The sequence below is a fragment of the Rhodoferax sediminis genome (assembly GCF_006970865.1).
Classification (GTDB): Bacteria; Pseudomonadota; Gammaproteobacteria; order Burkholderiales; family Burkholderiaceae_C; genus Rhodoferax_A; species Rhodoferax_A sediminis.
This window is the reverse complement of the sequence record NZ_CP035503.1, coordinates 3,147,395-3,371,949: the sequence shown is the minus strand read 5'-3', so window position 1 is coordinate 3,371,949 and position 224,555 is coordinate 3,147,395. Positions and strand designations below refer to the sequence as shown.

The 224,555-nt window shown below is 64.3% G+C and carries 209 protein-coding genes and 19 pseudogenes (2 of these 228 running past the window's edge); 150 read left to right on the top strand and 78 right to left on the bottom strand.

The annotated features are described in order from the left end of the window. Window positions 1–1,026: the 5' portion of an ABC transporter substrate-binding protein gene (locus tag EUB48_RS16300; protein WP_142820107.1), read on the bottom strand. Its footprint begins 189 nt before the window's first position; only the first 1,026 of its 1,215 coding nucleotides appear in the window; its start codon is at window positions 1,024–1,026; its stop codon lies beyond the left edge, outside the window. A 400-nt stretch (window positions 1,027–1,426) separates the two neighbouring features. Here EUB48_RS16300 and ltrA (EUB48_RS16295) point away from each other — a divergent pair, with 400 nt between their 5' ends. After that, on the top strand, window positions 1,427–2,935 hold the full coding sequence (ltrA, locus tag EUB48_RS16295) for a group II intron reverse transcriptase/maturase (RefSeq protein ID WP_142820106.1): 1,509 nt from the start codon (window positions 1,427–1,429) through the stop codon (window positions 2,933–2,935). 288 nt (window positions 2,936–3,223) lie between these two features. Here ltrA (EUB48_RS16295) and EUB48_RS16290 read toward each other — a convergent pair whose 3' ends face one another. After that, window positions 3,224–4,117, bottom strand: coding sequence for an SDR family NAD(P)-dependent oxidoreductase (locus EUB48_RS16290; protein ID WP_168226774.1), 894 nt, complete (start codon window positions 4,115–4,117; stop codon window positions 3,224–3,226). Window positions 4,118–4,436: 319 nt separating this feature from the next. On the opposite strand from EUB48_RS16290, the gene EUB48_RS16285 reads away from it, so the two are divergent. After that, window positions 4,437–5,480, top strand: a complete 1,044-nt coding sequence (locus EUB48_RS16285) for a Bug family tripartite tricarboxylate transporter substrate binding protein (RefSeq protein ID WP_142820104.1) — start codon at window positions 4,437–4,439, stop codon at window positions 5,478–5,480. Beyond that, complete coding sequence (locus EUB48_RS16280; RefSeq protein ID WP_142820103.1) at window positions 5,477–5,803, top strand: NIPSNAP family protein; 327 nt, start codon at window positions 5,477–5,479, stop codon at window positions 5,801–5,803. The genes EUB48_RS16285 and EUB48_RS16280 overlap by 4 nt, the downstream gene beginning before the upstream one ends. 23 nt (window positions 5,804–5,826) lie before the next feature. On the opposite strand, the gene EUB48_RS16275 is transcribed toward EUB48_RS16280, so the two are convergent. Then, a complete protein-coding gene (locus tag EUB48_RS16275; RefSeq protein WP_168226773.1) occupies window positions 5,827–6,705 on the bottom strand; it encodes an NAD(P)-dependent oxidoreductase in 879 nt (292 codons plus the stop codon). 86 nt (window positions 6,706–6,791) lie between these two features. Continuing rightward, window positions 6,792–7,868: a Bug family tripartite tricarboxylate transporter substrate binding protein gene (locus tag EUB48_RS16270; RefSeq protein ID WP_142820101.1), complete on the bottom strand. Its 1,077-nt coding sequence runs from the start codon at window positions 7,866–7,868 to the stop codon at window positions 6,792–6,794. A gap of 250 nt (window positions 7,869–8,118) precedes the next feature. Between EUB48_RS16270 and EUB48_RS16265 the strand changes: the two genes are divergently transcribed. From EUB48_RS16265 to EUB48_RS22080, 5 genes are read left to right on the top strand one after another with little or no spacing between them, the layout of a single operon-like run. Next, window positions 8,119–8,991 (top strand): SDR family NAD(P)-dependent oxidoreductase, encoded by an 873-nt coding sequence (locus EUB48_RS16265; protein ID WP_168226772.1) that lies wholly within the window; start codon window positions 8,119–8,121, stop codon window positions 8,989–8,991. Continuing rightward, entirely contained in the window at window positions 8,984–10,456 is a 1,473-nt protein-coding gene (locus EUB48_RS16260; RefSeq protein ID WP_168226771.1) for an aldehyde dehydrogenase family protein, read from the top strand. The genes EUB48_RS16265 and EUB48_RS16260 overlap by 8 nt, the downstream gene beginning before the upstream one ends. A gap of 24 nt (window positions 10,457–10,480) precedes the next feature. Next, on the top strand, window positions 10,481–11,290 hold the full coding sequence (locus EUB48_RS16255; protein ID WP_142820098.1) for an alpha/beta fold hydrolase: 810 nt from the start codon (window positions 10,481–10,483) through the stop codon (window positions 11,288–11,290). Between the two features lie 24 nt (window positions 11,291–11,314). Then, entirely contained in the window at window positions 11,315–11,656 is a 342-nt protein-coding gene (locus EUB48_RS22085; protein ID WP_168226770.1) for a tripartite tricarboxylate transporter substrate-binding protein, read from the top strand. Then, on the top strand, window positions 11,611–11,793 hold the full coding sequence (locus EUB48_RS22080; RefSeq protein ID WP_142820097.1) for a tripartite tricarboxylate transporter substrate-binding protein: 183 nt from the start codon (window positions 11,611–11,613) through the stop codon (window positions 11,791–11,793). The genes EUB48_RS22085 and EUB48_RS22080 overlap by 46 nt, the downstream gene beginning before the upstream one ends. Window positions 11,794–11,893: 100 nt before the next feature. Here EUB48_RS22080 and EUB48_RS16240 read toward each other — a convergent pair whose 3' ends face one another. After that, window positions 11,894–12,886, bottom strand: a complete 993-nt coding sequence (locus EUB48_RS16240; protein WP_142820096.1) for a LysR substrate-binding domain-containing protein — start codon at window positions 12,884–12,886, stop codon at window positions 11,894–11,896. Between the two features lie 126 nt (window positions 12,887–13,012). After that, window positions 13,013–13,369, bottom strand: coding sequence for an antibiotic biosynthesis monooxygenase family protein (locus tag EUB48_RS16235; protein WP_338052401.1), 357 nt, complete (start codon window positions 13,367–13,369; stop codon window positions 13,013–13,015). 293 nt (window positions 13,370–13,662) lie between these two features. Here EUB48_RS16235 and EUB48_RS16230 point away from each other — a divergent pair, with 293 nt between their 5' ends. Genes EUB48_RS16230 through EUB48_RS16215 form a run of 4 tightly spaced genes read left to right on the top strand, consistent with a single transcriptional unit; the run spans window position 13,663 to window position 16,518 of the window. After that, window positions 13,663–14,472: an SDR family NAD(P)-dependent oxidoreductase gene (locus EUB48_RS16230; protein ID WP_168226769.1), complete on the top strand. Its 810-nt coding sequence runs from the start codon at window positions 13,663–13,665 to the stop codon at window positions 14,470–14,472. Window positions 14,473–14,527: 55 nt separating this feature from the next. Next, window positions 14,528–15,253, top strand: coding sequence for an amidohydrolase family protein (locus EUB48_RS16225; RefSeq protein ID WP_142820094.1), 726 nt, complete (start codon window positions 14,528–14,530; stop codon window positions 15,251–15,253). Then, entirely contained in the window at window positions 15,250–15,573 is a 324-nt protein-coding gene (locus EUB48_RS16220; RefSeq protein WP_142820093.1) for an amidohydrolase family protein, read from the top strand. The genes EUB48_RS16225 and EUB48_RS16220 overlap by 4 nt, the downstream gene beginning before the upstream one ends. Before the next feature lie 36 nt (window positions 15,574–15,609). After that, on the top strand, window positions 15,610–16,518 hold the full coding sequence (locus EUB48_RS16215; RefSeq protein ID WP_142820092.1) for an NAD(P)-dependent oxidoreductase: 909 nt from the start codon (window positions 15,610–15,612) through the stop codon (window positions 16,516–16,518). A 247-nt stretch (window positions 16,519–16,765) separates the two neighbouring features. Here the strand turns inward: EUB48_RS16215 and EUB48_RS16210 are convergent, their stop codons facing one another. Next, window positions 16,766–16,912 (bottom strand): NAD(P)-binding domain-containing protein, encoded by a 147-nt coding sequence (locus tag EUB48_RS16210; protein WP_142820091.1) that lies wholly within the window; start codon window positions 16,910–16,912, stop codon window positions 16,766–16,768. 424 nt (window positions 16,913–17,336) lie between these two features. On the opposite strand from EUB48_RS16210, the gene EUB48_RS16205 reads away from it, so the two are divergent. From EUB48_RS16205 to EUB48_RS21435, 3 genes and pseudogenes are all read left to right on the top strand, one after another. Further along, the gene (locus tag EUB48_RS16205; protein ID WP_142820090.1) at window positions 17,337–18,215 is read left to right on the top strand and encodes an alpha/beta fold hydrolase; all 879 of its coding nucleotides are present in this window, start codon (window positions 17,337–17,339) and stop codon (window positions 18,213–18,215) included. Window positions 18,216–18,350: 135 nt separating this feature from the next. Then, window positions 18,351–18,440, top strand: a pseudogene (locus tag EUB48_RS22075) (hypothetical protein); the annotation flags it as partial. A 43-nt stretch (window positions 18,441–18,483) separates the two neighbouring features. Then, complete coding sequence (locus EUB48_RS21435) at window positions 18,484–18,648, top strand: hypothetical protein (RefSeq protein ID WP_168226674.1); 165 nt, start codon at window positions 18,484–18,486, stop codon at window positions 18,646–18,648. A gap of 8 nt (window positions 18,649–18,656) precedes the next feature. On the opposite strand, the pseudogene EUB48_RS21430 reads toward EUB48_RS21435, so the two are convergent. The 4 genes and pseudogenes from EUB48_RS21430 to EUB48_RS16185 form a co-directional block, all read right to left on the bottom strand. Further along, window positions 18,657–18,821 (bottom strand): annotated as a pseudogene (locus EUB48_RS21430) (transposase domain-containing protein); the annotation flags it as partial. Between the two features lie 91 nt (window positions 18,822–18,912). Continuing rightward, window positions 18,913–19,914, bottom strand: coding sequence for a tyrosine-type recombinase/integrase (locus tag EUB48_RS16195; protein ID WP_142820088.1), 1,002 nt, complete (start codon window positions 19,912–19,914; stop codon window positions 18,913–18,915). Next, window positions 19,911–20,837, bottom strand: coding sequence for a tyrosine-type recombinase/integrase (locus tag EUB48_RS16190; RefSeq protein WP_142820087.1), 927 nt, complete (start codon window positions 20,835–20,837; stop codon window positions 19,911–19,913). Before EUB48_RS16190 ends, EUB48_RS16195 begins: the two co-directional genes overlap by 4 nt. After that, entirely contained in the window at window positions 20,834–22,078 is a 1,245-nt protein-coding gene (locus EUB48_RS16185) for a site-specific integrase (RefSeq protein WP_142820086.1), read from the bottom strand. The genes EUB48_RS16190 and EUB48_RS16185 overlap by 4 nt, the downstream gene beginning before the upstream one ends. Window positions 22,079–22,478: 400 nt before the next feature. Here EUB48_RS16185 and EUB48_RS16180 point away from each other — a divergent pair, with 400 nt between their 5' ends. The 5 genes from EUB48_RS16180 (at window position 22,479) to EUB48_RS16160 (ending at window position 28,355) form a co-directional block, all read left to right on the top strand. Further along, window positions 22,479–23,729 (top strand): tyrosine-type recombinase/integrase, encoded by a 1,251-nt coding sequence (locus EUB48_RS16180; protein WP_142817657.1) that lies wholly within the window; start codon window positions 22,479–22,481, stop codon window positions 23,727–23,729. Next, window positions 23,726–24,670 (top strand): tyrosine-type recombinase/integrase, encoded by a 945-nt coding sequence (locus EUB48_RS16175; protein WP_142817656.1) that lies wholly within the window; start codon window positions 23,726–23,728, stop codon window positions 24,668–24,670. Before EUB48_RS16180 ends, EUB48_RS16175 begins: the two co-directional genes overlap by 4 nt. Then, the gene (locus tag EUB48_RS16170) at window positions 24,667–25,677 is read left to right on the top strand and encodes a site-specific integrase (RefSeq protein ID WP_142817655.1); all 1,011 of its coding nucleotides are present in this window, start codon (window positions 24,667–24,669) and stop codon (window positions 25,675–25,677) included. Before EUB48_RS16175 ends, EUB48_RS16170 begins: the two co-directional genes overlap by 4 nt. A 409-nt stretch (window positions 25,678–26,086) precedes the next feature. Then, window positions 26,087–26,296, top strand: a complete 210-nt coding sequence (locus EUB48_RS21425; protein ID WP_168226768.1) for a hypothetical protein — start codon at window positions 26,087–26,089, stop codon at window positions 26,294–26,296. Continuing rightward, window positions 26,283–28,355 (top strand): recombinase family protein, encoded by a 2,073-nt coding sequence (locus tag EUB48_RS16160; RefSeq protein WP_142820084.1) that lies wholly within the window; start codon window positions 26,283–26,285, stop codon window positions 28,353–28,355. Before EUB48_RS21425 ends, EUB48_RS16160 begins: the two co-directional genes overlap by 14 nt. Before the next feature lie 24 nt (window positions 28,356–28,379). Here the strand turns inward: EUB48_RS16160 and tnpC are convergent. From tnpC to tnpA, 3 genes and pseudogenes are all read right to left on the bottom strand, one after another. Then, a pseudogene (gene tnpC / locus EUB48_RS16155) lies at window positions 28,380–29,630 on the bottom strand (IS66 family transposase); the annotation flags it as partial. 177 nt (window positions 29,631–29,807) lie between these two features. Then, the gene (tnpB, locus tag EUB48_RS16150; protein ID WP_142820082.1) at window positions 29,808–30,149 is read right to left on the bottom strand and encodes an IS66 family insertion sequence element accessory protein TnpB; all 342 of its coding nucleotides are present in this window, start codon (window positions 30,147–30,149) and stop codon (window positions 29,808–29,810) included. Further along, window positions 30,146–30,487: an IS66 family insertion sequence element accessory protein TnpA gene (gene tnpA, locus EUB48_RS16145; protein WP_420821457.1), complete on the bottom strand. Its 342-nt coding sequence runs from the start codon at window positions 30,485–30,487 to the stop codon at window positions 30,146–30,148. Before tnpA ends, tnpB begins: the two co-directional genes overlap by 4 nt. Here tnpA and EUB48_RS16140 point away from each other — a divergent pair. The 5 genes from EUB48_RS16140 (at window position 30,486) to EUB48_RS16120 (ending at window position 34,451) form a co-directional block, all read left to right on the top strand. Next, the gene (locus EUB48_RS16140) at window positions 30,486–30,989 is read left to right on the top strand and encodes an aldehyde dehydrogenase family protein (protein WP_244618240.1); all 504 of its coding nucleotides are present in this window, start codon (window positions 30,486–30,488) and stop codon (window positions 30,987–30,989) included. The two genes, tnpA and EUB48_RS16140, sit on opposite strands and share 2 nt — an antisense overlap. A 52-nt stretch (window positions 30,990–31,041) precedes the next feature. Then, window positions 31,042–31,805 (top strand): IS5 family transposase gene (locus EUB48_RS16135; RefSeq protein WP_142820080.1). Its coding sequence is split into 2 segments (ribosomal slippage): window positions 31,042–31,357 and window positions 31,357–31,805, totalling 765 coding nucleotides; the frame shifts between segments, so codons are not numbered across the junction. Between the two features lie 10 nt (window positions 31,806–31,815). After that, on the top strand, window positions 31,816–32,517 hold the full coding sequence (locus EUB48_RS16130) for an aldehyde dehydrogenase family protein (protein WP_142820079.1): 702 nt from the start codon (window positions 31,816–31,818) through the stop codon (window positions 32,515–32,517). A 1-nt stretch (window position 32,518) separates the two neighbouring features. Continuing rightward, window positions 32,519–34,222: a GMC family oxidoreductase gene (locus tag EUB48_RS16125; RefSeq protein ID WP_244618239.1), complete on the top strand. Its 1,704-nt coding sequence runs from the start codon at window positions 32,519–32,521 to the stop codon at window positions 34,220–34,222. Next, the gene (locus EUB48_RS16120) at window positions 34,212–34,451 is read left to right on the top strand and encodes a hypothetical protein (RefSeq protein WP_420821418.1); all 240 of its coding nucleotides are present in this window, start codon (window positions 34,212–34,214) and stop codon (window positions 34,449–34,451) included. Before EUB48_RS16125 ends, EUB48_RS16120 begins: the two co-directional genes overlap by 11 nt. Window positions 34,452–34,574: 123 nt before the next feature. On the opposite strand, the gene EUB48_RS16115 is transcribed toward EUB48_RS16120, so the two are convergent. From EUB48_RS16115 to EUB48_RS21760, 6 genes are all read right to left on the bottom strand, one after another. Further along, window positions 34,575–35,021 carry a cupin domain-containing protein gene (locus tag EUB48_RS16115; protein ID WP_244618238.1) on the bottom strand — a complete coding sequence of 149 codons (447 nt, stop codon included), beginning with the start codon at window positions 35,019–35,021 and terminating at the stop codon, window positions 34,575–34,577. A gap of 44 nt (window positions 35,022–35,065) precedes the next feature. Next, window positions 35,066–35,365, bottom strand: coding sequence for an antibiotic biosynthesis monooxygenase family protein (locus EUB48_RS16110; protein ID WP_142820077.1), 300 nt, complete (start codon window positions 35,363–35,365; stop codon window positions 35,066–35,068). Between the two features lie 34 nt (window positions 35,366–35,399). Then, window positions 35,400–37,136 (bottom strand): carboxylesterase/lipase family protein, encoded by a 1,737-nt coding sequence (locus tag EUB48_RS16105; protein WP_244618237.1) that lies wholly within the window; start codon window positions 37,134–37,136, stop codon window positions 35,400–35,402. An 82-nt stretch (window positions 37,137–37,218) separates the two neighbouring features. Continuing rightward, window positions 37,219–38,244, bottom strand: coding sequence for an aldo/keto reductase (locus tag EUB48_RS16100; RefSeq protein ID WP_142820076.1), 1,026 nt, complete (start codon window positions 38,242–38,244; stop codon window positions 37,219–37,221). A 9-nt stretch (window positions 38,245–38,253) separates the two neighbouring features. Continuing rightward, a complete protein-coding gene (locus EUB48_RS16095) occupies window positions 38,254–40,101 on the bottom strand; it encodes an NAD(P)-dependent oxidoreductase (RefSeq protein WP_244618236.1) in 1,848 nt (615 codons plus the stop codon). Further along, window positions 40,098–40,424 (bottom strand): carboxymuconolactone decarboxylase family protein, encoded by a 327-nt coding sequence (locus EUB48_RS21760; protein ID WP_244618235.1) that lies wholly within the window; start codon window positions 40,422–40,424, stop codon window positions 40,098–40,100. The genes EUB48_RS16095 and EUB48_RS21760 overlap by 4 nt, the downstream gene beginning before the upstream one ends. Before the next feature lie 249 nt (window positions 40,425–40,673). On the opposite strand from EUB48_RS21760, the gene EUB48_RS16085 reads away from it, so the two are divergent. After that, complete coding sequence (locus tag EUB48_RS16085; RefSeq protein WP_142820073.1) at window positions 40,674–41,222, top strand: acetate--CoA ligase family protein; 549 nt, start codon at window positions 40,674–40,676, stop codon at window positions 41,220–41,222. A 60-nt stretch (window positions 41,223–41,282) separates the two neighbouring features. Here the strand turns inward: EUB48_RS16085 and EUB48_RS16080 are convergent, their stop codons facing one another. Next, complete coding sequence (locus EUB48_RS16080) at window positions 41,283–42,215, bottom strand: LysR substrate-binding domain-containing protein (protein WP_142820072.1); 933 nt, start codon at window positions 42,213–42,215, stop codon at window positions 41,283–41,285. 314 nt (window positions 42,216–42,529) lie between these two features. Between EUB48_RS16080 and EUB48_RS16075 the strand changes: the two genes are divergently transcribed. The 9 genes and pseudogenes from EUB48_RS16075 (at window position 42,530) to EUB48_RS16035 (ending at window position 53,014) form a co-directional block, all read left to right on the top strand. Next, on the top strand, window positions 42,530–43,720 hold the full coding sequence (locus tag EUB48_RS16075; RefSeq protein WP_142820071.1) for an ABC transporter substrate-binding protein: 1,191 nt from the start codon (window positions 42,530–42,532) through the stop codon (window positions 43,718–43,720). Window positions 43,721–43,726: 6 nt separating this feature from the next. Further along, window positions 43,727–44,650 (top strand): branched-chain amino acid ABC transporter permease, encoded by a 924-nt coding sequence (locus EUB48_RS16070; RefSeq protein ID WP_142820070.1) that lies wholly within the window; start codon window positions 43,727–43,729, stop codon window positions 44,648–44,650. Beyond that, a complete protein-coding gene (locus EUB48_RS16065; protein ID WP_142820069.1) occupies window positions 44,647–46,443 on the top strand; it encodes a branched-chain amino acid ABC transporter ATP-binding protein/permease in 1,797 nt (598 codons plus the stop codon). Before EUB48_RS16070 ends, EUB48_RS16065 begins: the two co-directional genes overlap by 4 nt. A 13-nt stretch (window positions 46,444–46,456) precedes the next feature. Beyond that, window positions 46,457–47,167: an ABC transporter ATP-binding protein gene (locus tag EUB48_RS16060; protein ID WP_210411644.1), complete on the top strand. Its 711-nt coding sequence runs from the start codon at window positions 46,457–46,459 to the stop codon at window positions 47,165–47,167. 13 nt (window positions 47,168–47,180) lie between these two features. Beyond that, entirely contained in the window at window positions 47,181–48,239 is a 1,059-nt protein-coding gene (locus tag EUB48_RS16055) for an amidohydrolase family protein (RefSeq protein WP_142820067.1), read from the top strand. A 158-nt stretch (window positions 48,240–48,397) separates the two neighbouring features. Further along, complete coding sequence (locus EUB48_RS16050; RefSeq protein WP_142820066.1) at window positions 48,398–49,309, top strand: NAD(P)-dependent oxidoreductase; 912 nt, start codon at window positions 48,398–48,400, stop codon at window positions 49,307–49,309. Window positions 49,310–49,314: 5 nt separating this feature from the next. Then, on the top strand, window positions 49,315–50,475 hold the full coding sequence (locus tag EUB48_RS16045) for an iron-containing alcohol dehydrogenase family protein (protein WP_168226766.1): 1,161 nt from the start codon (window positions 49,315–49,317) through the stop codon (window positions 50,473–50,475). A 164-nt stretch (window positions 50,476–50,639) separates the two neighbouring features. Then, window positions 50,640–51,836 (top strand): annotated as a pseudogene (locus EUB48_RS16040) (IS4 family transposase); the annotation flags it as partial. 206 nt (window positions 51,837–52,042) lie between these two features. Beyond that, window positions 52,043–53,014 (top strand): Bug family tripartite tricarboxylate transporter substrate binding protein, encoded by a 972-nt coding sequence (locus EUB48_RS16035; RefSeq protein ID WP_142820064.1) that lies wholly within the window; start codon window positions 52,043–52,045, stop codon window positions 53,012–53,014. Between the two features lie 13 nt (window positions 53,015–53,027). Here the strand turns inward: EUB48_RS16035 and EUB48_RS22070 are convergent. Then, window positions 53,028–53,776 (bottom strand): annotated as a pseudogene (locus EUB48_RS22070) (Bug family tripartite tricarboxylate transporter substrate binding protein). A 283-nt stretch (window positions 53,777–54,059) separates the two neighbouring features. Between EUB48_RS22070 and EUB48_RS16020 the strand changes: the two are divergent. The 3 genes from EUB48_RS16020 to EUB48_RS16010 are packed head-to-tail and all read left to right on the top strand — an operon-like array spanning window position 54,060 to window position 57,347. Then, window positions 54,060–55,418 carry an MmgE/PrpD family protein gene (locus EUB48_RS16020; RefSeq protein ID WP_142820061.1) on the top strand — a complete coding sequence of 453 codons (1,359 nt, stop codon included), beginning with the start codon at window positions 54,060–54,062 and terminating at the stop codon, window positions 55,416–55,418. An 11-nt stretch (window positions 55,419–55,429) separates the two neighbouring features. Then, on the top strand, window positions 55,430–56,362 hold the full coding sequence (locus EUB48_RS16015; RefSeq protein WP_142820060.1) for a LysR substrate-binding domain-containing protein: 933 nt from the start codon (window positions 55,430–55,432) through the stop codon (window positions 56,360–56,362). A gap of 22 nt (window positions 56,363–56,384) precedes the next feature. Continuing rightward, window positions 56,385–57,347: a Bug family tripartite tricarboxylate transporter substrate binding protein gene (locus tag EUB48_RS16010; protein ID WP_142820059.1), complete on the top strand. Its 963-nt coding sequence runs from the start codon at window positions 56,385–56,387 to the stop codon at window positions 57,345–57,347. A 203-nt stretch (window positions 57,348–57,550) separates the two neighbouring features. On the opposite strand, the gene EUB48_RS16005 is transcribed toward EUB48_RS16010, so the two are convergent. Then, entirely contained in the window at window positions 57,551–58,648 is a 1,098-nt protein-coding gene (locus EUB48_RS16005) for an amidohydrolase family protein (protein ID WP_210411643.1), read from the bottom strand. 256 nt (window positions 58,649–58,904) lie between these two features. On the opposite strand from EUB48_RS16005, the gene EUB48_RS16000 reads away from it, so the two are divergent. The 6 genes and pseudogenes from EUB48_RS16000 to EUB48_RS15975 all read left to right on the top strand — a co-directional run bounded on the left by EUB48_RS16000 (window position 58,905) and on the right by EUB48_RS15975 (window position 65,951). Further along, window positions 58,905–60,110 (top strand): ABC transporter substrate-binding protein, encoded by a 1,206-nt coding sequence (locus EUB48_RS16000; protein WP_142820058.1) that lies wholly within the window; start codon window positions 58,905–58,907, stop codon window positions 60,108–60,110. Window positions 60,111–60,153: 43 nt separating this feature from the next. Next, window positions 60,154–60,906, top strand: coding sequence for an ABC transporter ATP-binding protein (locus EUB48_RS15995; RefSeq protein WP_142820057.1), 753 nt, complete (start codon window positions 60,154–60,156; stop codon window positions 60,904–60,906). Next, window positions 60,899–61,641: pseudogene (locus EUB48_RS15990) on the top strand (ABC transporter ATP-binding protein). The gene EUB48_RS15995 and the pseudogene EUB48_RS15990 overlap by 8 nt, the downstream one beginning before the upstream one ends. A gap of 33 nt (window positions 61,642–61,674) precedes the next feature. Then, window positions 61,675–63,588: an ABC transporter permease gene (locus tag EUB48_RS15985; protein WP_142820056.1), complete on the top strand. Its 1,914-nt coding sequence runs from the start codon at window positions 61,675–61,677 to the stop codon at window positions 63,586–63,588. Between the two features lie 7 nt (window positions 63,589–63,595). Continuing rightward, window positions 63,596–65,065 carry an NAD-dependent succinate-semialdehyde dehydrogenase gene (locus tag EUB48_RS15980; protein WP_142820055.1) on the top strand — a complete coding sequence of 490 codons (1,470 nt, stop codon included), beginning with the start codon at window positions 63,596–63,598 and terminating at the stop codon, window positions 65,063–65,065. A 40-nt stretch (window positions 65,066–65,105) separates the two neighbouring features. Further along, window positions 65,106–65,951, top strand: a complete 846-nt coding sequence (locus tag EUB48_RS15975; protein ID WP_142820054.1) for an oxidoreductase — start codon at window positions 65,106–65,108, stop codon at window positions 65,949–65,951. Between the two features lie 98 nt (window positions 65,952–66,049). Here EUB48_RS15975 and EUB48_RS15970 read toward each other — a convergent pair whose 3' ends face one another. Together EUB48_RS15970 and EUB48_RS15965 are read right to left on the bottom strand one after the other, a co-directional pair. Next, on the bottom strand, window positions 66,050–67,033 hold the full coding sequence (locus tag EUB48_RS15970; protein ID WP_142820053.1) for a Bug family tripartite tricarboxylate transporter substrate binding protein: 984 nt from the start codon (window positions 67,031–67,033) through the stop codon (window positions 66,050–66,052). A gap of 112 nt (window positions 67,034–67,145) precedes the next feature. Next, window positions 67,146–68,504 (bottom strand): MmgE/PrpD family protein, encoded by a 1,359-nt coding sequence (locus EUB48_RS15965; RefSeq protein ID WP_168226764.1) that lies wholly within the window; start codon window positions 68,502–68,504, stop codon window positions 67,146–67,148. 208 nt (window positions 68,505–68,712) lie between these two features. Between EUB48_RS15965 and EUB48_RS15960 the strand changes: the two genes are divergently transcribed. The 5 genes and pseudogenes from EUB48_RS15960 to EUB48_RS15935 all read left to right on the top strand — a co-directional run bounded on the left by EUB48_RS15960 (window position 68,713) and on the right by EUB48_RS15935 (window position 74,277). After that, window positions 68,713–70,095, top strand: a complete 1,383-nt coding sequence (locus EUB48_RS15960; RefSeq protein WP_142820051.1) for an MmgE/PrpD family protein — start codon at window positions 68,713–68,715, stop codon at window positions 70,093–70,095. An 11-nt stretch (window positions 70,096–70,106) separates the two neighbouring features. Beyond that, window positions 70,107–71,456 (top strand): MmgE/PrpD family protein, encoded by a 1,350-nt coding sequence (locus EUB48_RS15955; protein ID WP_142820050.1) that lies wholly within the window; start codon window positions 70,107–70,109, stop codon window positions 71,454–71,456. Window positions 71,457–71,575: 119 nt separating this feature from the next. Next, window positions 71,576–72,471: pseudogene (locus EUB48_RS15945) on the top strand (SMP-30/gluconolactonase/LRE family protein). Next, window positions 72,468–73,457: a Bug family tripartite tricarboxylate transporter substrate binding protein gene (locus EUB48_RS15940; RefSeq protein ID WP_142820047.1), complete on the top strand. Its 990-nt coding sequence runs from the start codon at window positions 72,468–72,470 to the stop codon at window positions 73,455–73,457. The pseudogene EUB48_RS15945 and the gene EUB48_RS15940 overlap by 4 nt, the downstream one beginning before the upstream one ends. A 10-nt stretch (window positions 73,458–73,467) precedes the next feature. Further along, entirely contained in the window at window positions 73,468–74,277 is an 810-nt protein-coding gene (locus EUB48_RS15935) for an alpha/beta fold hydrolase (protein ID WP_142820046.1), read from the top strand. 53 nt (window positions 74,278–74,330) lie between these two features. On the opposite strand, the gene EUB48_RS15930 is transcribed toward EUB48_RS15935, so the two are convergent. Then, window positions 74,331–76,013 (bottom strand): GMC family oxidoreductase, encoded by a 1,683-nt coding sequence (locus tag EUB48_RS15930; RefSeq protein ID WP_142820045.1) that lies wholly within the window; start codon window positions 76,011–76,013, stop codon window positions 74,331–74,333. A 2-nt stretch (window positions 76,014–76,015) separates the two neighbouring features. Then, complete coding sequence (locus EUB48_RS15925; RefSeq protein ID WP_142820044.1) at window positions 76,016–77,503, bottom strand: aldehyde dehydrogenase family protein; 1,488 nt, start codon at window positions 77,501–77,503, stop codon at window positions 76,016–76,018. 195 nt (window positions 77,504–77,698) lie between these two features. On the opposite strand from EUB48_RS15925, the gene EUB48_RS15920 reads away from it, so the two are divergent. Together EUB48_RS15920 and EUB48_RS15915 are read left to right on the top strand one after the other, a co-directional pair. After that, on the top strand, window positions 77,699–78,679 hold the full coding sequence (locus EUB48_RS15920) for a Bug family tripartite tricarboxylate transporter substrate binding protein (RefSeq protein WP_142820043.1): 981 nt from the start codon (window positions 77,699–77,701) through the stop codon (window positions 78,677–78,679). Between the two features lie 19 nt (window positions 78,680–78,698). Then, window positions 78,699–79,520, top strand: a complete 822-nt coding sequence (locus EUB48_RS15915) for an alpha/beta fold hydrolase (RefSeq protein ID WP_142820042.1) — start codon at window positions 78,699–78,701, stop codon at window positions 79,518–79,520. Here the strand turns inward: EUB48_RS15915 and EUB48_RS15910 are convergent, their stop codons facing one another. Next, complete coding sequence (locus EUB48_RS15910) at window positions 79,521–80,480, bottom strand: LysR substrate-binding domain-containing protein (protein WP_142820041.1); 960 nt, start codon at window positions 80,478–80,480, stop codon at window positions 79,521–79,523. Between the two features lie 122 nt (window positions 80,481–80,602). Here EUB48_RS15910 and EUB48_RS15905 point away from each other — a divergent pair, with 122 nt between their 5' ends. The 5 genes and pseudogenes from EUB48_RS15905 to EUB48_RS15890 all read left to right on the top strand — a co-directional run bounded on the left by EUB48_RS15905 (window position 80,603) and on the right by EUB48_RS15890 (window position 83,910). Continuing rightward, window positions 80,603–81,784: an acyl-CoA dehydrogenase family protein gene (locus tag EUB48_RS15905; protein WP_142820040.1), complete on the top strand. Its 1,182-nt coding sequence runs from the start codon at window positions 80,603–80,605 to the stop codon at window positions 81,782–81,784. Window positions 81,785–81,805: 21 nt separating this feature from the next. After that, window positions 81,806–82,279, top strand: coding sequence for a MaoC/PaaZ C-terminal domain-containing protein (locus EUB48_RS15900; protein ID WP_142820039.1), 474 nt, complete (start codon window positions 81,806–81,808; stop codon window positions 82,277–82,279). A gap of 309 nt (window positions 82,280–82,588) precedes the next feature. Next, window positions 82,589–82,735 (top strand): annotated as a pseudogene (locus EUB48_RS22065) (acyl-CoA dehydrogenase family protein); the annotation flags it as partial. Between the two features lie 23 nt (window positions 82,736–82,758). Beyond that, entirely contained in the window at window positions 82,759–82,950 is a 192-nt protein-coding gene (locus EUB48_RS15895; protein ID WP_142820038.1) for an acyl-CoA dehydrogenase family protein, read from the top strand. A gap of 108 nt (window positions 82,951–83,058) precedes the next feature. Next, window positions 83,059–83,910, top strand: coding sequence for an acyl-CoA dehydrogenase family protein (locus EUB48_RS15890; protein WP_168226762.1), 852 nt, complete (start codon window positions 83,059–83,061; stop codon window positions 83,908–83,910). On the opposite strand, the gene EUB48_RS15885 is transcribed toward EUB48_RS15890, so the two are convergent. From EUB48_RS15885 to EUB48_RS15875, 3 genes are all read right to left on the bottom strand, one after another. Next, window positions 83,847–84,317, bottom strand: coding sequence for a MaoC family dehydratase (locus EUB48_RS15885; RefSeq protein WP_142820036.1), 471 nt, complete (start codon window positions 84,315–84,317; stop codon window positions 83,847–83,849). The genes EUB48_RS15890 and EUB48_RS15885 overlap by 64 nt on opposite strands. A 10-nt stretch (window positions 84,318–84,327) precedes the next feature. Then, entirely contained in the window at window positions 84,328–85,587 is a 1,260-nt protein-coding gene (locus EUB48_RS15880) for a CaiB/BaiF CoA transferase family protein (protein ID WP_142820035.1), read from the bottom strand. 210 nt (window positions 85,588–85,797) lie between these two features. Next, entirely contained in the window at window positions 85,798–85,989 is a 192-nt protein-coding gene (locus tag EUB48_RS15875) for a hypothetical protein (RefSeq protein WP_142820034.1), read from the bottom strand. A 185-nt stretch (window positions 85,990–86,174) separates the two neighbouring features. Here EUB48_RS15875 and EUB48_RS15870 point away from each other — a divergent pair, with 185 nt between their 5' ends. Beyond that, complete coding sequence (locus tag EUB48_RS15870) at window positions 86,175–86,435, top strand: tautomerase family protein (protein ID WP_142820033.1); 261 nt, start codon at window positions 86,175–86,177, stop codon at window positions 86,433–86,435. Between the two features lie 99 nt (window positions 86,436–86,534). Here EUB48_RS15870 and EUB48_RS15865 read toward each other — a convergent pair. From EUB48_RS15865 to EUB48_RS15850, 4 genes and pseudogenes are all read right to left on the bottom strand, one after another. After that, window positions 86,535–87,077: pseudogene (locus EUB48_RS15865) on the bottom strand (IS6 family transposase); the annotation flags it as partial. A gap of 199 nt (window positions 87,078–87,276) precedes the next feature. Further along, window positions 87,277–88,329 (bottom strand): amidohydrolase family protein, encoded by a 1,053-nt coding sequence (locus EUB48_RS15860; RefSeq protein WP_142820032.1) that lies wholly within the window; start codon window positions 88,327–88,329, stop codon window positions 87,277–87,279. Next, window positions 88,329–90,146 carry an NAD(P)-dependent oxidoreductase gene (locus EUB48_RS15855; protein WP_142820031.1) on the bottom strand — a complete coding sequence of 606 codons (1,818 nt, stop codon included), beginning with the start codon at window positions 90,144–90,146 and terminating at the stop codon, window positions 88,329–88,331. Before EUB48_RS15855 ends, EUB48_RS15860 begins: the two co-directional genes overlap by 1 nt. 16 nt (window positions 90,147–90,162) lie before the next feature. After that, on the bottom strand, window positions 90,163–90,489 hold the full coding sequence (locus EUB48_RS15850; protein WP_142820030.1) for a carboxymuconolactone decarboxylase family protein: 327 nt from the start codon (window positions 90,487–90,489) through the stop codon (window positions 90,163–90,165). 242 nt (window positions 90,490–90,731) lie between these two features. Here EUB48_RS15850 and EUB48_RS15845 point away from each other — a divergent pair, with 242 nt between their 5' ends. Next, on the top strand, window positions 90,732–91,445 hold the full coding sequence (locus tag EUB48_RS15845; RefSeq protein ID WP_142820029.1) for an alpha/beta fold hydrolase: 714 nt from the start codon (window positions 90,732–90,734) through the stop codon (window positions 91,443–91,445). On the opposite strand, the gene EUB48_RS15840 is transcribed toward EUB48_RS15845, so the two are convergent. Continuing rightward, entirely contained in the window at window positions 91,417–92,652 is a 1,236-nt protein-coding gene (locus EUB48_RS15840; RefSeq protein ID WP_142820028.1) for an NAD(P)-dependent oxidoreductase, read from the bottom strand. The two genes, EUB48_RS15845 and EUB48_RS15840, sit on opposite strands and share 29 nt — an antisense overlap. Window positions 92,653–92,939: 287 nt before the next feature. On the opposite strand from EUB48_RS15840, the gene EUB48_RS15835 reads away from it, so the two are divergent. The 5 genes from EUB48_RS15835 to EUB48_RS15815 all read left to right on the top strand — a co-directional run bounded on the left by EUB48_RS15835 (window position 92,940) and on the right by EUB48_RS15815 (window position 98,667). Next, window positions 92,940–94,583, top strand: a complete 1,644-nt coding sequence (locus EUB48_RS15835; RefSeq protein WP_244618233.1) for a GMC family oxidoreductase — start codon at window positions 92,940–92,942, stop codon at window positions 94,581–94,583. A gap of 81 nt (window positions 94,584–94,664) precedes the next feature. Then, on the top strand, window positions 94,665–96,110 hold the full coding sequence (locus tag EUB48_RS15830; protein ID WP_210411766.1) for an aldehyde dehydrogenase family protein: 1,446 nt from the start codon (window positions 94,665–94,667) through the stop codon (window positions 96,108–96,110). A gap of 28 nt (window positions 96,111–96,138) precedes the next feature. Then, a complete protein-coding gene (locus EUB48_RS15825) occupies window positions 96,139–97,110 on the top strand; it encodes a Bug family tripartite tricarboxylate transporter substrate binding protein (RefSeq protein WP_142820026.1) in 972 nt (323 codons plus the stop codon). An 84-nt stretch (window positions 97,111–97,194) separates the two neighbouring features. Next, the gene (locus EUB48_RS15820) at window positions 97,195–97,434 is read left to right on the top strand and encodes a Bug family tripartite tricarboxylate transporter substrate binding protein (protein ID WP_142820025.1); all 240 of its coding nucleotides are present in this window, start codon (window positions 97,195–97,197) and stop codon (window positions 97,432–97,434) included. Between the two features lie 75 nt (window positions 97,435–97,509). After that, window positions 97,510–98,667, top strand: coding sequence for an MFS transporter (locus tag EUB48_RS15815; RefSeq protein ID WP_420821456.1), 1,158 nt, complete (start codon window positions 97,510–97,512; stop codon window positions 98,665–98,667). A 58-nt stretch (window positions 98,668–98,725) separates the two neighbouring features. Here EUB48_RS15815 and EUB48_RS15810 read toward each other — a convergent pair whose 3' ends face one another. Beyond that, entirely contained in the window at window positions 98,726–99,715 is a 990-nt protein-coding gene (locus EUB48_RS15810) for an NADPH:quinone oxidoreductase family protein (protein ID WP_142820024.1), read from the bottom strand. Between the two features lie 187 nt (window positions 99,716–99,902). Here EUB48_RS15810 and EUB48_RS15805 point away from each other — a divergent pair, with 187 nt between their 5' ends. Further along, window positions 99,903–101,039, top strand: coding sequence for a CaiB/BaiF CoA transferase family protein (locus tag EUB48_RS15805; RefSeq protein ID WP_142820023.1), 1,137 nt, complete (start codon window positions 99,903–99,905; stop codon window positions 101,037–101,039). A gap of 1 nt (window position 101,040) precedes the next feature. On the opposite strand, the gene EUB48_RS15800 is transcribed toward EUB48_RS15805, so the two are convergent. After that, a complete protein-coding gene (locus tag EUB48_RS15800; protein ID WP_168226761.1) occupies window positions 101,041–102,765 on the bottom strand; it encodes a sigma-54 interaction domain-containing protein in 1,725 nt (574 codons plus the stop codon). A gap of 240 nt (window positions 102,766–103,005) precedes the next feature. Between EUB48_RS15800 and EUB48_RS15795 the strand changes: the two genes are divergently transcribed. The 18 genes from EUB48_RS15795 (at window position 103,006) to EUB48_RS15710 (ending at window position 118,719) form a co-directional block, all read left to right on the top strand. Then, a complete protein-coding gene (locus tag EUB48_RS15795; RefSeq protein ID WP_244618231.1) occupies window positions 103,006–104,172 on the top strand; it encodes a CaiB/BaiF CoA transferase family protein in 1,167 nt (388 codons plus the stop codon). A 12-nt stretch (window positions 104,173–104,184) separates the two neighbouring features. After that, complete coding sequence (locus EUB48_RS15790; protein ID WP_142820020.1) at window positions 104,185–104,964, top strand: enoyl-CoA hydratase-related protein; 780 nt, start codon at window positions 104,185–104,187, stop codon at window positions 104,962–104,964. A gap of 25 nt (window positions 104,965–104,989) precedes the next feature. Beyond that, the gene (locus tag EUB48_RS15785; protein WP_142820019.1) at window positions 104,990–106,675 is read left to right on the top strand and encodes a class I adenylate-forming enzyme family protein; all 1,686 of its coding nucleotides are present in this window, start codon (window positions 104,990–104,992) and stop codon (window positions 106,673–106,675) included. Beyond that, the gene (locus EUB48_RS15780; protein ID WP_142820018.1) at window positions 106,672–107,436 is read left to right on the top strand and encodes an enoyl-CoA hydratase/isomerase family protein; all 765 of its coding nucleotides are present in this window, start codon (window positions 106,672–106,674) and stop codon (window positions 107,434–107,436) included. Before EUB48_RS15785 ends, EUB48_RS15780 begins: the two co-directional genes overlap by 4 nt. After that, a complete protein-coding gene (locus EUB48_RS15775) occupies window positions 107,429–108,181 on the top strand; it encodes an SDR family NAD(P)-dependent oxidoreductase (protein WP_142820017.1) in 753 nt (250 codons plus the stop codon). The genes EUB48_RS15780 and EUB48_RS15775 overlap by 8 nt, the downstream gene beginning before the upstream one ends. An 8-nt stretch (window positions 108,182–108,189) precedes the next feature. Continuing rightward, the gene (locus EUB48_RS15770) at window positions 108,190–109,356 is read left to right on the top strand and encodes an acyl-CoA dehydrogenase family protein (protein WP_142820016.1); all 1,167 of its coding nucleotides are present in this window, start codon (window positions 108,190–108,192) and stop codon (window positions 109,354–109,356) included. Between the two features lie 19 nt (window positions 109,357–109,375). Beyond that, complete coding sequence (locus EUB48_RS15765) at window positions 109,376–110,251, top strand: 3-hydroxyacyl-CoA dehydrogenase family protein (protein WP_142820015.1); 876 nt, start codon at window positions 109,376–109,378, stop codon at window positions 110,249–110,251. A 4-nt stretch (window positions 110,252–110,255) separates the two neighbouring features. Then, window positions 110,256–110,906 (top strand): 3-hydroxyacyl-CoA dehydrogenase family protein, encoded by a 651-nt coding sequence (locus EUB48_RS15760; protein ID WP_142820014.1) that lies wholly within the window; start codon window positions 110,256–110,258, stop codon window positions 110,904–110,906. Between the two features lie 7 nt (window positions 110,907–110,913). After that, the gene (locus tag EUB48_RS15755; RefSeq protein ID WP_142821348.1) at window positions 110,914–111,663 is read left to right on the top strand and encodes an electron transfer flavoprotein subunit beta/FixA family protein; all 750 of its coding nucleotides are present in this window, start codon (window positions 110,914–110,916) and stop codon (window positions 111,661–111,663) included. A gap of 1 nt (window position 111,664) precedes the next feature. After that, window positions 111,665–112,597, top strand: coding sequence for an electron transfer flavoprotein subunit alpha/FixB family protein (locus EUB48_RS15750; protein ID WP_142820013.1), 933 nt, complete (start codon window positions 111,665–111,667; stop codon window positions 112,595–112,597). A 123-nt stretch (window positions 112,598–112,720) separates the two neighbouring features. Beyond that, window positions 112,721–113,128 (top strand): Zn-ribbon domain-containing OB-fold protein, encoded by a 408-nt coding sequence (locus EUB48_RS15745; protein ID WP_142820012.1) that lies wholly within the window; start codon window positions 112,721–112,723, stop codon window positions 113,126–113,128. Between the two features lie 11 nt (window positions 113,129–113,139). Then, window positions 113,140–114,318 (top strand): thiolase C-terminal domain-containing protein, encoded by a 1,179-nt coding sequence (locus tag EUB48_RS15740; RefSeq protein ID WP_142820011.1) that lies wholly within the window; start codon window positions 113,140–113,142, stop codon window positions 114,316–114,318. Between the two features lie 23 nt (window positions 114,319–114,341). Then, on the top strand, window positions 114,342–114,812 hold the full coding sequence (locus EUB48_RS15735) for a MaoC/PaaZ C-terminal domain-containing protein (protein WP_142820010.1): 471 nt from the start codon (window positions 114,342–114,344) through the stop codon (window positions 114,810–114,812). Window positions 114,813–114,830: 18 nt separating this feature from the next. Further along, on the top strand, window positions 114,831–115,178 hold the full coding sequence (locus EUB48_RS15730; protein WP_142820009.1) for a hypothetical protein: 348 nt from the start codon (window positions 114,831–114,833) through the stop codon (window positions 115,176–115,178). 162 nt (window positions 115,179–115,340) lie between these two features. Further along, window positions 115,341–116,315, top strand: coding sequence for a Bug family tripartite tricarboxylate transporter substrate binding protein (locus EUB48_RS15725; protein ID WP_244618230.1), 975 nt, complete (start codon window positions 115,341–115,343; stop codon window positions 116,313–116,315). A 118-nt stretch (window positions 116,316–116,433) separates the two neighbouring features. Then, on the top strand, window positions 116,434–117,177 hold the full coding sequence (locus tag EUB48_RS15720; protein WP_142820008.1) for a lactate utilization protein: 744 nt from the start codon (window positions 116,434–116,436) through the stop codon (window positions 117,175–117,177). Window positions 117,178–117,215: 38 nt separating this feature from the next. Beyond that, a complete protein-coding gene (locus EUB48_RS15715; RefSeq protein ID WP_142820007.1) occupies window positions 117,216–117,782 on the top strand; it encodes a DUF2889 domain-containing protein in 567 nt (188 codons plus the stop codon). Between the two features lie 7 nt (window positions 117,783–117,789). Beyond that, window positions 117,790–118,719: a LysR substrate-binding domain-containing protein gene (locus tag EUB48_RS15710; protein WP_142820006.1), complete on the top strand. Its 930-nt coding sequence runs from the start codon at window positions 117,790–117,792 to the stop codon at window positions 118,717–118,719. Here EUB48_RS15710 and EUB48_RS15705 read toward each other — a convergent pair. After that, on the bottom strand, window positions 118,641–119,267 hold the full coding sequence (locus tag EUB48_RS15705) for a DUF2889 domain-containing protein (RefSeq protein WP_142820005.1): 627 nt from the start codon (window positions 119,265–119,267) through the stop codon (window positions 118,641–118,643). The genes EUB48_RS15710 and EUB48_RS15705 overlap by 79 nt on opposite strands. Before the next feature lie 29 nt (window positions 119,268–119,296). Then, on the bottom strand, window positions 119,297–120,130 hold the full coding sequence (locus EUB48_RS15700) for an enoyl-CoA hydratase (protein WP_142820004.1): 834 nt from the start codon (window positions 120,128–120,130) through the stop codon (window positions 119,297–119,299). 64 nt (window positions 120,131–120,194) lie between these two features. Here EUB48_RS15700 and EUB48_RS15695 point away from each other — a divergent pair, with 64 nt between their 5' ends. From EUB48_RS15695 to EUB48_RS15665, 8 genes are all read left to right on the top strand, one after another. Next, on the top strand, window positions 120,195–121,505 hold the full coding sequence (locus EUB48_RS15695) for a CaiB/BaiF CoA transferase family protein (protein WP_244618229.1): 1,311 nt from the start codon (window positions 120,195–120,197) through the stop codon (window positions 121,503–121,505). Between the two features lie 5 nt (window positions 121,506–121,510). Next, complete coding sequence (locus EUB48_RS15690; protein ID WP_142820003.1) at window positions 121,511–123,088, top strand: carboxylesterase/lipase family protein; 1,578 nt, start codon at window positions 121,511–121,513, stop codon at window positions 123,086–123,088. A gap of 74 nt (window positions 123,089–123,162) precedes the next feature. Continuing rightward, window positions 123,163–124,770, top strand: a complete 1,608-nt coding sequence (locus EUB48_RS15685; RefSeq protein ID WP_244618228.1) for a carboxylesterase/lipase family protein — start codon at window positions 123,163–123,165, stop codon at window positions 124,768–124,770. A 6-nt stretch (window positions 124,771–124,776) separates the two neighbouring features. Then, window positions 124,777–124,932 carry a hypothetical protein gene (locus EUB48_RS21415; protein WP_168226760.1) on the top strand — a complete coding sequence of 52 codons (156 nt, stop codon included), beginning with the start codon at window positions 124,777–124,779 and terminating at the stop codon, window positions 124,930–124,932. 29 nt (window positions 124,933–124,961) lie between these two features. Beyond that, window positions 124,962–125,918, top strand: coding sequence for a Bug family tripartite tricarboxylate transporter substrate binding protein (locus EUB48_RS15680; RefSeq protein WP_142820002.1), 957 nt, complete (start codon window positions 124,962–124,964; stop codon window positions 125,916–125,918). A 267-nt stretch (window positions 125,919–126,185) separates the two neighbouring features. Continuing rightward, entirely contained in the window at window positions 126,186–127,496 is a 1,311-nt protein-coding gene (locus EUB48_RS15675; RefSeq protein WP_142821340.1) for a citrate synthase, read from the top strand. 21 nt (window positions 127,497–127,517) lie between these two features. Further along, window positions 127,518–128,327, top strand: coding sequence for an enoyl-CoA hydratase/isomerase family protein (locus EUB48_RS15670; RefSeq protein ID WP_142820001.1), 810 nt, complete (start codon window positions 127,518–127,520; stop codon window positions 128,325–128,327). A 47-nt stretch (window positions 128,328–128,374) separates the two neighbouring features. Further along, window positions 128,375–128,869 carry a MaoC family dehydratase gene (locus tag EUB48_RS15665; protein ID WP_142820000.1) on the top strand — a complete coding sequence of 165 codons (495 nt, stop codon included), beginning with the start codon at window positions 128,375–128,377 and terminating at the stop codon, window positions 128,867–128,869. 35 nt (window positions 128,870–128,904) lie between these two features. Here the strand turns inward: EUB48_RS15665 and EUB48_RS15660 are convergent, their stop codons facing one another. After that, window positions 128,905–129,138 (bottom strand): tripartite tricarboxylate transporter substrate-binding protein, encoded by a 234-nt coding sequence (locus EUB48_RS15660; protein ID WP_168226759.1) that lies wholly within the window; start codon window positions 129,136–129,138, stop codon window positions 128,905–128,907. 46 nt (window positions 129,139–129,184) lie between these two features. On the opposite strand from EUB48_RS15660, the gene EUB48_RS21410 reads away from it, so the two are divergent. Together EUB48_RS21410 and EUB48_RS15655 are read left to right on the top strand one after the other, a co-directional pair. Further along, on the top strand, window positions 129,185–129,436 hold the full coding sequence (locus EUB48_RS21410) for an alpha/beta hydrolase family protein (protein WP_168226758.1): 252 nt from the start codon (window positions 129,185–129,187) through the stop codon (window positions 129,434–129,436). A gap of 700 nt (window positions 129,437–130,136) precedes the next feature. Then, window positions 130,137–131,000, top strand: a complete 864-nt coding sequence (locus EUB48_RS15655; RefSeq protein WP_142819998.1) for an NUDIX hydrolase — start codon at window positions 130,137–130,139, stop codon at window positions 130,998–131,000. A 188-nt stretch (window positions 131,001–131,188) separates the two neighbouring features. Here the strand turns inward: EUB48_RS15655 and EUB48_RS15650 are convergent. Further along, window positions 131,189–131,302 (bottom strand): annotated as a pseudogene (locus tag EUB48_RS15650) (transposase); the annotation flags it as partial. A 301-nt stretch (window positions 131,303–131,603) separates the two neighbouring features. Between EUB48_RS15650 and EUB48_RS15645 the strand changes: the two are divergent. The 9 genes from EUB48_RS15645 (at window position 131,604) to EUB48_RS15605 (ending at window position 142,213) form a co-directional block, all read left to right on the top strand. Beyond that, window positions 131,604–132,659, top strand: coding sequence for a site-specific integrase (locus EUB48_RS15645; protein ID WP_244618227.1), 1,056 nt, complete (start codon window positions 131,604–131,606; stop codon window positions 132,657–132,659). A 105-nt stretch (window positions 132,660–132,764) separates the two neighbouring features. Continuing rightward, a complete protein-coding gene (locus EUB48_RS15640) occupies window positions 132,765–133,970 on the top strand; it encodes a DUF1173 family protein (protein ID WP_142819997.1) in 1,206 nt (401 codons plus the stop codon). A 115-nt stretch (window positions 133,971–134,085) separates the two neighbouring features. Further along, entirely contained in the window at window positions 134,086–134,598 is a 513-nt protein-coding gene (locus EUB48_RS15635; protein ID WP_244618226.1) for a thioesterase family protein, read from the top strand. A 156-nt stretch (window positions 134,599–134,754) separates the two neighbouring features. Continuing rightward, the gene (locus tag EUB48_RS15630) at window positions 134,755–136,071 is read left to right on the top strand and encodes a recombination directionality factor (RefSeq protein ID WP_142819995.1); all 1,317 of its coding nucleotides are present in this window, start codon (window positions 134,755–134,757) and stop codon (window positions 136,069–136,071) included. Between the two features lie 118 nt (window positions 136,072–136,189). Further along, window positions 136,190–137,506: a metallophosphoesterase family protein gene (locus tag EUB48_RS15625; protein WP_210411642.1), complete on the top strand. Its 1,317-nt coding sequence runs from the start codon at window positions 136,190–136,192 to the stop codon at window positions 137,504–137,506. A gap of 82 nt (window positions 137,507–137,588) precedes the next feature. Next, window positions 137,589–140,054, top strand: coding sequence for a DNA repair protein (locus tag EUB48_RS15620; protein ID WP_142819994.1), 2,466 nt, complete (start codon window positions 137,589–137,591; stop codon window positions 140,052–140,054). 173 nt (window positions 140,055–140,227) lie between these two features. Continuing rightward, window positions 140,228–140,839, top strand: coding sequence for a hypothetical protein (locus EUB48_RS15615; RefSeq protein WP_142819993.1), 612 nt, complete (start codon window positions 140,228–140,230; stop codon window positions 140,837–140,839). Then, a complete protein-coding gene (locus EUB48_RS15610) occupies window positions 140,832–141,776 on the top strand; it encodes a nucleotidyl transferase AbiEii/AbiGii toxin family protein (RefSeq protein WP_142819992.1) in 945 nt (314 codons plus the stop codon). The genes EUB48_RS15615 and EUB48_RS15610 overlap by 8 nt, the downstream gene beginning before the upstream one ends. An 8-nt stretch (window positions 141,777–141,784) precedes the next feature. Then, window positions 141,785–142,213, top strand: a complete 429-nt coding sequence (locus EUB48_RS15605; protein ID WP_142819991.1) for a PP2C family serine/threonine-protein phosphatase — start codon at window positions 141,785–141,787, stop codon at window positions 142,211–142,213. Window positions 142,214–142,327: 114 nt separating this feature from the next. Here EUB48_RS15605 and EUB48_RS15600 read toward each other — a convergent pair whose 3' ends face one another. The 5 genes from EUB48_RS15600 to EUB48_RS15580 all read right to left on the bottom strand — a co-directional run bounded on the left by EUB48_RS15600 (window position 142,328) and on the right by EUB48_RS15580 (window position 145,023). Beyond that, a complete protein-coding gene (locus EUB48_RS15600) occupies window positions 142,328–142,864 on the bottom strand; it encodes a hypothetical protein (RefSeq protein WP_142819990.1) in 537 nt (178 codons plus the stop codon). Beyond that, complete coding sequence (locus EUB48_RS15595; protein WP_142819989.1) at window positions 142,864–143,328, bottom strand: hypothetical protein; 465 nt, start codon at window positions 143,326–143,328, stop codon at window positions 142,864–142,866. Before EUB48_RS15595 ends, EUB48_RS15600 begins: the two co-directional genes overlap by 1 nt. A 206-nt stretch (window positions 143,329–143,534) precedes the next feature. Continuing rightward, window positions 143,535–143,867 (bottom strand): hypothetical protein, encoded by a 333-nt coding sequence (locus tag EUB48_RS15590; RefSeq protein WP_142819988.1) that lies wholly within the window; start codon window positions 143,865–143,867, stop codon window positions 143,535–143,537. Then, window positions 143,864–144,172, bottom strand: a complete 309-nt coding sequence (locus EUB48_RS15585; RefSeq protein ID WP_142819987.1) for a DUF5983 family protein — start codon at window positions 144,170–144,172, stop codon at window positions 143,864–143,866. The genes EUB48_RS15590 and EUB48_RS15585 overlap by 4 nt, the downstream gene beginning before the upstream one ends. Before the next feature lie 269 nt (window positions 144,173–144,441). After that, on the bottom strand, window positions 144,442–145,023 hold the full coding sequence (locus tag EUB48_RS15580) for a JAB domain-containing protein (RefSeq protein WP_244618225.1): 582 nt from the start codon (window positions 145,021–145,023) through the stop codon (window positions 144,442–144,444). Between the two features lie 472 nt (window positions 145,024–145,495). Between EUB48_RS15580 and EUB48_RS15575 the strand changes: the two genes are divergently transcribed. Next, window positions 145,496–145,711, top strand: a complete 216-nt coding sequence (locus tag EUB48_RS15575) for a hypothetical protein (RefSeq protein ID WP_142819986.1) — start codon at window positions 145,496–145,498, stop codon at window positions 145,709–145,711. 126 nt (window positions 145,712–145,837) lie between these two features. On the opposite strand, the gene EUB48_RS15570 is transcribed toward EUB48_RS15575, so the two are convergent. Together EUB48_RS15570 and EUB48_RS15565 are read right to left on the bottom strand one after the other, a co-directional pair. Continuing rightward, window positions 145,838–146,422: a hypothetical protein gene (locus EUB48_RS15570; protein ID WP_142819985.1), complete on the bottom strand. Its 585-nt coding sequence runs from the start codon at window positions 146,420–146,422 to the stop codon at window positions 145,838–145,840. A gap of 86 nt (window positions 146,423–146,508) precedes the next feature. After that, a complete protein-coding gene (locus tag EUB48_RS15565) occupies window positions 146,509–147,048 on the bottom strand; it encodes a hypothetical protein (RefSeq protein ID WP_142819984.1) in 540 nt (179 codons plus the stop codon). Between the two features lie 134 nt (window positions 147,049–147,182). On the opposite strand from EUB48_RS15565, the gene EUB48_RS15560 reads away from it, so the two are divergent. After that, complete coding sequence (locus EUB48_RS15560; RefSeq protein ID WP_142819983.1) at window positions 147,183–147,449, top strand: hypothetical protein; 267 nt, start codon at window positions 147,183–147,185, stop codon at window positions 147,447–147,449. On the opposite strand, the gene EUB48_RS15555 is transcribed toward EUB48_RS15560, so the two are convergent. From EUB48_RS15555 to EUB48_RS21405, 3 genes are all read right to left on the bottom strand, one after another. Continuing rightward, complete coding sequence (locus EUB48_RS15555) at window positions 147,409–147,609, bottom strand: hypothetical protein (protein WP_142819982.1); 201 nt, start codon at window positions 147,607–147,609, stop codon at window positions 147,409–147,411. The genes EUB48_RS15560 and EUB48_RS15555 overlap by 41 nt on opposite strands. A 1,173-nt stretch (window positions 147,610–148,782) precedes the next feature. Then, window positions 148,783–149,121 carry a hypothetical protein gene (locus EUB48_RS15550; RefSeq protein ID WP_142819981.1) on the bottom strand — a complete coding sequence of 113 codons (339 nt, stop codon included), beginning with the start codon at window positions 149,119–149,121 and terminating at the stop codon, window positions 148,783–148,785. 131 nt (window positions 149,122–149,252) lie between these two features. After that, window positions 149,253–149,399, bottom strand: coding sequence for a hypothetical protein (locus EUB48_RS21405; RefSeq protein WP_168226673.1), 147 nt, complete (start codon window positions 149,397–149,399; stop codon window positions 149,253–149,255). Window positions 149,400–149,652: 253 nt separating this feature from the next. On the opposite strand from EUB48_RS21405, the gene EUB48_RS15545 reads away from it, so the two are divergent. Beyond that, window positions 149,653–149,940: a hypothetical protein gene (locus EUB48_RS15545; RefSeq protein WP_142819980.1), complete on the top strand. Its 288-nt coding sequence runs from the start codon at window positions 149,653–149,655 to the stop codon at window positions 149,938–149,940. Next, entirely contained in the window at window positions 149,937–150,347 is a 411-nt protein-coding gene (locus tag EUB48_RS15540) for a hypothetical protein (protein ID WP_142819979.1), read from the top strand. The genes EUB48_RS15545 and EUB48_RS15540 overlap by 4 nt, the downstream gene beginning before the upstream one ends. Window positions 150,348–150,558: 211 nt before the next feature. On the opposite strand, the gene EUB48_RS15535 is transcribed toward EUB48_RS15540, so the two are convergent. Then, window positions 150,559–155,547, bottom strand: a complete 4,989-nt coding sequence (locus EUB48_RS15535) for an Eco57I restriction-modification methylase domain-containing protein (protein WP_142819978.1) — start codon at window positions 155,545–155,547, stop codon at window positions 150,559–150,561. A 543-nt stretch (window positions 155,548–156,090) separates the two neighbouring features. On the opposite strand from EUB48_RS15535, the gene EUB48_RS15530 reads away from it, so the two are divergent. Beyond that, window positions 156,091–156,426, top strand: a complete 336-nt coding sequence (locus EUB48_RS15530; RefSeq protein ID WP_142819977.1) for a DUF3375 family protein — start codon at window positions 156,091–156,093, stop codon at window positions 156,424–156,426. A 42-nt stretch (window positions 156,427–156,468) separates the two neighbouring features. Further along, window positions 156,469–157,232, top strand: a protein-coding gene (locus EUB48_RS15525; RefSeq protein WP_142819976.1) for an IS5 family transposase whose coding sequence is annotated in 2 segments (ribosomal slippage) — window positions 156,469–156,784 and window positions 156,784–157,232 — 765 coding nt in all. Because the reading frame shifts where the segments join, the coding sequence is not laid out codon by codon here. Window positions 157,233–157,364: 132 nt separating this feature from the next. Here EUB48_RS15525 and nadA read toward each other — a convergent pair. Together nadA and nadC are read right to left on the bottom strand one after the other, a co-directional pair. Then, window positions 157,365–158,474: a quinolinate synthase NadA gene (nadA, locus tag EUB48_RS15520; protein ID WP_142819975.1), complete on the bottom strand. Its 1,110-nt coding sequence runs from the start codon at window positions 158,472–158,474 to the stop codon at window positions 157,365–157,367. Continuing rightward, complete coding sequence (gene nadC / locus EUB48_RS15515; RefSeq protein WP_142819437.1) at window positions 158,459–159,361, bottom strand: carboxylating nicotinate-nucleotide diphosphorylase; 903 nt, start codon at window positions 159,359–159,361, stop codon at window positions 158,459–158,461. Before nadC ends, nadA begins: the two co-directional genes overlap by 16 nt. 60 nt (window positions 159,362–159,421) lie before the next feature. Here nadC and nadB point away from each other — a divergent pair, with 60 nt between their 5' ends. The 10 genes from nadB to panC are packed head-to-tail and all read left to right on the top strand — an operon-like array spanning window position 159,422 to window position 169,915. Next, on the top strand, window positions 159,422–161,068 hold the full coding sequence (gene nadB / locus EUB48_RS15510; protein WP_142819438.1) for an L-aspartate oxidase: 1,647 nt from the start codon (window positions 159,422–159,424) through the stop codon (window positions 161,066–161,068). A 53-nt stretch (window positions 161,069–161,121) separates the two neighbouring features. Then, window positions 161,122–162,882, top strand: coding sequence for an aminodeoxychorismate synthase component I (pabB, locus tag EUB48_RS15505; protein WP_244618192.1), 1,761 nt, complete (start codon window positions 161,122–161,124; stop codon window positions 162,880–162,882). Between the two features lie 17 nt (window positions 162,883–162,899). After that, a complete protein-coding gene (locus tag EUB48_RS15500; RefSeq protein WP_142819439.1) occupies window positions 162,900–163,640 on the top strand; it encodes a chorismate--pyruvate lyase family protein in 741 nt (246 codons plus the stop codon). After that, window positions 163,552–163,932, top strand: a complete 381-nt coding sequence (gene panD, locus EUB48_RS15495) for an aspartate 1-decarboxylase (protein WP_142819440.1) — start codon at window positions 163,552–163,554, stop codon at window positions 163,930–163,932. Before EUB48_RS15500 ends, panD begins: the two co-directional genes overlap by 89 nt. Window position 163,933: 1 nt before the next feature. Next, the gene (locus EUB48_RS15490) at window positions 163,934–165,259 is read left to right on the top strand and encodes an adenosylmethionine--8-amino-7-oxononanoate transaminase (protein ID WP_142819441.1); all 1,326 of its coding nucleotides are present in this window, start codon (window positions 163,934–163,936) and stop codon (window positions 165,257–165,259) included. Then, window positions 165,256–165,915 (top strand): dethiobiotin synthase, encoded by a 660-nt coding sequence (bioD, locus tag EUB48_RS15485; protein WP_142819442.1) that lies wholly within the window; start codon window positions 165,256–165,258, stop codon window positions 165,913–165,915. Before EUB48_RS15490 ends, bioD begins: the two co-directional genes overlap by 4 nt. Next, complete coding sequence (gene bioF, locus EUB48_RS15480) at window positions 165,912–167,159, top strand: 8-amino-7-oxononanoate synthase (RefSeq protein ID WP_142819974.1); 1,248 nt, start codon at window positions 165,912–165,914, stop codon at window positions 167,157–167,159. The genes bioD and bioF overlap by 4 nt, the downstream gene beginning before the upstream one ends. Before the next feature lie 28 nt (window positions 167,160–167,187). Continuing rightward, window positions 167,188–168,216, top strand: coding sequence for a biotin synthase BioB (gene bioB, locus EUB48_RS15475; RefSeq protein WP_142819973.1), 1,029 nt, complete (start codon window positions 167,188–167,190; stop codon window positions 168,214–168,216). Between the two features lie 8 nt (window positions 168,217–168,224). After that, window positions 168,225–169,043 (top strand): 3-methyl-2-oxobutanoate hydroxymethyltransferase, encoded by an 819-nt coding sequence (panB, locus tag EUB48_RS15470; RefSeq protein ID WP_142819972.1) that lies wholly within the window; start codon window positions 168,225–168,227, stop codon window positions 169,041–169,043. A 20-nt stretch (window positions 169,044–169,063) separates the two neighbouring features. After that, a complete protein-coding gene (panC, locus tag EUB48_RS15465) occupies window positions 169,064–169,915 on the top strand; it encodes a pantoate--beta-alanine ligase (RefSeq protein ID WP_142819971.1) in 852 nt (283 codons plus the stop codon). Between the two features lie 851 nt (window positions 169,916–170,766). On the opposite strand, the pseudogene EUB48_RS15460 reads toward panC, so the two are convergent. Continuing rightward, window positions 170,767–170,975: pseudogene (locus EUB48_RS15460) on the bottom strand (transposase); the annotation flags it as partial. A gap of 286 nt (window positions 170,976–171,261) precedes the next feature. Between EUB48_RS15460 and EUB48_RS15455 the strand changes: the two are divergent. From EUB48_RS15455 to EUB48_RS15445, 3 genes are all read left to right on the top strand, one after another. Continuing rightward, window positions 171,262–173,277 (top strand): ParB/RepB/Spo0J family partition protein, encoded by a 2,016-nt coding sequence (locus EUB48_RS15455; RefSeq protein ID WP_142819970.1) that lies wholly within the window; start codon window positions 171,262–171,264, stop codon window positions 173,275–173,277. A 172-nt stretch (window positions 173,278–173,449) separates the two neighbouring features. Further along, the gene (locus EUB48_RS15450; protein ID WP_142819969.1) at window positions 173,450–174,046 is read left to right on the top strand and encodes a DUF6088 family protein; all 597 of its coding nucleotides are present in this window, start codon (window positions 173,450–173,452) and stop codon (window positions 174,044–174,046) included. Further along, a complete protein-coding gene (locus EUB48_RS15445) occupies window positions 174,039–175,049 on the top strand; it encodes a nucleotidyl transferase AbiEii/AbiGii toxin family protein (RefSeq protein WP_142819968.1) in 1,011 nt (336 codons plus the stop codon). The genes EUB48_RS15450 and EUB48_RS15445 overlap by 8 nt, the downstream gene beginning before the upstream one ends. 26 nt (window positions 175,050–175,075) lie before the next feature. On the opposite strand, the gene EUB48_RS15440 is transcribed toward EUB48_RS15445, so the two are convergent. Next, window positions 175,076–176,236, bottom strand: coding sequence for a phage integrase N-terminal domain-containing protein (locus EUB48_RS15440; protein ID WP_142819967.1), 1,161 nt, complete (start codon window positions 176,234–176,236; stop codon window positions 175,076–175,078). 1,208 nt (window positions 176,237–177,444) lie between these two features. On the opposite strand from EUB48_RS15440, the gene EUB48_RS15435 reads away from it, so the two are divergent. From EUB48_RS15435 to EUB48_RS15400, 7 genes and pseudogenes are all read left to right on the top strand, one after another. Beyond that, window positions 177,445–178,488 carry a PRTRC system protein D gene (locus EUB48_RS15435; protein ID WP_142819966.1) on the top strand — a complete coding sequence of 348 codons (1,044 nt, stop codon included), beginning with the start codon at window positions 177,445–177,447 and terminating at the stop codon, window positions 178,486–178,488. Beyond that, window positions 178,485–178,763 carry a hypothetical protein gene (locus EUB48_RS15430; RefSeq protein WP_142819965.1) on the top strand — a complete coding sequence of 93 codons (279 nt, stop codon included), beginning with the start codon at window positions 178,485–178,487 and terminating at the stop codon, window positions 178,761–178,763. Before EUB48_RS15435 ends, EUB48_RS15430 begins: the two co-directional genes overlap by 4 nt. A gap of 375 nt (window positions 178,764–179,138) precedes the next feature. Then, window positions 179,139–179,687 (top strand): PD-(D/E)XK nuclease family protein, encoded by a 549-nt coding sequence (locus tag EUB48_RS15425; protein ID WP_142819964.1) that lies wholly within the window; start codon window positions 179,139–179,141, stop codon window positions 179,685–179,687. A 179-nt stretch (window positions 179,688–179,866) separates the two neighbouring features. Next, window positions 179,867–181,105: a tyrosine-type recombinase/integrase gene (locus EUB48_RS15420; RefSeq protein WP_142819963.1), complete on the top strand. Its 1,239-nt coding sequence runs from the start codon at window positions 179,867–179,869 to the stop codon at window positions 181,103–181,105. Window positions 181,106–181,130: 25 nt separating this feature from the next. After that, window positions 181,131–181,897: pseudogene (locus EUB48_RS15415) on the top strand (IS5 family transposase); the annotation flags it as partial. A gap of 548 nt (window positions 181,898–182,445) precedes the next feature. Then, window positions 182,446–183,921, top strand: a complete 1,476-nt coding sequence (gene ltrA, locus EUB48_RS15405; protein WP_142819961.1) for a group II intron reverse transcriptase/maturase — start codon at window positions 182,446–182,448, stop codon at window positions 183,919–183,921. A 121-nt stretch (window positions 183,922–184,042) separates the two neighbouring features. Beyond that, window positions 184,043–184,609: pseudogene (locus tag EUB48_RS15400) on the top strand (transposase); the annotation flags it as partial. Window positions 184,610–184,702: 93 nt separating this feature from the next. Here the strand turns inward: EUB48_RS15400 and EUB48_RS15395 are convergent. The 6 genes from EUB48_RS15395 to EUB48_RS15370 form a co-directional block, all read right to left on the bottom strand. Next, complete coding sequence (locus EUB48_RS15395; protein WP_142819960.1) at window positions 184,703–185,368, bottom strand: glutathione S-transferase family protein; 666 nt, start codon at window positions 185,366–185,368, stop codon at window positions 184,703–184,705. A 76-nt stretch (window positions 185,369–185,444) separates the two neighbouring features. Beyond that, window positions 185,445–186,674, bottom strand: coding sequence for a CaiB/BaiF CoA transferase family protein (locus EUB48_RS15390; RefSeq protein ID WP_142819959.1), 1,230 nt, complete (start codon window positions 186,672–186,674; stop codon window positions 185,445–185,447). Between the two features lie 12 nt (window positions 186,675–186,686). Beyond that, window positions 186,687–187,916 carry an acyl-CoA dehydrogenase family protein gene (locus tag EUB48_RS15385; protein WP_142819958.1) on the bottom strand — a complete coding sequence of 410 codons (1,230 nt, stop codon included), beginning with the start codon at window positions 187,914–187,916 and terminating at the stop codon, window positions 186,687–186,689. A 41-nt stretch (window positions 187,917–187,957) separates the two neighbouring features. Then, window positions 187,958–188,938, bottom strand: coding sequence for a Bug family tripartite tricarboxylate transporter substrate binding protein (locus EUB48_RS15380; protein WP_168226757.1), 981 nt, complete (start codon window positions 188,936–188,938; stop codon window positions 187,958–187,960). Between the two features lie 36 nt (window positions 188,939–188,974). Next, window positions 188,975–190,063 carry an NAD(P)H-dependent flavin oxidoreductase gene (locus EUB48_RS15375; RefSeq protein WP_244618224.1) on the bottom strand — a complete coding sequence of 363 codons (1,089 nt, stop codon included), beginning with the start codon at window positions 190,061–190,063 and terminating at the stop codon, window positions 188,975–188,977. Between the two features lie 50 nt (window positions 190,064–190,113). Next, complete coding sequence (locus tag EUB48_RS15370; protein WP_142819955.1) at window positions 190,114–190,905, bottom strand: enoyl-CoA hydratase/isomerase family protein; 792 nt, start codon at window positions 190,903–190,905, stop codon at window positions 190,114–190,116. A gap of 122 nt (window positions 190,906–191,027) precedes the next feature. Between EUB48_RS15370 and EUB48_RS15365 the strand changes: the two genes are divergently transcribed. From EUB48_RS15365 to EUB48_RS15345, 6 genes and pseudogenes are all read left to right on the top strand, one after another. After that, window positions 191,028–191,894, top strand: coding sequence for an IclR family transcriptional regulator (locus EUB48_RS15365; protein WP_142819954.1), 867 nt, complete (start codon window positions 191,028–191,030; stop codon window positions 191,892–191,894). After that, window positions 191,860–191,982, top strand: coding sequence for a hypothetical protein (locus EUB48_RS21865; RefSeq protein WP_274595957.1), 123 nt, complete (start codon window positions 191,860–191,862; stop codon window positions 191,980–191,982). The genes EUB48_RS15365 and EUB48_RS21865 overlap by 35 nt, the downstream gene beginning before the upstream one ends. Window positions 191,983–192,253: 271 nt before the next feature. Further along, window positions 192,254–193,490 (top strand): annotated as a pseudogene (locus EUB48_RS15360) (CaiB/BaiF CoA transferase family protein). A 166-nt stretch (window positions 193,491–193,656) separates the two neighbouring features. Then, window positions 193,657–194,349, top strand: coding sequence for an SDR family NAD(P)-dependent oxidoreductase (locus EUB48_RS15355; protein WP_244618223.1), 693 nt, complete (start codon window positions 193,657–193,659; stop codon window positions 194,347–194,349). A 90-nt stretch (window positions 194,350–194,439) separates the two neighbouring features. After that, window positions 194,440–194,628, top strand: coding sequence for a hypothetical protein (locus tag EUB48_RS15350; RefSeq protein ID WP_142819952.1), 189 nt, complete (start codon window positions 194,440–194,442; stop codon window positions 194,626–194,628). A gap of 127 nt (window positions 194,629–194,755) precedes the next feature. After that, window positions 194,756–195,733 (top strand): annotated as a pseudogene (locus EUB48_RS15345) (multidrug effflux MFS transporter); the annotation flags it as partial. A gap of 113 nt (window positions 195,734–195,846) precedes the next feature. On the opposite strand, the gene EUB48_RS15340 reads toward EUB48_RS15345, so the two are convergent. Continuing rightward, window positions 195,847–196,689 (bottom strand): IclR family transcriptional regulator, encoded by an 843-nt coding sequence (locus EUB48_RS15340; protein ID WP_244618222.1) that lies wholly within the window; start codon window positions 196,687–196,689, stop codon window positions 195,847–195,849. Between the two features lie 160 nt (window positions 196,690–196,849). On the opposite strand from EUB48_RS15340, the gene EUB48_RS15335 reads away from it, so the two are divergent. Then, a complete protein-coding gene (locus EUB48_RS15335; protein WP_142819951.1) occupies window positions 196,850–197,185 on the top strand; it encodes an acyl-CoA dehydrogenase family protein in 336 nt (111 codons plus the stop codon). A gap of 120 nt (window positions 197,186–197,305) precedes the next feature. Here EUB48_RS15335 and EUB48_RS15330 read toward each other — a convergent pair whose 3' ends face one another. The 5 genes from EUB48_RS15330 to EUB48_RS15310 form a co-directional block, all read right to left on the bottom strand. Next, window positions 197,306–197,896, bottom strand: coding sequence for a MaoC family dehydratase (locus EUB48_RS15330; RefSeq protein WP_244618221.1), 591 nt, complete (start codon window positions 197,894–197,896; stop codon window positions 197,306–197,308). Then, the gene (locus tag EUB48_RS15325) at window positions 197,857–198,837 is read right to left on the bottom strand and encodes a Bug family tripartite tricarboxylate transporter substrate binding protein (RefSeq protein ID WP_168226756.1); all 981 of its coding nucleotides are present in this window, start codon (window positions 198,835–198,837) and stop codon (window positions 197,857–197,859) included. The genes EUB48_RS15330 and EUB48_RS15325 overlap by 40 nt, the downstream gene beginning before the upstream one ends. Before the next feature lie 63 nt (window positions 198,838–198,900). Next, entirely contained in the window at window positions 198,901–199,692 is a 792-nt protein-coding gene (locus EUB48_RS15320; RefSeq protein ID WP_142819949.1) for an enoyl-CoA hydratase/isomerase family protein, read from the bottom strand. 31 nt (window positions 199,693–199,723) lie between these two features. Continuing rightward, window positions 199,724–200,839, bottom strand: a complete 1,116-nt coding sequence (locus tag EUB48_RS15315) for an NAD(P)H-dependent flavin oxidoreductase (protein ID WP_142819948.1) — start codon at window positions 200,837–200,839, stop codon at window positions 199,724–199,726. After that, window positions 200,836–203,061 carry an acetate--CoA ligase family protein gene (locus EUB48_RS15310; protein ID WP_244618220.1) on the bottom strand — a complete coding sequence of 742 codons (2,226 nt, stop codon included), beginning with the start codon at window positions 203,059–203,061 and terminating at the stop codon, window positions 200,836–200,838. The genes EUB48_RS15315 and EUB48_RS15310 overlap by 4 nt, the downstream gene beginning before the upstream one ends. A 138-nt stretch (window positions 203,062–203,199) precedes the next feature. Here EUB48_RS15310 and EUB48_RS15305 point away from each other — a divergent pair, with 138 nt between their 5' ends. Together EUB48_RS15305 and EUB48_RS15300 are read left to right on the top strand one after the other, a co-directional pair. Continuing rightward, window positions 203,200–203,931, top strand: coding sequence for an SDR family NAD(P)-dependent oxidoreductase (locus EUB48_RS15305; protein WP_244618219.1), 732 nt, complete (start codon window positions 203,200–203,202; stop codon window positions 203,929–203,931). 1 nt (window position 203,932) lies between these two features. Beyond that, window positions 203,933–204,934 carry an NADPH:quinone oxidoreductase family protein gene (locus EUB48_RS15300; RefSeq protein ID WP_142819946.1) on the top strand — a complete coding sequence of 334 codons (1,002 nt, stop codon included), beginning with the start codon at window positions 203,933–203,935 and terminating at the stop codon, window positions 204,932–204,934. 165 nt (window positions 204,935–205,099) lie between these two features. On the opposite strand, the gene EUB48_RS15295 is transcribed toward EUB48_RS15300, so the two are convergent. From EUB48_RS15295 to EUB48_RS15285, 3 genes are all read right to left on the bottom strand, one after another. Beyond that, window positions 205,100–205,967 (bottom strand): IS5 family transposase gene (locus tag EUB48_RS15295; RefSeq protein WP_142819945.1). Its coding sequence is split into 2 segments (ribosomal slippage): window positions 205,100–205,553 and window positions 205,552–205,967, totalling 870 coding nucleotides; the frame shifts between segments, so codons are not numbered across the junction. Window positions 205,968–206,891: 924 nt separating this feature from the next. After that, the gene (locus EUB48_RS15290; protein WP_142819944.1) at window positions 206,892–207,674 is read right to left on the bottom strand and encodes an IclR family transcriptional regulator; all 783 of its coding nucleotides are present in this window, start codon (window positions 207,672–207,674) and stop codon (window positions 206,892–206,894) included. A gap of 18 nt (window positions 207,675–207,692) precedes the next feature. Next, the gene (locus tag EUB48_RS15285) at window positions 207,693–208,490 is read right to left on the bottom strand and encodes an IclR family transcriptional regulator (RefSeq protein ID WP_142819943.1); all 798 of its coding nucleotides are present in this window, start codon (window positions 208,488–208,490) and stop codon (window positions 207,693–207,695) included. A 168-nt stretch (window positions 208,491–208,658) separates the two neighbouring features. Between EUB48_RS15285 and EUB48_RS15280 the strand changes: the two genes are divergently transcribed. The 11 genes and pseudogenes from EUB48_RS15280 to EUB48_RS15235 all read left to right on the top strand — a co-directional run bounded on the left by EUB48_RS15280 (window position 208,659) and on the right by EUB48_RS15235 (window position 219,314). Then, on the top strand, window positions 208,659–209,825 hold the full coding sequence (locus EUB48_RS15280; RefSeq protein ID WP_142819942.1) for an acyl-CoA dehydrogenase family protein: 1,167 nt from the start codon (window positions 208,659–208,661) through the stop codon (window positions 209,823–209,825). A 94-nt stretch (window positions 209,826–209,919) separates the two neighbouring features. After that, window positions 209,920–210,888 (top strand): tripartite tricarboxylate transporter substrate binding protein, encoded by a 969-nt coding sequence (locus EUB48_RS15275; RefSeq protein WP_142819941.1) that lies wholly within the window; start codon window positions 209,920–209,922, stop codon window positions 210,886–210,888. 66 nt (window positions 210,889–210,954) lie between these two features. Then, a complete protein-coding gene (locus tag EUB48_RS15270; RefSeq protein ID WP_142819940.1) occupies window positions 210,955–211,926 on the top strand; it encodes a Bug family tripartite tricarboxylate transporter substrate binding protein in 972 nt (323 codons plus the stop codon). A 78-nt stretch (window positions 211,927–212,004) separates the two neighbouring features. Continuing rightward, on the top strand, window positions 212,005–213,168 hold the full coding sequence (locus EUB48_RS15265; protein ID WP_142821330.1) for an acyl-CoA dehydrogenase family protein: 1,164 nt from the start codon (window positions 212,005–212,007) through the stop codon (window positions 213,166–213,168). Window positions 213,169–213,180: 12 nt separating this feature from the next. Further along, entirely contained in the window at window positions 213,181–214,167 is a 987-nt protein-coding gene (locus EUB48_RS15260; protein WP_142819939.1) for an oxidoreductase, read from the top strand. 7 nt (window positions 214,168–214,174) lie between these two features. Continuing rightward, window positions 214,175–214,912: an SDR family NAD(P)-dependent oxidoreductase gene (locus EUB48_RS15255; protein ID WP_142819938.1), complete on the top strand. Its 738-nt coding sequence runs from the start codon at window positions 214,175–214,177 to the stop codon at window positions 214,910–214,912. Between the two features lie 123 nt (window positions 214,913–215,035). Continuing rightward, the gene (locus tag EUB48_RS15250; protein WP_142819937.1) at window positions 215,036–217,177 is read left to right on the top strand and encodes an acetate--CoA ligase family protein; all 2,142 of its coding nucleotides are present in this window, start codon (window positions 215,036–215,038) and stop codon (window positions 217,175–217,177) included. After that, a pseudogene (locus EUB48_RS22060) lies at window positions 217,104–217,960 on the top strand (MFS transporter). The gene EUB48_RS15250 and the pseudogene EUB48_RS22060 overlap by 74 nt, the downstream one beginning before the upstream one ends. Window positions 217,961–218,322: 362 nt before the next feature. Then, window positions 218,323–218,487: a hypothetical protein gene (locus tag EUB48_RS21400; RefSeq protein ID WP_168226754.1), complete on the top strand. Its 165-nt coding sequence runs from the start codon at window positions 218,323–218,325 to the stop codon at window positions 218,485–218,487. Beyond that, a complete protein-coding gene (locus tag EUB48_RS15240) occupies window positions 218,484–218,816 on the top strand; it encodes a hypothetical protein (protein ID WP_142819936.1) in 333 nt (110 codons plus the stop codon). Before EUB48_RS21400 ends, EUB48_RS15240 begins: the two co-directional genes overlap by 4 nt. A gap of 192 nt (window positions 218,817–219,008) precedes the next feature. Beyond that, window positions 219,009–219,314, top strand: coding sequence for a hypothetical protein (locus tag EUB48_RS15235; protein WP_142819935.1), 306 nt, complete (start codon window positions 219,009–219,011; stop codon window positions 219,312–219,314). Window positions 219,315–219,392: 78 nt separating this feature from the next. Here EUB48_RS15235 and EUB48_RS15230 read toward each other — a convergent pair whose 3' ends face one another. Both EUB48_RS15230 and EUB48_RS15225 read right to left on the bottom strand, forming a co-directional pair. Beyond that, window positions 219,393–220,307 carry a nucleotidyl transferase AbiEii/AbiGii toxin family protein gene (locus EUB48_RS15230; RefSeq protein ID WP_142819934.1) on the bottom strand — a complete coding sequence of 305 codons (915 nt, stop codon included), beginning with the start codon at window positions 220,305–220,307 and terminating at the stop codon, window positions 219,393–219,395. Beyond that, window positions 220,304–221,041, bottom strand: a complete 738-nt coding sequence (locus tag EUB48_RS15225; protein ID WP_142819933.1) for a type IV toxin-antitoxin system AbiEi family antitoxin domain-containing protein — start codon at window positions 221,039–221,041, stop codon at window positions 220,304–220,306. The genes EUB48_RS15230 and EUB48_RS15225 overlap by 4 nt, the downstream gene beginning before the upstream one ends. Before the next feature lie 212 nt (window positions 221,042–221,253). Here EUB48_RS15225 and EUB48_RS15220 point away from each other — a divergent pair. Continuing rightward, a pseudogene (locus tag EUB48_RS15220) lies at window positions 221,254–221,691 on the top strand (transposase); the annotation flags it as partial. Here the strand turns inward: EUB48_RS15220 and EUB48_RS15215 are convergent. From EUB48_RS15215 to EUB48_RS15205, 4 genes and pseudogenes are all read right to left on the bottom strand, one after another. Then, window positions 221,653–222,291, bottom strand: a pseudogene (locus EUB48_RS15215) (transposase); the annotation flags it as partial. The pseudogenes EUB48_RS15220 and EUB48_RS15215 sit on opposite strands and share 39 nt — an antisense overlap. A 6-nt stretch (window positions 222,292–222,297) precedes the next feature. Continuing rightward, a pseudogene (locus EUB48_RS22055) lies at window positions 222,298–222,387 on the bottom strand (transposase); the annotation flags it as partial. 199 nt (window positions 222,388–222,586) lie between these two features. Beyond that, window positions 222,587–222,922: a DUF202 domain-containing protein gene (locus EUB48_RS15210; protein ID WP_142819931.1), complete on the bottom strand. Its 336-nt coding sequence runs from the start codon at window positions 222,920–222,922 to the stop codon at window positions 222,587–222,589. Further along, a complete protein-coding gene (locus EUB48_RS15205) occupies window positions 222,919–223,275 on the bottom strand; it encodes a YidH family protein (protein WP_142819930.1) in 357 nt (118 codons plus the stop codon). Before EUB48_RS15205 ends, EUB48_RS15210 begins: the two co-directional genes overlap by 4 nt. 173 nt (window positions 223,276–223,448) lie before the next feature. Between EUB48_RS15205 and EUB48_RS15200 the strand changes: the two genes are divergently transcribed. Together EUB48_RS15200 and EUB48_RS15195 are read left to right on the top strand one after the other, a co-directional pair. Continuing rightward, window positions 223,449–224,330, top strand: a complete 882-nt coding sequence (locus tag EUB48_RS15200) for an ABC transporter ATP-binding protein (protein WP_142819929.1) — start codon at window positions 223,449–223,451, stop codon at window positions 224,328–224,330. 95 nt (window positions 224,331–224,425) lie between these two features. Beyond that, on the top strand, window positions 224,426–224,555 hold the 5' end (the start) of the coding sequence (locus EUB48_RS15195; RefSeq protein WP_244618216.1) for an ABC transporter substrate-binding protein. It continues 860 nt past the right edge of the window; only the first 130 of its 990 coding nucleotides appear in the window; it begins with the start codon at window positions 224,426–224,428; its stop codon lies off the right edge, out of view.

Sequence of the window (224,555 nt, the reverse complement as noted above, 5' to 3'; positions counted from 1 at the left end):
GCGCATCTTTGGCCCGTCGGTGGACTTTGCCTGCTGCATGGCCGCAGCCAACAGCAGGGTCGAGTCGTAGCCCTGGATGCTGAAAATGAACGCGCTTGGCGCCGCCAGCTTGGCGCCAAGTCGCTCGAAAAGCTTCTTCTGCACCGGTGTGTCGGGATTGACGATGGGGCGCATGAAGATGGCCCGCGAGGCTAGCGTCTTGCCAGCCGCATCGAAGAACGTGATGTTGTCGGCGGCCGCTGACGCCAGGAAGGTCGGGAAGTAGTTGAGCTTTTCCATGCTGCGCAGCACGAGGCCCATGGGCGTGCCCTGTGCCCACACCAGTACCGTGTCGACACCTAAGGCCTTCATCTTGTTCAACTGCGAGGTCATGTCGGTGTCGGACACGGCGAACTTCTCGATCGCGAGCGGCTTGATGTCATTGAGTTTGGCAAGATCCTGCAGATCGCGCAGGCCGCCCTCGCCGTAGCCGGTGGTTTCAGTCAGCAGGCCGATCTTGGTTGTGCGACTCTTTTTGGCGTACGCCACCAGACCCGCGGCTTGCGCATGGTCGTACATGGAGACACGAAAGAAGTAGTTGTCAGCGTCCGGCGAGAGCGGTTTGGTGATGTCGGACGCCTGGGCATTCGACTGCATCGAGATAATTTTCTTCTCGTTCGGGATGCGACGCCACGCCATGGCATTGCCCGAGTTCGTCGGGCCCAGCACGGCGACCACCTTCTCGTTGTCGATCAGTTCCGTCATGTTCTGGATCGACTTCGCCGGCTGAGCTAGGTCATCACGCACGACCAGCGTCAGCTTGCGTCCCAGCACGCCGCCCGAGGCGTTGATGTCCTCGATCGCGGCCTGGATACCCAGCACGGCGGCCTTGCCGCTTTGGGCCGTGGGCGAGGCCGAAAGGTCGCCGTTGTAGCCCAGCTTGATGTTCTGGGCCTGGACTTGCGCAACAACGAGCAGCGAGACCACAAGCGCACCTCGTTTGAAGAACGATGCGAGCCTTGACTTGACGAGTAGCGAAGCGTTCATGAAGTCTCCGTGCGCCGGTCAAAACCGGCAAAGTGTTGTGAATGAAAGAGTCATACGTTGAAGGCTTAGCCAGCTACGGCGGCCCCGAGTCATGCGTCAACAACCGCGAGGGTGTGGGCGAAGCGTTGACAGGGGTACGCGCAGGCCGGGTATTGAGCCGCGAAATACATGCCTCGCGCCGAGAGGCGCGGGAGGTCCGGGGTGCCGAGGCAGTGGAGACATGCCGAAGGCCACACCGGTGCTGCCGCATTGGCGAGGCAGCGCCGGACCCCGCGCGGTCACAGACCCCGCGCATGCGCGGAAACACTTTGCATGGGAACCGGGAGATCCCGAGGTCTTCTGCGCTGCGTCGGGAGACGACAGCGGCAGAGCGCATCGAAAAGTCCAAGGACGTACAGCGATGAGCCACGACCCCGGGAAGTCGGACTGCTGCGTAGTACCAACGAGACTGCCGAACAAGGCTGCGCCTGCAACTGGCGCGGCGGCGGAGGTGGTGGAGGGAAGGCGGCAGGCCAAGGGAAATTCTCTTCAAGCCAACACGTCGCGGACACCGAGCCGCAGCTATGACGTGCACAGCGCGCTGGAGGGGATACGACAAGTGGCGAAAGGGGATCGGCAAAGTCGCTTCGCCACGCTGATGCACCATGTCTACGCGCTCGAACGCCTCGAAGCGGCTTACTTCGCGCTCAAGCGCGATGCGGCCGCCGGGGTGGACGGGCAGACGTGGCAGCACTACGGGCAGGACTTGCAGGCGAACCTGCAGGACCTGTCGGGACGGCTGGCGCGCGGCGGCTACCGGGCCAAGCCTGTGAGGCGTGTACACATACCCAAAACCGACGGAACGACACGCCCGCTGGGCGTGCCCGCGCTGGAGGACAAAATCGTCCAGCGCGCCGCGGTCGAAGTGCTGGGCGCGATCTTTGAGCAGGACTTTCTTGGCTTCTCGTACGGCTTTCGGCCCGGCAAGAGCGCGCACAACGCGCTCGATGCGCTGGCCGTGGGGCTGACGGTGCGAAAGGTGAACTGGGTGCTCGATGCGGACATCAGCCGTTTCTTCGACACGATCGAACACGGCTGGCTGATCAAATTCATCGAGCACCGCGTGGCCGACCAGCGCATCGTGCGGCTGATCCAGAAATGGTTGAACGCCGGTGTGCTGGAAGACGGCAGGCGAGTGCAAAGTGAGGTGGGCACGGTACAGGGCGGGAGCATCTCCCCGCTGTTGGCCAACATCTACCTGCACTACGTGTTCGACCTGTGGGTGAGACAGTGGAGAGGGCGCCACGCGCGCGGCGAGGTCATTGTGGTGAGGTACGCCGATGACTGGGTTGCGGGATTCCAATTCCGCGACGACGCCGAACGCTTGCAGAGGGCGGTGGCCGAGAGGCTGGCCGGCTTTGGGCTGGCGCTGCATCCGGACAAAACGCGGCTGATCGAGTTCGGGCGCTTCGCCCGAGACAACCGACAGCGACGCGGGCAAGCCAAACCGCAGACCTTCGACTTCCTCGGGTTCACGCACTGCTGTGCCACGACCCGCTCGGGCAAGTTCATGGTGCTGCGACTGACCCATGCCAAACGCCTGCGAACCAAACTGCAGGCGGTCAAGCTTGAGCTGAGACGGCGCATGCACCGACCCATAGCCGAGCAGGGGAAATACCTGCAGGCTGTGGTGGCCGGACATGGCCGCTACTACGGCGTGCCGAACAACGGCGCGCGACTCAGTGTGTTCCGCTTCCAGGTGGGGCGGCTGTGGCATCGCACTTTGTGCCGGCGCAGCCAGACGCATCACCTGCCCTGGCGTCGAATGCTTCGCTTGATAGCGCATTGGCTGCCCCCGGCTCGAATCTGTCACCCGTACCCCAATCAACGCTTGATCGTCATTACCCAAGGCAGGAGCCGTATGCGGTAATTCCGCACGTACGGATCTGTGGAGGGGGTGCTGGGTGACTGGCATTTCTACTCCGACTGTTGTTGTCGGTACAAAACGTGATTTCGGTCGTGCAAGTTGCGTGCCAGTCGGGCACGTCGAACGGCTAGGATTGAGCCGAGTGGGATGTCATTTACAAAGCTCTAACCGGTTCATTTCTGCTGTTTTGCGGCTGGTGAATGCGTCCATCGAGGTGACTGCGGCATGCGCTGTCACCTCGATGGACACCTTGTATTCCCGAAGGACACTCGGGCTGGCGCTGCGGTCGGATCAGGTGGCGGCGATACCAAGAATCGCAGGCACGACGCTCTGGAGCTCTTCCTGGGTCCAGCGGCCGTGCTTGCGCACCATGCGGCTGCCGCGGACATCGAGCTGGTCGCCGTAGAACACCATGTCGCCTCCGGCGGCATACATCAGTTCACCACTGATGTCGGCTGCTTCCGGGCTGCAGAGATACACCGCCGCGGGCGCGACATCGTCGGGGTTCATGGATTCGGTCGCTGGCACGCCGCCAACCATCCGGGGTGTGGTTTCCGGGAACAGCTGGGTCGTGGCGCTGGGCATCAGGCAATTGACGTTGATGCCGGTGTCCCAGAGCTCCACCGCCAGGGTGGTCGTCAGGCCCAGGATGGCGGCCTTGGCCGCGCTGTACGCCGTGCTTGGCGGCTTGCGTGATGAGCGCGGCACGCGCTTGCTGTCTGGAACCTGGAAGAAGGCCCCGCGTGACGCGACGGTCAGGATGCGGCCGCTGTTCTGTTTGAGCATCTGGGGCAGGGCCGCCTTGCAGCACAGGAAATGGCCCCGCAGGTGCGAAGCGATGACCGAGTCCCACTGTTCGACGGTCAGCTCGTGCAACAGGCCCCGTACGTTGTTGCCAGCGCACATGATCAGGATGTCCAGGCGCCCGAAACGGCCCACCGTGGCCTCGACCATGCGGCGAGTCCCTTCTTCAGAGGAGACATCCTCCTCCAAGGCGAGCCCGGCGCCGCCAGCCTGCTCGATCTCCTTGACTACCGTTTCGGCGGCGCTGACGCCACCGGCATCGCGGAAGAGATCGTCGATCACGACCGAAACGCCCTTTGCGGCCAGCGTGAGGGCGATGCTCCGGCCCACGCCCCGGCCGCCACCTGTGATCAATGCTACCTGTCCTTCAAACGAATTCATGCAACTGTCTCCATGTTTCCACGTGGCCGTACCATCGACCGATGCCGCATTCACCAGCCCATCTGGGGGCGCGAGAAGAGGAAGGCAGTGTAGGAAGGAAGGGGCGGTAGCAGGAAATACTGTTTTCCGAGCACCACCATCGCCGCAGCTTATGGAATGGAACATCGGGCTCTCCGATACACCGGTTTCATAAGCGCAAGCGATGGCCCCCTTCGGAAATGAATAGTTTGCACCGCATCGATGACGCGTCACAGTTCGCCTTGATCAGGAACAGGGGCGATTGCGCACGGGCCGCCAACGACTGAAAGACGAGATACATGTGGCAAACGAAGCAATGAACGATCCCCGGCAGAACGTGGCGCGCGATATGGGTTCACGGCGGCGGTCCATCGCTCTCTGCTTGGCGACGCTCTTGCTCTTCCTCCCCGGGCTAGGTGTCGCGCAGAGCCTTGGGGCCAAACCCATCAAGCTGGTGGTCGGCTTCACGCCAGGCGTATCCGCTGACTTCGTCGTCCGGATGATCGCGCCTCGCATTGCGGAGGCCCTCGGCCCCACCGTGGTGGTTGAAAACAAGCCGGGCGCGAGCGGGACGATTGCCGGTGCCTTCGTCGCCAAATCACCTCCCGACGACACGACCCTGCTGATGGGATCCGCAAGTCCAGTGGTCATTTCCCCGCAGACGCTGCAGAAGGTACCGTTCAATCCCCTGACGGATCTGGTCGCCATCAACACGGTCGGATTGACGCCCCAGGTCATCGCGGTGAACCCGCCGACCGGAATCATTACTTTCAAGTACCTGCTGGCCATGGCCCACGCGCACCAGGTGTCCCTGGCCTCGTCCGGGACCGGCGGCATGACGCACCTCGCGATCGAACCGCTGATTCGCTCCTCTGGCAGCAACATCGTCCATGTCCCATACAAGGGTGCGGGGCCATCCATCACCGATACGCTGGCAGGCCATGTGCAAGGGGTGGTCTCGGACCTGACGCCTGTGCTTCCGTTCCTGCAGGACGGACGGGTCCTGGCCGTGGCGGTCACGAGCGAAAAGCGCGTCGAATTCCTGCCGGACGTTCCGGCCGTCAGCGAGGACATCCCAGGCCTCGGTGCGACCAACTGGGCCGGCGTGCTGGCGCCCGGCGGCACCCCCAGGCCGGTCGTCGACAGGATCAACGCTGCGCTGGTGAGCGTGGTGATTCGCGAGGACGTGAAAACCCCGCTGCGCAAAGCCGGCTTCGTGCCGACCACCATGGCTTCCCCCGAGGCCTTCCAGAGGTTCGTGGCGCAGGACTATGGACGCTGGGGCAAGCTGATCAGGGAATTGAACATTGTCACCAACGACTGTCCCAAGGAGATGACGAGATGATTTACGAACTTCGGTTCTACCGGGCCATGCCCGGAAAGATGAACGAGATGCTCGATCGTTTCGAGAAGATTGTCCTGGGCTACTGGGACAAGCACGGCATCCGGCAGGTCGGGTTCTGGACCACGACCATCGGTGCCTGCCACCTGGAGATGTTCCACATGCTGGCCTGGGAGTCCCTGGACGAGCGCGAGCGCAAGTGGGCGGCCTTCAGCACCGATCCTCAATGGCTTGCACAGTTCAAGGAGACAGAAAAAGGCGGTGTGGTGGTGGCGTCCTTGTCCAACACTATCCTCACCCCCACCCGGTTTTCGGCATTGCGCTAGACGGGAAGGCATCCTCGCGCGAGTCAAGCGTCAGCAGGACGCGGCGCTGCAAGTCCATTGATGAAGTCATAGATCCGCGACAGGTCCGAGCCGCCATGGCCCTGTGTTTCTGCCGCTTTCCAGAGAAGGCTGACCGCCTGTGCGACGCTGTGCTCCACGCCGAGCATGCGCGCCTGCTCCACGGCCAACTCCACGTCTTTGCTGGCGATACTGAGCTTTGCCCCAGTGCGGAAGGCGCCAGACAGGATCTGTGTCTTGAAGGTTTCCTCGGTCGCCCGGCTGCGCCCGGTGGAGGCATTGATCACGTCGATGGCCATCGCTTCGTCGATGCCGGCCCCGCGCACCATCAGGACCATTTCGATCGCAAGTGACAGGTTGGCGGCATTGAGCATGTTGTTCGCGAGCTTCAGGACCTGGGCCTGGCCTGGTTCCTCGCCGACGTGGAATAGCCGATCGCAGACGCCGAGCAGGGCCGGCTCGGCATCTTCGAATTGCGCACGCGGTGCCGCGACGAAACAGGTCAGGCGTCCAGCCTTTGCGCCGAGCGGGCCGCCGCTGACCGGCGCATCGAGCAGTGCGATCGAACGGGCCCACAGGCCTGATGCAATCCGCTGCATGCATATGTAGCCGATTGTCGACATCTCCACGTATTGGCGGATGGCGGTACCGTGAATCACCCCATCTGGACCCAGCGCTACGCGCTCGCTCACGGCGGGCGACGGCAGGCATGCAAACACCAGCTCGGCGCATGAAGCGACCCCCTGCGGCGATTCACCGGCGCTTGCTCCCTGCGCGACCAGATCGGCGACGGCCTCCGGATTGACGTCATACACGGCGAGCTCAAAGTCGGCCTTCAGTAACCGCATCGCAAGCGGGCGACCCATGTCACCGACGCCGATCATTCCAAGTCGCATGTGCGATCCGCCCATAGTTCTCAGTGGCAGCCCCAGGGCTCTAGACCTTTCCAGTGTTGGCTAAGAGCGCACTCTTAGTTCGCGACGATGTTCGCTTCCTTGACCACCTTGCCCCAGCGGCTGTGTTCCTCAGCTACATATTTCTTGAAGGCGTCCGGAGATGCTATCGTGGACGTCAAGACTCCGACCTTCTTCAACTGCGCGATCACGTCGTCGCGAGCAACAACTTTCACAAGCGCGGCGTTGATCCGATCGATCTGCTCCCGCGGTGTCTTGGCCGGTGCAAACAGGCCGGACCAGCTGAGGGCGACGAAACCAGGCAGATCTTCGCCCACGGTCGGAGTTTCCGGGAGGAACTCGACACGCTTGTCGGTCGTGACCGCGATCGGGATGAGCCGTTTGGCCTGGAACATGGGGAGCAGCGGCGGGAGGTCGGAGACCATACCGTCAACGTGGCCCGCCACGGCGTCGACGACGGCCGCACCGCCGCCCTTGTAGGGGACGTGGATGATGTTACCGGGGGATGCCCTGCTTAGCAATTCAATCGTCAGGTGTGTCAACGTACCATAGCCGGCCGAGCCCAATGTCACCTTGCGAGTGTGGGTCAATTGGAGGAGTTCCTTCAAGTTGTGAACACCCAGGGACGGATTTACGGCGATGACCAAGGGTGACCCTCCGATCAAGTTGATTGGCGTGAAATCGGTGACTACGTTGAACGGCACCTTCATCACTTGCGGCGAAATGGTCATGGCGCTTGCAGGCGCCAGCAGCACCGTGTATCCATCAGGTTCGGATCTTGCGACAAATTCCGTAGCGATCGCGCCGCTTGCGCCGACCTTGTTTTCGACGATCACTGTGGTATTCAATGCTTCTCCAAGGTGTGGCGCAAGGATGCGGGCGATGGCGTCAACACCTCCCCCTGGCGAAAAGCCGAGCACTAATCGAATTGGTCGTGAGGTGAACCCCTGGGCAAATCCCGGACTCGCCCAGAAGAGGGCAGCTAAGACGGTGGCGAGGATGGTCCGCCGTTTCATCGAGCGTCGAAAGCTGGCCTGGTCGGTTGCAATGGGGTTCATGTTTGTCTCAAAATAAGTTGGAATGAGGTCCAGTGACTGCCGCTTCCACCCCTGGAAGGTCGAAGCGATGTCCAAGAAGACTTGGCCTTCGTCACGAAGCGAGGGCAGTTTAGGACCGGGCGCGCCGAAGCCGCAAATTCTGTTTTCCGAGCCCTCCCATCTGCGCAGCTTATGGGGGCGTGCGTGAGCATTGCGCTTCGGGTCGATCCATAAGCCACCGCGATGGCCCCGTTCGGAAATGCGTAGTTTTCAAGTTGCGCGTCAGGCGTCACAGTCCACGCTGATTCGAAACAAGAGAGATTGCATGGGTTCATTGAATGGGCAGGTGGCGCTCGTCACGGGTGGCGGGCGGGGTTTGGGGCGCAGCATTGCGCGGGCGCTTGCAGCCGAAGGCGCAGTGGTCGCGATCGATGACCTGTACCGCGATGTGGCGGGCGTCAGCGCAGCGGACTCGACCGCCGCCGAGATCGAACAGGCAGGCGGTACCGCGCTGGCCCTGCACGAGGATGTCACTTCGGCCGAGGGCGCGCGTGCCATGGTGGATGCCGTCGTGAAGCGGTTCGACCGGCTCGACATACTTGTCAACAGCGCCGGCAATTTCCTTCGCGCGCCGCTGGTGAAACTGACCGAGCAACAGTGGGACTCGATCATCAGCCTCCACATGAAGGGGCATTTTCTGAGTTGCAAGATGGCGCTGCCCCACATGCTCAAGCAGAACAGCGGGCGGATTCTCACGGTCGCGTCGCGCGGCGCCTTCTTCCAGGTTCCGGCAAGCAAGCGTGACCAGAAGGACATGCGCAGGCCGTCGGGTGTCGCGTATGCGTCGGCGAAGGCGGGCATCCTGGGCTTCACAACGACGCTGGCCGTGGAACTGTGGGATTCCGGCATCAACGTCAATTGCCTGCTGCCCAGCGCGACGACACAGCTCTTTCCCGAAACCAAGCCCCGAATGGTCGGAGGCGTGCCGGCATCCGAGTCCATGGACCCGGACGACGTCGCGCCTGCAGCGGTTTTTCTTTGCAGCCCGCAGGCCGTCGACATCAGCGGCAAGATCATGTACGCGGCCGGCGGCGACGTCGTTTTCTACGGTGACCAGCTCGACAAGCGGGGCAGCCGCATGGTCCGCAAGCATGGACGCTGGACGCAGGCGGAACTGGCGCAGGTGGTCCCATCGCTGCTGGGAGTGTCCCATGGCTGAAGCGACGACCCCAAGCCAGAATTTCATCGACGGCAAGTGGGTCAACGCCGTCAACGGCGGGACCTATCAACGCCACAACCCATTCGACCAATCGCTCGTTGCAACCTACCAGGATTCGGACGAGCGCGATGCGGCAGATGCGATCGACGCGGCACGCCAGGCGTTCGACAAGGGTCCCTGGTCGCGGAAATCCGCCGCCGAGCGCGGCGCGGTATTGCGGCGGGCAGCGTCATTGATGCGCGACCGGGCGCAGACGCTCGCCGACACGATGACCCGGGAAGTGGGCCAGCCGAAGTCGGAAATGCTCCGGGCAGTGGCCGGCGCCGCGGATGCCCTGGACTACTACGCCGGCCTGATTGTCGAACGTCGTGACGAAGCCATCGGCGGCCAGCGCCGCGACGCAATCGGCATGATCCTCAAGGAGCCGGTGGGCGTCGTCGGTTCACTCACGGCATGGAACGCGCCGCTTTCGGTGACGCACAAGGCCTGCCCGGGACTGGCTGCGGGCTGCACGGTCGTCATCAAGCCGGCACACCAGTCGTCTGGCGCGGTCGTGCAATTCGCGCGCATCCTCGAAGAGGCAGGACTTCCGCCCGGCGCCTTCAACGTGGTGACCAGCGCGAGGGAAAACGGAGCCGTGGTGGGCCAGGCAATTGCCGCCAGCGACAAGGTCGACATGGTGACGTTCACCGGTTCCAGCGCCACCGGAAAGGCCGTGATGCGCGCCGCCGCGGGCAACCTGAAACGGGTGAAGCTCGAACTTGGCGGGAAGTCGCCGAACATCGTCTTTGCCGATGCGGCATCCCTGGACCACACCGCGTCGGTCGTCGCCAAGGGCATCTTCCGGCTGGCGGGCCAATCCTGCCAGGCCGGCAGCCGCGTCCTGGTCCAGGAATCCGTCAAGGAAGAATTCGTCGAGCTCCTGCTCAAGCACGTGGCTGCTGCCAGGATGGGTGACCCGTTTGCCGAAGACACGATGTGCGGCCCGCTCGTCAGCGAAGACCAGCTGCGCCGGGTCGAGTCCTACATCGAGGCTGGAAAATCCTCTGCCAGGCTGATCCACGGCGGCAAGCGCCCGGACCGCGCCGATTTGCGTGGGGGCTTCTTCCTGGAACCCACCATCTTCGACCAGGTCGGCGCCGATTCCCGCATCGCGCAGGAGGAAATCTTCGGGCCGGTGCTGAGCATCCTGACCTTCAAGGACGTCGAGCACGCCATAGCGATTGCCAATTGCACCATCTTCGGCCTGGTCGCGGGGTGCTGGACCACGAACCTGGACACGGCAATGAATGTGGCCCGGGCGGTTCGTTCCGGCATCGTTTGGGTCAATTGCTTCCGCGACGACTCGCCGCTGAAGTACATGCCCACGGGATTCCAGAAGCAGAGCGGCATTGGCGCCGAGATGGGACCCGAGGGGCTCGAAGCGTTCCTCGTGACCAAGAGCATCATGATTAAGCTCGCCTGAGCCCAAAAAGACTAGGAAGCCGCCATGACACACTTTACCGCGAGCGACGGGACTAGGATTGCTTATTACATCGACGACTCCACATCGCCTTGGAAGAAGCCGGATACGGTCTTGCTGCTGCACGCCGCAATGGGTAGCGCCAAGCGCTATTTCGCATGGGTACCGCGCCTGTGCGGCCACTATCGGGTGCTGCGCATGGACATGCGCGGCCACGGCGCGTCGGAGGTCCCTTCGCCCGAGAAGGAACTGAGCATGCAGAGGCTCGTGCAGGACGTCATCGAGCTGCTCGATCACGTCGGCTGCGAGCGGCCGCACATCGCCGGCAACTCCGCGGGCGGCTACATCGGGCAGAACATCGCAATGACGCGGCCCGACCGGATCAAAAGCCTGATGCTCTTCAGCTCGACACCGGGGCTGCTGCAGAGCCAGTGGGCTGCGTGGCTTCCGAGGGTCAAGGAAATCGGGCTGCGGGCTTTCCTGGCCGAGAACATCAGGGCCCGGCTGCCAGTCGATCAACTGGACCCGAAGCACATCGAGTGGTTTCTCGACGAGGCCGACCGGCTCGACGTCGAATTCGGCGGGCGCTTGGTCACTTACATGACGACACAGGACTGGGCGGACCGCTTGCACGAAATCCGCTGTCCGACCTTTCTAGCCATTCCGGGCGCCGCGCAGATCGGGAACGAAAGCGCTTACGAAGTGATGCGTCAGCGCATCCCTGACATCCAGGCCGTGACCTATGAAGGCTTGCCGCATCACATTACGGATGGTGTGCCGGATCGCTGTGTCGACGACGTGAAGACATTCCTGCGCTGGCGCTTCGGCGCGCCTTGAGAGCCTGGTCCGGGCCTGATCACCGTGAATGCAGACCTACCGTTGCGCTCGGTGGGTGAGCTCGTCACCTACGCCAAGGCCAACGCCGACAAGTTGAGCTTCGCGTCCGCAGGGCTTGGCAGCGCCGTGCACCTGGAGGGCGAGTACGTAATGAATGACAATGGGGCCAGAATGATTCACGTTCCATACAAATCCGATGCCGAAGCCATGCGGGAGGTCGCAGTCGGCACCGTCGAGGTCGGGATGACCACTGCGCAATTCGCCATTCCGCTCATCGCAACGGGGAAGGTGAGGCGCTGGCCGTCGATGGGTTCTCCCGGATGGACAGCCTGCCGGGCGTACCGACCGTGGCGGAGGTCCACCTGAAAGGCCTGGAGACCATCCCCCCATACACCTACTTTGGACTGGCCGGTCCCGCCAACCTGCCGCCCCCAATCGTCGCGCAGCTCAATGACGCATTCACCAGGATCAGCGCAATGCCCGACGTCGTCAAGCGGCTGTAGGAGACGCTGTTCATGCAGCCCGCGCCGGTGACCCCGCCCGAGGCTTTCAAGGCTTTTGTGCAGAAGGAACTCGCCAAGTGGCGCGAGGTCGGCAAGAGCATCAAACTGGGGTGAGCCCCTGGCTTGCCTGCCGGTCTTCGCCGATGGCTTCGGCCACCGTGGGGGTGAGTCGCACCCCCTGCCAAGTGCCGCTTGCGATCAGCTGCTCGGTGATGTGCTTGAGCTCGGCACGCACGATGGAAGCGCTCGCGGAAAGCTTCTGTGGCGACAATGCGTAGATGTAGTTGGCGCGGGTCATCGGTGCATTCGAGATCGGCAAGCAACGCCATCCGTCCGGAGGGTAGAGCGTCTCCGTCGCCGCCATGGGCTGGATGGTGGCGCCTTCACCTTCGGCGACATAGCGCATGACCAGCAGCAGGGAATCGATCTCGGCGGCCACATTCGGTTCCAGGCCGGCGCGCTCGAGCTCGAGCATGAACCTGCGAGCCAGGGCGTGACTCGGCGTGGACAGCACCATCGGGAGTGCCGCCGTCTCCTTCAGAGTGAGGGACTTCTTGCGCGGCGCTACCAGTTTGGTGTTCCCGGGCAGGATGACGAAGACCTCCTCGTCAAGCAACGGCTCGAACGTCATCTCGCTGGCCGCTGTCTTGCTGAACAGGATCGCCACATCCAGTTCGCCCAGCCTGGCCTTCTCCTCGAGGTGCCCGGGCAGCGCGGAGAACACGTTCAGCAGGATTCCCGGATACTTCTCCTTCAGGGTCCGCAACAACGGCAGTCCGAGCATGCACGCGGTCGAGGGGGCCAGGCCCACGGTGACGCGTCCCCGCACGTTCGAGAATTCCTGGCGCGCGATCAACACCGCTTCGTCGAGCTGGCGCAGCATGAACCTGGCGTGCTGGTAGAGCGCATCGCCGTTCTGCGTGGGGACGACGCCGCGCACAGAGCGAACCAGCAGGGTCTTGCCAACTTCCTCTTCGAGCAGGGCCATCCGCTGGCTGAGTGCCGACTGCGCGATGAACAACTGGCGCGACGCCTTGGTCAAACTGCCGCTTTCGACAATCTGCACGAAATACCTCAACTGACGTATGTCCATGTGCAACCTCAGTAGTCTCCGCTCCAGGAGCGCCCCGTCTTAGTGTTCAGAATGCCCTCGCGACTTCATCGATCGAAGGGACTCGGCGCTGCCTGGGGCCAGGGCCGATGGACCTCAGACCGGGGATCAGGACTGCGCCAGCAGTGTGAGATGCTCCATCAGAGGGGGCTGCGCGTAGAACGGGCTGACGATTGCGCGCCACTGGTCTCTCTCCGGGCTTTGCCGGTAAGTGACCATATGGTCTTCCAGCTTCTCCCATGTGACCTGCAGGATGTAACGCTCGGCCGACTCGAAGCCCTTGAGGAACCTGTAGCCCTTCATCCCCGCGGCCTTGGCGGTGATGGTCCGCAGCGCCCGCTCTATCGCCTCCTCGAAGGCTGCCTGCTCGCCGGGCCGGATCCGGAATTCGGCAACTTCCAGCATCGTCCCTTCCTCCTTGCGTGATGGTGACACGAGGTTTCCTACCTTGTAGGACAGGTTCAAGCAATATCCATGCCCCTCCTGACGACAGCGCCTTCTCCGTGCGGGGGGATTGATGACAGGCATTGCGAACTGCCGTCCGCGTGCCGTGTGCGGGATTCATGTGTCCGCGACGCAGACACTGCCTGTAGCGCAGGGATGCATGTCCGTCGGCAGCGCGCCTTGCCGATCGTCGGAACCGTGATGCTGTGTCCCTCCCTCGCGGATGACGTTCCCCGAGGAGCAGTTCGGCGTTGGCATCGGCCTTGCGTGGCATGCCCGCATCCATTGGGGATGCAGCTGAAAAGGGATGCGACATGCAGCAGCAGGCGGGCGGCGGAGCCACAAGGAAGTTCAATGAGACGATGTTCCGTCTCGATTCGCGCGTGGCCATCGTGACGGGCGCCGGCGGAGGGATCGGCGGCGCCATTGCGCGCGTCTTCGCAAACGTCGGAGCCGTGGTCGCGTGCCTGGATGTGGATGCCGATCGCGCTCGCTCGACCGCGGCCGACATCGAAGCCGGCGGAGGTCGGGCGATCGGGGTCGCCTGCGACGTCGGCTCGGAGCTGGACACGCTGTCGGCGGTAGCCCGCGTTGTCGCCGATCTGGGCCGGCCCACGGTCCTGGTGAACGTAGCCGCCGTGATGGACCGCAGCGGCACCGTTCTCGACATCGATCTCCAGGAATGGGAAAGGGTGCATCGCGTCAACCTGACCGGCGCCTACCTGATGTCGCGTGCCGTGCTCCCCAGCATGATCAAAGTCGGCGGTGGCTCGGTCATCCATACCTCCTCCATCCTCGGCCGGATCGGCCGCGCCGGCCGGGTGTCGTACACCTCGACGAAGGCCGCACTGCTGCAACTGGGCCGAACGATGGCTCTAGATCATGCTGCCCAGGGCGTTCGGGTTAACACGCTCTCGCCAGGGACAGTGGAAACGGATCGGGTCGCCTACCGGTTCAAGGAACTCTCGCCGCTACAGAGGGAAGCCCTGGTGTCGAGAATCCCCCTCAAACGCTTCGGGCAGACCGAAGAGATCGCGATGGCGGCGCTGTTCCTTGCGAGCGACGCCTCGTCGTTCGTCACCGGGACCGACCTGCTGGTCGACGGCGGTGGCTACGAGACTTGAGCTCGCCCGTACAGCCCGCTGCGCGCATGCGCCGCAGAACCCAACGAAGGAACAGATGACCAAACCCACGACCAAACGGATCTTCGGGCAGTCGCACGAGCCTGACGAAGGATGGCTCGCCAAGGCGGTGCCCGAGACGGCGCTGGAGCCGCAGTTGCCGATCGTCGACGCGCACCTGCACTCCTTGCACCGGGGCGAATACAGGTACCTCCTGGAGGAGTACGCCCACGATCTCGCGGCGTGCGGGCACAACGTCGTGGCGACTGTCGCGGCCGAATGCAGAGCGATGTATCGCGCGTACTGGCCCGACCACCTGAAGTGTGTCGGGGAGACGACGTTCCTGGTGGGGATCGCCGCAATGGCTGCCAGCGGCGAGTACACGGCCGCGCGCGTGGCTGCCTCCATCGTGGCTTTTGCGGACCTCACGCTCGGCGATCGAACGCGCGAGACGCGCGAGGCGCACAAGGAGGCCGCGAATGGACGCCTGGCCGGGATACGGCAAGCCGGCAAATGGGATTCGGACCCGGCCGTTCGCGGCGCCATCGGCCCGGGGCGTGCCGGGTTCTACCTGGAGCCGGAGTTCGGCAAGGGACTCGACGTGCTCGCAGCCATGGGCCTGACTTTCGACGCCAGTGTCTTCCACACGCAGATTCCCGACGTGGTCTCGCTCGCGCGGGCGCATCCGGGCGCGAACATTGTCCTGATCCACACCGGCAGCCCAATGGAACAGGCCGGCTATGCGGGCAAGGAGGCGCAGGTCCATGCCACCTGGCTGGCATGAAGGAACTGGTGAAGTGTCCCAACGTCTCGGTCAAACTTGGCGGCCTGATGATGTATTTGGCCAATTCCGAATTCACCGGGGCCGAAAGGCCTCCTACGTCGCAACAACTGGCCGACCCGAGGCGACCGTACATCGAACCCTGCATCGAGCTTTTCGGCGCCAACCGCTGCATGGCCGCGGGCCACTTCCCTGTGGACAAGCCCGGGGTTCCCTACGGCATCGTCTGGAACATGTTCAAGCGCATTACCGCGGACTGCTCCGCCGACGAGAAGAGGATGATCTTCGGCAGCACCGCCCGGCGCGTGTACCGCATGGACTGATGAGAAATAATTTAATGCAAACACTTGGAGATAACAATGAATAGTCAACCCAGAGAAAAAACCGTCGGATTCGTCGGACTCGGATCCATGGGCAGCCCGATGGCCGCCAACCTCCTCAAGGCCGGCCACTTGCTGGTGGTCTATGACATCGATAAAACGAAGGTTGACCAAACCGTCAGCCTCGGTGCGCAGGCGGGCGCCGGACCGGCGGACGTCGCGCGCCGCGCGAGCAGGATGATCTCCATGGTCGATACGACCGCCCAGGCCGAGGAGGTGATCGTCGGCCCGGCGGGCTTCATCCAGACGGCGCAGTCCGGCGACCTCGTGATCAGCATGAGCACCATCGACCCAATGGCGCTGAAGCGGATGCATGAGCTGCTTGCTGCGAAGGGCGTCGCGCTCATCGACGCTCCGGTCAGCGGCATGGACAAAGGGGCGAAGGAAGGCACGCTCAAGGCATTTGTCGGCGGCGACGCGGCGGCGCTCGAGCGGGCCCGATCCATCTTGAAGGATATGACGGCAGAGATCACGCACATCGGTGGCATCGGCCAGGGCGCTGCAATGAAGCTGATTAACAATATGATCTTTCAGGTCGCCCGGATCACCATCGCAGAGGCGCTGGTCGTGGGCGCCAAGGCGGGAATCGAACCGAAGCAGCTGTTCGCAGTGATCAGCAAGGCCACCGGCAACAGCATCGCGTTCCAGTCCGCCGGCAGCCGCATGCTCTCGCGCGATTTCGTCGGCAGTCGCCTCGACAGCACCTTCAAGGACATGGAGTTGCAGACCCAGTTGGGTAAATCGTTGCAGGTGCCGATGTTCATGGCCAATATCGCTCAACAGGTCTGCGAACTGGGGCGAGGAGCAGGGCTCGGCAGCGAGGACGGAGCAGCAATCGTCAAGGTCTACGAGCAATTCGCCCACATCACGCTGGGCGACGGTGACTAAGAGCTGGCCACCGATCTGACGATGTGGTGCCATGCCCTTCTTGGCCTACTGCGTTGTAACATTTAAAAAGGGAAGTATCGTTGCGGCTCTGGAGGTTGTGACGAAACTGACCCAAATCGAATGCATGGAACTTCAACAGCAAGCTGCGGCGAGGAATGGCCGGATCGATGCGGCGCGCCACACCCGCTTGATATTACTACGCGGCAGCGGCGCGCGACATCCGCAGGACCGGTGGCGGCTTCGGCGCCTAGGTAACGAAACGTTCAACCTTTCGCTTGTCGATGTCGTAGGCCACCAGCGGGTCCCCCTTCTTGACGATGTTTTCGGCCATGAGGCCGCCCATGGGTCCGAGTCCGATGAATCCGACGGTCTTGTCTCTGGGCACATCACTCATGTGGTCTCATGGTGTTGCGCCAAGGCCGAACGCCTTGGTTACGCAATCGTCGCGTCTCTTCCGGTACTGGGTGCAAGACCTGTGTCATGTGTCAGAGACCGAATTTCCCAGGCTCAAATTGCGTGGCGTCTGGCCTGTCTTCGCGGAGGACGGCGCAGTGTGCACCGGACAAATATTCGTCACGCCTAGGTGACACCTGATCGGGCTATCGGGCGTGAATGAATGGTCTCTCGGCCGCTGGCCGGGGCAGCCTGGTCTGGCGTCGGACTCGTGAACCTCGGCGATTTCGAGAACTGCCGTTTTTGATCCGGACCCAATCACTGGCTTGTGGCCTGGTTCCTGCTGCACTCGCAATCATCGGTACCATCGGCGTAAGCGATGGACTAGACCACAACCCAACCTGAAAGCCGAAAAGGAATTACGTATGCCTCTTCTGCGCGTCGGCGATGCCGACCTCTTCTATCGTGACGACGACTTTGCCGACCCATGGCAACCGCATGACACGGTGATGCTGCAGCACGGCTTCGGCCGGAGTGGAAACATGTACTACGGATGGGTACCCCATCTGTCGCGTGACTTCCGCGTGATTCGTATGGATCTGCGCCGGTTCGGCCAGAGCGCCGACCCTGGGCCGGGCATCCGCTTCGCGCTTGATGGATTGATGGCCGATTTCATCGGCATGCTGGATGCGTTGAACATCGAGCGGGTTCACTACGTGGGCGAGTCGCTCGGGAGCATTCTCGGGATCGCGCTGGCTGCCACCCATCCCGATCGCGTCAAGAGCCTGACTCTTGTCTCCGCCATTGTCCGCGCCCGCCCCGAGAAAACCGGGAAGGTGGTTTCCCTCGGCTATCCCTCTTGGGCGGAAGCGCTCCAGGCAGTGGGCATGAAGGAGTGGTGGCTGAAGTCTCGCGCGATCACCAACGAGCTAACCGGCAACTCTGCCAAAGACAACTGGTTCGCCGACGAGTGCGACCGCACTCCGGTGCACGTGGGACAGGCAATGGCTCGCTTCGCACCGACGATCAACGCGGAACCGATGTTGGCCCGTGTTCAGGCCCCCACGCTGGTGCTGTCACCCGGCATCAGTGAGCATACGGATCCGGCAGAACAACAAGCAATTCTCGACGCCATTCCCAACTCCCGCCAGATCCAATACCCGGGCGCCAAGCACATCGACTGCTACTTGGAGCCCGACAAGTACGCACGCGATACCCGTGACTTCCTGCTCGACGTGGTCCAGCGGGACCAGCGCCTGGTGACAGCGGGTTGTCGACAGATCCGTGAATCCTTCGAGGAGTAAGAGATGACCTATTCAACGCCGGCCGCCCAGTCGCCGTTCCTGTCCAATCCGGACAAAATGCATTTCATCGATGGCAAGTGGCAGCCAGCCGTTGCCGGCGAGAGCATTTAGACCTTTAACCCCGCGACCGGACGGGTGCTCGCTACGCTTGCGCGTGGCCACAGGGAGGATGTGGACGCCGCGGTGGCCGCCGCCCGCCGTGCCTTCGAGGGTCCGTGGAGTCGCTGCACGCAGCATCAGCGATGTGCGCTCATGCTGCGAGTGTGCGATGTCCTGGAAAAAAAACTTCGAGGCACTCGCGACGCTCGAATCACTCTACATGGGTGCGCCGATCTCTCGCACTCGTGCGATGAAGAACGGCCTGCTCCAGACGGTCATGTACTGTATGCGTTCCGCGAACCACACCCTTGCGCCGTCGATGACGGCGTGGTGAAGGTGGTTCTACGCGGCGAGGGCGGCCGGCGCCGTGGTGGGCGTGGCGGTGTCCTTGGCCGGCCGCCAGTTGTGCGGCAGCAGTTGCGCGAGGTCGCGCTCCTTGAGCGTGGGCAGGCGCTCGAACACGTCCTTGAGGTAGGCCCAAGGATCGTGCCCGTTGAGTTTGGCCGATTATGCCGACCGCTGAACTATGCCGAGCGGGCTCGCTTCTCCCCGGATTTGTCGTAGTCGGCGCGTGACCGGTTCGGCATAGTCTGACCGCTCACAGCGTCTCGAGAAAGGCGAGCAGTTGATCGTCAGGGCGGAATCGGAGCCGCTTGCATTGCTTGTATGGCTCAAGCTTCTCGAGAGCTGCCTCTTTGAGGGCGAGGTGGGCATGAAGGTAGGTCTGCGTAGTCTCGATCGATTCGTGACCGAGCCATAACGCGATCACCGAGCTGTCGACGCCCGCCTGTAAGAGTTCCATCGCGGCGCTGTGCCTCAGGACGTGCGGTGACACGCGCTTGGATGCCAGCGTTGGGCATGTTTTGCCGGCGACGCCCACATGCTTAGCCAGCAGCGACTGGACGCTGTCCGGGCTGAGCTGGCCTCCATGCAAGTTGGGGAACAAGGCGCTGGCACCATGCCGGGCAGGCTCATTGAGCCAGGCCTGAAGCGCGATTCGGGCGTATCTGGTTAGCGGGGTACATCGCTCTTTGCGGCCTTTGCCCATGCACCTGACGTGCGCACCGATGCCGAGATGAATGGCTTGCCTGCTCAAGCCGATCAGCTCGGAGAGGCGCAAGCCCGTCTGAGTCGCAAGCAGCAGCAATGTGTGGTCACGGCGGCCCAGCCACGTCGTCCGATCGGGCGCAGCGAGGACGGCTTCGATCTCGGAACGCGTCAGGAAATCTACTTGACGCTTGTCGTGTCGCTTGCTCGGTATCGCGAGCACGCGCTGGATGAGGGCGCTGTGAGCCGGCTCTTCGAAGGACACAAACCGGAAGAAGGAGCGGACGGCGGTCAGGCGCAGGTTGCGTGTCGTGACGCTGGTGCCGCGCTCCATCTCGAGATCGGTCAGGAACGCGCCGATGAAAGGCGCGTCCAGTTCATCGAGGGTCAGGGCGGACGGCGCCTTGCGAAGCTTCGCCATCGCGAACTTCAACAGCAACCTGAACGTATCCCTGTAGGACGCGATCGTATGGGCGCTCACGTCTTGCTGACGGACAAGCCGCTCGGTAAAAAAGCGTTCGACGAGCGGAGCGACGTTGCAACCGGGCTTCATGGTTGAGTCTCCCACCGTTGATCGAGGCGCCGCGCCGACTCTTGCATCAACTCTGGGAACGCCGAGAGGTACCAATAGGTGTCGCGCACGCAGGTGTGGCCAAGATAGGTGGAAAGCGAAGGGAGTTGCTTCTCGACATCGATGCCTTCGCGATACCAGCCCAACAGCGTGCAGATAGCGAATCGGTGCCGGAAGTCGTGCACGCGCGGTCCCGCATGATCGCCAGGACGCCGCAGACCGATCTCACGCGACAAACGCCAGAAGACGCGGTGGACGTACTGATGCAGCAGTGGTCCACCGCGCTCCGCAACGAAGAAGTGTGGGGTGCGGTGCGTTGGTAGATGGGTGTCGCGCCGTTGCGCATAAACTCGTAGCGCTGTACTTGTCGTTGGATGCAGGGGTACGAGCCGTGACTTCCCAAACTTGGTCAATCGAATCGTCAGCACACCGGCGTCCAGGTCAACGTCGTCACATTCAAGGCCGATCGCCTCGGACAGACGCATGCCCGTCACTGCGATCAGTCCGAACAGGCAGTGGTAGGTCCAGCGGCGCAGTGCACCTGCTGGCGGCAAGGACAGGGCGGCTGCCAGCAACGCGCTGACCTCTTCATCGGTATAGACGTAGGGCTTGGCCCGCTTCAGGCTTGGCAGGAGGCCGACCGGAGGCACTTCCGTCTTTGGATCGAAGCTTGCGATATGGCGCGCAAAGCCGCGAACATCCGTCAACCGCAATGCCCAGGACGCATGCCGACCAGGCGGTAGCGTCGCCCACTCCATTGCGAGCTTCGTGGTGATGGTCGTGGCCTTGTGCTTGTCCATGAAGGCGACGAAGTCGGTGAGCCTTCGTGTCTGATGCTGATACTTGAATCCAAACCCCTTGCGCATACTCAAGTACCGCTGCAGTGCCGAATGTAGATCAGTCATTGCGCACCTCCCGGCCAGGGTGGGCTCAATGTGCGAAGTGCCTCGATATCAACCTTTGCGTAGATCCGCGTGGTGTCGTGGCTCTTGTGGCCCAGCAGATGGCCGATCTCCGTCAAGGTTGCGCCACTGCGCAAGAGCTCGGTGGCCAGGCTGTGCCGGAAAATATGGGCACCCTGGTGCGCGTAGCCCTGGATGCCGGCGCGCTCGAGCGCGGTCTTGGCGATCATCGTGATTGCGCTTGCGGACGCAAATCCGGTGTGGGGCGCAAGGCTGCGGAGAAATAGCTGACGACAGGAGGACTTGGGTCGGCCTTCCTGTAGGTAGGCAACGATCGCTGCGCCGACGTCTGATGCGATCGGCATCCTGGCGCGCTGTCGGCCCTTGGCACGAACAAGCATGTCACCAGCTCTCCAGTCGATGTCATCCAAAGTGAGTGTGGCCACCTCATCGGCCCGCAGGCCGATCTTGGAAAGCATCATCAAAATGGCGAAGTCACGTCGTCCCACCGCCGATGCCCGGTCGCAACCATCCAGGGCCTTCTGAACCTGTGCCGCGGAGAGATGGGTCGGGAGGCCCACGAGGTTCCATTGCCTGATCGAGGGCACGCAGCCGGCCAATGCGTGCGGGTTCAATCCCGTGTGATGAAGGTATCGGAGAAACGCGCGCAGCGACCAGCACATCAACTTGGCGGACTTCGGGCTCCAATCCTGGGCATGGCACTCGACATAGCGAATCACCTCATCCTGCTTGATCTTGCCGAGATCGCTGGCGCCAGCGGGGCAGACTTCGAACAGGAACCGTCGGATCGCAGGCTGATGGTGCGCGATAGTCTTTGCTGTCAGACCGCGCTCGCTTCGCAGATAGTCGCCAAACTCCGCGAAGATCTGCTGTAGCGGCGTGTTCCTCGGGACCGGCACCGGCGCAATTGTGCCGAGGGTACGTAGTGTCAGCAGCCACCGCTTCAGCGCGGCCCGGTCGTCGAGATGGATGGTCTGCTTTGCTCCTTGGTGTCGCAGGTAGCGCTCCACCATGCGTTCATCAAGGCTGCTTAGCTTGGTCCGGTGGCTTGTCATCCAGGCCAAGAGATTGCCGACCACGTTGAGGGAGCGCCAAGTGCCGTGTCTACTGAGCCCAACCTCGACAAGACGCGCTGCGTACAACTCCACAAGATGCCCGTGGGTACCGCTTCTCAGGCGCCGGAACAGCCGGCTCCCGCTCAAATACTCTGCCGTATTCGTCATCGAAGTCTCCGTTGTTGAGGACGGAGGCAGGATGAACTATGCCGAACCGGTCACGCGCCGACTACGACAAATCCGGGGAGAAGCGAGCCCGCTCGGCATAGTTCAGCGGTCGGCATAATCTGCCCAATGCCGCGCGCGGCATTGGGCCGACTCGATCAGGCTCATGACCACGGCGGCGCGCTCGCCGGCCTGCTGCGATCCGACGAACAGCCAATTCCGACGCTTATGGCCAATTGGCCATAAGCGCAGTTATGTCCAGTTGGCGATTATGTGGAGTCGCCGCCAGCGGTGCGAGAAGCTGAAGCCCCGACGGGCTTGCGGCTCGATCATGGCCTGTTCCTACTATTCATAACAATCGGTGGTCTCCTATGGTTCCCCAACCTAACCACAGGAGAATTCCATGCCAACCGAGCTGTGCCTGGCACGCCTTGCCCGTCGAGACTGGCTGACTGACGGCCCACTGAGAGAACTCATCGCTTCGTATGTCGAGTCCTTGCAGACCCGGCGCTATGCAGACAGCACCCTCGGGGCTTATCTGCGCTGCCTCGCGCATTTCAGCTACTGGATGAGGGGAGAAGGGCTGACTGCCGAGAGCATCGACCTGGCACTCATCGAGCGCTTCCTACGGCATCACCTGCCCGCTTGCACCTGCCCTGCACCGTGCCGATCCGAGGTGAAGGAGATGCGGGCGGCTCTTCACCATCTGCAGGCCTTGCTGCCCGAGGGGGACGATGGGGTCACCACGACGACCCCGCTTGCCGCCGAGCTCAAGCGCTTCGGCGATCATCTGCGCCACACCTGTGGCCTGGCGCCGCCGACCTGCACCTATCGGGTCCGGCATGTAGAGGCTTTCCTTGTCGGCCGCTTCGGCAGTGACGCCCCCGAGATCCGACTGCTGGCCGCCAGGGACATCGATGCCTTCCTGAACGGCTTGTCCGCCCACTGGAAGCCCGCCTCGCGCAAGGTGGTCTGCACGAGCTTGCGCAGCTATTTACGCTTTCGCGCCATGCTGGGCGACGACACCCGGATTCTGTCCGCGACGCTGCCGGCGATCGCGAACTGGCGGCGACGGCACCCTCCGAAGGTGCTCTCGGACGTTCAGCTCGAGCACTTCCTGCAAGCCTTCGATCTCACCGATCCGGTCGGACTGCGCGACTATGCCATCGCCCGCTGCCTGCTCGATCTCGGCCTGCGAGGGGACGAAGCCGCTCACCTGACGTTGGATTGCGTGGATTGGCGAAACGGGGTCGTGATGCTCCACCGCACCAAGAGCCAGCGCGTGCAGCATCTGCCTTTGCCGGTGCAAACCGGCGAAGCGCTTGGCCGTTACCTGCGGGAAGGGCGTGCGCAGACGGATAGCCGCGCCCTGTTCGTCCGCCACCGTGCGCCCTTTGGCGTCCCCCTCAGCGTGGCGGCCATTCGCAACGCGATGAATCGCGCGTTTGTCCGCTGCGGTATGGCGGATCGGTTCTGCAACACCCATGTGCTTCGACGTTCAATGGCCACCCGGCTGCAGAAGACAGGCGCATCGATCAAGGAGATCGCCGATTTGCTTCGCCACCGCGATCTGAACACGGCCCGGGTTTACGCCCGCGTCGACCTGGAGCGCCTGCGGGCCGTTGCCCTGCCTTGGCCGGGGAGCGAATCATGAACACCGCCACGACCTGGGCGGCTCGGGTTGAAGCGTATCTCGCCTATCGGCGCAGCTTCGGCTTCCAGCTCACCATCGAGGGAGGGCAGCTCGAATCGTTTGCCCGCTTTGCTGACCAACGTGGGTCCGAACGGATCACGCTGGAACTCGCAGCAGACTGGGCACGCGCCTCACGCCATCCTCGTCCGATCAGTTGGGCGCGCCGCATCGAGGTGCTCCGCGGCTTTGCCGCATTCTGCCTGCGCACCGATCCGGACACGATCGTGCCCCCGCGCAACCTCTTCGGCCCGGCCCACCGACGCCTCGTACCGCATATCTACACCGACGAGGAACTGCGAACCCTGCTGGAAGCGACCGACCGCCTGGGGCCTCCCGGAAGCTTGCGCCCGGCCACCTGCCGGACCCTCCTGGGACTGCTGGCGACAGCCGGACTGCGCATCTCCGAAGCGCTCAAACTGACACGAGCCGACGTGGATCTCCAGGCGGGAGTGCTCGATATCCGGGACGCCAAGTGTCACCAGCATCGTTTCGTTCCCCTGCACGCGAGCGTCCCACCGTACCTGCAGGCGTATGCGCAGCTACGGGACCGGCTCGTCTCCGGCCCGTGCTGCGATCGCTTCTTCCTGCGCGACGACGGCCGGCCCGTTGATCAGCGAAGCATGCTCTACGCGCTGCACTTGCTCTGCGACCAGCTCGGTTGGCAGGTGCGCGGGGACCATGCCCATCACCGGCTTCATGACCTGCGCCACACCTTCATCGTCAGCAGTGCCCTGCGCCTGTATGAGCAGGGTGGGGACATCGAGCATGGTCTGCCGGCGCTGTCGATCTACGTGGGCCATGCCAAGGTGGTCGATACCTACTGGTACCTCACCGGCATTCCGGAACTGATGGCCGTCGCCGCCGAGCGCTTCCATCGTTACGCTCAGGGAGCGCCAACATGAACCCGCTACTTGCCGATCCGGCCGAGTTCGCCGCCTTGCTCCAGCGCTTCTTCGCCGAGCGCCTGCTTCAGCAGCAGGCCGTCAGCCCCAGGACCGTAGCTGCGTACCGTGACGCCTTCCGGCTGTTGCTGGAGTATGCCGAGCGCAGGCTCGGCAAGCCGCCCGCCAAGCTGACCCTGGGGGACTTCGATTCAGAGCTGATTCTCGGCTTCCTGGCGCATCTCGAAGCCGAGCGCCATAACGCTGTGCGTAGCCGCAATGCGCGGCTTGCCGCAGTAAGGGCCTTCGCCCGGTACATCGCGGTGCAATGCCCTGCGGCACTGCTGCACGTCCAGCAGATCCTGGCCATTCCGATGAAACGCTTCGACAAGCCCCTGCTCGGGTTCCTCTCGCGGGACGAGGTGCGGGCGCTCCTGGCTGCTCCCGACGCCACAACCTGGTGCGGCCGCCGGGATCGGGTGCTGCTCAAGCTGCTCTACAACACCGGTGCCCGGGTGTCTGAACTGATAGGCATCTGTGTCCACGATCTGGAACTCGACGGCACGTCGTCGGTGCGTTTGCACGGCAAGGGGCGCAAGCAGCGCACTGTTCCGCTCTGGAGAGAAACCGTCGTGGAGATCCGTCGCTGGATCGACGCCGCTGGCCTGCAGAAGAACCAGTCCCTGCTGCCCAACCGCTGGGGAAAGCCGATGACCCGATCGAACGTCGCCGAGAGGATCGCGCGGGCCGTGAGCACGGTGACGCCGCAGTGTCCTTCGCTTGACGGACGGACCATCTCCCCACATACGCTGCGCCACACGACCGCCATGCATCTGCTACAGGCCGGTGTCGACCTCACGGTTATTGCTTTGTGGCTCGGGCACGAGAGTCCGGTAACGACCCACGGCTACGTCGAAGCTGATCTCGCCATGAAGGAACGAGCCCTGGCCGCGATCGCACCCCCAGGAACTCGGCGCACGCGCTACCGTCCGACGGACGCATTGTTGAAGTTCCTGCAGGCTCTTTGATTATGCGCAGTTGCCAGGGGCAGGATGCAGCAAATCGAGCGACCTGCTGGCGGCGACTCCACATAATCGCCAACTGGACATAATTGCGGCCCACAGCAATCACAGGGTCATTCTGCGCATATCGCGCAAGAAGTCGAAGTTTTCTACAGGTGGCATCCGCTGTACGGGCGCCGGGTGAGGCGGCAGTACAGCGAGCAGCGGGCCACCGGTGAGGTGGTTCACGTCGAGGCTTCGCCCGGCATCGTCATCGTTGTTGCAGCGTGGATGCTCAACGCGGCATCCTGCGCAGCGATGGAACTGGGGCCACCGAGAGCGTCGCTGGAGGCACTCGGCGAGTTGCACCTGCTGCTGTGCCAGCGCGGACTTCGACGAAGCTGCGGTGTTCACACCACCACCAGCGAGGAGCCACATGACCCTGCCACCACGCACGAAGCTCTTGTCGTCGATCTCAAGCGCGCCACGCCCAATGGCGCCACGCCAGATGAGCATGGCGTTCGAGTCAGCAGTAATCCAGGATCTGACCGCGAGCGAGCGCACCAGCGTGGTCGCTCAGCTGGCCAGCCTGCTTCTACAAGCCGCCGCCGGCCGGCCCACGGGGGATGACGATGGCGAACTCTGAACTGTTGCCTGCCACCGTGCTGCGGCGCAAGGCCGTTGTCTACGTGCGCCAATCCACCCAGACGCAAGTCCAGATGAACCTGGAGAGCCAACGCCGCCAGTACGATCTGGTGCAGGAGGCGCGCCGCCGCGGCTTCTCGCAGATCGAAGTCATCGATGACGACCTCGGGCGCTCCGCCAGCGGCATGGTCGCCCGTCCGGGCTTTGACCGTCTCGTCGCATGGCTGTGCGCCGGCGAAGTCGGCGCTGTGTTGTGCTTCGACGCATCGCGGCTGGCCCGCAACGGTCGCGACTGGCACCACCTGCTCGAACTGTGCGGTCTGGTGGAGGCCCGGGTCATCGACCTGGATGGCGTGTACGACCCGTGTCGGCCCAACGATCGCCTGCTGCTGGGGATGAAGGGCAGTATCAGCGAGTTTGAACTCGGTGTACTCAGGACGCGCATGTTCGAGGCAGCCCGCGCCAAGGCCCATCGCGGGGAGCTGCGCATCAGCGTTCCGGTGGGCTACATCTGGCATCGCGAAGTCGGTCTGGGCTTCGATCCCGATGTGCGCCTGCAGGAGGCCGTCCACTTGATCTTCGAGCGCTTTCGCAAGCTGGGCAGCGCCAGGCAAGTGCTGCTGTCGCTGGCCGCCGATGGCGTTCATTTCCCACGGCCCTCGGACGGCAAGAAGATGGTGAGCTTCGACTGGACACCGATCCGCTACCGCAACGTGATCTCGGTGCTCAAGAATCCGTTCTACGCCGGCGTCTACGTCTATGGCAAGAGCGAGAAGCGAACGACCCTCGTCGAGGGGCGTCTGCGCAAGAGCTATGGCCATGGCAAGCCGGTGGAGACGTGGGACGTGGTGATCAAGGATCACCACGAGGCCTACATTGGCTGGGCCGAGTTCGAGCGTAACCAGAAGCTGTTGGCGATCAACGCTTACGGTAGAGTGGACGGCGCGAAGTCGGGCCGCGGCGGCCGGGCGCTGCTGTCCGGGATGCTGTGTTGTGGACGATGCGGCCGTCGTCTGACGGTGGCCTATGTGGGCCGCGGCATTCGTCAGGCGGTGTACCGGTGCGATCGCCCCAACACGCAACTGGGGCAGCCACGATGCTTCACCTTCGGAGGCCGGCGGCCCGATGAGGCGATCACACGCGAATTGCTGCGCGCCGTGGAGCCGTTGGCGATTGAGGCGGCACTACAGGCCGAACGGAGGCACATGGAAGTTCAGGCCGAACAGTGGCGCATCGTGGAATTGGATCTGCAGCAGGCGCGCTATGAGGCGTCTCTCGCCGAGCGACGCTACGCGGCCTGCGATCCCGACCACCGCTTGATCGCCTCCCAGCTCGAGAAGAACTGGGAAGCTGCACTTGAGCGTGTGCGCCGCTGCGAACAGCGCCTGGCAGCTTTCGATCAGGAGCAGGATGCCGCACCAACGCCAGACCTGAGGGGCCTTGCCGAGGATCTCCAGGGCGCATGGAATGCACCTGGCGTCACCATGCGTTCGCGCCAGCAACTGCTGCGCACGCTCGTCAAGGACATCGTTGCCGATGTCGACGACGCAACGCGCGAAGTGGTGCTCACAATCCACTGGCGCGGCGGGCAGCACTCCCAAGTCCGCGTGATCAAGCCGCGCAGCGGCGAGCACGGCTGCCGCACACCTGACGAGGCATTGGCCGTCATACGCAGCATGGCCGGCAAGTGGTCCGACGAGCACATCGCCGCATCGCTGAACCGCATGGGCCTGCCTACCGGCCAGGGCAAGACCTGGACTGCGCTCCGCGTCGCGTCAACGCGCAAGGTTCACGATATTCGTGCCTATCGCTCGGCGCACAAGGACAGCGATTGGCTGACCATGTCGGAGGCCGCAAAGCGGCTCGGGGTCAACAACCACCGCATCAGGCGCCTGATCAAGGACGGACTGCTTCCAGCCGAACAGGTCGTGCCATGCGCGCCGTATCAGATTCGGGCCGGCGACCTGCTTGATCCGAAGGTTATCGATGCCGCAGGGCGAACAGATCGCCCGTGTCGTGCCGACGACGAGAAGCAAATCTCAATGTTTTCAACTACTTAACGAGGTGGGGCACTATGAACAGGCCATTGCGAGCGGGCGAATCGCGTTCTCCGCGGCGTTGTTGTCGATAGGCACATTGCCGTCGTCCAGGTAGCGCGTGAGCGCGCGCCAGTTGCTTGTCGAGTAGTCGATGGCCTTGGCCGTCGCGTCGGCATTGGCCAGCGTCTGGCGCTGCGCCGTGAGCCAGGCGTGCAAGGCGTCGGCCACGGGCCGCGAGCGCTGCTGACGCAGCCGCCGCCGGGCCTCGGGCTCGAGGTCGCGCGCCTCGCGCTCGACCTCGTACAGTTGGGCGATCAGCGCCACCGCCTGGCCGGCGATCTGGCTGCCATTGAGCTCGTGCGCCTCGAACAGCTTCCTGCGGGCATGGGCCATGCACAGCGAGGCGGTGACGCCCCCCTGGGCGTGCAGCGCGTGGTAGCCCGAATAATCGTCGGTGACCAGCGTGCCGCCAAAGCCGTGCAGCACGCGCCGCGGATGTTCGCCCGCGCGAGTGGCAGCGAAGTCGTACAGCACCGCGCGCTGGGCCACGAAGTCGGTCGTGCGGTACACCCACACAAAGGCGCGTTTGGTCTTGCCGCGCCCCGGCGCCAGCAGCGACACCGGCGTCTCGTCGGCGTGGATCACGCTGTGGCTGAGGATGAACGCTTGCAGTGCGTCGGCCAGCGGCTTGAGCCGCACGCCGCAGATGCCCACCCACTGGGCCATGCTCGAGCGCGGGATGTGCACACCAGAGCGCGCGTAGATCTCTTCTTGCCGGTACAGCGGCAGATGGTCGTCGTGCTTGACGATCACCACCTGGGCCAGAAGGCCCGGGGCGGGGATGCCCTTGTCGATGATCTGCGCGGGCATCGGCGCGGCCTGGATCGTCTGGCAGCACGCACAGGCGTATTTGCCGCGGATATGGCGCAGCACGAAGAACTGGGCCGGCACGCAGTCGAGTTGCTCGCTGACCTCTTGGCCGATGCGCTTGAAGGGCTGGCCGCAGGCGCAGTGCGTCTCTTCGATCTCGTGGTGATGATCGATGCGCGGCAGGCTCGCGGGCAGCGCCTGGCGTACTGCCTGGCCTTTGGTGCGCGGCTGCGCGGGCGGTGGCTTGCTCTGGTCTTGGGCGGCGCGGTCCTCCAATGCCGTATCGGCCAGGATCTGATCGAACAGCACGGCTTGGGTGCTCGCCTCCAGGCTCTCGCTGGACGAGCCGAAGCGCCAGCGCTTCAGGCGCGCGATCTCGAAGTTCAGCGCCTCGATCCTGGCCTGCTTGAACTTGACCTCGCCTTGCAGCCGCTCGACAAAATCGCGCGATACCAGCACCGCATCGGCTGCGGCCAGCGTATCGAGCGTCGTCGTATCCGGTCCTTCGAGCATGGCCCCAAGTATCCCTCGCGCGCGTGCGCGCGCGAGGCGGGATATTCGCCAATGGACAAGCGCGCAAACCGTCGCCTCGAATCGAGCGCATCAGACCACCGTGATGGACTGCGGCTCGCGCGCACCCAGGCGCTGCCAGGGCAGGCCCGCGACGAGCCAGTAGAACTGCTCGCGCGTGAGGTTCAGCGAGCCGCGGTCCTGGCGCGGCCAGGCGAAGCTGCCCGCTTGCAGGCGCCGCGTGCACAGCCACATGCCTGTGCCGTCGTAGACCAGCACCTTGAGGCGGTCGGCGCGGCGGTTGGCAAACACGTAGGCGTGGTGGGCCTGCACCCCCAGCGCGAAGCCGCGCACCACCTGGGCCAGCAGCGTGTCGATGCCCCCGCGCAGGTCGCTAGCGCCCAGCGCCAGCCAGACGGCCTCGATGCGGATCATCGGCCAAGCTCGCGCAGTAGCGAGGCGAGTTCGCGTGTATGAGCCAGTGGCCAATGCAGATCGAGCCGGGCGCCGCCCGCGTTCAGCTCGAGCCGCACCGACGCCGACGCGGCACTGGGCGCCACGCGGGCGGCCACGAAACCGCTGGGCCTGGGTGCCGTTGCGGGCCCCGCGCTGGCGCCCTCAAGCCGCGCCTGCCAGCGCCGCGCATGCGCGCACCAGCTCGCGATCGCGCGCATCGGAACGTCGTTCGCCTCGGCCCATACCTTCGCCGTCTGTCCCGAGGCCCGATACGCCGCCACCCGTTCCAAGCAGCTCTCCATCTGCTGTCGATCCATGCTCACCTCGTCTCGTTCGTTGACTACAGAGACGCAAGGTTCGCAGCTTCATCGCCAAGACGATAGATGGGTTCGCGGAACGCATACCATGTACTTTGCCAGTCTGGCCATGAACTGGGCCGGCAGCACGATCCCGAACTCACTGCCCGGCAACTTCACCACCCTGACACTGAAGGCTCCAGTCGGTGCGGTTGGCGGCATTATTCCCTGGAACGCCCCGCTGATAAGCATGTGGTGGATCATGGGAGGCGTGCTGGCCACCGGCTGCACCGGGGTGATCAAGACGGCCGAGGATGCCTCCTTGACGACGCTGCGCACGGCCGAACTACTGGTTGAGGCCGGCGTTCCACCCGGCGTCATCAACGTCGTGACCGGGCTGGGTGCAGAGGCCGGTGCGGCGCTGGCAGCCCACATGGACGTTGATCGTGTTGCCTTCACTGGATCGACGATCACCGGACGCGAGATCATCAAGGCCTCGGCCAGCAATATGAAGCGCATTTAGGGCGTGTTAACACTAATGGTGTGATTCCCAGCAATGTCTGAGACTCGGTGGCATGGAAATCACACAAACCCAGTTTGAGCAGATTGCGCACTGCCTTCCCACGCAAAGAGGCAACGTCAGTCTGTCGAATTTGAGCGTTCTGAACGCGGTGTTGTACGTGGCCGAGCACGGCTGCAAGTGGCGCGGGCTGCCCACGCGGTTCGGCAACTGGCACACGATCTACACGCGCATGAACCGCTGGTCCAAAGCCGGCGTACTGGATCGGGTGTTCGAGGAATTGCAGCGCGCTCAGGTGGTTCGCATCAAGATCGAAGCAGTGTCGCTGGACAGCACCAGCATCAAGGTGCATCCGGACGGCACGGGGGCGTTAAAAAAAACGGCCCACAGGCCATCGGAAAGTCCCGAGGGGGCAGGAACACCAAGATTCATCTGGTTGCCGCGGATGCTCGAACGGCCATAGCGTTCTCGCTGTCGCCTGGACAGGCGCACGATGCGCCAGAAGGCCGAGCGCTGCTGCGCCGCTTGGGCGGGCCGAACCGGCCGGTGCATCTGCTCATGGATCGCGCCTACGAAGGCAACGAGACGCGGCAGTTGGCGCTCGAGCTGGGCTTTATTCCTGTGGTGCCGCCAAAGACAAACCGCATCGAGCCCTGGGAATACGACCGCGAGACGTATAAGCGCCGCAACGAAGTCGAGCGACTATTCCGGCGGCTGAAGGGTTTCCGAAGGATATTCTCTCGATTCGAGAAGCTCGATGTGATGTTCCTCGGCTTCATCAGCTTCGCGCTAATCGCCGATGGACTTCGTTTGTGTTAACAGTCCCTAGTTGGAGCTGGGTGGAAAGTCGCCAGACATCGTCTTCGCCGATGCCAACCTCGACAAAGCGGTGCCCGGCGCGGCAATGGGGGTTTTCAACAACTCCGGACAGATCTGCTCCGCCGGCACGCGGATCTTCGTTCAGCGCAGCATCCAGGAGGAATTCGTTGCTCGGATGGTCGAGTACACGAAAGCGATCAAGGTTGGCGACCCATTCGATCCCACGTTGCAGCTCGGACCGATTGTCTCCAAGCGCCAGATGGACCGGGTGATGGAGTACATGTCGATCGGCCGCGAGGAAGGCGCCCAACTGCTGGCGGGCGGGAAGCGGCTCGGCAACGATCTGGCGGAGGGTTATTTCGTCGCACCGACCGTTTTCAACAAGGTCGACAACAACATGCGTATCGCACGCGAGGAGATCTTCGGGCCGGTGGCTTCGGTCATTGCATTCGACACAGTCGAAGAGGCCATCAAACTAGCCAACGACACCGTCTACGGGTTGGGAGGCGCAATATGGACGACGAATGTCGGAACGATGATGACCGCGATGCACTGCCTCAAGGCCGGCAAGTTGTGGATCAACTGCTATGGATTGGCCGACCCCGCCGTCGGTTTCAGCGGTTTCAAGCAAAGCGGCTACGGCATGAAGGGGGGCGCGCAGCACGTGGACAACTTCCTCTGCGAGAAGAGCGTTTACATCAACGGCGCATGACATGAACAACAAAGTCATTCAGGCCGAGATCTATGATTTCATCGTGATCGGCTCTGGCTCAGCCGGCGGCGTCTTGGCCAGTCGCTTGATCGAAAACGGCAAATGCAAGGTTCTGTGCCTCGAAGCGGGTACGAAGGACGAATGCTACATTTTCACGCGCCCGCCGCCGGGCTTGCAGTTCCTGGTCGATAACCCCGTTGTCGACTGGCGCTACGAATCTAAACCGGATCCAAGCCACGGCAACCGCCGACTTGCCGTCCCACGCGGCAAGATGCTTGGTGGCAGCAGTTCGATCAATGCGATCGTGTACAACCGCGGCCAGAAGCTCAACTACGACACCTGGAGCCAGCTGGGGTGCAAGGGCTGGGGCTACCAAGACGTGCTGCCCTATCTGAAGAAGCTCGAGAGCACGGAGATTGGTTCGGACGAGTACCGCGGCCGCAACGGACCGATCAAGGTCACGCAGAGCAAGAAGCTATCGTCTTTCTACGACCTGTTCATTGAGTCCGCGGGCGCTACCGGCATCCCCTTCAATCCCGATTACAGCGGCGCCAGTCAGGAAGGCGTAGCGATGGCGCAGATGACCGCCCGCCGCGGCGAGCGCCAGAGCACCGCGACGTCCTACGTGCAGCCGGCGCGCAAGCGACCGAACCTGACCATCCTTACCGGCGCCGAGGCCACTGCCCTCATCTTGGAGGGAAAGCGATGCATGGGCGTCCGGTTCCGTCGCAACGGCACCATGCACGAAGCGCGCGCCGCGCGTGAAGTGATCGTTTCCGCGGGAACCGCGAACACACCCAAGCTCCTCGAACTGTCCGGCATCGGCAACCCGGACGTCCTGCGGCACCACGGCATCCAAGTAGCGCACGAACTCAAGGGTGTGGGCGAAAACCTCCGCGACCACTACGCGGCTGTGATGAAGTGGCGCTTCAACAAGCCAGGCATATCGCTTGCGAAGAAGGGCCGGGGCTGGCGTCTGGGCGTGGAGATCCTGCGTTGGGTGCTTCTCCGCAAGGGCCTCATTGCGCAAGGGCATGGCTCGATACGTGTCTTTGCGCGCTCGCGCCCGGGGTTGAAGAAGCCGGATGTCATGATGGTCGTCAGCCCGTACATAGTCGAACTAAAGGCTGGCAAGGGGCGGCGCATGTCGGACGTCGAGGGGTTCTTCATGTACACGCACGTCCAACGGACCGAAAGCACCGGCAGCATCCACATCCGTTCGACTGACCCATTCGCGGCGCCGACGATCAAATACCGATTCCTCGACACCGAGTACGACCGCCGGACCGCTGTGGCGGCCATTCGGCGCGCGCGAGACATTGCCGCTGCTGCCCCGGTGCGCGACGTGATTGCAAAAGAAATCGCGCCTGGAGGGAGCATGCAATCCGAGGAAGACATTCTCCACTACCTCCGCGAAACCGGGCAGACGACGCAGCACATGGTTGGCACCTGCAAGATGGGCAACGACTCCATGGCCGTTGTGGACGAACGCCTGCGCGTGCACGGGATCACCGGCTTGCGAGTCGCCGACGCGTTTGTCATGCCAACCATGATCTCAGGCAACACCAGCGTGCCGTGCACGATGATCGGGGAGAAGTGCGCCGATACGGTCCTTGCCGATGCGGAGCGCCGCTCCATGGAGCCCGTCCAGATCCGGCAGCGTACCAGCGGCAGGCGAAGTTTCAAAGGAACTGGTGGTCACTAATTGGATCAACTTCTTTGCGCCTCCAAATACTCCAAAGCCCGTTATCGATAAGATCAACGCGGCATTGGTTAAGTGCGTCGCGAGGGAAGATGTACGCGCGCAATTTCTCAAGTTGCTGGTCACGGCTACGTCCATGCCGGGGCCCGAAGCGTTCCAGAAATTCGTTGCTTCAGAATACGCGCGTTATGGCAGTTTGGTGCGCGAGCGGGGCATCGTCATCGGCGAGTGATTGCAAGAGTCGCCGCGAACGTTTTCGTGTCGATCACTCATCCAGGCTACTTCCACGGCGCGGAATTTTGGGAGGCGGGGCCAGCGCGCGCTGATAAAGCCAGCGCGCTGAGGCGGTCAAGGTTCAGCAACGCACCAGCACGGTTACGACGGGCTCGTCGCCCAGTTGCCGGCTGTTATGGCCATGTACCTTTGGATCAAAGGTGGCGCCCGGCGGGAGCGTGTCCTCTGCATAGAGAATGTCGCCGGCGCGAAACACCCGGCAGGTACCATCTTGCAACCCAATCTCCAGCGTCCCACTGAGGACGAACGTCCACTGCGGCTGACTCGTGACGTGGAAGTCCATGCGGTAGCCTGGCGGACTCTGGCGCAATATCAATCCGACGCTGGGGATCATTGTTGAGAGGTAGAGCCGTGGCTTCGTCTCAGCCAGCGAGATCACTTCCTCGCGAAAGCGTGAGCGTCCATCAGGGCCGGCCTCGAGGATGACTTTGGTAAACGTAGGGGTGTCGGGTCTGACACCGACTTGTTGGCTACTCATGAAAGTTTCCTTGAATACGTGGTTGATCATGTTGTGCGGCGCTGCTGACCATGGAGATCCGCTTGTGCTTGAGATCACGACTGCGCGACAACTGTGAAGTGCTCCATGGCCGGTGGATGCGCGTAAAAGCGGCTGACGAGCGCGCGCCATTTATCACGCTCGGGACTTTGCCGGTAGGTAACGATGTGGTCATCCATCGTCTCCCACTGCACATCGAGGAGGTAGCGCTTGGGCGACTCGATGCACCTCATGAATGCGTAACCTCTCATGCCAACCGCTTTGGCCGTGATGAGTTGGAGTGCGGGCGTCATTGCCACCTCGAACGCTTCTTGTTCACTGGGTGTCACATGGAATTCGGCCATTTTGACAATCAATTGAATCTCCTGCGCAACCGCGCGCTGCGTAACTTCAGTACTTCAGTTGAGCGTCGAAAAAGTCGCATTTGTAGGCAGCCCGGTACTGCGAGACTGAAATCGTCGAGATTGGAACGGCTTGGACGAAGTAGCGCGCAGAATCGTCGGCGGTGAGCTTCGGCCACGGCGCGTCACCCGTCCCGTTCGGATTGCCCGTATCGGCGAAATGCGTCCACGCGGCGACCAAATGGTCTGAGAGTTTCTCTTCTGCTGCGTTGAGTTCGCGTGGCATGCCGGTCATCTGGTCCACGTTCACGCCGAGATGTCCACCATGAAAGTTATCGAACAGGAACTGGATGTCGATCGTGTGCACCGCCGTCGGCTTGTATCCCGGCATCTTCGGGAAGTAGAAGGGCGCTGTCTGGTAGGTGAAATCGTATGCGTAGGTGGGAACCTGAGGCGCCAGCTTTTGCATGACGTGAAGGTCCCGGCATTTTGCGCCATCCGTTCCGATGCGCTCGTATGCGACCGACGCGTCCCCGCCAAAGTCAGATAGCGGGTAGAGCTCCGCAAGTCCCGCAGGTATTTTGCGGTCTGCGTTGCACCAGATGCAGAATGCACCTGATGCTGTCAGTGAGCTGTATTGTGCGGCGGTTATCGGCGTTTGCGGCGGCCCGGAGAAATACTCGTTGATGCCAGTGAAGAATGCCGCCTCGTCCTTAGTAGCGCCACCCAGGACAGGCATCTTGTTGAAACGGCCGCTTGTCCAGGCCTGCTCGGGTTGCATGGGCAGGATTGTGCCGTCCACGAAAGGCATGGCCAGGGCGTGGGGTCCGCCCACTTTGAGTGTTCCTTGCAATTGCAGAATGCGCGCGACAGACAGTCTTCGCAAGCACCTTGCCGTCGAAGCGTCGGCTTCCGGGCACCCTGCAGCCGTGGCAAAGCTCGTACCTGTTGCTAAAGCGCTTTCTGCGGTTGGAAGCCACGCAACGAACCCTGGCGAGCTTTGCATAATGGCCCTGTTGAAGAGACCCTTGCTCGACGGGGAAAGCAGATTCGCGCCAACGTTGTATGCCCCCGCGGACTGACCGCCGAGGGCTACCCTCCCGGGATCGCCGCCAAAGCGCTCGATGTTGCGTTGGACCCAGCGCAACGCGGCCTGTTGGTCGAGCGTGCCGTAGTTGCCCCACGCGTGCCCTTCGGAATTGACGGCGGGGTGCGAGAAGGTTCCCAATACGCCCAGCCGATAGTTCAATGTGACTACCACGGTCTCAACGCCATCAGGTCCGCCGGTCGAAAGCTTCGTACCGTCGTAGTCGTTAGATGCGCCATCGATGTTGCCGCCACCATGGATCCAGACAATCACTGGCTTCTTTTGGCCGGAACGGCTTTTGCCCGTCGTGAAAACGTTGAGGTAAAGGCAATCCTCGTTGACGCTAGTCGGCCCCGCGAAGAGACCGAGAGTGGTGACCTGCGGGCAACTTCCGCCGTACTTTGTCGCATCTCGCGTCCCCCGCCAAACCTTAACTGCCTGGGGGGGCTGCCAACGCAGATCGCCCACGGGTGCCTCAGCATAGGGGATGCCGAGGAAGACATTGACACCCTTGTCTGTGTATCCCCGGATGGCCCCGTCGGCAGTGACGACGACCGGACCGGTGCCGACATGGCCTCGGCGATCAACATCACTCGCGAACGATGAGCTCGCGCCAACGGCGCCCGACACCATCCCGAACACAAGCAAGGCATGGCGTATCAATCGACGGCTCGCGCCCATATTTGACGAAACTTGCATGAAATGTCTCCTCTGACTTGGCCTGTCCGGATTTTCCTGCCTGTGCGGCGGTCCCTGGTCATTGGCCGGGTTGCTTCTATGTTCAGCTTGCGGGGATGCGGGGTGAACGTCCCGTCACGGGATAGTTGGGATCGGTGTAGCCCGGTGTCGAAGGGTGACCCGGTGGTACCAGCCGATCGACCAACGCTTCGTCCTCTGAGGTGAAGGGCGTCTCCTCCTCCGACGCGGCCAAGTAGTCGGTCCACTGATCCATCGTGCGGGGGCCGCAGATCACCGAAGTCACGATGGTGCTGTTCAGCACCCACTTCAGGGCGAAGTGGGATGCCGTGCTGCCACGCGCTTCGGCATGAGACTTGAATTCCGTCGCTTTGAGGACGGATTCGTTTCGCAACTCCGTTTGCAGAATGCGTTTGTCCTTGCGCGCCGCGCGGCTGCCTTCGGGCAGGGCGCCCCCGGCGGCGTACTTGCCTGTGAGCACACCGCGTGCGAGCGGACTATAGGGCACCACGCCGATGCCATAAAACTGGCAGGCAGGGAACAACTCGGCCTCAGACATGCGGTTCATGGCGTTGTACTGAGGCTGGCACGCGACGGGTCGGTCGATGCCGAATTGGTCGCAAAGTCGAACCACTTCGGCCACGCGCCATGCTCGGAAATTCGAAATGCCGAAGTAACGGATCTTGCCTTGGTGGATCAGGTCCGCAAGCGCATGGATCGTCTCCTCCAGAGCAGTCGAGAAGTCGTCCCGATGAAGGTAGTAGAGATCGATGTAGTCGGTGTCGAGGCGCCGCAAGCTCTGGTCGGCGGCGCGCATGAGGTTCTTCCGTGACAGGTCCGGCCCTGCCGGAACGAGCGGGTCGGCGAGAAAGCCCACTTTGGTGGCGACGACCCAACGGTCCCGCTCGGCTTTCACGGCGCCGCCAATGATTTGCTCGGACTTGCCGGCTGCGTAGGCATCCGCCGTGTCGATGAAATTCACGCCAGCCTCCCTCGCGCTTGCGATGATGCTGCGCGAGACTGACTCGTCGGTTTGGTCGCCGAACATCATCGCACCCAGGCAAAGGGGCGAGACCTTCAATCCGGACCGTCCGAGGCGTCGATACTCCATGGTTACCACTTAGGCGCCCGCGAACTTGATGCCGGCCATGGATTCGAACAGCTGGGCCACGCTGTCCAGGTTGGCGGTTCCGCCAAGCTCGTGCACACCGATCTCGAAGAGGCTGCGCACCGTTCCCGCGATTAACATCGGCGCACCGCAGTCCATGGCCATCCGGCCGGCCAGCTTCAGGTCCTTGGCCATGAGCTGCAGCTGAAAGTCGGCGGTCGCTTTGCCTTCCGACAGCGCCGGCAGGATGCGCTCTGAGGCGCCGCTCCACCCGGTGCTCTTGTTGATCACCGTCGCCATATCCTCGAGTCTGAGACCGTACTTGACTGCGATTGTGGCGGCCTCGTAAGTCAGCAGGCGGTTGCAAGACGCCACGGCATTCTGGATGAGTTTGGCCACGTGGCCGTTACCCGTCTGTCCGCAGTACACGAGATTGGGGCTGATCGATGCCAGGATCGGCTGCACCGTGGCATATGAGTCGGCCGGACCGCCGCACATGATCGCGATCGTTCCAGCTGCCGCGCCGCGCGGGCCGCCGGAAACCGGGGCATCGACCAGCGCTACGCCGAGCTTCTGCAGGTCCGCCGCGATGCTGCGCGTCATCGTCGGGTCGCCGGTGGTCTGGTCCACGATGATCTTGCCGGGCGCGAGTCCCTCGGCCAGGCCGCCCTTGCCGAAGACGACATCACGAACGATCGCCGAGGTCGGCACGCAGATGAAGATGACGTCGCACTCGCGCGCGAGCGACCGCAGGTCCGCGGCGGAGGTCGCACCTTCGGACTCGAAGCCGTGCACGACCTCCGGCCGCACGTCGAACACCCGCATCTTGCGCGACAGCATCATGCGGCGCGTCAGCGCCCCGCCCATCGTACCCAGCCCCACGTATCCGACGCGAAGATCCTTTGTCTCCACCGTGGCCGCGGTGGTGCCGGGCTGCGCCGCGGCGGCCTCCGAGGGGTTCACGATCCGCGTCGCCGCCATCGACTCGATGAGCCCCATGACTTCCTCGAGCTGAGCGCTCTCGCCCAGCGTGCTCACGCCGATCTGCAGCAGACCGCGCACGACATTCGTGATGGTCGTAGGCGCGCCGCATTCCATGCCCAGCTGGATCGCCTGGTTCATGTCCTTGAGCATCAGCGACATGGCGAAGCTGGAGGCGGAGGGCTTGCCGTCCACGAGGCCCTGCAGCATGACCTTCGACGTGCGGTTGCGCCCCGACCCCTTATTGATGACATCGGTCATGGCTGCGAGCGACAGGCCCATCTTCCTGCCCATGGCGACGATCTCCAGCGTCGCCAGGCGGCAGCCGGCACTGAGCACGTTGTTGACGAGCTTCATCGCCTGTGCGTCGCCGACGCGGCTGCCGCAGCGGAAGATGGTGGTGCTGATCGCCGTCAGCACCGGCAGCGCCTTCTGGTAATTGTCCTGCGGGCCAGAGGCCATGATCGTGATCGTGCCTGCGGCCGCGCCGGCGACACCGCCTGAGACGGGCGCATCGATCATCGCGACACCACTGGTGGCCAGTTGGGTGGCAATCTCGTGGGTCTCTGCCGGAACGCCGCTGGTCTGGTCGATGACGAGCTTGCCCGCCGATAGACCCTCGGCCAGGCCACTCGGCCCGAAGACCAGCTTGCGTACATCCGAGCTGCGCGGCAGGCACAGCAGCACGATGTCGCACTGGCGGGCCAGTTCGGCCGCGGAAGGTGCCACGGTCGCGCCCAGCTTGTCGAATGATGCTGCAGCCGCGGCGTTTACGTCCCAGACGGTGAGCTTGTGGGTGCCCACGAGCCGGCGCGCGAGCGCGCCACCCATGGCGCCCAGGCCGATGTAGCCGATCTTTATTGCGGCGCCGTCGCTCACTTGGCTTCCACCTCGAACAGTTCGAGCGCGGCCTTGCCGGCGGCGAGCCCGGCGGGCCAGCCCGCGTAAAAGGTCACCTGCACGACCAGGCCGCGCAGCTCGTCGAGGGTGATGCCGTTCTCGACGCCGCGGCGCATCCATACCTTCATTTCGTCGAGCTTGCCGCCCGCGGCCAGCACCCCCAACGTGACCAGGATGCGGTCGCGGTAGGCCAGTTCAGGCTGCTTCCATACGTCGCCCAGCAGGACCTGTTCGCGGATGCGGGCGAGCTGCGGCACGTTTTTGTAAACGCGGGCGGAATCGGAAGTGGACGTGAGAGTCATTTGGTTGCTCCTGAGTTTTGAATGGCGATCGATGGGGACACCATGCAAGAGTTGTGCCGGTGTCCCGCGCAGGCAGGCGGCACGGCGGTGTGTTCTGGCGGAGGACATGTGTCTCTGCCAGCGACGTTGATGCAGCCCGGACAGGCAGCCAGGCGCGCACGGCCCGGCTTGCGCCGCGGGTGGGAGTTGGCATTGCAATTGCGGTGCATCCTGCCATTCAAGCAAGAGTTGAAGTTTCAGAAGGAGTGATTGCACCGTGATCCGCTCGTGGTCAAGGTGCTGCCTTCCGACGCCGAGCACAAGACCGAGATGGGTCTGGTCAAACTGCGCGTCCAGTCCGCCGAGGATGTCGACGCGCTGGCGCAGCAGTTCCGCCAGCGCATGGGCAAGCCGCAGGCCGGCATCTTGGTGCAGGAGATGGTGGGCGATGGCGTCGAGGTGGTGCTGTCCTGCCTGCGCAATGCCGATTTCGGGCCGGTGGTCTCCATCGGCATGGGCGGCGTCGCCATCGAGCTGTTCCGCGATGTGACCTACCTGGCGTTGCCGGTCTCCGAGGAGCAAGTCGTGGCCGCGTTGCGCAAGCTTAAGTTGTGGACCCTGCTCGAGGGTTTCCGTGGCAAACCAGCCGCCGACGTGGAGGCGCTCGCGCGCGCCGCGGTGCGCTTCGGTGACCTGTTCGTCGCCAGCACCGAGGTGCAGGAGTTCGAGATCAACCCGGTGATCGTGAAGAAGAAGGGCGAAGGCCTTGCCGCCGTGGACGCGCTGGTAACGGCCTGCCGGCAGGACACGCTGGCGTAGCTGCTGTAGGGTGGGGTCGCTGCGCGAACCCAGCCTACGACGGGTGTGTCACTTTTACTGCTACTGCGCCAACGTCTTGACGATCTTGATCATGCGGTCCAGGGCGGGGTCCGTCTGGCCCTTCACCCAGCCGAAGGCAAATGTGGTGGTGTAGTTCTCCTCGTGCAGGGGGATGACGGCCACGCCCACCGGATAGGTGAAGTTCTTGCCGATCACCGCAAGGCCGATGCCCATGCCCACCGAGATGAGATTCAGCTGCGAGGCGATGGAGCTGACTTCCTGCACGATGTTCGGCTCGAAGCCGGCTTTCTGGCAGAGGGTGTACAGCGGTCCGTAACCTGGGCTGCTGCTGGAACGCGGGACGACGACAAAGCGTTCGCCGGCCAGTTCCGCGAGGGTGAGCGACTTGCGCGTCGTGAGCGGGTGTTCCCTGGGAACGACCACGCCGAGCCCCCCGGTCTGGATGCGGAACCAGTCCAGCACCGTTTCGTCCTGCGCGAGCACGCCGTCGCCGTGCTTCTTGCGCAGCAGCGCGGGCCGCGGACCGAAGTGCATGAAGCCGGCGTGGATCTTCCCTTCGGCCAGCGCCTTCGGCTGCTCGGAAGTCGCCATCTCCAGCAGCGACAGGGTGACTTCGGGATAGCTCTCGTGGAACTGCTTGACGGCAGCACGGAAGAGCGAATGCAGGAGCGTGAGCGAGCCGTAGCCGATATTGAGGTTGCCGCTCTTGCCCTCACCGACCCGCTTGGCCATGGCCAGCGCGTCGTCCAGGTCGTTCATCACCGACTGCAGCTGCGGCAGCAATGCGCGTCCCGCGGCGGTCAGACGGACTCGGTGCGCCAGCCGTTCGAACAGCGGCGTGCCCAGCTCGCTCTCCAGGTCCGCGATGATCTGGGAAACCGCAGGCCGGGTGACGTACAAACGGTCGGACGCGCGGCCGAAATGCTCCTCCTCGGCGGCCGCCATGAAATAGCGCAGGTGTCGAAGTTGCATGGCTTTCTGGTGGGGGCGGAAAGTCTCCGCCCGATTACCTTGCAACTAGCGTGCCGCGCTTTTCGCCGCTGCGAGGCCCGGTTGTGTCCACCGAGGATACATTCGGCCGCCCGCCGCGTCCGTGCAGCGGACACGCCGGCGGCAGACCGCGTCAGTGGAAACCCTTGACCGGGTGTGCGGGCAACCTCACCGGTCCCTCGCGGCAGGGCCGGTTCATAAGTTTCCGCGATACCAGCGCGAGCAAAACAGTATTTTCGGCGCAACCGCAGCAAACCTACACTGGCCACCCTTCGGCAAACAAACCCAAACAGACCATGAGATTCGCAACATTTTCCCGGTTTGCCGTCCTGGCAGCCGGTGTGCTGGCCGCTGCGCTGGCGCACGCGCAGGACATCAAGCTGGCCTATAACGGTGACCTGTCGGCCTCGCCCACCGCGCAGAGCGGCCGCGCCGCCGTGGCCGGCATCCAGGCGGCCATTGACGACGTTAATGCTGCCGGCGGCGTGCTCGGTCGCAAACTGACGCTGGTCGTGCGCGACGACCTGGCGCAGCCGCAGAAGTCCATCCAGAACATGCTGGAGCTGATCGACAACGAGAAGGTGGTGGCGGTGCTCGGCCCCACCAACTCGGGCAACGCGATGGCCTGGAAGCGCATCCCGAACGAGAAGAAGGTCATCTCGATGCAGTCGAATGCGCAGGCAACCGACATCACCAAGCCGCTCTCGCCCGGCGCCGACAATTACTTCTTCCGCTTGTCGATGTACGACCGCTTGCAGGCGGCGGCGCTGATGGCGTATGCGAAGAAAAGCGGCACGACGAAGATCGGCCTGCTGACCGAAACCACCGGCTATGGCGAGGGCGGCCTGCGCGACCTGCAGGAGCTCGCCAAGGTCCATGGCATCGCGCCACTCGCGGTGGAGAAGTTCGCCGTGACCGATACCGACATGACGTCGCAGCTGAGCAAGATGAAGGCCGCCGGCGTCGACACGGTGATCGTGTGGGCACAGGGCACGCCCATGGGCCTGCTGCTGCGCAGTATGGAAAAGATCAATTACTTCCCGAAGTTCCTGGCGTCTGCGGCCGCAGACAACATCACCTTCTTCGATGCCGCCGGCGAGACGCTGGCCGCCAAGGCCATCTTCCTGCGCCCGTTCATCAATCCCGATACGCCGGCGCAAAAGAAACTGTACGAGCGCGTGAAGCCCAAGCTGGCCGCGCCGAGTGCCTTTATCTACACCATGCAGGGCTACGATTCCACCCTGCTGCTGGCGGCAGCGATCCGCCAGGCGGGCGCCGCGGATGGCCCCAAGGTGCGTGAAGCCCTCGAGAACCTGCAGGCACCGGTGCAGGGCGTGTTCAAGACCTACACCAAGCCCTATTCGAAGGCGCAGCGAGAAGCCATGACGCCCGCCGACGTGAAATGGGTGCACTGGAACGGCGACAAGCTGGCGGAATACAGCGACGCGGTGACGAAGTCGCTGACCGCGGCCGACACGAATCGCTGACAAACCATGCTGACCTCACTGCTGCAGGCCCTGTTCAGCGGGCTGGCGGTCGGTAGCGCCTACGCGTTGATCGCCCTGGGCTTCAGCATCACCTTCGCCACGACGCGCACGCTCAACTTCGCCCAAGGCGACTTTGTGTCGGCCGGCGCCTTCATTGGCGTTGCGGTGCTGTTCGCCGCGCTCGGCATCCCGGCGTCCTCCACCACCTTCAGCGGCGCCCAGCCCGCGTCGTCCGCGCAGCTGCTGGCGCTGGTGGCCGCGGTGCTGGGAATGGGCGCGATCGGCTGGCTGCTGTACGTGCTGGGCGTGCGTCCCTTCGCCGGCCGGCCGGGGATGGCCTGGGTCATGAGCACGCTGGGCTTCGGCGTGATTCTTCAGAGCATCGGCATGGCGATCTGGGGGCCCAAGTCGGTGGTCGTGCCGGGTCCCTTCGGCAGCGACGTGATCCGCGTGGCCGGCGTCGGGATGCTGCCCCAGGAAGTGCTGACGCTGGTGGTCGCCACCGCCGTCATGCTGGCGTTCGACCACGTGATGCGCAGGACCATGATCGGCAAGGCCATGCGCGCCGTCGCGTACAAGCCGGAGGTCGCCGGCCTCATGGGGATCAACGTGACCGGAATGATGGTCGGCGCCTTCGTCCTCAGTTCGGCGCTGGCCGGCCTGTCCGGCTTCCTGCTGGCGCCGATCATCCAGCTGTCGCTGTTCATGAGCGTGGCGGTCGGCCTCAAGGGATTCTCGGCCGCCATCGTGGGCGGCCTCGACAATCCGCGTGGCTGCGTGTTCGGCGGCTTCGCGCTGGGCGTGCTGGAGTCCTTCATCAACCTCTGGTCGGCCCAATGGCGTGAGGTGGCCATCTTCGCCCTGGTGATCGTGGTGCTGGCCGTGCGCCCCAACGGGCTGTTCGGCACCCGCGTGATGGACAAGGTATGAAGCGCCTGCTGCATCCGCTCGCGGCGGCCGCCGTCGCCGCCGGCCTGTGCGTCCTGGCCGGCGCCATGTCCAATGACTTTTATCTGCGCATCGGCTTCATGATGTGCGTGTACTACCTGTGTGCCGCGGGCATGGGCCTGCTGGTCGGGTATGCGGGGCAGAAGTCGCTGGGCCAGGCCGGGTTGTTCGCCGCCGGCGCCTACGCTGCCGCCCTGCTGACCGTGCACACCGGCATGAACGCCTGGTTGGCGCTGGCCCTGGCGGTCGTCGTGGCGGGCGCATGCGGCGCTCTCGTGGCCTTGCCCGCCCTGCGCGTGCGCGGGCCCTATCTCGCCATGGTGACGCTGGCTTTCGGCATCGTCGCGGAGAAGCTCGTCACCGAATGGACGGACGTGTTCGGCGGCGCCCAGGGCCTGTACGGCGTGCGGCCCCTGACGTGGAACGGCGCGGCGCTGAACCTGCAGCAGTGGGTCTGGCTGGGCGTGGCCCTGTCGCTGGGCGCCTGGCTGCTGGTGCGCAACCTCGTGCGCGGGCGCGTCGGCCGCGCGCTGCTGTCGGTGCAGGCCGATGAGATCGCCGCATCCTGCGTCGGCGTGCGCGTCTACGGCTACAAGGTGCTCGCCTTCACCGTGGCCGCCGCCACCTGCGGCCTGGCGGGCGGCATGGTCGCGCTGCAGACGCAGTACATCAACTCCGATTTCATCAGCCTGCACCTGTCGATCTTCATCCTGCTGCTCGTGATGTTCGGCGGTGCCCAGTCCTTGTTCGGGCCGCTGGCCGGCGCCGTGGTGCTCACCATCGTCGATGCCGCGCTGGCGCGCTGGCCGGCCGTCCAGCACTTTGTCTATGGCTCGGTGCTGCTGTTCGCCCTGTACGTGATGCCGGAGGGAATCGCGGGCCTGCTGCAGCGCGCCTTCGCGCCGCGCCGGCTCGAAGGTGCTGGAACCGAGGGGACGGCCGAGGCTGCGGGCGCAGGGACGGTCCAGGTGGCTTTTGGCCGCAGCGGCACGGGTGAACTACTGATCGTGCAGGGCCTGGGCAAGTCCTTCGGCGGCGTGCAGGTGGCGCAGGACGTTACCTTCCGCCTGCAACGGGGCCACGTGCACGCCTTGATCGGGCCGAACGGCGCGGGCAAGTCCAGCCTGATCAACATGCTCACCGGCATCATCCGGCCGGACGCCGGGCGCGTCGAGTTCTGCGGCAGCAACATCGTGGGTGCGCCCGTGCACCGCATCTGCGACCTGGGCATGGCCCGGACCTTCCAGAACCTGCGGCTGTTCGGCGACCTGACGGTCCTGGAGAACGTGATCCTCGGCCGGCATGCGCGCATGCGCAACGGCTTCTTCAGCTCGTTGCTGGGTCTGCCCGAGGCGGGCAGCGAGGAGAAGGCGGCGCGCGAACATGCGCTTGCCCTGCTGCACATGACGGGTCTCGGCCACCTTGCCGCGGCATGCGCCGGCAGCCTGCCCTACGGGCTGCAGCGCCGGCTGGAGCTGGCGCGCGCGCTGGCCACCGAACCGCAACTGCTGCTGCTCGACGAGCCGGCGGCCGGCCTGAACCCGCAGGAGACGGTGGATCTCGGCAACCTGCTGGTGCGCATCAGCCGCCTGGGCATGACCATCCTGATGGTCGAACACCACATGGACCTCGTCATGCGCATCTCCGACCACGTGATCGTGCTGGACCGCGGCGTGAAGATCGCGGAAGGGACGCCGGGCGAGGTGCAGCAGGACGAGCAGGTGATCGCCGCCTATCTCGGCGTCGAGGATGAGGCCGCGCAAGTCGCGGCCTGAAAGGGAAGCCATCGTGCTGAAGCTGCAGGACGTGGAAATGGCGTACGGCGCCATCAGGGCGATCAAGGGCGTGTCGCTCGAGGTGCGGCAAGGCGAGGTGGTCGCGATCATCGGCAGCAATGGCGCCGGTAAGACGACGCTGCTGAAGGGCATCGTCGGGCTGGAGCGCGTGGCGGGCGGCCGGATCCTGATCGACGGCAAGGACTGCACCGACGTGCCTCCGCACAAGCGCGTCGCGCTGGGCCTGGCGCTCTCGCCGGAGGGCCGCGGCGTGTTCGCGGACCAGAGCGTGCAGGACAACCTGCTGCTGGGCGGCTACTCGCAGCGCAAGGACAGGCGCAAGGTGGAGGAGCTGGTGGAGCGCGAGTTCGCCCGTTTCCCGCGCCTGAAGGAGCGGCGCCAGCAGATGGCGGGCACGCTCTCCGGCGGCGAGCAGCAGATGCTGGCCATCTCGCGCGCCCTCATGAGCGAGCCCCGGCTGCTGCTGCTGGACGAACCTTCGCTGGGGTTGGCTCCGATGGTGGTGGCGGACATCTTCCGCTCGATCCGTGCGCTGCGTGACTCGGGCCTGACGATCGTGCTGGTGGAACAGATGGCCAACAAGGCGCTGGCCGAAGCCGACCGCGCCTACGTGCTGGAGACCGGCCGCGTCACGCTACAAGGCGCGGGCCGGGACTTGCTGAAGCATCCCGACGTGCGCGCAGCCTATCTCGGCAAGCATTGAACAGGAGTCGAACATGGAAACCAAGGACAAGCCGCGCAGGGGCATGGCGCCCCTGCTGTACGTGGACGAGGAGTGGCTGGCGCTGCGCACCGAGGAAGTGCTGGAGCCTCGGCTGCCGATCGTCGATGCCCATCACCATCTGTGGAACCGCTCGGGGGCTTACCTGGAGCCGCAGCTGGCGGCCGATCTCGCCTGCGGCCACAACCTGCGCGGCACGGTCTACATCGAGTGCACGTCCATGTACCGCGCCGAGGGCGACCCCCGCTTCGCCTGCGTCGGCGAGGTGGAATACGCCAATGGCGTGGCGGCACTCTTCGCGAGCGGCTACTACGGGCCGGTGCGGGCCTGCGCCGGCATCGTCGGCAAGGTGGACCTGACGCTGGGTGCCTTCGCCGAGGAGGTGCTGCGCGCCTGCATGGCGCACGCGCCGGACCGCTTCCGCGGCATCCGCCACATGGCGGCCTGGGACGCGAGCCCGAAAGTGAACGTGCTGATGCGGCCACCGGCGCGCGACCTGTTGCTCGATCCGCGCTTCCGGGAGGGCTTCGGGAAACTCGCGCCGCTGGGCCTGTCCTTCGACGCCTGGGTCTACCATCCCCAGCTGCCGCAACTGGTGTCGCTGATCGATGCATACCCGGACACGCGGGTCATCGTCGACCACATCGGCGGGCTGGTGCACACCGGCCCTTACGCGAGCCGCGCGGACGAATCCTTCCGCGAATGGAAGGCATCGCTGCAGGCGCTGGCGCGGCAGCCGAACGTGTTCATGAAGATCGGCGGCCTGAGCATGCGCATGCACGGCTGCGACTTCATCGATCGCGACCTGCCGCCGACCTCGCAGGAACTGGCGCAGGCCTGGGCGCCGCACGTGGAAACCTGCATCGAGATATTCGGCGCCGACCGCTGCATGTTCGAGAGCAACTTTCCGCCGGACAAGTGCGGCGTGTCGGCGGTGGTACTGTGGAACGCGTTCAAGCGGCTCGCGGCCGGCTGCTCGGAGGGCGAGAAGGCGAACCTGTTCGCGGGAACGGCGATTCGGGCGTATCGTTTGCCGGAGGCGCTCGCCCAATGAGCGGTCCGAGCAAGCCGGGCTGACCACCAGGTCTTCGCCCACTGAGCCGTGTCGCAGCTCGCAGGTCCAGTCGCCGTGGGGCGGAGGCGGTTGGCATCGTCCTTGCATTGTTTTCCTGATGAAGACATACGGGTAAGCCCCGCGATCTGGAGATCCCAATGAGCAAGCAAGCGCGTGAGAAGACCGTCGCCTTCGTCGGCCTCGGCCAGATGGGCGGTCCCATGGCCGAGAACCTGCTGAAGAAGGGCCATGCCGTCGTGGTCTACGACATCGACAAGCGCAAGGTGTCGCGCTTCGTGGAGTTGGGTGCCCAGGCGGCCACGGGGCCGGCCGATGCTGCGCGCCAGGCGTGCGTGCTTATCTCCATGGTGGACACAACGGCCCAGATGGAGGAAGTGATCGCCGGGCCCGACGGCTTCATCCAGGCCGCGCAGGCCGGCGACGTGGTCATCAGCATGAGCACCATCGACCTGATGGCACTGCGCCGCCTCCATCCCAAGCTGATGCAGAAAGGCGTGGAACTGCTCGACTCTCCCGTGACCGGCATGGAGAAGGGCGCGAAGGAGGGCGTGCTAAACGCCTACGTCGGCGGCGATGCGGCGGCGCTGGAGAAGGTGCGCCCCGTGCTGGCCTCGATGGCTACCAAGATCACCCACTTCGGCGCCATCGGCCAGGGCCTGGCGATGAAGCTGATCAACAACATGCTGTTCCAGGTCAACCGCGTGCTGATCATGGAAGGGCTGGCGCTGGGCGCGAAAGCCGGCCTCGATCCGCAGCAGATGTTCGAGACGATCAGCGGCACCACCGGCAACAGCGTAGCCTTCCAGTACTCGGCCCCGCGCATCCTCAACCGTGAGTTCGACGGCATCCGCATGGACATCACCTTCAAGGACGTCGAGTTGCAGACCCAGCTCGCGAAGTCGCTGGGCATGCCAATGTTCATGGCGAACACCGCGCTGCAGGTCTACCAGATGGCCCGCGCCAAGGGGCTGGGTAACAAGGATGCCGTCTCGGCGATCCAGATGTACGAGGAGTGGACCAGCGTGCCGGTCGAGGCCCGCAAGAAGTGATGGCGATGACGCAGGAAACCGCTCCGTCCTTCCAGCACCTCGCGGCCGAACTGCGGCTGTACTGCGGCGAGGACAGCCTCGCGGCGCTGGCCCGGGAGCTGAAGCGCAATGGCTGCAGGCGCGCGGTCGTGGTGAGCGGCCGTTCGGTGGCCCGCTCCGGCGCGATGGACCTGCTGCGCAACGCGCTGGGTCCCGTGCTGGTCGGCGAATCCCAGTCGGTGCAGCCGAACAGCCCGGTACCGGCGGTGGAGGAGGTCGCGCGCGTGCTGGAGGCGAACGAGGCCAATGCGGTGATCGCAGTTGGCGGCGGCTCGGCGGCCGTCACGGCGCGCGCCGCCGCCATCCTGCTGGCGGAGCGAAAGCCCGCGCAGGAACTCTGCACGCGGCGGCTGCCCGATGGCCGGTTCGACAGCCCGCGGCTGGATGCCCCCAAGCTGCCGCAGTTCGTGCTGCCCACCACGCCCAGCACGGCCTTCGTGAAGGCCGGCAGCGCGGTGCACGACGCTGCGACGGGCCAGCGGTTGGCGCTGTTCGACCCCAAGACACGCGCGAAGGCGCTGTTCCTGCACCCGGCGTTCCTGCGCACGGCGCCGGTTGCGCTGGTGCGGGAGGCGACGCTCAACACCTTGTCGACGGCGGTGGAGGCGCTGGAGTCGCCGCAGTGCGATCCTGTTTCCGAGGCCATGCTGATGCACACGCTGCGGCTGATCGCGCGCAACCTGGACCGCCTGGAGCAGGACGAGACCGCCGGGCGCGAATACCTCGCGATCGCAGCCGTGCTCTGCGGACGCGGCACGGAGCAGGCGGGCGGCGGCCTCTCGTCCGTGCTGGCCCATGCCATCGGTCACCGCGCTCATGTGTCGAACGGCGTCGTGAACGCGATCGTGCTGCCCTACACCATGCGCTTCAATGCGCTGGCAACGCAGCAGACGACGCCGCGCATCGCCGACAGCCTGGGCCACGGCCAGACGGGCGCAGCGGCGGACGTGCTCGAATCCCTGCTCGCGAAGCTGCCCATTGCGCACCGGCTGCGCGACATCGGCATCACCGAGGCGGATCTCGACGTCATCGCGCAGGCGGCCATGGGCGATTTCTTCGTCAGCCGCAGCCCGCGGCGGGTGCAGGGCGTGGCAGATGTGCGCGGGATCCTCGACGCAGCCTGGTAGCCCGATGCCCTGGCAAACGTCAGGACAACTTACCGTCCGGCGCAAAAAAGCCGACTCGACACCGGCCGGGGCCGGTTCCCACAATTCGGGCTAGGAGCAATACTGTTCAGATAGAAAAAATCGTTGATAATCCATGTTCATCGAGACTCCGATGGGCGTGGACGATGGCGAGAACTCGCAAGGCGCTACCGGCGAAGGTGGACGTGGCGCACCTGATCAGTGCTGGCGTGCTGGCCAGCGTGTGTCCACGGGCGTTGATCGAGGAGGTGTTGGCCGACACAGGCCGGGCGAGCCAGCGCGAGCGGCTGCTGCCGGCGCCGGCGGTCGTGTACTACGTGATGGCGCTCGCCCTGTGGCGCGAGGCGCCGCTGGAGGAAGTGCTGCGCGTCGTGTGCGAAGGCTTGCAGTGGCTGGGCGGCGGCGAAGCTGGCGCGGTGCAAGCCAGCAAGTCGGCCATCTCGCAGGCGCGCAGCCGGCTGGGCTGCGAGGCGATGCGCCAGTTGGCCGAGCGCGTGCTGCGCCCGCTGGCCACTCCGGGGGCGCCGGGCGCGTGGTATCGGGGGCTTCGCGTCATGGCCATGGATGGCAGCTGCATGGACGTGGCCGATGAGGCCGCCAACGCCCGGTACTTCGGCTACCCGGGCGCCTCGCGCGGCCAGAGTGCCTTCCCGCAGGCGCGGGTGCTGGGCCTCGTGGAATGCGGCACGCATGCGGTGGTGGGCGCTGCTATTGCACCCTACAGCCACAGCGAGCAAGCCATGGCCGCGCAATTGCTGCCGGCCAAACTCACGCCCGACATGCTGGTGCTGGCCGACCGCAACTTCTACGGCTTCAAGCTCTGGCGCATCGCCTGCGCCAGCGGCGCCAAGCTGGCCTGGCGGGTCAAATCGAACCTCAAGCTGCCGGTGCAACGAATGCTGCCCGATGGCTCGTACCTGAGCAGCGTGTTCGACAGCGCCGACCGTGCACGCAGTGCGGGACAACTCGTGCGGGTGATCGACTACACGCTGCACGACTCGGCCACCCCGGTGCAGGACAGCTACCGGCTGGTGACCAACATCCTGGACCCCGAGCAGGCGCCGGCGCTGGAGCTGGCCGCGCTGTACCACGAGCGCTGGGAGATCGAGGGCGTGTTCGACGAGTTCAAGACGCACCTGCGCGCCAACAGCACCGTGCTGCGCAGCAAGACGCCCGATCTGGTCCAGCAAGAGCTGTGGGGGTTGCTGCTGGCGCGCTTCGCGATTCGGCAGTTGATGACACAAGCTGCGTGGCCGCGCGGGCTCGATCCCGATCGCCTGAGCTTCATGCACGCGCTGCGCGTGATCAAGCGCAAGATGCCGCAAGCTGCGGCCGTCCCCCCTGAGCGTCTGGTTGCCTGGCGCGACGCGATGCTCGATGAGATCGCCGCCGGCCGGTGCGTGAGCAGTCGCGGGCGCTTCAACCCGCGCGGCGTCAAGCGCAAGATGAGCAACTTCAACGTCCGCCATCGAGGCGAACTGCTGCACCAGCAGCATCAGCCAACGCCGGTGCTTCGTATCTGAACAGTATTGGGGCTAGGAGGCAAACTATGAAACGTCGCAATTTCTGCGCGCTGATCGTCACCCTGGCGGCCAGCGCATCCCCGGCCTTGCAGGCGCAGGAGAAATATCCGTCCAGGCCGATCCGCATCATCGTGCCCTTCACGGCCGGCGGCGTGGGCGACACGGTGGCGCGCATCATCAGCCAGCCGCTGGGCGAGCTGTTGGGGCAGAGCGTGATCGTCGAGAATCGCCCGGGCGGCGACAGCGTCACCGGGACCGAATACGCGGCCAGGATGCCGCCGGACGGCTACACCATCCTGCAGGTCTCGACGCCGCAGACGATCAACATGGTGCTGCGCGAAAAGCCGCGCTACGACTTGCTGCGCGATTTCGCGCCGGTGGCGCGCGTCGCCGGATCCACCCTGGTCCTGGTGGTTCCCGCCACCGCTTCGCCTCGCAGCGTTGCGGACCTCATCGCCTACGGCAAGACCAAGCCGGGCGGCCTGAGTTACGGCTCGGGCGCGGTCGGTTCGGTGGGCCACCTGTCCGGGGAACTGCTCAAGCGAGCCGGCGGGGTCACGGCGCTGCACGTGCCGTACAAGGGAAATTCGGCGGTGATTCCCGACCTTGTCGGCGGCCGGCTGGATTTCTTCTTCGCCTCCCAGCCGGAGGCCGTGCAGGGGGTGGCGGGCGGCCACCTGCGCGCGCTCGCCGTGACTGCGACCCGCCGCGTGCCGACCTTTCCCGACGTACCCACCATGATCGAATCGGGCTTCCCGGGCTTCGACCCAGCCAGCAACTATGGCTACCTGGTCCCGGCTGGCACGCCGGCGCCGGTCGTCAGGCAACTGGGCGATGCCATCGGGAAGGTTGTGGCTTCGCCGGCCGTGCAGGAACGCTTCCAGGCCCTGGGCCTCACGTCCAGCTTCGGCGGCCCCGATGAACTCGCGGCCACCTTGAAAGGCGAGATCGCGCGCTGGGGCCAGGTGGTCAAGGCGGCGAATATCCGGCCCGAGTAGCGCGCGCCCTGGGTCACTGCTTGGGCCGCGCCAGTTCGGTGACGAAGTGCGTCATCGGCAGGGGCTCCGCTACGTCCGCGCGCAGGCGTTCGGCCAGTTCCTTGCTTCCGAGCGCGCTGCGCAGCGCCTCGGACAACCGGTTCACGGCATCGGCGGGCGTGCCGGCCGGCACCAGCAGGCCGAACCACAGGTAATAGTTGAATCCCGGAATGCCCTGCTCAGCGATGGTCGGCACGTCGGGCAGCGCAGGCAGGCGGGCCGTGGACGTCACCGCCAGCGCGCGCAGCCGGCCTCCCTTCACCTTCGACGCGCCGCTGCCATAGGCCTCGAAGATCATGCTCACGCGTCCGGCATGGCGGCCGCATTGCCCTTGTAGGGCACGTGCAGCAAGTGCAGGCCGGCCTACTGCAGGAAGATGGCGGCCCCCATGTAGGTGGTGGTGCCGACACCCGCCGACACGTCGGTCAGCTTGTTGGGGGTTGGCCTTGGCGCGCGCGATGAAATCGGCCAGGGTCTTGTCCGGCTGGTCCGGCCCCGCCACCATCAGCAGCGGCGAGCGCACTATGGGGCCGACCCGGTGAAGTCCTTCATCAGGTCGTAGCCGGGATCCTGCTTGACCGCCGGCTGGATGGCGATGGTGCCTGCGCTCGCCAGCACCGTGTAGCCGTCGGCCGGCTGCGACTTGACATAGCGGATGCCCAGCAGCCCGTCGGCACCCGGCTTGTTCTCGATCACGACCGGCTGGCCCAGCCTTTCGCTCATCTGCTGGCCGACGAGCCGCGTCACGAGGTCCAGCAGGCCGCCCGGCGACGAGGGCGAGCGCGAGCGCGGCGAGACCGCGACCAAACGAGCTTTTCATGATGTGTCTGTTGCGAATGCCGGATCGTAGGCAGGCGAGGCGTCATCGTGAGTCGTATTTGCTGGCCCTTGCGTCGGCGTCCCCGACGCTGACGCCGATAAGCGCAACTTACCGGAAGCCCCAGGAAAGTTGAATTGACGCAACGCTGCGGCCACTTCAGACTTGCCAGCCACCGGACACAAACAAATGGCCCTGTTGCACGAGCTTTCAAAATACGCTGTGGCAGAAGTGGGCCGCACGGCGCGGCGCGAGATCACCCGCCATGCCAAGCGCGCCGTGCTCGACTGGCTGGCGGCAACCTACCCGGGCACCCGCTGCGCCCCGGCGCTGCAACTGGTGCAAGCCTGCCGCGACGAACTCGGTGTGGGCGCCAGCAGTGTCGTCGGCTTCGGCACCACGTCCTTCCCTGCGACGGCAGCTTGGATCAACGGCAGCGCCTCGCATGCCGTGGAGTTCGACGACATCTACCGCGAGGCGGTGTACCACCCGGGAAGTCCCACGGTGGCAGCGGCGCTGGCGATCGCGGAGGCGCGCGACGCGAGCGGCGGCGAACTGCTGGCCGCCGTCGTTGTCGGCTACGAGGTCGCCACCCGCATCGGCGCGGCCCTGCAGCCTTCGCACGTGCGCCGTTTTCATGCCACCGGCACCATCGGCTGCCTGGGCGCCGCCGTTGCCGCAGCAGTGCTGCTGCGCCCCCGCGATGCGCAGGCGGTGCGGCACGCCATGGCCACCGCCGCCACTTTCGCCTCGGGCCTGCAGCAGGCCTTGCGCTCCGAGGCGATGACCAAGCCGCTGCATGCGGGGCACGCTGCGGCCGTGGGCGTGCGGGCGGCGCAGGCCGCCGCACACGGGGTCACGGGCGCGGCCGATATCCTGGAAGCGGAGCTGGGACTGGGCGCAGTGATGGCCGAGCAGACCGACTGGTCGCGGGCGACCCAGGGGCTGGGCGAGAGCTACCACATCGCGCGCGTGACGCACAAGGTGCATGCCTGTTGCGGGCACATTTTCCCCGCCATCGATGCCGCCTTGGCCTTGCGTGCGCGGCACGGGATCGATGCAGGGCGGATTGCGGCGATTCACGTCGCAAGCTATCCGCAGGCGGTGGAGGCCACCGGCCGCTTCGAGCCGCGCACGCCGTACGAGGCCAAGTTCAGCCTGCCCTATGCGGTGAGCCACGCGCTGGTGCATGGGTCGGTGGGGCTGGATGCCTTCGCATCGGAGCGGCTGGCCAGCGCCGAAGTTCGCGCGCTGATGCGGCTGTGCACGTTGGAAGCGGTTCCTGAACTGGGCCAGCGGTTCCCCTCCCGCCGCGACACGCGGGTCACGATCCGCACCACGGATGGCGCGGAGTTCGCCGAATTCCGCGCGTTCCGCCGCGGGGATCCCGAGTTCCCGCTGGCCGATGCCGAACTGGACGCCAAATTCGAGGCGCTCAGCGCGCCCGTGATCGGCGCAGCGCGCGCCCAGGCCTTGCGCGCGCAAGTGTGGCGGCTCGACGAACTGCGCGTGCGCGACTTGCGCCTCGCGCTGGACAACCGGCAGTGAGGTGAGATGACATGGAACTGAGGCACCTTCGTTATTTCGTCGCCGCGGCGGAAGAGGAGCATTTCGGCCGCGCCTCCCATCGGCTGCACGTCTCCCGCCCAGCCGTGTCGCAGATGGTCGCCGACCTGGAGGAGGAACTCGGCATCATGCTGTTCGAGCGCATGGCGCAGCGGGTGAAGCTCACCGCGGCCGGCCGCGCGCTGCTGCCGCAGTTCCAGACGATCATTGGCGACTTGCACCAGGCGGTCGCCCTGGCGAAGCGGGTGGGCGAGGGCAAGACCGGCGTGCTGAACATCGGCTACGGCTCGCTCACGCTGCTGCACCCGCTGTTCCGCGCGGCGATGAAGCGCTTCCACGAGACCTACCCGGAGGTCACGCTGTCGCTGTTCGAGATCCCCACCTCCGAACAACCCAAGGCGCTGGCGGAAGGCAAGATTCACGCGGGCTTCATGCACTTCGGGCCGAAGTCGGGCGCCGGCCGGCCGCGGCGGGCGCCTGGCGCGGTGCCGCAGGACGAGACGGTGCTTGAGAACCTGCGCATCCAGTCGGGCGGCCTGGGCGTCGTCGTGCCCCACGACCATGCGCTGGCGCCGCGTAAGTCGGTGTCGCTGGCCGAGCTGAGCAAGGAACGCTTCGTGGTCGTTCCGCGTTCCAGCGTGAGCCCCGGCTACGGCCCCCTCTACGCGTTGTGCCAGAAGGCCGGCTTCCAGCCGCAGATCGTGCAGGAGGTGGGGTCCATCGCATCCCAGCTGAACCTGGTGTCCGTCGGCATGGGCATCGGCCTCACCGTAACCGGCAAGAACTTCAACTACCCCGCCAGCCTGGCCGTCATCCCGCTGAAGGACGTGAACTACACGACCACCTTCGCGCTCGGCTGGGTGAAGGGCCGCACCGAGCCCGTGCTGGACCGGCTGGTCGCGATCGTCAAGGAACTCGCAACATGAACCGCCAACAAGGAGACAAACCATGAAAAACGCCATCGTCCGCACCCTGGGGCTGCTCGCCGCCCTCGCGCTGCCCCTCTCTCCCGTCGTGGCCCAGGAGCCCGCGCCTCCGCTGCACCTGGTGGTGCCCTACTCGGCCGGCGGCACCACAGACGCCCTTGCGCGCCTGCTGCAGAAGTCCTTGGCCGACGTGCTCAAGCGCACCGTCATCGTCGACAACAAGCCGGGGGCCTCCGGTACCATAGGCACCGAGTTTGTCGCTCGCGCGGCGCCCGACGGCAACACCATCGTGTTCGGCAACCAGGGGCCCAATGCGATCGTGCCGGCGGTGCGCAAGACGCCCTACGACCCCATCAACGACTTGCGGCCCCTCACCACCGTGGCCTTCATGCCCTTGGTGCTGACGGTGCCGGCCGAGCGTGGGCCGAAGACCCTCAAGGAGTTCATGGCGCAGGCGCGCAGGCCGGGCGCGAAGATGAACTACGGCTCTTCCGGGATCGGCTCCTTCGCCCACCTCACGGGCTACGAGTTCGCGCGCCTGGGCAACCTGGACCTGACCCACGTGCCGTACAAGGGCGGCGCAGGCGTCGTCACGGCGCTGCTCGCCGGCGACATCCAGGGCAGCTTCCTCACGGCCATGGAGGCCACGCCCCTGATGCAGTCGGGCAAGATGCGCGTGCTGGCGGTCGGGTCGCCTAAGCGCGTGGCCACGCTGCCGGACGTACCCGCCGTGGCCGAGGAGATCCCCGGGTTCGACAGCGTGATCTGGTTCGCGGTGTTCGCGCCGAAGGGCACCAGCGACGAGATCGCCGAGAAGCTGCGCGCCGCGGTCGTGCAGGCGGTGAACCGCCCCGAGTACCAGAACTACCTGGCGCAGCGCAACTCGGAAGGTCGCACGACGACGCCCCAGGAACTGACGGATATCATCAGGCACGACATGCAGCATTGGGGCGATGTCGTGCGCCGGGGCAACATCCCCATGTGACGCAAGGGGCGAAGTGACAGAGATCCAGTTCGGCCAGTCCGTCCCCCGCCGCGAGGATGGCGCCGGACGATTACGCGCAGACCGAGCAGTAGGACGGCACCAGCGCCTTCCTGGAGAAGCGCAAGCCGGACTGCTCAAGGTTCCGCCAGCCGCGCCGCACCGGTTGAACTGCGAGGGCAGGCGCCACGCGGACCGTGTCGCTATCACTCCCGCTCGATGCGGTACACGCGCCGAGCCGTCTCGGCGAAGATCTTGCGCTTCTCGTCGGGCGAGCAGCCCGCGGTGATCCGCTTGAACATGTTCCACACCGTGCCGTAGCTGAAGCCGGCCTTGTCGACGGGGAAGTTCGATTCGACCATGCAGCGGTCGGCCCCGAACAGCTCGATGCAGGGCTCGATATAAGGGCGCCACAAGGCGGCCAGTTCCTTCGAGGTGACGGGCCGGTCGGCCCCGATGTAGTCATAGTTGGCCAGGTGCATCAGCACGCCGCCCATCTTGACGCAGACATTCGGGCAGCGCGCCAGCTCCCTCATGTCGCGCAGCCATTGCGCGTGGTTCTCGGCCTCGCGGCCGGCATAGCCACAATGGCCTACCGGACTGCCGGAGTGATTCACCAGGATGGTGGCGCCGGAGTGGGCGCGCGCCATCGCCGTGATGTCGGGAATCTGTGGGTGGTACACGCTGGCCTCGAAGGCCAGGCCGAGGGACGCCAGCAGGTCCAGCCCGCGGCCGAACGCCGGCTCCAGATAGAGGCCGGGGCCGTCCGCGCACACGGCCCCGCGCACCACCGGATCGGGATCCCATTTGGAGCGCTGCCGGACGCCGCGGAACCGGCCGTTCGCCGCTTCGATCTGCGCCTCGAGCGTTTCCCGGGTGCGTTCGCCCTGGGTGAGGTCCGCGTAGCCGACGATCGCGGCGGCCACGCGAGTGGCCGTGTACTTCCGGCTCGCCGCCATGGCCGCCATGCCGACGGCGAACTCGATCTCGCCCACCGGCTTCAAGTGCTCCGGGCCGTGGGCGCGGTACATGGAGTGGCACTCGACGTAGACGGTGGCTTCGACGTTGTGGCCCGACTCGGCCGCATCGCGGGCAAATTGCTCGACGAAATAGCGGTCCGTCCCGGCATACGCGCCATCCCAGAGGTGCGTGTGTGTGTCGATGATAGTCAGGTCCGGTTCCAGCGCCGGCTCGCGCCGGCCCAGCTTGAGCCAATCCTCGTTGGGGGCATAGAGCTGGCCGAAGCGGGTGGCGGGTTGCGACGAGGTCACGTGGGTCTCCATCAGGGTTTTTTGGCAGCGCAAAGCACATGCACGAGCCGTGCCGGGCGTGCATTGCGCCCGCGCGCTCATGGAAATGGCCGGTCTATCGCCGCACTCCGTCGGGCGCATGTCTCCATGGAAAACAACCGCTGTCCTCGGTGGGGACATGAGGCTGCGACACCAGGCGTTGCCGGGTAGATGTTTCAAGGGTTAACCCTGGAGAAGGCATCCTCTGCGCATGGCATGGGAGTTGCGTGCTATGCCCTTCGAATCCTCCACCATTACAGGAACCGACCTCATGAAGAAAGCCTTTGCCGCCTCCACCTGCGCGTTGTTCGCATCGCTCGCGGTATGCGGGGCTAGCGCTCAGAATGTCAAGCCGTTCCGTATCGGCGTGCTGAACGACCAGTCCTCGGTCTATTCGACCATCGGCGGCAAGGGCGCCCAGCTCGCGGTGGAGATGGCGGTGGCGGACTTCGGCGGCAAGGTGCTCGGGCGCCCGATCGAAGTGCTTTCGGCCGACCACCAGAACAAGGTCGACGTCGCGACGGGCATCGCTCGCGAATGGATGGAGTCCAAGGACGTGCAGGCCATCTTCGACCTGCAGAACTCCGCCGTGGCGCTGGCCGTGATCCCGCTGGTGCAAAAGGCCAATCGCATCGCCATCGTCTCGGGCGGCGCCTCCTCCGAGATCACCGGCAAGGCCTGCACTCCGGTGTCCTTCCACTGGACCTATGACACCTACTCGCTGTCGCGCGTGCTGCCGCGGGCGCTGATTGCCAGCGGGAAGAAGAACTGGTACCTCATCGATTCCGACTATGCGGCGGGCGCCGCGCTGGAGCGCGATGTCGCGGGCGCCGTGGAACAGTTTGGCGGCAAGGTGGTCGGCAAGGTGAAGGTGCCGCTGGGTGCGACGAACTTCGCCTCGACGATGCTCGCTGCACAAGGCTCCAAGGCAGACGTAATCATGCTGGGCGGTGCCGGCGCCGACCTGATCAACCAGGTCAAGCAGGCGCGCGAGTTCGGCATCAGTGAACAGCAGGTGCTGGCGACGCCCTACGCCAATATCATCGACGTGCACGCGCTCGGCCTGGCGGCGGCCCAGGGCCTGTATGTGAGCGAGCCTTTCTATTGGGACCTGAACGACGAAACCCGGGCGTGGTCCAAGCGCTTCATCGCCAAGATGGGTGTACCGGCCACCAGTTTTCAGGCCGGCAACTACAGCGCGGCCCTGCACTACCTGAAGGCGGTGGCCGCCGCCGGTACCTCGGACGGACTCAAGGTGGCTGACGCTATGCGGCGCATGCCGATCAACGACATGATGACGAAGAACGGGCAGATCCGCGCCGACGGCCGCGTCGTTCGCGATCTCTACCTGTTCCAGGTGAAGTCGCCGGCGAAATCCAAGTACAAGTTCGACTATTACGAGACGCGCGCCACTGTTGCCGGTGCCGATGCCTTTCGCCCGCTCGCCGAAAGCGAGTGCCCGCTGGTCAAGCGCTGAGCATTGAACAGCCGGGCCTGCGCCGTTGGTGACGCCTTCCGCCATGACTGACTTCATCCTGCAGACCACCGGCCTGAAGCGCAGCTTCGCCGGCATCCGGGCCGTGGACGGCGTGGACCTCGCCGTCCGGCGCGGGAGCATCCACGCCGTGATCGGGCCGAACGGCGCCGGGAAAACGACCTTGTTCAACCTGCTCACCAAGTTCCTGGAGCCCACCGAAGGCCGCATCCTGCTGCGGGGCGAGGACATCACGGCGGCCGGCCCGGCGCAGATCGCCTCGCTGGGCATGGTGAGGTCGTTCCAGATCTCGTCGGTGTTCACGCGCTTGACGGCACTGCAAAACGTGCGAGTGGCCCTGATGCGCCGCGGCGGCCACTCGTTCCACTTCTGGCGCTCGCATCGAGACCTGGACCGCCATAACCAGCGGGCGATGGAGTTGCTTGCCGCCGTCGGTCTCGAACGCTGGGCGCACGAGAGGGCCGCGCGCCTGCCGTACGGCCGCAAGCGGGCGCTCGAAATCGCCACCACACTGGCGCTCGAGCCGGACGTCCTGCTGCTCGACGAGCCGCTGGCCGGGATGGGTCAGGAGGACGTCGAGCAAGTGGCTGCGCTCATCAAGTCGCTGGCTGGGCCACGCACGGTCCTGCTGGTCGAACACAACCTCAAGGTCATCGCGCAACTAGCCGACGTGATCACCGTCATGGCGCGCGGCCGCGTGATTGCGGAGGGCCCGTATGCGACGGTTTCGCAGAATCCCGAGGTGCGCTCGGCCTACCTGGGGTCGTCCCATGCCTGAATTGCGGGAGCGGAAGCCGGCGTCGGCCGCAGCGCCGCGGATGGTGCTGGAGATCCAGGATCTGCACGCCTGGTATGGCGAGAGCCATGTGCTCCATGGCGTCGACCTGCAGCTTGCCGAGGGCGAGCTGGTGTCCCTGCTGGGCAAGAACGGCGCGGGCAAGACCTCGACCTTGAGGAGCATCCTCGGCATCGGGCCGCGCAGCCGCGGCTCGATCCGCCTGTACGGCAAGGAGGTGCTCGGACAACGGCCCGAAGTGATCAGCCGCATGGGCATCGGCTATTGTCCGGAGGAGCGGGCAATCCTCTCCAGCCTGACGGTGGAGGAGAACCTCATGCTGCCGCCGGTGATCGCGCCGGGCGGACTGTCGGTGGAGGAAATCTTCCGCCTGTTTCCCAACCTGCAGGAGCGCCTGTCCACCCAGGGCACGCGGCTTTCGGGGGGGAGCAGCAGATGCTCGCGATCGCCCGCATCCTGCGCACCGGCGCGCGCCTGCTGGTGCTCGACGAACCCACCGAAGGCCTGGCGCCGGTGATCGTGGAGCAGATCGCCAACACCATCGCGCTGCTGAAGGCCAGGGGCTTCACGATCCTCTTGGTCGAGCAGAACCTCACCTTCGCGATGTCCCTGGCCGATCGCTTCTACCTCATGGAACACGGCCGCGTCGCCGGCATGGTGGAACAGCGGGATGCGCCGGCCCAGTCGGGCCGCCTGCAGGAATGGCTGTCGCTATGAAGTACGCAGCGACATCGCACGATCGGAGCGCCCATGTTTGACTTCTCGCCCAACGCATTGTTCGGCCAACTGCTGCTGGGCCTGATGAACGGCTCGTTCTACGCGCTGCTGAGCCTTGGCTTGGCCGTCATCTTTGGCATGCTGAACATCGTCAATTTTGCCCACGGCGCCCAGTACATGCTGGGCGCCTTCGCGGCGGTGGCGCTGGGACGCCTGGGCCTCGGCTACTGGTGGGCGCTGCTGCTCGCGCCGCTGGCCGTCGGCATCGTCGGCCTGCTGACCGAGCGCCTGTTCCTGCGCCGGGTGGCGAACCTGAACCACCTGTACGGCATGCTGCTGATCTACGGCCTCACGCTGGTGATCCAGGGCGCGATGCAGAGTACCTTCGGCGCGTCCAGCCTGCAGTATTCCGCTCCGGAACACTTCTCCGGCGGCATCCGGCTGCCCTTCCTGTTCCTGCCCTACTACCGGCTGTGGGTCGTCCTGTTCTCCTTGGCCGTGTGCGGCGGCACCTGGTACGTGATCGAGAGGACGCGCATCGGCGCGTACCTGCGCGCCGCCACGGAAAACCCGACCATCGTGCGGACCTTCGGGATCAACGTTCCCCTGCTCATCACGCTGACCTACTGCTTCGGCGTCGGGCTTGCCGGCCTCGCGGGCGTGCTGGCCGCCCCGATCTACCAGGTGCGCCCGATGATGGGCGCCGACCTGCTGATCATCGTTTTCGCGGTCGTCGTCATCGGCGGCATGGGATCGATCCTCGGCAGCATCGTGATGGGCTTCGGCCTGGGCTTGCTGGAAGGACTTGTTTCCTTCATTTATCCCCAGGCGTCGACCACGGCCGTCTTCCTGGTGATGGTGCTGGTGCTGATCGTGCGGCCGGCGGGGCTCTTCGGCTGGGTGGTGAGTGGGCCTGCCGATGCGATCGAGAACGAGGACACCTCGGACGTGACGCCGCGCGGCGTGCTCGTCTTCTGCGGCCTGGCGCTGCTGGTCGTCGCGGTGGCCCCGCTGTTCGTGTTTCCCTACGTGCTGATGCAGGCGATGTGCCTGGCGATCTACGCCCTGTCGGTCGGCTTCCTGATCGGCTATGTGGGACTGCTGTCCTTCGGCCATGCCATGTTCCTGGGCGCGGGCAGCTACGCGGCGGCGCACCTGGCGACCGCCTGGGGCGTTCCCAGCGACCTCGCGATGCTGGTGGGCGTCGTCGCCGCGGCCGTACTCGCCTATGCGGTCGGCCTCATCGCGCTGCGCCGGCAGGGCATCTACTTCGCCATGATCACGCTGGCCATCGCCCAGATGCTGTATTTCGCCGCGATGCAGGCTCCATTCACGCACGGCGAGGACGGGATCCAGAAGGTGCCGCAGACCGACCTGCTCGGGTTCTTGCCGCTCTCGAACCCGAAGGTCCTGTACGTCGTGGTCAGCGCGGTGTTCGTCCTCGCCATCCTCGCGCTGGCCCGGATCGTGAACTCGCCTTTCGGCGAGGTGCTGCGGGCGGTGCGCGACAACGAGGCGCGCGCAGTTTCGCTCGGCTACAACGCGGGCCGCTACAAGCTCGTGGCCTTCGTTATCTCCGGCGCACTGGCGGGCCTCGCCGGTGCGATGAAGGCGATCGTGTCGCAGAGCGCCAACCTGTCGGACATGCACTGGAGCATGTCCGGAGAAGCGCTGCTCATGGCGCTGATCGGCGGCATCGGTTCTCTGTACGGCCCGGTGGTCGGGGCGTTCATCGTATTTGCCATCGTGTATTACTTCGCCTCGCTCGGCGAGTGGGTGGTCGTCGTGCAGGGCGTGGTCTTCGTCGCCTGCGTGATGTTGTTCCGCCGCGGCCTGGTGGGCGAGGCGCTCGCGTGGTGGCAGGCCCGCCGCGCAAGGCGCGGCCCGACCGATGGCGTGACAGGCCTGGGCGGCCAGGGCCGCCAGGTGAATCCTTCCAGTGAGTAGCTTTCCGATGAACCAATCTTCCAGCACCGACGCGCCCCAGGTCGCCTACCCGCGCATCGCCCTTTTCGTGGACGGCGAGTGGATCCACGACCGGCCCGCCTTCTGCGAGGTGCGCAATCCGAGCGACGACACCGTCCTGGGCAGCGTGCCGGGTGCTATCCCGGCCGATCTCGAGCGGGCGCTGCAGTCGGCGGCCCGCGGCTTCGCGCTCTGGCGCGACACGCCCGCGCCGGAGCGGGCGCGGGTGCTGCTGTGTGCGGCCGAGCTGCTGCGAGCCCGCCGCGACGAGATCGGCCGCACCATCACCCTGGAGCAGGGCAAACCCTACGCCGACGGCAAGACCGAGGTGGAGCGCGCCTGCGGCTTTCTCGAGTGGGAGGCCGCGCAGGCACTGCGTGTCTATGGCAGCGTGCTGCCGTCCGAGCCCCGGATGCAGCGCCTCGTGTTCAAGCAGCCGATCGGCCCGGTGGCGGCATTCACGCCCTGGAACGTGCCCATCAGCTCGCCGGGGCGCAAGCTCGGCGCGGCGCTCGCTGCCGGCTGCTCCGTTATTCTCAAGCCCTCGGAGTTCACGCCGGGCGCTGCCTGCGCCTTCGTGCAGTGCCTGCAGGAGGCCGGCCTGCCCGCCGGCGTCGTCAACCTCGTCTTCGGCGACCCGGTGCTCATCTCGACCACCCTCATCGCCTCGCCGGTGATCCGCATGGTGACCCTGACCGGTTCGGTGCAGGTGGGCAAGCAACTGTCGAAGCTCGCGGGCGAAGCCATGAAGCCGGTGCTCATGGAACTCGGTGGCCACGCCCCGGTCCTGGTCTGCGCAGGGGTCGACGGCGCCCACGTGGCGCAGCAGGCCGCGGCGGCGAAGATGCGGATGGCCGGCCAGATCTGCGCCTCGCCCACGCGCTTCATCGTGCACCGCAGCGTCTACGACAGCTTCGTCTCCGAACTCTCCCGGATCGCCCGCGAGTTGCGCGTCGGCGACGGCTTCGCTGCCGGCGTGCAGGTCGGGCCGCTGATGAACGCGCGTCGCGTGGCGGCCATCGAGGGCCTGGTTCAGGACGCGCAGGCACGCGGCGCGCGGGTGGTGGCCGGCGGGCAGCGCATCGGACAGCGGGGGTGCTTCTTTGCCCCGACCGTGCTGGCCGACGTGCCGCTGGACGCCATGGCCATGAGCGAGGAGCCGTTCGGCCCGCTCGCGCTGTGCGTTGCGTTCGACACCCTCGACGAAGCGCTGGCGCTGGCCAACAGCCTCCCCCTGGGGCTGCAGGCCTACGCGTTCACCAACTCGCTGGAGGATGCCGAGCGCATCGGCCGCGAGCTCGAATGCGGCGCCCTGTCCATCAACCACATGGGCGCGCCCGGCGCGGATGCGCCTTTCGGCGGCGTCAAGGACAGCGGGCTCGGCCGCGAAAGCGGGCCGGGGAGCCTGGAAGCCTTTCTCGTGACGAAGACGGTTCTGCAGAAGACGACGCAGGTCTGAACACGCCACCCACTTGCAGACAGGAACGACAAGGAATGATATGAAGAAGACATCGACGAAAACGTGGTTGATCACGGGCGCGGACAAGGGCCTCGGCTATTTCACCGCCAAGGCCGCCCTGGAACGCGGCGACCGGGTGGCTGTCACGGTGCTCGCCACTGACGGCAGCCACAGCCTCGCGGCGCAGTACCCCGACCGGCTGCTGTCCATCCATCTGGATGCGCGTGACCACGCGCGCTGTGCCGAAGTGGTCGCGCAGGTCGAGCGCGCTTTCGGCGGCGTCGACATCCTGGTTAACAACGCGGGCTATGGGCTGATCGCGCTCGCGGAGGAAACGGGCGCGGACAAGTACCGGCCCCTGTTCGAGGTAAATTTCTTCGGCCTCGCAGAAATGACGCGGGCCGTCCTTCCCATCATGCGGCGGCAGCGCTCGGGCCACATCGTCAACCTGTCGTCCGTGGCGGGTTTCGCCGGCTCCGTTGGCTTCGGGTTCTACTGCGCGGCCAAGCACGCCGTCGAGGGCTATTCGGAAACACTCGCGATGGAGCTCAAGCACCTGGGCATCCACGTGACGATCGTGGAGCCGGGCGGGCACCGCAGCGATTTTGCCGGGGCCTCGCTGGTCACCGGCCTCACTGGCAGCGAGGACTACGCTGCCGCGAAGCAGCGCGTCGCCGAGTACCAGGAGCGGCGGCACGGCAAGCAGCCGAGCGACCCGGCCAAGTTCGGGCTGGCGTTGTGCCGCCTCGTCGACGCGGAGCAGCCGCCGCTGCGGCTGCCGATCGGCGAGGATGCCGTCAAGCTCGTGCGGGAGCAGACCGCGTCGGTGGCTGCCGAACTGGAACGCTGGACCGAGCTTTCGCTGTCGACCCGAGTCGACGAGTGAGGCTCGGGCGCGAGTGAACCGGGCCCGCGGGTGGCGAGGACGCAGGTTCGACGAGCAGCCGTGAGCGCGTCGCCGGTTCAGGCCAGGCCGGCCCGTCCTCAGCTCCGGCTGATCTGGATGTTGGCTTCCTTCACCAGCTTCTTCATCTTCTCTTCCTCACGGCGCAGGAAGGCGTTGAACTGCTCCGGTGTAGTCTGGGAGGGAAGCTCCTGTCCCAGGGCTTCGAGCCGCTCGCGCAGGTCGAGGTCGTTCTTGGCCTCTTCCGCGGCATCCGACAGGATCTTCAGGACCGCGGGCGGTATCTTGGCGGGCGCCATGAGGCCCAGGAAAAGTTCATAGGTCGATTCAACGTAGCCCAACTCGGCGAAAGCCGGGGTGTTGGGGAACGACGGCGAACGCGTTTCGGACGTGACCGCCAGCGCCCGCAGCTTGCCGGCCTTGATCAGTGCTCCCACCGAGGGTGAAGTCCCCATCATCAACGTGACTCGTCCGGACACCACGTCCGGGATTGCCAGGGGGATGCCCTTGTAGGGAATCAGTTGCAGCTTGATGCCGGCGCTCTGGGTAAACAGCTCCACGGGCATGTGAGACGTAGTGCCGATGCCCAACGACGCGAACGTGATGGTGCCGGGTGCTTTCTTCGCTGCAGCGACGAGTTCGGCGAGCGTCCTGAACGGCGACTGGCCGGAGACAACGAGCGCCATTGGCATCTTCGACAGGTAGGACACGCCCGTGAAATCGCTGGGGTTGTAACCCGCGCTCTTGTCCACATGGGGCAGGGTTACGACGGTATTGGCCGAAACGATCAGCGTATAACCGTCGGCCGGCGACTTGAGGACATGCCGCACGGCCAGCAGCGTTTCAGCGCCGGGCATGTTCTCGATTAGCACCGGCTGTTTCAGGTACTTCGACATGCGCTCGCCGTATACTCGGGCAACCGCATCACTCACCCCGCCGGGCGCACTCGGGATGACGAACCGGATCGGCTTGTAGGGGAAGGGTTCCTGCGACAAGGCAGCCGAGCACAGGGTCGTGCCGACGATCAGGGCCGCAGGGGTTTGGATGAATGCGCGTCTTTTCATTGGTTGCTCCTAAATTATCGGGTACATCAAGCAGGAAGGGCGCCTTCGCGAGAAGACAGGCTGCCGTCAGACGTTGTCATTCGAAATAACTCCAAGCGATGCCACGCCGGCTTTACGCCAGCAGTTGCAGCACCGATGCGACCGGCTTGCCCTCGCGCAGTCCTTTGACCGTAGCGATCAGTTCGTCGGGGTCGACGCGCGACTTGCCGTAGCCCAGGCAGTCGATGAGCTTGTCGCGAAGCTGCCCGGATGACATTCGCTTTTCCGGGCTCCCGGCAACGTTCTCGGTCGCCAGCTCGATGCGCTGTCCGTTACCCAGCTCCACATCGAAGAACACGGGAACCATGCCAAGGAACGGCAGGGCCTCGCCCGCCTCGATCGTGATCTTTTCGGCCGCGAAGGCGCCCACGCGAGGATCGCGGATCGTCTCCTCGGTGAAATCAGAGATGCGCACAGCGCCGCGCGCGAGGCCTACGGCCACCGTGTAGGCAATGCTGAACTGCGCGTCGACCACGCCCGCCGTCTTCGCGTCGAAGCGGCGCCCGACCATATTCACGGCCTGGCCGCTCACGCGGATGCCGATGTGCTTGATGTCCTGCGGGCGAACGCCGCGCTGGTGCAGTTCCAACGCCAGATCGATCGGCGCGTGCGTAAAGCGGCAGGCGGGATAGGGCTTCAGGCTCAGGTCGTTGACCAGGGCGCAGTGCTGCAGGCCCGGCTCGACGGCCTCGCGGTCGAACTTGCCGTCCTGGTACAGGTTGATGAAGCCGGCCTTGCCCTCGAAGACGTTGCGCGGCCCATCGATGCCGGCCTGCGCGAGCGCCGCGGAGAGCACGACGTTCTTGACCATCTGCGCGGGCTGGAAGCGCTTGGCCAGGCTGCCGTCGATGATCGACTGCAGGCTCCCCGCGGTCTGGGTGAGCTGGTGCCCGAGTGCGCTCACCGTGGTCTCGGTGTCCCAGCGGCGCAGCCGCGCCAGCGCCAGCACCGCGCCGACCGAGCCGCTGATCACGCTGTAGTTCCAGCCGCGCGACCCCTTCGGGCCGCCGGCGCGGCCGATGCGCATGGCGCCATCGACCCCGACGGCCAGCGCGGTGAGGAATTCGCGGCCGTCGCAGTCCGGCCGGTTCTCTTCCAGGTCGGCCAGCAGCGGCGGCAGCACCAGGCCATTGGCATGCAGCGGAACCTTGTCGTCGGTGTCGTCGTAGTCCAGCGCATGCATGCTGACTGCGTTCAGGAACGCCGCCCAGGGCGCGGGCGCGCGGCCGAAGCCGCCCCACACCGAGCAGCCATCACCGCCCCAGCGGCCGAGCGCGGCGCGGGCCTTCGCGAGGCCGGGCGACTGGGTGCCGGCGAGCGCGCAGGCAAGGCTGTCGATCAGCGCATCCACCGTGGCGTCCACCGTTTGCGGCGAAAGATCGCTGAAGTTGCGGGAAACGGCATTGCCGGCGAGGTGGTAGGCGAGATCCATGGCAGGAGGTAGGCAGTTGGCAACGGCAAAGTCTCGGTCCCACGGGCCCGACCGTCCAGTCGTCTTTCCTGCGCGCATGCGTCAGTTGCGCTGACGCTCCCGCTGGTAAGCGAGCCTGACGCTGGCAGCGAAAAAAGCGACTCGACACCGGCGCCGGCGGCCCGGACAATCGCAGGCTGCTGAACCCTCGCCCTCTGCGGATTCCACCATGCCGACCTCCACCGACCTGTCCTCCGACTTCGCCCACTTCGCCGCCGAGACCCGCTACGAAGACCTGCCCGCCGCCGCCGTCGAGGGCGCCAAGAAGAGCATTCTCGACACGCTGGGCGTGATCCTCGCGGCCAGCGGCGTGGAACCGGCCGTGCACGGGGTGGCGGAACTGGTGCGCGAGGGCGGCGGGCGCGCCGAGAGCTCCGTGCTCGGCTTCGGCGGCAAGGTGCCGGCCGTGATGGCCGCCTTCGCCAACGGCGCAATGGCGCACTGCCTCGATTTCGACGACCACGCACCCGAAGGCCACCACCCCAGCAGCTCCATCGTGCCGGCGGCGCTGGCCGTGGCGGAGCGCCGGGGCGGCGTCAGCGGCCGCAACCTGATCGCGGCGGTGGCCGCCGGCCAGGACATGTTCCTGCGCCTGCGCCGCAACGTGAGCTGGAAGCAGGACTGGCACCTGACGACGGTGCTGGGCGTGTTTTCGGCGGCGGCCAGCGCTTGCCGCGTACTGGGCCTCGACGCGGACAGGACCCTCAATGCCCTGGGCATCGCCAGCATGCAGTCCTGCGGCACCATGGAGCTGGCCTACGGCGTGGGCAGCGACCTGCGTGGCATGTACGCGGGGTTCAGCACCAAGGGCGCGGTGCTCGCGGCACTGCTGGCCGAGAAGGGCACCACCGGCATCCGCAGCGTGTTCGAGGGCAAGGCCGGCATCTTCAACGTCTACTTCGAGGGCAAGTACGACCGCGCGAAGATGCTGCGGGGCCTGGGAACCGACTATGACGGCGGCTCCATCCTCTTCAAGCCCTGGCCCTCCTGCGGGGCCTCGCACGGCTTCATCCACGCGACGCTGGGCCTGATGGGCGAGCACAAGCTCGCGCTCTCCGACATCGCCGAGATCCGCGTCAACGTCGGCGACTTCCAGCAGCAGTTGTGCGAGCCGATCGCCAGCCGGCGCCGGCCCGCCACGCCCGCCGACGCCAAGTTCAGCATTCCGTTCTGCGTGGCCGTGGCGGCGACCCGCGGAGCGGTCAAGGTGTCGGACTTCTTCGGCGCCAACCTGCAGGACCCACAGGTGCTCGCGGCCGCCGAGAAGGTGGTGCCGGTCGTCGACCGCGGCTTCGACTGGAAGGGCCACCTGCCCAAGGGCCGGCTGGACATAGTCACCCGCGACGGCCGCACCCTGTCCCGCGTCGGTGACAATGTCCCGGGCGATGCCGAGTGCCCCATGGACTGGGATTACCTGTTCGACAAGTTTCGCGACTGCGCATCCCTGGCCGCGGTGGCGCCTTCGGCCGCGAAGATCCGCCAGGCCCAGGAGATGGCGCGCCACCTAGAGGCGCTGGACGACGCCACCGAACTGCTGCGCGTGCTGGGCTGAGGAGAGGCGCGATGGATGCGACGCTCCTGCACCTGGCGCACTACGCCGTTGACACCGATTTCGACCAGCTTCCTCCCGGGGCGGCGCACGAATGCGAGCGGCGATTGGTCGACAGCGTGGCCTGCGCGGCCGGCGCCTTTCGCGAGCCCCTGTGCGAGACGCTGCGCGCCTTCACGCGACACTACGCAGGCGTGCCGCCGGCGCGGGTCTGGGGCACGGGCGCGGCCACGTCGATGGAGATGGCCGCCTTCGCCAACGGCACCATGGTGCGCTTCCTGGACTACAGCGACACCTGGCTAGGCCGGGGCGCGGGGCATCCCAGCGACATGATTCCGGCGCTGGTGGCGGTGGCCGAGGCCCACCGGGCGTCCGGCCGCGCGCTGGTCGCCGCCATCGTGGTGGCCTACGAACTCTATTGCGGGCTGTGCGAGGCTGCCGGCGCCGAGCGGCGGCTTGACCAGGCCACCTTCGCTGCAGTGGGCGCTGCCGCAGGCACCGGGCGTCTGCTGAGCCTTGACGAAGCCCGCATGGCCAATGCATTGGCGCTCGCCCTGGCACCCAACCTGCACTTGTACAACGTGCGCACCGGAACGTTGTCGGACTGGAAGGGCTGCGCGGGTCCCAACGGCGCGCGCAACGGCGTGTTCGCGGCACTGCTGGCGTGCGAAGGCGTCACCGGCCCCACGGCGCCGATCGAGGGAAAAGGCGGGCTGTTCGATCTGGTCGGGGAGTTCGAGTTGCGGCCGGGCGCGGGCACGCGCCCCTTGCTGATGGACACGCATCTGAAGCTTCATCCTGTCTGCTACCACGGCCAGTCCGCGATCGATGCCGCGCTGGCGTTGCGCTCGGCAGTGCCCCTGGAGCAAGTCGTCGATATCCACGTGGAAACCTACGAGGCCGCCTATCGCGCCATGGGCAGCGACAGCAGCAAGTGGGCACCGGCCACGCGTGAGACCGCCGACCACAGCCTGCCGTACACGGTAGCCATGGCGTTGCGGGAAGGCCGGCTGAGCTCGGCGGCGTATGGGAAGGATCGATTGAACGATGCGCTGACGAAGCACCTGATGGACAAGGTGCGCGTGACGGCCTCCGATGAGCTGACGCGCGGATACCCCGGCAAGGTCCAGACACGTGTCACGCTCAGCAGCGCGGACGGGTCCGTCCACAGCCACCTGCAGGAATGGCCCAAGGGTCATGCGGCCCAGCCGCTGTGCGACAACGAGCTGGAACAGAAATTCACGTCTCTCCACGAAGCTTGGGGCGACGCTGTGGCGACGCGCCGCACGCTCGAGGCGATATGGTCGGTTGACCAACTCGCCGACGTCACGCGGCTGGTCGACGCCCTCTGCCTGAATCGCTGAATGGACAGCCAGCGCCAGGGTTAACCCTGTGCCGCTGACTTGCTCATCACCTGCCGTGATGGCCCCTCTCATAAAACAGTAGTTTGCGGCGCTCCGCGAAGGACCTACAGTTCAGCATCATGGTCGAGTATTCCGTCATCACCGAAGGTCGCAACCACCTGGGTGAAGTGCCTCTATGGAGCGAGCGCACGCAGACCCTGTGGTGGGTGGACGTGATCCGCTGCGCCCTGCACGGGTTCGAGCCGTCGACAGGCCGAACGCACTGCGCCGTTGTACGTGGCGAGCGTCTTGGCAGCATTGCCTTGCGCGAGGACGGCGGGCTGCTGCTCGCCACCAGCGAGGGCATCGACACCTATGACCCGCAGAGCGGGACGCAGACGTACTTCGCGGGAAGGTCCAACTGGCGCCTGCGCAACGCTACAACGACGGGCGTTGCGACCGCCAGGGCCGCTTCTGGGTCGGGTCGATGAACGAGTCCATCACACCGGGTGGCTCGCTCTATCGCGTGGACCCTGATGGTTCGCTGACGCATTGCTTCGGCGACATCATCGTGCCGAACAGCATCGCCTTCAGTCCGGACGGACGCTTCTTCTACTTCGCCGATACGCGCCGGTTCGCGATCTGGCGCTTCGATCTCGACATCGACAGCGGGGTCATCTCTGATCAGACCGTTTTCGCACAGACCACCGGTCGTCCTGGTCGCCCAGATGGCTCTTGTGTGGACAGCGAAGGGTTCCTGTGGAATGCCGAATACGCTGGTGGGCAGATCGTGCGCTATGCACCCGACGGCCGCATCGATCGCATCGTTGCGCTGCCGGTTACGCACCCGACCAGCGTCTGTTTCGGTGGCCCGGCAATGGACACGTTGTTCATCACGTCCGGAAGCATGCACCTCGCAAAGGAGACTGCGACCAGCGAACCACTGGCCGGTGCCGTACTCGCCATCAATGTGGGCGTGAAGGGCCTGCCCGAACCTCGTTTTGGCAGTCCATCCAAATCAGGAGACAAATCATGAAATTTCCAAACAAGAGCCGCCGCCAGGCGCTCGCGACCCTTACTTCCGGCGCTGCTGCAGTTGCTTTGCCGGCGCTCACCTGGGCGCAGACATGGCCGACCCGGCCCGTGAACGTCGTCATTCCGTACCCGGTGGGTGGGACCACGGACGTGATCGCACGGACACTTCAGCCCGCTATGCAAAGCCAACTTGGCCAGCCGATCGTCGTTGATGCGAAAACAGGCGCTTCGGGCATGATCGCCACGCGTTTCGTCGCCCGCGCACCGGCGGATGGCTACACCGTGCTGTTGCAAACCAACGGCATCGTGATCACGCCGCACATCATCAAGAGCGCGGGTATCAACCCCATCCGGGATTTCGAGCCCGTCACGCTGCTGGCGGCCCAGCCCATGGTGCTGGTGACTAATCCGTCACTACCGGTGCGCAGCATCAAGGAACTCCTCGACTACGCCAAGGCCCATCCCGGGCAGATCGATTTCGGGTCCTCCGGCGCCGCCTCGAACGGCCGGCTCGCCACGGAGCAGTTCATGCGTCAGGCCGGCATCAGCATGAACCACGTGCCCTACAAGGGCATGGCCCCGATCACGCAGGCGCTGCTCTCCGGCGAAGTGAAGCTGATGCTCTCGTCCACCACGCCGCAGATCAATGAGTTCGTCAAGGCCGGCAAGCTGCGCTACCTGGGCGTTGCATCGCTGGAACCATCTGAACTGGTGCCAAACGTAGAGCCGATCGCCAAGACCCTGAAAGGGTTCCAGGCCGAGGTCTGGTACGGATTGCTGGTGCCGCGAGGTACGCCGCGAGAAGTGGTCGCGCGTATCAACGACGCCGCGCTCAAGGCGCTCGCAGTGCCCGAGAACCGCAAGATCATCGAATCGGCCGGCGCCGCCGCAGAAGGCAGCACGCCAGAGGCCTTCAAGAGTCGCATGGAACGCGAATACAAGGCGTGGGGCGAGATCGTCGCCCAGGTCGGCGTCACAGAGGACTAGAAAGGAACACATGTCAAGCTTTACTACCAGCGACGGAATCCAGCTCAGCTACTACATCGATGATTCCACGCGCCCCTGGCGCAAGCCCGACACCCTGCTGCTGCTGCATGCGGCCATGGGAAGCGCAAAGCGCTATTTCGCCTGGGTACCGCGCTTGTCCGGCCATTACCGTGTGCTGCGCATGGACATGCGCGGCCACGGCGCGTCCGAGCTTCCTGCCCCCGACAAGCCGCTGAACATGGAGCGGCTGGTGCAGGACGTTGTCGAGTTGCTGGATCACGCGAATTGCCAGCAGGCACACATTGCCGGCAACTCCGCCGGCGGGTACATCGGGCAGAACCTCGCACTCACGCATCCGGACCGGGTAAAGAGCCTGATGCTCTTCAGCTCCACGCCCGGCTTGCGGCAGAGTCAGTGGGGCGAGTGGCTGAAGCGCGTGGCGGAGATCGGACTGCGCAACTTCCTGGCCGAAAACATTCGGGACCGACTGCCGGTGGATCAGCTCGAGCCAGAGCACATTGAATGGTTTCTGGACGAAGCCGACAAGTTAGACGTCGACTTCGGCGGTCGCTTCGTCACGCTGATGACGCAGTTGGACTGGACAGAGCGACTGCACGAAATTCGCTGCCCGACGCTGATTGCGCGTCCGGGTCTGGCCAACATCGGTAGCGGCGACCAGTACGAGGAGATGCACCGGCGCATTCCCGATTCGCAGCTGATCACTTACGAAGGCCTGCCGCACCACCTGACAGACGCAGCGCCAGAGCGTTGTGTGGATGACGTGCTCGCCTTCCTGCGCTGGCGCTTCGGCGCGGCCTGAGAATGAACCGCGCACGGCGCGCGCCGGATCAGCCCGGCGCGCCTGTTCACATTTCAGAAGGAGGCCGACTCCAGCTCTCGTTTTGATTGCCGGCCCGTTGCAGCTGCGGCAGTGGCGGCTGGTCGTTGAGCATCGGCGAGGACCATGTCGGCGCACTTTTCGCCGATCATCATGCAGGGCACGCTGGTGTTGCCGGAAATAATGGTGGGCATGATCGACGCATCGGCCACCCGCAGGCCCGTGAGGCCGTGCACGCGCAGGCGCTCGTCCACCACGGCCATGGGGTCGTTGCCCATCTTGCAGGTGCCCACCATGTGCTGCGTCGGCAGGCCGGTCTGGCGGATGGCGTCCAGGATGGCTTCGTCGCTCTGCACCTGCGGCCCCGGGGTGGTCTCCGCGTCGATCAGGTCCCGCATCGGAGCAACCGCGGCGATGTCGCGGGCGCGGCGCACCGCGGCCACGGCGGTCTTGCGGTCGTATTCCGCCTCCAGGAAACGGAAGTTGATGAGCGGCGGCGCGAATGGGTCGGCCGAGCGGATGTGGATGTTGCCCGTGCTTTCGGTGCGCTGCACGTGCGTGTACATGAAGAAGCCCTCGGTGGCCGACATGCGCCGGCCGCGGCCGGTCTTGAGCTCGATGATGTAGGGGCTGACCACCATCATCACGTCCGGTTCCTTCAGCTCCGGGCGCGAGCGCGCGAACACCCGCATCGCGCCGTGCCCCTGGGCGATCAGGCCCTGGCGCAGGAACACCCAGCGCAGCACCTCCAGCCACAGGCGCCAGCCCCGGCCCTTCTTCGCCAGCGAAATGCCGGGCCGGTTGAAGGTCCATTTCATGGTGGCGGCGAAGTGGTCGCGCAGGTTCTCGCCCACGCCGCGCAGCTCATGCGCGACCGGGATGCCGTGCTGGCGCAGGATGTCCGGGTTGCCGATACCGGACAGCTCCAGCAGCTTGGGCGTGTTGGCGGTGCCGGTGGAGACGATTACCTCGCGCGTCGCGCGGGCCTCGTGCATCGCGCCGTCGCGCCGATAGCGCACACCGACGCAGCGCTTGCCCTCCAGGATCAACGACGTGGTCTCGGCGCCGGTGAGGATGGTCAGGTTGGGCCGCTTGCGCGCCGGCTGCAGGTAGGACGTCGCGGTGCTCTGGCGCTCGCCGTGCCAGGCAGTGAGCTGCGCCATCGCCACGCCTTCCTGCTTCTCGCCGCTGTAGTCCGGGTTGTGGGGAATGGCCGCCGCCTCCGCGGACTGGATGAACAGGTCGAAGAAGGAGCACAGCTTCCTGCTCTGAGTGACCTTGATCGGCCCGGTGCGGCCGCGGTACTCGTCCGAGCCGATCTCGGTGCTTTCCAGCTTCTTCAGGTAGGGCAGCACCTCGTTGTAGCTCCAGCCCTTGCAGCCCAGCTCGCTCCAGGTGTCGTAGTCGAGCTTCTGGCCGCGGTTGTAGACGATGGCGTTGATGGAGCTGCTGCCCCCCAGCATCTTGCCGCGCGGCACCGGGATCTTGCGGTTGGCGTGCGTTTCATTCGGCTCAGATTCGTAGCGCCAGTCCACCAGCGGGTTGTCCACCAGGTACACCACGCCCAGCGGCGGGCGCGTCCAGATGTAGCTGGCGTCCTTGGTGCCGGCCTCGAGGCAGAGGACCTTGTACTTGCCGTTCTCGCTCAGGCGGGCGGCGAGCACGCCGCCGGCCGAACCGGATCCGACCACGATGAAGTCGTAGCTGTTCGATTGCATGGTCAGTCCCCGTTGATGTAGACGCTCTTCTCGTACAGGAAGCCGTCGATGTGCTGCGCTCCCCCTTTCATGCCGTAGCCGCTCTGCTTGGTGCCACTGAAGCCCACCGCCGGATCCGCCAGGCCGTAGCAGTTAATCCACATCTTCCCGGCCTTGATGCCGTGCATCGCCTTCATCATCGTGCCGACATTGGAGGTCCAGACCGCGCCGCCCAGGCCGTAGTCGGTATCGTTCCCAAGCTTCAAGGCCTCGTCCACCGTGTCGAAGGGAATCACCGAAGCCACGGGGCCGAAGATCTCCTCGCGGGCGATCCGCATGTCGTTGCGCACGTTATTGAACACCGTCGGCGCGACGAAGTAGCCCTCGGCGAGCTGGGCACCGAGACGGTTGCCGCCCACTTCCAGGCGCGCGCCGTCCTCCTGGCCGATGCTCATGTAGCCCAGCACGCGATCGAGCTGGCGGCGCGAGATCAGCGGCCCCAGCTGCGACGCCGGGTCGAACGGATCGCCAACCTTGATCTTCCGGGTGTAGTCCACCAGCCGCGCGACGAACTCCTCCTGGATGCCGCGCTGCACGAAGATGCGCGTGCCGGCAGAACAGATCTGCCCGGAGTTGTTGAACACGCCCATCGCGGCGCCCGGCACCGCCTTGTCCAGGTTGGCGTCGGCGAACACGATGTCCGGCGACTTGCCGCCCAGCTCCAGCTGGATGCGCTTCATGTTGCCCGCCGAGGCCTTGATGATCTCGCGCCCGGTGACCGTGGAGCCGGTGAAGGCGATGCGGTCCACGTCCATGTGCGCGGCCAGCGCGGCGCCGGCCTCGCTGCCCAGGCCGGTGACGACGTTGATCACCCCTGGCGGCACGCCGGCTTCCAGCAGCAATTCGGCGGTGCGCAGCACCGTCAGCGACGCATCTTCCGCCGTCTTGATCACGCCGGTGCAGCCGGTGGCGAGCACGCCGCCCATGATCCACCACATGCTGATTAGCGGCGCGTTCCAGGGGATGATGCCGCCGACCACGCCCACCGGAGCCTTGAGCGTCAGCGTGGTGTAGTTGCCATTGAGGGAGTTGGGAACGGTCGTGCCGCTCCAGTTCAGCGCCTGGCTCGCGAAGTACATGACGGTCTGAATCAGGCCGTTCTTCATCGCCCGGGTGCGGGCGAGGGGCGCGCCCATGTCCAGCGACTCCAGCGTCGCCAGTTCCTCGTAGTTGCGCTCCAGCACTTCGCACACGCGCAGCATGAGGGCGTTGCGCTGGTGCGGCGTGAAGCGGCTCCAGGGACCCTCGAAGGTTCTGCGGGCGCAGGCGACGGCGGCATCCACGTCTTCCTTGCGGCCGCGCGCCAGGGTCGCGAGCACCTGCCCGGTGGCCGGGTTGAAGGTCTGGATGGTCTCGCCGGTCAGGGCCGGCTGCCACTTGCCGTCAATGAAATGGCCTTTGTTCGGGTTGGCCAGGAAAGGCGGGCGCACCGCCGCTGATGTTTCGCTCATGAACTGATCCTCACTGTAGTGGCGGCAGTATAGGAAGCGAGCGAGCCGAAGCGGAAATACTGTTTTCCGTGGCCCTCCATCGCTGAAAATGATGGAGGTGGCGGCCCATTCATCACGGGGAGCTATACCCCCTGTCGGAAAACAATACTTTCTCGGCCGACGATCCCGCAGGAAAATGCGGCCAAGGAGACAGTTATGTTACAGAGAACGCATTTCATTCGGGCCGGCCTGGTGGGGCTGGCCACCTTCGCGCTGGCTGGCCAGGCCATCGCCCAGGAAAAATTCCCGTCCAGGCCCGTGCGCATGATCGTCGGCTTCGGCGCCGGCGGCTCGGGCGACCTGCTGGCGCGCATTCTGGCGCAACAGATGAGCCAGACGCTCGGCCAGCAGGTGATCGTGGAGAACCGTCCGGGCGCCAGCGCCATCCCGGCCACCGAATATGCGGCTAGGGCGCCAGCCGATGGTTACACCATCATGGAGTACACGACGACGCTCGCCGTGAACACGGTGTTGCAGCCCGTGCCCTACGACCTGTTCCGCGACTTCACGCCGATCGCCTACACCTTCAGCGCGCCGCTGGTGCTGCTAACGTCTGGTACTTCGCCTAACCGGAAGGTGTCAGACCTGGTGGCGTATGCAAAGGCGAACAGCAAGGGAATTTCCTTCGGGCACGGGGGCGTGGGTTCCATGAGTCACCTGTCCGGCGAACTGTTCAAACGCGACGTGGGCATCGATGCGGTCAGCATCGCCTACAAGGGCAACGCCCCGGCGATGTCGGACCTGATCGGCGGCCGCCTCGACTACTATTTCTCGAGCGTCAACGAAGTGCTCCCGAACATCAGGGGTGGCCACCTGCACGCGCTCGCCGTCACGTCGACGCAGCGCGATCCCATGCTGCCCGACGTGCCCACGATGGTGGAGCTGGGCTACAAGGATTTCACGCCGGTGGTGAACTGGGGCTTCCTGGCGCCCAGGAACACGCCCCCGGCCGTGGTGAAGCAACTGCAGGACGCGATGATCAAGGCGCTCGGCACGCCCGCCATGCAGGAACGCCTGGCGGCCGTGGGCGCCAGCTCGCGCGGCGCGGGCGGGCCGGACGTGATGACGAGCAAGATGAAAGCGGAGATCGCCCGCTGGGAACCGGTGATCAAGGCCGCCAACATCAAGCGTGATTAAGGGTATTGGCGTGCCTCTTATGCGCGTCGGCGACGCCGGCCTCTTCTATCGGGATGACGACTTTGCCGACCCTTGGGAAGCGCATGACACGGTCATGCTGCAGCATGGCTTCGGCCGCAGCGGCAACATGTACCGCGGGTGGGTTCCCCATCTGAGCCGTGACTTCCGCGTCATCCGCATGGACCTGCGCGGCACGGGCCAGAGCGCCGACCCGGGCCCGGACGTGCGCTTTACGCTCGAGAGCTTCATGGCCGACTTCATCGGCCTGCTGGATGCGCTGGAGATCGAGCGGGTCCACTACGTGGGCGAGTCGCTGGGCAGCATCCTCGGGATCGCGCTGGCCGCCCGCCATCCGGAGCGTGTCAAGAGCCTGACGCTGGTCTCGGCCATCGTCCGCGCCCGGCCGGAAAAAACCGGTGCGGTGAACGCCGTCGGCTATCCCTCCTGGCCAGAAGCCATCCAGGCGCTCGGGATGAAGGAGTGGTGGCTGCGGTCGCGCACGGCCACCGGCGAGCTCACGGGCAATGCTGCCAAGGACAACTGGTTCGCCGAGGAGTGCGGCCGTACGCCGGTGCACGTGGCACAGGCGCTGCTGCGGTTCGTGCCGACCGTGTCCGCGCAGCCCATGCTGGCAAGTGTCCGGGCGTCGACCCTGCTTCTTTCGCCGGGCGCCAGCCGGCACACTGACCCGGAAGAACAGCAGGCCATCCTGGACGCCATCCCCGATGCCCGCCAGATCCGGTACGAGGACGCCAAACACATCGACTGCTACCTGAAGCCCGACCGGTACGCGCGCGATACGCGGGAGTTCCTGCGCGAGATCGCGCGCAGGGTTGGCTAGCTAGTCTTGCACGTCCTCGGGCGCCGGCGGGGTGAGCCGCACCCCGCGCCACGCACCGCTTTCCACCAGCGAGTGCACTATCTGCCGAAGCTCCGTGCGGACCACGGCCGAGGCCTGCGACAGCTTTTGCACCGGCAGGGCGTAGAGATAGCTCGGACGCATGATGCGCGCGTCCGAGATCGACAGGCAGCGCCAGCCGTCCAGTGAGCCGGCGGCGCGCGTGCCGGCCATGGTTTGGATGGTGGCGCCGCCAATTTCCGCCACGTAGCGCATCATCAACTGCAGCGAATCGATCTCGGCCATCATGTTCGGCTCGACGTTGGCCCGCTCGAACTCCACGTTCAGCCGTCGCCGCAGGTTGTGGCCCGGGCTCGCCAGCACCAGGGGCAGGGCGGCCACTTCCGCGAGCGTCAGCGACTCCCGCTCCGGCGGCACCAGCTTGCTGTCCACGGGCACCACGAGGAACACCTCCTCCTCGAGCAAGGGCTCCACGGTGAACTCGCTGGCCGCGGTCTTGCTGAAAAGCACGGCCACGTCCACCTGGCTCTGGCGCGCCCTTTCTTCCATGTAGATGGGGAGGCCGACGACGACGTTCAGCAGGATCCCCGGGTACTTTTCCTTGATGTGGCGCAGCATCGGCAAGCCCACTATGGCCGACGTAGAGGGCGCCAGCCCAAGGGTCACGCGGCCGTGGACGCTCGCATAGTCCTGGCGCGCGACCTGCACGGCTTCCTCCAGTTGGCGCAGCACGAACTTGGCGTGGTGGTACAGCGCCTCGCCGTTCTCGGTGGGCACGACGCCGCGCACCGAGCGCACCAGCAAGGGCTTGCCAACCTCCTCCTCCAGCCGCGTCATCTGCTGGCTGAGTGCCGGCTGCACGATGAACAGCTGGCGCGACGCCTTCGAGAGGCTGCCGCTCTCGACGATCTGCACGAAGTACTTCAACCGGCGGACATCCATGGATGCCCCGGATTTTACCGGAGGCCGAAGCGTCAGCCGCGCTTACCGCTCCGCCCAAAAAAAGCGACTCGACATTTCATGGCCCCGCGCCGAGACTAGAGCCACCAAGGACCCGAACCCATATGAACCCCCACGAAATCACTTCCAACTCCCTGAGCGTCAGCCGCGAAGAAGTCCTCCAAGCCACGCAGGCCGTGACCAGCCGCTTCGGGGACGAGTACTTCCACAAACTGGACAAGGAGGAGGGCTACCCGCACGACTACATCAAGGCCCTGATGGATGCCAAGTTGCACACGGTGATGATCCCGGAGCAGTATGGCGGCATGGGGCTGGGCTTGCAGGAGGCCTGCGTGATCGTGGAGGAGATGCACCGCTCTGGCGGCGTCGGTTCCATGATCCACGGCCAGATGTTCATGATGGGCATCCTGGCGCGCCACGGAACCGACGAACAGAAGCGCAAGATCCTCGAGGAGGTGTGCGCCGGCCGGATGCGGCTGCAGTCCTTCTCGCTGACCGAGCCCAACGCGGGCACCGACACCGCCAAGCTGCAGACCAAGGCCTGGAAGGAGGGCAGCGAGTGGGTCATCAAGGGCCAGAAGCTCTGGACCTCGCGTTTCGACTACACCGACGCGTTCATGGTGTTTGCGCGCACCAGCCCGCCCAAGGATCCGGCCAAGCCGCACCAGGGCATCTCCTCCTTCCTCGTCGACAAGCGCCAGGTCGACCCCAAGCAGTACACCAGCCGCAAGATCGACGTGATGTTCAACCATCACACATACGAAGTCTTCTACGACAACATGCGCGTGCCGGAAACCTCGCTGATCGGCGAGGAAGGCAAGGGCTTTAAGTACCTGCTCGACGGCCTGAACGCCGAGCGGATCATCATCGCCTCGGAAGCCATCGGCGACGGCCGCTGGTTCGTCGAGAAGGCGGTCAACTACGCCAAGGAGCGCGTGCTGTTCGGCAAGCCGATCGGCGCGAACCAGGGTGTCCAGTTCCCCATCGCGCTCGGCTACGCGCACCTCGAGGCGGCCGACGCCCTGCGCTGGAAGGCAGCCGCGAAGTTCGATCGCAACGAGCCGTGCGGCGGCGATGCCAACATCGCGAAGATGCTCGCCTCGGACGCATCCTGGGAGCTTGCCAACGTGTGCATGCAGACGCATGGCGGCTTCGGCCTGGCCCGGGAGTACCACATCGAGCGGCGGTTCCGCGACACGCGGGTGTTCCAGATCGCGCCGATCTCGCCCAACATGGTGCTGAACTACGTCAGCCAGCACGTGCTCGGCCTGCCGCGTTCCTATTGACGACCCGGGAGGATCCACACCATGACCGCCATCACCGCCAAGCCGCGCGGCCGCTACTTCGAGGATTTCGAGATCGGCCAGGAGTTCGTCTCGCCCGCGCGCACCGTCACTTCCACCGACATCGTCAACTTTGCCTGCCTGACTGGCGACTTCAACGAGGTGCACACCAACTTCGAGTACTGCAAGACCACGCCTTTCGGCGAGCCCATCGCGCATGGCCCGCTTGTCTACGGGATCATGGGCGGGCTGCAGTACGCCAGCGGCGTCAACGACGGCACCCTCATCGGCCTGCTGCAGATCGACGCCTGGCGCATGCTGGGACCGGTGAAGCACGGCGATACCATTCGCCTGGTGTCGAAGGTCGTCGAGAAGAAGGAAACTAGCAAGCCCGACCGCGGCGTGGTGAGCTTCCAGCGCCAGTGCGTGAAGCAGGACGGCAGCGTGGTGCAGGAGATGAAGGCCACGCTGATGTACAAGCGGCGACCGAAGGGCTGAGGTTTCGGCCCTGCTGAGAAATGCATTCACCGCAGAGGCGCCGAGGACTCGCGGGGAGCCTTTGCCCGGTCGGCCGGTTCGGTGTCGAATTCGTGGTGAAGGATGTTCAGTCGTAGGGTGGGTTCGCTGCGCGAACCCACCCTACACCAGCCATGACATCCCCGGAATTCGGTGAAGACAAGCAGCCCTGAGCGCATGCGAGGTAAGAAGTTCTGACCTCGCGGGACACTAAATACGACCCCGTTGCCGCCGGCCGCCGTCAAAAATCCAGCGCTACTGCAAGAGGAGAAACAGTTCGTGGATCCGGCGATGTCCCCCGAGATCGAGGCCGCGCGCGACATGGTCATCCACTACAGCTACATGCAGGCGGAGGTGCTGCCCGTGATGGACGGCTATGAGAAGCGCGGCGAGTTCCCGCGCGCGCTGGTGCGCAAGGCCGGCGAGGCCGGCCTCTACGGCGCGGCGTTTTCCCCGAGTCCGTGGGCGGCAGCAACGTGGGTTACCTCGCGGCCACCGTTATCCAGGAGGAGATGGGGCGGCTGGACGTGCGCTTCGCCGCCTGCCGCAACCAGCAGGGCTCCACCTGCCCCAGCTGCATCTACTTCGGCGGCACGCCGGAGCAGGTGAAGAAGTACGTGCCCGACCTGGTTGCCGCAGGACCAGCGGCATGATGTCGCTCACCGAGCCGGGCGGGGGCTCCGACCCCGAAGGCAACATAAAGACCTTCGCCCGGCGCGATGGCGACGTCTACCGCATCAGCGGGGAAGCTGGGGGCCTCGATGGCCAGCGAGACCGATGTCGGGGTGCTGCTCGCCAAGACCGACCGCAATGCCGGTGTGAAGGGCGTCACCGCCTTCATCGTGCATCCGAAGAAGTATCCCGGCTGGAACGCCCAGCCCGTGCCCATGCTGGGCCTGTCCAAGTCCATGCGTACCAACGTGCTGTTCCTGGACGACTTCGTCGTGCCGGTGGAAGACCACCTGGGCGAGGAGGGCGAGGGCTTCAAGATCGTCATCCGGGCCCTGCAGCCGGGCCGCGTCACCATCGCCGGCAATGCGCTCGGCGTCGCGCGCGCCTGCTTTGAGGAAGCGGTGCGCTACGCCAACGAGCGGGAGTTGTGTGGCCAGGCCATTGGGCGCTTCCAGATGATCCAGTCCGACATCGCGGAAATGGCGACCGCCATCGAGAACAGCCGTGCGCTGGTCTACAAGGCCGCGATCTGCATGGACAACGGACTGCCCTCCAATCGCATCGCAGCCATGGCGAAGTACCATGCGTCGCAGACCGCCAAGATGTGTGCCGACAAGGCGGTGCACATCTTCGGCGGCTACGGACTCGCCGAGGAGTACCCGGTCTCCTACTACCGCGCCTACTCCGACATGTTCTTCACCGGCGAGGGCTCGGCCAACGTGCAGAAGATCGTGATTGCGGAGGACGCCCTGGACTACAAGATCGCCGAATGCCACCATGGCAGGAGGGGGCTGCGCGAGATCCGCAAGGATGACGTGGGCGCGGAACTCGCGAAAGCGTGGAGGAGGGGCGCAGGGACGGCCCGCGCCTTGGCTGCTCAGTCCGCCTGCGCCTCGGCTTCGATGAACTCGCGGGTGCGGATCATCCGCACCGCGTCGTAGGCGATGGCGAGCTCGCCCTTCTGCGTGAGCACCTCATGCTCGGTGACCACGATGCCCCGGTCCGGCTTGCTGGTCAGCCGCTTGGACTTGAAGCGGATGCGGTTCAGCACGCTGTCGCCGGCATAGACCGGTTTCTTGAACTTCGGCGTCAGCTCCACCAGGAAGATGCCGCGCCGCCGCGTCAAGCCCGCATCGAGCACCAGGCCCTCGGCCGCGCACAGCACCATGAGCCCCGGCGCCATGCGCCCGCCGTAGGACATCTTCATGTACTTGGGGTCGGTGTAGGTGGGCGTGTTGAAGCCGTGCAGGGCGACGAAGGCGCGGATGCCCTCATCGGTGATCGGCGCCGGGCGGGTCTCGTGCGTCCAGCCCTCGCCGTATTCCTCGAAATAAAGGCCTTCATCCATGCGCGCTCCCTTACTTGCCCGGGATGGCGGTAGCCTGCACGGGTGCCGTCGCGGCCCCGAAAGCGCCCGAGCGCTCCAGCCGCGCGACGTCGGCGGCCGTCATGCGCAACTCGCGCTGCAGCACCGCATCGCGCTGCTCGCCCAGGCGCGGCACGCGCGGGCGGTGGCCGTCGTGCTCGGGCCAGGCGGCGTTGGCCGGCAGGGTGAAGGTTCCGCCGAAGCCGTCGTCCACCTCGCGCAGCGCGCCGCGTCCGCGCAGGTAGTCGTCGGTCACGACTTCCTCCATGCTCAGCACGCCCGCGGTCGGCACGTCCGCGTCGACCAGCTTGGCCGTGATCTCGGCCCGCGTATGCGCGCGGGTGAACGCCTCGACAATCTCGTGCACTACGCGCTGGTGCTTGATGCGATCGACGTAGGTGGCGAAGCGCGGGTCGGTACCCAGCTCCGGGCGGCCCATGGCGACGCAAAGGCGGCCCCAGAAATCGTCGCGGTTGCAGCCGATGTTGACCGCGCCGTCCGACGCGGGGAAGGCGCCGTAGGGCACGCCGTGGAAATTGTTGGAACCGGCGAAGTCCGATTTCGCTTCCTCGTCCACCTGCACGCGGCCCATGGCGACCGACACCATCGGCAGCATGCATTCGACCAAGCCCACGTCCAGCAGCTTACCCTGGCCCAGGCTTTCCTGGTTGCGCAGCGCCAGCAGGATGCCGGCGTGCGCGGAGACGGCCGCCATGATGTCGCCCAGCGCGAAGCCGCACCAGACCGCGTTGCCGGAGTGGTCGCGCGTGAGGCCGGTGGCGCCGGCCATGGCCTCGGCTACCATCGCCAGGCCGGCGCGGTCGGCGTGCTCGCCGGCATCCTCCAGGCCGAAGCCCGAGATGCAGGCGACGATGAGGCGCGGAAAGCGCTCGTGCAGCGCCTTCGGATGAAAGCCCAGCCGCCCAAGCGCCGCGGCGCGCATGTTGGTGACGAACACGTCGGCGGAAGCGAGCAGCTTCTCGAACACGCCGGCGCCCTCGGGGTGCTTGAGGTCGAGGACGACGCTTTCCTTGTCCCGGTTGAGGGAGGCGTAGTAGGCCGTGACCTCGCCGCCTGCACTTTTGCGGCTCGGCTTGCGATGGCGTGTGAGCTCGCCGCCGGGTGGCTCCACCTTGATGACCTGCGCTCCCTCGTCGGCAAGCATCTGGCAGCAGTACGGGCCGGCAATGAGGTGGCAGAGTTCGATGACCTTGACACCCTTGAGGGGCAGGGGTGTGGTGCTGCGTGGCATGGCGAAACGGGCGAGTGGTTGACGCTCCGATTCTGTGGGCGCGAGCTGCGTGCGTCGAGTCGTATTTTTTGGGGGAGACGGTAAGTTCCGCTGACGCACAGCGCGGGGCGGCTTGTCAGCGGCGCTTACCCGGGGGCCCAGAGCGCGCCAGGGCCGCACCCTAGGCGGTTCCGGCGCGGTGAACGCCACGGTCAATGAGCTCGACACGCATCAGTCCGCCGGGCCCGAAGTGGAAGAAACTGCATCCCCTTCGCCGACATCTGGCGTGGTTGCCAGCAAGAAGGCGTTGATGTCCTGGATATGGTGCTCGATTTCCGATCGGACCTGCGCCGGGTCGCTGGCGCGGAACGCCCGTGCAATGCGCGGATGGTGATCGACGATGCGCTCAACACGCTGGTGCACCGCATCGCCGCGCCGTGCTCACCTGCAAACGCATAAGCTGAGGCTCATTGCTTCTATAGAAAACACCGGCTTATACCGCAAAGACACTTTTTCGCCTCCGTGCGGGCACCGCTTACGTCAACGTAGGGCTGGCACACGGTTTGCAGTAGTGAAGGCTGTAGAGTCAGCGCAGATCTTCGAATTCAATGCAATACCAAAAAGGAGAAAACATGCCGCATATCGTGATCAAGATGAAGCCGGGCAGGTCCGATTCACTGAAGACCGAAATCGCACAGGCGCTCGCGCAGGCCCTCGTGTCGAGCGCGGGCGTCCCCGAGAAGGCCGTCTCGGTCGCGATCGAGGAAGTAGAGGCCGACGACTGGATGACCAAAGTCTATGAGCCCGAGATTGCGGGCAAGGCTGACACCCTGGTGAGGAAGCCAAGCTACGGCTCGCTTGCGAAATAAGCACGCGCTGCATGCCGTTTCTTGAATGGCTCACGAAGACGAGTTCTGTCGCGTTGCCGGCTGATGAACGTGTTGGGGACGGGAACGAATGCCAGTTCCTCAGGCGGGACGGATTTGCCCTGCCAATGCATAAAATTGCTCGGCAAACGACCCTTCATTGCAGTCCTTGATCATGAGCTGACTTTTTCGAATCATGTGCATCAACTCGATGCCAGCCAGGACATTTTTGGCGGCTCGAAATGACTTGAAGTTGAACATCGGCCTGGTGATGCGTTTGATGGCCCGATGGCCCTGCTCCACGATGATTGGCATTTCACCTCTGTCATTGATCTCATCCATGGCCGCTTTGTTGGCGCCGCTGTTGTCCATTGTGACCTTCTCGGGAACATCGCTGGCCTTCATGGCTTTTTCAAAGAACCGCAGGGCTGGGAGGGCCCTGTCGCGCATGGCCGTCAGCAGGAAGTCAACAGTCTTGCCTTCCTTGTCTACGGCACGGTAGAGGTATTTCCAGACGCCCTTGACCTTGATATAGGTGTCGTCCATGCGCCAGTTGCCGCCCGCCGCGCGCGCGTGCTTGCGGAACGCTTTCTCAAGAACGGGTAGAAACCGGATCGCCCAGCGGTTGATGCAGGAGTGGTCGACAACACGAACGCGCCGACCATGATGATCGGTGAGAAGGGCGCCGCGATGGTGGCCGAGGATGCGCTGCCGGCGCGCGCAGTTCCGGCCGCGTAGGGTGGGGTCGCTGCGCGAACCCACCCTACAGCAGTTATTCCAGCGGACGTTGTGGAATTCAGTGAAGAATCCGAATATCCGCGTGAGGCCGGAGGCTCGGTGAGCCTCAATCCAGCCGGTACACCCGCTTCGCGGTGCCGGCGAACAGCATCCGCTTTTCGTCGGCCGAGCAGCCCGCCGTGATCCGCTTGAACATGTTCCAAAGCGTGCCGTAGGGCACGCCCGCCTTGTCCACGGGATAGTTGGAAGACACCATGCAGCGGTTGGCGCCGAACAGCTCGATGCACGGCTCGATGTAGGGCCGCCACAGGGCGGCGAGCTGCTCCGATGTCGGCGGCGCTTCGGCCGCCGTGAAGTCGAAGTTGCCCAGGCACATCAGCAGCCCGCCCATCTTGATGGAGACGTTCGGGCATTGCGCCAGTTCCTTCATGCCGGCCAGCCAGGTGGCGTGCACCTCGGCGTCCTTCCCGGCATAGGAGGAGTGGCCTACCGGGCTGCCGGAGTGGATCACGACGATCCGCGCATCCGGATGCGCGCGCGCCAGCGCGGCGACGTCGGGCAGCTGCGGGTGGAAGACGCTGGCGTCGAGGGCCAGGCCCATGGAGGCGAGCAGGGCGACGCCCTCGCTGAACTCCGGGTCGAGGTACAGGTACGGGCGATCCGCACTGACGGGGCCCCGCACCACCGGGTCCGGGTCCCACTTGGCACGCTGGCGGATGCCGCGCAGCCGGCCGTTGGCGGCTTCCAGATGCGCTTGCAGCGCCTTGCGGGTACGAACGCCCTGCGCCAGGTCGGCAAAGGCGACGATGCCGGCAGCCGCGCGGCAATTCGTGTACTTGCCGCTGGCCGCCATCGCCGCCTGTCCCACCGCGAACTCGGTTTCACCCACCGACTTCAGGTGTTCGGGGCCGTGCGCGCGGTACATGGCATTGCACTCGACGAAAAGGCTCGCTTCGACGTTATGGCCGCTGGCGGCGATGTCGCGCGCGAACTCCTCCACGAAGTATTTGTAGCCGCTCTTGTGGTGCCAGAAGTGCACGTGCGGATCGACGATGGGCAGCGCGGGCTCCAGCGCCTCTTCGGGCGCGGCCCGAGCCAGCCAGTCTTCGTCGGGACGCTGCGTGGCGCCGAATACGACGGCTTGGCCGGGCGCAACCATCAAGCGCCCTTGAACTCGATGCCAGCCATGGCTTCCACCACGTGCCTCATGTCGTCCAGGTTGGCCGTGCCGCCGAACTCGTTGGCGCCGGCCTCGAAGTAGCTGCGCACGGCATTCGCGATCAGCATGGGCGCGCCGCAGTCGATGGCCATCCGCGCTGCCAGCCGCAGGTCCTTGGCCATGAGCGCCAGCTGGAAGTCCGCCGTGGCCTTGCCTTCGGACAACGTGGGCAGGATGCGCTCGGAGGCGCCGCTCCAGCCGGTGCTCTTGTTGATTACGGTCGCCATATCGGCCAGGGTCAGGCCGTATTTCACGCCCAGCGCCGCTGCTTCGTAGGTCAGCAGGCGGTTGCAGGAAGCCACGGTGTTCTGGATCAGCTTGGCGACGTGGCCATTGCCCGTCTGGCCGCAGTACACAACGTTGGGGCTGATGCCTGCGAGGATGGGACGCACCTTGGCGAACGGCTCCGCCGGGCCGCCGCAAATGATGGCGATCGTGCCGGCCACCGCGCCGCGCGGGCCGCCCGACACCGGCGCATCGACCAGCGGTACGCCCAGCTTCTCCAGGCCCGCGGCGATCTCGCGCGTGACGGTCGGGTCGCCCGTGGTCTGGTCCACGATGACCTTGCCCGGCGCCAGGCCTTCGGCCAGGCCGCCCTTGCCGAATACCACCTCGCGCACGATGGCCGAAGTGGGGACGCAGACGAAGATCACGTCGCATTCGCGGGCCAGCGTCGGCAGGTCGGGCGCCGCAATCGCGCCTTCCGCCTCGAAGGCCCGCACGACCTCGGGCCGCGCGTCGTACACGCGCATCTTGCGGGAGAGCATCAGGCGGCGCGTGAGTGCACCGCCCATGGCGCCCAGGCCCACGTAGCCCACGCGCATCTCCTTGGCGTCGGCAGCCGCCGCCGGCGGCGGCGCGTCCTTGTGCTCGTCGGCAATGCGCGTGCGCGCCATGCCTTCGATCAGGCCCAGCACCTCTTCCAGCTGCGCCTGGTCGCCCAGCTGGCTGACGCCGATCTGCAGTAGCCCGCGCACGACGTTCGTGATCGGCGTCGGCGCCCCGGCTTCCATGCCCAGCGCGACGGCCTGGTTCATGTCTTTGAGCATCAGCGACATGGCGAAACTGGAGGCGGAGGGGGTGCCGTCCACCATCTTCTGCAGCATCAGCTTGGAGGTGCGGTTGCGGCCCGACCCCTTGTTGACCACGTCGGTGATCGCGGCGAGGGAGAGGCCCATCTTGCGGCCCATCGCCACCACTTCCAGCGTCGCGAGGCGGCAGCCCGCGCTCAGCACGTTGTTCACCAGCTTCATCGCCTGGCCGTCGCCGACGCGGCTGCCGCAGCGGAACACGTTGGGGCTGATCGCGGTGAGCGCCGGCAGGGCGCGGTCATAGTCGGCGTCGGAGCCGGAAGCCATGATGCTGATGGTGCCGCCGGCAGCGCCGGCGACGCCGCCGGACACCGGCGCATCGATCATCGCGACGCCGCGCTCCGCCAGCTGGCGCGCGATCTCGCGCGTCTCGCCGGGGACGCCGCTGGTCTGGTCGATGACCAGCTTGCCCGGCGCAAGTCCTTCCGCCAGGCCGCCGGCGCCGAAGATCACCTGGCGCACGTCGGCGCTGCGCGGCAGGCACAGCAGGACGACGTCGCACTGGCGCGCGAGTTCCGCGGCGCTGGGCGCCGCCTTGGCGCCATGTTTCCCGAAAGCGGCGACGGCCGCGCCGTTGAGGTCCCAGACGACGAGCTGGTGCGTGGGCAGGAACCTTCCCGCCAGCGCGCTGCCCATGGCGCCAAGGCCGATGTAGCCGATCTGCATATCGTGCGCTCCGGGGTTACTTCTGATCGGCTTCGAACAGATCCAGCGCCGCCTTCCCGGCGGCTAGTCCCGCGGGCCACCCTGCGTAGAAGGTGACCTGCACGACCAGGCCGCGAAGCTCGTCCAACGTGATGCCGGCTTCGACCCCGCGACGCATCCACACCTTGAGTTCGTCCACCTTGCCGCCGGCGGCGAGCACGCTGCAAGTGACCAGGATCCGGTCGCGGTAAGACAACTCAGGCTGTTTCCATACGTCGCCCAACAGCACCTCCTCGCGAATGCGGGCGAGTTGCGGCACGTTCTTGTAGACGCGGGCGGAATCGGTTGTAGAGGTGGGTTGCATGCGTTGGCTCCTGGAAATGATTGCGGGAATGGTCGAGATGGGTGCAAGAGACGTGCCCGTCGTCGTGCGAAAGCGGACGGCGAATTCAGGCCTGTGTCATGTCCTGTCTGCGGACATGTGTCTGTCGCGACGACGTTTCTGCCAATCTCGCGGGCACGCAACGTGCTGCGGCAGGCGCACGTGGGCTGGCACTGCAGTTGCGTTGTTACGTGCCACTCAACAACAAAGAGGCCAGTGTTCTGATGACAGCAAAAACCTATGTGCTGATCCATGGCGCCTACCACGGCGCCTGGTGCTGGAAAGACGTCGCGTCCGGCCTGAGGGCGCTCGGCCATATAGTGGTCACACCGACATGGACCGGTCTCGGCGAACGTTCGCACCTGCTGAAGTTCGAACCGACGCTGCAGACCTTCATTGACGACGTCGCGCAGGTGATCCGCTACGAAGACCTGCAGGATGTCGTCCTGGTCGGCCACAGCTTCGCAGGATCCGTGGTGTCGGCACTGGCGGACCGGATGCCGGAGCGCCTGCGCCACCTGATTTATCTCGACGCGCTGGTGCTTCGTGCAGGAGAGTCCTCCGCCAGCCGCTCGCCCGAACGCGCGGCCGCCTACCGTGAGCGCGCTTTCACCGCGGGGGACGGCGTGGGCATCCCGCCCGGTCCGCCCGAGCATTTCGGCATCACCGATCTGCAGCAGGCGGCCTGGGTCCGCACGAAGCTGACGCCGCATCCGCTGCAGACCTACTACGACAGGCTGCAGTTGCAGCATCCGCTGGGCAACGGGCTGCCGGCGACCTACATCGCCTGCTCTGAACCCTACTTCGCGAGCACCGTCCTTTCGCGCGAGATCGCGCAGTCGATGCCCGGATGGCGCTATCTGGAGATTCCCACCGCCCACGACGCGATGCTGCTGATGCCGCGCGAACTCACGACGCTGCTGGCTGGCATCGATTGAGAGCCGGTGCGGCGGCAAGCGCGAGGACCGCATTCGCGATCAGCAGCGGCGCTCCGGCCCGCACCGCCTCTTCGGCGGCGCCCCGCAGGTGGGCCATCCAGGGCTGCAGCAAGGCCGTCGCGTCACCGCCTTCGACGAACTCGGGCAGCAAGCGCTTCGCCGCGGCGCTGGAGCCCGAGGCAACCGCGAGAACGCTGGCGATCGCATCCAGGGCCAGCCCGTAGCGGCGCGCCACAGCCACGGCTTCCCAGGTGAGCGCGATGTTGGAGGCAGCGACCAGCGCCTCGACCGTGGCCAGGGCTTCGGGGACCGCCTCGCCGCCGGGCGCGGCGACCTTCGTGCTGGCCATCGTTTCCATCAACTGGGCAACCTGGTCGAGTTGCGCCCGATCGCCGAGCGTGTTGACGCCGACCTGGTGTAGGCCCCGGACCAAGCCCGCCAGCGGCATGGGCACGCCCAGTTCGCGGCCCAGCGTCGTGGACTGGTTAAGGTCCTTCAGCATCAAGGCCAGCGCGAAATTGCTGGCGGCCTTGCCTTCGGCCAGGGCGGGCAGCATCACCTGGGTCGTCCGGTTCCTGGCAGCACCGCGATTCAGCATTTCGGTGATCGCGGCCAGCGAGAGCCCCAGCTTGCGGCCCAGCGCCGCCGCCTCCAGCGTTGCCAGCCGGCACCCGGCGTTGATGGTGTTGTTGACCAGCTTCATGGCCTGCGCATCACCCAGGCGCGAGCCGCAGCGCAGCACATGGGCCGCCAGTTCCCGCAGCACGGGCAGCGCGCGCTCGCAGGCCGCGTCCGTGCCGGACACCATGATCGTGCCGCGTCCGGCGGCCACCACCTCCGGATTGCCGGAGACCGGTGCATCTACCATCGCGACGCCGCGCACGGCGAGTTCGTCCGCAATGGTCGCGGTCTCCTGCGGCGTGCCGCTGGTCTGGTCGATGACCAGCTGGCCGGCGGCGAGTTCGTTCGCGAGCCCACCGGCGCCGAAGATCACCTGGCGTACGTCGGCGCTGCGCGGCAGGCAGAGCATCACGATGTCGCTGTCGCGCGCGACTTCGGCCGCGCAGGCAGCCGCCATGGCGCCGAGCTGCGCGAAGGCGGACATCGCTGCGGGATTCAGGTCCCACACCCGCAGTTCGTGGCCGGCGAGCAGACGGCGCGCAAGCGCGCTGCCCATCGCGCCCAGGCCGATGTAGCCGATCCGCATTCAGTGCCCCTTGCCCGTGGTGAATCCGCCGTCGCCGACATACACCGGCCGGTTTGTGGTGCCGATGCGATTGCTGAACCCGCTCATGGTTGCTGGTCTCCTGGAACTTGCGTTGCGGTGCTGGAAGCAACACCCATGCCATCGCAGGCGGGGGGCGAGGCTGCGAGGGGTATGTCCGCGTTGACGACAGGTGTGCGCGGCGGGGACGTTTTGCTGGCCGTGATGTGCGCGCGCAGGCGCAGGAAGGCCCGATTTCGTCTGGCATCCTTCTTGCCTCGTAGATCCATGTGATCACATCGACGGATACATACGACTACATCATCGTCGGCGCCGGCTCGGCCGGTTGCGCCGTGGCCCGGCGCCTGTCCGATGACCCGCAGTTGCGCGTGCTGCTGCTGGAGGCCGGGCCGCCGGCCAACGACTTCTGGGTGCGCACGCCTGCGGGCATGGCGAAGCTGTTCAAGTCCGAGCGCTACAACTGGCAGTTCCACACCGAGCCGGTGCCGACGCTGCGCAACCGCAAGCTCTATTGGCCCCGCGGCAAGGCGCTGGGCGGCAGCAGCGCGATCAACGGCATGGTGTACGTGCGCGGCGACCGCCGCGATTTCGACCACTGGGCGCAACTCGGGAACCCGGGCTGGAGCTGGAATGAAGTGCTGCCGTACTTCAAGCGGTCGGAATGCAATACTCGCGGCGCCGGCCCCTTCCATGGTGTCGAGGGCCCGTTGGCCGTCAGCGACCCGGCCGTGCGGCATCCATCGCTTTGCGACTTCATCACGTCGGCCTGCCGGACCGGCCTGCCGCTGGTCGACGACTTCAATGCGGGTGAGCACGAAGGCGCGGGCTTGCTGCAGGCCAACATCCGCCGAGGCGTCCGCCACTCGGCATACGGCGCCTTTCTCGCGCCCATTCGCCAGCGGCCCAACCTGATGGTCCGCACCAACATTCATGTCCGGCGCGTTCTGATGCGCGGCCGCGAAGCGACCGGCGTTGAAGTGCTGCACGAGGGCCAGGTTCGCAGCTTCGCCGCGGCGCGGGAGGTGATTGTCTGTGCCGGCGCGCTGAGCTCGCCGCAGCTGCTGATGCTGTCCGGCATCGGCAATGGCGAGGTACTGCAGCGGCACGGCATCTCCACCGTGCTGCACGCGCCTGGCGTCGGCCAGAACCTGCAGGACCACTTCTCGGTCCGGGTGCAGTTCCGCACCACCCGCGAGAGCTCCTACAACCACGACCTCATCGGCTGGCGCAAATACTGGCAGGGCGCACGCTACCTGGTCACCCGGGGCGGCTATCTCGCCATGCCCTCGTCCTCGGCCGCGGCTTTCGTCCGCAGCGGCCCAGGCGTGGACTATCCGGACCTGGAGATCAGCTTCCGCCCGATGACCTTCACGTACAGGGACAGCGGCCAGGTGGACGTCGACGGCTACGATGCCGTCGGGGCCTCCGTGTACCGCGTGCGGCCGGCCTCGCGCGGCGAGGTGGCGCTGCGCTCGCCGGACCCGATGCAGGCGCCGGCATTCCATCCCAATTACCTGGGCACCGCCGAGGACGTCGAAGCCACGCTTTCGGGGCTGCGGCGCTTGCGCGCGATCGTGGCGACCGAGCCCATGGCGTCGCGGGTCCTCGGGGAACTGGTGCCAGGCCCCGGCGTGCAGACCGACGAACAGTGGATCGACTACATGGAGCGGGAGGGGCACTGCGCCTTCCATCCGGCGGGCACCTGCAAGATGGGCAGCGACCCACTGGCGGTGGTCGACGCGCGCCTGCGCGTGCTCGGGGTCGAGCGGCTGCGTGTCGTGGACGCTTCCATCATGCCGGTCGTCACCTCGGGCAACACCAACGCGCCCACCATCATGATCGGCGAGAAGGGCGCGGACATGATCCGCGCCGACCGCCTTCCGGCCCGCGCCAACGCGCAGGCCCTCACCTGACATTCCCTGGATCCAACGACCATGCTACCTGACGTCTCCACCTCCGCGCCTGCGAGGAACACCGCCGGCTACCGCAAGGCCATGGACTGGCTGCGGTCCGGACCCAAGCAGCTGCTGATCGGCGGGCGCTGGGTCCCGGCCCTGTCCGGCAAGACCTTCGAGACCATTGACCCCGCCACCGAGGAATCATTGGGACACGTCGCGGAAGCGGCGGCCGCCGATGTCGACCTCGCAGTGGCCGCCGCGCGCCGCGCCTTCGAGGCGCCGACCTGGAGCGGCATCTCGCCGCATGCGCGCGCCCGCTTCCTGCTGAAGATCGCCGAGGCGGTGGAGCAGAACGCCGAGGAACTCGCGGTGCTGGAGGCGCTGGACGTCGGCGCGCCGCTGGCCTTCGCGCAGCGCCACGTGGCCCATGTGGCGGAGACCTTCCGCTACTACGCCGGCTGGCCGACCAAGATCCTCGGCACCACCAATCCCACCGACGGCTCCCGCTTCATCTACATGCTGCGCGAACCGATGGGCGTGTGCGCCCTGATCAACGCCTGGAACGTGCCGCTGGTGATGGCCGCCACCAAGATCGCGCCCGCGCTTGCCTGCGGCAACACGGTGGTACTAAAGCCGGCGGAGCAGACGCCGCTGACGACGCTGCGGCTGGCGGAGCTGATCGAGGAGATCGGCCTGCCGTCCGGCGTGCTGAACGTGGTGCCGGGATATGGTGCCAAGGCCGGCGCGGCCATGTCGGCGCACCCGGACATCGACAAGATCGCCTTCACCGGTTCCACCGCCGTCGGCCGCCAGATCATGCAGGCTGCGGCCGGCAACATGAAGAAGGTGACCCTGGAGCTGGGTGGCAAATCGCCGAACATCGTCTTCCCCGATGCCGACCTGGACCGCGCCGTGGAGACCGCGGTGGTCGCGTTCTGCCGCAACTCCGGGCAGATCTGCTCGGCGGGCACCCGCCTGTTCGTGCACGAGAGCCTGCAGGACGAAGTGACCGAACGGGTGGCGAAGCTCGCCGCCACCTACAAGGTGGGCTCGCCGTTCGACCCCAACACCAACATGGGCCCGCTGATCTCCGGCCGCCAGATGGGCCGCGTGTTGTCGTACATGGATGCGGGCCGCAGCGAAGGCGCGCGGCTCACCCTGGGCGGTGCGCGGATCGGCGATGTCGGTTATTTCGTGCAGCCCACAGTGTTCGCCTCGGTGTCCAACAGGATGACCATCGCGCGCGAGGAGATTTTCGGCCCGGTGCTGTCGATCATCCCCTTCAAGGATGAAGACGACGCCGTCCTGCAAGGCAACGACACCGAATACGGCCTGGCCGCGGCCGTGTGGACGCGCGACGCGAGCCGCGCGCACCGCGTGGCGCGCGCGCTGAAGGCCGGCCGCGTCTGGATCAACACCTATGCGGAGAGCGATCCTGTGATGTCCATGGGCGGCTACAAGCAGTCCGGCTTCGGCCGCGAGATGGGCGCGGAGTCCATCGAGGCCTACACCCAGACCAAGTCCGTCCTCATGCGGCTGTAACCCCCCTTATTCCCTAGGAGACCCGAGAATGAAACACCGCTTCATCCATTCGCTGCTTGCGCTGGGCATTGCCCTCGCCACGTCGGCCGCCGTCGCGGCCGACGCGTTCCCCTCGCACCCCATTCGCATCGTCGTGAACACTGCGCCGGGCGGCCTCACCGACATCACCACGCGCCTGGTCGCGCAGAAGATGAGCGAAAACCTGGGTCAGTCGGTCATAGTCGAAAACCGCGCCGGCGGTGACGGCCTGATCGGCATCCGGGCGGTGAAGCAGGCGCGAGCCGACGGCTACACGCTCCTCGGAACCGCCTCCACGATCGCCATCCAGCCCGCGGTGAAGCTGGACCCGGGCTACGATCTGCTGAAGGACTTCACCGGCGTCGGCCCAATGTCGCAGTCGCCGCTGCTGATCGTGGAGGCCACCAGCCAGAGTGACAAGACGCTCGGCGACCTGATGGCGCGGGTCAAGGCTAACCCGAATAAGCTGACCTACGCATCGGCGGGTGTCGGCACCACCACGCACCTCGCGGCAGCCCTGTTCCTGCAGGAAAGCGGCCTGAAGATGATGCATGTCCCGTACAAGGGCAACGGCGCTGCGTTCCCGGACGTGCTCTCCGGCCGCGTCACCATCATCTTCGATGCCTATGGCAGCAGCGCCGCGCAGGTCAAGGGCGGCAAGCTGCGGGCGCTCGCTGTCACGTCGAAGAAGCGGCTGTCCGCCATGCCGGAAATGCCGACCGTCGCCGAGCAAGGTATTCCCAACTACAGCTACGAGCTGTGGCTCGGCATCGTCGCCCCCGCCGGCACGCCGAAAGACGTCGTGCAGCGCCTGTCGCAGGCGCTGCACAGCGCGACCTCCAGCAAAGAAGTGCAGGAGCGGCTGCACGAATGGGGTTCGGAGCCGATGCAGCAGACACCCGAAGAATTCACCCAGTTGCTGCGCGCCGACCTCGCCCGGTACTCGAAGCTGGTGGCGGATCTCAGCATTCCCAAGCAGTAACCCTTCCGGCCCGCGCGGCGGGCCTTCCCGAGTCCCTGACCATGCACAAGCTCGTCCTGCTCCGCCGCGGAGAATCCAGCCGACCTGCCGAATGTGCCCACGATCGCCGAACAGGGCGTGCCGGGCTACAGCGATTACCTCTGGCTCGGCCTGCTGGCGCCGGCCGGCACGCCGAAGGACGTCTTGGCCAAGCTGTCGGATACGCTGCACTATGCCCTGAACACCAAGGAGCTGCAGGACCGCATGCGCGACGACGGCGCCGAGCCCATGATCATGTCGCCGGACGAGTACAACGAGTTCCTGAAGCGCGACGTGGCGCACTGAACAAGCTCGTCAACGAGCAGGGCATCCAGAAGCAATGAGCCCGCGCCAGTGAGCACGCCCCGCAGCGCGAGCCAACTGCGCTCGGAACTCGGCCCCGTCATCGCGGCGCACATCTGCCTGCACGCCGCCATGACCGGGGCGCGCATGGCCGCGCCGCTGTTCGCCTTGGGCCATGGCTACGGCAAGGCCGCCGCCGGCGTGCTGGTGGCGCTGTTCGCTGCGACCCAGATTTTCCTGTCGCTGCCGGCCGGGCGTTTCGCCGACCGGAACGGGCTGAAGAAGCCGGTGCGGCTAAGCGTGGTGGTCACGTCGCTGGGCGTCGGCCTCGCGGCAATCTGGCCGGTCTTTCCCGTGCTGTGCGTGACGGCCCTGCTCTGCGGCGGCGCGGTCGGCGCGGCAACCATCGCGCTGCAGCGCCACGTCGGCCGCATGGCGGCGAGCCCCCGCGAGTTGCGCCAGGTGTTCGCCTGGATCTCCGTCGCGCCGGCCGCCTCCGGCTTCCTGGGCCCGCTCGCGGCGGGCCTCATGATCGACCATGGCGGCTATCGTCCGGCCTTCGCGCTGCTCGCGGCGCTGCCGCTGCTGGCCGGGGTGCTGCTGCTGCGCGTGCGCGAACTGCCGATCGAAGGCGCACCGGCTGGGCAGAAGACGGCGGCCTGGGACCTGCTGCGCGATCCCGGCCTGCGGCGGCTGTTGATCATGAACTGGTTCATGAACTCCTCCTGGGATCTGCACGGCTTCATGGTGCCGCTGCTCGGGCACGAGCGAGGCCTGCCGGCTTCGGTGATCGGCAGCATCCTGGGCAGCTTCGCCATCGGCGCGGCCATCGTGCGCGTGTTGATCCCGGTGTTCGCCCGCCGGGTGCGCGAGTGGGCGCTGATCACCGGCGCCACCGCCGTGGCGGGCCTGGGCTTCCTGCTCTATCCCTTCACGCCTTCGGCGGCCACCATGGGCCTGTGCTCGGTCGCCATCGGCGCGGCGCTCGGGCTGGTGCAGCCGATGGTCATGAGCATGCTGCACCAGATCACGCCCAGGCACCGCCACGGCGAGGCTCTCGCCGTGCGGCTGATCCTGGTCAACCTGTCCAGCGTCGGCATGCCCATGATGTTCGGTGCGGTGGGCGGCGTGCTGGGCGCGAGCGGCGTGTTCTGGGCAATGGGCACGATCATCGGCGTGGGTAGCCACCTGGGCACGGGGCTGCGCCACCTCGGGGAGGACGCGGCAGAGCCGTAGGCCGGCGGCCGCCAGCGGCGGCCGAAAGGTGAGCCGCGCGACCCCGACTCTTCGACCCTCAGTCCATCGTCAGCACCAGCCGCCCGCTGGCCTGGCGCGTGTCGATCAACCGGAAAGCCTCGGCGAACTCGCGCAGCGGCAGCGTCTTCATGACCGGTGCGCGCAGCGCCCCGCGCTCCCACAGTGCCGACAGGGCGGCATGGGCCCGGGCGACGCGCTGGGGCTGACGGTCCCGGTAGTCCGTCCATTGCAGGCCCAGCGCCGCAATGTTCTTCACCAGCAGGTGGCCGGCCTTGATGTCGGGAATGCGACCGGCGGCGAAGCCCACCGCGACGATGCGGCCACACCAGGCCATGGCGCGCAGGGCGGCGTCGAAGGCGTCGCCGCCCAGGGTTTCGATCACGACGTCCACGCCCTGGCCGCCAGTGGCGGCATGCACCTGGTCGCGCAGGCTGTTGCGCAGGTCGGGCGCGGACAGGTCTATGAAGTGGCACTGCGTTCCCGCGAGCACCGAGCGCGCCCGCTCCAGGTTGCTGGCGGCAGCGAGCACGGTGCCGCCCAGCGCGCTGGCGATTTGCACGGCCGCCTGGCCCACCGCACCGCTGGCGCCGGTCACCAGGACCCGGTCGCCCGGTTCGAAGGCGCCGCGCTCCAGCAGCGCGAACCAGGCGGTCTGCGCGGCCAAGCCGAGCGACACGGCATCGACAAAGTTCATGCCGGCCGGCAAGGGCAGGCACTGGTCTTCGCGGGCCAGCGCCTGGGTGGCGAAGGTGCCGTATTCCACGTGGAGCAGCACGCGGTCACCCGGCTTCACGCGGTTCACCCCCGCGCCCACCGCGCGCACGACGCCCGCGGCATCCTTGCCCGGCGTGAACGGCAGCGGCGGGACGGTCTGGTAGCGGCCGGTGACGACCAGCAGGTCGGGGTAATTGACCGCGGCGGCCTGGACGTCGACTAGGACTTGGCCGGCGCCTGGCGTGAGGTTCGGGATGTCCTCGGTGCAATGGCTGTCGATGGGCCCTGGTTTTCTAACCTGGACGGCAAGCATGGGGAAACTCCTTGGAATGGTCGGAACGCCTGGTGATGCAAGGTGCGTGCCGAGCACCTTCGCCTGCTGCGCCCCCCGTGTCTGCGTCCGACTGTGTGTGCGCTTGACACGCCGTGTCCCCGCCGCGAACATGTTGAGCCTGCCCTGCGGCAGAATGCCCTGGCATAGCGCTTGCAGCGGGCATCGCATGAACACGCAAATCACTCCGGCGCGACGCGCCCCCCTGGCCGGCATCCGTGTCGTCGACTTCAGCACGCTGCTGCCCGGGCCGATGTGCAGCCTGCTGCTGGCGCAGGCCGGCGCGGAAGTGATCAAGATCGAGCGGCCGGGCCGCGGCGACGAGATGCGATCGTACGTGCCGAAATTCGGCGACGACAGCGTGAACTTCGCGCTGCTCAACCAGGGCAAGCGCTCGGTCGCGCTGGACCTGAAGGATCCCGCCGGCGTGCGGCAGGCCATCGAGCTGGTGCGCGATGCCGACGTGCTGATCGAGCAGTTCCGTCCGGGCGTGATGGACCGCCTGGGCCTGGGCTACGAGGCGATGCGCATCCTCAACCCCGGCCTGGTCTACTGCGCCATCACCGGCTGGGGCCAGGACGGGCCGCTTGCCGCCGTCGCAGCCCACGACCTCAACTACCAGGCCGAGACGGGGCTGATGGCGCTGACGGCCGGAGCCGATGGCGCCCCCGGCCTGCCCAACGTGCTGGTGGCGGACCTTGCGGCGGGCGCGTACCCGGCGATGATGAACATCCTGCTCGCGTTGCGCACCCGCGACGCCGGGGGCCCCGGTTGCTTCATCGACGTCGCCATGGCCGACAACCTGTTCCCCCTGGTGTACTGGGGCCTGGGCAACGGTTTCGCGGCGGGAGAATGGCCCACGCCGGGCGGCGACCTCGTCACGGGCGGCACGGCGCGCTATCAGGTCTACCGCACCGGGGACGGGCGCTACCTGGCGGCCGCGCCGCTGGAGCAAAAGTTCTGGAAGAACTTCCTGCGCGTGCTGGAGGCGCCGCAGCTGCTGGACGACAGCAATGCGGCGCGTACGCGTGACGCCGTCGCCGCCATCATCGTCACGCGCACGGCCGACGAGTGGCTGCAGCGCTTCGCCGGCGTGGATGCCTGCGTCTCGGTGGTGAAATCGCTGCAGGAGGCCGTGCAGACGCCGCATTTCCGCGAGCGCGGGCTGTTCCAGGCCCGCCTTGCGAGCGGCGACGGCCGGGAGATCCCGGCGCTGCCGCTGCCGATCGCGCCCGCCTTGCGGCACGATGGCGGAGGCGGTGCGCCGGCGTTGGGAGAAGCGGATCCCGCTTCGTTCCAGGGCTGATTCAGGTTTCCGCTTCGGCGCCGAAACCCATCTGCGCCAGGCGCTTGTACAGGTAGGAGCGCGAAATCCCCAGTTCGGCGGCCACGCGCTTCTTGTTGCCGTTGAACTTCGCCATGGCCTGGCGGATCAGCTGCTCTTCCACCTGCTCCACCGCGCTGCTGACAAGCATGGGTTGGCGCGCACCGGAAATCAGGGGCGCCGGCAAGCTGTCGGTTGCCTGGGGCACGGGCGTGGCCAGGGTATCCCCCGGCTCGGCGTCGATGATGCCGAAGTCGCTGGGCTCGATCACATCGCCTTCGCCGAAGATCGCGGCGCGCTCCACCGTGTGCATCAACTGGCGCACGTTGCCGGGCCAGCGCTGGCTCTGCAGGAGCACGAGGGCATCGTCCGAGAGCTTCTTCGCACGCTGTCCGTGGCGGTCGGCGAACTGCTTCAAGGCCAGGTCGGCCAGCAGCGGGATGTCCTCAAGGCGCTCGCGCAGCGCCGGCAGACGGATCGTCACCCCGCCGATGCGGTAGAACAGGTCGAGGCGGAAGGTGCCCTCGGCGATCATTGCCTCGAAGTTGCGGTTGCTGGCACTGATCAGGCGGAAGTTCGAGCGCCGCAGGTCGTTCCCGCCCACCCGCTGGAACGTGCCGTCCTGCAGGACGCGCAGCAGCTTCACCTGAACCTCAGCCGGCGTGTCGCCCACCTCGTCGAAGAACAGCGATCCGCCGTCGGCCTGCTCGATCTTGCCCTTGCGGCCCTTGCGCTCGGCGCCAGTAAAGGAGCCAGCCTCATAGCCGAACAGTTCGCTCTCCACCAGCGTGGCCGGCAGGGCGGCCGCGTTCACCATCACCATGGTGCCGTCGCGCCGCGGGCTCAGCTTGTGGATGGCGTGCGCGGCGAGTTCCTTGCCGGTGCCGCTCTCGCCGGTGAGAAGCACCGGCACGTCCAACGGCGCCACCTTCACGATCTGCTGCTTCAGGCGCTGCATGGCCAAGCTGTCGCCGACCATCTGGTCCAGACCGTAGCTGCGGTTGCGCAGATCGCTCAGCTCGCGGCGGTAAAAGGCCACTTCGGACTTGAGCTTGGAGACCTCGCTGGACAGCGCCTGCAACTGCTCCGGCCCCTTGAACATGATCTGGCCGATGGCGGCCACCAACTCGCCGCGGCTGTTGCGGATGGGGTGGCGCGCCACCACGCGGGTGACGCCGCGCATCTCGTGCAGCAGGCCGATCTCCGACTTGCCGGTTTCCACCACACGGTCCAAGCGCGAGTTCTCGATCACCTCGGTCGTGTGGCGGCCGACGCCGGCCCCGGGCCGCAGGCCGAAGAAGCGCTCGTGCACCGGGCTCATATAGCGGATGATCGCGTCGCGATCGACCACGGCCAGCGCCTCGAACGGGTTGGTGAGGAAGTGGGCGAGGATGTCCCCCGCGAAATCCACGGCGCCGACGAACTCGAACAGGGCATCGCGGCTGTCCCGTTCCATGGCCACGAACACGGTGGCATCCGAAGAAGGCAGGACCACCACGACCACGGGGTCGCCATCGGGCGCCTCCACCGAAAACAGGCGGCGCTGGCGGCGGCGGACGTCCTGCCAGCCGCTGGTGATGCGGTTCGCAATCTCGGGCTGAAGCGCGATTCCGCTGGCCGCGACCTGCTTGCCGTCGGGCCCGAGTACCAGAACGCCGCGAAGGTCGTTCAGGGAAGTGTCCTTCGCGCTTGTGTCTTGTGTTTCCATTGAGGGCAATGATACTTCCGTCGAGTGCTGGCCTGTCCTCGGTGAAGACACCGGCTCAGCTCCAGGAGGGCCTGCGCACCCGCAGAAGCGCGCGGAATCGCACCTTTTCACGGTTTCCGGAGGGTCTGGCGAGGTGGCACGCAGCTTGCATAAAACCATGCAATGTTTACGCCAGAATCCCGAATCCCCCTGCGTGGCCTCCCCGCGAGGTCTGCGCCCGCGCTCGACCTGCTCGCAGGCGTGAAGGTCCTCGACCTCACCTCCTCGGTCGCGGGGCCCTACGCCGGCCAACTGCTGGCCGACATGGGTGCCACCGTCGTCAAGATCGAAAAACCCAAGGGCGGCGACGACGCGCGCGCCTGGGGACCCCCGTTCCTGCACGGCGAGTCGCTCTGGTTCATGAGCGTCAACCGGGGCAAGCAGAGCCTCACGCTCGACATCGCCGCGCCGCAGGGCCGGGAGGTCCTGAAGAAGCTGGTGGCGCAGTGCGACGTGATCCTGCTGAACCTGGTGGCGCGTGCGCAGCGCAAGCTGGGCCTCGATGCCGCGACGCTGCGGCCGCTGAACCCGCGGCTCGTCCACGTCTCCATCAGCGGCTTCGGCCTGCAGGGCAGCCGTGCCGACCTGCCGTGCTACGACCTGATCGCCGAGGGCTATTCCGGCGTGATGGACCTGACCGGCGAGCCTGAGAACGGGCCGCAGAAAGTAGGCACGCCCGCCGCCGACCTGCTGGCCGGCAACGACGCCGCGATGGCGGTGCTGGCCGCGCTGCTGCGGCGCGAGCGCGAGGGCAAGGGCTGCGACATCGACATTTCCATGGTGGAGAGCATGTCGCGCTTCATGGCGCCCAAGCTGATGCCCTACCTGGGTTCCGGCGAACTGGCGCGGCGCCAGGGCGGGCGCGACAGCGTCATCGCGATTTACCAGGTGTTCGACACGGCTGACGCTCCCATGACCCTGGGGCTGGGCAACGACGCGATCTGGAAGCGCTTCTGGGAGGCCGTGGGGTGCCCGGAAGTCGGCGCCAACCCGGCGTACGCCAGCAACAAGGATCGCCGCGCCAAGCGCGAGGAGATCGTCAAGGTCATCGGCGAGCTGCTGAAGACCCAGCCGCGCGCCCATTGGCTGGACCTGTTGGTCAACGCCCGCGTGCCGGCCGGCCCGATCCAGCGCGTGGACGAAGTGGCGCAGGACCCGGCGCTGCACGAGTCCGGCTTCATTTACCGCACCCAGGGCCCCGACGGCGAGATCCCGCAGGTGGGCCTGGGCATCCGCTTCGACGGCCGCACCGAAGGCACGGCCGTCCCGCCCCCGAAGCTCGGGGCGCATACCGAGCAGATACTGCGCACGTGGCTGGCTTGCGACGCCACGCAGATCGACCAACTCCGCAACCAACAAATCATCTGAGAGGAAGACACCATGCAGTTCCAGGAAATCATCTACCGTGAAGAAGGCCCCCTCGGCATCCTCACGCTGAACCGTCCCAAAGACGGCAACATGTTTACCGAGCGCATGTGCCACGAGATCCGCGATTGCATCAACGAGATCCGGCGCGAGACGCGCACCCGCGTCCTCATCATCACCGGCGCGGGCGACAAGGTCTTTTGCACCGGCGGCAAAAAGGACGGCATGGAGGACTCGATGCTCTACGCCGGCACGCTGCCGACGCTGGAGATGTACGAGTCCATCGACCGTCTGCAAAAGCCGGTGATCGCCATGGTCAACGGCTTCGCCGTCGGCGGCGGCCACGTGCTGCACGTGGTGTGCGACATCACCATCGCCAAGGAAAGCGCCGTGTTCCGCCAGGTCGGCCCCATGGTCGGCAGCTTCGACGGCGGCTACGGCACCTGGTACCTGGAAGACATCATCGGGAAGAAGCGCGCGAAGGAAATGTGGTACCGCAATCCGAAACTGACGGCGCGCGAGGCGCTGGATTGGGGCCTGGTCAATCACGTCGTCCCCGACGCCGAGCTGTGGGAGTTCACCCGCAAGATCGCGCTGGAGATCGCGGATCGGGGCGCCTTCGCTCTCGCCTCCATCAAGGGCGCCTTCAATGCGCGCCACGGCGGCGTCTCGGGCCTGTCGCGCATGGCGCACGACCTGTTGCTGCGCGGCTACCTGGAAACGAAGGAGTCCAAGGAGCTGGCTGCTTCCTTCGCGCAGCGCCGCAAGCCGGACGCCGACAAGTTCGGCCACTGAGCTCTTGCACGAAGGAGGATTCGCCATGTCGCACCTGCTGACCTTGCATGATCCGGCCCGGGCCCGGGAGAACTATCTCTCGGGCATCTGGCAGACGGACACGCTGTATTCCCTGGCGCGCCGGCATGCGACCGAGCGCGGCAGCGCCTATGCGGTGCGCGACAGCGCGCGCCGCCTCACCTGGAGCACGCTCGTCGCCTGGGTCGACGCACTGGCAGCGGACCTGCACGAGGCCGGCCTGCGCCGCGGCGACCGCGTATCGATCTGGCTGCCCAACCGCCTGGAGAGCGTGGTCATCCTGCTGGCCTGCTCGCGCAACGGCTACGTCTGCAACCCCTCGCTACACCAGAACTACACGGTCGCGGAGATCGTGACCCTGCTGGACCGCATCGAGTGCCGCGCCCTGTTCACGCAGCCCGGCTACGGCTCGGATGCGAAGACGGCAGATATCTTCGCGCGCGCCGCGGAGCTGGGCCACATGAAGGGCGTGTATGCGTTGCCGGCACTGCGCACACCTGCTGCCGCCATTCCGGCCGGTACCCGCGCCATGCCGCAGGCCGGCCCAGCGCCGCGCGTGCCGGCGCCGCCTGCCAGCACGCACCCGGACCAGATCGTCTACCTGGCCTTCACCAGCGGCACCACCGGCACGCCGAAGGGGGTGATGCACAGCGACAACACGCTGCTGGCCAATTCCCGGGCGATGGTCGCCGACTGGGGCCACAACGCCGCGACCGTGCTGCTCACGCTCAGCCCCATGAGCCACCACATCGGCACCGTGGCACTGGACCAGGCGCTGGTGGCCGGCTGCGAACTGGTGATGCACGACGCCTCCGCGGGTGTTGGTGCCCTGGACTGGATCGAGCAGACCGGCGCCACCTACGTGATGGGCGTGCCCACGCACGCCATGGACCTGCTGCAGGAGGCGGACAAGCGCGGGCTCAAGAAGCTGGGGGCCGTGAAGGTGTTCTACATGGCGGGCACGCCGATTCCCACCGAGGTGGCGCGCCGCCTGCTGTCGCTCGGCGCCAAGCCGCAGAACGTCTACGGCATGACCGAGAACGGCTCGCACCAGTACACCAAACCCAATGATCCGGTCGAGGTGATCACCAGCACCTGCGGCAAGGCCTGCGCCGGCTACGAGGTGCGGCTGTGGAACCAGGAGAAGCCGGACCTGGAACCCGGCCCCGGCGAAGTGGGCGAGATCGGCGGCCGCGGCGGCGTGCTGATGCTTGGCTACTTCAACAACCAGTCGGCCACGGAGAACTCCTTCAACTCCAGCGGCTGGTTCCTGAGCGGCGACCTCGGTCGCTTCGACGAGCAGGGCAACCTGCAGATCGTGGGCCGCAAGAAGGACCTGATCATTCGCGGTGGCCACAACATCCACCCCGCCCACATCGAGGAATACGCGCACCGGCACGCCGCGGTCAAGAAGGCAGCGGCCTTCGGGGTGCCCGACGAGCGACTGGGCGAGAAGGTCTGCCTGGCCATCATCTGCCACGAGGGCAAGTCGCCCGCGCCGGACGAGATCCTGCAGCACCTGGCGAAGGAAGGCCTGTCCAAGTTCGACATGCCCGAGTTCTACGCCGTGGTGACGGAGTTCCCCCTGACCGCCAGCGGCAAGATCCTGAAGCGCGAGCTCGTGCAATGGGTCGCCAGCGGCCGCCTGCAACCCGAACCGGTGCGTTACCGCGCGCCCGCCACTGCCAAATGATAGAACTCACCCACGACGAGGAATTCGCCGTCCTCACCCTCCGGCGGCCGCAGGCGCTGAACGCGCTCAGCTTCGAGCTGATCGCCCAGATCGGCGAGCGCATCAAGGAAGCGGGCCACTCCAAGGCTCGCGCGTTGATCGTCACCGGCGAAGGCGAAAAGGCCTTCTGCGCCGGCGCCGACATCAAGGAACTGCAGCAGCGCGGGCTGGCCGCGCAGCGCGAAGGTGCGCAGCTGGGCCAGGCGGTGTTCGCGCAGCTCGATCGCCTGCCCATTCCGTCCATTGCGCTGGTCAACGGCTTCGCCTTCGGCGGCGGCTGCGAGCTGGCGCTGGCCTGTACGCTGCGCCTGGCGCTGCCCCATGCCAAGTTCGGCCTGCCCGAAGTGAAGCTCGGCCTGATCCCCGGCTACGGCGGCACGCAGCGCCTGCCGCGCCTGGTCGGACCGGGCCGCGCCCTGGAGCTGGTGATGACCGGCCGCACGGTGAATGCCGAGGAGGCGCTCGCGATCGGCCTCGTCAACCGCATCGTCCAGGCGCCCGGCCTGGCCGCCGCCAAGGCCTATGCCCGCGAGTTCAGCGGCCACGGCCTGCTCGCGCTGCAGTTCGCCCGCGAGGCGGTGCAGCGTGCGCTGGACGGGCCGCTGCACGAGGGCCTGCGCGTGGAGGCTGACCTGTCGACGCTGGCCTATCGCACCCGCGACGCCGAGGCAGGCATGCAGGCCTTCGTCGAGAAACGCAAGGCGGAGTTCCGCGATGAGTGAACAACGGGAATGCATCGTCGTCACTGGCGCCAGCCGGGGCATCGGCGCCGCCATCGCGCTGGCGCTGGCGCAGCAGGGCCGGCACGTGGCCTGCTTCTCGCGCTCCGGCGCGCTGCCGGCCTGCCCGGGGGTGCCGGCGGAAGTGTCCGCGCGCTGGATCGGGGCCAAGGCCGATGTCACCGACCCGGCGGCGCTCGCCGCCGCCATGCGCAAGCTGGCCGATGAAGGCTGGCGCATCAAGGGCTTGGTGAACAACGCGGGCGTGCACCTGGACGGTCCGTCGGCGGAGATCTCACTGGAGCACTGGCAGGAGGTGATGGACACCAATGCCACCTCGGTGGTGAGCGCCTGCCAGGCGGCGTACCCGCACCTGGTGGCGACCGGCGGCGGGATGATCGTCAACATCGGCTCCTTCTTCGACAAGCTGGGCGTGAAGCGCAACCTCGCGTACTGCGCCAGCAAGGCCGCGGTGGGTGCCATCACGCGTTGCCTGGCGGTGGAATGGGCCGGCAAGGGCATCCGTGTGATGGACGTGGCGCCCGGCTACATCGTTACCGACCTCAACGCCGACGCCATGGCTGCGGGCGGGCCGCTGCGGGCCTACCTGGACAAACGCATCCCGGGCCGCGAGCCGGGCACCGCCGCCGACGTCGGCGCGCTGGTGGCCTCCCTCTTCACGCCCGCCGGAGGCTTCCTCACGGGCGAGACCATCTACATCGACGGCGGTCAAGGCATCGCACACTAGAGAGCACCATGAACATCCTGGAACGACTCGACTCCCGCATCGCGCTCGCGGACGAAGAAAAGATGCTGCTCGAGAGCGTGCAGATCCTGGCGCGCGAGCAGATCGCGCCACGTGCCGAGCACTTCGACCGCACGGCGGAGTTTCCCTGGGAGAACGTCAAGGCCATCAACGAGCTCGGGCTGAACGCGATGTTCATCCCCGAGGCCTACGGCGGCGCCCAGATGTCGTATACGGCCTACCTGGCCTGCGCGCGCGAGATCAGCAAGGCTTGCGCGGCCACGGGCATTATCTGGGCCACCAACTACCATGGCATGAAGCCCCTGATCGACTGGGGTACCGAGGAGCAGAAGCAGCGCCTGCTGCCGCGCATCGCCGAAGGCGGCCTGGGCGCGCTGGCGATCACGGAGCCGGGCGCCGGCTCCGACGCCACCGGCATGCGCACGTCGTTCCGCGAAGAGGGCGGCGAGATCGTCGTAAACGGCGGCAAGACCTTCATCACCAATGGCGACGTGGCCGACCTCTACCTGCTGTTCGGCAAATGGGAAGGCATCGCCGGTGCCAAGGAAAGTATCTCGGTGCTGGTGCTGGAGAAGGGCACGCCGGGATTGTCGGTGGTGCGGCTGGAGGACAAGATGGGCACGCGCGCGTCGAGCACCGCCACCCTGGCCTTCGACAACTGCCGCGTCCCGCGCGCTAACCTACTGGGCAACCCCGGCGATGGCCTGAAGATCCTGTTCGCCTCGCTGAACAAGTCGCGCCCCAGCGTGGCGGCGCATGCCCTGGGCATCGCCCGGGCCGCGTTCGAGGACAGCGTGGCCTACATCAACGAGCGCAGGCAGTCCGGCCGCAAGATTCTTGAGTTCCAGGGCATCCAGTTCATGGTCGCCGACCTGGCGTCCGAACTCGCGCTGGTCGAGAGCTGGCTGTGGCAGGTGGCGAGCTGGGTCGACGCCGGCGCCAAGGACTTCGGCATCGAAGCCTCGCTGCTGAAGATGCGCGCCACCGACCTCGCGATGCGCGTCACCACCGACGCCGTACAGCTGCTGGGTGGCTATGGGTACTGCAAGGACTTCCGCGTCGAGCGCCTGATGCGCGACGCGAAGATCACCCAGATCTGGGAAGGGACCAACCAGGTCCATCGCCAACTGATCGGCCGCAGCTTCCTGCAACGCTGAGGCCCTCCAAGGAGAAAGCATGAACGAAATCAAGACCATCGGCATTGCCGGCGCGGGCACCATGGGCGCGGGCATTGCCATCGTCTGCGCGCGCGCGGGCTTCAAGACCCGCGTGTTCGACCTGAAGCAGGACGCGCTGGAGCGCGCGCGCAAGCAGACCGAAGGCTTCCTTCGCAAGAGCGTGGAGCGCGGCAAGCTGGCCGCGGAGAAGCTGCCCGAAATCATGGGCGCCTGGAGCGGCACGACCCAACTGGAAGACTTCGCCGACTGCGACCTGGTGATCGAGGCGGTGTTCGAGAGCCTGCCGGTCAAGCACGACCTGTTCGGCAAGCTCAATACCATCTGCAAGCCCGAAGCCATCTTCGCCAGCAACACCTCCACCATCAGCATCACGGAGATTGCCGGCGGCTGCGGCCGACCGGACCAATTCGTCGGCATGCACTTCTGCCTGCCGGCGCAGCTGATGAAGCTGGTCGAGATGTCCCCCGGCCTGACGACCAGCGAGGAGACCTTCTCCCGCGCCTGGGCCACCTGCGAAGCCATGGGCCAGAAGCCGGTGAAGACCCAGGACACGCCCGGTTTCGTGCTGAATTACTTCCTGATTCCGTTCAACAACGACGCCATCCGGCTGGTGGAGCAGGGCGTGGCAGAGCCCGCGGACATCGACCTGGCGATCAAGACGGCGATGGGTTACGCGATGGGCCCGATGGAGCTGCTGGACCTGGTCGGCATGGACACGCAGAAGCTGCTGTGCGAAGCGATGTATGGCGTGACCAACGAGCCGCGCGCGGCGTGTCCGCCGCTCGTGAAACGCATGATCGCCGCCGGCTGGCTGGGCAAGAAGACCGGTCGCGGCCTCCTCAAGTACGCCGACAGCAAGATGTATGGAGCCTGAGCCCATGAGCAACTATCGAATCGTTTCCTCCGGCGACAGCCGTTCCTTCCCCGCCAGCCACGCCTTCACCGAGCAGGCGGACGCCAAGGGAGCGTCACGCGTCTTCACCGGCAAGGATGCCGGCGCTGCCTTTGCAGCGGCCGGCGAGCTGGCTGCCTGCCCCTTCGTCGCCATCGAGCTGGGCACCGAGTGCCTGGGCGTGCACACGGGCGAACAAAAGGGCCACGAAGGCGCCAACGTCGTGGGCTTCGCCCGCTTCCGCCTGGGCCGCGCCGATCCGACGCCGCTGGTGGAGCTGGTGCGTCAGCCGCAGACGCGCGACAGCGCGATCGCCGCGGCCAAGGCGGCCTTCGAGGCCGCCGGCCTGAAGGTCGCGGTCTGCGGCGACTTCCCGGGCCGCATCGTGGATCGCCTGATCCGCCCTTACCTGAATGCTGCCCTGCGCCGCCTGGACGAGAAGCTGGCCAGCGCCGAAGACATGGACAAGACGCTTTGCCTGGGCCTCGGTTACCCCGAAGGACCGATCTCGCTGCTGGAGCGCACCGGGCTCGCAGAACACCACGATGTGACGCAGGCCCTGTACGAGGCCCTGGGTCAAGAACCTTATGCGCCGGCACGCCGCGCGCAGGTCGCAAAAGCAAGGGAGCAGTTCTGACATGACAGTGAAAGCATTGGTCGCCGTCAAGCGTGTCGTTGACTTCAACGTGAAGGTCCGGGTCAAGTCGGACGGCACCGGGATCGACATAGCGAACGTGAAGATGTCGATGAACCCCTTCGACGAAATCGCGGTGGAGGAAGCGGTCCGCCTGAAGGAAAAGGGCGTGGTCAGCGAGGTCATCGCCGTGTCCTGCGGCGTGCAGCAATGCCAGGAGACGCTGCGCACGGCGATGGCCATCGGCGCCGACCGCGCCATCCTGGTCCAGACCGACGAGGCGCTGGAGCCGTTGGCCGTGGCCAAGCTGTTGAAAGCGCTGGTCGACAAGGAACAGCCCGATCTCGTCATCCTCGGCAAGCAGGCGATCGACGACGACTGCAACCAGACCGGCCAGATGCTGGCGGCGCTGGCGGACCTGCCGCAAGCCACTTTCGCTTCGAAGGTGGAAGTGGCCGACGGCCGGGCGAAGGTCACGAGGGAAGTGGATGGCGGCCTGGAGACACTCTCAATCTCGCTACCGGCGGTGATCACGACCGACCTGCGCCTGAACGAGCCACGCTACGTGACGCTGCCCAACATCATGAAGGCGAAGAAGAAGCAGCTGGACGTCGTTAAGCCCGAGGACCTGGGCGTCGACGTGAAGCCGCGACTGAAGACGCTGAAGGTGACCGAGCCCGCCAAGCGCAGCGCCGGCGTGAAGGTGCCCGACGTGGCCACCCTCGTTGTGAAACTTAAAACTGAAGCCAAGGTGATCTGAGATGGCCGCCCTCGTCATTGCCGAACACGACAACGCGACCATCAAGGCCGCGACCCTGAACACCGTCACCGCGGCCGCTGCCTGCGGTGGCGACGTGCACGTGCTGGTGGCCGGCGCGAATGCCGCGGAAGCCGCCAAGGCCGCCGCCCGGATCGCCGGCGTCGCCAAGGTGCTGCACGCCGACGGCGCGCAGTTCGAACACGGCCTCGCCGAGAACGTGGCCGCCCAGGTGCTGGCCATCGCGCGCGACTACACGCACGTGCTGTTCCCGGCCACCGCCAGCGGCAAGAACGCCGCTCCGCGCGTGGCCGCCAAGCTCGACGTCGCGCAGGTCAGCGACGTCACCAAGATCCACGGCGCATACACCTTCGAACGACCCATCTACGCCGGCAACGCCATCGCCACCGTGCAGAGCAGCGACAAGGTCAAGGTGCTGACTATCCGCACCACGGCCTTCGATCCCGCGCCGGCCAGCGGCGGCAACGCGGCCGTCGAGGCCGTCCCTGTCGTCGCCGATGCCGGCAAGAGCAAGTTCGTGGGCCAGGAAATTGCCAAGAGCGATCGCCCGGAGCTGACCGCCGCCAAGATCATCGTCTCTGGCGGCCGCGCTCTGGGTTCTTCCGAGAAGTTCCAGGAAGTGCTGACGCCCCTGGCCGACAAGCTTAACGCCGCCATCGGTGCTAGCCGCGCCGCGGTGGACGCCGGCTACGCGGCCAACGACCTGCAGGTTGGCCAGACCGGCAAGATCGTCGCGCCGCAGCTCTACGTGGCTTGCGGCATCAGCGGCGCGATCCAGCACCTGGCCGGCATGAAGGACTCCAAGGTGATCGTCGCGATCAACAAGGACGAGGAAGCGCCGATCTTCAGCGTTGCCGACTACGGCCTGGTGGCCGACCTGTTCCAGGCCGTGCCGGAACTGGTGAAGACGCTGTAAGCAGGTGGCCGGCGAACGCAATGATGTTTTTGGACGCGCCGCAGTCGATTTCCTGCAGCGCAACGTGCCGGCCGCCCTCGCGCGCAGCCGGCTGAACTGAGCCCGGAGAACCCGAGACAAAGCATGGAACAAAACACCCTCCCCACGCCCGTCGCCAACGCCGACTCGAAGCCTTATTGGGACGCCGCGCGCGAGCGCCGGCTCGTCATCCGCAAGTGCAAGGCCTGCAGTCAGCTGCACTTCATGCCGCGGCACCTGTGCCCCCAATGCTGGTCCGACCAGCTGGAATGGGTCGACGCCAAGGGCACTGGCACGGTCCACAGCTTCACCGTCGTGCGGCGCGCTTCGGACCCGGCGTTCACCGCGCTCGTTCCTTATGTCGTGGCGCTTATCGAGTTGGAAGAGGGACCGCGCATGATGGCCAACATCCTGGGTGCCGATGCCCTGGAGGTGAAGATCGGCGACCGGGTCAAGGTGACGTTCGAAGACCGGGGCGACGGCGCCCTGCTACCGCAGTTCCAGCGCGCCTGAAGGAAATGTCCATGAAGACCCCCGCATCCCTGAAGAACAAGATCGCCATCGTCGGTGTTGGCGAATCCGACATCGGCAAGGTTCCCAACATGACTGGCCTGGGGCTGAACGCGCAGGCCGCCAAGCGCGCGCTGGACGAGTCCGGCCTCAAGGTGTCGGACATCGACGGCGTGCTCACCGCCTACTCCTTCACCGAGCCGTACTTCATGCTCGGTTCGGTGTTGTGCGAGTACCTGGGCGTCAAGCCGCGCTTCAATGCCTCCGTCGTCTCCGGCGGCGCCAGCCCTGCGGTGATGCTCAAGCACGCGGCCGAAGCCATCGCCTCCGGCCAGGCCGAGACCATCCTGGTGTGCGCCGGCGAGAACCGGGCCACCGGTCTCACGCGCGACGCCGCGCTGTCCGCGCTACTGGCCGTGGGCCATCCGTATTTCGAACAGCCCTACGGCGGGTCGATTCCCGGCTACTACGCGATGATCGCGCAGCGGCACATGCACGTGTACGGCACGAAGCGCGAGCAACTGGCGCACGTCGCGGTGAACACGCGTGCGCACGCGCTGCGGCACCCCAACGCGCACATGAAGAGGGCGATCACGCTGGAGCAGGTGCTGGAGGCCAAGCCGATCGCCGACCCCCTGGGTATGCTGGACTGCTGCCTGATTTCGGACGCCGGTGGCGCCTTCATCGTCACCTCCGCCGAGCGCGCACGTGACTTGAAGTCCAAGCCCGTGTACTTGCAGGGCATCGGCGAGTACCACACGCACGAACACCTGATGTGCGCACCCAGCCTCACCGAGTTCGGCGCCACCGAGTCCGGCAAGACAGCCTACCAGATGGCTGGCCTGGGCCCGCAGGACGTCGACGTCGCGCAGCTCTACGACTGCTTCACCATCGTCCCCATCATCGAGCTGGAGGAGCTGGGCTTCGTGAAGCCGGGCGAGGGCGGCGCCTTCTTCGCCGAAGGCCATGCGCGCATCGGCGGCAAGCTTCCGGTCAACACCCATGGCGGCATGCTCTCGCACGCCCATGCCGGCGCCGCCGGCGGCCTGTTCGGCATCGTCGAGGCCGTGCGCCAGCTGCGCGGCGGCCTCGGCGAGCGCCAGGTGCAGGGCGCCGAGGTGGCACTGGTGCACAACGAGGGCGGCATCCTGTCCTCGCACTGCACCCTGATCCTGGCCAATGACAAGGGCTGAGTGTCCCGACTGAAAGGATTGCCATGAACATCAACGTCCAGCCGCGCGGCCGCTACTTCGAGGACTTCGAGGTCGGCGAGGAGATCGTGACCCCGGCGCGCACCATCACGTCCACCGACATCGTGAACTTCGCCTGCCTCACGGGCGACTTCAACGAGGTGCACACCAACTTCGAGTACTGCAAGACCACGCCCTTCGGCGAGCCGATCGCGCACGGGCCGCTGATCTACGGGATCATGGGTGGCCTGACCTACGCCAGCGGGGTCAACGACGGCACGCTGATCGGCCTGCTGGGCATCGACCAGTGGCGCATGCTGGCCCCCGTGAAGCACGGCGACACCATCCGCGTGGTGGCCAAGGTTGTGGAGAAGAAGGAGACCAGCAAGCCGGACCGCGGCGTGGTGAGCTTCCAGCGCCAGTGCGTCAAGCAGGACGGTAGCGTGGTGCAGGAGATGAAGGCGACGCTGATGTTCAAGCGGCGCCCGAAGATTTGAGGCCGGGAGGCACGGCGCATGGACCAGGAACAATATCTAGAGACCGAGCGCATCGGCTCTGTGGGCGTCATCCGCCTGGCTGCGGAGCAGACGCGCAACTCGCTGAGCAACGTCATGCGGGAAGCCCTGTGCTCGTGCATCAGCGTGCGGCCGAAGCGTTCGAGGGGGATCAGTCCGGTCACCGTCTGGACCATCATGATTTGCTTCCTTGTTGCTGCCGAAAGGCTCGCGACAGCCGTGGCATTGTTCCCGCGATGGGGTGTCTGCTGGGTAAGTTTGGCTAACCGGCTGGCAGCAATTCCCGACCGCGCGTTGCACGGCTTCGCCCCAGAATCGGGCGAACCAAGATCAGGAGACCTGACATGAGCGCCGTGCTCACCGCCGTGCGCCTTGTGCTTGTGTACGGGCTCGTGCCCAAAGGAGACTCAAGCTGCACGGCGGTGAGTCAACCGGTTCAGCAATCAAGCCCGTGACCGCAGGCTTGACGACTGAAGTTTGAATCAATTCAAAGATATTAGGAGACAAACCATGAAAAGACGAACTCTTCACCTGCTGGCGCGCGGCGCCGTCGCGTTTTCGCTTGCGTTACCGAGCGTCTGGTCTGCCGCGGCCGACGCTTGGCCAACCCGGCCGATCCGCATCATTGTGCCGGCCGCGGCGGCCGGCGCGCTCGATATGACCACCCGCCTGGTGGCGCAGAAGATGGCGGAGAAGCTGGGGCAGTCGGTGATCGTGGACAACCGCCCGGGCGGCGACACCCTGCTCGGCACGCGCATGGTCAAGGACGCACCGGCGGACGGCTACACCCTCCTTGCGCAGGCCAACGGCTTCACGTTGCTGCCGTTCACGAAGCGGGAACCCGGCTACGACCCGGTGAAGGACTTCTCCGGCCTGGGCTTCATGACGCGCTCCGCCATGATCCTGGACACCGGCGCCGGGCAGCCGGACCGCACCTTGCCCGACCTGATCGCACGCGCGAAAAAGGAGCCCCTGACGTTCGCCTCCGGCGGCACCGGAGGCCCGCCGCACATCGCCTGTGCGATGTTCCTGCAGGCCGCGGGCGTCAACATGCTGCACGTGCCTTACAAGGGCAACGGGGCGGCGTTGCCGGACGTCGTCGCCGATCGCGTCAACATGATCTGCGACGGCTACATCAGCAGCGCGGCGTTCCTCCAGTCGGGCAGGCTGCGAGCCCTCGCCGTCACGTCCCCCGAGCGAATCGCACCGCTGCCCAACGTGCCGACCTTCGTCGAGCAGGGTGTGAACTACACATACTCCCTGTGGCTGGGGTTGCTGGTGAAGGCGGGTACGCCGAAGGATGTGGTGCAGAAGCTGTCGGACGCGCTGCACTATGCCTTGACGAGCAAGGAGCTCAGCGAGCGGTTCCGCTCCGAGGGTTCCGACCCGTCCTTCGTCACGCCGCAAGCTTTCGACCAGTACCTCGCCAAGGAGTATTCCCAGATGGCGAAGGTGGCGAGCGATCTGAAGCTACCCAGGGAGTGAAGCAGTGCGGCGCGGCGCTTGCTGCGTAAGTCCGGCTAACCGGCTGGCAGCAATTCCCGACCCCGCGGTCGCGCCGGCGGCCGCAGAATGACCGCGACCAACGACCAGGAGACCTGACATGAGCGCCGTGCTCACCGCCGTCGACGAAAAGAACATCTCCCGCCCCATCAACTGGGTGAAGGAGCAGCGCGCCAACACGGTGGTCGCGGCCATGAAGCGCCGGCACTTCCAGGCGCAGTACGTACCCGACCGGGAGGCCGCGCTCGCGGCCGTCATGGCGCTCGTGCCCCGCGACGTGTCGGTGTTCCGTTCCGACTCCGTCACCCTGGACCAGCTGGAGGTGATCCCGGCGCTGCGCGCGCGCGCCGCCAACACGATCATGTATCCGCAGGAGAAGGACGGCCCGGGCAACAACATCAACGGCGACTACGAGAAGAACAAGGACCTGTATTTCAAGCTGCAGCGTGACGTGTTTATGGCCGACGTCTACCTGACCGGCGCCAACGCCGTCACGCTGGATGGCAAGATCGTCAGCACCGACGGCGCCGGCAACCGCGTGGCTGCCATGATCTTCGGCCCGCGCAAGGTCGTCATCGTGGTCGGCGTCAACAAGATCGTGAAGGGCCTGGACGCGGCCTTCGACCGCATCCACGAGTTCTGCGCGCCGGTGAACGTCAAGCGCCACCTCGACATGCACAACCGGCCCTGGTACGGCGAGCTGCCCTGTGCCTCCACCGGCATCTGCACCGACTGCGACCATCCGCGGCGCATCTGCAACTACACCGGCATCCTCGAGGGCGCGCTGCCGCGCATGAGCGACCGCATCAACGTGGTGCTGGTCGGCGAAGAACTGGGCCTGTAGTCCACAATACGCAGGTCTGCCGAACCGAAAGCCGCGCCATGCCCCTGTCTCCACCCGTCGCCCGCCGTGAAGCCCACCATCGCGTCATCGACATGCGCGCCTACGCCCGCGAGGACGGCCTCTACGACATCGAGGCGCACCTGGTCGACACGAAACCCTTCGATTTCGAGCGCCTGGCCCAGCCGCATCCGACCCCGGCCGGCCAGCCGCTGCATGATATTTCGGTGCGGATGACGGTGGACGCGGACTACCTCGTGCGGGCGATCGAAGCCTCCTCCGACGTGACGCCTTACCCGCTGTGCAAGGGCGCCGAGACGACGCTTCAGGTCCTCGTAGGCGAACGCATCGCCCGCGGCTGGTCCGCCAAGGTCAAAGAGCGGCTGCGCGGCGCCGCCAGCTGCACCCACCTGATGGAAATGCTGATCCCCCTGGCGACCACGGCCTTCCAGGGGATCCGCGGGCTGCAACCGAAGGACGAGCGCAGGCCTGTCGTCGGCGGCGTGCCGTCCCAGCTCGATACCTGCTACACCTACGGCCGCAGCCGCGAGGTCGTGCAGCGCCTGTGGCCGCAGCACTACGTGCCGGCGGAGAAGCAACCGTCCTGATCCCGGCATGAAGCTGCGGCAGCTGCAGTGCCTGTGCGCGGTGGTCGATGCGGGCTTCAACATCTCGCGCGCCGCCAGCGTCCTGCACGCCACCCAGCCCGCCGTCAGCAAGCAGCTGCGGCAGTTCGAGGAGGAGCTCGGCGTCGATCTGCTGTTGCGCCAGCGCGGCCGCCCCGTCGCGCTGACGGAAGAGGGACAACGCACGCTGCTGTGGGCCCGCCGCGCATTGCAGGCCGCGGACAACATCCGGGGCATTGCCCGCGAGGGGCGCGGCGGGGGCGAAGGAAGCATCGCGCTGGCCACCAGCCACGCCCACGCCAACCATCTGTTGCTGCCCGCGATCGTCGCGTTCAGCCGCCGCTTCCCGAAGGTGCGCATCACGGTGCTGCAGGGCACGCCGGGGCAGATCGCTGAACTCGTGCGCGACGGCAAGGCCACGCTGGGCGTGACACACGCGCCGGAGCAACTGCCGCGCGAGACGGTGCCCGTGCCCTTCCTGACCTCGCCGCGCGTGCTGGTGACGCCGCCCGGCCACCCGCTGCTCAAGACCAAGGCGCTGACACTGGAGAAGATCGCGCAGTCTGCGCTGATCGTGCAGCACTCGGCCCGGCCGCGGGGCTCGCGGATCGTTCGCAAGTTCGTGGAGGCCGGGCTGGAGGTGAACGTCGTCGTGCAGGCGCTCGATTCCGACGTGATCAAGACCTACGTTGGCGCGGGCCTGGGCGTCGGCATCATCCCCGCCTTCACCTGGTCGGCGTCGCGGGATCGCGCGGTGCGGGCTCGCGACGTCGGCCACCTGTTCGAGCCATCGGAATCGGTGGTGCTGCTGCGCCGGCAGAGCCATCTGCAGAAATACGTCTACCGCTTCCTCGAGGAGCTGCATCCCTCGCTGGAGCAGCGGCGGCTGGAGCAGCTGGTGTTCGAGGACGGTTCATAGGCCTGGACGGCCGCCTGGTAGTGCAGGGGTGCGAGCCGCTTGATCACGTCCCGGCTGCTGCCGAAGGCATAGCAGCTGTCTACCATCGCGCCGATCTTAGCCTCGCGTTCGGCCAGCGTGCGCAGCCCGTAGATGCCCTGCAGCGCGGTGGTCGCCAGCGGGATCAGCATTTCGGCCAGGTGCGTGCAGCTGGCCGCGCCGCGCAGCTTTTCCTTGACCTTGCCGGTCCAGCCCTTCACCAGCGCCTCCCCCACCAGCGCTTGCAAGGCGGCGCCGGCCTGCTTGCACACGGCCCAGGGCGTCACGTCCGACGCGGCCTCGATGGCGCGCACGACGAAGTCGCGGTCCACCGTCACGCGGATCCAGAGGTCGTGGAAGGCTTCCCCGGCCGCGACGGTGTCGGTCGCGCCGGCGCGGGTGAACTCGAAGGGCTTGCGGTCGACCAGGTGCGCTTCGGCGTCGAACAGCCCGTTGGCGCGGGCATAGGTCTTCATATCAATCACGCGGTGGTGGACTTCCTCGCGGTCGGCGATGGCAGACAGTGGCATGCGGTGCTTTCTCTTCGGGCAGGGCGTATTCAGGCGCCGGTGAACCGGGGCTTGCGCTTTTCGGCGAAGGCGGCGCGCCCTTCGCGGTAGTCGGCGCTGTCCATGCAGCGACGGGTAAGCTCCGCCATGTGGTCATGGTTGCGCTCAGCCGGCGGCTTCAGCACCTGTTGGATCGCGAAGCGGCTGGCCTGCAGCGACAGTGGTGCGTTCTCCGCGATGGCGGCGGCGAGCTTCAGTGTTTCCGTGACCACGTCTTCGGCGGCGAGCACTTCGACGAGGCCCATGGCCAACGCCTCCTCGCCCGTGAAGCGACGGGCCGTGTAGAGCAAGAGGTGCGCGCGGGCGGGGCCGACGAGCGAGACGAGCTTCTCCATGGGCTCGATGCCGTAGGCGATGCCCATGCGCGCCGCCGGGATGCCGAACACGGAATCGCGCGACGCCACCCGCAGGTCCGCCTGCAATGCGACGTTGAGTCCGCCGCCGAGGCAGTAGCCCTGGACGCAGGCGAGGGTCGGCTTGGGGAAGTCGCGCATCTTGTCGCGGCCCCGCCCTGTGATGCGCGTGTACTCCAGGTTGGCGTCCGCGCTGTTGCGCTTGCTGGCGAACTCGCTGATGTCAGCGCCCGAGGCGAAGGCCTCGCCGCCGGCGCCAGCGTACACGACCGCGCGCACCTCGCCGTCCGCGGCGAAGGCGTCCAGGACGTCGCACACGCCGTTCCACATGGCCAGGTTCAGGGCGTTGCGCTTTTCCGGCTGGTTGAACAGCACCACGCCGATGCGGTCAATGCGGCCCGCGAGCAGCTTGCCGTCCGCGTGACGGTCCACCACGCACATCGTGTCCTCGAGAGTTTTTCCAATTTCCATGTCCGCATTCTCGGCGCAGCGCGGCAGGCGGTAAACCTGCCATTCGTTGGGCAGGCCAAACCAATTGGAATTGGACGCCGGTGCGCGCTGCCGTGAGAATTCGGCCCATGCGAATCGAACAGGAACTCCGATGACCGACATGAGCGGAGCAGCGCGCGCCGCCGGCGCCAGGCGGGATAACGACCAAGGGTCGCTGCCTTTGGCCGGGCTGAAGGTGATCGACCTCACCCTGGCGCGTGCCGGCCCCACCGCGGTGCGGCACCTCGCCGACTGGGGGGCGGACGTGATCCGCATCGACCCGCCGCTGGCACCGGCCGGCACGCCGGCCCACGAGGACGTGGTGGGCAAGGAGCGCGGCTCCGACTACCAGAACCTGCACCGCAACAAGCGCTCGCTGCGCCTGAACCTGAAGGATCCGGCCGGCCGCGCCGTGCTGCTGGACCTGGTGCGCGAGGCGGACGTGGTGATCGAGAACATGCGGCCGGCCGTGAAGCACCGGCTGGGCATCGCCTGGGAGGACCTGAGCGCGGTGAACCCGCGCCTCGTCTACGGCAGCATCAGCGGCTTCGGCCAGGACGGGCCCTACCGCGAGCGCCCCGGCCTTGACCAGATCGCTCAGGGCATGACGGGCCTGATGTCGGTGACGGGTCTGCCCGATGGGCAACCGCTGCGCACCGGCATCGCGGTGGGCGACCTCACCGCCGGCAACATGCTGGCTCTGGCCGTGATGATGGCGCTCTTCGAGCGGCAGCGCACCGGCCGCGGCCGCTGGGTGCACACCAGTCTGATGGAGAGCCTGCTGTTCATGATGGACTTCCAGGCGACCCGCTGGCTCGTGGACAAGGAGGTGCCGAAGCGGGTGGGCAACGAGCATCCCACCGCGATCCCGACCGACGTGTTCCCGACGCAGGACGGCCACGTCACGATCTGCGCAGCGAGCTCGCGCCTGTGGCCGCGTCTGTGCGCGGCGTTGGGGCACCCCGAGTGGGCAGAGCAGCCGGGCTGGACCTCGCGCGACGGCCGCCGCAAGCACAAGGTGGCGATCCACGCGGGCATCGCCGAAGTCACCCGCACCCGCGGCACGCTGCACTGGATCGAGAAGCTCAATGGCGCCGGCGTCACCTGTGGCCCGATCTACAGCATGGACCAGGTCTTCGAGGATGCCCAGGTGCGGCACCTCGGCATGGCTCTGCCGATGGAGCACCCGAAGCTGGGCACCCTGCACGTGCTGGCTTCGCCCATGAACTTCGACGGCGCGACGCGCCGCGTCCGCCGCCCCACGCCCGACGGCGGGGCCGATTCGGAAGCGATTCTGGGCGAGCTTGGCTACAGCGCGCAGCGGATCGACGAATTGCGGTCCGCGGGCGTGCTGTGAATCGAATGACCGGTCTGTCCGAATGTGCCGGCACTGGCGCCGCGGCCAGGCGGCCCGTGGTGGAAACAGTCTCCGGCAGGGTGCGCGGCACCTCGGCGGCCGGCATCCACATTTTCAAGGGCATCCCGTATGGCGCGGATACCGGCGGCATCCATCGCTTCCAGCCGCCGCGGCCCCGCTCCTGGGCTGGCGTGCGCGACGCGCTCGACTGCGGGCCACGCGCCCCCCAAGAGGCTCGGGACGAGGAACGGCTGAACATCACGTGGCTGCGCGACGCGCGGCCGATGTCCGAGGACTGCCTGGCGCTGAACGTGTTCACGCCCAGCCTGGATGGCGGCGCGAAGCTCCCGGTGATGGTCTACATCCATGGTGGCGGGTTCAAGGTCGGTTCGGCAGGCGGCCCCGGCGTGGATGGTGGCAACCTCGCCAGGCGGGGCGCGGTGGTGGTCTCCATGAACCACCGGCTCAATGTGTTCGGCCATCTGTACCTCGGCGATGCCGATGGGGGGCGCTATGCGGACGCCGGCAACGCCGGCATGCTGGACCTGGTGGCCGCGCTCGAATGGGTGCGCGACAACGTTGCGCGCTTCGGCGGCGACCCGGGCAACGTCACGATCTTCGGGCAGTCCGGTGGCGGCTCCAAGGCGGCGGTGCTGATGGCCATGCCACGCGCGCGAGGCCTGTTCCATAAGGCCATCATCCAGAGCGCCTCGTCGCTGCTGCGGCTCGCAACCGAGGAGGAGGCCGAGCGCAACACGGAGCAGTTCCTGGCCCAGCTGGGCCTGAACCGCAACCGGCTGCGTGCCTTGCACGAGCTGCCGGCCGAGACCCTGGTCAAGGCCATGCTCGCCGCGGTGAAAGCCACCCATCGCGACGATTACCGTCCCGTGGTCGATGGCCGCACGTTGCCGTGGCAGCCCTTCAGCGCCGAGGCGGTGCAGCTCTCGGCCGCCGTGCCGCTCATGACCGGCTGGTGCGAAAACGAGCAGCGCCTCACCTTCGCCGCCACGCCGGCCGTGTACCGGCAGAGCGCGCAACAGGCGCTGGCGAGCACCGCGCGCGCGCTCGGCGTGCCTGCCGCCGATGCCGAACGCCTGCTGGAGACCTATCGCAGCGGCCGCCCCGGCGACGCCCCGGGCGACCTCTACGCGCAGGTCTATGGCGACCACCGTTACCGCCGCAGCGTCACGCGTGCGGCCGAGCTGCAGACGGAGCAGGGCGGCGCCCCGGTCTACGCTTACCTGCTGCGCTGGAAGACGCCGGTGCTGGACGGCATGCTGCGAACGCCGCATACGCTGTGCATCGCCTTCGCATTCGGCAACGTGGATGTGCCCGGTGGCATCGTGGGCGCGGGCGCAGATCGTGACCCGCTGCAGGAGGAGATGTCCGGCGCGTGGCTCGCCTTCGCACGCAGTGGCAACCCCAACCACGCAGGCCTCGTTTCGTGGCGTCCCTATGCGCTGGCCGAACGCGCCACCATGGTGTTCGACCGGCACTCGCGCCTGCAGGCGGACCCGTTGCGCGAGGAGCGCATTGCCTTCGAACCCTTTCCCCGTTACGTCCCCGCCATCGGGGAAGCCTGAAGAATAGGAAGTTTTTGCGTGGACCGTTTTCATCTCGGGCTCCGGTGGCGCGTCGTTGTCGCGTCCCTGGGCGCGTGAAGCTCGCTGCCTGCGCCCTGGTTGGCGCGCGCCACGCTGCCGAGCCGGTGACCGTCACCACCACGCACGGCCGCCTGCGCGGCGTGCGCGGTGACACCGCCATCAGCTTCAAGGGCATTCCCTATGCGGCGGACACCGGCGGCGACGGGCGCTTCCAGGCACCGCGCCCGGTTGCCGGCTGGAGCGGCGTGCGCGACGCCTTCACCCTGGGCGACCAGAGTCCGCAGTCCACCGAGCGCATGCCGGTGACGCCCGTGTTCTCCTGGGAGGGCGGTGATCCCTCGCCTTTCAGCGAGAACTGCTGCGTACTCAACGTGTACACGCCCGGCCTCGACACCGGCGCGCGCCGGCCAGTGATGGTCTACATGCACGGCGGCGGCTACATCAGCGGCAGCGGCGGCGAAAGCATCCTGGACGGCAGCCATCTTGCCCGCTTTGGCGATGTGGTGGTGGTCACGGTGAACCACCGCCTCAACGCCTTCGGGTACACGCACCTCGGCGCTTTCGATCCGGCTTTCGCCGACGCCGGCAATGCCGGCCAGCTGGACCTGGTGGCGGCGCTGCGCTGGGTGAAGGACAACATCGCTGAATTTGGTGGCGATTCCGGCAATGTCACTCTCTTCGGCCAGTCCGGCGGTGGCGGAAAGGTGATGGCCCTCATGGGCATGCCGGCGGCCAGCGGCCTGTTCCACCGGGCGATCAACATGAGCGGGCCGTGGAGCCACGTGACGGCGGCTAGCACCGAGCGCTACACCGAGGAGATCCTGAAGACGTTCGGCCTTGCCCGCGGCGATGCCCGCAAGCTGCAGCATGTGGCCGCCGACGCCTTGCTGCGCGCGCGGGCCAAAGCAGTGGCGGCCGCGCGCTTCGAAGCCGCACGCCCGGTGATCGATGGTCACCACCTGCCCGCAGCCATCATGTCGTCGCAGGGCCTGGCCCTGCACGCCGACGTGCCACTGCTGATGGGCAGCGTGGACACCGAGGCGACCTTTTACTTCCGGCGCGACAGGCGCAATTTCGAGGTGAGCGCAAACCAGATGCGTGCGCGCATCCGCGCCCAGTATGGCCTCGACGACACGGGCGTACAGGGCATCGTCGATGCCTATCTGCACGACGAGCCGCGCGCGACGCCGCCGCAGATCCTGGCCGCGTTCGCGAGCGACGTGCGTTTTCGCACGCCCATGATTAGCGCCGTGGAGCCCAAGGCGGACGCAGGCCGCGCGCTGGTCTATGTCTACAACTTCGCGTGGAAGGCGCCGGTGGATGGTGGCATCTGGGGCTCGCCCCACACGGTGGACATTCCTTTCGCCTTCGCCAACGTGGACAAGACCGCGGACCTCACCGGTGGCAGCCCCGAGGCGCTGGAGGTCTCGCGCAGCCTGGCTTCGGCCTTCGTCGCCTTCGCCCGCAGCGGCGACCCGAACAACCCGCGCATGCCGCAATGGAAAGCGTACGACTCCGCCAGCCGCACTTCGATGGTGGTGGATGCGGACTGCCGCGCAGCCAGCGACTACCACGGCGCGGCGCGGGTGGCGAGCGCGCAATTGCCAACCCTGGACGGCCCGACGCTGAACCGCGGCCCCCTCTACAACTACATGGAGTGAGACGAGATGGAACCCCCGCACGACTGGCTCGAGCGGCGTGAATTCGCGGCTGATCGACAAGCGGAGCCGGCCAGTGAACGACTGGCACCGGGCGGCACGGACTACCTGAAGGTGGAGACCTCCGTGTTGCAGGCGGGGCCGCTGTTTAACTCGATCGATTGAAGTATTTCAGACCCCTCAAGGAGACAAGGATGAAGAAGGTAGTTGCCGCCCTGCTGGTGGCCGTGGCGTGCACGGCCCCCGCTGCGGAGGTGTTCCCCGCGCGGCCGGTGCGCATCGTCGTGGCCGCCTCGCCCGGTGGGCTCGTGGACATCTCCACGCGGCTCGTGGCCCAGAAGATGGCGGAGAAGCTGGGGCAGCCGGTGATCGTGGAGAACCGCGCGGGCGCCGACACGCTGCTCGGCATCCGCTATGTGAAGGGCGCCCCGGCCGATGGCTACACCGTGTTGGCCACTTCCAACAGCATCGCCAGCCAGCCCGCCGTGAAGCTGGATCCGGGCTACGACCTCGCCAAGGACTTCCTGGGCATCGGGCTGGTGGTGCGCTCGCCCTGGGTGATGGTGGTGGGCCCGAGCCAGCTGGACCGCAGCGTCGCCGACTTCATAGCGCGCGCCAACGCGAAGCCCGCGGAGATGTCCTTCGCCTCGGGCGGCGTGGGCACGACACCCTACATGGCCGCCGCCATGTTCCTGCAGCGCGCGGGAGTGAAGCTGCTGCACGTGCCTTACAAGGGCAACGGCGCCGCCATCCCTGACGTAATCAGCGGCCGCGTGACCATGATTTTCGAGGGCCTGGGCAGCGGCGCCGGCAAGATCCGCGGAGGCCAGTTGCGCGCGCTGGGCGTCAGCTCGCTGCAGCGCCTGCCGGCCTTTCCGGAGATCCCGACGATCGCGGAACAGGGGCTGCCCAATTTCAGCTCCTATGTGGACATCGGCCTGCTGGTGCCGAGCGGCACGCCCAAGGACGCCGTCGACAAGCTGTCTGCCGCGCTGCAGGCCGCGATCACGAGCAAGGAAGTGCGCGAGCGCTTCGAAGGCGCCGGCGCGGAGATGGTCCCCATCAAGCCCCAGGAGTACACGGAAGCGCTCAAGCGTGAGACGGTGCAGATGGGCAAGCTGGCCGCGGAACTGGGATTGCAGAAGCAGTAAGCCGCGGCACGCCAGCGCTGCTACTCTCACACAGGAATAGCTGGTGGTCTGGCGCGGGTCGCCGGTGCCCGTTGAAGAGTGGCACGGCGGGACTTTCTGCAAATGCATGTCGCTGCGTGTCCCGCGCACAAGACCTCCGTGTCCTCCGGGAGAACAAAGTTGTCGGGCTGGAGAACAGATGGTCGCTGCTGCCGCCGCGCGCAGCGGGCAGCGGCCTGGCCCGAGTTCTGCTACTGGATTGGCATGCTCAATTCCTGCAAGACACCGATGAAGCTCGCCGACAACAAAGCCACTCTGTCCTTCAGCAGCGGCAGCCCCAGCGTCGAGCTGCCGGTCTACCACGGCAGCACCGGGTCGGACGTCATCGATATCCGCAAGCTCTATGCGCAGACCGGCATGTTCACCTACGACCCGGGCTTCCTCTCCACCGCGGCCTGCCAGTCCTCCATCACCTACATCGACGGCGACAAGGGCGAGTTGCTGTACCGGGGCTACCCGATCGAGCAGGTGGCGACGCAATGCGACTTCCTGGAGACCTGTTACCTGATCCTGAACGGCGAACTGCCGAATGAGCAGCAGAAGGAGGATTTCGTCAGCCTCGTCACCAACCACACCATGGTGAACGAGCAGATGCAGTTCTTCCTGCGCGGATTCCGCCGCGACGCCCACCCGATGGCCGTGATGACCGGCCTGGTCGGGGCGTTATCGGCCTTCTACCATGACAGCATCGACATCAACAACGCGCGGCACCGGGAGATCTCCGCGATCCGGCTGATCGCCAAGATGCCGACGCTGGTGGCGATGGCGTACAAGTACTCCATCGGCCAGCTCTACATGTACCCGAAGAATTCGCTGTCGTACACGGGGAACTTTATGCACATGATGTTTGCCACGCCGTGCGAGGAATACGTGCCGAACGACGTGCTGGTGCGAGCGATGGACCGCATCTTCATCCTGCATGCCGATCACGAGCAGAACGCCTCCACCTCCACGGTGCGCCTGTGCGGCTCCTCCGGCACCAACCCATTCGCGGCCATCGCGGCCGGCGTCGCCTGCTTGTGGGGGCCGGCCCACGGCGGCGCCAACGAGGCCTGCCTGAACATGCTGGAGGAGATCCAGGCCATGGGCGGCGTGGCCAAGATCGGCGAATTCGTCACCAAGGTGAAGGACAAGAACTCCGGCGTGAAGCTAATGGGCTTCGGCCACCGCGTGTACAAAAACTACGACCCGCGCGCCACGCTGATGCAGGAGACCTGCCGTGAGGTGCTCGGTTACCTCGGCGTCAAGAACGATCCGTTGCTGGAGCTGGCCATGGCGCTGGAGAAGGTGGCGCTGGAAGACGAATACTTCGTCTCGCGCAAGCTCTACCCGAACGTGGACTTCTACTCCGGCATCGTGCAGCGCGCCATCGGCATCCCGGTGTCGCTCTTCACTGCGATCTTCGCGCTCGCCCGCACCGTGGGCTGGATCGCGCAATTGAACGAGATGATCGCCGACCCCGAATACAAGATCGGGCGCCCGCGCCAACTGTTCACAGGCGCCATCCGGCGCGAGGTGAAGCCGATGGCGATGCGCTGAATTTCCCTGAAAGGTTCCACCATGCAAGATCGCTACACCCGCTACACCCGTCTGAAATTCGACCGCCCCGCCGAGCGCGTGCTGCGCATCACCCTGTCGTCGCCGCTGAAGATGGGCGCCATGGACGCGCAGATGCACAAGGAGGTCTCCGAGATCTGGGCCGATGTCGACGCCGATGACAGCGTCTCCGCCGTGATCATCACCGGGGAAGGCAAGTCCTTTTCCGCCGGCGGCGACCTGAACCACGAGCGCAAGGTCTGCGACGACTACAAGCTGCGCATGCAGGCCATGTCCGAGGCGAGGAGGCTCGTCACCGGCATGCTCGACTGCCGCAAGCCGATCGTGGGAGCTGCCCGCGGCTGGGCCGTCGGCGCCGGACTGGCCTGCCTGATCCTGGCGGATATCTCCATCGCCTCGAAGGACGCCAAGTTCTCTGACGGCCACTTGAAGATCGGCATCGCCGCCGGTGACCACGCCACCATCGTGTGGCCGATCCTGTGTGGCATGGCCAAGGCCAAGTACTACCTGATGACGGCCGAGACCTTCACGGGCGAGGAGGCCGAGCGGATGAACCTGATCTCCCTGGCCCTGCCGGACGAGGAGGTTGAGGAGCGCGCCGTGAAGGTTGCCACCGGCCTGGCGCAGGGCGCCCCGGCGGCGCTGCGCTGGACCAAGACGATGCTGAATCACTGGATCAAGCAGGCCGCGCCGATCTTCGATGCCTCCCTCGCACTGGAATTCATGGGCATGGGCGGTCCCGAGGGGATGGAAGGCATGGATGCATTCCTGCAGAAGCGCAAGCCGGCCTTCGACCCGGACACGCCGGTCTGACCGCGCGAACCAAGGCCCAAGACCCATTCCATGCAAACGGAGCAGCGATGACACAGACCACTGAACAACGTCATCCGCGCGGCGGCCTTTACTTCGAGTCCTTCTACGTCGGACGCGTGTTCCGCCACGGCGTGACGAAAACCGTCACGCAGATGGACAACATGCTGTTCTGCAACATGACTTTGAACCCGCAACCGCTGCACATCGACGCGCACTTCTGCGCGACCGAAACACAATGGGGCAAGCCGGTGGTGAATTCGTTCTACACCCTCGGCCTGATGATGGGCATTTCGGTGTATGACACGACGATGGGCACCACCGCCGCCAACCTGGGGATGACGGACGTGCGCTTCTACACGCCGCTGTTCGACGGCGACACGGTGCGCGTTGAGACGCAGATCGTGGGCGCCCGCGAATCGAAGAGCCATCCCGACCGCGGCATTGTGGACTTCCGGCACCGTGCCTACAACCAGGAGGGCAAGCTGATCGGCGAGGTCCGGCGTCAGGGCATGTTGCTGAAGGCGCCGGCCGCAGCGAACTGAGGCTCAGTTCTGCAGCTTGATGCCGTTGCTCTCGATCACCCCCGCCAGCGGACGATCTCCGAGTGCACGAACTTGCCCGTCTCGACTCCGTTCCTCGCCTTGATCATCACGCCCACTTTCGCAAGCCGCTCATGCACTGCGGGATTGGCGGAGGCGTGGGCGAAGCCCTTGTAGAGGCGGTCCACGACCGCAGCCGGCGTGTCAGCCGGAACCAGGTAGCTGTTCCAAAAAGGGCCCGCGTTCAGCCACACCGCATCGATGCGGATCACTTGAACCACTCGCGCAGCCAGGCCGTGCAGGACGCGGCACCAGCACGTGCAGTACCAGATACCGGTGAATGCGTGCAAGCTGCCGCTGGTACTCGGGCACGGAGGCGGTGGCACAGGGCGCGTGTGGGAAACGACGCCCGACGGGTGCGAGGGCTACCAGACGATCTTCCTGCGTCGGGGTTTTCCGGTGTACATCGTCGATTCGCCACGAGGTGGGCGCTCCGGTTTCCCAAGCTTCGACGGTGAATTCGGCAAGCTGGATGACTGGCAGCAGCTTGTGCCCAACCGCACCAGGTGACCCGGTCGTGAAAAAATCTGGTCCCGTTGGCGGCTGGGGCCGAAGTATCCCGATGTGTTCCCGGTGCAGGCGTTCCCGATGGACGCACTGGACCAGTTCCTGCAGCACGTGCGGCCCATGATGTCCGACGATGCGGAAGTCATCAGCGGCGCGCTGCTGGCGCTGCTCGACAAGATCGGCCCCACAGTGTTGGTGACGCATTCGAATTCCGGCCTGCCATGCTGGCTCGCCGGTTGCCGTTCGCCGAAAGTGAAGGGGATCGTGAGTTACGAGCCCGGCTTCCTGCTTCCTCAGGGCGAAGTGCCCCCGGCTCTGCCGCTCTATAAAGGTACTCAGTCCCCGGGCACGGCGGTCAGCCAAGGGGAATTCAGCGAGCTCGCGAAGGTTCCGTTGCAGGTGGTTTACGGCGACAACATTCCGAAGGAACCGGGACCCGATCTGGCCGCCGACGACCGCCGCGTGCAAGTACTCGCCTGCAACCTGTTCATCGAGGCGCTCAACAGGAGAGGCGGCCAGGCCAGCGTACTGCATCTGCCCGACGCAGGTCTGTGCGGCAACTCGGATTTCATGTTCTCGGATTTGAACAACGTGGAGGTGGCGGACCAGTTGGTCCGCCTTTCTTGCGCGGCATGGCCTCGACGCGAGATAGTCAGCGACCGGAGCTGGATATCGCTCCGCCTGATAGTGATACGCTTGCTCGATGAATTTCGGCGACGGCAGTCCTCTGTGCCCCATCCCTTCGGCGACCGTCTTGATGCTGCGCGATGCGCCGCACGGCCTGGAGGTTTTTCTTCTGAAGCGGCATGGCCTGTCCGACGTGCTGGGTGGCGCCTATGTGTTCCCTGGCGGCAAGATGGACCGCCAGGATATGGGGTTTGTCGGCCGGCTCGACCAGCCAACGAGGGTGCTGCATGAAACTCTCGGCGAGCCGCAACTGAGCGAAGCGCAGGCCGCGGCGTTGTATGTTGCCGCCATTCGCGAGGTGTTCGAGGAGGCCGGTGTGCTGTTTGCAGCGCTCGAAGCCGTCCTTACGCCAGAATCGTGGGCGTCTCTGCACGCAGGGCGCCCCTTCGGGGAAGTGCTGGATCTTGTCGACGCGCCATTGGCGGTAGCTGGCCTTGTTCCGTGGTCCCGTTGGATCACGCCCGTCGCCAGTGTTCGGGCGCGCAAGCACTTCGATGCGCGCTTCTTCGTCGCTGCCGTGCCGCCAGGCCAGGAGCCGGTGCACGATCAACATGAAGCAACCGAAAGCGTATGGTTGGCGCCGCAGAGAGCCCTGCGCGAGTACTGGGAGGGGCGGATCCAGCTCGCAGCGCCTCAAATCATGAGCCTGGCTCTTCTCTCGCGGTACCGGGACGTTGCCGGCGTGTTGGCCGAAGCGCGCGGCCGCAAGCCGCCCTGCATCCATCCCGAGGTTTTTGATCAAGGTGGCATACACATAGTGTGCTACCCGGGCGACGAGGGCCACTCGATGCGCTCGCGGGTAATACCCGGACCGACGCGGCTTTCCTGGCGCAACGATCGCTACGAACCCGAGGGCGGCCTCGACGCGCTCTTCGGCTGAGACAGCCGTTTTCCCACCCCGTGGCGCTGCGAATGCCGAGTCCTATCGGCAGGCGCAGGTCCCCGCCTCCTCGGAAGAGCCGGTGCCCTTCCGCGTCGTATGCAGCGGCTACACGCAGATCGGGTAGCGTACGCTGCCGTCGCGCGAATTGATCACCTTCTCGCATTTGTCCTACGATTGCCGAGTTTGAACGTGGCATCGCTGATGCCCGGCTTGCGACAGATCTCCTCGACTTTGGTGCCCAGCTCCGCCTGTTTGAGGCCAAAGGCGAATTGTCCCTCTGTAAATCTGCTTGTCTTCACGACATGTTTCCATTCACCTAAGGTGAAAAATCATGCCGGATTTCCTACTTTTGAATGGTCAGGTTTCCTGGGTCAGGGTCAGAATGCGCCATGGCTATGATGAGCGCAGCCTGCTGTCGTGCGCCTTCAATTGACGCAGGACACCCGCAATGCCGCAGTTGTTTGTCACGATGATTGGAGCATGAGCTATCCACGGCATCACGGCCCCTGAGGAGGTACAGGGGCAAGATCAACGGCACCTCCGATAGAAAAGCGCGCTGCTGATCCTGGCCTTTTGTCGGAACGGGGCTGTGAATGTCCGATGTCGAAATCCGCTGTGTTTTCTGGGAATTTTCCCTGGCAGACCCACGAAAAGCACTTGAGCATAGAGACGTATCAGGAGCATCGATTCAGTATGGGAAAAGACACCAAACCACGCGATGGAGATCAAGATGCTATTGAAGTAAACGAGACGGCAGCGCAATCCGTCGGAATGCTCAAAGCGGTGATCAGTGGCGAGACGTATGAGGCTGTCGCCGCCAGGTTTGGCAAATCCCGTACCGCTGTCGAACGGCGCATCAAGGCCATAGCGGCCCAGTTGAGCAAGGAAGTGGGCATCCAGGGACTCAACGAGGAGGGGGCCGCCTTTGTTCGTCGTCTTCGCTTGCACCAGGATGCTATCCTGATGGCGTTGGAATCTTTCGAACCAAGCTTACCTTGTGGGTCTCGGGAGACCCGCATCCTCTCCAGTGAGGAAATCGCTCAGGCAGTCCTGCGCATCAAGGGCCGCAGCAGTCGGCCTTGGCACGATATCGCCCTGTTCTACTTGCTGTTTGCCACTGGCGCCAGGCCTCTGGAAATCGCCCGACTGGAGGTTCGGGACTACCTTGATGCGGACGGCAGCGTGCGCCGGGAATCGCAGATGCGCGCGGAGGTGGCGATCACCAGAAAACCCCGATCTTTGTATTTCACCAGCACGCGACTCGACGAGGTACTGACGCTCTATTTGAAGGAGCGGCTGGCGCTGCAGTTGGGCGTACATACGGCGGGGGCTTACCGAGGCCTTGATCCTGACAGTCGCCTGTTCCTGTCAGCGACGGGCGAAGGCTTCAAGGTCACGCCCTATGGTAAAGAAGGGCAACTGCGCTTTCTATGCCGCCCCATTCTGGAGACCTACGACAAGCTGTTCCGGTATGCCGAGCTCAAGGGCGTGTCTGCACTATCGGCACGGCGCACTGTGATATCCCGGTTGTATGAACGCGGCGCCAATGAAGACCAGGTTGGACTGCTGCTGGGCATCAGCGAGCGCAGCGCCGTGCGGGCGCTGCTTTCCAGGCCCAAGCCGACCATTGCGGTTCTTGTCAATGAACTGATCTGATTCATCGGGCCTATCCGATGCTGAAATCCCGTCACATTGGGTGCTGTATTCATTGACGCGTTGAGGCTGAGCGGTACAGCATGGTGGGTCAGGAGCCTGTCAAGAATGGACATTCAGCGTTTCTCCATCAAAGGTCGTGTACTTGGCGTCGACGACCCACAGTTGCAGGCTGTACTCGCGCATGTTCATGAAACGCCAGAACGTCCCCGCTGTTTATGTGTTTCGGGCGGGGTGGAGATGTACGTGGCGCACCACCGGCAGTTCGTGGTCAAGCGCATGCCGGAAACCGGCAGTCGGCATCACCCCGGCTGCCCGTCCTACGAACCTGAGCTGCAGCAGTCTGGCCTGGGTGAACTGGTTGGTGAAGCAGTGTTGGAGTCTGAGATGGGGTCCATAGAACTGCGGGTGGATTTTCCGTGGACCAGATCCACCGGACGAGGTGTGCCACGCGGGCAGCCACAGGACATGTCCGAGGTAGAGGTGTCGCGTCGACGCATGAGCCTGCGGGCGCTGATGCATTTTCTGTTCGAGCGCGCGGGGTTCAACCGCTGGAGTCCCGCCATGGAGGGCAAGCGCAACCAGGGCGTGCTGCACAAGTACCTGCAGGAAGCGGCGGAGAACGTAGCAGTCAAGGGCGTGGCACTGGCTGAGAGGCTGTACGTGCCCGAACCCTTCAGCGAGGCGGGCAAGGCGGATGCCGCCCGGCGACGTCGCGAAAAGCTGGCGGTATTGCGACCAAGGGAAGGGCAGAGCCCACTGGCTGTGGTCATGGGCGAGTTCAAGGCGAGCGATGTGACGCCATTGGGGCGCCGGGTGTGGATCAAACACATGCCGGACGCGCCGCTGCTGATTGCCGCCAAGGCATGGGAACGGATCGAGCGGGTGTTTGCTCCTCTGTGGGAGGCGCGGGATGCCGACGTGGGGCAGAAGGCGCGGCTGATGCTGGCCGCTTTAATCCGTGCGCGCCGCGAGCATACCTACGAAATCGATGTTGCGAGCCTGATGCTGACCAGCGAGCACTGGATCCCGGTCGAAGGTATTCACGAGTTGCCGTTGGTACAGGCCTTGGTGGATCAGCAGCGGCGATTCGTCAAACCCTTGCGCTACGATGCCAGGAATGCAGCAAGGTTTCCGAACGCCCTATTGCTGGACGCAGGAGACTCGCCTGTTCCCTTGCATGTGGTCAGTGCCTATTTGGATCCGAAAGAACAAGCGGCGAAGGCACTCGCCCTGAGATCTGGCGACGACACGCTGTGGGTATGGCATACGAGTGAGTCCATGCCGAAATTACCGGCCAGAGCGGGTACATAGCGCGCTTGCAGATTCGCGCGCGTCGGGTGGAACTGTGCTGTAGACACCGCGTCTGCCGATGCCGAAACATCGCTTCTTTCGCGCTGGTTGTCTCTGGTGCGTTTGCTGTGCATCCGTGAACATCGTGCTGCTTCGGTTGCCAAGACCACCCCAACCAACTCAACAGCACTTTATGAATCACCAACAGGTCAGCGAGATATGTTTCGAAGAGACCTACACCGTGCCCACCTATCAGACGGCACGTTCGCTGTTCACGCGCTTGCCGCATGGGAAGCCCTATGCCGAAACGCTCATCGAGTGCCTGGCCACCGGGTACCTGATCGCGGTCGTCGAATCGATTTGCATCCGGGAAATGCAGCGACAGATCGATCCTTCGGTGGAGGTGGTTGTCGGCCGGACCATTCACGTCGAGCATTGCGGCCCGATACCCTCTGGTGCAACGATTCGGCTATTGGGTTGGGTGGAGCGGCTGAGTCAGCACAGCGCAACGTTTTACATCAGGGCTTACGACGATCATGAACTCGTTTGCGATGGCAAGGTGACGCTGGTGGCGGCAGACCGTGCATCGATGGAGTCGAAAATTGCGACCAAGGTGAATGGCCTTCAGAAGGTGGAGTCCGTGTCATAGAGGCAGAACAGCCCGAGCGCAGGTTTCTGCTTGCGAATCGATAAATTGGATATCACTTGTCGCCCCCCACCGCGCCAGACAGTCCGGTTGACACAGGCGTTTTGCACGAGAGCATGAACTTGCGAGTTGTTTCGCGATTCATGAAGGAGTGCAACCATGTCGAATGCAGTGGTCAAGGTCAATGGCGGCCAGGCAATGCTGCCCACCGTGCTCGGGCAAGGCCTGGCACGGATTCCCACCGGCGGCAAAATCCGCGCCGGCATCAAGGTTTTGACCAGCAAGGCGGCGGCGCACCCCGGTGCCCGCGCCATCTACGCGCGGGGTATGGCGGTAGGCGACTCGTTTGCCCAGATCGAGCAGGCGCTTGCCGCGGCGCTGCCTCAGTTGAAAACCCCCTTGGTGCCCAAGAACGTATCCTGGTTCACGGTTCGTGGGCAGGATTTTGCTAACCCCGAGGTCGCCCGCCAGATTCTGGATGCCCACGGCGAAGACCGAGGCGATGGCGTCAAGCGCCTGTACCGTTTCCCGGTGGTGTTCCCCTCCGACTTCTGGCAGGTGGTGATGCCGCACGAGCTCGCAGCCTGGGGCGGTTCTGAGAAGCACTATTGGTCTGAATACTCCCCTGATGGTCGCGTGCGCTATTGCAAACAGCACGCGTCCGTGCCGTTTGATGACACCGGCAAGCGGGTGATTCGTCTGTTCGGCGGGCGCAAGACGGTGTTGCGCGAACAGAACGGTGGCTTGTGCGAACCGGAGTCCTGCCGCGAATATCAGCATCGCCAGTGCAACCTGACGGGGCGTTTCCTGTTCTTCATCCCGGGCATCCGCTCGATCAGTGCCTTCGAACTGCACACCAACAGCTTTTACGCCATGAACATGGCCATCCAGAAGTTCGAGACCATCAGCTTCCTGCGTGGAGGTCGCATTTCGGGCTTTCTGGACAGCCAGCGCACGCCGTTCTATTTGACCAAGAAGCTGATGGAGGTGGCGCGTATCGACGAGCGGGGCAGGCCAGTTCGGGTGCCGCAATGGATCATCGACCTGGAAGCACCCGTCGATGTGACTGCACTGATACGCCACAACGAGGATGAAGGTGCTGTCATCGTGCAGGCTCGGCAGGCGGCGCACGTGCTTGACGGCGCCTTGATTCCAGGGGACGGTGTTGACACCGCCGATCAGCCGCCCGCAGGCGCAGCGCCAGCAGGCAACCAACGCCAGAACCAACCAGAGAGCGAGGTCGGGTGGAGGGATATTGTCACGAAGGGGCCAACGCTTGAACAAATCGCTGACAAGGTTCAATCCTATGGCGTCGACCTGGCCCAGTATGACGCCTACGCTGCCCAGCGCTGGGGCAGTGGCTGGCGCTTCAATGCGTTCGGGCGACAGCATGCCCATGAGGAACTGGTGCGTTACCGGAACGACCCAAAGGGCTACCTCGACAAGATCGACTGCGCGATACGGGGGCGGGCATGAGCGGGCCGCGAACTTTCAAGACGTGGCCGTGGTCTGACCTCGCCCTTGACCATAAGGAGGTCGGGGCGAAGCTGTCGGAACCCACCCTATTGTTCGAAGAACCAGCCCAGGAGGCTGCATGATCCGCATTGCCCAGTTTTCTGATCTTCACTACAGCGCCAGGAATCTGGTCGAGGCTGACCGGTGCTTCAGTCATGCCGTGGACCGTGCCATCGCCTTGAGGGTCGATGCCGCCGTGGTGTCGGGGGACGCGACGGACCATGCGCTGGACCTGCATTCGCCCGCGGCGGAGCGCCTGGCGCGCAACATCCGGCGTCTGGCCGACCATTGCCCGGTGCTGATGCTGCAAGGGACGTTTTCGCATGAGCCACCGGGAACCTTGTCGATGTTCCGGCTACTGGGTGGACGCTACCCGATGCACGTCGCCGACCGGATCGGGCAGGTTGGGCTCACGGCTGGCGGGTGCTGGGTGGCGTCTGAAGGTTGGCATTTCACAGAATTACCGAGCGGGTTGCGTGCCTTGTTTTCTTGCGTGCCGACGGTCAACAAGGCGGTTGTGGCGGCTACCGTGGGTGCCAGTTCAGCGGCAGAAGCAGTGGGGGAACATCTTGCCTTGCTGCTGCGTGGGTTTGCCGCCAGCAACCAGGCAGCACGTGCGCGGGGCCTGCCTACCATCGGGGTGTCGCACGGCACAGTGTTTGGATGCATTTCAGAGCATGGTGTGCCCATGGCCGGCTTTGATCACGAGTTCACGACCGGTGCGCTGTTTGCGGCCGAGGCCCAAGCCTTCATGCTGGGCCACATTCATCGGCACCAGTCCTGGGAGAACGGATCAACGGGGTTGAAAGGCTGTGCGGGTCACCAGTGCGTTGCCTACCCCGGCTCCATCGGGCGCTTCCATTACGGCGAGGAGGGCGACAAGGGCTTCCTGCTGTGGGAAATTAGCCCGGGCGATGTGCGCTTCACGATGGAGCCCACGCCGGCGCGCCGTACCATTGACATCACGTTTGAAGGAAAGCCCGATCTGGTCGGGCTGCGCGAAGCTGTCGAGCGGGAAGGCATTGACGGGGCCTTTGTTCGGGTGCGCTGGACCGTGGCCGACGAGGAGAGGCACGAAGTGAACCGTGCGGCGATGCAGGCACTGTTGGAGGGCGCAGCGGAAGTCAAACTCGAAGGACATATTGTGCCAGTGGTACGCACACGGGCGGCGGGAATCTCCCAACTCGCCAGCCTGGCAGACAAGGTGCGCGCCTGGGCGCTGTCCCTTGAGGCGAAACCTCAGCCACTGCTGGACTGTCTGCAGGCGCTGGTAAGCCAGACACCGGAGGCAATTGCCGAGCAAACCCTGTGCGCCACTGCGGTGCCTACGGCGGAAGTCATGGCCGAGTTGCTATTGACCGAAGACGTAGAAGCGGAGTCCGCCCTGTTGTTCTGACGGCGCTACCCGCCGCGCGGATGGACTTGCACAAGGTCCATTGCGCGCGAGACTGGTTCCATCCTTTTTCTGGAGCACGATCATGCAAGTTCTTTCACTGACCCTCAAGGGGTTTCGGGGTATCCGCGATGGTTTGGGCCGCGATGCGCTGAGCCTGGACTTCGAACGATTAGCCGATGGCGCCGAACTGGTCGCCATTGCCGGCGCCAACGGACGCGGCAAGAGCACCGTGATGGACAACATGCACCCCTATCTCACCATGCCTTCGCGCGCTGCCGTGGCGGGGCCGGGCGGATTCTCTTACTACGACCACGTCTGCTTACCGGAGAACGAGAAGGATCTGACCTGGGCCCACGAGGGGCGCAGCTACCGTTCGCAGGTGGTGATCCGCCTCAATGGTCGGCGCAAGACCGAGGCCTTCCTGTTCGTGCTCGGTAATGTGGGCAGCTGGATGCCGCTGCGGCTTGACGACGGCACGGTGTCCGATGGCAAGATCGAAACCTACACCCGGTGCGTGGAGGCGGTCTGCGGCAGTGCCGATACCTTCTTCACCTCGGTGTTCTCCGCGCAGGGCAAACGCCAGCTCAGCACTTACCGCAACGCCGAGATCAAGACGCTGCTGGCCGATTTGCTCGGACAGGACGAAATCCGCGCCCTGGGGCAAAAAGCGGCGGAGACGGCGCGGCTGCTCAAAGCGGGGCTGTCGGCCATCCGGCAGGAGCTGGCCGGTCTCGACGAGGAAGCCGGACGCATCGCAAGCGAGCGGCTGCGGCTTGACGGCGCATCGGATCGGGTGGCGCAAGGCCTTGCCGCGCGGCAACTGGCGCAACGCAAGCTTGATGTCGCCAGAGCCCGGCACGCCACGCTGTCGGCCGAGCGCGACCAGTCGCGGGCTACCGAGATGCGGCGGGCGCAATTGCTGGCCGAGCGCAAGGCGCTGGTCGATGCGGGCACCCAGGCCATCGCGGCGCTCAAGGCGCAGAATCAGGGCGAGCAGCAGCGGCTGGAGCGCCTGGTGCAGCGTATCGCGGACAGGGTGAGCCGGGAACGCATCCGCAGTCAGGCGTTGCAGCATACGCGGCGGCAATGCCGGGCGGTGCTGGACGCGGCGGGGGCGGTGGGGCATGCCGTCGCTCGGTTGCCATTGGCCGAGCGTGTACTGTCAAGGCGCACCGCGCAGACCTTGGCCTGTCGTCAACAAGCCCAGCGCCTGACGCAATGCCAAGGGGCCGAGCGTGTCGCCGAGCAGAAGCTGGCGGGTATTGAGCGGGAGGCCGGCAAGGCGGTGCTCCAGGCCGAGGAACTGGCCCACCGCTTCGGCCTGACGGACGAGGTGCCGTGTGCAGGAACCGACCTGCAGGGTCAATGCAAGCTGCTGGGGGATGCGCGAGACGCCCAAGCCTTGATCCCGAGTGCCAAGGGACACATCACCCGGTTGGCGCGTGAGAAGGCACAGGCGCAATCGGAGTTGGCTACCGCCCGCCGCGAGCGGGAGCGGCTGGCCGATGCGTCGCAGGCGGTGGCGTGGGCTGAATGCAGGGGCGATAGGGCCCGGGAGCGTGTGTCGCGGCTCGCTGTGCTTGCGGCCAAAACAGGCGAGATAGCACAGGCGCGCACCACATTGGTCTGCGTCGAACAGGAACTCGCGGCGCTGGGGAAGGGCCATGCTGCCCCGGCGGATGCGGTCGAGACCTCCGAAGAGCAGACCGAGCGCGAGCAGATTGGCGCGGCGCGGCAGGTAGTCGCCCAGCAGTTGGAGCGCCAGTCCCAGCAATTCCGGGACGGATTGAATCGGCTGGAAGAGGCCCTGGCGGCGATGCCTGCGCCCTATGACGAGCAGCAACTTGCCGTGGTCGTCCAGACCATGACTCAGGCCGAAGAGGCGGTCGTGGCGGCTGAGCAATTACACTTGGCGACCGTGCGGGAGGCCCATCAGCTGGACGCACTGTGCGGTCGGGTACAGACCCTCGCTGTGCGACGCTCGCAGGTCCAGACGCGCATCGCCCATGTGGAGACCGAACTGGGCGGCTGGAACCTGTTCGCGCGTTGCATGAGCAACGACGGTTTGATTGCCCTGGCGATTGACGATGCGGGTCCGGCCCTGTCGGGGTTGGCTAATGACCTGCTGCTGGCCTGTTACGGCCCGCGTTTTACGGCGTCCATCCACACACTGGTGGAAACTGGCAAGGGCGAACAGCGGGAAGGCTTCGACATCGTCGTGCACGACGGCGAATCGGGTGAAAGCAAGAGCGTGGGCCTGATGAGTGGCGGCGAAAGAGTCTGGATCAACGAGTGCCTGACGCGGGCGGTGGCGTTGTACCTGGCTCAACACTCCGGGCGGCGCTATGCCACGCTATTCTCTGACGAAGCCGACGGGCCACTGGATCCCGAGCGCAAGCGCATGTTCATGGCGATGAAACGGGAGGTCCTGCGTCTGGGCGGCTACACACGGGAGTTCTTCGTTTCACAGACGCCGGAGCTGACGGCCATGGCCGATGTGGTGATTGATCTGGAGACTTGTATCGCGCCCGCGCAGGTGACAGATTGAGCGGGAAGCGAGGAGCCTGGCAGCCAGGCGATTCGCTCATTGCATGGGTGGATTCCGCCGGTGGGTAGACATGGCCGTTTTGCCCAAGCTCCCATACAGCAGCTGCAAGATGGCATTCTGCAGAATCGATGAATTTGAACTAAAATGCATGAAATTTCAATGAGGAATCAGGCGTGCTCACCGTAACTTCTCCCACTGCGGGCTCTGTCCGAGGCGCCGCTGCGCACCTTGCCGATGGGCTTCGGGCGGGGCGGGTGTACCGGCGTGAAGACCTCGCACCGCTGTCCAACGCAGTGGACCGTCACCTGCGTGAACTGGTCGCGGAGGGTCGGCTGAAGAAGCTGGCTCAAGGCTTGTACTACGCCCCGCGCCAGTCCAGCTTTGGCCCTCTACCGCCGGACGACGACGAACTGGTCGGCAGCTTCCTGAGGGACAAGGCCTTCCTGGTGTTCTCCCCCTCCGCTTACAACGCGGTCGGTCTGGGCACCACCCAGCTCTACAACAGTACGGTGGTCTATAACCACAAGCGCCACGGCATCTTCAAGCTGGGCAACCGTCAGTTCGACTTCCGCATGAAGCCACATTTCCCTAAAAAACTGACGCCAGAATTCCTGTTTGTCGACCTGCTGAACAATCTGGGCTCGCTGGCTGAAGACCGGGATGAGGTGCTGCATCAGGCACGACAAAAATTACCTTCATTTGATCGTTCCCGTTTGCAACGCGCAATTCAAGGTTATGGCACGGTGGCAACCCGCAAGCACATGAAGGAATGGGCGGGTGGCTGAGTTCCTGCACGATCGCAAGGACTTCGGTCAATTGCTTGCGGTCGTCGCCGACGAACGCGGCCTCGATCCCACGCTGGTCGAGAAAGACTACTGGATCATGCATGGACTTTGGGGACTGCAAGCCCAGGGCTTTCGGTTCGAACTGAAAGGCGGTACCTCACTGTCCAAGGGTTTTGGCGTGATCCACCGATTCTCGGAAGACATCGACATCCGCATCGAACCCCCCGAAGGCATGGACGTCAAAACCGGCCGCAACCATGACAAGGCGGCACACATTGCCTCTCGCAGCCGCTTCTACGACTGGCTCACCACCCAGATCCGCATCCCCGGCATCACCCAGGTCGCGCGAGATACTGGGTTTGATGATGAAAAGCTTCGCAGTGCCGGCATCCGGCTGTCCTATCCGTCGCACACGGCGGCGCTGGCTGGCGTGAAGGACGGCATCCTGCTGGAACTGGGGTTTGACGATACCGCCCCGAATCGGCCTGTCACCATTTCCTCCTGGGCCTGGGACACTGCGCGCGACCGGGGCGTTGACGCCATCGATAACCGGGCCATCGATGTTCTGTGCTACGCGCCGACCCACACTTTTGTCGAGAAACTGCAGACGATCTCCACCAAGTACCGGCGTCTGGGTGAAGCGCAGGCCTTCCCGGCCAACTTCCTTCGCCACTATTACGACGTGTACTGCCTGCTCGATCTTGAAGAGGTGCAGTCCTTCATGAAGGAGCCCGCTTACCAACTTCGAAAGCTACAGCGATTCCGAACCGATGACGAACTGGTGATTGAAAAGAACCCGGCCTTCCTCCTGGAGAATGCCGAAGAGCGCAAGCGCTTCACGGCGGAATACCGCAAGACCCGGGCGCTGTATTACCAGGGGCAGCCTGACTTCGCGGCCGTGTTGGCGCGCATTCATCGGCATATTTCGGTGATGTAGGAGATTTTTTGCGACCTGATCATTTTCATACCCAATCCACTGGTGCAGATGAAGAGGCGCTGCGCACGGCATTTCTCAAGTGCAGGGCCTTGATGCAGCAACGGGCTTGTTCGACCATGGGCTTGGCCGTCCACAGCAAGAACAACCTGGAGGGTGTTGTGTGCAATGTTTTCGGTGACAGTGTGATCCGGGTGCTTGACCGGGACAACAGGTTGGAGTTGAAGGGGATCACGACCCAACTGTTGACGGAGAAGATCCGGGTCCGCAGGCTGGAGGGGCCGGTACTGGCTGCTTTCGTCAATCCAGAGAAGCTCGACAGGATCGTCTCGTGCGATGGCGTAACTGACATCGTTTTTGTGCCATGGACTGCCGAAGAACTGGTGGCTTACCTCAAGGCGCATCCACTGTCTGAGGAGATCGGTTTTCCCCCGGCATGACGGTTTCCCGGCGGGTGGTGCGTGTTGCAATTTCTGTGTGAACACAACGTGATGCGGAAAAAAATGAGTCCACCGTCTTGCGGTGGACCCTTGGGCTTGGATGATGTAACGCGCTCAGGAAGCCGCAAGCCCAGCAACCTCCGCCCAACACCAGGCGGGCAGTTCATTCCCATAGCGATCAATCAGCCGAAAGAAATCGCCTTGACGATCTGGTGAGAACGCGACGACAGCCCGCTCCTCCCCGTGCCATTTCTCGATGGTTGGCTCAATCCCCATGGCGCGTAGATCATCCACCACGACATGCGTGGGGCGGATGCGCAACCGCGGCCGCCAATACCCGCGACTCACATACCCCGGACCTTCCAGCAGGCGCCGAATACGACGGATGTAGGATTCCGGCGTGCAGTAGCGACCATGTGGCTGCAGGCTGCCGCCTTCGCACGAACCGGCCAGGTACACGGCCTGCCGCAGCACCTGCACTTTGGTGCCGATCATGCAGGCGTCCCAGGATCGGGCACGCTTGCCGGTTTGGGCATGGCACACATTGTTGTCGCCACCTTCGACGGCGATCACGAACCGATCTTCCGCCAGTCCCAGCGACGCAGCCGGAATATGAAAGGCTCCCCATTGGTATTCCAGGCGGTAACTCATCAAATCACCTGCGCAAACAGTTCAGACTGCGTGACTACAGCGCGGGTCTGAGGCTCGGCGGGGTGACCAGGTTGAAGCCGGACCTCCACGCGACCCTGTTTTTCCAGTTCCGTTCCGCGAATGAATGATGCCGCGTAAAAGGCATCGCGCGCGGCGTTGGGCTCACAGAGGTCCAGCGCGATCTCGAAGTGCTCGCCACCTCCATCTGTTCGATATTCGATCCGGTCTCGATAGGCGGCCTCGAAGTCGTCAAAGTGCGCGAAAGGCGACGAGGTCCATGAACTGCGCTGGCCGCGCAACGGTGTCATCGGACCACCAAGCACCAGCAGTACCTGCTGACCATGGCGTTCCGTGAATTGCGCTGCCGTCATCGGGTGCTCCAGCGTCGCCCGCCACAGGCTGAGGTAACGCTCTGGGGTGATGATCTGGCCGTGCACGCGCAGGCTGCCATCAACCGTGCGCATGGCCCGATCGCCACAAAGCGCTGGTCATCGTAGAAGGTTGTTCCTTCCGGTAGCACGATGGCTACCCGCTCGATTTCGTTGACGGGCCGGATAGATTCCGGTCGGGATTCTTTTGATTCCATGTTGAACTCCAAATAAAACAGGGCATCGGCCTTGCAGCGCGACGCCCTGAGGGACTTGAGGCCACCTTTTGATGGCCCCAAAATTTATCCGACCAGGAACACCTCGGGTGGCTGGTTCAGGTGGTGCCGGACCATGCGGTTGCCGGCATGGAACAACTGGTCCAGGTACACGGCTTCCAACAGGCTGTCCGGTACCTCGATGCCGAGTTCGGTCAGCTTGTCCGACACCGCGTTGATGTCGGTCCAGTCGCGATGGGGCTCATGGAGGCTGCTGTAGAGCACGCATTCCTCCACGGCCCGCGGGGCATCTTCATGGCCCAGCACCTGCAGGAAAAGATCGTTCAGCGCTCGGTCATAGCCCGCGACCACCACGACTTTTCGGCCGCGGTAGTGGGTGTGGGCAGAATGCTGACTCACAAGGCTTCTCCCGAAATGTCGAAGACCGGCAAGCCATCGATGATGGCCCCATCCGCATCGAACTTCAGCCAAATGACACCCGCCTGTTCTGCCACTTCAAAGACGGCCGCCAGGTCGGCTTCCGTCGGGATGTCGTAGCGTGGCGAGCCGACATAAACAAAGCCGCCATATGCGGTGGGGTAGGCGTTGACCGAGAGGTCATTGCCGATCAACTTATGGCGTGTGGCTGGCGTCAGGTGCGCACTCGACAGTGCGGCCAAGGGCTCGGCCTGCTGGCGCAGGCTGGCAACAGTGGATTCATCCATGGGGAACTCCTTGGGTTTGGGATGATGGGCTCGCTGCACGGCGGGCACGGGATGGACGGTTGAAATCCATACCGCAGGCCCGGCAGCGAAACCGGCGCAATGGGCCGAGCTGGCCAAGCAAGCTTCCGAAGCCCGGGCACAATGGGCAACGGGGTCGTGCGGATGCAGGCATCGTTTCTCCTTCATGACATCGAAGGACTCACCAGACCCGTAAGGGTCGGTAAGCCCCTTGGGGTAAAAATTTATGGGCAGACAAACAAGCCAAGCTGTCACATCAGGCCAAGTTCCGTAAAACTCAGCACCGTGCCGCCCGCCACAATCATGTGGTCAACCACGCGCACGTCCACCAGATTCAGAGCCGTCTTCAGCGTTTGCGTCAGGCACTCATCGGCGCGGCTGGGCTCGGCGTGGCCACTGGGATGGTTGTGTGCAATGACCACGGCTGCGGCATTGCGGGCCATTGCCCCCTTGACCAGTTCCCGCGGATAAACGCTGGTCTGAGTCAAGGTGCCCCGAAACAGTTCCACCGCTTCTATCAGTTGGAGTTGGATGGTCAGGTAAAGCACTAGAAAAACCTCATAGTCGAGGTTCGCACAGTGCAGGCGCAACCAATCCCGCAGCACCTGCGGCGTACTCATGATGGGGCCGGTGCACATCTGCGCATGCAGGTCACGCAAAAGCAGTTCGCGGGCCACACCAAGCTTGCGGCTGACTACAGAATCGTTGGCAGCTGCCCGTTGGTAACCTGATTCACCATCGCCCACATGGGGCGCGGTTGCAATGAAATCCCGGACCGGCGGCGCGAGCAACTCGCGGACCAGATCGGCACGGGACAGAAAGGACAGATTCAAGGCGTTCTCCTTTATGTATAAACAGAAAAGCGGAAACGCCGATCCCGAGGGAAACGAGGTTCCCGCTCGGGATGCGCACGCCGAGGCATGCGCGGTTGACAAGGCAGGTGTCGACTGCGACGCCGGCCAAAGACCGGATGGGCACCCCACGATGGAGTGCACAGGGATCACTTACATAGTCTGGCGCGGTAGCGGGGTGTGTTCAAGTGGGGGCGCCACGATGCCGTTCGCAATTGCCGCAACAGTTGGGGAGATTCCGGTGGCGTGTGCCAGGATTCGTTTTTCTGGCGTCGGACATGTTGCATGGACGCGATGTGGTGTTCCGGATGGGTTCGCCATTCACGGTGGAGTGTCACTGGCCCGCGACTGTGGTTGTGGTGGAGATATCTTTCAGGCTCACCAAAGAAAGCCGGAGACATGGGGGTCAAATTCGGCCAAGATGCCCGCCAAACCCATTTGTTGGGGGATGACCATGATTCGACTCAACAACCAGATTCGACTGACCCGCAAGGAAATCGAAGTTTTTACCAAGATCACCGACCTAGAGCCGGTGGGCATCCGCACGCTGGGTGACCTGGACGCCTACGTCACACGGTGCAAAGCGCATTACTGGGGTGTTTCGGAGCAAACGGAGTTTGTCCACTGGCTGATCGACCGCGAATATCGGCAGTGCCGCCGGGTCGCATAGCGGCTACGGCAGGGTAGTGTTGCCAAACCCAGAGCCCTTTGCGCACCAGAAAAATAAACCTGCCCCGACCCAAAGGGCAGGGCAGGCTCCTCGGGCGTCACGGGGTACGCCGGGTAAGGGACACCTTCAGGCGGCCTTGAGCATCGGGCCGAACAATTTTTCTATGCGCGAGGCATCGCCCAATTGCAGTGCCTGGCAGACTTTGTCGACGATGGGGTCCACAGAAACGTCAACGACATCAGCCGCTTCAATGGTCGCCAGTGTGGCACCCGTAGGCGTCAGCACTTTGAGTGCACCTCTGCCGTTGGCCCAGCTGGCTTCAATCGCATGTCCGCGATGGGCATCCACGCGATCAAGGACCAACTGGACACCAGCATCGAAGGCATCGAGCGTCACGACGTCTTCCAGGTCGCCGCACGCACGGCCATAGAAGTAGACCTTGTACGCCACAGGCGCGAGCGCCTGAATCTCATCAAGACGCAAGTCCGGCATCAGCGAGGCAGGCGTATCGTTGCTACTTGCCGGTGCCGCCGTCTGGTCTTGTGCAAGGCGATCCAGCTTCAGCAAAAGGGCGTCAGCGTGACTGCGGTCTTCCAGCACGAGCACGGTGCGCATGGCGAGGATCTCCTGCGTCATCAGACGCAATTCCTGGACGATGGCGCGTTCGGCGCGTGCCTCGATGGCACGCAGGGTATTAGCAATGGAAGTCATGGATGAACTCCTTTCATGAGGGATGCCGCCATGCCCAAGGCAAGTCGACGGGAGGGGCTGACGGGCAGCCCACAGGTGTTGACACATCAGGCCGCCTTGCGGACAGCCGGGCAGGGGGCCGAATCGCCGGCCTCTGCGGTCGCAGCAGCAGGTTCTGCCGACGCGACCGTTCTCTGCTGACGGAACGCCGCCTGCGCCGTGGCAAAGGTGGGCTCCTGGGCCAATTGCCTGGCTTTGGCCAGGGCCGGCTCTTTGCTGACATCCGTCTCGGTCTGGGGCAAGCATTCGACGACGATGTCGCCGCCCCGGTGCAAACTGCGGCGCAATGTGTTCGGCCATTGGACGAACAGCTGCGTGAACAACCCGCTGCAAAGCCAACGGACGAACAGTCCAATCCGTTTGTTGCGCGCCTGACGGGCCTTGTGCGTGCGCAAGGATTCCTTGCAACACAGGTACAAGGCCAGATGGGAACGCTTCATGTCTGGATCGGAATCCAGTTGGGTCAGCACTTCGATGGCGAGGGCAAGGTCATTGCCAACACGCTTGTAGAAGCTGACCCAGGCTCTTTCTTCCTCGTGCTCGATGCTGGGACGCTTCGAGCGAGGATGGGGTTTCTCAAGGAACATGGTGTTTCTCCAGATGAAAGAGGGAACACCCATTCCCCGATGGGGAGACGGTGGACTCCCCGAGGGTTTGCGAAGGTACGTGTCACTGATAAGCTCAATGACGCATAGGAAAATACAAAGGAAAGGCCCACACTATGCTTCGTGCAGGCAACGCAGTACGGTTCACGCCCAACGAAGTCGAGGACTACCGATCACTCGGTATTGACTTCGCGGGGACGCGAACGCAGGACGACATCGAACAGGCGCTGAGCCGGTGGGCTCAGACGCTGGCCGATGAACGCCCTGATCTGCTGGACAAAATCGTCCTGGAGATGGCGAAGGCCAGGGGCGTGCGACCGCCCCCATCGCTGGACCGGGTGGTCAGCGACGTGCCTTCTGCCGGTTCTCCCGGGCAATCCTGATCCAGCGGTCGGCGATCTGGTCCAGGTAGACCAGATCGTCGGACTCGATCTCGCCAGACTTTCTGAGCCGGGCGATCACTGCCTTGACCAATTGAGGGTCATCCTTGGCGAGTTGGATCGCCATGGCGGCCACGCGCTTGCGGTAGAGACTGGCCAGCATGGTCAGGCTACTTCAACGCAGGTTTCTACGACCGATCCATTCCGTTCGGAAACAGGCAGGTACGGTCTCAACAGTGCCGCCACCACTGGCTTGCGAACTGCGAGCATCCGGGCAATGCCGGATCCTCCCAGCAGCACGGCAACGGGGCGCGTTTCTCTCGTTGCAGGGACTGCGAACATGGTGCTCTCCTTCACGGTAAGAAGGGGAACACCCATCCCTGGCGGGGAACTTGGGGTTCCCCGTTCGGGAATGCTCGGGCCGAAGACGGCCGAGCGGCTTGTTGGCGACACCTTGCGGCGTGCCATGAAAACGAAGATTCACGGTTCTTTCGAACGGGAACCTTCTGTCGATGCCCGAGCGATGACATACAAGATGTCACCGCGCAAGGCATTCCATGCCGTCAAACCCGAAGGTTCAACGGCAAGCACAGTGTTCAGCCTGGGGCTGAGCGGATCACGAGGCCATGTGCACGAAGCGCGCAGCCAGACCAGGCCAAAGCCCGGACGCGTTCAAAGGCAGGTAACGACTGCGACGCCAGCCAGGCTGGACTTCAGGAGAACCAAAATCCTCGATGAAGGCTGTGCAGGCTCGATGCCCACGGATAGCCCTTGTAGTGTGGTTCGGGATACGGCGAGTGATCAAGGATGCGCCGCTACAGGCAGCGCGATGCCATCGGGAAGCGCCTTCAACATGGGGTGCTTTGGGGTGGTGCCTGACAAGTTCGGCAGATCAATTGCCGGGCCTCCCTTTGCGACAGCACCGTTTTCGGGGAGTTCAATCCTGTCCTGTTTTCTCAGTGGCAAACATGGACCCCGATCCGAGAGGGTCACGCGCAAGCTGGTAGGTAAATCCCAGGCGGTCGAAGTAGGCGATCGGCATCACGCGGTTCAGGCGCATGCGGCTGTTGCGCCACCTCGCCTTGACCACAAGGGCTTCGCAATCATTGGCTTGCTCGCCCTGCTCGGTGTCGCCTCATATGCGCTTCGTGTTCTTCAACTCGCGGTTTACGTTACGTGCTTCATCCCACGCTCGGCCGCCCTCACGCAGTTGCACTTCACTTCGCCCGCTGTGGTCGGCTCGCGGGAGGACTTGCACCTCCAAGATCGCGCCCATGCTGGGCGCACCAAAAGAAAAGGCCCCAGGTAGGTCCGTCGGGTTGCAGCGAATCTGTCGTCAGTACTTCTCGCCGGACTGGATTTCGCCCTTCTTGAGGGCCTCGGCAGTCTCGGCCTTGCGCTTGGCACGGGCTTGCGCACGCTCAGCTTTGGTGGTCTTGCGGGCGGTCCCGGCGCTCTTGCTCTCGCCTTCTTGTGGCATCTCGTTCTTCGCAGCGGCAGCGCCTTCCACCTTGCGTTCCGCCTTGGCCGCAGCCTTCTCGGCCGGGGTCGCCGGGGCAGAGGGAGCCGCCATGGAGCCGGCGGAGTCGGCTTCGCCGCCCCTGGTCTGGGCAAAAGCACTCACCACCAGCATCTGGGCCAGGGCGATGCCCAGCGTCAACATGATCTTTTTCATAGCGGCTCCTGTGTGGATGGTTGAACGAAATTGGTCGCGGTTACTGCAAATTCTGCATGCCCCCCGTGGACCAGTATAGGAAGACCTGTCGCAACAATCAAAAGGATTGATGTCCGTCTCACGGCCCCTCCCTATCGCATCGCCGAGCCCGGTTGACGGGAGCCGTAGACAAGCAACTTGACCATCAAGGCCAGGTGCCCCTTGAGCAGCCAATCCTGCAGCGACGCGGGCAGCAACATCTCTTGCTGCGGTTCGTAGGGGCGGTAACTTATGGCCATGCGGCTTGGACGCTCACACTGGTGTTCAGGTCGTCAGGAGATTCCCTGCTTCTGCCGCCCACGCTCCCAGGCGGTTCGTGGCGACGGGTCTGCTTTCGCCAACGCAGGAGGATTCGGACTGTCCGAGGTGGCAATTCCGGGAAATGAACTCCGCGATGAGGAGGCTGGGTGATGGGCTAGGTGATGGCCAGGGCCTTGACAAGGGCTGTCTTTCAAGATATCTTTAAGATATCCAAACGAAGGAGATGTCATCATGAACACGCGTGCCGCTGCCGACCAGATCGCCTTCCGCTACCGTAGCGTCGACAGCGCCACGGGCGTGACGCGCGAAACCGCAAAACGCGTGGCGGAACGACTGGGCGTCGATGAGACTCAGGCTATCCACATTGCACTGCACGCCATGGCCGTCAAGCTGCTGCCGCAGTACGAGGCGGATGAGGGGCCGCTGACTGCCGCCCAAGTTCGCCAGATCAAGAAGCGTGTCCCGCAGGGCAAGAAGCGTTCTGTACGCTCCAGCCTGTTTGAGGCCCAGTTGGCATGATGCTTCAGTGGTGGGACGAACCTACTGCTGGCGAAATTGTTTGGTGCCACTTTCCCGACGATGTCAACCCGCGCCCGAAGCCACGGCCAGCGCTGATTCTGGCGGTCTTTGATGACGATGCGCCGCAGTTTCACGTGCGAGTTGCCTACGGCACCAGCCAACGCACGACCACCCTGCACCGAGGCGAATTCGCCATCCTGCGTGAGCGCAATCCGGCGGCTTATGAGGCAGCGGGTCTCAGCTACGACACCAAGTTCGATTTAAAGCAAGCGCTCGATCTGCCGTACACGACGGAGTGGTTCTCCGTGCCGCCTGCGGCACCACATGGCCAGACGCCCAAGCTTGGCACCCTGCATCCTTCGCTGGTGCGAGCCGTGCAGGCCGCATTTCATGCGGCGACCAGCTGAGCGGGTGCCGACTGAGTGTGTTTTGATGCATGCTTACCCAAGACATACCAGCTGAATTGGCATGACTTGCTGAATTTGCAGGCACTCCAGTGATGTTGTTGGACGATGCGGGCTGGCACCGTGCAGTAGTCTGTTTATCCACAGGGCTTGTGGATAAGCAAGGGCGCAAAAAAAGACCCCCATCGCTTTTCAGCCATGGGGGTCAATTCGATCAAGCGACCTGTCGCACCTCTTCGGCATCGACCTTCGCGCTGCCCACCTCATCCTTGTCCAGGTCAAGCTGTCTGAGCAGCTCTCGCTGACGGGCAAGCAGATTCACCAGCCGCCCTTTATGCTCGAAAGTCCGGGCCAGTTCCAGCCGGATGTCTTCCAGCCGCTTGCGCCGCACCTCCAACTGCACAACCGCATCGGTGTGGTGTTTGGACACCGACTCCAGCGCCGCCATCAGGCCTGCCACGAGGGCCGGCCCCGTCTGGTACGGCTCGGCGTTGTACAGGCAATGACCTGACAGGTACAGGTTCGGCACTTCTTCGCCGCGTGCCGCCAGGATGCCCAGGTCGAACCCGCCGAAGCGGCCGATCATCCGCTCAACCATCCTGGTGCCGGTACGCACCTCCTCTTTCGCTGTCTTTACCAAGCCCCGCAGGACTTCCCCCACCGCATCCGGTCCGGTGACGGGGCGACCCGCCAGTTCCAGGGCAATACCCTGCAGGGTCTGCGGCTCGATGCGCGCCACGTCTTGGGCATACAGCACAATCTTCTTCTCCAGCGCTTCGATCATCATCGGCAGCCGTCCCACCTCGCTTTCGTTGGCGTAACGCTGGTTGCGCCACAGCGAGAACAGCGTCGAGAGCTTGGCCACTTCCGCGTCCACGCCGGCTTTCTCGATGATCAGCGGATTGCCGGAGGCCAGGGCTTTGACCTCGGCATACGACAGCGTTGCCAGTTCCACGTCTTCCAGCGAGCGGATGCCCTTGTCGCCCTTCATCACCTGAGCAATGAATCGCGCCTTGGTTTCCAGCGTTTGCCACATGTAGCTGTCAAAACTGCCTTCGGTGACATACCTAAAAATCTCCACGTCCTCACACTCATTGCCTTGGCGCAGGATGCGCCCCTCTCGTTGCTCGACGTCACAGGGACGCCAGGGCGCATCGAGGTGGTGCAGGGCACACAGCCGGGTCTGCACGTTGGTGCCAACCCCCATCTTCGCCGTCGACCCGAGAAGCACCCGAACCCGTCCCTCACGCACCGCCTTGAACAGCGCGGCCTTCTGGATGTCGGTGTCGGCGTCGTGCACGAAGGCAATCTCCTTGTCAGGAAGGCCCGCATCGATCAGCCGTTGTCGCAAGTCGTCGTAGACGCTGAAACCCTTGTCGCCCTTGGGTGACGACAGATCGCAAAACACCATCTGAGCACCACGGAAAGACTCTGTCCTGCGCCAGATGTCCATCACCTCGCGTACGCACGCGGCCCCCTTGCCCTTGGCATCAAACTTGGCCGCGGACGCCACCAGCCGGAAATCCAGCGCGGCCTTGCGGCCGTCCGTGGTGATCGCCAGCATGTTGTCGTCCTGCGGCTTTACGTGACCGCTGCGGATGGCCTCGGCGCGCAGCACCAGGGTTTGCACAAAGGCCTTGAGTGCCTTGCTGGCCGGGCAGGCCACGATGCGTGGCTTACCACCGCGCAGTGGCGGCACCGGCAAGTTCAGCATCTCCGCCGTGCGGATGTCGGCCACTTCGCCGAATACCGCCATCAGTTCTGGCACGTTGATGAAACGGGCAAACCGCGTGTGCATGCGGTAGCCGCTGCCGTCCGGCGCGATCTCCAGCGCTGTAACGCTCTCCCCGAAAGTCGCTGCCCAGGCGTCAAACTGCTGCAACCCGAGTTCCTGCAGCCGATTCGGCTGCAGGTAGCGCATCATGGTGTGGATCTCCGCCATGGTGTTGGCCACTGGCGTCGCGGTCGCGAACACCACCCCACGCTGTGCATGCCCATGGATCTGCATGGTGTAGCGCGTCTTCAGGAACAGATCGAACGCGCGTTCCGAACTGGTCAGCGGCAGACCTGCGACGCGGGTCATCTTGGTGAACCGGTACAGGTTCTTGTGCAAATGGGCCTCGTCCACAAACAGGCAGTCAATACCCAGCAGTTCCCAGGTGAGAAGGTCGTCCTTCTTCTGGTCCGCCAGCAGCCGCTCCAGCCGGGCGGCCCAGTTCTTCTTCATCGCCTCCAACTGCTTGATGATCCGGTTGGACCGGTCATTGCTCTTCTCGGCGCGTACCGCCATCTCCAGCTCATGAATAATCTCCTTGATAAAGTTCTCGGTGAATTGCGGCGACAACTTGATGCGCTCGAAGCTTGAGTGCGTGATGACCACCGCGTCCCAGTCGCCCGTGGCGATGCGCGACACCAGCTTGCGCCGGCGGTCGCCTTCCAAATCCTCCTTGCTGGCCATCAACACCGAGGCATTCGGGTAGAGCCTGACGAACTCCGCCGTGTACTGCGCCAGCATGTGGTTCGGCACCACATGGCAAGGCTTCGCGATGAAGCCCAGGCGACGCAGCTCCATGCTGGCGATCACGCACACCGCCGTCTTGCCCGCGCCGACCACATGGAACAGTCCGGTATTCCCGGACTGCACAATGCGCCAGACGGAGTCCAACTGGTGCGGGTGCAGCATAAAGCAGCGGGAGAACCCCGGCAGCTTCAGGTGGGAGCCATCGAACTGCCGTGGCCGGGTGGCGTTGAACAGCTCGTTGTAGATCCTGCACAGCTTTTCTCGCCGTACCGTGTCATCGAAGGCCCAACGGGCAAACCGGTCCTTGATCAGGCCCAGCTTCTCGCGCGCGGCCAGCGTCTCGTCAGAATTGACGACATACCTGTCCGTCTCGGGGTTCGGGTCGCGCACCGTGGGCACCTGCACGTTCAGCGCGCATTGCACCAATTCGATGCCATTCATGCGCGAGGTGCCGAACTCCTGGGTCACCTTCACGTTCTGGCGCGCTTCCCACTCGCCATAGCGCACCGACCAGGCTCCGGCCTCGGCCGAATAGCTGACCTGGCAGTCCTTGAGCTCCAGAACCTCCTGGACGAAGGCTTCGACGTCCAGGGCCGGAATCCACACGGCACCCAGACGCGGCTCGATGGATGCTGGCGGCAGGTCTTCGGGTTGCACCTGTTCCAGTGCGTCGATGTTGCGCCGATAGGCACTACCCGACATCACGGCCTGCTTGAGCTTGGCCTTCACGTTGCCTGACAGGTAGTCGTCAGCGGTTTTCCACTCAGAATCTGCCGGGTCGAGAAATATCTGCCCGGCTTCGGCCAGCGCCTGCAGCACCGCATCTTCCGGCGCAGCCAGCAGTCCTGACATATAGACCGGATCGACCCGGCCCCGCCATTGGATGGACGCCGCCAGCGCCTCGGTCGGTTCCCCCGCCGTGGTTGGCTCCACCACCCGTGTCAACGTACGCCGTGTGAACAGCGCCGCCTTCTTGGCGCTGTCTGACTCTTCGTCGTAGTGCTCCAGCGACAGCAACAGCGGGTAATCCGGGTCGCGCCGGAATGCCAGTGTATTGGCCCGGGTACTCAGGCAACCGTACTTGACAATGAATCTGTCATAGGTGCCGTTGAGCAGGGTCCGCAGATGACCCAGCCGTCCGTCGTTACCCTCGGATAGCTGGGCATCCAGCAAGGTCCTGGCGTAGTCGCGAATCGCGCACATGCCGGTGATCCGTCCTCGCTGCGTGGCGTTGAGCTGCTCATGAACGTCCGCCATCTCGCTGCCCTCGACCCGATGCACCCGCCCCTGGTGGAGGCGATAGCTGCCTGGGCGAGCCCCGGGCTCGGCTGGTACCACGATGCGCAACGCTACCGGTTTCCTCACCAGCGCTTGGTAGACATCAGACGGGAGCAGGGCAACCCGTTCGGGCAAGGCTGCTTCCAGGTCACCGTCAAACACCGTCACCGGTACTTCCTCGTAGCCGTTGCTCTCCTGCCGGATTCGGCCGATGCAGAACTCCGGATGCTTGGCGTACCAGGCATTGATCTGCAGGTATTTCTGATAGCACTGCGGGTCGCGCAGTGCTTCTGGGATAAGGTTGAGGCTCAACCACGTGTCATCAACCTTCTCGGCCCGCTGCCGCTTGCGCAGGAACAGGATGTCGGTCTGCACGTCGGTTGACGCAATGCCCGCAAATGCCCCCCGGGGGAATCGAATCGCACCCAGTAACTGGGCTTGTGCCCCCAGGTAGTGGCGCACGCTCGCATCCTGTGCATCCAGCGTGTAGCTCGTGGTGATCAGGCACACCAGTCCACCGGGCCGAACCAGATCCAGCGCACGGCCAAAGAAGTAGTTGTGGATGCTGAAGCGGGCGTAGGCCCGGTTGCTCACGTCGGCGACTTGGTACTTGCCGAATGGCACGTTGCCGATCACGAGATCGAACCAGTTGTCGGCGAGCGGGGTTTTCTCGAAGGGAGAAATCCGCACGTCCACGCCGCTATCTGCATAGAGCGCCCGCAGCATGCGACCGGACAACTGGTCGATCTCGACCGCCGTGACGCTGCTGTGTTCGGCGATGGTCGGCGGCATCGCGCCAATGAAATGGCCAATACCTGCAGCGGGCTCCAGGATGCGCCCGCCGCAGAAACCAAAGCGCTGCACGGCCTGCCAGATGGCCTCGATCACATGGACCTCGGTGTAATGGCTGTTGTTGACCGACGCACGGGCTGATTCGTACTCCTCCGGGGTCAGCAGTGCACTCAATTGCCGCGCACGTTTGGCCCAGGCTCCATCCTCAGCTTCGAGGTTGAAGCTTGCGGGCAGGCCACCCCAGCCGGTGTAGCGCAGCAGGGTGCTGCGTTCGTTCAGCGTGGCCGGACGTTGCTCGGTCTCGATGACGCGCAGTACCTTGATCGCGGCCAGGTTGGCCTCGAACTTGGTGACGCTGCCGCCCAGGTTGCGCAGCTCGGCGCGGGTCAACTGTGGCCACAGGTTGCGGGGTGCCGTTTCTGTGTGGCCTGTGACCACGCGCCAACTACTGCGTTGGCGCGCCGGTTCGACAGACTCTTCAGCAGGACTTTCCTCGGTTGAAGCGGTCTGATCAGAATTCAGCGACTCGGTTTCGGTGAAAAGAGCCGCAGGCTCGAACGGCTCCGGACCGAACCCGGGTAACCATAGGGAAGGTGCGGTAAAGCGTGCCATGGGTGTGTTCTCCATAGAAGAATGGGGAACACAGCCACCCAGCGGGGAGACGTGCTCCCCGGGTGGGAATGAATGAGAGGGTCAGGAATGCCCCCGGGTGTGAACGTGAGCACGTCGGGGCTTCGGAAGAAGCTGGCGGGCTCAAAGGGCTATGAACTGAACTGGCAAAAGCCTGCCGTTGGACGATGGCAAGCGGATGATCAGGGTCGAGGCAAGCGCCCCAACACCGATGGCAGAGCCAGCTTCAAGACGCTGCACCAACAACGAAGGCGGGTAACGACCGCAACGCCTGAGCAGACCCAGGAGCGCTCCGACGAGCGCGCTTTGGCCGAGGCCAAGATGCTGGGTCAGTGTGCGGCCAGAAGAGGGCGGAAACGAGCGTCTTCGCGATTTACCTCGCGCAATCCTCGATAAACTTGGTAAATTGCTGGTGGGGACGCGTGAGGGGGCTGGGGCTCACCACACGATCATCAAATCAAGCCATTTAAACCAGGGGGGCATGAAACCGATATGCATCACCCAGTCATTGAGCAGGCGTAGCCCATGAAGGCGCTAGGCGGTACAGCCGCGCTTCCCAATCTTCGCGAACAGCCCCTGTGGCGACTGCTTGCGGCTGACAAGGCGCCGGTCGTTATTGCGCTTTTGCAATCGTTGCTGTTTGAGGATGACAAGACGCTTTTGAGTTCTGCGCTGCACGAACGCCTGGCCCATGGCCTTGACCAATTGCGTGCAATCGGAGAGGACATGCCGCAGCCTGCGCAGGCCTACGTCGCTGATTGGCTCAAGCAGGGTTGGCTCAAGGACACCCTCGTCTTCGCTGACCGTGTTGTCATGGAAGCCCGGGACATGAAGCAGCCGCCATCGACTAGGGCGTGTTAACACTAATTGCGGAAACCATGATTGATGCACGAAACTACGGGCATGGAAATCACCCAAGCCCAATTTGTGCAGATCGAGCACTGCCTGCCAACGCAGCGCGGCAACGTGACTTTGTCGAACCTGGACGTGTTGAATGCCATCCTCTATGTCGCCGAGCACGGCTGCAAGTGGCGCGGGCTGCCCAAGCGGTTCGGCAACTGGCATACCATTTACACACGCATGAACCGTTGGTCAAAATCCGGGGTGCTCAATCGTGTGTTCGAGCAGTTGCAGCAATCTCAGATCGTGCGCATCAAGATCGAGGCTGTGTCGCTGGACAGCACCAGCGTCAAGGTTCATCCGGACGGCACCGGTGCGCTAAAAAAAACGGCCCGCAAGCCATCGGCAAGTCCAGAGGTGGATGGAACACCAAGATTCATATGGTTGCCGCGAATGCTCGAACGGCAATAACCTTCTCGCTGTCACCGGGACAGGCGCACGACGCGCCGGAAGGTCGTGCGCTGCTAAGCCGGCTGGGCGCACCGAATCGGCCACTGCACTTGCTGATGGATCGAGCCTGCGAGGGCAACGAGACGCGGCAGTTGGCGCTGGACCTTGGATTCATTCCTGTTGTGCCGCCACTGAAAACCCGAATCGAGCCCTGGGAGTATGACCGCGCGATGTACAAGCGCCGCAACGAGGTCGAACGCCTGTTCCGCCGGCTCAAAGGGTTCCGTCGAATCTTCTCGCGATTCGACAAGCTCGACGTGATGTTCATCGGGTTCATCAGCTTCGCATTGATCGCCGATGGACTTCATTTGTGTTAACAGGCCCTAGTCGGATGTACATCTCTATGCGCACCCGCGTCCAAGGCGGTCAGGTGCTGGCCGTCAAGGAACAACGGGCTGTGCTCCGAGCCCTATCGAGCGTCATTCGCGCTTGACGAAGACCTGATAGACCTACACCGCCCCCAAGTTGGGAATCATGGCACCTGCGGGGATCCCGGATTTAGTCTTCGCTGTGAATGCCAACATACGGTCAATCGGGACTTGGGCACGACGGCCCAATTTCAAATCCACGTGTACCTCGTTGCTGGTGGTTTCCAACACGTGAGCTAAACCCGCAAGGCTGTTCATGGCCATCCAGGGACACTGCGCACAACTCTTGCAGGTGGCACTTTGACCCGAAGTGGGCGCTTCGATGAATATCTTCCCGGGATTGAGCGAGCGCAGCCTGTGCATCATGCCGTTGTCAGTGGCAACGATGAAGGTGACGGCAGACATTTCGCGCGCAGCCTTCAATAGTGCCGACGTAGAACCCACTAAATCGGCAAGGGCGACCACGTCGGGAGGGGACTCGGGGTGGACCAGTACCTTTGCATTGGGGTGATTCGCCTTCAGCGCTTGCAGCTCAAAGGCTTTGAACTCGTCATGCACTATACAACTGCCTTGCCAGAACAACATGTCAGCCCCCGTCTGACGTTGTACGTAATCACCCAGGTGCTTGTCGGGCGCCCACAAAATCTTGCGCCCTTGCTCCTTGAGGGCCTGTACGACATCCACGGCGCAACTCGACGTCACTACCCAATCCGCCCGAGCCTTCACGGCTGCGCTGGTGTTGGCATAAACAACGACGGTGCGCTCAGGATGTGAATCACAGAAAGCACTGAACTCATTCACCGGACAGCCCAGATCCAGCGAACAGGTCGCGTCCAGATCTGGCATCAGCACCCGCTTCTCGGGCGAGAGAATCTTGGCGGTCTCACCCATAAAGCGGACACCGGAGACCACCAGCGTTTGTGCCGCATGATTGCGGCCAAAGCGAGCCATTTCCAGGGAGTCGCTGACCAATCCACCAGTCTCCTCGGCCAGGTCTTGCAAATCAGGATGAACGTAGAAGTGCGACACCATCACGGCGTTGCGCACTTTGAGCAAATGGCGGATTTTGTGTTTAAGCGCAGTCCGCTCGGATTGCGAAGGCTCCACTGGAATTCGGGCCCACGCGCGCCGCGTGTCACAGGCAGGTTGCTCGTACTCGACGTCTACCAGCGAAGTCAGGGCTTCAGGCATAACGGACTCTCAAATCGTACAGAAAAGTCAATGGCTTTGACGTCTTTTGTCAAAGCCCCAACTGAGATACGGTCAACCCCGGTCTGCGCCAGCGCGCGTACGCTCTCCAGCATCACGCCGCCCGAGATTTCAAGAACGGCACGCCCGACTCCTTTGGCCGCACTCATGGCTTCGTTAAGGCGCACAGCTTCTTGAACCATTAGTGCATCCATGTTGTCAAGCAGCACCATCGCGGCACCGGCGTTCAAGGCCTCCTTCAACTGCTCCAATGTTTCCACTTCGATTTCAATAAAGCTCGCCTGTGCCGCGACCGTTGCGGCGCGTGCCAGCACAGGAGCGATGCCGCCAGCGGCAGCAATGTGGTTCTCCTTGATCAGCACGGCGTCGAACAGGCCTATCCGGTGGTTAAGACCGCCACCCGTTCGGACCGCGTACTTTTGCGCCAGTCTCAGGCCCGGTAGCGTTTTGCGGGTGTCTACGATGCGGGCTCCAGTACCCCGAACCATCGCTACGTACAAAGCCGTCTTGCTGGCGACGGCGCTCAGCATCTGTAAAAAATTCAATGCGGTACGCTCGACGCTCAGGAGCGCCTGAGCCTGACCCTCAATATCAAGCACGACCTGGTTTGCCACACAGGACTCTCCCTCTTGCACGTGCCAGGTTAAGCGGGCTTGTGGATCCAGCGCCCGCACGGCGGCTTCTACCCACGGGGCACCGCACAGCACTGCCGGCTCACGGACCAACACACGAGCGCGGGCGCGGCGGTCAGTTTGAATCAAGCCAGCTGTAAGGTCACCAGAGCCGATGTCTTCTGCCAAAGCACGGGCCACGTCATCTCGGGCCAATGCCCGGATTGCATCAGCCGAGAAGTCAAATAATGGGGTCATGTTGTAAGAATGAAGTCAGGAAATAGGTAAACTGCCGGCATTTTGTCACATTGGCGGCACATGAATTTATTGCAAAGAAGACCCGTGCGGTCATTCGATTTGGTCATCGTGGGGAGCGGCTTGGCGGGCCTCGCCACCGCCTTGTTGGCCTCACCGGACAAGCAGGTCGCCATTGTCACCAAGCAACAATTAAGCGACGGTGCCAGTGCTTGGGCACAAGGGGGAATTGCGGCCGTACTGGCAGAGGGAGATTCCTTCGATGAGCATGTGCAAGACACCCTCACTGCGGGCACCGGGCTGTGCGACCCGGACGCAACCCGTTTTGTAGTAGAAAATGCTCCCGCAGCCATCGCCTGGCTGCGTCAGTTGGGTGTCGCGTTCACACTGGAAGAAGGCACCACGGATCAGCTTCACCTGACGCGCGAAGGCGGACACAGCCAGCGCCGCATCGTGCATATGACTGACGCCACCGGCGCAGCCGTACAGCGCACCTTGATGGAGCAAGTGCGTGGGCGAACCAATATCAGCCTGTTTGAGCACCACACCTTGGTGGACGTGATCACCAGCCATAAACTGAACCCGTCTTCCACGGAAACGAACCGCTGCCTGGGCTTGTACGTCTTTGACGAAGGTCGTGGAGAAGTTGTCACGTTGGGGGCAACGCACACGGTGCTGGCGACTGGCGGTGCAGGCAAGGTATACCTGTACACCACCAACCCGGATACCGCTACTGGCGACGGCATTGCGGCAGCCTGGCGCGCTGGCTGCGCGGTGAGTAATCTTGAGTTCATCCAGTTTCATCCCACCTGCCTTTATCACCCGGACGCCAGGTCGTTTCTAATCTCTGAAGCGGTGCGCGGAGAAGGCGGGCGGCTGGTCCTGCCTGATGGCACACGCTTCATGGCGGCGCATGACGAACGTCTGGAGCTGGCTCCGCGTGATGTGGTGGCGCGCGCCATTGATTTTGAGATGAAAAAGCATGGGCTGGATTGCGTCTATTTGGACATCGCTCACCAAAGCCCGGAATTCTTGCAAACGCACTTCCCCACCATCTTGGCACGTTGCCTGGAATTCGGAATTGACATCAGGCGTCAACCCATTCCCGTGGTGCCCGCCGCCCACTACACCTGCGGCGGTGTGCAAACCGACCTGCACGGGCGCACCGACCTTGCCGGGCTCTATGCGATCGGAGAGGCGGCTTGTACAGGACTGCACGGCGCCAACCGGCTGGCAAGCAACTCTCTGCTTGAATGCATGGTTTTTGCACGTGCAGCGGTGCAGACCATGGGCGGCGAAGCTGCGCCATCCGTTACGGCACTGCCCATCTGGGACGATAGTCTGGTCTCGGATCCAGACGAATGCGTGGTCATTTCCCACAACTGGGAGGAGTTGCGTCGCTTCATGTGGGACTACGTCGGCATTGTGCGCACCAACAAACGCCTGGAGCGGGCTGCCAATCGCATCGCACTGTTGCAGGCGGAGATTGAAGAGTTTTACTCTCATTTTGCGGTTACCCGCGATTTGCTGGAACTGCGCAATCTGGTACAGGTGGCGGACCTGATCGTTCGCAGCGCACAAAGTCGCCATGAAAGCCGCGGCCTGCATTTCAGTCGGGATTACCCGCACACGGAGGCGCTGGCTTTACCGACGGTGCTGTGGCCAGGCTCTGACGCGAGAGCGTCGAGCAAAAATGCCCCTTGTCATTGACATCGGCGCGCCTGAATTGACGTGTTGTGACCCGTGAAGGATGCAGGCGCACCGTGCAAACGCTGATCGATTTTGTCGCCACCCGAGGCGATCGGGGCTCGGCGCTGCGCGCGGCATTCGGCGCGCCACGCGAGGTGCTGGCCGCACACACCGTGGCCCAGGTGGTGCCGGTGCTGCAGGCCGTGGACGCCATGGCCCGGCAGGGCCGCTGGTGCGTCGGGTACCTGCGCTACGAGGCCGCCCCCGCCTTCGACACCGCGCTTGCGGTGCATGGCGGCAGCGATGGCCCGCTGGCGTGGTTCGGGGTACACGATGCCGCTCAGCCGTGGCCGCCCATGGACATCGGCGCCGGCGCGCCCGGCGCCGAGTGGCAGAGCGACTTGCCGCGCACCACGTTCGAGCAGCGCATGGCGGAGATTCACCAGGCCATCGCTGCAGGCCAGCTGTACCAGGTCAACTACACCGCGCCGCTGCAGGCCGAGTTTCGGGGCGATGCGCGGGCCTGGTTCATGAGGCTGCGCCAAGCGCAGCCCCATGGGTATGCCGCGTTCATCGACAGCGGAACAGAGCAGGTGTTGTCCGTGTCGCCGGAACTGTTCTTTGACTGGCGCGATGGCCGCATCCTGGCGCGACCCATGAAGGGCACGGCACCGCGCGGCGCCACCGCGGCAGATGACGAAGCGCTGGCGGCTCGACTTGCCGCGTCGCCGAAGGAGCGCGCCGAGAACGTCATGATTGTCGACCTGATCCGCAACGACCTGTCGCGCATTGCCAAGCCTTTTTCCGTTCGCGTGCCCCGGCTGTTCCACCTTGAGGCGCTGCCCACGGTGTGGCAGATGACTTCCGATGTCGAGGCGCTCACCCGGGACGGGACCACACTGGCCAACGTGTTCACGGCCTTATTTCCTTGCGGCTCGATCACCGGTGCACCCAAGGTGCAGGCCATGCGCATGATCTGCGATCTGGAGCCGCAACCGCGCGGCGTGTATTGCGGCGCGGTGGGCGTTGTCCGCCCGGGCGGGCATGCGACGTTCAACGTGGCGATCCGCACCGTGACCCTGCGCGGCACGGCGGCGAGCTGCGGTATCGGCAGCGGTATCACGGCCGATGCGCAGGCCGAGGGCGAATGGCAGGAGTGGCGCCACAAGCGTGCCTTTCTCGAACGCGCAAGCCAGCCGTTCGAATTGCTCGAAACCCTGGCACTGGAGGGCGGTGCCCTGCGCGACGCGCCGGCCCATCTGGCGCGCATGGCGGATGCGGCCGCGCATTTTGCCTACCCATGGGACGCAGCGCATGTCGCGGGCCGCTTGCGGCAACTGGTCGATGCGCACCTCCAAGGGCGCTGGCGGGTGCGCCTGCGGCTCGATGCCGGCGGACAGGTCCAGGCCGAGGCCTACGCGCTGGACCTGACGCCGACCCCAGTTCGCTTAAGACTGGCCACGAGCGCGCTCGAAGAGGCGGACAGTGAGTTCGTGCGCTTCAAGACCACGCGGCGTGCGCATTACGACGCGTTTGCCCCCAGCGAGCCTGACGTCTTCGACACCCTGCTGTGGAACCGGCGTGGAGAGATCACCGAGTGCACCCGCGGCAACGTGGCCCTGCTGCTGGATGGACGCTGGGTCACACCGGCGCTGCACTGCGGCCTGCTGGGCGGGATCGGGCGGGCCCGCTGGCTGCGCGAAGGGCGGTTGGCCGAAGCCGTGGTGCGGGTAGACGAGCTGCAGCGCGTGCAGGCGCTGGCCTTCGTGAACAGCCTGCGCGGATGGGTGGATGCCGTACTCGATGAACACCCACCGTCCGGTCGGAGAGCCTGAACAGGCTGATTGAATCCATGGGACTGGCTTATCGAAGCGGCCTGCGCCGTTGGCTGAAGGTGCCCGGCAGTCTGAGCCAGCACCTGGCCCGGCTCGGCCAGCGCTTCGAGGTGCAGGTGCTGAGTCAGCGTGTTGCGCCCCTGCGCCGGCATGAACAACAGGCGCTGGGCCTGCCGCGGAGCGGACTGACGGTGGTGCGCGAGGTCCTGTTGCGGGTCGATGGCGAACCGTTGGTATGGGCCCGCTCGGCCCTGCACCAGTCGGCCCTGGCCGGTCCCTGGAAAGCCTTGAAGGGTCTGGGCAGCCGCCCGCTGGCGCATTTGCTCTATGACGACCCCCGCATCCGGCGTAGCACCCTGCAGCCGCGTCGCCTGTCCCGCCATGGTCATACCCGACGGCACCTGCAGCGCCAGTGGCGCCAGGCCACCGGGTCGGATCCCTCGGCGCAGATGCTCTGGTCGCGCAATTCGATATTCAGTCGCCAGGGCGCCTTGCTGCGGGTGATGGAGACGTTCGTGCCGCATATGAAGGCGCTGGCGCGGCCCGGAGCCGGGGATTGCCCGCCACAAGGCGGGCAGCAATTGCAACCAAATAGACTCTCTAAATGTCCCCAATGTGACACGATTCGTAGTATGCTGCGCCGCAACATAACCGGCCAGAGGAAACCCCGTGTTCCGTACCCTGCTGAAATCCAAGATCCACCGGGTCGCCGTGACCCATTGCGAATTGCATTACGAAGGCTCGTGCGCCATCGATGAGAACCTGCTCGAGGCGGCCAACATCGCCGAGAACGAACAAATCCATATCTGGAACATCAACAACGGCGAGCGTTTCGTCACCTACGCCATCAAGGGCCAGCGCGGCACCGGCATGATCTCGGTCAACGGCTCGGCGGCGCGCCGCGCCGCCATGGGCGACTTGATCATCATCGCCTCGTTCGCCCAGGTGCACGAAGACCAGATGGCCACGCACAAGCCGCAACTGGTGTTTGTGGACGAGGCCAACCGCCAGATCGGCGCGCGCCAACACGTTCCAACGCAGCAGCTTTGAGATGAATGCTTCCCTGGCCGCGCGCAGTCTGCGCAGCGTGTGGCACCCCTGCACGCAGATGAAGCTGCACGAGGCGCAGCCGCCGATCGCGATCGCGCACGCCTCGGGACCCTGGCTGCACGACGTGGACGGCCGGCGCTACCTTGACGGCATCAGTTCCTGGTGGGTCAACCTGTTCGGCCATAGCCATCCGCACATCCAGGCCGCACTGGCCGACCAGTTGGAGCGGCTCGACCATGTGATGCTCGCCGGCTTCACCCATGCACCGGTGGTGGAACTGTCCGAGCGCCTGGCCGCGCTGACCGGCCTGGGCCACGCGTTTTATGGCAGCGACGGCGCCTCGGCCACCGAGATCGCACTCAAGATGAGCGCGCATTTCTGGCGCAACAGCGGCCGGCCGGCCAAGAACCGCTTCATTGGGTTGGCCGGTGGCTACCACGGTGAAACCGTGGGTGCGCTGGCCGTGACCGACATCGCGATCTTTCGCGAAGCCTATGCGCCGCTGGTGCGCCTGGCCGCTACCGTGCCCAGCCCCGACGCGCGCGGCGCGCGTCTCGGCGAGAGCGCGTTTGAGGTGGCCCGGCGCAGCGCCGCGGCGCTGCAGGCCTGGCTGGCCGAGCACCACGAAGAGACCGCGGCGCTGATCGTCGAGCCCCTGGTGCAGTGCGCGGCCGGCATGGCCATGCATGACCCTGAGTACCTGCGCCTGGCGCGCGCGCTGTGCGACCGCTACGAGGTGCATCTGGTGGTGGACGAAATCGCCACCGGCTTCGGGCGCACCGGCACGATGTTCGCGCACCAGCAGGCCGGCATCCGGCCCGACCTCATCTGCCTGTCCAAGGGACTGACCGGCGGCACTTTGCCGCTGTCGGCCGTGCTGACCACCGACGCGGTCTACGAGGCCTTTTACGACGACCAGCTGGCGCGCGGCTTCCTGCATTCGCACTCGTACACCGGCAACCCGCTAGCTTGCCGCGCTGCGCTGGCCACGCTCGAGATCTTTGAACAGCAAGACGTGCTGGCGCGCAACGCGGTGCTGGCGCGTGCGCTCGATGAAGCGTTCGCACCGCTGACGAGTCATCCTCGCGTGCGCCATGCGCGCCACCTCGGCATGATCTGGGCCTGGGATGTAGAAACCGCCCTGCCCGATTTCGCGAGCCGATACCACCGGCACGCGCTGGCGCACGGCCTGCTGCTGCGCCCGATCGGCCGCACGATCTACGCCATGCCGCCCTATGTGCTGGATGCCGAGGCCGTGCAATGCCTCGCGCAAGGCGCGCTGGCCGCGCTTGAAGCTACCCTGGCTGAAGAGACGCCCGCATCATGAATTCCTACTTCATTACCGGCACCGACACCGGCGTCGGCAAGACCCTGGTGTCGGCCGCGCTGCTGCACACGCTGGCCAGGCGCCACCCGCGCGTGGTCGGCATGAAGCCCGTGGCCGCCGGCAGGGTGCGCCATGGCGATGGCTGGGCCAGCGAAGACGCGCTGGCGCTGCGCGCAGCCTCCACTGTCGAAGTACCGCCCGAACTGGACAACCCCGTCCTGCTGCCCGACCCGCTGTCGCCGCACATCGCGGCCGAACGCGCCGGTGTGCGCATCGACATCGAGCATCTGGTGTCCTGCTACCGCGAGCTCGCACGCCGCGCCGATGCCGTGGTGGTGGAAGGCGCGGGCGGTTTCCACGTGCCGCTGTCGGACAGCAGCACCGGCGCCGATCTTGCGCAGGCGCTGGCCCTGCCCGTGGTGCTGGTGGTGGGCCTGCGCCTGGGTTGCCTGAATCACGCCCTGCTGACTGCCGAAGCCATCCGCGCGCGCGGCCTCCTGCTCGCCGGCTGGGTGGCCAACCGCATCGACCCTGCAATGCAGGCGCAAGAAGAGAATATCGCCTGGCTGCAGCGCCAACTCGCCGCGCCGCTGCTGGCCGACATCGCCTATCAGGACGCCCCTGACCCGCGGGCCATCGCCCTCCACCTGCCATGACCCTGAACACCCACCCTTCCTGGATCGACGAATTCCCGGCGCGCATCGCCGAGCTGGACCGCGCCCACCTGCGCCGCCGCCGCCGCGTGGTCGTGCCCGAAAGCGGGGCCCGCCTGCAGGTCGATGGCCAGTCCATGCTCGCGTTTTGCAGCAACGATTACCTGGGCCTGGCCAGCCATCCCGCGCTGGTGCAGGCCGCCTGTGCCGGCGCCCACGAGTTCGGCGTGGGCGCCGGCGCCTCGCCGCTGGTCAGCGGCCACAGCGCGGCCAACGAGGCGCTCGAGCAGGCGCTGGCCCGCTTTGCCGAACTGCCGCGTGCCCTGTATTTTTACGCCGGCTACGCCACCAACATCGGCATCGTGCCTGCGCTGGTCGCCGAAGGCGACGCGCTGTTCTCCGACGCGCTGAATCACGCCTGCCTGATCGACGGCGCCCGCTTGTCGCGCGCGCACATCCACCGCTATGCGCATGCCGACCTGGGCGCGCTGGACGCGGCACTCAGCCAAAGTCCGGCGCGGCGCAAGCTCGTGATCAGCGACGCCGTGTTCAGCATGGACGGCGACATCGCCGACATTCCCGCGCTGCTGGCGCTGTGCGAGCGGCACGACGCGCTGCTGCTGCTCGACGATGCGCACGGTTTCGGCGTGCTGGGTCCCGAAGGCCGCGGCAGCCTCGCGAAGTTTGGCCTGACCGGGGCCCGGGCCTCGCGCCGCGTGCTCTACATGGCCACGCTGGGCAAGGCCGCCGGTGTGGCGGGCGCCTTTGTGGCCGGTGACGATGCGCTGGTCGAATGGCTGCTGCAAAAAACCCGCAGCTACATCTTTGCCACGGCCGCGCCGGCGCTGCTGGCCAGCGCCCTGCGCGCAAGCCTGCGCCTGATCGAAACCGAACAATGGCGCCGCGACCACCTGAGTCGGCTGATCGCACGGCTGCGCGACGGCCTGCAGCCGATCCTGCGCGGCACGCCCTGGCAGCTCGGCGATTCCGTCACCGCCATCCAGGCGCTGGTGATCGGCCCCAACGATGAGGCCCTGGCCGTGATGGAAGGCTTGCACGAGCGCGGCCTGTGGGTGCCGGCGATCCGCCCGCCCACCGTGCCCGCCGGCACGGCCCGGCTGCGCATTGCGCTGTCGGCCGCGCACAGCGAGGCCGATGTGGACCGCCTGATCCAGGCACTCGCCGAGCTGGCACCGAGATCGCCGCTTGAGCGCCCGTCCGCAGCGCTCGAACCCACCCTTGCCTGAGAATAATCCCACTTAACTGGAGACCACAATGCCCGCCACCCTTGAACACCCCGTGACCCTGCACCGCCCGCCGCGCCCCCCGGTTGATCCCGTCGCACCGGCTACTCCACGCTGGCGCGTGGAGGACGTGCAGGCGCTGTTCGAGCTGCCGTTCCCGGAGTTGCTGCACCGCGCGCAGACGATTCACCGTGCTAACTTCGACCCGACCCTGGTCGAGTTTGCGACGCTGTTGTCGGTCAAGACCGGCGGCTGCCCTGAGGACTGCGGTTACTGCCCGCAGGCGGCCCGTTACGACACCGGTGTGCAAGCCTCCAAGCTAATGGAGCCGGCCGAGGTGCTTGCTGCCGCGCAGCGCGCCAAAGACGCCGGCGCCACGCGCTTTTGCATGGGCGCGGCCTGGCGCGCGCCGAAGGATCGCGATATCGAGAAAGTGGCCGAACTGGTGGCCACCGTGAAGGCGCTGGGCCTGGAGACCTGCGCCACGCTGGGCATGCTCGAAGACGGCCATGCCGAGACGCTGCGCGATGCGGGACTGGACTACTACAACCACAACCTCGACAGCGCGCCCGACTTCTACGGCGACATCATCACCACGCGTGACTACCAGGACCGGCTCGACACCCTGGGGCGCGTGCGCGGCGCGGGCGTGAAGGTCTGCTGCGGGGGCATCGTGGGCATGGGCGAATCGCACACCCAGCGCGCCGGCCTGATCGCACAGCTGGCCAACCTCGCGCCCTACCCCGAGTCGGTGCCCATCAACCACCTGGTGCGCGTGCAGGGCACGCCGCTGGCCGAGCAGGCGCCGCTGGATCCGTTCGAGTTCGTGCGCACGATTGCGGTGGCGCGCATCACCATGCCGCTGGCGCGCGTGCGCCTGTCCGCCGGGCGCCAGCAGATGGGCGACGCCATCCAGGCCCTGTGCTTCCTGGCCGGCGCCAATTCCATTTTCTACGGCGACAAGCTGCTGACCACCGGCAACCCCGACACCCAGGCCGACCTGGATCTGCTGCAACGCCTGGGCCTGAAACAGGGCCAGCCCGTTCCCCTGAGCCAGTAAGCCCTCGCATGAACGAAGCCACCGCCCCGCGCAAACCGCTGACCCTGCACCGCCTGCGCGAGATGCACGCGGCCGGCGACAAGATCGCCATGCTGACCTGCTACGACGCGACCTTCGCGACACTGCTCGACGCCGCTGGCGTGGACTGTCTGCTGGTGGGCGATTCGCTGGGCATGGTGTTGCAGGGCCACGCCAGCACGGTGCCGGTGACACTGGACGAGATGGCTTATCACACGCGCTGCGTGGCACGCGGCAACCAGACAGCCTGGGTGATCGGCGACCTGCCGTTTGGCAGCTACCAGGCATCGAAAGAACAAGCGCTGCATAGCGCCGTCACGTTGATGCAGGCCGGCGCTCACATGGTCAAGCTCGAGGGCGGTGGCTGGACCACGGAGACCGTGCGCTTCCTCGTAGAGCGCGGCATCCCGGTCTGCGCCCACCTGGGCCTGACACCGCAATCGGTGCATGCGCTGGGCGGCTACCGCGTCCAGGGCCGCAACATGGAGGGCGCCGCGCAGTTGCGGCAGCAGGCCGGTGAACTGGCCGAGGCCGGCGCTGCCATGCTGGTGCTCGAGCTGATTCCTTCGACGCTGGCCGGGGAGGTGACAACCGCGCTGCCGATTCCCGTGATCGGCATCGGTGCCGGTGTGGACTGCAGCGGCCAGGTGCTGGTGCTGCATGACATGCTGAATCTCACTGCAGCCAGGCTGCCGCGCTTTGTGCGCAACTTCATGGCCGGCAGCGCCAGCGTCGAGGACGCGGCGCGCCGTTATGTGGCCGCCGTCAAGGACCAGAGTTTCCCCGACCCCGCCCTTCACACCTACTGAACTCGCACTGACTCAGCGCCATGCAAATCGCCCACACCATCGCCGAGCTGCGGCACCTTCTGCGGCACAGCCAGCACCCGGTCTTCGTGCCCACCATGGGCAATCTGCACGACGGCCATCTGGGCCTGATCGGGCAGGCCAAGGCGCTGGGCGATGTGACGGTCGCGAGCATCTTCGTGAACCGCCTGCAGTTCCTGCCGCACGAAGACTTCGACACCTATCCGCGCACCTGGGAGTCGGATTGCGCCAAACTCGCCGCCGCCGGTTGCGACGTGCTGTTCGCGCCCAACGAGAAAGAGCTCTACCCCGAGCCGCAGGTCTACAAGGTGCACCCGCCCGCCGAACTGGCCGACATCCTGGAGGGCCACTTCCGCCCCGGCTTCTTCGTCGGTGTGAGCACGGTGGTGATGAAACTGTTTGCCTGCGTGTTCTCCGAGGCCCAAGGCCGGCGCGCGGCGGTGTTCGGCAAGAAGGACTACCAACAACTCATGGTCATCCGCAACATGGTTCAGCAGTTTGCGTTGCCGATCGAGATCGTCGCCGGCGAAACGCAGCGCGCGCCCGATGGGCTGGCGCTGTCGTCACGCAACGGCTACCTCAGCGAGACCGAGCGCGCCGAGGCCGTGCAGCTGTCTCTGGCTATCCAGCAGCTGGCGCGCGACGCGCAGAAAGCGGGCACCGGCCTGGCCGAGCGGTTGCCCGACATCGAGGCACACGTCACAGCGACCCTCGTGCGGCGCGGCTGGACACCCGACTACCTGACGGTGCGCCGCCGCTCGGATCTGCAGCCACCACAGGCCGGCGATGCCGTGGTGGTTCTGGGGGCCGCGAAGTTGGGCGCAACGCGACTCATCGACAATCTGGAAGTCTGATCGGGGCTAACTGCCGAAAGCAGCCGCAAAGCGCTTGAGAGGTCTTCGCACATCCGGGCCGCTTCAGGCCGATCTTGTGCTGGTCAGCGACAAGCGATCGCGCCGGCGAGCCAGTCGATCGGTTCGTTACCCCGGATCGCGCGAAGGTCACTCGGCAGAGGGCTATGACGGCAGCGGTGGAGGGTGGTCGGAATCAAGGCTGTTCTGACTGAAACTCCGTTCAGATGACACCGAGCTTGTGGAATTCATTGCGCAGGCGTGTCACCACGTCGGGCCAGTGCAACGATATCGAGCCTGTTCTTCCTCAGGAACGCGTTCCACTGCGTCTGCTCGATGGGACCTGCCACGAAAGTGGCACCCAGACCGGCAGGCCAGGAGGCGGGCACGGACATTTTTCGGCGCGCGACCGAAGGGGGCGTTAGGAGCAGGTCGCGAATGACCGGGGAACGGTAGGCATTTGGACTGCCGGTAAGCCGACACTGGCGACCGGCAACAAACGCTGCATTACGGTCATTTGCGGTGTAACTTGTGACTGTTCGCTCCGGGCCAATGGTCGACGCCGAAGAGTATTGCTCGAATGCGAGCACACGCCCAGCAATAGGGGCACTGGTGGATGCACTTGGGTGTGAACTGCAGCACGAACCCGCGACCCGGCCTGTGACGGGCCCTGGGACCCGCATTTGCCGCCTACCTACGGTAATTGGGGCTGTAGTGGGGTGGGATTATTGAAAGTAGGGGCAGGTCAGGTGATGAAGATTGAGGTACATCGCCAGCGCGCTGATCGCCGATGGACCTCCCTTGTGTGGATGTATCCGAATTTTTGTGTGAAGAGGCCGGGAAGTTTCACGAACTCAGAGAACTGAATTTGTGAAACGCTCGTCAAAGATTATGGCGAATTGGTTGGCCGCTTCCTTCCATGTGCGCGGGGGCATGTTCCAGTCCTTCGTGATGTTGCGCAGCGCCAGGAACAACAGCTTGGTGGCTGCCGCGTCGTTGGGGAAGTGCCCCGGTTCTTCACGATCTTTCCCAGCCGCATGTGCAGACTTTCGATGGCATTGGTCATGGCTTTGGGTGTACCGATAGGCTGGTCGAGCTGCTTGATTTCCGCAAGATACCCTGGTTGCGCGGAAAACAAAAACAGGACTTCGTACAACGGCGGCATGGACAGGATGCCGAAGGATGGTGCGGAGAAAAGCGCTGAATTCAGGCTGAATTTTGTCGCACGATTTCCCGTGGGACGTGGAGCAATGCTATCGCACAGTGGGGCTTGAAGAACGAGCGGCGCATGAGATTCTGAATGCATGGACAGCACGTTGCCCGTCCTTTTTAACCCTTCAGGAGCTCCCATGAAATTCTCGAAAGCCGAAATCGAAGCCGTCATTGAAGCATCGCCCCGCACCACCGTCCCCTTCAACAAGCTGATCCTGTCGGACACCTGCCAGGCGCGGTCGGCGGGCAGCACGTCGAAGATGAGCATCGCCGAACTGGCGGCGTCCATCAAGGAAAGCAATGTCCTGCAAAACCTGATCGTCTTGAAGGGCGCACGCGGCCTGTTCGAGGTCTGTGCAGGCGGTCGCCGTCTCGAAGCGTTGACCCTGCTGGTCAACAACGGCGATATTGCAGAAAACTACCCCGTTCCTGTGTTGATCGTGCCCGCCGACAAGGCCCTGATTGCCAGTCTTTCAGAAAATGTCTTTCACATCCCCATGCACCCTGCCGACGAGTACACCGCCTTTGCCAAGCTGATCGGGCAGGGCAAGTCGGTCGAAGACGTAGCTGCGGCCTTCGGCGTCACGCCACTGGTGGTCAAACGCCGCATGAAGCTGGCGACCGTGTCTCCGCAACTGATGACACAGTTCCGCGAAGACAAGATCGGCCTGGACTGCCTCATGGTGCTGGCCTCGGTCGATGACCACGACAAGCAGGAGCAAGCCTGGGCTGGTTTGCCGGAGTGGAATCGTCGACCTGACTACCTGCGCCAATTGCTCACGCAGGGTGAAATCGAGTCTGACCGTGACCCCGTGGCCCTGTACGTGACCGTCAAAGCCTACGAGAAAGCCGGTGGCACGCTGCGGCGTGATTTGTTCAGCGACGACGACAAGAAAGCCTACCTGCTGGACGCCCCGCTGCTGGACAGGCTGGCCACCGACAAGCTGCAGAAGAAGGCCAAGCAAGTCGCCGCCGAAGGCTGGAAATGGGTCGATGTCCGGGTGCGCTACAGCTACGACGAATTCGTCAAGTACGGCGAACTGCGCAAGACCCGGCGCGAGCCGACCGAGCAGGAAGCCGCCAGCCTTGTCGAAATCGAAACCAAGATGGCAGCCGTGCATGAGCAGATGGAGGCCGTGGCCGAAGCAGAAGTTGACGAGGGCGATGAAGACAGCGCGTATGAGAAGCTCGAAATCGAGTCCGAGGGCTTGCAGGCGAAGATCAAGGCACTGGAAGACGTTCTCAGCGTCTGGCCCGCCGACCTGATGGCCCAGGCCGGATGCGTGGTTTATGTGGGCAACGATGGCACAGCAGCACTCAAGTGCGGCTTGGTCCGCCCCGAAGACCGCAGCGGCATGGCACAAGCGGCGCGGCTGGCAGGCGAGGGCGGTGACGACGAATCGCTGGTGTCGCTGCCGTCACCCAAGACCCGACCGGTTCATTCTGACAAGCTGATGCGCCGCCTCACTGCCCACCGCGTGGCTGCCGTCCAGGCCGAACTGATTGATCGCCCTGACGTGGCGCTGGCCGCGATCACGGCCCATCTGGCCGGGAAGCTGCTGATTGACGGTTACCGCCGCCACTACGGCAGTGAAGAGGCTTTGACGATGAGCGCGATCAACACCCATACAAGCCTGCCTTCCGAAGCCGAAGACATGAAGGCCTGCGCCGCGTGGCAGAAGGTGGACGCCGAGCGGGCAGCCTGGGCGGCACGACTGCCGGAATCGGTGGATGCGATCTTTCCGTGGGTGTTGGCGCACGACCAAGCCACGGTGCTGCAATTGCTGACTTTCCTTGTTGCCTCAACCGTGACGGGTGTCTACGGTGTGGAGCGCAGCAAGCAGAGTACCGACCCGCTGGCTGCGGCATTGGGGCTGGACATGAGCAACTGGTGGTCTGCCACCGGCCCATCGTATTTCAACCATGTCTCCAAGGGGCGCATCCTCGACGTGGTGACAGAGGCCGTTGACGCCAATGCGGCCAGTCCGCTGGCAGCGCTCAAGAAGGATGCCGCCGTGATGGGGGCCGAGCAGACGATGGCGGGAACGGGGTGGTTGCCTTCGTGCCTTCGGACAGTAACCAACCCCCGAGTCGACGAGGAAGTCCTAACCGACGTGCGGGAAGATTCCGATGAGGTGGCGTTGTCGGTATAAACGTGACCCTGCGAGCCAGGGTTTCCCCGTCAGGGCGAGGCGGTACAGGGTGTGGAGATAGACCCGCGCCGTCTTCTCTCTGTTGGACAGCTGCAGTTGTAGCTGTGGTGATCCTTGGCCTTGAAAAGTGTCAGAAATATTGTCATAATTCCACCAATCAAGAGCTATCACCATGCAAACCCTCGCCAAACAAGTGCTGGAGCACGCTTCCCGGTTGCCGGAGGGCACACCTTTGGTCGCCAAAGAACTGTTGCACCTGGGCAATCGAGCGGCGGTGGACCAAGTGCTGTCCCGCCTTGTGGGGCGCGGCACCTTGCTGCGCGCAGGGCGAGGCATCTATGTCCTGCCCGTCGAGAGTCGCTTTGGCTCGCGTGCTCCCTCAACTCTGAAGATGGTCGAAGGTCTGGCAAGCCAGCGCGGTGAAACCATCGTGTCGCATGGTGCCGCCGCCGCCAACGCGCTGGGCTTGACCACGCAGGTGCCTATGCGGGCGGTCTATCTCACGTCCGGGCGCAGTCGCCAGTTGAAACTGGGCGCACAGACGGTCGAGTTCCGGCACGCACCAATCTGGCAATTGATCTTCCCCGGCCGAGCTGCCGGTGATGTGGTGCGGGCGTTGGCCTGGCTGGGCCCAGAAAAAGCTGGCGAAGCCATCCGTAAACTGAGTGCCAAACTACCTGCCGCGGAACTGAAAGAAGTAGCGTCGGCGCGTGCACGCCTGCCAACCTGGATGGCCCAAGAGGTCAGTGCATTGGTGGCCCATGGCTGAGTTCTTCCAGCTCTCCCCTCCAGAACGTCTGGAAGCGCTGAATACGGCGGCCAATACATCCGGTCTATTGCCCCACCTGCTGGAAAAAGACATATGGGTGGTTTGGGCATTGCAACACCTCTTCACTGGCCCCTACGCTCAGCACCTCGTCTTCAAGGGCGGCACATCCTTGTCAAAGGCCTATGGTGTCATCCGTCGCTTCTCCGAAGACGTGGACCTGACCTATGACATCCGAGCCATCGCAAGCGATTTGATTGGCGACACGGGTTCGCCCTTGCCGGCCAGCAAGAGCCAGGAAAAGAAATGGAGCAAGGAGATTCGTGCGCGCCTCTCAAGCTGGGTCGATGCCGAGATCGTGCCTCGGCTCAAACAAGACCTTTTGCAGCAAGGCCTGCCAGCAGCAGTCCGGGCCGAAGGCGACAAAGTTTTTATCGACTACGAACCACTGGCCAGCGGTACAGGCTATGTTCCTCCGTCCGTCATGCTGGAGTTCGGTGCCCGCTCCACTGGTGAACCCAGCGAGCCACGCGCCATCCGCTGTGATGCTGCCGCGCATCTGGTGGGGGTGGCGTTTCCTACCGCAACGCCACAAGTCATGCGCGCCGAGCGAACTTTTTGGGAAAAGGCCACGGCCATTCACGTCTTTTGCGCTCAAGGTGAGTTCCGTGGAGGTGACCGCTTTGCTCGTCACTGGCATGACGTGACTCGACTTGATGCCGCCGGGTTCGCAGACGCTGCCATCGCTGACAAAGCCCTTGCCCAGGCTGTCGCTGATCACAAGAGCGTGTTCTTTGCAGAAAAGGACGGGCGCGGTGATGTGATCGACTACCACGCCGCCGTCTCCGGTGGACTCCAGCTCGTGCCTGCCGACGGCCCGCTGGCCAAGTTGGCTGCCGACTACCAGCACATGGTCGATGACGGTTTATTCCTTGACGATGCCGAGTCCTTCGAGGCGTTGCTGGAGCGATGCAGAGTCATCCAGCGCAAAGCCAATGTGACTTGATCATCAGAATTGAATGCGGTTGCCAGTCATTGAAGGACACTGTGCGCGGTCTTTGTCGTTGATTGACGTGGCAGCGCCTGACGGGCGGGTGAAGCACCCAGGTAGGCACCAGCCGATCTGATTCTCGAATGTCCAGCCAGTTCGGACACGGCTTGCCGCGCCGCCTGATCAACCTCCGGCGACAAGCTTCCACTACCGCGCACCGGCGGTGGTTGCCCCGTCAACGTTTCAAAATGCTGGATCAGTGCCTGATGGCGCAATCCATGCGCCGTGACGCCCAGCGCCCGAAACGTAATCCCGAATTTCTCCAGCACATAGTCAAAACGCCGCAGGTTCTGCTTCAGGTCATTGGCTGGATTTCCCATGTGGGCACCCAGGCTGCTGACAACGTCCTGTGCGAAATCGACAGCCGCCCGTCTGTCAGAACTGTCCAGGGGGATGAAACGCACCCGCCCGCCCTTGCCCTTGATCCTCACATACTGATCCGCCACCTTGTCTTCGTACGCCAGTCCGGTCGCCTCAAACGGCACAACGCTTTCAAATGGGCGAAACAGCACCGCCTCCTTGCGTCGCAGCCCCATGGCCTGGATCAGCCGCAGTGACGCGCCGACGTGCGGGTCATAGGCGCACACCTGCCCGATGACCCCTTGAATGTCCACGCCCTGCGCGGACCAACTCTTGTCCCGCTGTGCATATTCATGCCGCTGGTATTCTTCGACGCTGAGACCGTAATGCGCCGGTCCCCGCACAAAGCCATGCTTGCCCATCCACATGCCCAGCCCGCGCAGGAAACTCAGGTAAGTCTGAATCGTGGCTGGAGCGAGATGTTCCCGCTGCCAGACGTGCACCATGGCATGAATGTGCTTTTGTCCCAGGTTGCGCGGATCGGGCATCGTGTTGAACCCGGCCTTGGCTTTCAGGTCACGAAAGAACCGCCGCAGAAACTGGGCGCGCTCGTGCCGTGTCTTGTGGGACACGGTTTTATCCAGTGAGGTGTGCAGGGTGTTGAAGAGTTCCAGCAGCACCTCCAGCACCTTGAGCGGTGGTGCCTTGCCAGGCGGATAGCCCGCAAGGATGTCTTGGGCAGTTTTGTTCGCCCATTGCTGACGGCGCGTGGGTTCACTGGCGAACAGGCGGCCGGGACTGGCCGAAACTTGTTGTCGACGACGAGAGGTTTTGTGTTGCACGGCGTTGCCTTTCCATTTCGTGGATGTCTGCCCGCCGCCCGAACGACGGGCAGATATTGAAAAACCGTGGAATCTCGAAGCTATCACCCACCGGGCGGATTCCGTCGCACGGCAGGTCGGTGGTCAAAAATTCCGGCGCAGCACGCGGCCACCCGATGTGCGGCACCTACCCAAGGTTTTGCCAGCCAGCGCGTCAGCGCTGGCCAGCTCGGTCTTCCTTAAAAATGAAACATGTGATCCGTCCCACCTGTGCATTTCTGCAACCATGGGGTTGGTGATGCCGACCCGCCTCAAGGGCGTGTCGCAGGGCATCCGTGACAAGGTCAGGCCTTGCACGTACTGGTGGATCAGTTCTGGATTCGTAGCGCCATCCACTCGCATGGGTCCACCCCTGACCGAAAGTCCAGGGCAGTGCCGAGTTGGTGAGCGGAAACGCGCGGGGAGCCTAAAGAGGCAAACACAACCGCGCGCTGCGTGAAACGCGTGCTCAAAGGATGGCGGGAACAGGAGTACGGCATCAGGTGCCGACCAGGTGCTCGAAAACCGTGGCGCGTTTCAGGGAAAGCCCAGCGATGAACGCTGGCATGGCCACAAGGGGTTGCACTACGAAGAAAACCACGGGGCCATCACCTCACGGGGCGATGGCTATTCCGGTTCAAGGCCCGGAGTTGGGGGGCAGGTAACGACTGCGACGCCTTGCGCTCCACGATGGAGCCGGGCCGGGACGGCCCTCGGGAACCTGTAGTTGACGCCGACCCAGAGGATGAGTCAAGCAGGCATGCCGGAAAGGGTGTCGATTTGCCTGTGGTTTCGGATGGCGATTGACGAATCGGGATGTGCCCGTGAGCCGAGTTTATTGTCCCGAAGAGATTGAAAGTGAGGCTGGATGCGGGCTTGACAAGGGAAATTGCGGCCTCTGGTCTCGGACGGGACTCCTCACGGCGTTGACCTTGGATTCGATGCGACGGCTCCCATCCGGCGCGAAGGGGTTGACGCGACAACTTTGGGTGAGACCGTAGTGACACACACGTAGCCCCTGCCAAATTCGACGACTCCAGGTGTCACAGAAGTAACGGCATTTCGCATGTCAGGTGACACCAGTTCAGACCTGATGTCGACATCGAGTTCATTCAGTGGGGATTGCGTGTGGCGCGGTCAGCTTGCGATGCCGATGCTGATCAACCTGAAACCATGATTTGGAGATTTTTATGGAATTGACTGTCAGAGCGGTGGATGTCGGATCGGGCAACACCAAATTCGTGACGCATGCAGATGGTACAGACATCCGCTGCGCCAGCTTCCCTTCGATCGCGTACCCGTCCGGCAACGACTCACCCTCGTGGCCAGCCAGTGAACGAAAGAAGACCGTGTGTATTCCCATCGGCCAGTTGTTCTACGAGGTCGGGCCGGACGTGAGTCTTGCGGCCGACACCTTTCGGGCAAAGCAACTGCATGACGAATACACGGAAACACCGGAGTACATGGCGCTGCTGCGCGGCGCCCTCAGCATGATGAAAGTGAGCCACATCGATTTGCTGGTGGTCGGCTTGCCGGTGGCGCTCTTGGCTGTCAAGAAGGCCTCACTGGAGAAGGCCATGATGGGTCGGCATGACATTGGCGGCGGCAAAGCCGTGACGGTGGGCAAGGCGTTGGCTGTGGCCCAGCCGCAGGGAGCATTGGTCCACTATGCCTCCGAGCACCAGAAGATGGCGACGATCGGCAACGAGCTGAGTCTGATCATCGATCCTGGGGCTAGGACTTTCGACTGGCTGGTGGCGCGCGGCATGCGGCTCGTGCAGAAGCAAAGCTACTCGTTCAATCGCGGCATATCTGACGTGCTGCGGCTGCTGGCCGCAGAGATTACGAAGGAGATCGGCTCGCCTTACCGGGACTACGACGCCATCGACTTGGCACTGCGCACGGGCAAACATCCGGTGATTTTTCAGAAGCCACATGACATGAAGCGCTTGCTGCCGTTGGCTGAGACGGTTGCCGAGCAGGCCGTTTCGACGATGAAAGAGTGGATCGAGGCCCCGCATAGCCTGCAAAACATCATTCTCGTGGGCGGGGGAGCCTTCTTGTTCAGGAAGGTGGTGAAGGCGGCCTTTCCGAAGCACCGTATCCATGAGGTGAAGGAACCCATGTTCGCCAACGTGCGGGGCTTCCAGCTTGCGGGGCAGAACTATGCGCGCAGCGCGATTGGGGCACCGACGCGGGAGCGCGTACAGGTGATGCAGGGAGACGGGCGATGACCATCGATGCACAGAAAGATGCCAAGCCCATCCGTCTTGTGTTCGAGCTGGCGCGCGCTGACCATCCGCGCCTGTACGACGATCTGGCGCAATTCCACAAGGGCACCAAGCGGGTCAATCGCCTGCGTGTGTTGGCCTATGACGGTTTGCTGGCACAGAAAGGGGTGTTCGCAGGGGGCGATCACGCTTTCCGTCATCAGGTTTTGCCAAGCGGCGCGCAAGAGGGCAGCGGTGAAGTCACCAACGACCTGTTCGCACCATCAATTGAGGAATGAGGTGCCTATGAAGAAACACAGGCATCCGGGATCAGGCAGCCAATGGGTCAGTGCGTCGGAGCTTGCCCAAATGGGAAAGTGCGAGCGGCTGGCGGCGTTCGAGCATCTTTACGGAAGTCGCCGGTCGCTCAAGCAAGAGAAGGACAGGCGCCGAGGACTGGTCGAACACGAACAGTTCTACAGGCAGGGACTGGCGGCAACGTCTGTCCACTGTGTGCGAAGAGTGCCATGCTTTGTTGCCACTTGCTTGTTCGGCGAATTTTGGCTGACGCGGATGTCGAGCCGCTGGTCTGTACTTCAGCGCCTTATTCATCTCGTCGTGGTCACTTTGGCGCGGAGTGTTCAAAGGTGGACCAGTCCGCACAGAGGTGACAAATGACGATGCCTGCCTGGGTGACCTTTGGCACCGCTGTCCTTGGCCTGTGCACCGTTGTGGCACTGGTGCACCGACGCTCGCCGGTGTCCATGGCTGTCGAAGCGGAGCGCGCATCCAGGCCGGAAGAGCTGTCAGACGCGAAGCTGGTGCACATGGAGAGACTGTTTTGTGTGTCCAAACCCGTCGGACTGGTTGCCAAGCTCGATCGGGCATATCAGATGCCTTCAGATCTGGTCGTGCTGGTGGAATTTAAGAGCCGGTGGATAAACAGGCCTTTCCTGTCTGATGTGATCCAGCTTTCGGTGCAGAGGATGGCGGTTGAAAGCCAGGCGCGACAGGCCGTGGCGTCTCACGGGTATGTCGTGGTCAAAGCACCGGGCAAGTACGCCCCGCAGACGGCGCATCGTGTCGAGCTGATGTCCGATGAACAGGTACTCATTGTGGTCCAGCGGCGTGAGGAAATTCTTGCGGGACGGGTTGCGCCAAGGTACCCCGAGTCCCGAAAGATGTGCCGCACATGTGCATTCAGATCGCAATGCGATGGTTGACCTCGCCTGGGGTACCCAAATTCGAGCGACGGTGATCGGCGCGCATGGGCGGGCGTCGTTTCCATAAGCCGGTTGCCTGCATCTGCCAAACATGGGGTTGCAGCCGATATTTTGAGTGTTCTCATAGATAGATCCAAGGCAAATCCTTGGGAATTAACGAATGAAAATGGAGGTGGGAAATGGCTGGCGGAATTGAAAAATTGACGGCCCTTAAGGTTGCCCGTCTCTCCAAGCCTGGGAGATACGGAGATGGCAAGGGACTTTGTTTACAAATTACCAAGACCGGTGTGAAGAGCTGGGTCTTTCGATTCGAGCGCGATGGGAAAGAGCGGCTCATGGGTTTGGGGCCGCTGCACACGGTGAGCCTTGCGGACGCCCGGGAGAAGGCGCGCGTGGCGCGGGCCAGTTTGATCGAAGGCATTGACCCTCTTGCGAAGCGACATGAAGCGGTTGCTTCGAACAAGGCGGAGCAAGCGAGCAACCTGGATTTCGACACTTGCGTCCGGCTGTATATCGCAAGTCGCGAGGCCGAATGGAAGAACCCCAAGCACCGGCAGCAATGGGAAAACTCATTGAAAATGCATGTATCCCCGCACTTTGGCGCCATCCATGCGCGCAGGATCGACACGCCACTTGTGTTAAAGGCCTTGGAGCCGATCTGGAAGACGAAAACAGAAACGGCTTCGCGTATTCGAGAGAGGATAGAGCGCGTTCTTTCGTGGGCGACCACCCGTGGATACCGCGAAGGTGACAACCCGGCGCGCTGGAACGGGCACTTGGAGGAACTGCTGTCCAAGCCGTCGAAGCTTAAGAAGGTTCAGCATCATCCGGCTTTGCCTTTTGCCGAGATTGGCGACTTCTTCAAGGCCGTAAAGGCTGAGAAAGGAGTGGGAGCGCGGGCACTGGAGTTCACGATTCTCACTGCTTGCCGGACAGGCGAGGTGCTAGGTGCACTGTGGCACGAAGTGGATCTGGAGAATCGGCAGTGGACTATTCCGCCGGAGAGGATGAAGGCGAGCAGGCCGCACAGGATTCCTCTGGTTGCGGCGACGGTGGCATTGCTGAAACAGCAGGTTGGTCAAGATCCCACATTCGTATTTCCTGGGGCCAAGCAGGGAAAATCGATATCCAATATGGCGATGCTCATGGTGTTGCGGCGGATGAAGCGCGATGATCTCACGGTCCACGGGTTTCGCTCGACGTTTCGAGACTGGGCTGCGGAATGCACAGACTACCCGAGCGAAATGGCCGAGCTTTCTTTGGCGCATACTGTGGGGACCGCAGTCGAGAATGCTTACAGGCGAAGCGACCTCTTCGAGCGTCGTCGCCAGTTGATGCAGGATTGGGCAACGTGGTGTTCAACCCCTGGAGTCAAGCCGAAGACGCCAATCGGAAGCGCGGAGGAAGTCGTTTCATGAGGCCGCTTCAAGTCGTGCGGATGACGCCGGTGTCGCCGCAGCCGGCCGCCCGCGCCTTCCGATCCGCCTCATGGCCAGCCTGCTGTACCTCAAGCACGCCTACAAGCTCAGGGATGAAGAACTGGTGCAGCGCTGGGCCGAGAACGTCGTGTGGCAGCACTTCAGCGGCATGACCTTCTACGAGCCGCGCCTGCCGTGCGACGCCACGCAGATCGGGCGCTTTCGCGCGGCCATCGGCGAGGCCGGCGTCGAAGAACTCCTCAAGGCCACCATCGACACCGCCGTTGCCTCCAAGGCCATCAAGCCGGCCGAGTTCGAGCGCCTGATCGTGGACACCACCGTGCAGGAGAAGGCGATTGCCCACCCGGTGGACTCCCGCCTGCTGGAGATCGCGCGCCACAAGGTGGTCACGGCCGCCCAGCGCGCGGGCATCGCCCTGAAGCAGACCTTCGCGCGCGAGGGCAAGACCTTGCGCCGCAAGGCCGGTGGCTCGCCCATGCCAAACAGTTCAAGCGCCTTCAGCGCGTGCTCAAGCGCCAGCGCACGGTGCTGGGCGTGGTGCTGCGCGAGGTCGAGCGCAAAATGGATCAGGCAGTCGATGCATCGGCGTTCGCTTTGAACAGTCTGCGCGAATTGATGGGGCGCGCCGAGCGCACTCGCACCCAGCAGCGCCACGACAAGAACAAGCTCTATGCCCTGCACGCCCCCGAGGTGGAGTGCATCGGCAAGGTGCGACGTGAAGTCGCATACGTAATTGTTTCCCCCGCCCACAAGGCTGGAGAGGAAACCGGTCGTTCCGTCGGCCGTAGCCTACCTGTGCATGCGTTGTTGGTAACGACGGCGTGTGAAGCCACGGGGACAACGTGTCGGGCCTTCGGGCCGCGTCTGCTTCCGCGAGGAAGGGGGCGTCATCTGCCAACGTCACTGCGGATGGGATGCCAGGCTGAGTGAAATGGTCAACACATGTGAACTGCTGCAAGCATCGTTATGCATAACAAGCCAAAGACGCTGACAGGCTTGAACCAAAACGGTACGTGGTCGGTTGCTCTCCTTTTTGTTAGAGAGCACACGGACTCAATGACCACCGGTGTACAGGCAGGACCTACCCCACTCGTTGTTATGTATGCGGAACACGGCAAGCCCGACGCGCCGCCGGACACGGCAGGTCAACCGCAAGGAAGACTGTTGGCGCAGCGGGTAAAGGAATGCGGAGAAAGCGAAGGTCGCCCTGTAATCGGGCGGATACGGGTTGCGACATCACCCGGCGCGAAAGCGAGCAGACTTCCGCGAGGTCTTCCATGGCAAGAGAGTCTGATCAACTGCGAACAGGAGGAAGGCAGATGACGGTGCTGGCATCCGGGGCGAGAGCCTCGGTGGCAAGCACTGGTGCGCCTCCGGCTTCGGATGCGATATGGAACCAGATCAACTGGGATCATGTCGTCGACGGGGTCACGCGGCTCCAGGCGCGTATTGCCAAGGCAACACAGGCCGGCAGATGGAACAAGGCCCGGGCCTTGCAACATCTGCTGACCCGCTCGGGCAGCGGCAAGCTACTTGCCGTGAAACGAGTGACAGAGAACGCAGGTAAGAAAACGGCAGGTGTGGACGGCAGGGTGTGGGCGACACCCATGTCCAAGTTGAAAGCCGCGCAGTCGCTGGTGCACAGGGGCTACCAACCATTGCCACTGCGGCGCGTGTACATCCCGAAAGGCAGCGGAAAGATGCGCCCCTTGGGCATCCCCACAATGCACGATCGGGCCATGCAGGCGCTATGGAGCATGGCGCTCGCCCCCGTCGCGGAAACAACAGCCGATCCGAACTCTTATGGGTTTCGGCAAGGCCGTTCGACTGCTGACGCCATTGAGCAATGCTTTTGTGCACTCGCCAAGCGGACTTCCGCCCAGTGGGTGCTTGAAGGCGACATCCGGGGCTGTTTCGACAACATCAGTCACGACTGGCTGTTGGAGAACATTCCAATGGATGTATCGGTGCTGCGCAAGTGGCTGCGAGCCGGATACGTAGACAAAGGGAGTTTATTCCCCACCACAGCCGGAACACCTCAAGGCGGGATCATCTCCCCTGTCTTGGCGAACATGGTATTGGATGGCCTGGAGGCTGCTGTGCATAGGGCCATTGGGCCAACGCGCAATGCCCGCCAACCGGCCAAGGTTCATGTCGTTCGCTACGCCGACGACTTCGTGGTGACATGCGCGTCAAAGGATATGCTGGAACAGCACGTCATGCCCGCCGTGGAGAAATTCCTCGGCGAGCGCGGGTTGCAACTGGCACCCGAGAAGACGCGGGTCACGCACATCTTGATGGGATTCGATTTCCTTGGGCAGAACGTGCGAAAGTACAAGGCCAAGCTTCTGATCAAGCCGGCCCGTAAAAGCGTGGCATCACTCCTCACAAAGGTAAGGGATACGCTGCGAAAGAACAAAGCTGCCACCCAGTCGCAGGTGATCATGACACTCAACCCGATCATTCGTGGTTGGGCCATGTACCATCGGCACGTGGTCGCCAAGTCAACGTTTGCACACATCGATCACAACGTATGGGCACTGCTGCGGCGGTGGGCCAAACGCCGACATCCAAAGAAGAGCCTTCATTGGGTGAAAGCGCGGTACTTCCACCAACATGGCGTCCGCGACTGGATCTTTGCTGCCGACCCCAGGGAGGCAGGACTGGCTTACGCGCCGGTTCTGTTTCGCGCAATGACAATCCCCATCAAACGCCACACGAAGATACGCGGCGATGCGAACCCATTTGACCCAAGGTGGGCTGACTACTTCAATCGCCGGAAATATGCCTGCTGACTCTGTGTCGTGTTGCCCGGTCCTCACATGGGCTGCTGGAAGGCTTGAGCCGTGTGCTGGGAAACTCGCACGCACGGTTCTGAGGGGAGGGCCTGCCGGTAACGGCGGGTCCTTACCCGACGGCAAGGCCCGCAAGCCCTACGAGTTCGGCGTCAAGGTGAGTCTGGCGATCACCCACAAGCAGGGCCTGATGGTGGGTGCGCGCAGCTTTACGGGCAATCCGTACGACGGCCACACCCTGGCCGAGCAACTCGAGCAGGTGACGATCCTGACACAGGACACGGGCACCAAGCCCAGGCAGGTGGTGGTGGACCTGGGGTTTCGGGGCGTGGATGCGGCCAACCCGGGCGTGCAGATTATTCACCGGGGTAGGTTCAAAAGCCTGACTGAGCCGCAGCGCCGCTGGCTCAAGCGACGCCAGGCAGTGGAGCCGGCGATCGGGCACCTGAAGCACGACAACGGGATGGATCGGTGCTGGCTGCGGGGACCAACGGGCGACGCGCTGCATGCGGTGCTGTGCGCGGCGGGCTACAACATCCGCTGGCTGCTGCGCGCGATCGTGCGCCTGGGGCTCAAGGGCCTTTTATTGCGCCTGCTGGCGTTGCTTGCTGCGCTCGCTCAATCGCCGAAGGTGTCTGCATTTCAAGGACATCGCGTCACTTCGCAACTCGGGTGGGCGCGTGGATGAATTTAGCAGGCCCGACGACTGAGACCCAAAGGTGTTTCTCATTTCCCTGCACATGTGTTTCCCATGTCTCATGTCTATACAGTGGTGCAGTGCTCAGCGCGTGTCGGGCGCGGGTACGGCGGACACGCCCTGTGCGTTCGCCGCCCCCCGTTGCGCCGCCATCGCGCGTTGATAGCCCTGGCGATTTTGCAGTCGCTGCCAATAGGCTTGCACCGATGGAGTGAAACGCTGATGCAGCCCCAGATGCTGGGCGAGAAGTAATGCATAACCGACTGAGATGTCGGCCGCAGTAAAACGCTGCGTGCACAGAAATTCCTGCTCGGCCAAGAGCGGCTCCAGCGTACGCAGCCGGGCAAGGAACCACTTGCTGTAGTCTTCAGCCACTTGCGGCTGGCGGCGCTCGGGCGCTTCAAAGCGGACATAGCGCAGTATCAGCGTCTGCGGAAATGTCAAAGTTGCCTCGCCAAAGTGCAAGTAATTGAGATAGGTGCCGAAGTCGGGTTCATGCAAGGCCACGTCCAGGTGACCGGACGAAAAACGCGCCGCCAGGTACTGACAAATCGCCACCGACTCGGTCATGCGTACCGCGCCGTCGAAAAAGGCCGGCACCGTGCCGAGTGGATTGATATCGAGAAACGGCCGAGCGCAGACGCGAGGCGGGAACGGCAGCATCTTCAACTCGTAGGGAACGCCAATCTCTTCCAGGGTCCATAGCGGTCGGAACGAACGTGCGCTGACGCAATGGTGCAGCGTGATCATTGTTCAGCGTTTCGCAATAGCTGGCCGCTTTGCGCTGTTCCCAGCCGCGCATGCGGCTCGTGCCAAGGATGAAACTTCATATCACGCCTCGATGGCTCAGGTCGTGCTGACGCTCCGGCGTTATCCCCATGCGCAAACCGTAGATCTCGGCGTTGTCCTGGCCCAGATCGCCTGCAGCGGAACGGACAAGGCAGGGGTCATTGCGGAAACGGGGGACTACGTTATGCAGACGAACCCAACCGAAGTCAGAGTCGGGAACGTCGACGATGGCCTCGCGAGCCACCATCTGTGGATCTCGGGCGATCTGCGCGATCGAGTGGATCGGAGCAATGGTTCCCTGTGTCGCCTCGAAGGCATCCAGCACATGTTGCAGGTCTTGCGTGCCAACCCAGGCCGAGAAGACATCGTTCAGCTCCGCTGCATTCGCAACCCGCAGCGGGTTGTTTGTGAATCGGGGGTCGTCGAGCAGATCTTCTCGCCCGATGGCTCTGGAATTCGCCGCAAAGAGTGCGTTGGTACTGCCCGAAAGGGACACGTAATGTCCATCGGCAGTGCGGTAGACGGCTGCGGGCGCGGAGTATTGGTTGGCGTTCCCGGCGCGCGATCTGATCACCCCCAGTTGGTCATACTCGATCGGCAAGAAATCGAGAAGTCGAAACACAGCTTCTGTCATAGAGAGGTCGATTTCCTCTCCGGGCGCGTCGGGCGTCTGCACGCGCTTGCAAAGCGCCGCCAGAATACCTACCGCCCCGAACAAGCCGCCGATCGCGTCGCCGATCGGATAGCCAGGGTGCATGGGCTCGCCATCTGCTTCTCCAGTGAGGAACGTCAAACCACCCAGCGCCTCGAATACCCGGGCAAAGCCCGGCCGTTTACTATAAGGGCCGGTCTGCCCGAACCCGGTCGTTCGAAGAATGACCAGGCGCGGGTTGGCCTGCCACAGCGATTCGCGCGACAGGCCCCAGCCATCGAGTGTTCCGGGCCGGAAATTCTCGATCAGCACATCGAACTCGGGAAGAAGCTTCAACAGGAGCTCGGCACCTTCCGAACGCCGGAGGTCCAGCGTGATGAAGTGTTTGTTGCGATTGACCGCCTTCCACCACAAGCTCTTGCCTTCCTTGAATGGAGGAAAGTCGCGCATGCCATCCCCTTTGCCCGGAAGCTCGACCTTGACGACGTCAGCTCCATAATCGGCCAGCAAGGTCGCGGCCATCGGGGCAGCAATGATGGTGGCAATGTCCAATACCCGCAAACCCTTCAAGGGTCCTTGAGGTTCTACGCGTTGATCTGATCTGGCATGCGTCATGGATTCTCCTCGTCAAAGGCCGAGCTGACGCGCTGCAAGGTCCTTGAGGATCTCCGCTGCACCACCGCCAATCGACAGCATCTTGGATTCGCGAAATAGCCGGTCCACACGGTTGTGCCTCAGAACACCGTGACCTCCGTGGATTTGGACCGCCTCGTTAGCGCAGCGCTCGTAGGTTTCGGTGGCGATATTCTTGGTCATGGCAATCTGGGCGGCATCGGCTTGCCCACGGCTAAAGCGCCATGCGAGCAGTGAGAGTTGTGTGTCCACCGCCTGGATTTGGGTTGCCATATCTACCAACTTGTGCCGCGTGACCTGCTTGCCTATCAAAGCTTCGCCAAACACCAGCCGATTACGCGCCCAGTGCACCGCTTCGTCGTAGCAAGCCTTGGACGCGCCGAGCACGATCGCCGTGTTGCCGAGACGTTCCTGATTGAAGTTCTTCATCAAGCCAACAAAGCCCTGGCCTTCCTCGCCGATCAGATTGCTGCGCGGAACGCGGCAATTGTCGAATACCAGTTCGGCCGTGTCGGAGGACCACCAGCCCATTTTTTTCAACGGGTGCTGAAGGAAGCCCGGCGTACCGCGCTCTACTAGAAGCAGCGAAAGACCCGCCTTCCCCGGGCCGCCAGTGCGCACCGCCAGGGTGTAGTAGTCGGCACGAATCCCCGTCGAGATGAAGAGCTTTCGGCCATTCACCACGAAGTGATCCCCGTCTTCCACAGCGTGCGTCTGGATGCCTGCAACATCGGAGCCGCCTGACGGCTCGGAGACCGCCAAAGCCATTAGTTTCTCGCCGCGCAGTACCGCGGGTGCGATCCGACGTTTGAGTGTCTCGTTCCCCAAAGCGAGCAAGGGCGGCAACGCAATCGAGTGCGTCGTCAGACCAACCCTTACGCCTCCGGAGCCAAATCGAGCGAGCTCCTCCTTGACGATCAACGTATGACGAATGTCACCTCCCGTGCCGCCATACGCCGGGTCGAAGCCAGCACCGATGACGCCGGCATGAGCGGCCTGACGATAGAGGTCCAAGGGGAAAGTTCCCGCTTCATCCCACTCCGTTGCATAGGGCGCAATGCAGGTTCGCGCAAATTCGCGCATGCGTTCGCGAAATGATGCAAGTTCGCTGGTGGCAAACGGACTTTCGCCTGCCGTGATCCGATCTGCTGAAGAAGGAATCGACTCTGGCAATGTGCGATCGCTTTCTGCATAACTGTTGGGTATAAGAGGGAGGTAGCTCATGTTCAAGTTTGGTGGTAATTGGGAAGGCCTATTCATGGCGCTCAGTCAGCGGTAATGCCCGCCTTTTTGATGACGGCTCGATACTTTTCGTAGTCCGAGCGGATGACGGCTGATATCTCATCAAGCGAGCGAGGACTTTGCGGCACCATATCGAGATTGCGCAGTTTGTCCTGCACATCGCTGGATGACAGCGCGCGATTTATGGCATCGTTGATCCGCAAAGCCGTTGCATGTGGCGTAGCGCCTGGCACGGCAAAGCCGTACCAAGGAACGACGTTGGCTTCGCCGTAGCCCGCCTCCGCGAGTGTTGGGACGTCCGGGAATCCAGGAATTCTGTGCTCGGCCACGACGGCCAGCGGCTTGAGCCGCCCGGAAGTGATTTGCGGCGCCGCCAAGCCGGTCGACAGAAAAGCTATGGCCACATCACCGCGAATCAAGGCCGTGAGCACGCCGGGTTGGGCTTTATACGGGATGCTCACAAGGTCTATACCCGATGCCATCTTGAACAACTCGGTGTTGAGGTGCATGGACGAACCAATGCCCGGATTGCCATAGTTCAGCTTAGAAGGGCTTTGCTTGGCCAGCCCAATAAAGTCTTTCAAATCTCGAACCTTCGACTGCGCAGGAACCACAAGCAGGCTCGGCGCGCTCACGGCGATACCGACACCGATGAAGTCCTTTAACGGGTCCCAAGCATGCTTGTACAGCGAAGGGTTGGCTGTCAGCGCCGGCGCAGCTAGCAACCAGGTGTACCCATCGGGTGCAGCCTTGGCGACTGCCAGGATGCCAATGTTGGCGTTGCCTCCAGGACGATCTTCGACGATCACGGGTTGCCTCAGTATCTGCGAGACCTTGTCGCCAATGATGCGCGCGAGAGAGTCACCGATTCCGCCGGCCGAGTACGGAACGATGATCGTGATCGGTCGAGTAGGGTAGTCAGCGGGTTGAGCCCATGCCGTGGCACCCGTGATGAGGGAAAGACCAAGCACCGTGAGGTGCCGAAGGCTATGAAAGAGGTTCACGTCTATCTCCTGTTGTATGAATGAGTGACGTCGCGCTCAGCTCGCGCCAAGGTTGCGCCGCATGCAGTTGAGTGCCATCTGGGTCTCGTCCAGCAATCGGTTGAACACGTCATCGACGGATTCACGCTGGTTGAACCACGCGACGCTTTGACCGGCCGGGGTATACAGCAAGCCTTTCACCCCATGCTCTTCAACCGCGGCCACCAGGGGGCCCGTCAAGGCCTGCTGGTATGGCATCGGCAACGGCTCGGGTGCTTCGAGTGAGGACCATTCCTCGGTCCAACCCGATTTAAGGATGCGGCACGACTTGCCACTGTGCGAGCGGGTGAGCACCGTGTCCTCGCTGCGCGCTGTGATCAGGCTGTCCACGAGGGCATCCTGGAGGTGTAACTCGTGAGTGGTCAACCACGCGGTGCCGAGCCACACCCCCTGCGCGCCCATCGCCAGCGAAGCAGCGATCTGCCGTCCGTGGCCGACGCCACCGGCGGCAATGACTGGCAGCCCATTGGCCGCTTCGATGATCTGGGGTACCAGGGTAAACGTACCCACCGGCCCGGTGTGCCCACCAGCGTCGTAGCCCTGGGCCACCAAGATGTCCACGTCCGCATCGATGGCGGCCTTGGCATGTTTGACAGCCCCAACAAGAGCCAGTGCCACCTTGTCCCTGCGTTTAACCTGTTCGATGACCTCGGCAGGCACGCCAACGGCGGCTGCGACCAGATTCGCATCGGATTCAAGCACCGCCGACAACTGGGCGCTGAACAGTGCCTCGCTGCGCACGGTTTCGGTAAAGAAGTGTGGCTTCGTTGCCGGTGGCACTTTGTACTTTTGTGTCAAGTGGTCCACAAAGGCTTGATGCTCAGCGGGAATTTTCTTGCGAACCTGCTCTACGTCGGTCTCGTCGCCCGCGAGCCGCGGGAACATGAGATCAACTCCGAAGGGGCGGTCGCCAACGGCTAGGCGAATCTGCCTGATGGACCGGGCGATGTGCTCGGGGTCGTCTCGGGCGACACCCAGGACGGCGAAACCGCCGGCACGCGTGATTGCGATCGACACGTCGACGCTGTGCGAGAAACCGAAGATCGGATGGCGAATCCCAAGCTGCGTGCACAGCGGGGTGGTCAAGGAGCAAGTTGAGGAATTCATGAATTCATACCTTAATTTGGGGAAAAGGCCTAGCGGCCCACGAAGGAAGGCCGACGCTTTTCTAGAAAAGACACCACGGCCTGCTGCACGTCTTGCGTGCGGGCAAGCGATGTCATCCACTGCGCTTCGCTGGCGAGTTGCTGCTCCCACGAAGCACCAAACGAGTCGAGCAAGAGGTTCTTGCAAGCCGCACTGGCCAAGGGCGCACCCGCTGCCAACTCGCCCGCAAAGTCCTGCGCGGCTTTGGCCAGATCGGCGTCCGGACAAACCCGGTCGATCAACCCCCACGCAAGGGCTTCGCTAGCGCTGAGCGTGCGGTTGGTCAGCAGCAGCTCCCGGGCCCGTCGCAAGCCAATCAGCCGTGGCAATGTATAGGTAATTCCAGCGTCACCACTCAGGCCGATCGCCGTGTAGGCCGTCCGAAATGACGCCGATTCGGCGGCCAGCGTGAAGTCGGCACCGATCGCCAGGCTGAAGCCTCCGCCAGCGGCGGCGCCGTTGACGGCAACGACCAGCGGCGCCGACATGCGCGCAAAGATGGACTGCGCCATATGCAGGCTCGTGACGATTTCATGGATCGCATGATCAAGCCCACCTGCTGCGTCTGCAAACGCATGAATATCGCCGCCTGCGCAAAACATGCGCCCGGTTCCACTCAGTAGCACTGTGCCGACGTCGCGCCGGCCGGAGATTTCCAACGCGGCGTCGAGCAGCGCACGCGCAAGGGAAGCCGTGATGGCGTTGCCAGAGGCGGGCCGGTTCAAGGTCAGGCATGCCACCCGCTGGCGCACTTCGAAATCAAGCTCAGGGTGTGTATTCATGAACAGTTTCAAAGGTGGGAGCGCAATCAAACTTGCTGCGAAGTGCCGATCATTGCATTCACGGAACATTTGAGTCAACATAGCGGATCATTTGTTCCGCACTGCGGATTTTGGAGAATTCAATGAAGGATGACCGTGAGTTGGTCACAGCACTTGCCCGGGGGCTTCACATCCTCGCGAGCTTCACGGCACGAGCCACAACACTGAGCAGTTCGGAATTATCCGAGCGCACGGGCTTGCCCAAAGCCACAGTGTCTCGATTGACGTATACGCTCGTTGAACTGGGCTATCTACATCGCAGTTCCTCGAAGCGCAAATACGCGTTGAGCGCGGCCGTCCTTGCGCTCGGCTACCCGCTCCTGGCCAGTCTCACGATCCGTCAGGTGGCGCAGCCCATGATGCGAGAGCTGAGCGCCGAGACCGGCGGCACCGTTTCGCTGGGCGTGCTCGACCGTGACCGAGTGGTCTACATCGAGACCTGTCGAAGCGCACCGAATGTGGATCACCTTCCAGACATTGGAGTGATTTGGCCTTTGATGGAGAGCGCAATTGGCCGCGCGCTGCTGGCGGGCCTCGATGTAGAGCATCGCGCGCAGCTCTTGAATACGATCAAAGTGCTTGAGCCGGAGCGCTATACAAACACAATCGCGGGCGTCGAAGAGGCGCTGCGAGACTACGAGAAGTTCGGCTATTGCGTGGCGCTCGGTGAGTTGCGCCGTGGAATTTACGGCGTAGCCGTTCCCGTCAAGCGATCGTGGGGTGAGCACCGCTTGGCTTTCAACTGCGGGGTTCCAGGCACGGATCCGAAGGGAGAGGCGCTTCGACGAGATGTAGCACCAAAGCTGATTCGATTAGTACGTAGCGTTGAGGACGCACTGGACGCATTGAACAGACTTGAAGACCCCATTCACCCACGCCGGACCGTCTCAGACATGGTAATCAACACTCGGCGAAATGCGAAGATACCGACTGGCGTGGCTCAGCGATGAAGGCGCCTTCTTCACGGCGCATGCCGTGGTCGAGACAGAAATCCTCAAGGAGCGCGGGCGGCGCGAAGACGTGCTCGCATTCGCGTGAGCGAAGTCACGATCTGTGCAAAGTGAACGCCGCCATGACGTTCAGGGCTGAGCGCCGATTACGGCGCGTGGCTGTCCTGCCCCGTGGCCGAGGCGCCCAGCCACCTGCAAATGGCGCAGCAAAGTACAAATAGGGGGTGATCCGGAAATCAACACATGCGGAACTGAATCAAACCCGTTCAGGTTTGTATTTTTATGAATTTAATATGTCAAAACATTGATTGCGGCATATGCAACGCTACTGGAAACTCAGCGCATCGCCTTCCACCGAAATGATTGCCATGACCAACCCCATCTCCACCCCAAATACTGCTGCAAGCGTTGGGCCACTTGCCAACGTTCGCATTCTCGACATGGCAACTTTTGTCGCGGCGCCGTTTGCCGCCACTTCGTGTGCGGACTTGGGTGCTGATGTCGTCAAGCTCGAACTCCCGGACGGCAGCGATTCCCTGTGAACACTTGCGCCGGTAAAGGGTGAGCACGCGCTGTTCTGGAAGGTAACCAATCGCGGCAAACGAGGGATCACGCTGGATGTGCGCAAGCCGGAAGGTCGGGAACTGTTTCTGCGCCTGCTCCCCCAATTTGATGTCCTTGTCGAAAACTTCCGCACCGGAACGATGGACCGATGAGGTCTCGATCTGAAAACATTGCATGAAGTCAATCCGCGCTTGATCGTCTTGCGCTACAGGATTTGGACAAACCGGCCCCTACGCCCAGCGTCCGGGCTTTGCACGCATCTTCGAAGCGATGAGTGGCTTTGCCCATCTGACGGGCGAACCCGATGGCCCTCCCCAGCACATGAACTACCCACTGGGCGACTCGGTGGCGGCCCTGTTCGGCGCCTTTTCCATTGCCTCCGCGATGGTAGAGCGCCGCCAGAACCCGGCCACCCCCGGTCGCGAAATCGACCTGTCCGCTACAGAAGCCATGCTGCGTTTGCTGGAGCCACTGGCGGTCGAGTACGAGCAGTTGGGGCAAGTGCGCCAGCGCGCAGGTAGTCGGGCCACCTATACGGCGCCGTCGAACATCTACAAGACGTCGGATGGCATCTGGGTCACAATCGTGGGCTCCTCCGGGGCCATCTTTCGCCGGTTCTGTCTGTCCATGGGGCAGTCAGAACTGCCCGACGATCCGCGGTTTGCCACCAACCCCGATCGGGTGCGCAACCTTGATGAGATCGATGGCGTTATCGCGTCGTGGTGTGCGACGCAAACCTTTGCGTCACTCGCAACGACCCTAAGCCAGCACGAAGTTCCCTTCAGCAAGATCTACGGCATTGACGATGTTCTGGCCGACCCGCACTTTCAAGCGCGGGGCGCCATCATCCGCCTGCCCGATCCGGATCTTGGTAGCGTGCCGGCACCATGCGTTGTGCCGCGCTTTTCCGGAATTCCCAATCCGGCGCCACGCTCGGGCCCAAGTGTGGGGGAGCACAACGGTGAGATCTTCGCGACACTGGGGCTGGACGAAGGCGAGTTGCAACGACTCAAGGGCGCACGCGTCATCTGATCGTTCTTCATCTTTTTCGGAAATAAGGCCGTCGTGTCCCAGATCGAATCTGCATTCCTTGCTGCGCTCACCGATTGGATTGATCAATCCGTACCATCCTCAGACTGAGAGAAAGATACCAATGCACGATACTTCAATGACTAGGCCGCCCGACGGCAAAGTCGCCGTGATCACCGGTGCGGGGCGCGGTATCGGCCGCGCCATTGCTGTTGCCTACGCTCAAGCCGGCGCAGCCGTGGTGTGCAGCGCGCGCAAGGAGGGTGAACTGGGAGTGACACTTGCGCTGATCGAGAAGGCCGGTGGCCGAGCGAGCATCTTTACCGCTGACGTGGTCGAGCATGCCCAGATGCTTGCGTTGTTCGACCACGCGGTCGCCACCTATGGCGGTATCGATATCGTGCTCGCCAACGCCGGCACTGCGGGCGAAGGGCGCAAGTTGCAAAAGAGTGATCCGGCACAGTGGCGTGAAACCATTGAGGTCAATCTGGTGGGCGCCTACAACACTGTGCATGCAGCCATCCCGCATCTGCGTGCACGGGGTGCGGGGAAGATCATCGTGACAGGATCGGGCAGCCGCCACCGCGCGATGCCGGGGCTGTCGGCCTACGCCAGCTCCAAGAGCGCACTGTGGATGATGGCGCAAGTGCTGGCCGTTGAGTTGGAGGAATTCAATATCAGCGTCAACGAGCTGATTCCGGGGCCGGTGAAAACCGCCATGACCCGCTTTGGCGAGCAGTCCTTTCCTCCCCAAGAGTGGATCAAGGAACCAGAGGACGTCGTACCGCTGGCGATGTTCCTTGCAACCCAGCCCGATCGGGGGCCCACAGCGCAAAGTTACAGCCTGATGCGCAGAGCGTAACGGTGCGGGGCGACCATCTCGCCCGCTTGCCCAGGGTAATCGCGTTTACTCCACAAAAAATACTATCACTCCACTGGGAAGAGCTCCGTCATGAGCAACTTGTTCGACACCAGTGAGAGCCTGCCCGACCTTGGCGAACGCTTGCGCCACTGTTTGGCAAGGGGCGTGTCGGCAGCGCTGCCTGAAGCCTGTTCCTTGTACACATCGACGACCGCGACCTGCCCAGCGACCACTGGTACTCAAGAAGCGGCATCCCCTTGCCTCATCGAAACATCGTGACTGCACTTGTAAATTTGGCCTGCGGCGGCGTTCTCTCTTGTGTGCCGGAGCACGAACTGGAAAAGGCGTTTTGCGTTCTGGAGCAGGTCGCTGAGGCACTTGCGTCGGCACAGAAGGAAACCCCCGCATGAAGCCGCACACCGGCAAAAAAAACCCATTGTGGCTGCTGGTCCTGATGACCATCAGCGGGACCCTGGCGATGCATATGTTTGTTCCGGCATTGCCTGCCGTAGCGCATGATTTTGGCGCCAGCACTGCCACGATGCAGATGACCATCACCCTCTACATTCTGGGACTTGCCGGCGGCCAACTGGTCTATGGCCCGCTGTCCGACAGCTTCGGGCGTCGGCCGTTGCTGATCGTGGGAATGGCTCTTTATGTCGTGGCAGGGTTGGCGGCAGCGTTTGCTTCCGACGCGCATACCCTCATCGTTGTCCGGCTGTTCCAGGCGCTGGGCGGCTCCGCCGGTCTGGTGCTGGGGCGCGCCATTGTGCGCGATACGGCTTCGGCCGGCGAGGCAGTGAGGGACCTTGCCCTGCTCAACCTCTTCATGATGCTTGGGCCGGGCCTGGCGCCATTACTGGGGTCGGCGCTTTCAGTGCTCTTCGGCTGGCGTTCCATCTTCCTGACGCTGGCCGCGCTCGGTGCCGTCACGCTCGTGTTCGCCTGGCGTCTCCTGCCGGAAACCGGGCGACCGACAGGGAGCGTGAGGGTTGCATCGCTGGTGCGCGACTACAAGCTGCTGCTGCGCTCGCCATCCTTCGTGGGCTTTGCCCTGGGCGGTGGCCGCTCGACAAATTCCATCTTTGGTTTCGTTGCCGCGGCGCCGTTTATTGTTTCCTCGGAACTGCATCGCCCTGTGCATAAGGTCGGACTTTGTCTCGCCTTGCTGGTCGTGGGCATGTCGCTGGGCAATGCCCTCACACGACACCTCGTTCGCACGGTGCCCATTGAGCGCCTGATGATCGCCGGAAACGCGATGAGTGTCCTTAGCGCCCCGGCCATGCTCGTGGTCGTATTCTTGGGGGAGTTGACAATTGTCAACGCGCTTGGACTCATGTCTCTATTTGCACTGGGCGTGGGGGCGTTCATCCCATTGCTTACGGTTCGTGTCCAATACTTCATTTACGACACTCCTTATGCTCACGCAGTTTTAGTGTGTTGCATCAACCGGTTGAATCCGCCTCGGGTCTCATCTTTTCCAACAGGTTGCAAACGCTACCGAACGCCAGACTGCCGCCCTGACATGCTCACCAACTGTACAAGCGCCGGCCCGACCATTTTCAACAGATCTGCCTGCTTGCCCCGATACCCCGGCAGCGCGCAGTTGAACAGCAGCACCCGTTGGCCATACCGGATCCTCGACGCGACGCCGACAGCATGCACGCCATACCCTGCGTCGCCCATGCTGACGGCGAAGCCCCGCTTGGCGTAGCTGGCCACGCTCTCTTTCGCCCCAGCGATGCTGCGGCCGTATGTCTCGGGGCGCTCCAGCTTCGAGCGGGCAAGAAAGCTGTTGCGCTCCGCCGGCGCGAGCTGGGCCAGCCAGGCCCGGCCCATCGCGGTCTCCACAATCCCGCGCGTCGCGCCAGCGCCAGGGCGCGCGAGCGTGCCCTGGTCGTGGGTGCTGGTCTCCACATAAACGACGTCCAGGTCCATGGTCACGCCCACGGAGGCGGCACCCTCAAAGCGGTCGGCTATGGCCTGCATGGCGGGGCGCAGTTGGGCGATCAGTGGCGTGTTGATCACATAGGGGTACCCCAGCGTCACGGCGGCCGGGCCGATGAAGTAGCGGTCGAGCCGCTCGTCGTGGTCGAGAAACCCGAGTACCTGCAGGCTGCGGCACAGCCGGCTGACGGTGGGCCGCGGCAACCCTAGGCGCTCGGCGAGTTCGCTGTTGGCGTGCGCGCGCGGCTCCTGCACGAACGTCTGCAGGATCATCAGCCCCTTGGCCAGCGTGCCTGAGAAGTTCGGGTCATCGTCACGGACCCGACGCAGGTCCTGCAGGTCCTTGATCTGGTGCACAGGGCGGGGCTGGCGCATGGGGGAATTCTGCCTCAAGGGCGGGATAGTTGCGAATCATCGTTCCAATATTTGAAACAACTGTTAGCGCACGGAAGAGTGAGGCCTACATTGCCCCGATGATTATTGATGCAAACAGACTCACGCTGCTCCAGGCCGTCCGCGGCCAAGGCGAGGCGGCGCGCCAGGAGGTCCTGCAATGAATCTCCTTGATGTCGAGCGCGATGCCACCTGCGCCGAACTGCGCCAGCGCGTGCGTGCCTTCGTTGACGGGCATGCCATTCCGATGGAGGGCCGTGAGCACATCCACGATCCGCAAGCCCTGGATGCCGCGCTCGCGAAGCTGCGCCCCATGGCGCGCGAACAGGGTCTCTACCTGCCGCAGATGCCGCGCAACCATGGCGGCCTGGGGCTCTCCTGGGTGCAGCGCTTCGTCGTTCTGGAGGAAGCCGGCCGCAGCTACCTCGGCCCCGGCGCGCTCAACTGCGCGGCTCCGAAACGCTGTACCGGGTGGCCGACCGCACCGCCCAGCTGATGGGCGCCCTAGGAATATCCGAAGGGGCGCAGCTCGCGAGGGATGAGCGAGCTGCGCCCCTTCCGCATCTACGACGGCGCGTCCGAGCTGCATCGCGCCACGCTCGGGCGCCGGATGCTTTCAGCCTGCGCGCGCGACGCTTGATGCTGCCCGGCCGACCGGCGGCGCTTCACCGCCGGTCGTGGCAGCGGGCGCTGCGGTGTAGACGAGCGTGATCCAGTCCGCCACCAGCGCCGGTTTGTCGCTTCCGTCGACTTCCATGACGCAGTGGCGAGTGAGGGCCATGCCACCCGCCTTCGGCTCCACGGCCTTCAAGGTCTGGCGCAGCCGCACGCGGGCGCCACAGGGAACGAAGCTGGTGAAGCGCAGTTTGTCGAACCCGTAGTTCACGCCGTGGGTCACGTCGGCGATGCGAAACGATATGCTGCGTGCCAGGTACGAGAGGAACGACAGCGTGAGAAAGCCGTGCGCAACCGTGCCGCCCCGCTCCCGCGCCGCGCGCTCTCGGTCGATGTGGATCCACTGGTCGTCCCGGGTGAGCCGCGCGAAATCATCAATGTCACGTTGCTCGATGGTCACCCAGTCGCTCATGCCGACTTCCTGCCCCACGTAACGGCACAGCTCGTTCACCGAGACGATCGGAAGATCCCCGAGTGCGTCCATGCCGGTGCTCAAAGCTTGATCCCAGCGGCCTTCACGATCGGCGTCCATCGGTTGATTTCGCGATGCACATACGTCGTCAATTCTTCGGGCGTGCTGGCGAGGATGTTGTAGCCCTGCTGCACCAGCCGGTCGCGCACCTCAGGCTCGCGGCTGACTGCCAGCGCGACCTCATGGAGCTTGTCGATGATGGCGCGCGGTGTCCCGGCCGGCACGAGCAGGGCCTGGAAGGCCTCGCCCACGATGCCGGGAAAGCCCTGCTCGGCCGTGGTCGGGATGTTCGGCAGCGGCCGCAGCCGGGTTGGCGACGCCACGGCGATGCCGCGCAGCTTGCCCGCTGCCACCTGCACGCCGGCCGGCGTGTAGGCGTCGAAAAACAGGGGGACGGCGCCGCCCATGGCGTCCTGCAGCGCGGGCGCGGAGCCCTTGTAGCCCACGTGCGTGAGGTTCGCGCCGCTCTGCAGTCGCAGAGCCTCGCCCACCAGGTGGGGCATGGAGCCGACGCCGGCCGTGGCGAAGCTGAGACCCTTGGGGTCGGCCTTGGAAGCGGCGACGATGTCGGCCAGTGTGCGGTAAGGCGTTGCGGGGTTGACGGTGATGATCACCGGTGTACTGCTGACGAGCATCACCGGCGCAAAGTCCTTCAGCACGTCATACGGTTCCTTGATGCCGAGGGCCGTGTTGAGCGCGAACGGCGCCCCAGCGAAGAGGATGGTGTACCCGTTGGCCGGCGCCTTTGCCACAGTTTCGTTGCCGATGATGTTGTTTGCGCCGGGCTTGTTCTCGACGATGAAGGTCGCCCCCAACCTGGCGGCCATGCGCAGGCTGAAGAGCCGCGCGACGGAGTCGAGCGCGCCACCGGGCGCATACGGGACGATCACCCGCACAGGCTTGGAGGGATAGGCTTGTGCACGGGCGGGCAAGCTGCCCATCGTGGTCATGGCGGCCAGGGCAGCCAGTGCGTGGCGCCTCGAAACGTTGGGGATGTCCATCATGTCTCCTTGTCGTGAATGAAAAAAACTGACACCTGTGTGCGGAGCCGCGCTGGCGCCGCGCTATTCGCTCCGCCAGCGTGGCGGCCGCTTCTGCGCGAAGGCCTGCGGGCCTTCGCGCGAGTCTTCCGTGCCCATTGCGATGGCCAGGAGGTCGTCCTCCAGCCGCAGGCCGTCGGCCAGCGGCAAGTCGATGCCGCGCCGGACCGCCTCCCGGGCCAGCTGCACGGCCACCGGCGCGTTGGCCAATATCTCGCGGGCCAGGGCATCTGCCCTCGCCATCAGTTCTTCGGAAGGCACGACGTGTTCCACCAGGCCGTAACGCAGTGCAAGTTCGGCATCCACCGTGCGGCCTGTGAGGATCATCTCCATCGCGCGGCCCTGGCCGATGCGGCGCGCCAGGCGTTGCGTGCCGCCCCCGCCCGGGATGATCCCGCGCCGGACCTCGGCGAGCGCGAAGGTGGCGTTCGTCGCCGCGACCAGGATGTCGCACTGCAATGCCAGCTCGAGCCCGAAGCCGATCGCCACGCCATTCACCGCGGCGATGACGGGCTTGGGGAAGTCGGCAAGCGGAGCCGCCCGTGCGCGGCGCTGACGCCGGCGAGCGGTCACCGACATCGGCGTCGCCGCGAACTCGCGCAGGTCCATGCCGGCACTGAAGGCGCGCGGGCCGGCGCCGGTGATCACCACGACGCCGATCGCCGGATCGGCCGAGGCCTGCGCCATCGCGGCGGCCAGTTGCTCGCGCATGCGCTCATCGAACGCATTGTGCACCTCGGGCCGGTCCAGCGTGACCACGGCGACGCCCGAATGGCTTTCGAGCCGTACGGTGACGGGGGCTGTCGTGTCGTTCATTTTTTTCCTTTCCGCTTGCCCTGGTTCGGGGTCAGGACGAACGCCGCAAGGCCGCGAGACGGCCGAGCGTCTGCTCAGTCTCCTCGATCAGCCCGTCCATGATTTCCTCGACGCTGCGGACCTCGCGCACGTAGGCAACGCTCTGGCCGGCCGCCGTCCACATCAGGGATTCGATGCGGTGCTCGTGGACCGCCGCATTCAGCTCGCCGACCAGCACCTGCTGGTAGGGCATTTTGAGCGGCGTGGGCGCGCCGGGCGCGCTCCATTCTTCGCTCCAGCCGCTGCGCACCATGCGCAGCGTCTTGCCGCTCCAGGAGCGGGAGATGACGGTGTCCTCGCTGCCGGCCCTAAGGATCTGGTCGGTGAGGATCGGGTCGAGCGCATGTTCCTTGCTGCCCAGCCAGATCGTGCCGGTCCACGCGCCCTGCGCGCCCAAGGCAAGCGCGGCGGCGAACTGGCTACCGGTGGCAATGCCACCGGCAGCGATCACGGGCACGTCGCCGGCCATCGCCACCACCTGCGGGACCAAGGACATCGTGCCAATGGTGCCCGTGTGGGCGCCGGCGTCGTAGCCCTGCGCCACCAGCAGGTCGACGCCCGCGGCCAGGGACCGTTGCACATGGCGCGGCGAACCGATGAGCGAGAGCGTCACCTGGCCCGCGGCCTTCGCACGCGCCACGAGCTCCGCCGGTGTTCCCACCGCCATCGCGAACATGTTCGCGCCGGAGGCGATCACCGCCTCGGCCTGCGCGTCGAACAGCTCCTGGGAGCGCACGTGCTTGGAGAAGAGGTGCCCTTGGGTCGCCGCTGGCACCTTGTGTTTTTCGCGCAGCGCCTGGACGAAGTCCTTGTGCTGCTGCGGCACGGCTTCTTCCGCCGCGGCCCGGTCGTTCTTTTCCACGGCCAGCGTCGGCAGCAGGAGGTCCAGCCCGAACGGACGGCCTTCGCACATCTCCTTCAGTGCGCGGGCGTGCTCGAGGAGCTGTTGCGGTTCGTCATGGGTCGCGCCGAACACGCCATAGCCACCCGCGCGGCTGACGGCGGCGGTCACTTCCAGGCTGTGCGAAAAAGAGAAAACCGGTATGTCGATCCCGAGCCGGTCGCACAGGGGTGTGCGGAATCCGGCTTTGCGTTTGCTTGTCGTCATGGGGTACCTCGGGGTGTGGAAGTTGATGGGGTGTGGGCCGGTTCGGTAACGAGCACCGCGTCCAGCGCGATCGCGCCCTGCCCGTACGGCAGGACGAGGAAGGGATTGATGTCCACGCTTTGCAAGCCGGCCTTGTTTGAGGCCGCGAAATGCGACAACCGCGCGATGGACTCGGCCAGCGCGTCAACATCGGATGGCGGCGCGCCGCGCATGCCGTCGAGGACCCGGCGGGCGCGGATGCTGTCGATCATGCTGCGCGCCTCGGCCGCATCGATCGGCGCCAGGCGGAAGGTCACGTCGCGCATGGCCTCGACCAGGATGCCGCCGAGCCCGAACATGACGACGGGGCCGAACACCGGGTCGGTGTGCACGCCGAGGATGCACTCCACCCCGCCCTTGACCATGGGCGCGACCAGCACGCCATCGATGCGCGCGTGTGGCGCAGCCTGCCGCGCCTTCGTCAGGATATCGTTGAAAGCCGCTTCGACCGCGCCAGCATCCTGGAGGTTGAGGCGCACGCCGCCGACCTCGCTCTTGTGCGTAATGTCCGGCGAACACAGCTTCACCACGACCGGGAAGCCGATGCGCTGCGCCGCCTGCGCGGCTTCGGCCGCCGTTGCCGCCAGACGGGACTGCACCACCGGCACGCCGGCGGCGGCGAGTTGCTGCAGCGCCTCATGCTCGGTGTAGGACTTGCCGGCCAGCGATATCGCAGACGGTACGACCGCTGTGGCACCCAGCGGCGGTGGCCGCTTCGCCGCGTCGGCAAAGAAGGCGAGTGCGCCGAGCGCCCGCATCGCAGCCGAAGGATCGTCGATGACGGCCACCCCGGCCTTCCGGAAAACCTCCCGGTAGGCCGGTTGCATGAGGCCGGTCACGACCAGCGGCTTGTCGGGATGGCGGGTATGGGCGGCGATTAGATCGTCGACGATTCTCTGCGCGACGGAGGCACCCAGCAGTGCCGCAGCGGGGAAAAACACCACCATGTCGTAGCCTGCTTGCTCGTCACCGTGCCCGAGCATGCTCGCGAGGGTACGCTCCAGTAGACCCGGCACGGTGACCGTCTGCCCGGTGATGTCGACGGGATTGCGCGGGCCGGCGAAAGGAATCTCGCGAAGCAAGGCAGCCTGCGCCGCAAGGGGCATCTCGGCGAGATCGAGACCCGCGGTGGATGCCTCGTCGGCCATCAACACGCCGACACCGCCGGACACCGTCAACACGCCCGTGCGGGACGACGCTGGAAGCGGGCACACGGAAGCGGCATAGCCCACCGTGAAGAGTTCCTCCACCGTGTTGGCGCGCCAGACACCATATTGGCGGAACAGCGCGTCATATACCGCATCCTCGCCGGTCAGGGCGGCCGTGTGGGACGCGGCCGCCGCGCTTCCCAGTTCGGTGCGTCCCACCTTGGTGATCACCACGCGTTTGCCTGCGGCCCGCGCCGCCTCGAGCGCGCGCTTGAGCTTGTCGCCGTCGCGGCAGCCTTCCATGTAGCCCAGGATGACTTGCGTGTCACGGTCCGCCGCGAGCCATTGCACGCAGTCTGCGAACTCGACGTCGGACTCGTTGCCGGTCGTCATCCAGTAGGACATGCCCAGGTCGCGCGAGCGCGCCAGCGAAAAGGCGAAGGCACCGAACGCGCCGGACTGGCTGACGATGGCAATGTTGCCCACCTTGTTAGCGCCGGCCCGTGGCGCCGGCGAGAAGGTGGCGAACACGTTGTGGCGGAACGACATCATCCCCAGGCAATTGGGCCCCAGCAGGCGAATGCCGGCCTCTCGCGCTCGGCGCGTCACCTGTTGCTGCATGTCGCGCCCTGCGGCATCCACTTCCGCAAAGCCCGAACTGAAGACGACGAGCGCCTTCACACCGGCCGCAATGGCGTCCTCAAGCGTCGCCGCGAGGGCCGCCGCCGGGACAGCCACGATGGCGATGTCGATGGGCCCGCCGGCCGCTGCGAGCGAGGGGAATGCAGGCAGGCCCTGCACGCGCTCGTACTTCGGGTTGACGGGGATGAGGCGGCCGCTGTAGCCGCGTTCGATCATCAGCGAGAGCGGCACGCCGCCGATACGGTTTGGGTCGTCGCTCGCGCCCACGACGGCGATGGAGCGCGGATGGAACAGCGCGTCGAGGTGCCGCAGCGCGTCGCCATTGGTCTCGGGTGAACGCTCATCCGTGCGGCCTTGCAAAAGTAATCCCACTGGCATTTCTGTTTGTCCCACTGACGTTTCCTTTTGTTGGTGGCGGTACTCTATGCGGCAGGCGGAACAAAGCGAACCTGCGTTTCAAATATTGAAACTGCCTTGCAGTGCGGCGGTGGGAGCGGCTGAGAATGCCCTGCAATGAAAAAGGAGACGTCTATGTATCTGGTCGGCAAGAGGATCCTCGTCACGGGCGCGGGAAGCGGTATCGGCCGCGCAGTGGCGATCGGCTATGCGCGGGCTGGCGCGGCCGTGGCATGCGTGTCGCGCGGCCGCGAAAATCTCCTGCAAACCGAGCGCTTGATCGAGAACGCCGGCGGCCGTGCTCTGGCCCTGCCGGCGGACGTGTCCGACTTCGAGGCCCTGGAGCAGCAGGTGCTCGCCGTGGAGCGGGAGCTGGGTGGCCTGGACCTGGTCTTTTCCGCCGCCGGCGAGGCGTCGGAAAACAAGACCGTGGAGACCTCCGATGTGCAGGCTTTCCGACGCACGTTGGAGGTCAACCTGGTGGGCGCCTTCAACACCGCGAAGGCAGCCATCCCGGCGCTCAAGCGAAGCGGGGGTGGGCACATGATTTTTGTGGGCTCGGGCATGGGCCATCGCGCCGCGGCAACGCGCGCCGCCTATGCCAGCTCAAAAGCCGGCTTGCACATGCTGGTGCGCGTGCTCGCGCAGGAGCTCATCGAAGATGGCATCGCCGTCAATGAGCTGGTGCCCGGGCCCGTGCTCACCGCCTTCATCACTGGACGCGTCGAACAGCTGACGCAGTCCGCCGGCGCGCAGGAATGGTTCAAGACGCCGGAGGACGTGGTGCCCATGGCCCTGTTCCTAGCATCGCAGCTCCAGCCGGGGCCGACCGGCCAGACATTCAGCCTTGCAAGAAGGGAACTTTGACATGAGTGAGAGAGCCGACACCCACTACACCGCTCTTGTGGTTGAGCAGCCAACTCCGGACTTTTCGGGCGTCGCGCTGCGGACCTTACCGCTAGAGTCTCCGGGTCCGCAGCAAGTGCTGATCCGCGTTCGCGCTGCCGCGCTGAACTATCCGGACGTGCTGCTCACGCAGGGTACATACCAGTTTAAGCCGCCGCTTCCCTTCGTGCCTGGGCTAGAAGCGTCCGGTGAAGTGGTTGCCGTTGGCGTCGGCGTGTCGCATGTGTGGCCTGGTGACGCCGTGGTGGCGCAGACGCGACAAGGCGGCGCGCTCGGGCAAATGATGATTGCTGACGCAAGCGAAGTGCGCCCCATGCCAGCAAACCTCGACTGGGACGAAGCTTCAGCCTATTCGGCGGCCGGCATGACAGCCTACGTGTCGCTGGTCCACCGCGGCCAGCTGGAGGCAGGTGAAACACTCCTCGTGCACGGCGCGACCGGGGGCGCCGGGTTGGCTACGGTGCAGTTGGGACGGCATCTCGGCGCGCGCGTGATTGCCACCGGCCGGTCCCTGGAGAAACTGGATGCCGCACGTGCGGCGGGCGCGCACGAGCTTGTCCAGGTCGGCGAAGGCCTGCGCGACGACATCCTGCGCATGACCGGCGACAAGGGGGCCGATGTGGTGTTCGACCCCGTTGGCGGTGACGTATTCGACGCCTCACTGCGCTCACTGGCGTGGGGGGGGCGGTTACTGGTGGTCGGCTTCCTGGCAGGCCGCATCGCCGACCTGAAATCCAACTACGTGCTGATCAAGAACATCTCGATCATTGGCATCAGGGCTGGCGAGTTCATCCGCCGCGACCCGGCCAAGGGTGCCGAGGTGATGCGCCAGGTTGACGCGCTTGCGGCACAAGGCGTCCTGAAGCCTTACATTTCCGCGCGGTTTCCGCTCGCAGAAGGCGTACAGGCCCTGCGGGTGTTAGCACGCGGCAAGGCAACAGGGAAAATTGTGGTGACGCTCTAAGCGATTCGCTCAAAACAGGGAACCCACGGATCATCGATCCGTCGGTTCCCGAGGCGCGACAGCGCCTCCTCACTCGAGCTTGATGCCGCGGCTCTTGACCACGTCGGCCCAGCGCGCGGTTTCGGAGGCGATGTAATCGCGCAGTTGCACCGGCGAACTAAGAACCTATCCGTAAATAATGTTAACCGTCAACTTCACCTTGCGGAACGCGATGATGGCGGCGGCGACGTGGTTGAGCGCGACGAAGCTGCGCTCTAACTTCTCGTATCGCGCCAGCAGCTTGCGAAAGCGGTTGAAACAGCTGTGGCAGACCTCGATCACCCAGCGCCGCGCGTTTTTGGTCGGGTTGCGTCGTTTGGCATCGGCTTCCTTTCGACGACCGACGACATGGGGGATGTAGCCGTGCGACTCGATGATCTCCAACGCACGCCGGCCTCGATAGCCAGTGTCCGCACACAGGTGCTTGCTGCGCCGCGCGCCTGGCGTCTTACGTTTGACCATAATGGCTTTCAGAACTTGATCGAGCTGCGTGACGTCATGCGCATTGGCCTCGGTCACGACGAGGGACAACGGGACGCCACGCCCGTCCACCAGCAGGTGGCGCTTACTGCCATTTTTCCCCCCGATCGGTCGGGCTGCGCCCGACTGTTTCTTGCGCCAACGGCGCCTTGAACATGGCCCCGTCAATGCTCTGCCAGCGCCAGGCGATGCCCTCCATCTGGTCATACTCGCAAAGGCCGGCTTTCCATAGGGCCTCGAATACACCCGCAGCCTCCCACTCCAGGAATCGCTTATGGACTGCGCTGGCACTGCCAAAGCGCTCCTTGGGAAGTGCCTTCCATTGGCAGCCCGTGCGCAACACGTATACGACCGCCTCGAACACTTGTCGTGCTGGCTTGGGCGGCCGTCCCGCTCCTGCCTTACGCACGTACGCCTTGTCCGCGCTGCGCTCGCGCACCGGAATCAGCGGTTCGACGCGCCGCCAGAAATCATCAGTCACTACCCACGATTCGACTCGCTTGCGTGTCGCCATGCCTTCGCCCCGACGCCGCGTGAAATGCGGCTCAGAACGAGAGTTTACTATTTACGGATAACTTCTAAGTAGACACGTCATCTAGCCTGCATATTTCACGCTACCTCAACTTGTACGGTCTGATTGACGTTGATTCGATGCTGCGCCGGCCTGACGAGTGTGTTGTGAAGTCATTGCCCGGCATTTGAGATGCATTTGGCGCCGTGTGCGCGCAATGCCCCCTACCCCGGCTTGGGTTGCGGCCCCGTTGGTGTCAACGCGCGGGCCACGCACTGGTTGGGTTTCAGGGTGATCGCAACTGATTCAACGCATGCGCGAAGATGTCGGCGCTGGGCCAGTTGGAGGCCATGTACAGGCGGATGCGCCGGGTGTTGCGCGTGATCACTGCTGCCAGTTCGTCGAGGTGCCGTGCCCAGCCGCTTACGGAACATCTGGAGGATTTGGTGTCGCAACTAAGAGCCGTAATGCGGGGGTGATCAAAGGCGGAGATGCTTCGAGATCGGAGCGGGTCAGCCTCATCAATTTAAGAAACGTCTCAATAATTTCGAAACCTCACACTTGCGTCGGGCGACAACTCGCATATCTTCCAACACAACAATCGCGAGGCGGAATCGAGTCCCGCAAGGCAATCGCGACCGCTGGGTGAACTCGGGTATGACGTACGGGGCGATTCATTGCAGCAAATTTCAACGGCCCGTTAATGCCTGAAACCTATGATCCGGGGAGATTTGATCTTTTTCCTCTTCGCCGCCCTCGACCGGTCCGCTATTGTGAAGCGGTTCGTATGCGTCGCTGCACGCGAGCATTCGGTGATTGTTAGTCACGCTTTCAACCCAGGCTCCGAGGTGATCGACTGGCTCTGGATCAGGCACCACGGATTTCCAGCGTGGCGTGGCGGGCCGATGCATTACCTTGCCACTCGCCCTACAACAATCCCATTGCCACTTCCACGCTGCGCACCAGCGTGATCAGCCGCGGCCCCAGGTGCCGGCAAATGTCCTGCTCTGAACCGCTGGAGGCCGCGACCGCGCAGTTAAATACGACGATCTCCGAGTTCACATGCTTTGCGATCGGCACGGCGACCGCAGTTCGCCCTTGACGAAAATAGCCTGGACTCGTGCAATAACCCCGCGCCGCGAAATCACGCAACGCCTGTGGCAGGCGTCGCGCGTGCTCCGCAAACACCTGCGGATACCGCACCTTGATTTGGTTGAGTGCCTTGTCTCGTTCTCCTGGATCGGATTTGGCGAGCCACGCGTGGCCTATGGCAGTCGCCAACAGTGGCAGCGGCGCACCGATATCAACCGGGGGCGCATCACTGTCCTCCGATCGACAGGTCTCCACATAGACAATGTCGGCGCGATCCCGGATACCAATACTCACCGTGCCGCGCACCTCGTCGGCCAGTTCCTTCATCCACGGCCGCGCGATCTGGCGCAAGTTCATGCCGGCCAGCAGCGGATACCCCATGGATAGAACCGGCGCGCCCAGACGGTACTTGCTCAGCTTCACGTCATGACGCAGATAGCCGAGTTGGGCGAGTGTGTAGGTCAGGCGTGAAACGGTGGCTTTGTCGAGCCCGGTTCGTGCGACGAAATCCTTGTTGCCCAGCAGCGGTGCGTCGGGTTTGAAGCACTGCAGAAGTTCAAGCCCTTTCGCGAGAGTGCTGGCGAATTGTTTGTCTGGCGGAATGTCGTAGGGGAGCATGGTGGTGCGCTGTCGGCCTCAGTTTACTGAACCCTGCTGCGCCAGGTAGGCGCGTTCCACGTCGCGAACCATGCGCAAGAGTCGTGGCCCCAAGTCGGCTTCGAGCGTACTTTGGCTCAACAACACCGCTGGCACACCACAGTTGAAAACCAGCGTTTCGCCATCGACCACCAGTTGCATCGGCACCGCCACGGCATGAATATCCTGCTGCCAATCACCACGCGAGATGCAAAAACCGGTGGCCTCGTAGTTGCGAAGCGATGCTTGCACTGCACGGCGGTGCTTCTTCCATGCATCGGGGTGTTCGGCTTGAATGTGTTTGAGCACCTGATGGCGTTGCTCCTCGCCAATGCCGGCCAGCCACGCCCGGCCGATGGCCGTCGCCAACAGGGGCATGGAGCCACCTATGTCCGGACGAAAGGCAATTGCTTCATGGCCTCGGACGGTCTCAATGTACACCGCGTTGGAGCGGTCACGCATGCCCAGCGACACCGAGCCGCGCGCGTGATCCGCCAGCGCCTTCATGAAGGGCCGCGCCACCTGCCGGATGGTCAAGCTTGCCATGAGGGGATAGCCTATCGACAACGTCGTCGAGCCCAGGCGGTAGCGCCGCTGCTCCGCGTCGTACTTGAGAAACCCCAGCTCGCCCAGCGTGTAGGTCAGGCGCGACACCGTCGCTTTGGACAAGCCGGTTCTCTCGACGAATTCGCGATTGTTGAGCGCGGGCTCACCCACCTTGAAGCTCTTGAGAATCAAAAGCCCATTGGCCAGGCTGGTAGCAAACATCTGGTGACGTTCGGGAGGCGATGTATTCATGTGAACGACGAACTCGTCAAGCTATTGAGGTCGGAATTTTGACTGGATTATCAAACCAGCAGTCACACATAATGTTTAATATATCAAAACAAACATTTCATCTTCGCCTGTCTCCGCCTATATTCCTTCAACCGCCCGGTCGGTGCCGGACAACGAAGAGGAGCAGACGTGATTCGAGATCCCCAGGGCTTTGAGATATTTCTTGGAAGGCTGCGCGACTTTGTTCGCACGCGCCTGGTGCCTCGGGAAGCCGACGTGGCTCGCCTCGATGAGGTGCCGGCCGATGTGGTGGCCGAGATGGCCGCACAGGGACTGTTCGGCTTCTCGATCCCGGAGGCATACGGCGGTGCGGGCATGACCACCGAGGAGTTGGTGCTCGCCGCAATGGAGTTGTCCCAGTGCTCGGTCGCCTTTCGCGCCCGCGTCGGCACTAACACGGGAATTGGTTCCGAGGCGCTGGTGATCGAGGGTTCTGAAGAGCAGAAGCGGCGCTACCTGCCGGATATGGTTAGCGGCCAGCTCACCGGTTGCTTTGCTCTCACGGAGCCTGAAGCAGGGTCGGACGCGGCGACGCTCAAGACAACAGCCGTGCGCGACGGCGATACCTATATCCTAAATGGAACCAAGTGCTTCATCACCAACGCACCCATCGCCGGTCTGTTCACCGTGATGGCCCGCACCGACCCAGCCAACCCGGGTGCGGGCGGTGTATCGGCATTCCTGGTTGAGCGTGGCACGCCGGGTCTGACCACGGGCAAGCCGTATCAGAAGATGGGGCAGGCGGGCTCGCCGGTGTCGGAGGTGCACTTCGACAACTGCCGCGTGCCGCTGAAAAGCCTCATTGGCGATACTGAAGGGCGAGGCTTCAAGATCGCCATGAAGGTGCTCAACAAGCAACGCATCCACCTCTCGGCGCTGTGCATCGGCCCGGCCATTCGCATGCTGGACGACGCCGTGCAGTACACCGCAACCCGCAAGCAGTTTGGCCAGCCGGTGGCGGCGTTCCAGCTGGTGCAGGCCCTGATCGCTGACTGCCAGACCGAGATTCATGCCGCTCGTGCGTTGGTGCTCGAGACCGCGCGCAAGCGCGATGAAGGGGTTGACGTCACCATGGAGGCGTCCATCTGCAAGTACTTCGCCTCCGAAATGTGTGGCCGGGTCGCCGACCGATGCGTGCAGATGCTCGGCGGCTACGGCTTCATCGCCGATAACAGCATTGAGCGTTTCTATCGCGATGTGCGGCTTTTCAGGCTCTACGAGGGAACCAGCCAGATTCACCAGCTCAACATCGCCAAGCGCACCCTTAGCAAGGCGGGATTCGACATTAAGAGCTGAAATCAGGCACCGCCGGCATCGAGACTTGATCTCGCCTTCAAGAACCGTTATTGGCGGCCTTATTCACTATTCCTACGAAACGGGAGACATTCAAATGCAAAAACGTAATCTGCTGGCTGCCCTGGGGGCACTAGCGGTACTGGCAACTCAGCCCGCAATGGCGCAGCAAGCGTATCCGTCAAGGCCAATCCGGCTGATCGTGCCATACGCGGCCGGTGGCGGCACCGACACAGCCGCGCGGGCGATGAGCCAAAAACTGGGCGAACTGCTGGGTCAGCCGGTGATTGTGGAAGACAAGCCAGGAGCGTCCACTCAAATTGGCACTAACTACGTGGTAAGGGCGGCACCTGACGGGTACACCTTATTGATGGGGACCGCCAACTTGGCGACTAACGTCGCGCTGTTCGCACACTTGCCTTACAACGTCCAAACGGACCTGGAACCAGTATCTCTGATCACGAAGGTCCCCGTATTCATCTTCGCAAACGCAAAGTCGCCAATCAAGAGCGTAGCCGACCTGGTTGCGCAGTCCCAAAGCGCTTCGGGTGGCCTGTCCTTCGCGAGTGCAGGGACCGGCAGTATTCCGCATCTTGCTGGGGAACTGTTCAAGACCGAGTCGAAAAGCCATCTGCAACACATTCCCTATAAGGGCAGTTCGGAGGCCGCGGCGGCATTGATTGGAGGGCAAGTGCCCGTGAGCTTCGACACCCTCGGCCCCAATTTTGCGCAGGTCAAGTCGGGTGCGTTGATCGCGCTGGCCATTGCAATGCCGACCCGCTCCAGTCTGCTGCCCAACGTACCGACTCTCAAGGAGTTGGGCTATCCAATGGAAGCCTATTCATGGTGGGGCGTTCTCGCGCCACGCGGCACACCTGCGCCCATCGTCGCGCAGCTGAACAAGGAAATTCAGACGGTGTTGCAGACCCCAAAAGTGCGAGAACTCCTGCTGCAACAAGGCATCGAGCCGGTCGGCAGCACGCCAGCCGAGTTTTCCGCGCACATTCAGACCGAAACCGCGAGATGGACGAATGTTGCCCAGCGTGCAGGCATCAAACCGCAATGACATAGCTGGAGATCGCCACCCTGGCTACTGAAGTTCGAATTAGTTTAAAGATATTAGGAGAGACTCATGCATCGTCGAACATTATTGATAGCTGGCGCATTCGCGCTGTCCATTTCGAGCGCAGCTTTCGCGCAAGACACTTACCCAAACAAGCCCATCAAGCTGATCGTCGGGTACGCGCCGGGCGGTTCGGCCGATATCGCGGCACGACTGGCCGCGCAGAAACTGACCCTGGAATTGAAACAGCCGGTCATCGTGGAAAACCGTCCCGGTGCGGGCGGCAACATTGGTAGCGAGGTGGTCGCCCATGCTCGGCCCGACGGCTATACGCTGCTGATGGCCGCGACGGCGCAGATTGTGATCAACCCGAGCCTGTACAAGAAGATGACGTTCGATCCGGCCAAGGATCTGGCTCCTATAACGCTGATGCAGAACGAATACAACCTGATGGTGGTCACACCCTCGGTTCCCGCGAAAACGCTTAAGGAATTCATCGCCTATGCCAAGGCCAATCCGACCGCAGTAACCTTCGCATCGCCCGGCATTGGCACGCCAGCACACCTGGCCGGTGAACTCATGAACCAGCTCGCTGGGTTGAAAATGCTGCATGTCCCGTACAAGGGTACGGCTCCCGCGGTGAGTGATCTCGTGGCCGGGCACGTCACAATGGCAATCGACAACATGCCGGCGCTGTTGCCGCAGGTCAAGGCCGGAGCGTTGCGTGCACTGGCCGTCGCCAGCGAACATCGAGCGCCAGCGGCGCCTGACGTTCCCACTGCACAGGAGGCGGGCCTTCCGGGTTTCGTGGTACCGGCCTGGAAGGGAATGATGGCCCCTGCAGGGACGCCTAGGCCCATTATCGACAAGCTTCATGCGGCGATGGTGAAGATCCTCGCCATGCCGGACGTTCGGAAACAAATGATCAATCTGGGTGCGGAGCCAGCCGGCGGCACACCAGAGCAGTTTGCTGAAATGATCAAGGCTCAAACGGTCAAATGGGCGGCTCTGGTGAAGTCCACGGGCACAACGCTGGACTAACCGCGAACTATGCCGGACGTAGCGATGATGGAATTTGCTGATTTCGAGGAGAGGTCCGTGCAAGGAAAAAAAGCCAATATTTTTGGCCACAGCGAGAAGCTGCTGGAACTCAGGGACCGTGTGCGTCATTTCGTGGAAAGCGAAGCAATTCCGCGCGAGCGAATCGAGTTGGCGCATGACGTTCAGGCATTGGATCGCGTCGCGCATGTTCTGCGCGAGAAAGCCAAGACGGCGGGTATCTACGCGCCGCAGCTCCCGGTCGAGTTGGGGGGGCTTGGCCTGTCATGGCGCGACCGTGCCGTCGTACTCGAAGAAGCGGGCCGCAGCTTTCTCGGGCCGATCGCCATGAACTGCGCGCCGCCTGACCAGCCCAACATGATCAATTTGATCCAGCAAGGCTCGCCACAGCAGCGTACCAAATACCTTGAGCCGCTGATCCGGGGCGATATCCGCTCCTGCTTTGCCATGACCGAACCTGCGCCCGGCGCGGGCTCTGACCCGTCCATGCTGAAAACCACCGCCCAACGCCGGCCGGGTGGGTGGGTGATCGATGGACACAAATGGTTCATCAGCGGTGCCGTGGATGCCGCGTTTGCCATTGTGCTGGCCCAAACCGCTGAAGGCGCAACCACCTTCATCGTGGACGCAGACAACCCGGGCTATCGGGTCGTCAGGAACATCCCGAGCATTGACGGCTTTCAGATCGGCGGACACGGCGAGATCGAGCTCCATGACTGCGAGGTGACCGACGACGCGGTGCTGGGTGAGGTGGGGCAAGGCCTCGCTTACGCCCAGCTGCGGCTGGAGCCAGCGCGCCTTTCGCACTGCATGCGGTTTATTGGACGCGCATCTCGCGCAATGGGGATCGCACAGGAGTATGTCAAGACACGCTTTTCCTTTGGCAAGCCGTTGGCCGACCTGCAACAGATCCAGGCCATGGTGGCTGACTCACACATCGACCTGCACGCCTGCAGACTCATGACCTGGCATGCGGCGGCAAAGATGGATGCCGGTGAATCGGTCAAACACGAGTCGGCCATGACCAAGGTGTTTGTGTCCGAGGCCGTGGGCCGGGTGGCCGACCGCGCTGCGCAAATGATGGGTGCACTCGGTATGTCCGAAGACACGCCGGTCTCCCTGATTCTTCGTGAACTGCGGCCGTTCCGCATCTATGACGGTGCGTCGGAGCTGCACCGCGCAACACTGGCGCGGCGAATCCTGAAATCCAGTCTTAGACCCTGATCTCACACCTATATGCAAAACTTCAAAGCTTTTCGTTTGCTGGCCGGCGACGGCGCACCGGTATGCCAGCTTGCCGACTTGTCCGTTGACGACCTCAGCCCCGGCAACGTCACCATCAAAGTCGCCTACTCAAGTATCAACTACAAGGATGCACTTGCATCCAAGGGCCTGAACGGCATCATCCGCACCTGGCCCCGCATCGGCGGGATTGATCTGGCAGGTACCGTGCTGGAGTCGGCCGACTCACGTTTCAAGAAGGGTGCCGAAGTCGTCGTGCATGGGTTCGGCATTGGGGTTGACCATGATGGCGGGCATTCGCAAGTCGCACGGGTACCGGGCGACTGGGTGCTTCGCATCCCCGAGGGGCTGAGTCTTTTTGATGCAGCCGTGATAGGAGCAGCCGGCTACACCGCGGGCTATTCGCTGCATCTGATGGAGCTCAACGGGCTCGAACCCGGTCAAGGCCCCGTACTGGTCGATGGCGCGACCGGCGGCGTGGCCAGTGTGGCCATCGACATGCTCACCCAGCGCGGCTACCAGGTGACCGCCATGAGCGGAAAAGAGAGCGAGGCACCGTATCTGAAGATGCTTGGCGCGAGCAATATCATCGGACGGCTTGCGCCACAGGAAAACCCGAAACCCCTGGAAAAAGCTCAGTGGGCTGGCGCAATTGATTCCGTGGGCGGTGCCACATTGGCCTGGTTGACCCGCACAGTGCAGCCGGGCGGTGTGATTGCCGCCTTCGGCAATGCGGGCGGTGCCGAATTGGCAACGACGGTGCTTCCTTTTATTCTTCGGGGCATCCGCCTGCTAGGCATCAACGCCAATTCACCCATGCCGGTGCGCGAGCAGGTTTGGAAAAAGATCGCCCGCGAATATCGGCCAGCACATCTGGTGCAGATTGCTCACGTCATCCAGATGGATGAACTGCCAACCTATCTGGACCGCATGCTGGAAGGGCAGACCCGCGGACGCACCGTAATTGACATGAGCAAGTGAGAATTCGATGAGTGAAATATCCCAGACCAGACCACTCGACGGCAAAGTCGCCGTGATCACCGGTGCGGGGCGCGGTATCGGCCGCGCCATTGCTGTTGCCTACGCTCAAGCCGGCGCAGCCGTGGTGTGCAGCGCGCGCAAGGAGGGTGAACTGGGAGTGACACTTGCGCTGATCGAGAAGGCCGGTGGCCGAGCGAGCATCTTTACCGCTGACGTGGTCGAGCATGCCCAGATGCTTGCGTTGTTCGACCACGCGGTCGCCACCTATGGCGGTATCGATATCGTGCTCGCCAACGCCGGCACTGCGGGCGAAGGGCGCAAGTTGCAAAAGAGTGATCCGGCACAGTGGCGTGAAACCATTGAGGTCAATCTGGTGGGCGCCTACAACACTGTGCATGCAGCCATCCCGCATCTGCGTGCACGGGGTGCGGGGAAGATCATCGTGACAGGATCGGGCAGCCGCCACCGCGCGATGCCGGGGCTGTCGGCCTACGCCAGCTCCAAGAGCGCACTGTGGATGATGGCGCAAGTGCTGGCCGTTGAGTTGGAGGAATTCAATATCAGCGTCAACGAGCTGATTCCGGGGCCGGTGAAAACCGCCATGACCCGCTTTGGCGAGCAGTCCTTTCCTCCCCAAGAGTGGATCAAGGAACCAGAGGACGTCGTACCGCTGGCGATGTTCCTTGCAACCCAGCCCGATCGGGGGCCCACAGCGCAAAGTTACAGCCTGATGCGCAGAGCGTAACGGTGCGGGGCGACACCCTTCCCCGGCAAACTCACTCCCACGCCGCCCCGATCACCCAAGCAGCCAGCCACAACGCAACAGGCGTATCGGTAGCAAGAATGTCCCGGTTATCAGGAGTCCTTCATGTCTGCATTCGATCTGTTCTTCAAGCCGCGCTCCGTTGCCGTGATTGGCGCCTCGCAGGATCTGGCCTCCATCAGCGGGCAACCGATCGCGCACCTCAAGGACAAGGGTTACTCGGGTGAAATCCTGCCGGTCAATCCGCGCTACGAGGAGGTCGCAGGGTATGCGTGCTACCCCGATGTCGCGTCGCTGCCCAGCGCGCCGGATGTCGCGGTGATCGCGGTCGGCGCCAAACGTGTTCCCGATGCGCTGACCGAGCTGGGCAAGAAGGGATGCAAATTTGCGGTCATTCTTTCGTCGGGCTTTGCCGAGGCCGGAGAGGAAGGCGTTCAGGCGCAACGCAATATCACGGCCATTGCGCAGTCGTTCGGCATGCGCGTCATCGGTCCGAACTGCCAGGGCTACATGAATATCAGCGATGGCATCCACGTTGGCTTCGGGGCCCCCTACGGCCTGACTTATCCGCGCGGTCACCTCAGCCTCACGTCGCAGAGCGGCGCCTTCGGTAACTCGATCGTGATGCTGGCCAGCCAGGAAGGGATCGGATTCAGGCACTACGTCTCCACCGGCAACGAATCTGTGACGACCTCGCTCGACTTCATGGACGCCATGATCGATGACCTCGATACGCACGTCATCGCGGGCTATGTCGAAGGATTTCAGGACGCGCACCGGCTCGTGTCGATCGGCCGGCGTGCGCTGAGCGCCGGCAAACCGATGCTCATCTGGAAGGTGGGCACGTCGGAAGCCGGCGCGAAAGCGGCTGCGTCGCACACGGCCAATCTCGGCGGAGCGATGGCGCTTTATCGCGCCGCGTTCCGACAAAGCGGAATCATCGAAGTCAACGATGTCGGTGACCTTGCGGACTGCGCCAAGGCGCTGTTGCCTAGACGTTTGCCCAAAGGCAACCGCCTGGCTGTCGTGACGATCTCGGGCGGCGCCGGCATTGCCATGGCCGACGGTGCCGCCAACGGCGGCCTGCAATTGCCGCCCCTCGACCCAGGCACCGTGACCGCCCTCAAGCAGGTGCTCCCTTCATTCGCCGCGGTTGCGAATCCGCTGGATGTGACCGCGAGTTTGCTCAGCGACGCCAGCCTGCTCAAGGTGACGCTGGAAAGGCTGGCGGACGATCCGAACGTTGACATGATCGGGCTGGCACTGGCTGCCGCCAGCGGCAAGCTGGCGGTCGAATTGGCGCGCGAAATTGTCCGCATCTCCGAGGAGCGCCATATTCCGATCCTCGTTGCCTGGAATGCCGATCCGGCCAGTGTGGGAGGCGCCTACGACATTCTGGACAAGGCCGGCATTCCGAGGTACCAGTCCCCGGTCCGCTGTGCCCGCGGCGCCAGCGCATTGTGGGCTTTCGCGGAGGCGCGAATCCGCGTGGCGAAGGTGTTGAGTGAACAACCGCTCGTCATCCATCAGCCCGAGGCGCGCAAGGCCTTGCTTGGCCGCCGCACGGACCTGACGGAGTTCGAGGCCAAGAAGGTGTTGAGTGCCTACGGCATCAGCGTCACGCAAGAGCAGCTCGCTACCAGTTCAGCGGACGCGGTGCGCATGGCCGCCGCCATGAACAGGCCCGTGGTCATGAAGATCATGTCGGCCGACATTCCGCACAAAACCGAAGCTGGGGGTGTTCGCGTGCGTGTCGAGGGCGCTGCGGCTGTGGCCGCAGCGTTCGACAAAATCACAGCGAACGCCAAGGCCTATGCACCGAAGGCGGCGCTCGACGGCGTGCTGGTGCAGGAAATGGTCAGCGAAGCGCACGAGCTGATCCTTGGCATCAACAACGATCCGCTGTTCGGCCCGGCTGTCATGGTGGGCTTCGGCGGCATTTTCGCCGAGGTCATGAAAGACGTGAGTTTTCGCCTGGCACCGATCGTTTGCTCGGAAGCGGAAGCGATGGTGCGTGAGCTGCGCTCTTTTGCCATCCTGGACGGCGCGCGAGATCGCCCTAAGGCGGATGTGAAAGAACTGGTCGAGACCCTCATGCGCTTGTCGGCTCTGGCCATCGATCTGCGAGATGTCTTGCAGGAATTCGATATCAATCCCCTCTTCGTCATGAAAGATGGCGACGGCGTCAGGTCCGGTGACGCACTGGCGAAGCCGATCGTCGAAGACATTGCAACTCGGCTCAAATAATTATTCGGAGCATCACATGCCAATAGCAGAATCGTACCCTTCAATAACGGAGATGCAATCCAAATCTGAAGTCGAGCACACCTACCGGAAAGTGACCTTGCGGCTCATGCCGTTTCTTATCATTTGCTACATCGTCTCGTATCTCGATCGGGCGAATATCAGCTTCGCAAAACTCCAGTTCATGAGTGATCTGGGTTTCAGCGAAGCGGCCTACGGCTTTGGGGCAGGGCTTTTTTTCGTCGGCTATGTGCTCTTTGAGGTGCCGAGCAACATTTTGATGCAGCGGATCGGAGCGCGTCGAACGTTATTGCGCATCATGGTCTTATGGGGCCTGATCTCGAGCGCGATGATGTTCGTGAACTCGCCTCTCATGTTCTACGTCATGCGCTTTTTTCTAGGGGCGGCCGAAGCGGGGTTTTCCCCGGTGTCATTTTTTATCTGACCTACTGGTTTCCGTCCGAGCGCCGAGGCCGTGTCACGGGCTTCTTCATGATGGGTGCCGCCGCGGCGGGAATCATTGGCGGGCCCGTGTCAACCTGGATCATGGTTCATATGGCAGAACTGCACGGCCTGCATGGCTGGCAGTGGCTATTTTTGTTTGAGGGAATACCGGCAGTCATCCTGGGATTCGTTGCTTTCTCTTTCCTTTCCGACACACCTCAGGATGCGAAATGGCTTACCGCGCGCGAAAAAAGCATTGTGCTCGACGATCTGGCCGCGGAGGAGCAGCGCGCACCTTCCCCGGTCGCTCCATCGAACCCCATCCCCCTTTGGGTAAGTTGAGTTCTCAATAGATCGTCGTCCGCCCGGCTTGGCCACCCCAGGCCGAGTCGGGCATTTATGTCGCGATGCCTGGCAGCGCCCCAGCAGCCCTGTCTGGAGTGCATGCCGTCTTCATCTCTTCCCGCTTGAATTTGACCGCGGCCAACTCTCGCCGCAAGTTGACGTCGTACGCATATCCCATTCCCGCGAACCCAGAAATTTTGGGCTACATATCACCTCCCTGACATGGTGACAGTGGCGTTGTAAAGCCCCTATCCACCCGCTGCTGCGTGTTCCGGGGGCTACCGTTCCAGGTCACGTTGGCCCTGGGCCATGCCATCACGTTCCCCCCTCAACCGTTCCCTCGGGAATCAAGGAGTTCCATGACCACGTACAACTCACCCTTCGAGAATCTTGCCGCCTTCGTCATCGCCTTCGCCGGCGGTGCCATCTCGGCCATCAGCTTGATCCAGTACATAGCCAAGGTCCGGCGCGACGAACGCCGGGCCCGCCCGATTGGGAGCCATCACGAGAGTCTTCACCCATGACACCGATCTGCCCCCAATGCCAATCCTCGCGCCTTGAAACCCGAGACCTCGGCAAGAAGGCCGGTGCCACCCTCGGGACCGTTGCCGGTGCCGCCAGCGGCGCTTCGGCCGCCCTGAGCGGTGTCGAACTCGGTGCCGTGGCCGGCATGGTTGCCGGGCCGGGCGGCTCGGTACTCGGCGCCATCGCCGGCGCCGTGCTCGGTGCGCTGTTCGTCGGCGCGGCCGGCTGCGCCATGGGCGCTGTCTTGGGCGAAGTCGTCGACGAGACCATCCTGGGCAACTGCCGCTGCCTGGACTGCGGCCACAGCTTCAGCCACCAGCCCGCCTGAAGACCCTGAGCCTGTCTCCCCGCCGAGTTCCCCTGATCGGCATTTCTCTCTCCGTTTCCCTTTAACCCCCGCACCGGTCTGTCGCTGCTGATCTCCCTCAGCGGCGCAGCCATGTGCATTTCTCATGAAAGAAGCCCCCCATGTCACACCAAGTGCAAACCATGGCGTACGAAGGCGCTACACGAGCAGCAAATGGATGCCAGTCCAGATCCCCGAATCGTCGGCGCTCAACGTCCCCACGCCGCGGTGCCGGTACCGGTCGCTCCTGGCGCAGTTGAAGTGGTGTCCTTCGCCCATCGTGATGGTCCGCCACATGCGATCCACGTCGTCGCCGATGCCGATGCCGATGGTCTGCTGATGTTCGTGGCCATTCAGAAGGAACCACGTGTGCAGATGGAAGCCCCGATGCTCACCGTATTCCAACTTGCACATGAAACCCAGCAGCCCACGACCATATTTCTTCTTCACCTGCTTGAGCAACTGATTGCGCTGACGTAGGACCTGCTGAGCCTTCGCCTCGCGGTCCTCGGGCGTCTGGTTCGGATAACCGAACCCGTTTTCTCGTGCTAGCGTTCGTTAACCCAGCCGTTGCGCCAGTGCGTCGGCCTGCTCGGCAAACTTCTCTGGGCTTTTGCGCGCCAGTTGCTCCAGATTTTGCAGCTTCCAACGGACGCCTGGCAGATGTTCGGCATGCGTGATGCCCAACGATGACCACTCCGGTCGGCCCGCAACCAGTGACAGCAGAAAACGGCGCTCATCCGCATCCAAGCCGGCTTGGAGTTCCTGCACCATGCGCTCACGCGCCGCTAGTAGCGCCTCGATTTCCACCGGCTCCGCAGTCATTCCTCTGAAATTGCGCTCGTACTCCTGCCGGATGTCGCGTATGGCCGGGAACAGCACCTGGTGCACCGGCCGGTTGTGGCTGGCCAAGTAGACCACGAAGGCGCGTCGGATGCCCGGAGTGATGCCCTCGTGTGCCAGCAATTGCATGACGTCGAACAGATCGCGCGGATGTTGCCGGTCCATGGCCGCGACGAGTTTGCCGCCGTAGACGTCCTCCAGCGAGACGACCGGAATCTCCAGATCCGCCAGCAGCGTGTCGCGGGCCATGGGCGTCAAGCTCGCCATACGCACAGGATGCACTGTGCCCCGCATCACGAAGTTCACCTCGATCTTGACCTCGATCCCTGCGCGCCGCACCAGCAGCTTGGTCTCGCCGGCGTCGGCCGCTGCGATCGCATGGGTCTGGAAACCACGTGCCTTCAAGCGTGTGGCGGACTGCCGGATGGCCTCGTTGATGCGGGCCAGCGCCGCCTCGCGGGGCAGTCTGTGGTCGGGAAACACCAGGTCCAGGTCGACCGACAGGCGAGGCATGTCGCGGACGAACAGATTGATTGCCGTGCCGCCCTTGAGCGCAAAAGTGCCGTCCACGAAAACGAACGGCGCGACCTGCGTCAGCAGGCGAGCGGTGTCCAGGTAGATCTGGTTCATGGTTTGAGCACCAGCAGCCCATCCGCAGAGCGCGACACCCAGGCGCGGCCGCTGCCGGTCGGCAATTGGGCCGGATCCAGCTTGGCAGCCCAGGGCAGGGACAGTTCTCGTCCGAGCTGCAGGCAAAGCCGCACCGTCTTCACGCTGGAGCAGTGCTGCAGCAACGCGCGCAGCACATCGACGCGCAGGCTGTACACGCTCTCCATGAGTTCGCGGGCTTCTTGCAGCGGTTGGCGCACGCCTACCTCGCTGAGCACTTCCAGCAACGCACGTTCGGGTGTCGACACCCTAGGCGCGCCGCTGCGCTTTTCGAACGGACCGGCCTGCAGCGGAGCGTCCGGCGCCTCGTCGAACAGGCGCTTGCGGTGGTACTCGGCCGGAAAGCGCTCGGTGAACCAGTCGGGCAGGCGGGCCGCCACCCACCCGTACAGATGCAGCATGGATTGCTGCGACACATAGTGCCTGACCCCATACCAGTCGAGCGCCGATTTGCCACCCACATGCAAGCCTTCGATGCCGCGTTGCAGCAGGATCAAGCAGGGATGCAACGCCAGCACATCGTTAGGCCGACTGTAGACGCCGCGCACCAGCCGCGTCATCCAGCCGGCTCGCACGTAGTGGACCGCCAGGTCCGCCGAGATACCCCGGGCAGCCAAGTCCTCGGAGGTCAGCGGGCACCCAGGCGTCCAATGCCGGTAGAGTGAATTTAGCTTGGTTCGATTAGTCGTACCCATGCTACGATATTTACCATCATTTCAAGATGATGGCAAGCTTTGTTTGATGGAATTAATCGTAATAGAGCTACGATTCGATAAAATATATCAAGTTTCTGTTTGAACCCGGGTCGGTCCGCAAAGCAATTCCAGCGGGCGTTCGGTAGCGCCGATGTGGGGCTTCATGCAGCCGCGACCTTCGTTCGAGGCTGCAACGCGCTGCCCGTTGGTGGATGCTCGCCGCGCTCAATGTCATGAACGGTGCGGTGCTGGCCGAGTGCAAACCGCGCCACCGGCATCAGGAGCGGATTCCTGCGCGCCATCGATTTGGCCCGTGCCAGCCGAGCGGACATTCACGTTATCGTGGACAACTACAGCTCCCACAAGCATGCCAAGGTCAAAGCCTGGCTGGCACAGCGCCTGCGCTGGCACATGCACTTCACTCCCTCCACAGTTCGTGAATCAACATGGTGGAGCGTTTCTTTGCCCTGATCACCGAACGCGCCATCAAGCGCGGATCGGATCGCAGTGTTAACGAGCTGATCGGTCGGATTCATCATTTTGTGGATCACTGCAAGCAGAACTGCAAACCCTTTGTTTGGACCGCCACCGCCGATCCCATCCTCGCCAAGCTACAAAGACTTTGCGCAGGAATCAGCGGGACGGCACACTATTCTTACTGTCACAAGAGCAGTTTTGCGTTTGCTCTGCCGCAGCAGGGACACTGCCCGAGTTGAGCGATCGGCTGATAGCTTAGTCGATGGCGCAGTGTTGTGATTGAGGTTGCCACGCGCCGCTGTGCGCGCAGGACTGCCACGGGGGATGTAATCCTCGGGAAGGACAGGCACCTGGCGGTTGATGAAGTTTTTTTTACCGCCGAGGGACTTGTCGGTGACGAGGCGCTCTGCCATCAGGAACCCGTAGGCAGCGATGCTCAACGCGGCATGATGGTGGAACCCCCGCCAGCCTCGTCCCTCGTAATGCCCCAGGCCGAAGTCCTGCTTCAGATCCTGGTAATCGCGCTCGATGCGCCAGCGCTGATGGGCGACGCTGACCAACTCGTTGATCGGTGTTTCCTCGGGTAGCGTGGACAGAACGTACTTGCTCCGCTCGGCGTCGTTTGCAGGCCACTCATTGCTTGCCAGGGAGATGCTCACGGCCACCTGGCAGTTGTCCTGCTTGCCCAGCATGCCGCAGTACTGGCGGCCGACGCCGACCGAATGACAGCCCTTCTTCGGGAACCCCGTGTCGTCGATGATCCACCAGCCGCCGTCGCTGCCCACCACGTCGGTGCGCCGCTTGATCTCGGCGTTGTGCCGCTCCAGCGGGCTGGTCGAGTAGATCTGATGCCAGTGTGCCCCCGCAAACGTCACTAACGCCGGCACATCGTTCTTGGCCTCGTCATCAGGGCGCTGAGCTTGGGGAACTGCAGCGCAGCTGATCGGCGACGGCTCTCCATTGGCTTCACGCTGCCTCGGCGGGTTCTGCGCAAACACCGTCCCGATGCCCTTTGCGCCGGATGCCAAGCCGCAAGCATTTCTCTATGCGTGCGCCCGCAACCGCTCCTCAGCGCACCAGAATGGAGGCGATCCCGGTGGCGCAGGCGATCAGGGTGACGGCGGCCGCCGCGGCGATCGCGATCGCGGGCGGCCCGACCACGCCGCGGCGATTCAGCAAGTGCCGGCGCCGCCACGCGCCATAGAGGACGGCAGCCCCCGCCGCAACCAGCAGCACGAAGGCGAGGATGGTGATCGGGGCGTCCCGGCTCGCCCAGCCCGTGCGCAGCGCCAGCAGGGCGTTGGCCAGGACCGACAAACCGGTGCGGTTCCACGACAGCGCCGTGCGCTCGGCCTGCAGTCCGGGGTCCCGAGGCCGCAGCGCTTCGGCTGGCGGGAGAGTCACGCCTGCAACACCAGCAACAGCGCAATCACCGCGGCGATGCCGAGCAGGGCCACGGAAATCAGCGGGATCGCCATGGTGCCCGGCAGCCTGCGTGCGTGGCGCATCGCGATTTCGTTGGCGCGCCAGCGCACGTAGGCCATCGCGCAAAGCACGGCGGCCAGTGCGCCCAGAATGATGGCGAGGATCACGACCACGAGGTGCGGGCCGAGCTTGGTGGAGAACTGGTCGAGCAGGACCCCGCCGGCCAGCAGCGCCAGGGCGGTACGGATCCAGGCCAGGAAGGTGCGCTCGTTGGCCAGTGAAAACCGGTAATCCGGCTCCTCGCCCTCTTGACGCCATTGGGGTTCGCGCATTCAGTGTTCCTTTTTTCCGCCTCTATGGCGCCGCACACATAGGTTTGTGTGGAGGGGGCGACATCAGGGTAAGTCCTATATAGTTTGGCTTGATTTTAATAACTATATAGGACTATAGTTGATAAATCGCATTTGCAATGAATTAACGGCCCCGCATCACAGCAGGAGACAGCATGACCATCCATCGTAATTACCCTTCACTGGTTAAAGACACAACTTTGTCTGAGGGCGCGAGTCAGCGTGCGCCGGTGAAGATATCGTTTCAGGGGGTCAGCAAGACTTACGGTAGTGCGGGCCGGGCGGGTAATCAAACGCTTGCGCTGGACCGCCTCGATGTGGACATCAAGGCAGCAGAGATCGTGACGGTGCTGGGCCCTACCGGATGCGGCAAGTCGTCGACGCTAAACCTGATCGCCGGATTTGAGCGGCCCAGCACGGGCTCGCTGTTGCTCGACAACCAGTTGATTGATGGTCCGGGTCCGGATCGTGCCGTCGTGTTTCAGCAGCCGTCGCTGTTTCCATGGCTGAACGTCCTCGACAACGTTACGCTCGGTGTGAAGTGCCGGGGGATTTCGCGTGACACGTATGCGCCGCGCGCCGCGCATCTTCTGCAAGAGGTGGGTCTTGCGGGGTTCGAGCGTCATTACCCGTACCAGCTATCGGGTGGCATGCAGCAGCGGGTTCAGATCGCGCGGGCCCTTATCTCCGAGCCCAAGGTTCTTTTGCTCGACGAGCCGTTTGGTGCGCTCGATTACCAAACCCGTATCCAGATGCAGGAGCTTCTGCTGCAACTCTGGCAGCAGCATCAGCAGACGATTTTCTTCATCACGCATGACGTATCGGAGGCGATCTTTGTCGCGGATCGAGTTCTCGTGATGAGTCGCCGCCCTGGGCGCATCAAGCTGTCAGTCGATGTTCACGCACCGAAGCCACGCGACGCCGACTTCCTCAGCACACCCGAGTTTGTCGAGTTGCAGCGTGAACTCCTGCACGCCGTCCAGGAAGAGGTTTATGCCAGCAGCGGGAGCCGTGGCGTCAACGCCAAGGCCGCTTGATCATTTCAACTTACCGGAGATCGGATATGTCAATATTTCACTGTCTACGTTCCGCTGCAGCCTTGTTATTCGCAGCGGCAATGGTTTTTCCAGTCGTGGCTTCCGCTCAGGTGGCGCCGGCGCAAGCGAACCTGTTGAAAATCAACTGGGGTGTGCCAACAGCCGACTACTACGCGCTGTACGTGGCCAAGGATCATGGACTGTTCAAAGAGGTCGGCCTGGAGC

Excerpts from the sequence above, each read along its gene's own strand:
- EUB48_RS15930 (WP_142820045.1), bottom strand. The coding sequence starts at position 76,013 with ATGCAATCGAACAGCTACGACTTCATCGTGGTCGGATCCGGTTCGGCC.
- EUB48_RS15655 (WP_142819998.1), top strand. The coding sequence starts at position 130,137 with ATGAATTTCGGCGACGGCAGTCCTCTGTGCCCCATCCCTTCGGCGACC.
- EUB48_RS15445 (WP_142819968.1), top strand. The coding sequence starts at position 174,039 with ATGGCTGAGTTCTTCCAGCTCTCCCCTCCAGAACGTCTGGAAGCGCTG.
- EUB48_RS15370 (WP_142819955.1), bottom strand. The coding sequence starts at position 190,905 with ATGAATACACACCCTGAGCTTGATTTCGAAGTGCGCCAGCGGGTGGCA.
- EUB48_RS15810 (WP_142820024.1), bottom strand. The coding sequence starts at position 99,715 with ATGCTTGCCGTCCAGGTTAGAAAACCAGGGCCCATCGACAGCCATTGC.
- EUB48_RS16255 (WP_142820098.1), top strand. The coding sequence starts at position 10,481 with ATGACACACTTTACCGCGAGCGACGGGACTAGGATTGCTTATTACATC.
- EUB48_RS15645 (WP_244618227.1), top strand. The coding sequence starts at position 131,604 with ATGTCGAAATCCGCTGTGTTTTCTGGGAATTTTCCCTGGCAGACCCAC.
- EUB48_RS15715 (WP_142820007.1), top strand. The coding sequence starts at position 117,216 with ATGCCCCTGTCTCCACCCGTCGCCCGCCGTGAAGCCCACCATCGCGTC.
- EUB48_RS16020 (WP_142820061.1), top strand. The coding sequence starts at position 54,060 with ATGGCCCTGTTGCACGAGCTTTCAAAATACGCTGTGGCAGAAGTGGGC.
- bioF (WP_142819974.1), top strand. The coding sequence starts at position 165,912 with ATGACCCTGAACACCCACCCTTCCTGGATCGACGAATTCCCGGCGCGC.
- EUB48_RS16225 (WP_142820094.1), top strand. The coding sequence starts at position 14,528 with ATGACCAAACCCACGACCAAACGGATCTTCGGGCAGTCGCACGAGCCT.
- panB (WP_142819972.1), top strand. The coding sequence starts at position 168,225 with ATGAACGAAGCCACCGCCCCGCGCAAACCGCTGACCCTGCACCGCCTG.
- EUB48_RS15315 (WP_142819948.1), bottom strand. The coding sequence starts at position 200,839 with ATGACGACAAGCAAACGCAAAGCCGGATTCCGCACACCCCTGTGCGAC.
- EUB48_RS15585 (WP_142819987.1), bottom strand. The coding sequence starts at position 144,172 with ATGGATGAATCCACTGTTGCCAGCCTGCGCCAGCAGGCCGAGCCCTTG.
- nadA (WP_142819975.1), bottom strand. The coding sequence starts at position 158,474 with ATGCCTGAAGCCCTGACTTCGCTGGTAGACGTCGAGTACGAGCAACCT.
- EUB48_RS15365 (WP_142819954.1), top strand. The coding sequence starts at position 191,028 with ATGAAGGATGACCGTGAGTTGGTCACAGCACTTGCCCGGGGGCTTCAC.
- EUB48_RS15595 (WP_142819989.1), bottom strand. The coding sequence starts at position 143,328 with ATGCGCACGGTTGATGGCAGCCTGCGCGTGCACGGCCAGATCATCACC.
- EUB48_RS15735 (WP_142820010.1), top strand. The coding sequence starts at position 114,342 with ATGAACATCAACGTCCAGCCGCGCGGCCGCTACTTCGAGGACTTCGAG.
- EUB48_RS15300 (WP_142819946.1), top strand. The coding sequence starts at position 203,933 with ATGAGTGAGAGAGCCGACACCCACTACACCGCTCTTGTGGTTGAGCAG.
- EUB48_RS15675 (WP_142821340.1), top strand. The coding sequence starts at position 126,186 with ATGAAGCTCGCCGACAACAAAGCCACTCTGTCCTTCAGCAGCGGCAGC.
- EUB48_RS21405 (WP_168226673.1), bottom strand. The coding sequence starts at position 149,399 with ATGGCCATAAGTTACCGCCCCTACGAACCGCAGCAAGAGATGTTGCTG.
- EUB48_RS21435 (WP_168226674.1), top strand. The coding sequence starts at position 18,484 with ATGTCCTGGAAAAAAAACTTCGAGGCACTCGCGACGCTCGAATCACTC.
- EUB48_RS15890 (WP_168226762.1), top strand. The coding sequence starts at position 83,059 with ATGGCCAGCGAGACCGATGTCGGGGTGCTGCTCGCCAAGACCGACCGC.
- EUB48_RS16195 (WP_142820088.1), bottom strand. The coding sequence starts at position 19,914 with ATGAAGCCCGGTTGCAACGTCGCTCCGCTCGTCGAACGCTTTTTTACC.
- EUB48_RS16290 (WP_168226774.1), bottom strand. The coding sequence starts at position 4,117 with ATGAATTCGTTTGAAGGACAGGTAGCATTGATCACAGGTGGCGGCCGG.
- EUB48_RS15905 (WP_142820040.1), top strand. The coding sequence starts at position 80,603 with ATGAACCCCCACGAAATCACTTCCAACTCCCTGAGCGTCAGCCGCGAA.
- EUB48_RS15205 (WP_142819930.1), bottom strand. The coding sequence starts at position 223,275 with ATGCGCGAACCCCAATGGCGTCAAGAGGGCGAGGAGCCGGATTACCGG.
- EUB48_RS16260 (WP_168226771.1), top strand. The coding sequence starts at position 8,984 with ATGGCTGAAGCGACGACCCCAAGCCAGAATTTCATCGACGGCAAGTGG.
- EUB48_RS16100 (WP_142820076.1), bottom strand. The coding sequence starts at position 38,244 with ATGGAGTATCGACGCCTCGGACGGTCCGGATTGAAGGTCTCGCCCCTT.
- EUB48_RS15985 (WP_142820056.1), top strand. The coding sequence starts at position 61,675 with ATGTTTGACTTCTCGCCCAACGCATTGTTCGGCCAACTGCTGCTGGGC.
- EUB48_RS16160 (WP_142820084.1), top strand. The coding sequence starts at position 26,283 with ATGGCGAACTCTGAACTGTTGCCTGCCACCGTGCTGCGGCGCAAGGCC.
- EUB48_RS15225 (WP_142819933.1), bottom strand. The coding sequence starts at position 221,041 with ATGGGTACGACTAATCGAACCAAGCTAAATTCACTCTACCGGCATTGG.
- EUB48_RS16010 (WP_142820059.1), top strand. The coding sequence starts at position 56,385 with ATGAAAAACGCCATCGTCCGCACCCTGGGGCTGCTCGCCGCCCTCGCG.
- EUB48_RS15530 (WP_142819977.1), top strand. The coding sequence starts at position 156,091 with ATGAAGGCGCTAGGCGGTACAGCCGCGCTTCCCAATCTTCGCGAACAG.
- EUB48_RS16280 (WP_142820103.1), top strand. The coding sequence starts at position 5,477 with ATGATTTACGAACTTCGGTTCTACCGGGCCATGCCCGGAAAGATGAAC.
- EUB48_RS15285 (WP_142819943.1), bottom strand. The coding sequence starts at position 208,490 with ATGAATACATCGCCTCCCGAACGTCACCAGATGTTTGCTACCAGCCTG.
- EUB48_RS15900 (WP_142820039.1), top strand. The coding sequence starts at position 81,806 with ATGACCGCCATCACCGCCAAGCCGCGCGGCCGCTACTTCGAGGATTTC.
- EUB48_RS15920 (WP_142820043.1), top strand. The coding sequence starts at position 77,699 with ATGTTACAGAGAACGCATTTCATTCGGGCCGGCCTGGTGGGGCTGGCC.
- EUB48_RS15880 (WP_142820035.1), bottom strand. The coding sequence starts at position 85,587 with ATGCCACGCAGCACCACACCCCTGCCCCTCAAGGGTGTCAAGGTCATC.
- bioD (WP_142819442.1), top strand. The coding sequence starts at position 165,256 with ATGAATTCCTACTTCATTACCGGCACCGACACCGGCGTCGGCAAGACC.
- EUB48_RS15975 (WP_142820054.1), top strand. The coding sequence starts at position 65,106 with ATGAAGAAGACATCGACGAAAACGTGGTTGATCACGGGCGCGGACAAG.
- EUB48_RS16115 (WP_244618238.1), bottom strand. The coding sequence starts at position 35,021 with ATGATCAACCACGTATTCAAGGAAACTTTCATGAGTAGCCAACAAGTC.
- EUB48_RS15230 (WP_142819934.1), bottom strand. The coding sequence starts at position 220,307 with ATGAACCAGATCTACCTGGACACCGCTCGCCTGCTGACGCAGGTCGCG.
- EUB48_RS15775 (WP_142820017.1), top strand. The coding sequence starts at position 107,429 with ATGAGTGAACAACGGGAATGCATCGTCGTCACTGGCGCCAGCCGGGGC.
- EUB48_RS15325 (WP_168226756.1), bottom strand. The coding sequence starts at position 198,837 with ATGGACATCCCCAACGTTTCGAGGCGCCACGCACTGGCTGCCCTGGCC.
- EUB48_RS16050 (WP_142820066.1), top strand. The coding sequence starts at position 48,398 with ATGAGCAAGCAAGCGCGTGAGAAGACCGTCGCCTTCGTCGGCCTCGGC.
- EUB48_RS16175 (WP_142817656.1), top strand. The coding sequence starts at position 23,726 with ATGAACACCGCCACGACCTGGGCGGCTCGGGTTGAAGCGTATCTCGCC.
- EUB48_RS15305 (WP_244618219.1), top strand. The coding sequence starts at position 203,200 with ATGTATCTGGTCGGCAAGAGGATCCTCGTCACGGGCGCGGGAAGCGGT.
- EUB48_RS16055 (WP_142820067.1), top strand. The coding sequence starts at position 47,181 with ATGGAAACCAAGGACAAGCCGCGCAGGGGCATGGCGCCCCTGCTGTAC.
- EUB48_RS21760 (WP_244618235.1), bottom strand. The coding sequence starts at position 40,424 with ATGACTCTCACGTCCACTTCCGATTCCGCCCGCGTTTACAAAAACGTG.
- EUB48_RS15705 (WP_142820005.1), bottom strand. The coding sequence starts at position 119,267 with ATGCCACTGTCTGCCATCGCCGACCGCGAGGAAGTCCACCACCGCGTG.
- EUB48_RS15600 (WP_142819990.1), bottom strand. The coding sequence starts at position 142,864 with ATGAGTTACCGCCTGGAATACCAATGGGGAGCCTTTCATATTCCGGCT.
- EUB48_RS15855 (WP_142820031.1), bottom strand. The coding sequence starts at position 90,146 with ATGCAGATCGGCTACATCGGCCTTGGCGCCATGGGCAGCGCGCTGGCG.
- EUB48_RS15980 (WP_142820055.1), top strand. The coding sequence starts at position 63,596 with ATGAACCAATCTTCCAGCACCGACGCGCCCCAGGTCGCCTACCCGCGC.
- EUB48_RS15240 (WP_142819936.1), top strand. The coding sequence starts at position 218,484 with ATGACACCGATCTGCCCCCAATGCCAATCCTCGCGCCTTGAAACCCGA.
- EUB48_RS21425 (WP_168226768.1), top strand. The coding sequence starts at position 26,087 with ATGACCCTGCCACCACGCACGAAGCTCTTGTCGTCGATCTCAAGCGCG.
- EUB48_RS15575 (WP_142819986.1), top strand. The coding sequence starts at position 145,496 with ATGATTCGACTCAACAACCAGATTCGACTGACCCGCAAGGAAATCGAA.
- EUB48_RS16080 (WP_142820072.1), bottom strand. The coding sequence starts at position 42,215 with ATGCAACTTCGACACCTGCGCTATTTCATGGCGGCCGCCGAGGAGGAG.
- EUB48_RS15385 (WP_142819958.1), bottom strand. The coding sequence starts at position 187,916 with ATGAGCTACCTCCCTCTTATACCCAACAGTTATGCAGAAAGCGATCGC.
- EUB48_RS15550 (WP_142819981.1), bottom strand. The coding sequence starts at position 149,121 with ATGAAAAAGATCATGTTGACGCTGGGCATCGCCCTGGCCCAGATGCTG.
- EUB48_RS16275 (WP_168226773.1), bottom strand. The coding sequence starts at position 6,705 with ATGATCGGCGTCGGTGACATGGGTCGCCCGCTTGCGATGCGGTTACTG.
- EUB48_RS15760 (WP_142820014.1), top strand. The coding sequence starts at position 110,256 with ATGAGCAACTATCGAATCGTTTCCTCCGGCGACAGCCGTTCCTTCCCC.
- EUB48_RS15545 (WP_142819980.1), top strand. The coding sequence starts at position 149,653 with ATGAACACGCGTGCCGCTGCCGACCAGATCGCCTTCCGCTACCGTAGC.
- EUB48_RS15430 (WP_142819965.1), top strand. The coding sequence starts at position 178,485 with ATGACCATCGATGCACAGAAAGATGCCAAGCCCATCCGTCTTGTGTTC.
- tnpA (WP_420821457.1), bottom strand. The coding sequence starts at position 30,487 with ATGGATCGACAGCAGATGGAGAGCTGCTTGGAACGGGTGGCGGCGTAT.
- EUB48_RS15390 (WP_142819959.1), bottom strand. The coding sequence starts at position 186,674 with ATGACGCATGCCAGATCAGATCAACGCGTAGAACCTCAAGGACCCTTG.
- EUB48_RS15780 (WP_142820018.1), top strand. The coding sequence starts at position 106,672 with ATGATAGAACTCACCCACGACGAGGAATTCGCCGTCCTCACCCTCCGG.
- EUB48_RS15500 (WP_142819439.1), top strand. The coding sequence starts at position 162,900 with ATGGGACTGGCTTATCGAAGCGGCCTGCGCCGTTGGCTGAAGGTGCCC.
- EUB48_RS15455 (WP_142819970.1), top strand. The coding sequence starts at position 171,262 with ATGAAATTCTCGAAAGCCGAAATCGAAGCCGTCATTGAAGCATCGCCC.
- EUB48_RS15790 (WP_142820020.1), top strand. The coding sequence starts at position 104,185 with ATGCAGTTCCAGGAAATCATCTACCGTGAAGAAGGCCCCCTCGGCATC.
- EUB48_RS15745 (WP_142820012.1), top strand. The coding sequence starts at position 112,721 with ATGGAACAAAACACCCTCCCCACGCCCGTCGCCAACGCCGACTCGAAG.
- EUB48_RS15970 (WP_142820053.1), bottom strand. The coding sequence starts at position 67,033 with ATGAAAAGACGCGCATTCATCCAAACCCCTGCGGCCCTGATCGTCGGC.
- EUB48_RS15935 (WP_142820046.1), top strand. The coding sequence starts at position 73,468 with ATGTCAAGCTTTACTACCAGCGACGGAATCCAGCTCAGCTACTACATC.
- EUB48_RS15805 (WP_142820023.1), top strand. The coding sequence starts at position 99,903 with ATGAACACGCAAATCACTCCGGCGCGACGCGCCCCCCTGGCCGGCATC.
- EUB48_RS15260 (WP_142819939.1), top strand. The coding sequence starts at position 213,181 with ATGCAAAACTTCAAAGCTTTTCGTTTGCTGGCCGGCGACGGCGCACCG.
- EUB48_RS15785 (WP_142820019.1), top strand. The coding sequence starts at position 104,990 with ATGTCGCACCTGCTGACCTTGCATGATCCGGCCCGGGCCCGGGAGAAC.
- EUB48_RS16240 (WP_142820096.1), bottom strand. The coding sequence starts at position 12,886 with ATGGACATACGTCAGTTGAGGTATTTCGTGCAGATTGTCGAAAGCGGC.
- EUB48_RS15940 (WP_142820047.1), top strand. The coding sequence starts at position 72,468 with ATGAAATTTCCAAACAAGAGCCGCCGCCAGGCGCTCGCGACCCTTACT.
- EUB48_RS15320 (WP_142819949.1), bottom strand. The coding sequence starts at position 199,692 with ATGAACGACACGACAGCCCCCGTCACCGTACGGCTCGAAAGCCATTCG.
- nadC (WP_142819437.1), bottom strand. The coding sequence starts at position 159,361 with ATGACCCCATTATTTGACTTCTCGGCTGATGCAATCCGGGCATTGGCC.
- EUB48_RS22080 (WP_142820097.1), top strand. The coding sequence starts at position 11,611 with ATGGACAGCCTGCCGGGCGTACCGACCGTGGCGGAGGTCCACCTGAAA.
- EUB48_RS15570 (WP_142819985.1), bottom strand. The coding sequence starts at position 146,422 with ATGACTTCCATTGCTAATACCCTGCGTGCCATCGAGGCACGCGCCGAA.
- EUB48_RS16105 (WP_244618237.1), bottom strand. The coding sequence starts at position 37,136 with ATGCAAGTTTCGTCAAATATGGGCGCGAGCCGTCGATTGATACGCCAT.
- EUB48_RS15255 (WP_142819938.1), top strand. The coding sequence starts at position 214,175 with ATGAGTGAAATATCCCAGACCAGACCACTCGACGGCAAAGTCGCCGTG.
- EUB48_RS15850 (WP_142820030.1), bottom strand. The coding sequence starts at position 90,489 with ATGCAACCCACCTCTACAACCGATTCCGCCCGCGTCTACAAGAACGTG.
- EUB48_RS15885 (WP_142820036.1), bottom strand. The coding sequence starts at position 84,317 with ATGGATGAAGGCCTTTATTTCGAGGAATACGGCGAGGGCTGGACGCAC.
- EUB48_RS15800 (WP_168226761.1), bottom strand. The coding sequence starts at position 102,765 with ATGGAAACACAAGACACAAGCGCGAAGGACACTTCCCTGAACGACCTT.
- EUB48_RS15535 (WP_142819978.1), bottom strand. The coding sequence starts at position 155,547 with ATGGCACGCTTTACCGCACCTTCCCTATGGTTACCCGGGTTCGGTCCG.
- EUB48_RS15665 (WP_142820000.1), top strand. The coding sequence starts at position 128,375 with ATGACACAGACCACTGAACAACGTCATCCGCGCGGCGGCCTTTACTTC.
- panC (WP_142819971.1), top strand. The coding sequence starts at position 169,064 with ATGCAAATCGCCCACACCATCGCCGAGCTGCGGCACCTTCTGCGGCAC.
- EUB48_RS16140 (WP_244618240.1), top strand. The coding sequence starts at position 30,486 with ATGCTCACCTCGTCTCGTTCGTTGACTACAGAGACGCAAGGTTCGCAG.
- EUB48_RS15330 (WP_244618221.1), bottom strand. The coding sequence starts at position 197,896 with ATGGACGCCGATCGTGAAGGCCGCTGGGATCAAGCTTTGAGCACCGGC.
- EUB48_RS15435 (WP_142819966.1), top strand. The coding sequence starts at position 177,445 with ATGGAATTGACTGTCAGAGCGGTGGATGTCGGATCGGGCAACACCAAA.
- EUB48_RS15740 (WP_142820011.1), top strand. The coding sequence starts at position 113,140 with ATGAAGACCCCCGCATCCCTGAAGAACAAGATCGCCATCGTCGGTGTT.
- EUB48_RS15965 (WP_168226764.1), bottom strand. The coding sequence starts at position 68,504 with ATGGATCTCGCCTACCACCTCGCCGGCAATGCCGTTTCCCGCAACTTC.
- EUB48_RS15720 (WP_142820008.1), top strand. The coding sequence starts at position 116,434 with ATGAGCGCCGTGCTCACCGCCGTCGACGAAAAGAACATCTCCCGCCCC.
- EUB48_RS15730 (WP_142820009.1), top strand. The coding sequence starts at position 114,831 with ATGGACCAGGAACAATATCTAGAGACCGAGCGCATCGGCTCTGTGGGC.
- EUB48_RS16075 (WP_142820071.1), top strand. The coding sequence starts at position 42,530 with ATGAGATTCGCAACATTTTCCCGGTTTGCCGTCCTGGCAGCCGGTGTG.
- EUB48_RS15200 (WP_142819929.1), top strand. The coding sequence starts at position 223,449 with ATGACCATCCATCGTAATTACCCTTCACTGGTTAAAGACACAACTTTG.
- EUB48_RS16190 (WP_142820087.1), bottom strand. The coding sequence starts at position 20,837 with ATGACTGATCTACATTCGGCACTGCAGCGGTACTTGAGTATGCGCAAG.
- EUB48_RS15825 (WP_142820026.1), top strand. The coding sequence starts at position 96,139 with ATGAAACACCGCTTCATCCATTCGCTGCTTGCGCTGGGCATTGCCCTC.
- EUB48_RS16230 (WP_168226769.1), top strand. The coding sequence starts at position 13,663 with ATGCAGCAGCAGGCGGGCGGCGGAGCCACAAGGAAGTTCAATGAGACG.
- EUB48_RS16000 (WP_142820058.1), top strand. The coding sequence starts at position 58,905 with ATGAAGAAAGCCTTTGCCGCCTCCACCTGCGCGTTGTTCGCATCGCTC.
- EUB48_RS15540 (WP_142819979.1), top strand. The coding sequence starts at position 149,937 with ATGATGCTTCAGTGGTGGGACGAACCTACTGCTGGCGAAATTGTTTGG.
- EUB48_RS15840 (WP_142820028.1), bottom strand. The coding sequence starts at position 92,652 with ATGCGGATCGGCTACATCGGCCTGGGCGCGATGGGCAGCGCGCTTGCG.
- EUB48_RS15625 (WP_210411642.1), top strand. The coding sequence starts at position 136,190 with ATGATCCGCATTGCCCAGTTTTCTGATCTTCACTACAGCGCCAGGAAT.
- EUB48_RS16215 (WP_142820092.1), top strand. The coding sequence starts at position 15,610 with ATGAATAGTCAACCCAGAGAAAAAACCGTCGGATTCGTCGGACTCGGA.
- EUB48_RS15830 (WP_210411766.1), top strand. The coding sequence starts at position 94,665 with ATGGACTGGCTGCGGTCCGGACCCAAGCAGCTGCTGATCGGCGGGCGC.
- EUB48_RS21415 (WP_168226760.1), top strand. The coding sequence starts at position 124,777 with ATGGAACCCCCGCACGACTGGCTCGAGCGGCGTGAATTCGCGGCTGAT.
- EUB48_RS15955 (WP_142820050.1), top strand. The coding sequence starts at position 70,107 with ATGGATGCGACGCTCCTGCACCTGGCGCACTACGCCGTTGACACCGAT.
- EUB48_RS15640 (WP_142819997.1), top strand. The coding sequence starts at position 132,765 with ATGGACATTCAGCGTTTCTCCATCAAAGGTCGTGTACTTGGCGTCGAC.
- EUB48_RS16185 (WP_142820086.1), bottom strand. The coding sequence starts at position 22,078 with ATGACGAATACGGCAGAGTATTTGAGCGGGAGCCGGCTGTTCCGGCGC.
- EUB48_RS15860 (WP_142820032.1), bottom strand. The coding sequence starts at position 88,329 with ATGGTTGCGCCCGGCCAAGCCGTCGTATTCGGCGCCACGCAGCGTCCC.
- EUB48_RS15565 (WP_142819984.1), bottom strand. The coding sequence starts at position 147,048 with ATGTTCCTTGAGAAACCCCATCCTCGCTCGAAGCGTCCCAGCATCGAG.
- EUB48_RS15420 (WP_142819963.1), top strand. The coding sequence starts at position 179,867 with ATGGCTGGCGGAATTGAAAAATTGACGGCCCTTAAGGTTGCCCGTCTC.
- EUB48_RS15350 (WP_142819952.1), top strand. The coding sequence starts at position 194,440 with ATGAGCAACTTGTTCGACACCAGTGAGAGCCTGCCCGACCTTGGCGAA.
- EUB48_RS16210 (WP_142820091.1), bottom strand. The coding sequence starts at position 16,912 with ATGAGTGATGTGCCCAGAGACAAGACCGTCGGATTCATCGGACTCGGA.
- EUB48_RS15915 (WP_142820042.1), top strand. The coding sequence starts at position 78,699 with ATGCGCGTCGGCGACGCCGGCCTCTTCTATCGGGATGACGACTTTGCC.
- EUB48_RS16205 (WP_142820090.1), top strand. The coding sequence starts at position 17,337 with ATGCCTCTTCTGCGCGTCGGCGATGCCGACCTCTTCTATCGTGACGAC.
- EUB48_RS15770 (WP_142820016.1), top strand. The coding sequence starts at position 108,190 with ATGAACATCCTGGAACGACTCGACTCCCGCATCGCGCTCGCGGACGAA.
- EUB48_RS15555 (WP_142819982.1), bottom strand. The coding sequence starts at position 147,609 with ATGCTGGCCAGTCTCTACCGCAAGCGCGTGGCCGCCATGGCGATCCAA.
- EUB48_RS16070 (WP_142820070.1), top strand. The coding sequence starts at position 43,727 with ATGCTGACCTCACTGCTGCAGGCCCTGTTCAGCGGGCTGGCGGTCGGT.
- ltrA (WP_142819961.1), top strand. The coding sequence starts at position 182,446 with ATGACGGTGCTGGCATCCGGGGCGAGAGCCTCGGTGGCAAGCACTGGT.
- EUB48_RS15725 (WP_244618230.1), top strand. The coding sequence starts at position 115,341 with ATGAAAAGACGAACTCTTCACCTGCTGGCGCGCGGCGCCGTCGCGTTT.
- EUB48_RS15870 (WP_142820033.1), top strand. The coding sequence starts at position 86,175 with ATGCAATACCAAAAAGGAGAAAACATGCCGCATATCGTGATCAAGATG.
- EUB48_RS15450 (WP_142819969.1), top strand. The coding sequence starts at position 173,450 with ATGCAAACCCTCGCCAAACAAGTGCTGGAGCACGCTTCCCGGTTGCCG.
- ltrA (WP_142820106.1), top strand. The coding sequence starts at position 1,427 with ATGAGCCACGACCCCGGGAAGTCGGACTGCTGCGTAGTACCAACGAGA.
- EUB48_RS21865 (WP_274595957.1), top strand. The coding sequence starts at position 191,860 with ATGCGAAGATACCGACTGGCGTGGCTCAGCGATGAAGGCGCCTTCTTC.
- EUB48_RS15750 (WP_142820013.1), top strand. The coding sequence starts at position 111,665 with ATGGCCGCCCTCGTCATTGCCGAACACGACAACGCGACCATCAAGGCC.
- EUB48_RS16220 (WP_142820093.1), top strand. The coding sequence starts at position 15,250 with ATGAAGGAACTGGTGAAGTGTCCCAACGTCTCGGTCAAACTTGGCGGC.
- EUB48_RS15235 (WP_142819935.1), top strand. The coding sequence starts at position 219,009 with ATGGATGCCAGTCCAGATCCCCGAATCGTCGGCGCTCAACGTCCCCAC.
- EUB48_RS15250 (WP_142819937.1), top strand. The coding sequence starts at position 215,036 with ATGTCTGCATTCGATCTGTTCTTCAAGCCGCGCTCCGTTGCCGTGATT.
- EUB48_RS15425 (WP_142819964.1), top strand. The coding sequence starts at position 179,139 with ATGACGATGCCTGCCTGGGTGACCTTTGGCACCGCTGTCCTTGGCCTG.
- EUB48_RS15275 (WP_142819941.1), top strand. The coding sequence starts at position 209,920 with ATGCAAAAACGTAATCTGCTGGCTGCCCTGGGGGCACTAGCGGTACTG.
- EUB48_RS16035 (WP_142820064.1), top strand. The coding sequence starts at position 52,043 with ATGAAACGTCGCAATTTCTGCGCGCTGATCGTCACCCTGGCGGCCAGC.
- EUB48_RS16065 (WP_142820069.1), top strand. The coding sequence starts at position 44,647 with ATGAAGCGCCTGCTGCATCCGCTCGCGGCGGCCGCCGTCGCCGCCGGC.
- EUB48_RS15710 (WP_142820006.1), top strand. The coding sequence starts at position 117,790 with ATGAAGCTGCGGCAGCTGCAGTGCCTGTGCGCGGTGGTCGATGCGGGC.
- EUB48_RS15700 (WP_142820004.1), bottom strand. The coding sequence starts at position 120,130 with ATGGAAATTGGAAAAACTCTCGAGGACACGATGTGCGTGGTGGACCGT.
- EUB48_RS15620 (WP_142819994.1), top strand. The coding sequence starts at position 137,589 with ATGCAAGTTCTTTCACTGACCCTCAAGGGGTTTCGGGGTATCCGCGAT.
- EUB48_RS15270 (WP_142819940.1), top strand. The coding sequence starts at position 210,955 with ATGCATCGTCGAACATTATTGATAGCTGGCGCATTCGCGCTGTCCATT.
- EUB48_RS15560 (WP_142819983.1), top strand. The coding sequence starts at position 147,183 with ATGCTTCGTGCAGGCAACGCAGTACGGTTCACGCCCAACGAAGTCGAG.
- EUB48_RS15925 (WP_142820044.1), bottom strand. The coding sequence starts at position 77,503 with ATGAGCGAAACATCAGCGGCGGTGCGCCCGCCTTTCCTGGCCAACCCG.
- EUB48_RS15845 (WP_142820029.1), top strand. The coding sequence starts at position 90,732 with ATGACAGCAAAAACCTATGTGCTGATCCATGGCGCCTACCACGGCGCC.
- EUB48_RS16015 (WP_142820060.1), top strand. The coding sequence starts at position 55,430 with ATGGAACTGAGGCACCTTCGTTATTTCGTCGCCGCGGCGGAAGAGGAG.
- EUB48_RS16170 (WP_142817655.1), top strand. The coding sequence starts at position 24,667 with ATGAACCCGCTACTTGCCGATCCGGCCGAGTTCGCCGCCTTGCTCCAG.
- tnpB (WP_142820082.1), bottom strand. The coding sequence starts at position 30,149 with ATGATCCGCATCGAGGCCGTCTGGCTGGCGCTGGGCGCTAGCGACCTG.
- EUB48_RS15690 (WP_142820003.1), top strand. The coding sequence starts at position 121,511 with ATGACCGGTCTGTCCGAATGTGCCGGCACTGGCGCCGCGGCCAGGCGG.
- EUB48_RS16125 (WP_244618239.1), top strand. The coding sequence starts at position 32,519 with ATGAACAACAAAGTCATTCAGGCCGAGATCTATGATTTCATCGTGATC.
- EUB48_RS15960 (WP_142820051.1), top strand. The coding sequence starts at position 68,713 with ATGCCGACCTCCACCGACCTGTCCTCCGACTTCGCCCACTTCGCCGCC.
- EUB48_RS16180 (WP_142817657.1), top strand. The coding sequence starts at position 22,479 with ATGCCAACCGAGCTGTGCCTGGCACGCCTTGCCCGTCGAGACTGGCTG.
- EUB48_RS15335 (WP_142819951.1), top strand. The coding sequence starts at position 196,850 with ATGAATCTCCTTGATGTCGAGCGCGATGCCACCTGCGCCGAACTGCGC.
- EUB48_RS15680 (WP_142820002.1), top strand. The coding sequence starts at position 124,962 with ATGAAGAAGGTAGTTGCCGCCCTGCTGGTGGCCGTGGCGTGCACGGCC.
- EUB48_RS16045 (WP_168226766.1), top strand. The coding sequence starts at position 49,315 with ATGACGCAGGAAACCGCTCCGTCCTTCCAGCACCTCGCGGCCGAACTG.
- EUB48_RS15630 (WP_142819995.1), top strand. The coding sequence starts at position 134,755 with ATGTCGAATGCAGTGGTCAAGGTCAATGGCGGCCAGGCAATGCTGCCC.
- EUB48_RS15490 (WP_142819441.1), top strand. The coding sequence starts at position 163,934 with ATGAATGCTTCCCTGGCCGCGCGCAGTCTGCGCAGCGTGTGGCACCCC.
- EUB48_RS15670 (WP_142820001.1), top strand. The coding sequence starts at position 127,518 with ATGCAAGATCGCTACACCCGCTACACCCGTCTGAAATTCGACCGCCCC.
- EUB48_RS15995 (WP_142820057.1), top strand. The coding sequence starts at position 60,154 with ATGACTGACTTCATCCTGCAGACCACCGGCCTGAAGCGCAGCTTCGCC.
- EUB48_RS15395 (WP_142819960.1), bottom strand. The coding sequence starts at position 185,368 with ATGATCACGCTGCACCATTGCGTCAGCGCACGTTCGTTCCGACCGCTA.
- nadB (WP_142819438.1), top strand. The coding sequence starts at position 159,422 with ATGAATTTATTGCAAAGAAGACCCGTGCGGTCATTCGATTTGGTCATC.
- EUB48_RS15910 (WP_142820041.1), bottom strand. The coding sequence starts at position 80,480 with ATGGATGTCCGCCGGTTGAAGTACTTCGTGCAGATCGTCGAGAGCGGC.
- EUB48_RS21400 (WP_168226754.1), top strand. The coding sequence starts at position 218,323 with ATGACCACGTACAACTCACCCTTCGAGAATCTTGCCGCCTTCGTCATC.
- bioB (WP_142819973.1), top strand. The coding sequence starts at position 167,188 with ATGCCCGCCACCCTTGAACACCCCGTGACCCTGCACCGCCCGCCGCGC.
- EUB48_RS15765 (WP_142820015.1), top strand. The coding sequence starts at position 109,376 with ATGAACGAAATCAAGACCATCGGCATTGCCGGCGCGGGCACCATGGGC.
- EUB48_RS15290 (WP_142819944.1), bottom strand. The coding sequence starts at position 207,674 with ATGCTCCCCTACGACATTCCGCCAGACAAACAATTCGCCAGCACTCTC.